The sequence below is a fragment of the Paenibacillus sp. FSL H8-0034 genome (genome assembly GCF_038000305.1).
Taxonomy (GTDB): Bacteria; Bacillota; Bacilli; order Paenibacillales; family NBRC-103111; genus Paenibacillus_S.
On sequence record NZ_JBBOBS010000001.1, the window covers coordinates 5,630,203 to 5,860,888 of the forward strand.

The following is a 230,686-nucleotide window of genomic DNA, read 5'->3' on the forward strand; positions in this document are numbered from 1 at the left end:
AGCTTGGGCATCTCGATATCCATAATACAAATATCCGGTGACAGCTCAACAATCATCTGAAGAGCCTGCTCACCATTTTCAGCCTGACCAATAACTTCGATATCGTCTTCCATATCCAGCAAGGCACTTAATGCGCCGCGCAGCATGTTCTGATCCTCGGCAATAATCACTCTCATGTCTGATTCTCCCTGATCTTCACATTTTTCACAACCTTTGGAACAACAAGACTCACCCTTGTTCCTTCACCCGGAGCAGAATGAAATTGAAGCTTGCCCTCCACCAGCTCCAGACGCTCACTGATTCCACGGAGTCCTGCACATGTCTGTGATTTCACTGATGCTGAGTAAGCGGTACCGACTCCATCATCACGAATCGTCAAGGTAAAGGGGTCCATCGCTGCCGTGCATTCAATAAAGCATTGCTTGGCTTTACTATGCTTCACGACGTTCGTCACCAGCTCTCTCAGACACATCCCAAGAATGTTTTGGATTAAGGGAGGTACCTCGGCTGCTTCGGCTTTCCCTTGAACATGCAGGTCGATTCCTGCCGCAGACAAAATCTGTTCGGCATGCGCCAGCTCCTCGCTAATCGTTACAGCATTAATATCCGACACGAGTTCGCGAACCTGTTTGAGAGCAGCCCGTGCGGTCGTTTGTATATCCTTTGTCTCTTGAATGGCGCGTTCGGGATTTATACTTATCATTTTCTCAGCCAGCTCGCTTTTGAGCGCGATCAGCGACAGTGTGTGGCCAAGTGTATCATGCAGATCACGGGAAATTCGCTGCCGCTCCTCATTTTTGACCAGACGTGCAATTTCATCATTTGCCATGTTCAGCTTACTGCGCAGCTCCTTCGAACGGAATACCCCACGCATAACGATGGGCATCACAGTCATTACAAGCATCGAAGGTATGAAGTTGATCATATCCGATTCATTCAACTCTAGACCGCTAAAAAACAGGACAAGGATGAATACAACCAACTGAGCTGCCATTCCGACTATAAACTGTTTATTGGTGGGAAGCATGCCAACGATGGCAGCCGTATAAAATCCCATAAATATAAAGCTCTGATCATAATGCAAGCAAAAAAAGCCGATAATGACAAACAAGCCCATCACACACAGCAGTCGCCGTGACGAGTCCAGATAAGATAGCAGATAGATCAGTACAAACAAAACAAGCACAGAAAAGCCGATCCACATCTCGGAAGCCGATTTGTGGAGCAGCGCATTAATAGGTATGATCAGGTAAATCAGCCAAACGAATGAAAACATTAAGCTTCCCCGTATTTTCCTGTCAATCACTGAACTGGGCTTTGTCATACCGCTTCCTGCCTTTTTATGATATACGACGATAATACCATAAAAATGATCACATAGGCTGCAAGAACCGCAATACCTGCCCAATCCGGTGAGACCCCGGCAATGATATTCCATGCCCCCTGACCGTATCGGTAAGTGGGAAGCCACAACGCGATATGCTGCATGAGCTGCGGCATGGTCTGTATGGGCATCCATAATCCTCCGAGCGCCGACATCCCTATAAATAAAAGCTGGGCCAGCACTTGGACGACCTCAATGCTGCGGATCGTTCCAAGCAGCGTCCCCAGCGCCATAAAGGGAACAACCCCAATCCAGATCCACAGTCCGCAGGCTATCCATTGACCCGTCGATAAATGCACATCGCGAAACACCGCGCCGATAATAAACATCAGTACAATCGTACCCAGATTGACGATGGATTGGGCTGCTATTTTGGAGAAAACATAGGCACCCGAAGGGAGAGGAGTGAGCTTAATCAATTGCACCCAGCCCTGCATTCGCTCCTGTGCAAAGCGCAGGCTCAGCGTATTGATGCTTCCTCCAATCACGCCAAATACCGTCATGGATATTAAATAGTAGGCCTTCCAGTCCATGCCGCCTACCTCCGTATTCGGATCTATCGTACTCGTAAAAATAAAATAAAACACAGCAGGCATTAACAAAGCAAACATTATAAATTTTCGATTCCTCAAGGTGCGCAGCAGCTCGGCTTTACATTGCGCCAGCATCGCTCTCATAAAAACATCTCCTTTCACTTGCGATTGATAACAGTTCTGCTGGAAAATACCGTTATTCCCTGACCAAAGCCTGAAAAGCTTCCTCCAGACCAACACTCTGGATTTCAATATCGGCCGCATCCAGCTCCTGCCGCACAATCGCAGCGATCAGCTGATCCGTATCACTGCTGTACAGCCTGACCCTCCGTCCCTTCCACTCCGCATCCATAACGCCAGGAAGGCTGCGCAGCCGTTCGTCGGTCAGTCCGGTTCCCGCTGTAAAGGACAATATTTTGCTATTTGTCGATGCTTTGATTTCCTCCGGGGTTCCGTCAGCAACAAGCTTGCCCTTGTTAATGACAATTACTCGATCCGCGATGGCATCAGCCTCATCCAAATAATGTGTCGTCAAAATAATCGTCCTTCCTTGGCCTGCCATGGCTTTGACCGTTTCCCAGAACAGCTGCCGCGAGCTGACATCCATACCCACTGTAGGCTCATCGAGAAACAGTACGGATGGATCACCCGCCAAAGCCAGTGCGAAGCCCAATCTACGTTTTTGTCCGCCGGACAGCGCCGTCCCGAGCTTCCCCTTCTCCTCCATGAGACCTGATATTTTGAGCAGTCGGTCTAAGGGCATGGGCTTGGAATAATAATGACGGAACAGCTCGATCGTTTCCCCCACCTTCAAACCGTCAATGCTATGAACATCCTGCAGCATGGCTCCTATTCTGTCTTTGACAGCTCGATCCTGCGGGTCACCGCCCAACAATCGAATCGTTCCGCTTGTCGGTTTTCTCAGACCAAGCGTCATGGCAACCGTCGTCGTTTTCCCGGCACCATTAGGCCCCAACAGGGCCACCACACTGCCTTCATGAATCGTTAGCGAGAGGTCATCTACCGCCCGCTTGCCCTTGAACTCTTTGGTAACATGCTGCAGCTCTATAACTGAATTCATTTCAATCACCTCATGTATTCGACTTCCTGCTTTTAGTATAGTCTGGATTGACTTTACACCCTACCGACGAATGTCATCGCTTGCACCTGACAAATGTCACATCCATGAAAGAGAGTCCTTCCATACAAAAAACACCCCTAGCCCACTTGATAATAAGCGGTCAGGGATGCTTGTAGGATGAGAACCGATTGTAGCGTGAGTAATGAATCTTCTATTCAGGCTGTTCGCCAAGCGGCAGCAATTCGATTAAATCCTTCATCGCAATGTCCGGCTGCGGATAGGACAGCGGCAGCTTTTTCAAAGTATCCACAATTAGCGACAGCACAACATAATCTCTGTACCAGCGGTTATTACCGGGCACCAGATGCCAAGGCGCGTCCTTCGAGTTGCAATTGGTGAACACACCCTCGTATGCCTTTTGATAGGCGTCCCAATAATTGCGCTCCAGCAGATCGCTTGGAACAAATTTCCATCTTTTGGATGGATCGTGAAGCCGTTCCTCGATTTTTTTAATTTGAAAATCTTTCGAAATATGTAGGAAAATTTTTAATACGACTGTATCATGATCAGCCAGCAGCTTCTCAAATTGCTTGATGTGCTTGAAGCGCCGCTCAGCCTCTTCATCCTCAATCTGATTGTGTACACGCGTGATCAAAACATCCTCATAATAGGAGCGATTAAATGCTGTAATGAACCCTCTGCCCGGCGTTTCCTTATGGGCTCTCCACAGAAAATCATGTGAGGATTCTTCGGTTGTCGGTTGTTTAAATGAAGTCACCTTGAAGCCCTGCGGATTGACCCCGGACAGCACTTTTTTAATGACGCCATCCTTGCCGCTGCAATCCATCCCCTGAAAAATAATGAGCAGTGAATACTTTTTCCCGGCAAACAGCTTGTCCTGCAGCTCTGTCAATTCCTCTTTCAGCTTCTCGTAATGCTCGGTGACCTCTTCCTTTCCGGAAAAAGAACCCGTATCATCGGGATCATATTGGCTTAGCTTGATTTTTTTGTCCCGCGGCAGTTTAACATTTTTGGACACTCTCAACCACTCCTCTTGATTCTGATGATCTGATGATACATCGGGCAGAACTTGATAACCTAACGAAGCAAATGCTCCAGCTTGTAAAAACGCAGGGCGTTATGGCCGAATATCGCCGTTTTTTCCGATTCTGTTATCCCGCCTGACAAGGCTTCCTCTACCAGACTCACCACTCGTTCATAGCTGGCCGCCAGCAGACAGACAGGCCAATCACTGCCAAACATCACACGCTCTGTGCCAAAAGCTTTTACTATATGATGGATATAAGGAGTCACCTGCTCTGTCGTCCAAGTATGATGATCGGCTTCTGTTACCATCCCCGACAGCTTGCAGGTTATCGACGGATAAGAGGCAATTTCATCCAGTTGTGAAGCCCAAGGCTCCCACTGTTCCTGTGCAATAACTGGCTTGGCGATATGGTCAATAACCCCACGAAGATCAGGTACCTGCTGCAGTAATTTCAGCACAGTCGGCAGCTGGTGTGAACGCATCAGCAGATCGACCGGAAAATTCTCGGCCTCCAAAAACTTCAGCGCTTGTAAACTTGCGGGGCGCAGAACCGCATCAGCGTCCTCCATGATTTGAATCATAATACGAATTCCAACCAATTTGGACTGTTTTCGTAACGATTCATATTGCTCACGAAAATCCTTGTGCTCCAGATCCAGCCAACCGACAACACCCGCAATAGAGTCGTTGTGCTGTGCCAGCTCAAGCATAAATTCCGTATCCTTCATTGTCGGAGCTGCCTGTACAACAATCGTCTTGTCAATCTGAGTGCGTGCCAAATGCTCTGACAGATCGGCAGGAAAATAATCCCGGTGCAATATTTCTCCATCCTCTTTGGTCCAATCGTAGTCTCCACGTGCCAATTGCCAATAATGCTGATGTGCGTCTACTCTCAACCTGCGTGACCTCCCTCATTCGCTGCTCTTTTTGCAGAGTTCTGTTAATCTCTTAGCCATTATATTACAATAGAACCAAACGGTTTTACAATGACTTCAGGTGTTCCATACTTTTTACAAAATAATTGATATTTTGCTGTTTCAAAAGCTATAAGTTGGGTAATTAATTGTATCGAAACAACTTGGTGAACAAAATTAATGAAAATATCGCAAAATTGTACAATGATTTTAAGGTTATTTTAATGATGATCATATATACTATGTATTATATCCAATTATTAGGCGGGTGAGCGTAATGAAATTGTTCATAACAGTACAGAATAAAAAGGTGCCTGTTTACTCCGATGAAAAGAACAAAAAGAAACTGAATCTTCTTGTTTCTGCTCTTGAATCCAAAGTAGTAAAAGGAAAAAGAGCAATTAAAAAATGTCTCGACTCCTTAATTAGCATCGAAATTGTCGGATGCGAAGCGATTCTTCATTCTTACAACGAAACTGACTCTCTGGCTTTATCGCTCTATTAAACTACGGTAAAGCCTTCTCTGTTACCCAACCATACATATTACAAATTAAGAAGCTGCTGCTGCGGCTTCTTTGTTGTTTATTACATACACGTCCCCATTTGCAGGTGAATTGTATCGGATTCTGTTATAATTCTTGCATACATAAGAACAGCTGGAGTGATAGAATGACCATTTTGCCCATAGATTCGATTCTTCCTCAATTAAAAGAAACTTTACAAGTTCACTCGGCCATTGTGCTGGTGGCCCCGCCCGGAGCAGGCAAAACAACACGTGTCCCGCTGGCTCTGCTGGACGAGCCCCTATTCGCAAAGCAGCGAATCCTGGTGCTCGAGCCGCGCCGCCTCGCTGCCCGTACTGCTGCCCGCTACATGGCCGCATCACTTCATCAGCAGGTTGGTGAGACCGTTGGTTATCGGGTTCGAATGGACACCCGTGTAGGCCCCTCTACACGAATCGAAGTCATTACGGAAGGTGTTCTTACCCGGATGCTTCAGCAGGACCCCAGCCTGGAGGGCGTAGGTGCTGTCATCTTCGACGAATTTCACGAGCGCAGCCTTCACGCAGATCTTGGACTTGCCTTGTGCTTGCAGGCACAGGCTTTGCTTCGTGACGATTTACGTATCATCGTGATGTCGGCAACACTGGACGCCCAAGCCGTTGCCGGATTGATGAACGATGCGCCAATCCTGATTAGCGAAGGGCGAAGCTTTGAAGTAGCTACCCATTATTTGGACCGAAAACCTGAGGGACGCATTGAGCAGACGGTTGTACGCGCAATAGTCCAAGCGCTCGAGCGGCATGAGCATGGCAATATGCTTGTGTTTGTTCCAGGAACAGGAGAAATCAGACGAATCGAAGCAAGACTGCGCGAGCTGCAGCTCGGTCCGCTGGTTCAGATTACCCCACTGCACGGTTCCTTGCCACAAGAAAGTCAGGATAAAGCTATCTCCCGAGGTCAAGCGAATGAACGTAAAATTGTGCTTACCACCTCCATCGCTGAGTCGAGCCTTACGGTTGATGGAATCGGGATTGTCATTGACAGCGGCCTGAGCCGTGTTCCCCGCTTCTCACCGCGCACCGGGATGACCCGTCTGGAAACCGTTCCGGTATCTCTGGCATCGGCGGACCAGCGCAGGGGACGAGCCGGCCGCCTCGGTCCAGGAACCTGCTACCGCCTTTGGACGGAAGCCGACCATCGTCAGCTCCAACCGCTTAGCAAGCCGGAAATAGCAGAGGCTGATCTGGCTCCCCTGGCTCTGGAGCTGGCGGCTTGGGGTGTAACCGAGCCTACTGAGCTGACGTGGCTTGACTCTCCACCACGGGCTGCATTCGTTCAGGCTCGTTCGCTGCTTGTCCAATTAGGAGCATTGAACCAGGACGGATCAATTACAACCGAGGGTCGGCGTATGGCAGGTCTTGGACTTCATCCACGCTTGGCACATATGCTGCTTAAGGCAATTCCGCTTGGATATGGAGAGCTGGCTTGCGAGCTAGCTGCCCTGCTCAATGAGCGGGACTTCTTAAAGGGTGATGCTGCAGCTCCGAATGCAGACTTGCGGTTGCGCGTAGAGGCACTTCGAAGGACCATGAAGTCAAAGGATTACTCGTCTGGACCCTTATTCTATGAGGATTTTACCGTAGATGCTGCCGCCTGCAAACGTATATGGATGGAAGCTGGCCAATGGAAAAGAGAGCTGCATATTCAGGTTGCAAGCCAACCAGAGGATGTGCATCACTGTGGTCTGCTGCTGGCCTTTGCGTTTCCCGATCGAATCGGGCAGCGTAGATCACAGGGAGGCTTTCTGTTAAGCAGCGGACGCGGAGCACAGTTTATGCATATGCAGCCGCTAGCCAACTCACCTTATATTGTAACTGTGGAGCTTGATGATCAAGGCACCGACAGCCGGATTTATTTGGCTGCTCCGGTTGAATGGGAAGAGCTGGAGCAGCATTTTAGCCAAAGTATCGAACGGGATACCGTTACCGTATGGGATCCCACTGTACAGGCCGTCCGTTCCCGCCATTCTATACGTATGGGTGCTATCCTTATCAAGGATGTCCCAAACCACTCACCTGATCAGGAGGATGTACACCGTGCTTTAGTCAGCGGAATTGTCAAGGAAGGTTTAGGCCTGCTGCCTTGGACAAAAGCATCTCTTCAATTACGTGAGCGTCTCCAGTTTATGAATCATTATGATACCGATTGGCCTGACGTGGCGGACCCTGCACTTATCATGAATATTTACGATTGGCTGGCTCCGCATCTGCATGGGTTCAAAAACCGCAGCGACCTTCAGCGGCTGAATATGTTCTCCATACTGGAGTCCATGCTGTCGTGGGAGCAGCGCCGCGCATTGGACGAATCGGCTCCAACGCATATCACCGTCCCAAGCGGTTCACGGATTTCCGTCGATTACAGCGATCCTGATATCCCTACCTTATCCGTTCGGCTGCAGGAACTATTCGGATTGGAGCAAACTCCGCGCATTGGAGGGGGTCGAGTCCCAATACGGCTTCAGCTGTTGTCACCTGCCCAACGCCCTGTTCAGGTAACGAGCGATTTGGCAAGCTTTTGGCGACATACGTATTTCGAGGTCAAAAAAGATCTTAAGGGTCGTTATCCGAAGCATTACTGGCCCGATGATCCGCTCGTTGCGATGCCCACCAGCCGGGTACGCCCCAAAAATTTACAATAATTGAATATAATCAGTTCAAACAAGCTAGACAACAGCTCATGACAAAACAAGACCAGATTGGCGATGCCGATCTGGTCTTGTTTTGTCTTTTGGAATTTTTTTACAAAGGAAACAACTCGTATGTATGGTTACTCCCAAGGGAACTTGGTGATCAGGTAATGGGCAAACTTTTTACTTTCTTCCCTGCGAGCTTTTCTCATCTCCGCCCGTTTGAAAGCCGTCTCGTGCAGCTGCTTCTCTTCCTCGCTCTCCGGAATAACAGATGGAACCTTGGCCGTTTTTCTATTTTCATCAAAAGCAACGAAGGTCAAAAACGAAGTCGCCGCGATATTGCGCTCTCCCGTCTTCAAATCCTCGGTTACTACTTTTACAAAAACCTCCATCGAGCTTGTTCCCGTCCAGGTAACGAAAGACTCCAAGGAAACGGCATCACTTGGGTTAATCGGCAGCAAAAAGTCAACCGAATCCGTTGAAGCCGTCACAACTGAACATCGTGAATGCTTTGACGCTGCAATTGAGGCGATATCATCGATATACGCCATTAGTTTTCCACCAAACAAGGTGTTGTTGTTGTTGACATCAACTGGAAATACCCGTGCTGTTTTGTAGGAACGGGACTCCTTGACAAATCGCTGCTGCTCCATAAATTTAGCTCCTTTTTTCTTCTGAACTTTATCTACCCTAACATATCATATCCGTTAAAAGCTGGCTATAACGCTGCTACCTTTCACAATCAGGTACAACCTCATCCGTATGAATTTCCAACACACCCAGGTCCAGAACGGTTTTATTTAGACATGGGTCAAAGCGTCTCACGTGAATATTAGCCACGGGCGTATGCTGCCGCTCTTTTGAACTGCTCATCGGTTGGGCGTACACCTGTATACAGAATGAATTGCTCCAATGCCTGAATAGCAAAAACCTCCGCACCCGTAATCACTTTCTTACTTTTTAGCCTTGCATGACGGATCAGCGGAGTCTCGGCAGGGAGCGCTACCACATCAAATACAGTCTCAGCCTTATCGATCAGATCGGGTTCAAATGACAAATCGTCAGCCTCTAAACCACCAGCCATCCCAACAGGTGTCACATTTACCAACAAATCCGGACGAAGCATTCCCAGATCATCCGTCCACTCATATCCATAAGCTTGTGCCAATGCACGGCCAGCCACTTCGTTCCTGGCAACAACAAAACCTGAACCAAAGCCTGCATCACGCAGCGCACATAAGACAGCTTTGGCCATACCGCCGCTTCCACGTAGAGCAAATACACTCTCACGCCGCACATTATGCTGGCTCAGCAATTGCGAAACCGCTATATAATCGGTATTATAGGCCTTTAATCGGCCTTGGTCATTCACAATGGTATTAACAGATTCGATAGCTGCTGCAGACTCATCCATCTCATCAATAAATGGGATACAGGCTTCTTTGTAGGGCATGGAGATAGCGCAACCACGTATTCCCATGGATCGAATGCCACCGATAGTCGCTTGCAAATCATTCGTGGTAAATGCTTTGTAAATGAAATTAAGATTCAACTCGTTGTACAAAAAATTGTGAAAACGGGTACCAAAGTTGCCCGGCCTTCCTGCCAGAGACATGCATAGTTGAGTGTCTTTATTAATCGCCGCGTTCATAATGAATTACCTCCCGTTTAAGCAATTTGCATGCTGTTGATGTCATCATTCTGTGCACATATTCAGTCAGTGTGCATATATATGAGATTCATTCTTCTTATTGTATTCAGCCTCTTCATAGATTACAAGTTCGCTTCATCTAAGGTCGCACCTGATAGTCTATGTTTTTCGAACTGATAATTTGTTACAATAACCATACAACTGTTGAAAGAAAGTAACATTATGGGCAATTTAAAAGTCGGCAGTTGTTCATCAAAGGAGGTGCTTTACATGATGTTTATAAGTATTGGTTTCCCTTTGTTAATCGGCATCATCTTCATTCTATCCGGGCAATTATTAAAGCATAAGCCCCCTAAGAACATTAATGCCATTTATGGGTATCGGACTCCTCGCTCAATGAAAAACATGGACTTATGGAACGAAGCGAATCAATATAGCTCGAAAATTATGATAAATAATGGTTATGTAATGATTGTGGCTGGATGCTTGGTTGGCCTGGGTCTCGGAGTCAAATATCAGGTCGCCGCCATATTTTCAATAGTGGGTATGATGCTTTTGCTAATCATTATGATGTTTATCCAAGTAGAGCGTAGATTGAAGCAATTAGACAAATAAACAAATCACAAGGGCTACATCCACTTTTTGCTTTTGAAAAAAAACAGCATTCCCACCATGATCGCGGCCATTAGAATCCACACATAGAGATACCCGAAGCTCCAGTCTAATTCCGGAATATCTTTAAAATTCATACCATACACGCCAGCGACAAAAGTTAACGGAAGGAATATCGTGCTGATGACGGTAAGTGTTTTCATCGTTTCATTCATGCGATCCGATTTCATACTCACCTGCATTTCCAGCAAGCCCGTCAGCGATTCACGGTACATATCGATGGAATCCACAACCCGTGAGATGTGATCGAAAATATCTGCGAAATAAACATCGGCCTCAGGATGGGAATACGGAAAGCTTTGATGGCTGATCGTTCCTATCACGGTTCTTTCTTCAACGAAAACCCGGCGAAGGTTATGTGTGATGCGCTTTAATTGGAAAATTTCACGGGATATTGGGGCGTAGGGATCATCATGAATGGCCTCTTCCCATGTTTCCACCTTATCTTCAATGTGATCTATAACTTGAACGTATTCATCCACACACCTGTCCATAATATGGTACAGAATCTGAGCAGGGAACGTCATTCTTCCCTCAATTTCTTTAAATTCCTCATATAAGCTGTCAAGCAGTGGAATATCATCCTTATAGACGGTTACGACATAGTTTTTTCCGATTACCAAGGCGATTTCCATAGGATCATACTGCCCATTGATAGCAAAAAATGAAATGAAAATATTGTTTTTGTATCTATCCATTTTGGGGCGTCCATGCAGCTGGATACAATCCTCTACCAGAAGATGATGACTCTCCAGTAAGTCAGATAATACATGCTTGGTTTCGGATGACTCCGGGTTACACAGGCGAATCCAGACCATTTCATGGTCCGCTGGTTTTCTTACTTTTTCTGTAGTTGTTTGATGGGACAAAGTATTATAAATCAGCATAAGTATCCTCCGTCAGCCTGTGTTTTCTTGTTAGGCCGAGTTCTCAACTCATTATATCACTCTAAATGCGATAAAGTTACGTCTTGCAGTCTAGATTTAAATATCCAGGCGGAAACAAATTCGTCTCTAAGCCGGTTTGATCGTAAAAAAAAGGCGGGTCCCCCTCAGCATAGCGAGCGGTACCTCCACCTTTGATTTCACCGATCACTGCGTCCGGCCCCTCCTGAGCGATTAACCAGTTATAGGCTCACCGGTTTTTTTAGACGGATCGATTCGTATGCGGCCAATGCGATCACTGTTGAATTATACCCGTCTTTTCCGGTAACAGATACAGTCTTCCCTGCTTGTATACAATGAATAAAATCGGCAATCAGCATCTCATCCTTATTATCACCCCAGTAGCTCCACTCGGCATGACCCGTTGCTTCGCTGTATACTTCATTGATCTGGGCAAAATAATCGATAGAAATCATACCGTCCGTACCGATTATTTCCATAGTTAAATCACGTTTATAAGGAAAGGCGTGCGTACGCGACCAGCTTGCATCCAAAGCGGCGATGATCCCGTTCTCATATTTGACGTGAACCATCGCCGCGTCATCAATTGCGATGCCATGAAACAAGCTGCCCGATTCAGCGTACACTTCCACCGCCCGCGAGCGAAGTATCCAATTCAACAAATCCATGACATGTACCGTATGATCAATCAGTGCGCCACCACCGGACAACGTTGGGTCGTTGAACCAGCCACCGATCATTTCACCTTTATTTGTTGCTTTGACAGCTACTATCCGACCGATTTCTCCGCGGTCAATAGCCTGCTTGGCGGCAACGATCATCGGAATGTAGCGATTTGGAAAAGAAGTCATCAATTGAACGCCGTTCGCTTCACATGCTTCGATCATCCGGCGCATTTCTTCTTTGGTAAGACCGAGAGGTTTCTCGCATAACACATGTTTCTTATGCTGTGCTGCTTCGATCGTCATTTGCGCGTGTCTGGAGTTTTCAGAGCTGATGATGACCACATCGGCATCTCCCGCAAGCAGCTCGCGATAATCCGCAAAATACGGAAGTTGATACTGCTGAATAAACGGTTCTACGCGCTGCCGGTTTTCGTCGGCGATTCCGACCAGTTCCACATCCCGGCGCAACGCTAACGCCTGTAAATAACTGACGGCATGAAGATGGGCGAAGCTGATCATTCCTACTTTCACTTTATGCAAGGTCTCCACCTCCACGAGCTTCTCCGCTAACCATATCGGCAGCGCTTGCAGATGCTAATTCCACCGGCTGCCCCGTACGCAGCGATTGTTCCGCTGCAATGACTACTCTCAGCGTTGAGCAAGCATCCTCGGCGGTCATCAACGGCTCGCTGCCATCCCTTATGTAGCTTATCAAATGAACAAGCTCATCATATTCCGGATGACGGAAGGAGGGGCTACATTCAGTCCTCACCGGCTGCGATGACACTGTATCCGCTGCTTTATGAATGTGCAGCCCGTTTGTTTTGCGGCTGTCGTAACGAATAACTCCTTTAGAGCCGGCGTACTCGACTGCTGAAGCATAGGTTCCGGGATAACCCCAGTACGCTTCAATGTTAGCAATCGCCCCATTATCAAATTTAAGCGTCACAAGGACGTAATCCAACCGTTCGGTCGCCGTACGCATCGCATACACGGTCGCCACTTCGCCGATCGTCCAGCGCAGCAGATCGATATCGATCAGAGCAAGACGGTGCAATGCACTGCTCTTGGCGCCTTCGATTGTCTCGTCGTTCAGTCTGCCTGTCCAACGTACGCCATCTGTATCGGCACCATCCCGACAAACATCCGCTGAAGGCAGCGGACAGTAACGCTTGACGTTGACCATGCCGATACGGCCGATCGCTCCGGCCCCGATGCGTTTTTTCAAGTCCATGTTATGGTAATAAAATCGCTCCGGGCGGCTAAACAGCAACCGCCCCCCATGCGCCTGGGCAGCATCCAGCATGTCTTGAATATCCTCCGCTCCAACAGCCTCCGGCATCCGCGCAATCACATGCCGACCACTGGCTAACGCCTGTAATAGATATGGCTTCTGGCTGTCCAATGACAGACCTGTACACACGCAAACTGCGTTTGCAGGCAAGGCTGCATCCAGTTCCTCATACGATGCGAAAGCCGGGCATCCGCACCGCTCAGCCCATTCAGAAGCCCTTTCGGGTTGCTCATCATAAACGCCAACGATGTCGGTATGCTCCATGCTTAGCAGGTGCTGCATATAGCATGCATCAGTCCCACAAATTCCAATTAAGGCTAATTTAATCATAAACCCTCCTCACACACATATTTCCAGCAGCCCAAATGATTCCGCTTATAGGCTTGATTGAGCTTGACTTAGCTGCAGCTCGATACAAAATGTATATGACTTTTGTTCTCCCGGCGCCAGCATCGGCAATGTTCCCCGTTCGCGGTGAACAGCCCGGCCTTCCGTTGACGCGTTGCCCGGTTCAATGCCTAATACATACGCACCTTTACCAGGATGCTTCCATTGTGTCAAGCAAGGACTTGCAGCCTTGTCGTAATCCAGCTGCAAGGTCAGCTTGCACGTTTGTCCGTTGTGTATAACTTGATTGCTTATTTGAACCCGTACGTTACCTTCATCGGCCCTAGCATCCTCATGCAGCATAACGGTAGGCTGTCCATTGTCCATCGGTGCGGAGAAACCGCTCCAACCATCGGTCGGACCTTCCCCGTTGATCCATCTTTTCGGACCGGGCGGTATGTTAATCTCACAGCTTTCGCCAATCAGCGGGAATCCGAAGTTAAAGTGATGCATCATCAGATGCTCAACCGGCTGAAACGATTCGTTCGTTACCTTATCCGTAATATAAATCCGGTTCTCCCCAAGCCTCGTAACGATAGTCCGCTCCATCGTGAGGTTTTCCCCATTCACCGCACTTTCACGGACAAGACCGCGAAAGATCAGTTCATACTGCCCGTCGTGCCAACGCCCTTCCGTTTGCAGCAGCTCGGCCGCAGTTGAAGAAATACGCCCATGGGGTCCGAAAGCTTGGCCCTCGTCAATACTCGGTTTCCCCATCGTGATCAACCCGCAGGTGGCAAGCAGACCGCCTTCAAAGCTGTGGTTCCAATTATCTCTTTCGTAGGAAAAGGGAGAAACCGGCCCGTTTTGTGACATCCAGGCGATCGGGATACCGTAAAATTCGCACATTCCGATATCGAAAGCACGGCTGACTGCAATATGAAATTGCAGGCCGGAGCCATTGCGGACCTGAATCACCTCATTGCCCTTGCCTTTGCCTCCAACCAGCTCCATTCGCTGAAAGCCGGCTATTTGACGAATATCCGCGATATGCTCGAGAAGGCTCTGTTTATCGTGCTGTCCATATATATTCAACATCGTGTCACTCCTTTGTTGAGATATTTTATATTTTATTCCAAATAACGTGATGGCAGCCACAACTAGCTAACTAACTAACGACAGGCTGGCCCCGTCTCGAGGATTCATAAGCAGCTAAAGAAATCGCCGCTGAGCGCAAGCCGTCCTCCCCTGTAATCGGCACAGGTATTCCTGTTCTTATGCTGTGAACAAAGTCGCCAACGATGAGCTTGTTTAGATTATCGCCCCAGTCGCTCCATTCGGCGTTGCCGCTCAAATTGCTGTAAACCTCGTTGCTCAGCTTCCTGACATCTACGTTGATCGTTCCTGCTGTCCCAATAATTTCCAACGTTAAATCCCGTTTCATCGGAAAAGCTTTGACCCTCGACCAGCTTGTATCCAGCACGCCGATAACCCCGTTCTCATATTTGAAATGGATCATCCCTGAGTCGTCGATCGGAATATCGTGGAACAACGTAGCACATTCCGCATACACCTCTATGACCTTCGATTGCAAAATCCAGTTGAATAGATCCATGACATGGACGGAATGGTCCAGCATCGCCCCGCCACCGGATAAATTCCGGTCAACAAACCAATCACGTCGAGGTAAAGCCCCCTTGTTGGTGCCTTTTACCGCAATGACAGTACCAATCTCACCGCTCTCCACAGCTTCCTTAGCGCGAATCACAGCTTGAACATAGCGATTATTAAAACCCGTCATCAGCTGTACGCCATTCTCTTTGCAGGCTGCAATCATGTCTTCCATTTCTGCCACGGAGACGCCTAACGGTTTTTCGCAAAATACATGCTTTTTGGCTTTCGCCGCATCGATGGTTAAAGCAGCGTGATGCACATTTTCCGAGAAAATGAATACAGCCTCGACATCGGTGTCCAGCAGCTCCTTATAGTTGGCGAAATAAGGGTACTTCTTATCGAAGGGTTCGACATAGGAGCGATTCTCATCCGCAACCCCGACAATCTCCACTTCCGGATGGTTGGCCAGCGTACGCAGAACACCTTCTGCATGCGTATGGGCAAATCCGATCATCCCTACCTTTAATTTAGCCATGGCTCGTACCTCCCCAAGCTACAGGCATACCGGTCTGTGCCGAACGGATGGCTGCCTCGGCAATTTGGAGCGCCTGATGCGCATCCTCAGCAGTAACCTGCGAGGCTGTACCGGATCTTATACAATTGAAAACATGCTCTAGCTGATAAAAGTACGGACTATGGACCATCGAGCTTTCTCCTGTGATCGTATTCGTCAAACCTTGCTTTTTTTTCAGCTCGAAGCTATTCGTATTTCTGCTGTCATAACGAATCACACCTTTATTTCCAGCCGCCTCTATTCGGCAGCGATACGGCTCCGGGTCGCCCCAATGGCCCGCGAGGTTAACAATCTGTTCGTTTCCAAATCGTAAGGTGACGAGAGCATAGTCAATCCCCGACACGGTTCGGCGCATAGCATAAACGGATCTGACTTCACCCAACAGCCAGCGCATCAGGAAGATGTCGTGGATTAATCTTTGCAGGATGATCCCCTTGCTCTTGCTCTCATCGCTGTACCAATCCTTGTAGCCCAGAGGATGCGGACCGGAATGCTGGATATGGACGACCCCCACATCCCCAATCGCTCCTTTTGCTATTTGATCCTTCATATTTTTGTAGTGCGGTGAGAATCGTTCGGCATAACCTGCGAATATTTGTACACCCTTCGCTGCCGCCATCGCCATCATTTCCTCTGCTTCGGCTGCTGTAGCGCCCATAGGCGCCTCGCAGATAACATGCTTGCCTTGACTAATAGCTTTAAGGATATACTCCTTTTGCATATAGGTAGGCAGACATATACAAATGATGTCCGCTTCGGCGTTCGCCATCATTTCCTCATATGAAGTAAAGGCAGCCGTCCGACATAGGTCCGCCAGCTTGCCCGCAGCTTCAGCCTGAATGTCGCAAACTCCCGTTACTTCAATATTACCGATTTCACAAAGGTTTTGCGCGTATTGTGTCCCGAGATTGCCTCCGCCTAATAATGCCACTTTCATCGTCATGTCCCCTCCCTTGTATGGACCTTGCCTGCTTACGCGAAGTAGACCGCTTTCCCGGTTTCAGCTGATTCGTACACGGCTTCTAATATTTGTGAAACGACTAAGGCTTGCTCCGGTTTAACGACAAGCTCTTGATCATGCAAAATACTGTCGAGCCATACCCTCATTTCCAGTTCGATCGATTTACTCCTGACTTTATCAAAGGATGGAATACTCGTGCCCTCCATAAGAACTTCTTTGTCGAACAGCTTTCCGTGTTCCTCGCCATTGATCCACAGACCTTCCCTCATATCGGCTCCGCCTTTGGTACCGCACAAGGTAACCTTTGCTGCTCCCTCATGCCGTATATTCAGCGCCCAGCTTGATTCCAGCATGATAGTAGCTCCATTGTCCATAACGATCATGGCAAATGCGGAATCTTCAACCTTGAAGCTTGCCGGATCCCATCCACCGTTTCTAGCTGCTTCTTCGACTTGCGATAACTTGTGGTAAGCGGTGCCGACGACCATCTTGGGTTTATAGTTGTCCATCATCCACATGGTCAAATCCAGGGCATGCGTGCCGATATCAATTAACGGACCTCCTCCTTGCTTGTCTTTGTCCAGAAATACCCCACGGATCGGAACGCCCCGCCGGCGGATTGCATGTGCCTTAGCAAAGTAGATGTCACCCAAGTCGCCACTGCGGCATATTTTGTGCAGTTGCTGGCTATCCGCACGGAACCGATTGTTGTAGCCAATCGTCAGTTTCTTTCCTGTACGCTTTGCTGTCTCCAGCATAAGTGTGGCATCTGCAGTACTTATAGCCATCGGCTTTTCACACAATACATGCTTGCCAGCTTCCAGAGCCGCAATCGTAATCTCAGCGTGGCTGTCATTGGCCGTACATACATGGATGACATCTATATCCGTATCGGCCAAGAGCTCCCTGTAATCCGTATAAACAGACGCATCCGCAGCCCCAAATCGCTCCGCTCCCTGTTGTGCTTTATCCAAAAATACGTCGCTGAAAGCGCTCAGTTCAACCTCGGGAAATTTAGATAAATTAGGCAAGTGCTTATTGACAGCGATACCTCCACATCCGATAATGCCAAACTTCAGTTTTTTCAACATAGCTTTTCCTTCCCCTTTATTTCATTAATTTTTTTTGAAACGATTAACAGCAGCCTCATATATTTTGAGTAAATCCTTCACACCCATTTTATTAAGCGTATTGACGTACTGATCCCAGCTATCAAACGATTGCCCACCAGTAATAAATTTCAATTCCTGTTCTGCGACATAGGTAGCGATATCACTTTCCAATCCATTCAACTGATCCTGCTCATCCTTGGTAAACATGAAGCTTGGCCAAATATTTTTGGAGATATTAGGACCCAGCAGCTTGGCCGCTTCCAGCGAGCTTGGGAACGTATTGCCTGTTTTATCATATTTTTGCAGCACCATTTGCGGTATACCGCCACCTGGCCATGTTGAGAATTGTCCGGCAGCTTGGTCCAATGACAATTTAGGATTGATGCGAATATCATCCTTGTACTGAATATCACCATCCGGCAGCTTCTCATAAGTAACTCCCTCGATGCCCATCCGCAAAAATTTGCTTCCTTCTTCGCCATAGAAATAATCTACCCAACGCATAGTAGCCTCGGGATTTTTATTTTTGCTCGTAATCGCGAAGGTCCCTTGGCTTTGCGTAAATGGAGACACATTAGAAAACAGCTGGTCTCCATAAGGACCTTTTAATGCCGGAACCGGCACATAATCGTTCATATACCCATTGCCAGCCTGATTCAGGTTGCTTGCATGAAACGATCCCGCCAAACCTTGTGATAATTTAGCATTAAACTGCGGTACCTCCTGCGCAAATACCTCCCTGTCCATTAAGCCTTCTTTAAATAAACGAGCAAGGAATTCGAGCAGCTCTTTATACTTGGGGTCCATTGCAAAAAAGCGAATCTTCCCATTGGGGTCCTCATCAATATACACATTATCCCTGGCGCCTGTTGTACCGAGCCCCCATGAACCTCTCATGCCGGGAGTCATGCCGAAAGACTTGTCTCCTGTCCATGGAAGCTCATCGTTTTTACCGTTTCCATTCATGTCGTTTTCTTTGAACGCTTTAAGCGTTTTGTAATATTCTTCTATCGTCGTCGGGACAGGCAAGCCTAACTTATCCAGCCATTTCTTATTGATCCACAGTTTTTTAGTTATCCTTGGAGCGATTTGTTCATTAAGCTGCGGCAAGGAGTAAATGTTTCCGTCTGGTGCTGTAATGCTTTTCCTTACATCAGGATGCTTTTCCATAATGGCTTTAAAGTTAGGGGCATACTTGTCGATTAAACCGTTAAGCGGAATTAATATCCCTTGGGAGCCATAGTTGACTTCGTCGGCTGGAGTAAGAGTGGCACGATAAAAAGCTTCCGGGTAATCACCGCTTGCAATTCTAACATTTCTTTTTTCTTTATAGCCGGTTTGCGGTACAGCCTCAAACACGACCTTCACATTAGTCTTCTTCTCATATTCCTTAAAAATCAGCATGTCGTTCCAGTCTGCATGCAGCGGACCCTTGGCCCCCATCATTTGTATCGTTATCGGCTCCTTCACAATAGGAAAGCCAGTGGCATTAACATTACCATTCTCTTTCGTTTCTTTAGCTTCTTTACTATTGGGAACGGCTTCATTTGTTGCTGTACAGCCTGAGAGAGTTGCTACGGCTATAGTCATGGCTACGGATGCAGGAACCCATTTTCGTGTAAATTTCATTGTTCATCCCTCTTTCGATTCGTATAGTAACAGGCATAGCTATCCTTTAATCGCGCCGATCATAATTCCTTTTTCAAAATATTTTTGCAAAGCCGGGTATAGAATCAAGACAGGCAGGCTGGAAACCACGATAATTGCATATTTAAGTCCTTCAGCCAAATTTTGCTGCTCTACCATCGATTGCGTATCCCCTGACATCATCTCCTCCATTTGGTTTTGAATGAGCAGCTCCCTCAAGAACAACTGCAGCGGATACTGCTTCCGATCTGATAAATAAATTAAAGCATTAAAGAAAGCATTCCAATGACCCACCGCATAATACAGGATCAATACAGCAATAATCGGCATGGACAAGGGTAGAACGATGCTTACCAAAATTCTAATGTTCGTGCTTCCATCCATAAATGCCGATTCCTGGAGCTCTAAAGGAATTGTATTTTGGAAAAAGGTGCGCATAATAATCAAATTAAACACCGAAACCGCGCCAGGTAAAATCATGACCCAAAATGTATTAATAATACCCAGGCTTTTAACAACTAAGTAAGTAGGAATAATCCCACCGCTAAAAAACATCGTGAATACAAAGAAGGCCATAATCACATTTCGTCCGTAAAAATCCCTTCGCGATAGTGGATACGCGCCTGCAGTGGTCATGACAATATTGACACAAGTGCCCACGACTGTGTACAGAATCGTATTTCTGTAGCCAATCATAATATCAGCGTTTTGAAACACTCGCTTATAGGCTTCAAATGAAAGCTCTTTGGGCCATAACCATACCTGGCCCTGCAATACGAGCGTCGGATTACTGAGTGAGGCGCTTACAACATAGATAAGCGGATAAAGCACAATGATTAAAATCAGCGATAATATACCTAAATTGATGGTGTCAAACCATCGATCTCCTAAGCTTCCCTTAGCTCCTATTCCCATGAAGCCATGCCTCCTACCACAAACTCGTTTGACTTACGCGCTTCGAAATACTGTTCACGATAATTAATAAGGCGAAATTGATTACCGAGTTAAACAATCCGATAGCGGCCGAAAAGCTGTACTGGGCTCCAACTAGCCCATTTTTATAAACGTAAGTTGAAATCACTTCCGATGACTCCAAATTCAAGTTGTTCTGCATGAGAAACACTTTCTCAAAGCCAACGCTCATCACATGTCCAAAGTTCAATATGAGCAATATGATGGCGGTAGGCATCAAACAAGGTATCGTAATATAAATGATCCTTTTGATCTTGCTTGCCCCATCCACAACGGCCGCCTCGTACAACTGCGGATCGATTCCAGACAAAGCCGCCAAATAAATAATCGAAGCCCAACCGGCATTTTGCCATACCTCAGAAAGAACATAGATGCTTTTGAACCATCCTGATTCTGACATGAAGTAGACCGGATCTCCTCCCAGAGCAATAATGATCAAATTAATCATCCCGTTTTTCGGGGATAGAAACACCAGTATAAGTCCAACCATAACTACGGTAGAAAGAAAGTGAGGAGCGTATGTGACCGTCTGTACAACTCTTTTAAATTTGCTATTCCGCACTTCATTGATTAGCAGGGCCAAAATAATCGGGATGGGAAACGAGACCACAAGCTGATACAAGCTTAAACCCACCGTATTCCGAACCAATCTCCATGCGTAGTAAGAATTAAAAAATCGCTCGAAGTGCTTCAAGCCTACCCATGGACTCCCGCCAATCCCTTTGACCGCCATAAAATCCTTGAAAGCAATTTGCACGCCATACATAGGCAAGTATTGAAAGATGATGAAGTAGGCTACGACCGGTAAAATAAGTAAATACAAATCCCAGTTTCTACGAACACTTTTTAACGGACTGGATAACATTTGTTATATATTCCCTCCTCTCCAAAATAAGCAATAGTATCCATTATACGCCGTCGTCGTCCTGGAGTTGGACACGCAATGCATGCAGCTCCTCTTTTAAAGAGCGAATGATTCCAGCGTTGGCGGGATCGTCGTAAATGTTGTTCAGCTCGTACGGGTCCTCATGCAGATCGAACAGCTCCCACTCCGGCGGCTTCGGCTCGTCAGTCGAGCCCTTGGTGTCCAGCGCTTCCGCATAATAGTAGATGAGCTTATAGCGCTCGGTGCGGACGCCGTAATGGGCGTACACATAATGGTTGCCCAGATGCGTCCAATAGCGGTAGTACATCGACGTGCGCCAGCCCTCCGGCTTCGTTCCCTGCAAGAGCGGCTGCAAGCTCGCACCCTGCATATTCGCAGGCACGGGCAAGCCGGCATATTCCAGAAATGTCGGGGCGAAATCAACATTAAGCACCATCGGCTCGCATACACTGCCCGCTTGGATCCCCCTCGGGTAACGAATGATGAACGGGATGCGCAGCGACTCCTCGTACATAAAACGCTTATCAAACCAGCCGTGTTCGCCGAGGAAAAAGCCATGATCTGTTGTGTAGATGATGATCGTATCATCCGCTATGTCTTGCTCCTCCAACCAATCGAGCATTCGACCCACATTGTCGTCGATCGAAGCGACACAGCGCAAATAATCCTTGATGTAGCGTTGATACTTCCAGCTTTTTGATTGCTCGGGCGTTAAGCCTTCCGGCGGGTCCAGCTTCAAATCCTTCTTGAGCAGATCCCGATCCACCCGCATGCGGGCTGCCGAGGCGGCCGCCGCCCGGTTCGAATAATCGTCATGGAACGTTTCCGGCTCAAGAATGTCCATATCCTCATACATATCGGCGTGTTTGTCGTCTGGAATCCATGACCTGTGCGGAGCCTTGTGATAGCACATCAAGAAAAACGGTTTATCTGTATCCCGCTTATTCATCCAATCGAGAGACAAATCGGTGATGATGTCGGTGACATAACCTTCGTGAACTTTCCTTTCGCCCATTTCGATGAGCGTCGGGTTCATGTAATCTCCTTGCTCGGGAAGCACGTTCCAGTAATCGAAGCCGGTCGGATCAGCGGCTCCCCCGTGTCCCAAATGCCATTTGCCGATCATGGCCGTCTGATAGCCACCCTCCTGCAGGAGCTTGGCCACTGTTTGCTGACGGCCGTCCAGCTGATCGCTCAGCGTTCTCACCCCGTTAAGGTGACTGTACAGCCCTGTTAGAATCGACGCTCGGCTTGGCGAACAAAGCGCGTTAGTACAAAAGCAGTTGTCGAACCGCATGCCTTCATTAGCAATACGGTCAAGCTGCGGCGTCTTATTGATCCTGCTGCCGTAGCAGCTCAAAGCACTCGTCGCATGATCATCGCTCATAATGAACAAAATATTAGGCTGTTTCATCTTTTCCCCTCCTAATTTCGTTTCGTCGAAAGCTGGTCTCGTAAGTATCCGCTGTGTTTTCAAGCGCGAATGCTGACTTCACGATGAACTATATAACAGCCTGGCACACAAGTACATCGGCAGTATAATGAACGATCTGCATTTTATTACATCCGCATAAAACGGCCTTATGGCAACGGTCTCCAGCATCTGCAATTTCAACATTCCATATGCAATTGATTACATTTTGCGAAAAAAGAACCGAAAATCACGGGGATTTGCGGTTCGTCGGCTGGGGAGAATTAGCTTTACGGTACAGCATAGGCGTGATGCCTTCCAGCTTTTTAAACTTGCGTATAAAGTTGGTTTCATCCACATATCCGACTTGCTCGACGATTTGCTTCACGGTTAAACTGCTGGTTGCCAGCAATTTCTTGGCCTCATTCATCCGCAATAAATCGATATGCTGCTTTTGCGTATATCCTGTTTGGTCCTTTATAAAACGGGACAAATACGACGGGGATAAATCAAATTCTTGTGCGATCGACTCTTGGCTTAAGGAATTATCGTTGTAGTGATCCTGCAGATAAGCCATAATCCGATCGCTGAGATCGACATTTTTACTTTCCTTTTGTTCGTCAATATATTCGCTAAGCTGTTTGCAAAATTCGCATATTTTCCTTTTTGTCATTTCCAGCGTTTCAAAATCATGATTGATTAATAGCTCCAGGTCTTTCTGGAAATAATCATTTAACTTGTCATTCATCTCATCCATCGTATTAAACACCTTATTCATAATGCCCGAGCTTATATATTTGGCCGCTTCGAGCGAAAGCGGTTGGTTGACGATCTCATCGAATATTTCCGCAACAATCATTTGCGACTCTTCGGCCTTGCCTTGTTTGATAACCCTCACCAGCTGCATCTCCAGCTCTGCCGGATAGCGGTAATGCTGTTGCTTCTCCCACTCAATGTCTTCATAGAATATGATCTGGTCATTCCCTTTAATAAACCGGTACAGGATGGCTTTGCTCGCTTCTGCATAAGTATCGCATATCATGGACACATCATTGTAAATCCTACCAATCCCAACCGTTAATGAAAATTTATAATTTTCTCTAAAAAAGCTTTTTATTTTAACAGCAACTGCCGTAATATGCTCTTTGTTGTTTTTATCAGCCTTGACATTTAAGACAAGCGCGATTCCGCGGTCATCGATTAAATCAACCCCGTATCCGTGTCCCACTTCCCCGGACAGTTCTTCAGCAATATTAATAATGCTGAATTTAAACAGGTTCTGCATCGAGACACTGTTTTCCGTGCGAAAGCGGTCATAATCATCAATGAAAAAGAGCAGGGTGCTAAAAGAAGAATAAGAAAAGGTTAACGCTGACGCTTCCATCATATTGTGCAAATGCTGCGGCTGAATATCCTGCTTGCCTTTTAACAAAGAAAGCAGCAGCCGTTCTTTCATCATCCCTCTTCTACTTCCCAATTGGCTCATTAAACCTTCTTTTTCCGTAATCACTTCGTCGAACGCCTGCGACAGATAAGAAATTTCGTCCATATTGTCCGCCGTGCCCTTCAATACTCTTCGATCGACAATCATTTGAACGATGTTTCGCAAGGAACCGTAATTCTTATTGGCCAAAATAAAAGAAATCAAAATGCCTATAAGAAAAATGACTACGGCTGAATACGTAAAAATAATTCTGCTTGTTTGCACCTTTTGTAAAATTTGAGCGGTAGGAATCACTGTCACATAGGACCAGCCACTGTACTCTGAATCGACTTTGATCACCGAATATCTCCCATAACGGTTATGAACCTCGCTCGCTTGCGAAGTCAAAGCAGCCCCGTCCAGCCCGCTTAAAAATTGTTCCGCTGTTTGTTCCAACGTTCCTGATTGCAGGGAAATAACCGGCTCATTATGCTTATTCAGAATGTACGTATACCCGGAGTATTTATTGATGACATTACCCAGCATCTGGTCTAACATCTTTTCCTCAATCAAAAACAGCACCGCCCCATACGGTTTCCCTTGGTTAATGGGCAGTGGGCATATATAAGTAACAAATTTACTCTTTGTATCCACACCATGGATAGTAATTTTTTCCGCTGGCTTGACAACAGGTGTTGTCATTCCTTCCAATTGTTCGAAAAATTGTTGCTTCCCCCAATTTTCGTATTGGTATGCGTAATCAAAGTAAGATTCGTAGCTGTACACACCACTCGCAGCATACAGCTTTCCCGTATCGCGGTGGGTGTACACCAGCGCCAAATCATAGATTAAGAAATTGCTGGACCGGTATTTGCCCAACTCTGCGATGGCTCGAAAAGTTGGGTACCCTTCATCCCCCACCATGGAAGGCGTCATGTCCGGGTTGGCGGCAATCTGCATAGCGATTTTCTCAAGCTCCTTCATTCTCGAATCCACAGTATCACGAATTTGTGTTAGACCTATCGTCGTCGAGCTTTCCACTTCATCCTGAAATGTCTGAATAATGTTGCTAAAGACTACAATGCTAACAATTAACATCGAAATAACGAGCAGCAATACGTATGACAAAAAATATTTGTAGAAGCGAACAGAACGTCTGCGATCGATTTGCATTGCAGTCATCATTTTTTTCATCGTCTACCCTGCTTTCTTCGCTTGAAAAGGGTTTTGGGGTTCTCTGGCAGCGGTTACATAGAAACGTTGAAAAAACAGCAGAGATCCTCCCGTACAACAAGCGGACCTCCACCGTTTTCTCAAATCACATGTTAACCTGACTGCTGCTGATAGCTGACCAGCGCCGCCGCACCGTATAGACCGACGTTATCGCCAAGCGTTGCCATCGTAAATTCCACGTCGCGCATACCCAAGAGCGATTGCCGCTTCGCCATCTCCACGGCAGGTTTCAAGAGGAAATCCCCTGCTTTGCTAACGCTGCCACCGAAAATGATTTTTTGCGGATTGTATAGATTGATCATATTGATCAGTCCAATGCCCAAATAGGTTCTCGTTTCCTCGACGATTTCCATAGCCAAGGCGTCATGGCGAATAGCAGCGGCAAACACGTCTTTGGACGTCGGAGCTTCCAGTCCATACAGTTCCGACTGGCTGAAAGGCGCTTTCCCTTCGTTGGCGTAACGAACCAATTTGTGCTTGGTTCGCTCCGCGATACCTGTTCCTGACGCACAAGCTTCCCAACATCCATAATTGCCGCACTCGCATAACGGGCCGCGCGGGTCGATAATCATATGCCCGATTTCGCCCGCGCTTCCTTGCTCGCCGAGCAGCAGCCGACCGTCAACAATCACGCCGGCTCCGATGCCCGTACTGATTGTAATGTATAACATATTGTTCGCGTTCCGCCCGTTTCCGTACAACCATTCACCGAGAGCAGCGGCGTTCGCATCATTATTTAAATAGACGGGAACTTGAAACTCATCGATCAAAATCTGCCGCAGCGGAATATCCAGCATACCGGGTAGCGTGGTAGGGGAAAGCACGACCCCGGTAAATGGGTCCAGCGGCCCTGGGCTGCCGACGCCGATACCGGCGATACTGCCCGAGATCTGCTCACCAGCCTGGTTGATGACTTCATGAATGCCTTTTTTAATTCTGCCAATGACCGCATCCGAGCCCTCCTGCGCGAGAGTTAAAGCTTCGTCCTTCATCAAAAGTCTGCCTGTTTGGTCGAACAACCCTACCCTGATCTGCGTTCCGCCAAGATCGACTCCAACGGTATATTTGCTATCAACCATGCAGGATAACCCCCTCCGTGATAAAAAAGTGTTCAACCTATTTTCAAGCTCCGACTGTTGTCTACTTGAGTAAAGCGGCGGCGGCTTTATCGACGATTACATGAACGGTCGGATGCAGACGCAGCGCCGTTACTGGAACGCTCGGTGAAATATCCCCATACATCAATTGGTACAAGGCCTCAGCTTTCGCCGGTCCGCTGGCCAGCAGCACAATCGTTCTCGCTTCGAGGATCGTGCCGATTCCCATCGTGATCGCTTGCTTCGGCACCTCGCTGACATGATCGAAAAATTGGGCATTGTCTTCCAAGGTCTCACGTTTCAATGCAACGAGCCGGGTGCGTGACGAGAAAGCTGTTTCCGGTTCGTTGAATCCAATGTGCCCGTTGCGGCCGACTCCCAACACCTGCAGGTCAATCCCTCCCGCATCACGAATCGCCGTTTCATAACGCGTGCACTCCTGCTCCACTTCCGCGCTTTCCCCATTAGGGATGTCATAGCCGAGCGGCATTAACGGGTCGTACACATGACCCTTCATAAATTGATAGAAGCTTTGCGGATGCTGCCGGGGAAGCGCATAATATTCATCCAGATTAAACGTCATAGCTTGTGACAAGTCGGCTTTCTCTTCGCGGAGCTTGCGGTACAACCCTACGGGCGTCCCGCCGGTGGCAAGCCCTAGCACACTGTCAGGACGCTGCGTCAATTGGTGCAGCACTAATTGTCCGGCAGCCTGCGACATTTGTTCATAATCTTCAACAACGGTCAAATGCAGCTTATTTGCAGGGTTAGCTTCATGGATTTGAAGCGACCCGCGCTGCGTTCGGTTAGCCTGTTTCAACGAACTCATCCTTTCCATCATGTTGTCGATCCCCGGGATTAAATGAATGAAGCGACTTACGGCTTCATCACAAATATCGGTGAAATCCAAGCAAATTGGTTGTTTGTTTGGCGAACTTCCGCATGATACACATCGCATTCGGCGGCTTCGGTCTCAAAATCCGTCCATGTCCCGCTATAGCTGTACTCGTACTCGGGAACAGCGCGATGGAACAAAATCGCCTCCGAATTATACGCCTTAAGATGGACGCTGCGGCTTCCCTGCAATAGTTCGCCAATCGTCGCAGACAACTGCTTCCCATTCAAATTCATCTCAATGACAGTCGAAACGTCCCCATTGATTTCGAGGATTAAAGCCGCCGTGTGGGAGTGCAGCGTTGTCGGATTTTTAAAGGTCGTGCATGTCCACGAAACCTTCGTCTCCGATTGCGCAAGCAACTCGTTATGCAGCTCATTAAGATCCGGGTTGTCCCTCATCTCCGGAGTTGGTGCCAGCACGCTGCGTCCTCTGAAGCATGTTTCGACCGAGTCTATGATGCCGCCCTGAATGCCCGCCTCTCCTTGCCAAAAATAGCCGTCCTTGGAATCTCCCCAGCCCATTTCTACGCGTACTTTAAACTTTCCGGCGGAAGGATTGTTCTTCGTACGCAGTGATTCTCCTGCAATCGTCTGCCATGGCATAAAGTTTTTATAGACAACGATTTTATCGAGCCGATCGCAGCCTTTCACATCCAACCGGATTTCCCGACCATCCGCTGCTATAACCTCACTGCCCATATCAGCGCCATTGACTTGAAATCCGCATTGAATTTTATCACCTGTCACCCCATAAGTACGGCGCGCTAATATAGCCTCCCATATGGAATCGCGCGTTTTTTCCTTGGCCAAAACAGCTAAGCGGCCGTCGCCGTAAGAGCCCGGATAACCTGCATGGTGATCTGTGGAACCGACGAAGCCGAACCGGAGTCCCTTGCGAATTCCGGCAAGCACCGTGCTTCGTGAATCTCTCGGACCCATATCATGCAAATAAGGATGTGCGCTGTCATCAGACATACCGCAGCCGTGCTTGGAAAACACTTCGACAACCGGACTGATCGTCGGGTCGAACGTATCCCAATTACCTCCGCGGTAACCCGGCGTATAGCCAACATGATGGGGGACCGCAATGACTTCGCGGGGGCTGAGCGCCTTCACAACCTCGTAAGGCGAAATCCCTTGAAACAACGGCATATCGTCTCCCTTGCATACAATATGATGATCGCCATATTCACTGGAATGCGCCTCGTATCCTTGAAAGGTCACAAATTCGTGGGGTACATTCGCTTTGTTTACCGTTTCCACGATTTGATCCCAGCGCGAAGCCAGCTTGGCGAAGCCTTTTTCATGAAAATCGATTAGAAATTCGAGCTCTTTCGTTTTTTCCGGCATATCATGCCACGAAGCATGTCCAATAATTGAAACAAAATCGAGCTGCCCTCGCGCCGCCTTCAGTGCATTTTCCAAACTGCCGAAGCCATAGCTAATTCCACAATGATTGTGAATGTCTCCCCAATAAATATTCATCTGTTATTCGCTCCTCAAATATTTGATTTTTAAAGCCTCCGCCTGCTTGCCCCAGCCTGCTTTTTCCAGCCTTCCAACCCACTGCTCTGGAAGCATATAGCGAAAAGGTCCGCCTGTCCGGATAATTTCCTGCATGGGGTCGATTTCTGTACCGGCTTTGTGCAGGTTATTCGTCACCCATTGCTCCAAACGCTGCTCCATCAAATGGACGATGTTTGGATGTTCTACCGCTACGTTAACGGTTTGATGCGGATCGTTCTGCAAATCATAAAGCACGACTTCATCGAAATCGTACATACCCTCATGATACGTGCGGATAAAATACCAGCGTTGGTCCCGCACCGCTCTTTGACAAGCGTACAAGCCATGCTCCAGTACGATGTAGTCCCGCCCTTCTGTTTCTTCGCCGCGAAGCGCTGGCAGAAAGGAACGGCCATCCCAGCCGGATGGCTTCGGAAGCCCTACTAATTCGGCGATTGTCGCCATTACATCTACATTGTAAATAAGGTCATCATTCACGTGTCCCGGCTTGGTTACACCCGGAACTTTCATTATAAGCGGTATATGGTGAACAGATTCCGTAGCCATGCCATGTTCAAGATAAACCCCCTGCTCACCGAAGGATTCGGCGTGATCTGCGCTAATAATAATGCAAATTTCGTCCTCAATCCCAAGCTCGCGGTAGGCTTCCAGGATTTCACCGACACAAGCATCCATATAAGAAATACCGCCATCGAAACCATCAATAAGCTTTCGAAAATCATTCCGATCAGCGATTTCAAGCGGCATCGTTTCCTGCGGGATTTTGCTGTAATCGTCGCTCCAGTGCAGGAAGCTTGCCGATCTTGGATGACAGTCCTGCCGATGGCGCTGAATCGTTGCTTCATCTGGAAAAACTGGGGCAGGTAGGTCGGCAAACTGATCCGCATACTGCTTCGGATAGGTGTATTTTGAATGCGGATCCCAATATTGAATATGAAGAAAGTAATTATCATCCTTGCCATGCTCTCTGATCCACGGCAGGACGGCCGCATTGACTTCATGAGCATCCTCATTGCCGCCTTTTAACGTGTGCGTGTGGACCTCATTCCATCCGGCAAAGTACCACCACGCATGATGCCGATCCCCGAACGAAGAAAAAGTGACCGTCTTGTAGTCGACTTCGCGCAAATAGCGGGTGAAGAAAGGCACTTCCTTACTGTGGAAATCCCCTTCCGGATAACGAAATTGACCGCCTGGACCCCAGTGGGTTAAGGCTCCGTGGTTGATGGCGAATCGTCCCGACATAAAGCTGGCGCGGGACGGAACGCATGGGGATGCCGCGCAATAGGTATGATTGAAGCGAACCCCCTGCGATGCGATCTTATCCAAATTAGGCGTCGTGTTCCTGGAATAGCCGTAGCATCCCATGTGATCCGGCCTCAATGAATCGATATCCAAATAAATCATTCTCATCTTGTTTCCACTCCATGTTTGGATAGTATATTAATTTCACAATGAAATTAATTGAAGTGCGTGTTCAAAAATATCTTACCGGCACCGAAAGGGCTGCAAGCCCTGTGCCGGATTATAATAACGAGTATAGGGAAAAATTGTCGTCAATCACTTGTGCCGCTGCCCCGAGTACAATAACTTCCTTCATATCGGAGGATACGATTGCCGTCTTTCTGGAAAAAACATTCATCTCCCTGGCTTCCACCATTTTCTTAATTTGATCGAGTAAAATCGGATGACACGTGCCGAGCCTTCCGCCGATAACAATCATTTCCGGTGCAAAGTGCTGAATGACGTTGGATATGCCGACTCCCAGATAGGTACCTGTATCCTCCAACACTTTCTTTGCTAAAATAGAGCCTTTCTCCAAGGCGGTTATTATATCTTCAAGTTCAATGGCGTCTATGTCATTACCGAAATAATGCAGCTCGCTGCGGCCTTCAAGCTTTAATAGCTTTTTCATCCTGTCCACGACCTTCGGGATGGATACCAGCGTTTCCAGACATCCGTAATTGCCGCAGGTGCATTGCTCGCCGTATATATCGACTGTTGTGTGGGCGATTTCGCCGGCCTTCCCACTCAAGCCCCGATACAGATTATCGTGGATGATGATGCCGCTGCCGATCCCCAATTCAGCCAGAATGTATACGAAATTGGTTGAACCTCTGCTTTTGCCGAACCATTTCTCCGCCAGAGCTGCGACGTTGGCATTATTATCAATGGTAATAGGATAAGGGATTGCCTCTTCAAGCATCGCCCGCAGCGGAATTTTCGTTTCTCCATAAAAGTTCGAAGGCGATATATATCCCTCTTTGGTCTCGTTCATCCAGCCTGGAATGCCGACGCCAACTCCAAGCAATTGGGAAGCATCTACATGAGCATTTTCAAGTAATTTGGCAGGTATTTCCCGTAAGTATTCGATGACGTCAGTAATTTTATGAGCTTTTGTCGTCGGCTTTACTTCAAATTGAATTAAGTTCCCTTCCAGATCGACTAATGCCGAGTTTACGACAGTTCTACCAATTTCCACACCAATCGAGTAATAGCATTGGGCATTCAAAGCAAGCAGCACCTGACGGCGCCCGCGACTGGAAGGGAGCGTTCCTACTTCCCTGATGATCCGTTCCTTTAACAATTCCTCAATGATTCTCGTTACTGTCGGCTGAGGAATGTCCATGGCGTCGGATAATTCCTTACGCGAAATAGGTCCCTTATCCCGGATGAATTTGATCACCTTTTTAATATTCAGTTCTTTCCCAACATGAAACACATTGATCATTGCAGCCACCCTACAGACAATTTTCCTTAATTTTACTACACTCCTTGATTACAAGTCTATATTTATAGATGGCTTCGTGCTCCCCATCGTTTTATCTGTAAATAGAACGACCAGAAATGCTATTAAGCTGAAGCCAATGATCGGTATCAAGATAGGTACAACATACAACAGCAGAACAAGGAGGCTGATTCCCGCAATCATCAATAGAGCCTGCGGCAGCTTTCGAAGACTGAATACCAACGATTGTTTCAAGGTCTGCACAACACCAAGTCCACACGAGATCCGGACTGGAAATATAAACATCAGTGTAGACACGTATAATGCGCTGAGAAACAAGGACCACGCCAACAGAATAGTATACAGCCATGTATTTGCAGCAAAGTTGTGTGCAAACAAGAAATTGGAGGCAACAACCAGCAGTAGAAAAAGCATCGTAATTCCAAGACAAGTGGCGGGCAGGAGCTGCCTTACAAATGCTTTCCAGAAGAAGGGAAGGAGAGTTTCCCTATCTCTCTCCTTCCGGTACATTTGAATCGTTTGGATCAAGCTGGCGCTTGAAGCAAATACCGTAACCAAGGGTAAGCTGAATACAATCCAAACAAAATTTAATATGGCTAAATTCATCACCCATTCAAAAAAACGACTCGCTTTTTCCGCTTTCATGCCGTCTGCCTCCAATCAGCTTTCCAATTATTTTTGCAGCAGCTTATTCGCTTCCTGCGCTGCTTCGTCCAAAGCTTGCTGCGGTGTTGCTTTGCCATACAACGCCTTCACAATCGCCTTGGAAATTGTCGTTCCCACCTTGGAATAGTTTTCTGTCGGAGGTGGAGCAATCGCTTCGTTTAATGATTTGGAGAAGGGCTCTACCAATGGTGTTTTCGCAACAAATTCCTGGTATTCTTTCGTTTGCAGCGTTGCTGGTTGAGTAGGCAGACTGCCCATACCGATATTCCAGGCAGCTGAGTTCTCAGGCTGGAGCAAAAATTGAATAAATTCATAAGCACCGTCCTTATTTTGGGCTTCGGAAGGAACCGTTAAATACCATCCTCCCAAATAAGTAGCCGCTTTTTCACGCTTCGGCAATTGAGCTGTTTTCGTAACGAAAGGGAATTCCTTCGATTGCGTGATCCAAAGCGGGAAGCCGATAAACATTCCCACTTTGCCCGTTGCAAAGGTTTGGGTGATCAGGTTTTCATCCATTTGCTGCAATGGCGCAACTTTATGCTTCTGTACAAGGTCGACCCACAGCTGCAAGGCTTCTACGCCCTTCGGTGAGTTAAACGTCGCTTGCTTCATATCCGGAGTGAAATAATCACCGCCGTTTTGCCATAAAAATGCAGACCATTGGTTGTTGGTAAACAGCACTTCCTTTGTTGGCAGCAGCAGCCCCCATTGGTTTTTACTTGGGTCCGTCAGTTTTTTGGCATACTCAATTACCTCTTCCCATGTCTCCGGCGCCTTCGTTAACCCTGCTTGCTTGAATAAATCTTCGTTGTAATACAAAGCCGCTACTCCCGCGCTAAGCGGTACTCCCCACATTTTCTCATCTTTCATAATCACGGGGCGTAAGGATTCGTAAAATTGATCGGCCTTAATTTTCTTAGCCTTGTCCTTCGTTAATTCGTCAATGCTCATAAGTCCTTTGGAGCCTCGCAAAGCCGCAATATCCGGAGGACCCGCTGTAAACAAATCGGGCGGTGAACCGGCTGCGATTTGCGTAAATATTTTTTCCATCCGCTGATCGGGCGGTACGAAGGTCGGCTTGACGGTGTATTTATCCTGAGATTCATTGAATTTTTTGGCCAAACCTTGTACGACCTCGCCATTGGCTCCTGCCAGCGCATATAAGAAGCTCACCTCTTGCTTTGCTGCAGGTTTTTCTGAGGGTTTCTCTGCAGGTTTGCCCGGATCTGGAACGGCTTCATTCTTTACAGGCGTACTGCCGCCACAAGCTGACAGTGCCACCGAACTTGTAAGTAACACAGCTAGCGACCATTTCATTTTACTCATTATCTTCACCCCTATTACTTAGTGACCAAACAAATCCTTCAAATCGATGTAAGCCTCTTCTACAACTCATTTCAGTTGCTTTTGGACAAGCCTCCGAATTATCCTTTAACTCCTGAGGAGACCGATCCTTCGACGAAAAACCGTTGAAACGCAATGTACACAACAAAAATCGGAATCGAAGACAGTACGGTAGCGGACATCAATAGCGGCCACTGCAGCAAAAATTCACTTTTTATTAAGGCAAGACCTACTTGTACAGTACGCATCTCGGTGGATGTCGTCATAACGAGCGGCCAAAAGAAATCGTTCCAAATATACGTGAAATTAAAAATAACGACACTCGCAATCGCAGGCTTGGAGATCGGGATGATGATTCGAATCAAGGTCTGCATCCGGCTGCAGCCATCCAGATAGGCTGCTTCTTCAAGCTCCTTCGGTATGGAAAGGAAAAAATTGCGGATCAGAAACACAGCAAACGGATATACAAGAAACGGAATAATTAACGCTTTGAAGCTGTTCACCCAACCGAATGTTTTCATTAACAGAAAGCTGGGAACCATTGTCGCTTGATGCGGAATTAACATCGTGCCGAGAATGATAATGAAAATGATTTTTTTGCCCGGAAAATGCATTCTGGACAACGCATATCCTGCCATTAGTGATGTGATTACAACCCCAATTGTGGAGCCTACCGTAACTACTAAAGAATTATAGACGTAATGCAGGAGTGAAGCTTTCTGCAGCGCCTCGACATAGCTCGTAAGCAGGAACGTCTGCGGAATAATACTGACACCGGAAATTAGCGCTTCCTGCTGACTTTTAAAGGATGTAGACAGCATCCAGAGAAAAGGAAACAATGTTAATATACCCGACACGTAAGCGATGACAGCCGTGAACAACGATTTGAAGCCTTTCCCTTTTTCAACCAAAGCCAACTGTCCTTTCCATTAAACTTTGAACAACCTCTTAAAAACCCATCTTTTTATCCATTAGCTTAAATTGAAAGAGCGTAACCGCAAACATGAGTAAAAACAATACAAATCCGATCGCACTGGCGTAGCCCATTTCAAAATGCTGGAATGCTACCTCGTAAAGGTAATACACCATGACATTCGTACTGCCGAGCGGCCCTCCTGAAGTCATAACATACACCTGCGCAAAAACTTGAAAAGCATGGATGACGGTCATAATAATAACAAGCATGGACGCTGGCATCAGTAAAGGCCATGTAATATATACAAATTTCGAAAAACTGCGCGCCCCGTCAATGGCGGCTGCCTCATAATAATCATGTGAAATACCTTGAAGCGCAGCAAGGTAAATAACTGCATAGTATCCCATGTTTTTCCATATGCTCATAACAATGATCGAATTCAATGCCCACTTCGGATCATCAAGCCATTGCGGGGACGTTAATCCGGCTGCTTGAAACAATTGCGTCAGCGGTCCAATATTCGGATCGAATAAATACCCCCATATCATCGCGGCTGCAACCATAGAGACAACGACAGGGGAATAGAAAAAGCTCCGAATAACGACGATGCCGCGAATTTTTTGATTAAGCAATAAAGCGATTGCAAGTGCGGCCGCAACGGAAAACACAGTTTTCATGACGGTAAAATAAAGCGTATGGTATACAGAGCTGATAAACTCGCTATCCGCGAACATCCGCGTATAGTTGCCGATACCGATGAAAGTTTTATCCGGATCAATCAAATTCCATTGGAAAAAGCTTAAATAAATAATGTAATAAAGCGGAAAAGCCATAAAAACACCAATCCATACGATCACAGGGGATAAAAACATGTACCCTGAAACCGTTTCCGCAAAATTATAGCCTCTCTTCTTAAAAAGTGCACTTACCTGATGTCTAATGTAACTCACCTCCATTCACAGGATATTTAAATTCACTATAAATATAATTAAGATAAATAAATGAAAATAAAACTAGTATTTGATCATTTCCATTGGTTTTAGTATATCACCCTCTTTATATATTTTCAACATGAAATTAAATATGATTTGAGATGAACATCCGGCTTTTGCAGTTTGAAAGCGACTAATCCCGTGTGAGGAGTAGCAAATCCAATTCCGCTATCTTCAAAAAAAAGAACCCCATTGAAGCAGGCTCTTCATTTATCATTTATGAGTTGGTACTTCGACCTCAGTGAGCACCGCTTGAGCAATACCAATAAAATATTCGGATTCGCGGCGGATGTGGTTCAGCACAGTTAGCGCGGTCGGATTGTTTTTCATCGCTGTGCTTTCGGTACCCAGTTGGTTTAACAATTGAATAAATTGCTCACTTTGCCTTCTAGCAAATAAAACCAGCTCCATAATTTGCTTGTAAACCTCACTGCTCACCTGATGCTCCATGCACCCAACCCACTCCATATAACGAACAAACATCGCTTGTGTTCGTGCCAATGCCTGTTCCCATGCTTGTAAAGCTTCCACAAACGGCTGCTCCAAATCAGGCACTAACGCTCTTATTACATCTGTATGCTCAGTTTCCTGCAGCTTCCAGAATTCTCCCTCGTCGAGAATTCGCAGCGGCATTTTATCTCCGTAATCAAATTGCATTCACAGATACCTCCGTCTTCTCATCCGTTCATAGAAGTAATCTATTCTGATGAAAGACGATATATGTCTGTCTCGTTTGCTCTCCAATACAGGCTGTGTTGGACACAAAAAAGGATACCGGACCCGGTACCCCTCATTGTGTATATCGTATAGGTGCTATTAAGCCAGGCTTTCTTTTTCGAGGATACAAACCGCGTCGCCAAAATGACCACGGCACTGCTCCAATACAGCCAAAGCCCTATTCGAATCTACGGCAAATTTGATCATCAAAATTGCTACCCGTGCATCTCCATCTGCCTGTTGGGTGTACGAAGCAGCCTTATCGTGATCAACTCCGGTCGCTTCACCGACAATCCGGATGACCCGATCGCGCAGCTTTTCGTTCGTCGCCTGCACATTCACCATCAAATTACCGTAAACCTTACCGAGCTTGATCATCACAGTGGTCGTGATCATGTTGAGCACCAGCTTTGTTGCAGTACCTGCCTTAAGCCGTGTCGATCCGGTCACAACCTCAGGGCCAACCGGAACCTCAATCGCATATTCAGCCGCTGCACTGAGTCGTGCGTTGTCGTTGCAGGACACACTGGCCGTTACTGCCCCCATCGCCCGGGCGCGATTAATCGCCCCGATTACATACGGTGTGTTACCGCTGGCGGCTATGCCTACCAATGCATCATTTGCTGTCAGACGGGCTTCGATTTCTCTCGCACCCGCTTCGGCATCGTCCTCGGCATTTTCGATAGCGGTCATAATCGCCGCTTCCCCGCCAGCGATGATCCCGGTAACCAACTCACGGTTAACACCAAATGTCGGTGGACATTCCGATGCATCCAGGATGCCGAGACGCCCGCTTGTTCCTGCTCCTATATAAAACAGTCTGCCGCCTTTGCTCATCACCTCAACAATAGCTTCAATCGCCTTGCCGATTTGCGGGAGCGCATGCTGTACGGAAAGTGCAACTGTCTGATCCTCAGCATTCATGATTTGAATAATTTCCTGCACATTCATTTCATCCAACTGGCTCGTTTTTTCATTTCTTTGTTCCGTAATGGGTTGACTTTCGATGTGTTTCAACTATGTTTCCCTCCTTGTCTCCCATGCACGAATTTGTGTTTTCAATGCATCTGTAATTGCAATACCGGCCTGCTTGAGTGCAAGCACATAACAGCCTGTCACAGGCGGCACCTCGAGCTTACTTACTTTTAGCTTGCTGTTCATAATGTCTTGCTGCGACTCAAAGCAGGTTTGAAACCAGCTGTCCGAGAATAGCCCTCCACTAAGTAACAGCGGCAGGTCCGACATATCCTGGTTCGGTTGTAATTGCTGCAGTCGTGCTTTGGCGGTTAGCGCGATCCGGGCCAATTCCTTGACCGCTTGATCCACGATCTCCAGAGCTACTTCATCATCTTCCTTAGCCGCTTGAAGCACGACCTTGGAGAGCACAGCGATAGCGGTTCGTATATTCGCCTGTCCATACACATAGGTGACGATCTGATTAGGATCGGTTAGGGACAATTGGTCCAGTATATAGGATGTCAGCTTCGTGTTGGGACCTCGTCCATCATACTGCTTCATTACAGCAATCAACGCTTGCTGGCTCATATTGAAGCCGCTGCCCTCATCGCCTAACATATATCCCCAGCCCCCGACACGAACACTAATGGAGGCTTCAGGCACAAAGCCGTACGCAATCGATCCCGTTCCCGAGATCAGCACAATCCCCGCTTCTCCCCATGTCCCGGCAGATAATGCCGTAATCGCATCATTATGCAGTGTAATGACAACTGTAGCCGGCAGCTTCCCTTCTAATAAAGACAGAATTTGCACCTTATCCTCTGGGCGATCCGCACCGGCCAAGCCGAGAAAAACTCCCTTAAGCTGTGACTCCGTGCTGTTGGACAACGCCAAAGCTTGTTGAATCAAGGACAGCAATACTTCCTGTACAACCTCCCTGGAGTTGGACTTGATACTGCTGGATGCCCCATAACAGACAGCCAGCACATTACCCAAGCCATCACCGATCATACAGGCCGTTTTCGTACCGCCACCGTCAATTCCTATAAACCTGAACTCTTTACTTAACGGCACCGGCAGTCATCCCTTCCATAAATTGTTTGGAAGCGACTGCAAACAAGATGATCATCGGAAGCGAAGATAAGGTCAAACCAGCGAACAGCACGCTCCAATCGGTCGAATATTCACTGAACAGGGTAAGCATACCAACTGGAATTGTCTTTTTGACTTCATCCTGGATAAATATTAACGGAAAGAAAAAATCATTCCATACCGTAATAAAATTCATAATCATAACCGTACCGAGCGCAGGACGCATCAAAGGGGCAATGATTTTTACCAGAATCCCCAAATCAGAGCAGCCATCAATTTTACCGGATTCCTCCAGCTCCTTAGGTAAGGTTCGGAAAAACCCGACCAGAATCAGAACGGACATCGGAATGCCAATCGCCGTATATACGAAAATCAGGGAAAAGCTTGTATTCATCAAACCAAGAGTTTTCATCAGGATAAACAAGGGAACAATACCCAGCTTGACCGGAATCATCATTCCCAACAGGAAGAAGAAAAACAACGCCGGGTTCCACTTGAAATTAAATCTCGCAATATAAAACGATACCAATGCCCCCGATATGAGAATCAGTGCCACAGAAGTAACACTAACAAATACACTGTTCCAAAAGTAATCGAAATAAGGCAATTGATCCAGTAATTTTCGATACGCATCAAAGGTCCAAAGCTTGGGGAACGCCATCGGGTTTTTAAAAATTTCAATGTTGGTCTTGAACGAAGACAGCAGCATCAGGAAGATCGGGTATAGACTGACAACCGTGAACAATATGGCGATCGCATAGTGTCCAATACGTAATCCTTTGTGTTCTTTCATCGAGACTCCTCACCTTTCATGAATGTATGAGAGCACAGCATAGTCTGCATTCCGCTTAAGCCATATCCCGTTTTCTCACATATGCCATGAAAAGGGCTGACAACACTGCAATAATAAAGAACAAAGTCACTGCCAGTGCAGAGCCAAGTCCAATAGCCACTCCATCTCCGCTTGAACCTCCAAACGCAACCCGGTAAAAAAATACAGCCAGCAAATCGGTCGAATGGTACGGCTCACCTTGAGATCCCTGCATCGCATACACGAGCTCAAACGCCTCAAACGCCTGAACAAACGTGAAAATCGTAACAATAACAATCGACTGCGACATCATCGGGAAAATGATCGATTTAATGAGTCGGAAGCCTTTGGCGCCGTCCAAACGAGCCGCTTCAATAGCCTCTTGAGAAATGGATTGCAACCCTGCCAATAAAATCAAGATCGAGAAGCCAATTCCGAACCAGCTGTTGACCAAAATGATTGAGGTGAGCGCGTAAGCTGGATCTCCCAGCCATGGCTTTGCCCACTCCCCAAGTCCTACCTGCTTAAGCATCACATTAATCGCTCCGAAATTCGGATTGAGCATCAGCTTCCACAGAAATCCGACTACGATGACGGAGAGCAATCTGGGTAGAAAATAAGCCATTTTGAACAATTCGGCTCCCTTAACCTTCGTAAAAATGATATAGGCGAGCACAAACGCAATTCCATTCTGCACAATCATTTCCATGGCGAAATAGTACCAATTGTGTGCGAATGCATTCCAGAACAGCCCTTTAAAAGGTTCTGTCGTAAACAGCTTTGTGAAATTCGCAATTCCTATAAAAGCGCCCTTCTTGAGTCCAGTCCAGTCAAATAAGCTGTAACTGAACGCTGCGAGAATCGGATATACGATGAATAACGTATATACGGCGAGGGCTGGAATCGGGAATAAGTGAATGAACCCTTTACTCCAGTTGAACTTCTTATGCTTGTGCTTTGGTTCATGAGCCTGTGCATGGATCCCATTCATTACGCCTCGCCGCCTTTGTCAATCTGAATTTGTTTACTTATTTGGCTGCCGGTTTGAACCAGCTGTCCACGCTCTTTTGCAATTCTTCTGTAACCTTAGCAGGTGTTTCCTTACCCAGATACATACCTTGCAGCAGCTGCTCAAAGATCGATTTGGAGGTCGGGTTGCCGCCGTTAAAATGGATAACGAACATATACGGAGTTGAAACTGTATTGGCCAAGGTAGAAATTTTGGTGACGATCGGATCATTGGATTGAACACCCGGAATCGTGCTCGGCTTCTTCAATTCGTTCGCTACCAGCGTACCGAATTCCTTGGAGGTCATAAATTCAATGAATTTCATCGCTTCTTTCTTGCCTTTGGATTCCTTGTTGACTCCAAAAGATCCATCTACCCACGTAGTAACCGTAGCTTTACCAGCGGCTGCATTCGGAACAGCGAATAAATCCATATCGAGATCCGGATTCATTTTTTTCATGACCGCTACTTCCCAGTCGCCCATAACCATCATTCCAGCCTGCTCGGTCACGAAAAGGTTACGCATATCATCCATCGACAGCCCTACATAATTTTCAGGGAAATATTTGGTGAGGTCCTGCATCATTTGCACCGAATCGGTAAATTCCTTGCTCTTCAGATTCGTTTGACCTGTTGTCACTTTGTTCACGTAGTCGGTTCCGCCATAAATCGCAGGTCCAAGTGCGCCGTGTGTAAGTGAAAGAATCCAGCCTTCCTTGGAGCCAAAAGCAAATGGAGTCACTTTATTCTGCTTCAGTGTATCCGCCGCTTTGATCAATTCGTCCCAAGTCTTGGGCTCTTCAATATTGAATTTCTTGAACAGCTTCTTATTATAGAAGATTTGCGTGGAGCTAAATACCGTCGGCACACCATATACCTTGCCGTCTTTGCCCGTTGCCGCTGATAACGCTGATTTGGAGAATACATCCATGCCTTTAACGGAATCCAGAGGCTCCAAATATCCGCCATCTGCAAGTGCAATACCAGGCGCATAAGGACGCAAATGTATAATGTCAGGAGCACTGCCCGTTTGCAGTGAAGTGTTCAGCAATGTATTGTACTCTGTGTTTTTGGTAGGCTTGAACTCAATTTCGATGTTCGGATTTTTGGACTGGAATTCTTTAATGATTTTTTCGTAGGCTTCCTTGTCTTCTGTTCTCCAGCTGCCCATCGTCAGCTTAACTTTGTCTACCTTAGTGTCCGGCTTGGGGGCGGGTGTCGCACCCGGTTGGCTGGCAGTGCTGCTACAGCCTGTAATAACCAAGGTTAAAGCGGCAACCATAATAACGGAAAGCTTCATCGTACGTTTCATCTTGTAGACTCCTCCTTGGAATGTGCGAAGCTGATTGATCAGAGCATTCGCTGTGCTGTGATGGTTTACCTATATTCAATCCCCGACAAGCGAGGAGTAAATAGCTTCATGTACAAGTGGACGCAGCTCCCGGATCGGATTGCTTCTGCCATAATGGACCGCATTCGTCATAAAAACGACGATTAGCTCGCTATGCGGTTCTATCCATAGACTTGTTCCGGTAAAGCCAGTATGACCAAAGCTGCCAAAAGGCCATGTTGACCCACAGCTCGGAATTACGGGTTGCCCCTGCCATACTTCCCAGCCAAGACCTCTGCCTTGAAAAGGGTTGGTTACACATAGCTCGCGCTGACCTGGAGTGAGCAAGGATTCCTCTGAAGTCAGCCAGCTCCTTGCATATAGAAGCAGATCGGCGGCTGTGGTGAACATCCCGGCACTTCCCGATATGCCCCCCATTTGATAACACTTCTCATCGTGAACCTGTCCCACAATATAGCCATTTCCATCGGCCTCTGTAGCCGCGATACGCTCTTTCAGAGACTCATCAGGTGTGAATGTCGTATCCTTCATGCCCAGTGGCTGGAATATTTGTTTCGTCACGAATTCGGACAACCTCTGGCGAGTCAGCTCTTCGATAACGCTTCCCAAAAGAATGAATCCGAGATCGCTGTATACAACCTTCGTGCCCGTTTCATAAACCAGCTCTTGCTGCAAAATGTCCTTAACGACATCTCTCGGCTCATACCTGTCTACTCGCGGCAGATCGGCTGGAAGACCTGAGCTATGCTGCAGTAACTGCCTGATCGTTATTAGTCCGTGCCGAAAATCAGGTATATACTTCTGAACGGGATCATTCAGGGAAAGCTGCTTTTGCTGCTCAAGCAGCAGAATTGCCGGTAAAGTCGCGGTTACTTTCGTCAGAGAGGCCGCATCAAACATCGTGTTATACTTGATATCGCGAATCATTTGTCCATCCGAGTAGGAGCCCCACTCCTTGTGCCAGCGCAGCTTGCTGCCCAAGCTAATATCCAATACAGCACCAGGTATTTGATTAAGCTCTACCCAGCTTTGTATTTGTTGTTCAATGTTATGCATTGCGCTTCGATCCTCTGACTGCTTTTCTTGTATTCTCCAGCGCCTGGATTGTTGCTTCATATGAGCGGCTTGCAATCCCGACGTACAAAATATCGATAACGTTCAGCTGGACAATTCTGGATGCCATCGCTCCACTTCGAATGCTTTGCTCCATCGAGCTTGTGAACAAGCAGATATCTGCTAATTCAGAAACAGGATTATGACCAAATTTGGTCATCGCAATGATCGTGGCCCCGCTCTCCTTAGCAATCTCCAACGATTGGATAATTGATTCTGTTTGACCCGAATATGATATGCCAAATGCGACATCATGCTCGTTCATATTCGCAGCCAATGTAACCTGGGAGTCAAAATCAGACGCCATTTCACACCATCTGTTTATCCGTGAAAGCTTTTGCTTAAAATCCTGGGCAATCACGGCTGAGGCGCCAACTCCAAAAATATACACACGCTTGGCACGATCCAGGCTTTCAATTGCTTTCTCCACATCCTCTACCGACAGCACAGCCAAGGTGTCCTGAATCGATAAAATGTTGTTATGTGAGATCGACTGAATCAAGGACGGAATCGACCCGTCAATCTGGATTTCCTGATAGGAGGTCCCTATACTGTTCGACGACTTAGCGAGGTCAGCGGCAATTCTCAGCTTCAGCTCCTGGAATCCTTTCATATGAAGGGAACGCGCCAGGCGCACAATCGTCGCTTCGCTGACTTCAGCCATCTCGGCCAGCTTTTGCACGGATGCATTCATTACCATCTCGGGGTGCTCCAAAATGTACAGGGCAACCTTACGTTCAGTAGGTTTGAGTGTATCCAGCGATTCACGGATACTTATAAGACCCTGATTCACCATGCCATCACTATCCTTTACACTTAATTCGTTGAAGAGTCAGCAACATGTAAACTTAGCTTACAACTCCATTATAAAATAATATTTCGTTTTGTAAAGACTTTTTGTGAAATTTTATTTCTTTACAAATTTTTAAAGATGTTGTCCGGCTGCCAACAAGCTGCAAAGCCCCATCTATCAATACCCTTTTTCATTTCAAAGCAATAATGGTAAAATAAGATCAGGAGCTATGGAACTTATAGGAGGAAAATAATATGCCACAGTGGACGCATCCCGAACAATATACAGCTTTTGATAATGAAGATCAGGCATTGGCATTTTGCAAGGATTGGGGGCTGCTCCCGCAAAAAGCGGCGAAGCTGAAAACCTTCAGATACAAAGGTCAAAACCTGGACATCCCTTGTGAAATCGTAGGATATGCAGACCTTGTATTCGCTGTTATCCAGGTTGACGGTGAGCTTCATAATATCCATCCTTCTTATCTACGTGAAATGCAGAACGCCCATTTTGGTAAAATTAAGCTAGAGGAAGAATCGGAGGCAAGCGAAGCAGGTGCTGTTGCGAGTGAGGATCTGGCTGAGACTTCAAGCCAAAACATAGCAGAAGTTGCGCCCGGAGCATCTGCTGCAGTATCAGAACCGCCCAAAGCCAAAAAATCAGCAGACAGGAAAACCTCTGATAAACCGCCTGCGGCTCCTGTTGCCCTGCCGGAAGGAAAGGTTAGCGTTGAAGCGACTGTAGCAGAATTCGCCTCGGTACCTAATCCGTTCAGCGACACCGATGATGAAGTCGTGATCTTTGAGCAAATAACGTTCCAGCATGAGGGTACGGCTACATCACTGGATACTGCATGGTCCAGCCACAGCATGGCCTTGAAAAAATTGGAATTGCAAATAGGCGATCAGCTCAGCTTTGAAGCCAAATTGGTCGCCAAAAAGTTAAATAAACATCCCGTTAAATACAAAATCAATAATGCTGCCAAAATTACGAAACAAGATCCACAATAAGTGATCGAAATCCATAGGACAATCTGTGATCGGTCCGTATTCTTGTCATATATAACCGTGACAAAATACGGGCCGATCACGCTATGGTTACTTTTGATATTGGCCAAGCAGCGCCGACAGGTTAGCGTTCAAACCCTTAATATCAGGCTCTTCAGACTTCGAGTTACTCAAATGATATTTCTCTTTTAGCTTCAATATCCGGGTTACACTTGCATTTAACACTGACTCCGGAATTGTCCCATTGGATACTGCGCTCCGCAGCGCTTGAATGACCTGAACCTGCTGATCAAAAGAATGTCCTACAAGCACAATATCCCCGCCAGCCAGCACCGATTCTACCGCGGCCTGCCCGATATCATAATTTTGAGTAATAGCCCCCATGGTCATATCATCGGTAAAAACAACCCCGTTAAACCCCATCTCCTTGCGCAGCAAATCGGTAATGACAGCTTTAGAAAAGGAAGCAGGATGATCTGCGTCCAGCTTGGGCATAAGCAGATGAGCCACCATAACGGCATCCGCCCCATTGTTAATTGCACTCGCAAAGGGAACTAACTCCAACTGACGAAGGTGGGTTAAATCATGATTGACCACCGGAAGCCCAAGATGTGAATCCACTGCTGTGTCTCCATGACCGGGAAAATGCTTAACCACAGCAACCACTTGCGCGGACTCTATTCCTTGCATGGTTGCCACACCAAGTCGACTGACCAAGTCAGCCTGATTCCCGAACGAACGATCACCAATAACCGTATTGTTCGGATTACTGAACACATCAAGGACAGGGGCAAAATCCGTATTCAGTCCAAAACTTTTTAATTCATTACCGAGAGTTACTCCAATTTCTCTTGAAAATTCACTATTATTGATTTTGCCAATGGCCGCATTCGTAGGGAGCTTCTTCAATTCATCAGGAAGCCGGCTTACCCTGCCACCCTCTTCGTCTACGCTGAGCATTAACGGAATGCCCGTCACCGATTCGTTAGTGGATTTCAAGGAATTAAACAGGGCTAGCGCCTGTGGGGTATCTTTTAAATTCACCTTAAAAAAAATAAACCCGCCAACGTGGTATTCGGAAATAAGCTGTGTAGTCTGGTCATTATTGGTAAGCCCATCCATGCCGACTACAACCAACTGACCCACCTTTTCATGGATCGACATCTTCTTGATTTGTTCAAGAACTTTGTCTGCTGGTTGGGCTGGCTGATTTACAGCCGGCGGTGCTGGTGCAGGGACTCCCTCAGAGGGCGTACCGGTTTGTGTCGGTTTTGGAGTTGAATTGGGAACCGGGGAAACCGCTGCAGGGGGATTGGGATTACTTGCAGATGGGCTTCCTTGGCTCATACAGCCGCTCAGCGTAAGGAAACAAAGAGCAGCTATCACCCTACAACTTCTTTTTGTTGCCGTCACAGTTCATCACCTCATCATGTCAATTGGTAGCTGGAAGTGTCCAAATCGGTTAGCGAATGAATCCGTATAGGTTCGATTTCTTACGCTTACTTCCTATTCTTTCTCAAAACTTGAAATTTTACATAAATTCAGGAGAACGAAATTTAGATCAGTTCCTTGCGCGCTTTCAAATATTTGTACAAGATGCATCCCGATATAGCGCAGATTAGCGCGCATAAACCGATAAAGCCGTATCCAGCCTGTAGTCCACGCAGCAATCCTGTTTCCGCGTCCGGCCCATAGCTGTTTTTAATACCGCTAGTGATCGCTCCGATAGCATAGTTGCCCACAACGCTGCCAATTCCCATCAAAGTAACGGTGAACGTAATGGCAGTGTCGCTGCCGCGTGGATATCTTTTGGCAATAAAAGCCATGATGGTCGGATAAATCGGTGCAATTCCCACGCCTGCCGCAGCGAACAAAAATGCCAGGGATTCCCCGCCCCAGATAGCAGCAAACGTACATGCGGCAGAAAAAGCGGAGAAGATGATGAGAGACAGATTAAACCCGATTTTATCGGTAACCGGGCCCAGAAAAAGTCTTGCAGCCGAGAAGCAAAAAAAGAACGCAGACAGCATCCCGGAAGCCGCAACCCCGTCCCACCTGTAGGCTTTTTCCAAAAAATTGACCAACCAGCCACCAACCGCCATTTCCGATACGACGCCAAATGAAAGTATGAGCACCAGCAGCCATAAGGCGGGATCACGCACCAGCATTTTCAATGGAACCCGATCCTCCAGCGGCAGATCATCACCCGGAAAATAGCTGAGAAACGCCGGAATCATCGGCAGCACCGACAAGGATAACATGACCAGATACATCCCGCGCCAATCCAGCATATGCCCGTACAGAGTCACCGACATCATTCCCGAGGCAATCATCGGCGCCACCGTAGAGCTAAGTCCGTAAAAGAAATGGGAAAGATTCATCATCGTACCGGTATTTCTAATAAATATTCGCGCCCCAAGTATGGCAAGTCCGATCTCCAGCATTCCATTGCCGATGTACATCAAGAAGTAAGATGAGGAAAATATGGGATAACTGCGTGAGAAGTAAATCAGGATTCCCGACACCAGCATCGCTCCGAAAGCCAACAGGGTCACAGCCTTGATTCCCAGTTTGCGGGTCAGGTAGGCCGTAAAGGAGCACGCGATCAAATAACCCAGCGCATTCAGCGACAATAGCGAGCCCAGCTGCATTTCATCCAGGTTAAAGTCGTATTGAATTCTTGGAATGGCCGGTCCTTTAATATTTTCTGATATGCCAAAAATAATAAAACCCAAAAAAATCGTCGCCAGTTGCATCACATAAGTTTTATTAAGCCCGCTTACGCGTTGGAGCATGAATTAACTTCACCCGCCATTTCGTTAGTCAACTAAGAGCATACTACACATCGTACAAAGCCAAAAGCCCAATCAGGTCATGGATCACCTAATTGAGCCGATTCCAAACAGGATAGGCAGGTCACGAGACACAATAGCTAACGCTAATTGATCCGCATTCCACCACGATTTGTATTTTTACCGTAAAAGATTTCGTCCATTTCCACTTTCAGCCGCTCTGTAATCTTTTTTTCTTCACCGGGCGCCAGCTTTTCCTTGGTATAACCGAATAAGTAGTTGTTAATATCGAACTGCTTCAACTTGCATTTGGTATGAAAAATATTTTCCTGATACACATTCACATCAATCATATCATACATATTGATAATTTCTTCCGGAATGTAGTTTTGGATCGAGCTGATATCATGGTCAATAAACAGTTTGTTGCCGCGGATATCTCTCGTGAAGCCCCGAACCCGATAATCAATCGTCATTATGTCGGTATCGAAGGAATGAATCAAATAGTTCAAGGCCTTGAGTGGTGAAATTTCACCACAGGTCGACACATCAATATCCGCACGGAATGTACTGATACCTTCATCAGGATGATATTCAGGATAAGTATGAACGGTAATATGACTTTTATTTAAATGCATGACAACCGCCTCAGGAAGTGGCCCCGGTGATTCGTCAAACGATTCCTTCTTGGCTTCAACCGGCTCCTCCGAGATGAGAATGGTAACGCTCGCTCCTTGAGGATCATAGTCCTGACGGGCAATATTCAGTACATGTGCACCGATAATCTTGGTCACTGTTTGCAAAATTCCAGTCAGTCTCTCAGCATTATATTGTTCATCAATGTAGGCTATATAGGCCTCACGTTCTTCTTTGGTTTTCGTATAACAAACGTCATACATGTTAAAGCTTAACGATTTCGTTAAATTATTAAACCCATGTAAGGTTATTCGCTGCTCGGGCGTTAATGTCATGATGAACACATCCTCAATTCTTTTAGTCTGAATAAGCTTGAATCTACTTATATTACCCATAAAACCGCTATGCGTATAGATATTTACGAATTCTTCACGAATATCAAGCTTTCGCGTCCACCATCGCAGCCTTGTCTCCCCGCTGAATCTTTCCTTGCCGTACAAGTGTGTGAGACAAGCAGGTATATTTGTAGCCAGTGTAACATAGTATAACGTTCTCATAAACACCAAAAAACTTTGTCCGCCAGCTCAACGACCCGGCGAACAAAGCATTTATCCTTCAAAATGAATGATAAGCTCTATGACTTCCGATCTGCTGCCAATACGAACGGGCGGCCCCCACGTTCCGAAGCCTGAGGACACAATCGCATGCAGATTGCCTTTCTTCAAATAGCCCCAGTCCAGTTCAAAGAGGCGTCTTGTGATCAGGTGATTCGGCATCATTTGTCCACGATGGGTATGACCAGACAACATAATATCAACACCTGCGGCCTCCGCCTTATCCAGCCGATGCGGCTGATGATCCATCAGAATCAGAGGCAGTGTTTTATCCACACCGGCAAGCAAAGCATCCAGTTCCTCCCTGCCGCTCGGTCCACCATGCTCAGCAGCTTTATCTTTGCGTCCAATGACATAAAAGCTGTCGGCAATTTTCACCGAGCGATCCATCAGCACATCGATCCCAATCGCACTCATCTGCTCGGTGAATTCTTGAATGTGGCCACCCATGTATTCATGGTTGCCCAGAACAGCATAGATTCCGAGCCGCGAACGCAGCTGCTTCATCACAGCCCCCATATTATGACGGATAAAGGGCTTGATGTCATCATCGATAATATCACCTGGCAGCAGAATCAAATCCGGGTTTAAGGCGTTGATTTGATCAACCAGCACCTGAAGCTTTTTGTTGCCTACAACCGAGCCCAGATGAATATCCGATGCAACGGCCACCCTTAACTTGTCGAGCTGACCTCCGTCTTTGGGAATCGACATCTCGTAGGTGCGAACAATCGGATTGCGTGCGTTCCATAAGCCACGGGCCATGAGCAGCAGCACAACCAAACCTAATAAACTCCCAAGGATCAGCACGATTGTAGACAAAGGGACCGAGACTAACCACAGCACCAAGGCAGCCAGATCAACAAACGGGAGCAATACGAACGTGAAATACATCACAGCAAACCAGTATGATCCGATCTTCTTCAAAATGCTTGAAATCGAGTAAGGTAGGTAACGCGAGCCAAGACGTCCAATAATATAAGAAAAGGCAATCAACCAATAGCAAATCCACCAAATTGTAAAATTATGGATATCAAATGCATAACTCACAAACAACTGTGCATGCCAGCCAATATAATAATTGATCAAGGCAAATATCGATAAAAATATAGTAATCACTGCTGCAAATCGCGGGTTCATCCTCTGCCACTCCTGATCATTTCCATTAGAAAGTCTAATTTTGCAAGTCGTACTCACTTGGCTCGTATTCAAATTCGATCTTTATTGCCGTACTTCAATTAGTATTCCTTCTTGATATCTGATACAGCCCACTGCTCAAAAGGACGCTTATACTGGTCCGGCTTCATTTGCTTCATCACGATCGAACGCTGCTCCATAGGCAAGGCAATCTGCTCATAAATAAACTGATCGTCAAAATCAATGGCTGCCGCATCCTCTTTCGTACAGGCATAATAGACAGCGTCAGGCCGTGCCCAATATATGGCTCCGATACACATCGGACAAGGTTCGCAGCTCGTATAAATCTCACATCCAGTTAACTGGAAGCTGCCGATATGCTTACATGCATCGCGAATGGCTTGTACTTCCGCATGAGCCGTTGGATCATTATTTAAAGTAACCAGATTGCTGCCTCTTCCGATAATTTCACCATTACGTACGACAATAGCACCGAATGGCCCCCCTTGGCCGGTTAACACGTTCTGGACAGCAAGCTCTATCGCTTCCTGCATGCGCTGCTCTTGTTCATTTCTCATTCATGAAAACCTCCCATTGGGTAAACAATTTCACATGCAATTTCCAACATATTAATAATAGATCAAATCAGGATCATTTACAAAATAAATGTTCATTCTTTCCACCTCTGTTTCATTGTTAGACAGGACGGTTAACAAATGGATATAAATCGAATGGCTCAGGAGGAAATTCACATGCCCAAATCTACCTATTACGTAACCGTTGCAACGGGGCTTATCGAAGAGCTCCAAGCGCTGCAGGACAAGGCCAATCGAACCCATGAATTTGTTGTAGAAGCAAGCGATGAAGAAATTGCCGTATTGCGTGATTTGTTCGACAAGCAAGCGGCATCAGAGGAATTAACGTTCAAACGTGCGACCATCCCTTACAAGACTGCTGATCACGACCCTTCTACAGAACGATTTAATGGAGATATCCTTAACATTTATCGGTATTTGTATGAAATCGGAACCAGTGAAACCAAAAAGCATATCGAGAAAATGGGCATATTACCACGGTTGTTAAGCCCAGACTATCATCATGCTGGATATGAGGAACAAAAGTCCAAGCAATAGCCTTGATGATTGCACTGTAGGGCGCGAATGTTTGCGATTAGATCTCAGCCTGGTTCTGACATGGAAAAGCCTCAATCCCCGTCTATCTTGAAGGATTGAGGCTTTTTCCCGACCGATTAACTGCGCTATAAGAGTGCGGTAGCTAATGAGCGTGAGCCCAGTGCTACTTATTCACCGGACTATTAGCAAAAATGGATTATGAAATAGCAGGCTGTGCCGCGTCCTCGCTGATCTGTTTCAATCGCTTCATAATCGGATTGGCGCCACGACCAAAATAATCATGCAAGGTGCAGTATTCCGCATACAGCTTATCATAAACAGCTGTATGTGCAGGAATAGGCTGGAATGTCTCTTCTCTGATTCTCGCCATCTGTTCAGCGGCATCGACGATATTATCATAGCCGCCAGCCGCAGCTCCAGCTGCTACTGCGCCAAACATCGCGGCGCCCAAGGCAGGTGTTTGCGTGGAATCAGCGATTTTGATCTCGCGTCCGGTTACGTCCGCATAGATTTGCATCAGCAGCCGGTTGCGCTGCGGCAGCCCTCCGCATGCATACAGTTCGTTCACTTTAACCCCATTGTCGTTAAAAGCATCGATAATTTTCCTTGTACCAAAGGCTGTGGCTTCAAGCAGGGCACGGTAGATTTCCTCCGGCTTCGTTTGCAGCGTGCAGCCTATCAGAAATCCGGTTAGATCAGCATTGACCAGCACGGAGCGGTTGCCGTTCCACCAATCAAGCGCAAGCAGCCCGGTTTCACCCGGTTGATATGCCGAAGCCTGCTGCTCTAGCCAATCATGAACTCCGATACCTGCAGCCGACGCCGCTTGCTCGACATAAGCGGGAACTCCCTGCTCCACATACCAGGCGAATATATCCCCTACCGCCGATTGTCCTGCCTCATAACCGTAATACCCGGGGATAATGCCGTCCTCTACAACACCGCACATGCCCTCGACCTGCTTCTCGGTTTCGTCGAGAAGCAAGTGGCATATGGATGTACCCATCGCCATGACCAGCTTACCCGGTTCGACCACACCAACAGCAGGAACTGCAGCATGGGCATCCACGTTGGCTACAGCAACCGCAGTGCCTGCCCGCAGACCCATTAGCTGTGCCATTTCCTCGGTCAAACCACCCGCCTTCGTACCCAGTGGATGAATCGCTCCACGCAGCTTGGTGCTTGCCAAATCCGCCAGCCGCGGATCTAGAGAACCCAGAAAATCAGCAGATGGATATCCCTGTTCTTTATGCCAAATAGCTTTGTAGCCCGCTGTGCAGCTATTCTTGGCGATTTGTCCGGTCATTTGGGAAACGACCCAATCGGCCGCCTCCAGAAACTGATCTGTCTGGTCATACAGCTCAGGTGCTTCATTCAAAATTTGCCATACCTTGGCGAGCATCCATTCCGAGGAGATTTTACCCCCATAACGGGCCAAAAAAGCTTCGCCCCGCTGCTCAGCCGCCTCATTGATCCGGTTCGCTTCTTCCTGTGCAGCATGATGCTTCCACAGCTTGACCCAGCTATGCGGATTGTCGCGATGCTGTGGATCGAAGCATAAGGGCTGACCTGCTCTGTCGAGCGGCAGCATGGTGCAGGCAGTAAAATCGATCCCGATACCAATCACATCAGCTGGATCAACGCCAGATTCTCGAACGACCGCGGGAACGGACTGCCGAAGCACCTCCAAATAATCGTCAGGGTGCTGCAGCGCCCAATCCGCTTCCAGACGACGGCCCGATACGGGCAGCCGTTCATCGATAACTCCATGAGCGTACTTGGTTACATGGGTAGCAATTTCCGCACCATTCGAAATATCTACCAGCAGCGCTCTTCCTGATTCCGTACCGTAATCCACACCGATTGCATATGTTTTTTTCATAATGAATAAGTCCTCCCTACAGTCTACTTCTTGCCATATAAAGGACCAAAGTTATCGCAAGCACGGAAATCGGCTCCCGTACGGTCACTCGTGCCAAAAGCATTCCAGGCACTTGGCTGGAACAAGCGTTCCTCATCCACATTATGCATGCTGACTGGAATCCGCAGCATCGAAGCTAATGTGATCAAGTCTCCGCCAATATGTCCATAACTCACTGAACCATGATTGGAGCCCCAGTTGTTCATGACCGAGTACACATCCTTAAATGCACCCGTTCCGGTCAGGTTCGGTACGAACCAGGTCGTCGGCCATGTCGGGTTGCTGCGTTGATCCAGCTTGTCGTGAACATCATCCGGCAGCTCGACCGTATAACCTTCAGCCAGCTGCAGCACAGGTCCAAGACCTGCAATCAGATTAATTCTGGCCATCGTCACCGGCATCCCGCCGCGTGTTGTAAAATCAGTTGAAAATCCACCGCCACGGAAGAAGTCAACCGCCGGGCACCACTGGGTAGCCTCCAAAGATTGCTGCACCTCTTCGGCTGTAATGTCCCAATAAGGCTTCATTGCAGGTTGACCATCCACGCTTTGCGTGCCCGTTCCATCAAGTGCCGCTGGACCCGAGTTAATCAGATGGATAACACCATCCTTCGCTCTGCCTTCAAGCTCCTTGCCGGTTACACGCTTCACCGCTTCAGGACTCCAATACGTACGGACATCGGCAAAAATTTGCGCCGCATTCGTAAGTAAATGTCCGAACAGCATCGTAATCCCGTTCAGCGTATCATTTTCTGTGGCAAGTACATAAGGCTCCCGAATTCCATTCCAATCGAACGAGCTGGACAATATCGCCTCCATAAAATCACCATTCGGGAAAAAATCCGTCCAAGCCCGCTGACCTTGAAAGCCTGCGGCTATCGCATTGTGGCCCAGTGCTTCCTCTCCATAGCCAATGCCGTCGAGCTGCGGATTGCCGATCATTAGATCTCTTGCAATCAAAGTCATTTTGACAACCGTTTCCCAGTCTTGATCCTTTTGTTCACGAGTCCGTGTCAGCTCAGGCGGATTCACATCCCCGCCCTCCTTGCAGTTCTCCTTCGTCCACACCAACGCACGCTCATATTCTTCCTTATCATAAATGCCGAGCTCCATGCGGCGCACAAACTCGGTCATGTCCACATACTCGTTGCGCATGCCCAGGTAGCTTTGAAAAAAGCTCTCATCTGCAATGCAGCCAGCGATTCCCATCGAAACAGAGCCCATCGACAGGTACGACTTGCCTCGCATCGTCGCTACAGCCAAGCCCGCTTTGGCAAATTGCAGCAGCTTCTGCTGAACATCGGGAGTAATCGTCGTATCGCCGATATCCTGTACGTCTTTGCCATAAATACTGAAGGCGGGAAGCCCCTTCTGGTTATGCGCCGCCAATGCAGCAGCCAAATATACCGCTCCCGGACGCTCAGTTCCATTAAATCCCCAGATCGCTTTAGGAATCGTTGGGTCCGTGTCGATGGTTTCTGTCGGATAGCACCACGAAGGAGTGACTGTGATGCTGACACCAACGCCTGCGCGTGCGAATTTCTCGGCTGTCCGTGCAGCTTCCGCTACGCCACCGATACACGTATCCGCTACAACACATTCCACCGGCAATCCATTCGAATGACGCAAATTGGACGACAAAAACTCCGCCACAGTATGTGCCATATTCATTGTTACTTCCTCCAACGACTCCCGAATCCCGCCGCGACGACCATCAACCGCAGGACGAATACCAATTTTCGGCATACTGCCGTTCAAACGATTAACCGCTTCTACATGTTTCATAAAAAAACTCCTCTCAGGATTCCAATTTTTTAATTACAGGTTGTAAAATATCGCGAACTGCCTCTGTGCTTTCCGCACCCTTCTCCAATCGATGCAATATCGTTCTTCCAGCCTTGATACCCAATTCGTATGGCTTTTGATCGACATACACAATGCCGGAGCGCTTGAGCAGCCTTGCCGCCTCCACTTCTCCATACGAAGCAATCGCAATATCACCGGGAATGTCCCGACCGTTCTCGGTCAGCTCCAGCAGCGCCCCAAACGTCATTTTGTTATTGAAGGATAACAGTGCTGTCGGCGGCTTTGCCATTTGCAGAAAATAACGTACAGCCTCTCTTCCACCCGACTCCGTGAACTTGCCGTCATAATCATACGCAGCCTCATGCTCCATACCTGCCTCCGTAAAAGCCTTCTGACAGCCGACAAATCGATCCTGCCCCGTACTGACGCCCATACAGCCATTAATCACGCCAATAACGGAGTGCCCCTGCTGAATTAACTGCTTCGTCAGCTCATAAGCTCCATTCACATCATCCTCAGCTACGAGGTCAACTGCAGGTCCCGGTAAATCCAGGCTTCTATCGACCAAAATAAACTGAATCCCAGCAGCCGACATTCGTGCCACCAGCTCCTCATTGCCTCCTGTTGTTGCCAGGACTACAGCATCCACTCTTTTCTCCGTCATCAGCTGCAGCAGCTGCGCTTCTTTCTCCGGCAGCTCATCAGAGCTGCAAAAGATCAGGTGGTAGCCGTATTCCTGAACCACATCCTCCAGCCCTCGGCATATCGTCATAAAAAATGGATTCGATATGTCCGGCAGCACAACGCCAATCGTAAAGCTTTTGTCCTGCTTCAGGCTTCTTGCAATGGCGTTAGGCTGGTATTGCAGCTTGTCGACTGCGAGCATCACTCGATTCTTGACCTCATCGCTGACATAGCCGCTGCTGTTCAGTACCCGCGATATGGTGGCTGTAGATACGCCTGCCTCTGCGGCTACTTGCTTGATTGTGGCCTTGGCCATAATTGCCCTCCTAAGAGATGTACTCTGTAATCGTTTACGTAATCGATTACATATAACTATAATTCGTTTTCAAAATCCGGTCAAGTGGTTTTTATCAAAGAAAAAAGAGGTCTCAGAGACCTCAATTAAGTGAACAACCAACACCTGTTTATGCTGATACACGTATAGGTTCAAGCTTTTGCTGATCCGTGATTCAAAGTCGGCTTTTGCTGGCGTCTCCCGGTCTTCAGCTTTTCCTGCAGCCTGCCCAGGAATATATCCGCCAATATAGCCAATACAGCAGCTGGAATAGCTCCAGCATAAATTTTCAGAGAGTTGCGAAGGTTTAGTCCGGAATAAATTTCCCTCCCAAGTCCATCCCCTCCAAATAACGGAGCCAGCGTCGCCACACCGATGGCTATGACAGCAGCTACACGCAGTCCTGCCATCAGAAACGGTAATGAAAGCGGCAGTTGAACCTTTAGCAGCAGCTGCCAAGGGCTCATACCGAGCCCCTTACCGGCCTCGCTGATCCCTGCATCGACTTCCTTCAAGCCGACATAGGTGTTGCGAATAATCGGAAGCAGCGAATAAAAGAACAAACCGACTACTATCGTTTTAAAGCCCAATCCAAGGTACAACATCAATAATGCCAATAAGGCTAGACTCGGCATCACTTGAATCACATTGGCTACGGCCAATATGACGGATGCCAGTCGTTCATTGCGTGCGCTGACAACACCTAACGGGATACCTACGATGAGAGCGAGGCCAAGTCCACTGAATACCATGATGATATGACCCCAGGTCAAGCTTAGCAGGTGAACTGCATTGTCCTGCATATACTGAAAGAGCTCTATGATTCCATTGCCGTTCTGATTCATTGTCTCACATCCTCAACTTATTTCAGCAATCCGATTTCCTTCAAAAATTGTGCGGCTACCTCCTGTGGACTACGTTTATTCACATCCACCTCATAGTTCAAGGCAGTCATCGCTTCGGCATCAATTTTTCCTGCCAACGAAGTAATGACATCATTCAGTTCAGGCAATTGCTGTAAGATATCCTTTCTAACTACTGGAGAAGCATCATAAGGCGGGAAAAATTGTTTATCATCCTTTAAGGCCTGCAGGTTATATTGCTTGATTCCCGGATCTGTTGTGTAGGCAAGGACGACATCTACCTTTTTATCAGCAGCTGCTTGATAAACTAAAGATATTTCCATCGGAAATCTCTCTCCGAAGGTAAAGCCATAGAACTTGGTAAAGGCTCTGTAGCCATCGTTATCTCTTTCAAGCCAGGTCGTATCCACACCGAGCTTCATCGTTTGGGCAAGCTCCTTCAAATCGGATACTGTGCTCAGCTTGTGTTGATCAGCAAGCTCCTTGCGCACGGTGAAGGCATACGTATTTTCAAAGCCATAAGGCTCAAACCATTTGAAATCAAACGTTTTGTCGAATCCCTCCTGAGCTTGCTTTAATACCTCTTTGCGATCCTTCGTGTCTTGAATATCGAAATATCCGTTAAAAATTTCTCCCGTATACAAAGTGGCCATTTGAATGTCATTGTTCTTCATCGATTGAATGACAATCGGGCTTGCAGCGAGGTCTGGTACAATTTTCACTTTTACCTTCGTATTTTGTTCAATTAATGCTTTGTACATTTCGGCTAAAATTTTCGGTTCGGTATAGGTTTGGGTACCGATATTGATCGAAGCTGGCACCGTCCCCTCCTCACCGCTGCCCGCACCTTTATCACTGCATGCAGACAATACCAACGACCCCAACAATGCGACACTAACTGTAAGCAATATCCCTTTTTTTCTCATAATTCCTCCATTTATATCGTTTTGATTTATTTACATGTTCATTCAAGCCTTCAAGCTTTGGTTGCGTTCAATGACGTCGTTTGAGCTTTTCGGGAAACCCGTTTTTCAATACTGCCCAGAATTCGATCAGCGAGCAGAGCCAGTAGGATAGCGGAAACAGCCCCTGAAATAATAAGCTCTTTCTTATTGACACCGATACCCGAGACGATCAGCTCTCCGAGACCCCCGGCACCGATTAATGCCGCTAAAGTGGTCCAGCTGATAATATAGACTGTGGTGATCCGCAAACCGGACATGATATAAGGAAATGCCAGCGGGAACTGAATGAGCAGCAAGCGCTGGCTCGCACTGTAACCCATGCCCCGTGCCGACTCCACAATGGACGGATCGACAGCATGAAAGCCTGCATACGTATTTCGAAGAATAGGCAGTATGGAATATAGAAATAAGGCGAATATGGCCGGCTTCACCCCGATCCCCAGCAGTGGAATCAGAATGGCCAGCAGCGCCAAGCTCGGAATCGTCTGAAATACATTCGTGATTGTAAAAATGAGGGTATGAAGCCATTTCATCTGATTCTTCGCCAGAAACATACCTAACGGAACGGCAACCAGCGCACCCAGTACGATGGAAACTGCAGAAATAGTCAAGTGGTCACGCGTAGCAATTAAAATATCGGGGTATCTTTCCTGCAAAAATTCAACATATTTCATAAAAAAATTAGATTGCTGCATGGGCATCGCCCCCAATGATTTCAGAAGAATACACATCTGCCATATGGCTGACGACAGAACCTCTCGTGATAAGTCCAACGAAATAAAGGTCATCACGCACAACGGCTAAATTGGATAATTGATATTCCGTCATCATGTTTAAGGCTACGGAAAGCGAGGTCCCTGTCAGCACAACATGCTCCACTGGCTTCATGACATCGGCTACGGTTGTGCTTTCTTCCCCGTACTGATCAAGAACACGGTAAATCGATACCGATCCCTGCAGCTTGTTGTTTTTATCCACGATCAATAAGGAATCCACACGGCGTTTTTCCATCAGCTTCATGGCTGCAGCCAAACCTCTCGAAGGAAATGCAGTAGCCGGATTATCGACCATGACCTCATCGACTGTGGGAGCCTCCAACATATTGTGCGACTGGAGTCTTTTTTGGCCAATAAAGCTTTTGACAAATTCGTTGGCGGGATGACGCAAAATCTGTTCCGGATGTCCAGTTTGAACAATCTCTCCATCCTTCATCAAAATAATCGTGTCAGCGATTTTGATGGCTTCATCCATATCATGCGTGACGAATACGATTGTTTTTTTAATATCCTGCTGCAAGCGGACCAATTCATCCTGTAATTGTTCACGACTTATGGGGTCCAGTGCACTAAAAGGTTCATCCATCAGAATAACATCCGGGTTTGCAGCTAAAGCTCGAATCACACCAATGCGCTGCTGCTGCCCTCCACTTAATTCTGACGGGTAACGGTTACGGTATATATCAGGTTTTAAACCAACAAGCTCTAATAACTCTTCAACCCTTGCCTCGATTTTGGATTTATCCCACTTTAGAAGACGAGGTACAACCCCCACATTTTGTGCAATGGTCATATGCGGGAATAAACCGATATTTTGAATGACATAACCGATCTTTCGTCTAAGCTCAATAGGATCCAAAGTGGAAATATTATCCTGATGAATCAAGATTTCACCTGACGATGGGTTGATTAATCGATTAATTAATTTCATCGTGGTCGTTTTTCCACATCCGCTCGGGCCGATCAGTACCGTAATCTCTCCTTCCTTCAATTCCAGGTTAATATCGTTTAACACTTTGTGACCATCCTCATAAACCTTGTTAACTCCTTTAAATCGAATCATGCGGGTAACCACCTTTCGTTTTCTCTATTTGTTTTAACATAACGTTGTTTAATCGAATCCCTCCTATTCACTCGGTAATTGTTGGCGCAGCCGTACAAGGCTACGCAAAGTGCAGTAGTCTTGGTACATTCGTCTTATTTGGAAACAATAGTAAAGTAGAAACTGCCAATAAAGCTGCGAATAGGGAAGCACCGCTCCAATAAGATATTCATACTATACCAAACCAACATTCAACTGACAACCTTAAATTATTTATGAAGTTGTTTGTTGTCCATAAATAATCGATCACTGTAATGACAAAAAAGACTGTTCCATGGCCTAAAAAGCCACTAAACAGTCCTCTGAATATTTGCTTCGCTATTTATTCTTCCTGTAGAGGTATATTGAGAAAACGCTCGGTTCTTTCTTGAACTTGTCCATCCCCCACGACAACAAGAACATCGTCTTCTCTAAGAATAACATGGGGGCCCGGCGAGATGGACACTTGTGTGCCTCTGCGCAGCGCTACAATGGTCGCACCTGTATTTTGCCAAAATTGAAGATTTGCGATCGTTTTACCGACAACATGAGAAATATTTGTCACCTTTATTTCCACTGGATGGTAGGGCTTCAAATTTTGCAGTCGGTCTGATGCATTGATAATTCCGGTAAGCAGCACCTCAAACTTGCTATCGATCTCCTTTTTGTGGACCAATAGCAGCTGCAATTCCTGTTTGAGCGAGTATACCGATTTCAGATAATTGTTCCTGGTTATATAGTCGAAAGCGTTTTGATCCGATACGATCACGATCTCTTTTCCCTGTGACACGAAAACAATATTCTCATCCTTCAGCAGACCGATTGCTTTACGAATCGTTTCAGGGGAGACATGATATTGGCTTGCCAATAAGGAGCGGCCGGAAATTTTACTCTGGACGGGAAACTCCCCACTTACAATTCTTTGGGCAATATCGAGCGCTATTGACTTATAACCTGTGACCTCTTGCATCTTTCTCGCCCTTTCTTCGTGCATACCTGTATGTAGCTAAGGAACATGCACACATCGTACTACTTTCTGTTGCTATCATAAGGTATAGAGAAAGCTTCGTGCAACACTCCAGCCACTGCATAACTGCCTTTTATTTGGAAAGCTCACCAAACCGTGAAATAACAGCTAGAGCCGGATCAATCGGGACATTAGCTCGCTGTACATTTGCCGTAATATGGATGGAAGGTGTTTGGCGGACGGATCGTCCTGCGAATTGAGGAACAGCCCTTCTCTTGAACCACTTTCAAAATATGTCCTTTACTTTCTCTTTTAATATCATTTCAGCTTTACCAAAATCATTTTGATATGATCCAAAACTTCCACTTTTCACAAGTTCAAAGCCTGTCTTCAAATACAATCCAATTGCTTTATAACTCCAAGTTTGAGTATGTAAAAATACTTCCTTATCGCCTTCGAGTTCCATTATTACTTCAAGACATTTATTCACTAATGGCTTACTCAAACCAAATCCTTGATACTCTGGTTTTACTGATAACCAATGTATTGATGGATCTCTTCTATCATTTGTATAATTCCACCAGCCAGTATGGTAGCTAACATGGCAGATAATATTGAAGATAAAATTCTTAAAGACATATTAACAACAGGTTTTCCACTTGAAATGGAAGTGTCGAACAATTTTGCTAGAGATCGATGGACGGTTGACCATAATAGTTATTATATTGACAAGGATGAATTGAAAGGGAGAGAAATAGATCTAATTGCTAGCTATTTTTTAAGTAACCCTAAGAGTAATAACGTTTGTGTGTTCCCGAACCCTCACTGCCTTAAGGGACGAAGTCCCGGCCGCGTCGCGGTTAGGTAGTGAAGGGTTGTCTGCTGAATCCACTTCTTTGAAATCCCTCTTGCAGACCAAGGGGCGTAGCCCCGCAGTGGGAAAACGGTGTTATATGATGGATTGGCCCACTTCTTCGAATTGAGACAGGACGTCGGCCCACAAAATTAACTTAAATCTTTAAAGATTATTATTAAGGGTTCAGGTTTTTACTACGGTTTTTAAATGTCTTCCCTATAAGTCTTTAAGATGATAGATCACGTTCGGATAGGAGGGCCAACCATTCTTATTCCAATATTTAACTGCATTTTCGTTCTCAACATGTGCGAATAATACTGCCGTGTCGATGCCCTCCTGTTTAAGAATTGAAATACTCCTCTCGATCATTTTTTTAGCTATTCCTTCACCACGGTATTCTTCATCCACAGACACATGGTACAATGTTCCTCTACGTCCATCGTGTCCGCATAATACAGTGCCAATGATTTCTTTATTCAATAGAGCAACAGTACTTATTTCCGGATTTCGTATTAAATAAGCCTCAATTCTATTTCTAGAATCAAATCCTAATGATACTGCTTTTCCGAAGTTTCTGTTCCACAACTGAGCAATCTTATCATAATATTCTATCTTCATTGCACTGATGGTTACTTCGCTCATTCTCTTAGCTCCTTAACTTCAGCCCCATGGATGGGGCCACCGAATATACCCTCGTATAGTTACTTTGGGCTAATCTTTCATATAACGTTTGTGTATCTACGAACCTGCCTTAAAGGAGCGTAGCGACTGGCCGCGATGCGGTTAGGCTGTGCAGGGTTGTCTGCTGAATTCGCTTCCTCGAAATCCATCTGGCAGACCAAGGCCGTCAGGCCGCAGCGTAGATACGGTGTTAGACGAAGTGCTCTACTTCTTCGAGTTACCTAAAACTCTCTCGCTCTATATTGTTTATCTAAATGTTTTTAATATCAGATCTTCAATAGTTTTTATTAACAATTCTACATTTTCTCTGTTTAACAATAATTCTGGATCACCGAAGTATCTTAAAGAAATACACAATATTAAGTAATTAGCTATTTGAGATACGATTATTACACCTGTATTTTCTTTACTTTTACTATCTACATTGATAATGCTAATTGCTTCACGTTCTAAAAACGATGATCCAGATTTCATGCTAGCTAGCCCTGTATATAAACTATTTAATAGTAATTCTACATGTTCTTTATTTAATTTAATGTTTGCTTTCATCCCGTGTTCAAAGGCTTGAATAATCGATATTTCTAGACCTTCTTCGCCTGCAATTTCTACAATTATCTTACCGTTATTTTCTTTATAGCCCAAATCATCAATTAAAATCTCCAAGTTATTAGTTCTCCTTTGAAAAACCATAAAGTTTTAATTTATTGACGTCACTTAGAGCATTTCGTCTAACGTTGTTGTGTTCCCGACGCCTCACCGACTTAAAGCCCGAAGGGCTGGCCGCGACGCGGTTAGTCGGTGCAGGTGTGTCTGTTGATATGCTTCCTTGAAAATCCCTCTTGCAGACCAAGGGGCAGAAGCCCCGCAGTGGGAACACGGTGTTATAGGATGTGGCAGCCTTCAGCGAATTACATTCATGAAATATCTTAAATTTCTTAAATTTCTTTCTTGCTGGATATTGTTATAATTAATTTTCTAATCCAGTAAAAATAGATTACTAAATAAAACAATATTAACAAGGTTTGAATAATATTTGCGCCATTTTCAAAGTTGTGCTTCCCGCCCATCACAAAAAGATCCGCAGCTATATAAATACCAATAGCAACTGGAAACCCGATGATAATAATCCTTATAGTTATAGGGACACTTAAACAAATAAATCTCTCAACAAATTTCTGGCCATCCCCTACTTGATTAGATCGATAACAAATGAAGGTCCCAATAATTGTTAATAGAACTGAAATGAATCCGTTAAGGTAATCAAAATAGTTTAGAGAATTCATCCCTACTCCTGACCAATATGAAACTTCGCCACTAATAACACCAATGGAAAGATAACCAATCAAGTACTTCATCTTGTCTTTCTCAGTTACAGAATTAGTTATCAATTGTTCACTCAGCTTATTTACATCCCAAAGGTACATCGACATCACTCAATTCTTGAAGGTTTTAAATTATAAAAGGTTTGCTGCTATTTCCTATAACGTTTGTGTATCTACGAACCCTCACTGCCTTAAGGGACGTAGTCCCGGCCGCGACGCGGTTAGGCAGTGAGGGTTGACTGCTGAATACGCTTCCTCGAAAATCTTCTTGCAGACCAAGGCCGTCAGGCCGCCGCGTAGATACGGTGTTATATGATGCCGCCTCTTCCCTGAGTACTCCCACAAAATCAGTTAAATTTCTTTATAAATCCTGTTTTCAATCCTTTAATAAATCCGCTCTTCTCATAAAATTTGTGTATTTCTTCTCTCTTAGATCCTGTCATCAGCATGACCTTATAACACCCATTTTCTTTAGCAATTTCAATTGCTTTATCTAGGGCCATTCGGGCATACCCATTCTTTCTATATTCTTTATGAGTTACTACATTCTCTATTAGTCCATAAGGTCTTGCATTTCTAGTCAAGTTTTTAATGATCGTTAATACGCAGGTAGATACTATCTTTCCTTCATTCTCTATAACAATGATCTTCATGTACTTGTCATTCATTATTTCATTCCAAAGTTCTTCAAGTCTATTATCAAAAATTAAATCAGGATCTTGTTCATGCATGTGCTTGTATAATTTTAGAAGTTCACTTAATTCATTCTGATGAATTAATCGAGCAGATACGTTAGTCATAAGGGCTCCTTCTTATAAGTTATTTAAGGGTTAAATATAGGGGGGGTGCTGTTAGGCGGTTTCATATAACGTTTGTACATTCACGAACCCTCACCGACTTAAAGCCCGAAGGGCTAGCCGCGGCTGCGGTTAGTCGGTGCAGGGTTGTCTGCCTGACTTCGCTTCCCTGAATTACCTCGGGCAGACCAAGGAGCCGTAAGGCTCCGCCGCGTGAATGTGTTGTTAGGCGATGGTGCTGACTTCTTTGAGTTTACTTTCAAAATCTCTTACTCTAATAAATAAAAAAATGACACCCTTTAATACTTAGCGGTGTCTGTCTTTCTAGTCGTTATTTATTTCTGATTCTTTGTATAAATCCTAATACGTATTCTTTATCTTCCTTGCTTAAGCTTCGAATCGCTTGAAATAACTCCCGATCCAACTCATCTAATTGTGGGAATTGTATAATATCGGAAGCTCCCGTCAAATAATCTGTTGTTACTTCAAATATCTGCGCTAATTTCACCAATGTTTCAGTATCCGGATCACGTATCCCATACTCCCAATTGGCATATGTACTACTTCGCTTTATTCCTAACCGCTCTGATACATATGTCTGAGACCAGCCCTTGTCCTCTCTTAAGTGTTTCAACCGATCAGAAAGTACGGACACATGTCTTCACCTCACATTCAATGATATTGTAACAACAAATATTGTTATTATTGATGATTTACACAAAAAGTGTTGATTACACATCATTAATGTGATATATTCAAATAAATTTACACAATATGTGTAATTAATTCCGCAGTAAAGAGGGTGCTATCATGAATGTTCTTTGGTTATTACCTGATGATACTACTTTAGAATCCAGTGTTCCCAACATAGATCAACTTCTGTTTATATTAGAACTTGTGAACCTTATATCTATAAAAGGCATTTCCTATAAATCTTTTCAATCTGAATTAATTGTAGAAAACGGTCAATTAAAACTCGCAATTTCCTTAAATAAACGCCCTTCCAGCACTTTCGCCTAACGTTTGGGTATCTACGAACCCTCACTGCCTTAAGGGACGTAGTCCCGGCCGTGGCGCGGTTAGGCAGTGCAGGGTTGTCTGCTGATTCTGCTTCTTCGAAAATCCTCTTGCAGACCAGGGCCGTCAGGCTGCAGCGTAGATACGGTGTTATCGGATGTTGAGGCCTACTATGAGTTACTTTCAAAATCATTGTGAATTAAAGGTTTTCTAACTTATCAAATAACTCATCAATATTAGACATAGAATAAACATAAGTATCGTACTTCTTATCTATATTTTGACGTTTAATTCTGTTCATTTGGTCTTTATCTGTTAAGACATAATTACAAAATGGCAGCAATGTTGAAATATTTGATATATCAGTTGGATCCCCACTATCAATCAATTTCCTTTTTGAAGTAAATAAATCCGCGGTCATCCTTGCATTAATATCTACATAGGGAAGATTCTTATATTCAACTGATTTAAGAAACTCAATATATCCATTTAACCCATTCGATTTATACCTCTTCCAATATGTTAGTGGTATTGCGAGCATGTTATTGATTTGATTAAATTCCCTTTCTGTAAATGGCAACTTATTTCTAGATTTGTGCATTAGCGTCTCATACACATATCTAGTTGCGCTATAGTGGCCCATCAACTCATCCTCTAACTGCTCGTAAAAATCTTTATCCATATAATAATTTTCTTTAGTTCTTTGTAATTCTTCCAAATTTAGTTTTTTGGTGTATTTTCTTCTACCAATCTCTTCTGAGGTTGAATTAATAACAACAGATATGATAAATGGACTGGTTCTTTTAATCTCTTCTAACGGGTCTTTATAAAAAGCATCTTTATATGTGAGCATAGGTAACTTATTCGTTTCGTATAGTTTTATTGCTTTAATGACTTGAGTCTGTTGTATATCTTCGTTAGCTTTAAATCTGATACCAAGTGTCAAACCCAATATAGTGTTAGTTACCTCCCTTAGATCTTCCTCTATTTCTTCTTCATGATCACCTAGTGGACAAATTAGCTTTCCAGCCGCGACCTTCAATTTAATTAAATCGTATAATTTTTGAGCTCTGTTATCGAATGATTTTCCTGTTTTTGTCTTATATATCTCAATAATTGCAAGAGTGTCTAACCAGATAATAGGTATCGGTGATTTTTCTATTTTTATCTTCTTCATTGAATCGCATCCTGTAATATTAATATTTGCCTCAATTTCCGATAACGTTCTTGTATTCACGAATCCGAGAAGCTTAAAGGAGCGCAGCGACTGGGTGGCTTCGCAGGGTTGTCTGCTGACTCCGCTTCCTTGAAATCCCTCTGGCAGACCAAGGGGGCTCGCCCCCCGCAGCTTGAATACGGTGTTATCGGATGTCAATGCCTTCATTGATTCATCCTACAATCTTAATATTTGTTTCGCTGTTTCAATCAGATATTATAATTTTCTTGCCTTAATCACAAAAGTTAAAGGAAGCATTTTAGCTCTCTTTATCTTATCACTGTTATTATCGCTCGAATGCATGATATCGTCATCCGGTTGTTCAATCATTTGCTCAACAACAAATCCCGCTTTTGCCAAAGCGTTCACATAACATGACAGTTTACGGTCCGCTAATAATAGCTCCCCTTCAACTGCTACTGGATACCATGTTTCATCAAAGTAACTTTTCTGAAAAAAGAACCTACCGTTATCATCAGTAACACATCTGTGTATGGGATGAGACCAACTGAAAATAAATACACCGTCTTTTTTAAGGTAAGAAGCAATTCGACAAAAGGTACCTTCAAGATCGATTGTCCAACCGATGGCATATATTGAATAAACATAGTCAAAATAATCCTCAGGTATACCGCATTCTTCTTCCATAGGAGAACAGATCAATTTTGCCGATACACCAATTGAAACCAAATGCCGTGCTGCCTTCTCTATCTGTCTTTCCGATATATCCAGAGCCCATAGTTCAGATGCATTACGTTCTGCATGATATTGCATAGATTGACCGTTGCCACAGCCGATCTCCAATAGTTTTTTTTCTGAAATATCGCCAAAAAGTTGGTAGTTTTCCTCTGAAATAAACGCACCATAGTAAGGAAGCACGATTGCTTTTAAGAACTCATTACCTTTTGTATCCCAATAGTAACTGTTTTTCTGTTGAATAACGTTACTATCGCTTCCTTCTGGAGTTTTCTCATTCTCATCATTGCCAATTAAGCTTAATTCATTTTCATACTTTCCCTTCATAGATACACCTTCCATTTGTAATTTTTCTTCTTCCTATATCTACTACACTACAGTTTTAAACTCAGATTTGCATTGATTTCCGATAACGTTTGTGTATCTACGAACCCTCACTGCCTTAAGGACCGAAGGTCCGGCCGCGACGCGGTTAGGCTGTGCAGGGTTGTCTGCTGAATATGCTTCCTTGAAAATCCTCTTGCAGACCAAGGCCGTCAGGCCGCAGCGTAGATACGGTGTTATAGGATGTTCCCGCCTTCTCTGAATTACATTCAATAATTATTAATCCCTTTCATTCCACCGTATTTCAAAATTATTTCATTTAGTTCTTCAAGAGTTTTTACTATATAACTTTGATCAGATTCAAAAAAGAATATTAATTCATTATCAATTGATGGAAATTCTTTATATCTACCTTCAATGATTACCCTTCCTCTATTTTCTATTTTAATGCTCACTTCAAAATCAACTTCGCTATTAACTAATTTTGCTTCTCCACTACAATTATCAAATATTTCATTAAGTTGATTCTTAAATATAAATATTTCCCCTGTTGAGATCCATAAGGAACCGAAAGCTGAGTAACTTCCGCTCTTAATTATTATTGAACCTTCTGCACCATAGCCACCTGAATAGCATGTAGCATCAGGAAATCCATGAATTTTAATTAATCGAATAATCAAGTATTGATTATTCTCACCATATATTTGAAATTGGTTCATTTAAAATCCTCACTTCAATTGAACTATTGTCTTTAGCGGGAATTTCTTATAACGTTCTTGTATTCACGAACCCGAGAGGCTTAAAGGAGCGCAGCGACTGGGTCCGGCAGGACTTAGCCTCGCAGGGTTGTCTGCCTGAAACCACTTCCCCGAAATGCCTCGGGCAGACCAAGGGAGCGTAGCGACTGCAGTGTGAATATGGTGTTATACGAAGCCATCATGAGTTACTCACAAAGTTTTATTGTCATAATTATTCTAATTATTTGATCTCCTTTATAATCTTCTACTAGATTCATATCGAATGGTTTAAATCCTTGTTTATAATAAAACAACAATGCCATAGTGTTAGTATTATGACAAACTAATTTTAATTCTTGAGCTTTATAATGATTGATTGCCTTGTTTTTCATTATTTGAATTAGATATGTCCCTATTCCAATTTTTCTATATTCAGGATTAACTATTACGTTACCAAGCCAACAGTCTTTTCCTTCATCAGCTTTATAAAAATTACAATATCCAACTACCTGATCTTGATATAAAATTACAGTTGGTGAAAATCGGATTAAAGCCACTTCTTCAAGTTGTTCTGGAGTTATTGGATAAATTCCCTTAGGAAACATATAAAATAAATCTTCCTGGTTCTGAGGAAAAGTAGCTATGATCTTAAAATCTTCATGTCTTACATCCCTATATTGAAACATCGAAGAGGCACCTCCAAAATATTCAATATTACTTCATGGTTTCGTATAACGTTTGGATGTCTACGAACCCTCACTGCCTTAAAGGAGCGGAGCGACTGGTCGCGATGCGGTTAGGCAGTGCAGGGTTGTCTGCTGAATTAACTTCATCGAAATCCCTCTTGCAGACCAAGGCCGCCAGGCCGCAGCGTAGATACAGTGTTATATGAAGGAGTCTCTTCTGTGATTTGGCTGGCAAATGTTTTATTAGTTAATGTTATTCCAATTTACAAACCAAGCGTCTGAGATAAACTCATTCCATGAAAATCTATATTCGTCTGCTTCGATGAGAATCTCACAAAAATAGTTATTATATTGAGTACTTGCCTCACCAAATATCTTTACTTTATTGTTTAATAACATTTCAAATTTCAGTATTTCCATTTCAGTAAGTATTGTTAAATCTGCTTTCATAGGCTCTGTATCATACTTGTAGAGAGTAGACTCCACTAAATTAATATTAATAAATTCTAACTTACTTTCATCAACTCGTTTAGCAACTGAATGTGGGTTTAAGGGATGTTCTGCTAAAATATTTACTGCTTCTATATATAAATTAAGAATATTCTCAGTGTTCTCAAATGAAAGTACTACAGAATCATGAAAATCAATGTAATTAAAATCATTTGAACTGCTTGTATTCTTCCATGGTCGATTCATTTAAATCAGTCCTTAAATAATATTCTTTAGACTCTTTCATATAACGTTGTTGTGTTCCCGACGCCTCACCGACTTAAAGCCCGAAGGGCTGGCCGCGACACGGTTAGTCGGTGCAGGTGTGTCTGCTGAATCCACTTCTTCGAAAAGCCTCTTGCAGACCAAGGGGCGTAAGCCCTGCAGTGGGAACACGGTGTTATATGATGGCAGGGTCTTCTTGAATTCGCTCAAATTCCTTCACCAATATTATTGTATTCAGTATTATCTAGTTCAAGTAATAATGTATTTTGTATGTTAGAACTAGTCATTCGAGATGAGAAAAATGAAATGCAAAAGGGTAAAATTAAAATGTTCACGAAAAGTCCTATAAAATATTGTAATATCGATGCGTATAAAGTAACCTCCGAATTATTCATTATTTGATCTTGTTCTAATGAGGGAAACTGAAAGAAAAACGAACCACCTGCTAGCATTGTTTGTGCTATATTAGCCTTATTGGCATCTAGAGAAAAGGAAGCAAGATTATATTTCAAATTAAAATAACCAAACGTAATTAGAATAAATCCATTTAATAAAATATAAATACAGAATGTTGATAGTACAAATCTCCAGATAGCTGGAACTCTTGTAGTGCCAGTACCTGTTAATAATCGAAATTCCTCCACAAGTAGAAATGAATATACTATCAGAAAGAAAATAATTACATAGAAGGCAGTCTCATTACTTCTGTTTAAAATTTCTATAACTGCAGCCACAAAGCCAAGACCAATAATAACCAGTATAAATAAGGTTTGTGGAATAAATATAAGACTCTCAAATGACGATCTACTCGCAGAAAACCTAATAATTTGAACAACTAAAAAAATAAGAGATATAAACACTAAAATAACATATACCAGTTGAATAATTACATTCATTTGACTCACATCAACAAACTCAAATGAAGTAATAAGCATTATAGCAATGCATGTAAGTATAAAGATCACTAAATTTTCATGTATATATTGAAAATGTGTGTGGTTTATCCTAAACCATCTAGTTACTCCAATGTAGAGTAGTACACCAAGAAAGCAACTTACAATTGTATAAAATAGAACTGCCACCCAGAATACCCCCCCAATAGTTTCTTCCCTGCTTTCATATAACATTCTTGTATTCACGACGTCGCTCCCCCTTAGATAGCTCTTATCTTAGGGGGAGCGATGTGTCTGCCTGATATTCTACATTGAAATGCTTCGGGCAGACCGAGGGCCGAATGGCCCGAAGCGTGAATGCGGTGTTATACGAAGGTCCACACCTCCTGCATTACTTACAAATTAATATTAATTCATTCAAGTCAATTATCCCTTTTGCCTTTAACAAAAAGTCCATCCCAATAATTCCATCAATTTCTATCCCGTAATTCATCGTCCCTATGTCAACCTGAAAATTCTCAACTTTAAATCCATTTATTTCAATTGCATCTACAGTCTTAAAAAAGACGAATTCACTTCCGCCTACGCCACTTATTGTTCCTAAGACATCTTCGAGTTCTACAGTCAATCCAATCTCTTCTACTATATCTAATTTCAAGATCGTACTTGAGGATCCTGTATCAATCAATACCTGAGGTAATCTTATGCTTTGATTATTGTAATACACCGTAGTCCCAATAAAAGGTAAATCGCTATTTGAAAGCTGAATTGCTGTATTCATATCCGAACTCCTAACCATTTACGCTCTATTATCTCTAATTCTGTCTTACTTGTATGAGCAACATATAGTTCCCGGTTAGGTTCTGTCTTATGAATTAGTTTGTATTCATTCAAAGCATCTTTGCCTTCTTCGTATTGATTAATCAATGCTATTCGATCAACCATTCTTCTGCCATTGTCAGAATGCGCTTCTATTGCTTCGAAAAGTACCCACTGATCTGGAAAATGGTTTCTTAAAGTTTCCCAATTCATGGCTCTACCTCATTTCTTAGGCTTATAAAGAAATTATATCATATCTTTAGAACTTTCAGCCTTTGTGGACTTTCATATAACGTTCTGTGTATTCACGAACCCGAGAGGCTTAAAGGAGCGCAGCGACTGGGTCCGTCAGGACTTAGCCTCGCAGGGTTGTCTGCCTGATATTACTTCTCCGAAAAAACCTCGGGCAGACCGGGGCTCCGTTAGGAGCCGCAGCGTGAATGCGGTGTTATAGGAAGTAGCCGCTACTTGAAATACTCACAAGCTATCTTCAAGATCTATCTCTTTAATAATATTTCCGATTAATTCATGCTTAAATTTCAATTCATTCACTATCCATTTTCTTCCTTGTCTAGAAGTATAGTATTCATAGTTTTTTTCAAATATTTTTCTCTCTTTGACATAGGATTGAACCCATTTAATTTGACTATCTGGATCAGAGATTCCTAAGTAATATAAAGGTTTTACAGCTAGTTTCATTAACGGTTTATCGAGATCAGATCTGTAATAGCAAATATGTGAAATAATTGAGAAATAACCACGAGCAGCTCCTTCACAGTTGTAACTTGGCAAGTAATTATCTACTTGAGTAATTATTTCCTCATCGGAGTAACTAAATGGATCTGTCTTAATAGTTTTTAAAATGTTTTGAAGTTCGAGGCTTCTTGAGAATTGACGAATCATACAATTCATTCCCTTATTTCTTTGCCTTTCGGCTATTTCCTATAACGTTTTATTTGCGAACTTCGTAAAATAATCTTGTTTTATAGTATTTGCGAACTTCGGGAATATTACAATTTGTGACGGTTTTGTGTAAGACAGACTAAATCAGTCATCAATTTGATCAAGAGGACTTTTGATACGTCTGACATCTTTTATACTTACATGTGTGTACCGTTCGGTGGTCCGAGTACTTCGATGACCCAGCAGTTCTTGGATGTAGCGAATATCGATACCTCCTTCTAGTAGATGAGTGGCAAATGAATGTCGCAACGAGTGTACACTAACTTTTTTTGTTACTCCTGACGAAACTAAAGCTTGTTCAAAGATTTTTTGCACCGAGCGTTCCGTCAGATGCTTCTCCTTGTTTTGTCCTGGAAACATCCATATTTCGGGTTTTTCTTGCTGATAGTAGCGGAGAAACACTTCTAAAGCTGTATCGGATAGAAGGGTAAGCCGGTCTTTTCGTCCTTTACCTTGACGAATATGTAGGGTTTTACGTTCTTGATCAAAATCCTGCAATCGTAAACGCACGACCTCACTCACTCGTAATCCTGAAGAATAAGTTAAATATAAGATGGCTTTATGTTTCAAATTATGGATGGCTTTTAAAATGAGCATAACTTCATTGAGGGATAAAACATTTGGAAGTTTATGTTCCTTTTTGGGTCTAATATATGGTGTTGATTCAATTTGTTTAAGAACCTTCTGAAAATAAAATTTAATCGCACTGATTGCTTGATTTACATAGGAATGAGAGCAATTTTTTTGTAACAAATATAGTGAGTAGTTATGAATTGTTTGATGATTCCAGAACATATCCTGCTTCTTAAAGTAATTGAAAAAACGTTCGACTTGGCCCAAATAGGCCTTGACGGTTTTTGAACTATAACCCCTGAGAAGTAATTCATCTTTCAAGCTTTGCCTCAGGACAGAATCCCACTGAGATACATTAGATAATGAATCAGAAATATTTACCTGTTCATAGGATTGAAGCAAGTAGCACTCCTCTAACAATTGTGGTTCTACATAAAATTTGCAGTCTTTAAAGGTCATCAATAGCTGATTAATCACTTCCAATGTATAAGGCAGTGACCGGATAGATTCTTCGGGAATCCATCTTCTACCAGGTACATTCTTAATCTTAGCAATGCCATCTTTATAAAAGATGATAAATTTTACCGCCAAAGTCGTTTCATTGCGTTTTGATAAGGATATCTCCATCATGACCCGCCTTTCCATTATATCAATCATTGTAAAATATGGAAATGAAAAAGGAGGCTCACAAAGTCTCTGATAGACTTTGCAACCCCCCGATGCTTTCGGTTCGATTTAAGTTGTAAAAGATAATATAATATCATTGCGGATACTTGTCGTAAAGAGATGTTCATTCTAACCAATTGTTGCATGACAAATAAGTTTAGATTATGGCTTTCTTCGCAACAACGTGAGAGGCGTAAGCTCGACGACCTGTTAAGCGATTTGATGCAACGCTAGTGTCTTTCTGTTGATATCATAAGGTATAGAGAAAGCTTTGTGAAACACTCCGGTCACTGCATAACTGGCTTTTATTTGGAAAGCTCACCAAACCGTGAAATAACAGCTAGAGCCGGATCAATCGGGACATTAGCTCGCTGTACATTTGCCGGAATATGGATGGAAGGTGTTTGGCGGACGGATCGTCCTGCGAATTGAGGAAGCCAGGCACGCTGCGCTTCGAGCATTTCCGAAACCATCTCCCTTATCTCGTTCAACGTCAGCACAGCCGATGTGAGCGGATCAAGGGCACAAGCCTGAACGAGCGTTTCCGGATCACCGGATTTGGCTGCCAACACCGCTAACCGCTGGACGTTAATATTGGTCAAATTTAATGCTGCACATTGTGGTGGCAAATCACCTATAACGACACGGTTTAATCCATTGCGGTCAGCAAAAATTGGACCCTCGGCGCAGCAATCCGCAGGCAGATTCGTAATCATTCCGTTATTTCGCAAATTCCCGTTGAATTTGAATGGTTTACCCGTTTCCAGAGCTTCAATGATATAGGCACAGTATTCCACGCTGCGCGGCGGAAGATTGTAGGATTCACCTGCTAATATATCCTGCTCGCCATACTTGCTGTATACGTATTTGCACCAGTTGTAGTAGGCGCCGGATTCACCACCGAATGCTGGTTCGTCGCAGTATAGCTCCAGTGCCTTGGCATTTTTACGGAACCAGGGCACATATTCGGATAGATGCCCCGTCGATTCGGTCATAAAATAATTAAAATGGCGGAATACCTCTCCCCTCACCTTTTCATTGACATAAAACTCAGGCTGCTCAAACCGCTCCCGCAGGATCGGGTACAAATCATTGCCACGGTGTTCAATTTTCGTGAACCAGCCCATATGATTAATACCTGCACATAAGAAATCAATCTCTTCCTTAGGTACACCCACGTAACCGGATATTAAATCCAAAGTCGTTTGTACGCCGTGGCACAGCCCGACGAATTTGACCTTTGTCTCACCCAGCGCCCAGCATACCATTGCCATCGGATTCACGTAATTCAGCATTGTTGCCTGCGGACATAGCTCTTCCATCTCACGTGCGACTTCGAGTATAACCGGAATGCTGCGCATGGCCCGAAATATGCCTCCCGGCCCCAACGTATCCCCGATACATTGATCCACACCGTATCGAAGAGGTATCGTATAATCCGTTTCGTATACATCCAAACCTCCGATTTGAAATGAGCAAATCACGTAATGGGCATCAGTAAGCGCTTCGCGACGATCTGTCGTAATGACAATTTTTGATTTCAAGCCGTTTTCCTTGATCACGCGGTTTGCGAACGCTTCCACTTGTGACGTTTTGCCAGTGGAAGGTGCCATCAAATAAAAGGTTGTTTCCTCCAGTGCTTCTGTCGCCATCATATCCAGAACTAATGTTTTGCAGAAAACGATGCTTCCTGCACCGATGATTGCGATTTTTCTCATTCGGATTTCCTCCCCGGTGGTTGTACATTTGGTTACCAATTAAAGCTGCCCGGCTTATTTTCGAATCCGGCTTGAGCCTGTATATTCAACTGATGCGGTGTCATGCTCTGCGGATTGAAGGGCTGTCCGTGTACGTTATGAAAATCAGCCAGAGACACACTCGTAATGCCGCGCGGCATCAGTTCTATCGTTAAATCATACTCATTATTGAGTCGTAATGTAACTCCTTTCCAGACAAAATCATTGCCATTGTCGATCATGATATTCGTACTGGAGAAGGTAAGAGCCGCCTGCAAGTCTGTATGGTGGATGCTTCGCTGGTTAGGCAAGTAACTGCAGGCGTTCAGCACCAACAATAAGAGCAGCAGGGCAAACCAGATACACATCCGCCTAATAACCGCAGGACGAAGGCTTCTCCGCTTATCGGATTTTGATGAGGGCAGCAGCATACAAGAAGATGTAAATCTATATCCAGCTCTTCGGTTACTCATAAGCTTCTCCCTTCCTGCGGTTTCTTCGCATCTTATTTACGGTACGTCAGACTGGCATCAAACCACCATTCAGGTGTCTGCGGATGACTGCCATGCACCTCAATGGCGAGCGTATTCAAGCCTTTTACAATCACATTTCTTTGATTCGTGAGTGGATAGTCTTCAAATAACCCGCCCTGATGGGGAATGGCCACTGATCGGTAATCAACCAGCCCCTCCCGTATGGAATCCCTGGCAATTTCGATCCCGTTCAAATAAGCGATAAAGCCATCCTCAAATGCTACTCTCAGTATCCAATCCTTCATGTCCGCGGGATCTTCATCAACTACAAAGGTTTTACGAAAATAGTAGGCTGGCGATTGAGCCTGTGCCGGAAGCGTTGTGGCAATGCTTCTGCTTGCCAAGCTTTCCCGGGAGCGTCCGAAGGGCGCACGCGACCAGCCCCATTGCGCATCGGAATAGGCTGCGCTGCGCCAATCCTCTCGAGGCAGCGGACTCTGGGCGACGAGCGGCTGCTCGCCGGTCAGGTCGAGACCCTGCGGGAGCACGGTGCGCACGTCGGGACCGCCGGCGTGGTACTTCCACATCGCGCCGATACTAATCGACGCGCGCTCTTGCACAGCAGCCGATTGACGCAGTCCGGCTGCATCGAGTGCCAGCCGGTCCGCTGCGCGACCGGCGCTGCCCGCAGCCGCCGCTTCCAGCCGGCTGCCGCTGCCCTGGACGATGAGCAGCCCGCCTGCGGGGCTACTCATCGTCCATTCCGCCCACCCCGGGTGGGCGGAGGTGCTGCTGTAACCGGCCTGCGGCCGTTCGGTTACAGCAGCCTCCGGCGCGTAAGCCTTCGCGCCGCTCAATACAAGCTCGGCGCCGCTAGCCGCGAGCCCGCTCCAAACCTCAGGCTGCATCGGCTCCTTGTTCAGGAGCACGACCCGATGCAGCCGCGGATTATGCTCCGCTGTCTGCTTCAACCAAGCCAGCTGAATGGCTGGCTCCGTCTCCAGACGCTCCGCATTCAGAAACCAGAACCGCGCTTCGCCATAATCAACAAAATAAGCGGTCCTGCCATAACCAGTCAGCTGCTCCTCAGGGATATGAGCGAAACGTACAGCCATGTTCGCCTCTGTAGCCGACCCATCCCAAACCGGGAAAAATGCTCTGGGAGCCGGAACTGCTCCGGAGCGCTCCACTTTTCCAGCCAAAGCCGCGGGTCCGGCAAAAAGCAAAACATCGGGATGCTGCTTCATTTGTTCGCTTAACGTATCCACATAAGCCGCGCCTTCATCCTGTAAATAGGCCATCGTCCACACCGGGCTTTCGGCCGCTGGACTCGATTCAAATCGACCCGCAACAGGTGGTTTTGACCCTAACAGGGTCCCAAGCAGAATGAGAAACAGTAACAGACACAGCAAAGTGAGCAGATAGCCGCCTTGTTTATTTATCTTATCTGTAATACGCTCTTCACGGCTCTTCATATCTGACATCTCCTGACCTGCTCAATAGCTATTTATATATAAATTCCGCCTAACCGACGGCAACCCATTCATAAGGATCAACCCGTCCAGGTCAATCAAGTCGGCCAACCATAAATTTTGTGATACACAGGCGGCCACAGCAGCACAAGAAGTATCATCATTCCGATCGTAAACAACACCGTCCAGAACCGCAAACGCAGCTCAAACCATTTGAGTGTAATGAATAATATTAGCCAGCTTCCCAGCCAGACAGTGAGCGCTATGATTTCCTTGCCACCGTAGGGACCAATACGCAATCCACCAGGCAGCCAGGAGCTTAACCGTAGCAGCCATACATTGGCCGCAGCAGGATCAGCCGCACTCCACCAATGGGCAGCCGTCAAAGCAGCCATACCAAGTAAAGCCGCCAGCATACCCGCAACGACTTCACCCGAACGAGGCGATGTGCTGCCTCCTTTTGTTACCATGTCATCAAGCTCTCCTTCATCGTACACCGTATCCATTTCATCAGACACCCTTCCATTTGGACAGTACCAACCCAAATACAAATCCGATCAGTAAAGTAAGCCACATCATCGACAGCAGGACACCAACTGCATAACGAACCTCGCGACCACCGTCGCCACTGGAAGCAAACCTCCGCAGACATACAGCCGCTGTAATTCCGCAGGGAATCGCCATCAGCGAGACAAACTCTTTATATTCCATAACTACCCAATGGCCGAATGGCAGATGCAGCTTAAACCACTCGGCAGCGCCTTCTGGCGACTGATAGCCGATATACAACCAATTACCGATAATGACGGTCAGCAGCACCAGAAGATTGGTGACCAGCAGCCGCCACTCCAGCTTCAATCGTGCTCCCTGCGCTCCACGAACATACATATAGTAGGCATGCCACGTATAGGTAGCGACCAGAAGCGTCATAGAAGCACCTACGCCATGCAGGATACCTGCTATTCGATTAGCACTCGGTCCGCCAAATGCGTTGGCAAGCGGGATGAGTAGAAACAAGACAACCGCAATAAACCCTTGTGCGACCGCCAAGTCCCGGAACTGTGGACCTATTTTCATGCTTCAACGCTCCTATCGCTCAACTGTGAACGAATCAATTTCATTTTGTTGTAAATCATAAGCTTTAAAGGTTGCTTTATTTCCATTAATATCGATAACCATGTAATGATAGCTTGCTTTGGGGCCTACCACGACCTGCTTGGTTTCCTTGCCTCCATTATACAAAGGCGCACCTGCTCCACCGATCGTCAGCTGATAAATTGTGTTGTCAAAATGGTACCCATTGCCGTCAAAGCTTGCGTCCACTTTTCTACGGTTATAGTTATGCTCATGGCCAACGAGCACAGCCGTTACCTTATATTTATCCAAAAGCGACCAAAGTGCATCCCGTTCAGCAGGCTCGGCATCCAAAGAGCTTCCCAAATGGGCGCCTATCGGATAAGCCGGTACGTGGAATTGTACAAATATATGTTTATTGCCGCTAGCTTTCAGCTGGTTTTCCAGCCACGTCCGCTGCTGCTCATCAATAACATAGTGACCTGCGGCGTTTTTCCGATCAGAGTTTAATGTAATAAAACGGGCATTGCCATAATCAAACGCATACACCGTCTTTCCATAGCCGGGAAGCTGCTCCTTAGGCAGCATCGAAAAAGCTTCTGAAAATATTTTTTCATCATGCTCATGGTTGCCGAGTGCCGGATAGACGGAGGTCATCGGAAAATAATCACCGACTAGCCGAGACCATGCTCCCAGCTGTTTGCCAACGTCAGAGCCACCAACAACCTGATCCCCGGTAAACATCAGAAATTCGGGCAAAGGTTGTAAACCCTTGATCTTCTCCAGAAGACTGCGCAGCGTCACTTCATTAATACCATTGGACGACCCGCGGCTGTCTCCCATCACAACAAATCGAAATGGCTTTTGCGTGACTTGTGCTGTATCAGGCTTTGATGGTTGTCCATTATTGAGCTCAGGATTAGCGGCTGGCGCTCCAAACGAGCATCCTGCCAGCAGGACTAGTCCGACGATCAGCCAGACGAATCTGATAGTTCTAATAATTATCAACCAGTTTTCACGAGGATTCGTATGCATGCTGCTGCACTTCCTTTCCATATTCAACCGCGAGGGCCAAGCCTGCTGAATACAGCTTCATCACATGTCAAAGTTCCTTTTATACTAACACATTTTTCCGTACCCTACCAAGAATAAGGCTCTTCAGAAATTGGTGATTCAAGCTGACTACCGCATTCAGCAAACATTCAGTCTCTATTCAGTAGACATTCAGCGGACTTTCACTTAACGTTCAATCTGCTTTGCTATGCTGAAAGAAGCGTAAGTTTTCAGAGAGGAAAACACCCTATGCAGTTGTAAAAGTTTTGTAAAATGTGTTACTTTCGCGATTTAATCCATACAGTTGCGCTTCAAATGGGTAATAACAATTAACGAAGACCGCAGAGAGAGATAAGAGCAATACAATCGGATAAGAGTTATAACCATTAAGAAAGGTGGAGAAAGATATGAAACACATATTAAAAGCATGTATCCCATTTACACTGTTACTGTCGATCCTGATATCCTCACAAGCGATTCCCGTGACTCCCGCTATTGCTGCAGAGCCTGCTGTGAATGAGGATTGGACCCGTTTCCCTTTAATCGCCCATGCCCTTGGAGGTATTGATGGGGTCGATTACACCAATAGCCTTGAAGCTTTCCAAACGAATTATGATAAAGGGCAGCGGTTGTTCGAGGTTGATTTCTCGATTACCAAGGACGGCCTGCTTGCCGCCCGTCATGATTGGATGGGCTATCTGGCTACCAAATTCGAGCAGGATATACCTGCTAACAAGCTGGAGGAGCCGCTAACGCTTAAAGAGTTCAAAAGCTATAAAATTCTTGAAAACTACACACCGCTTTCTTTTGCCGACGTTGCCCGCTTGAGCAAAAAGTATCCAGATGTCTACTTTATTACCGACACCAAGGAAACCGATCCCGAGCTGGTCAAGCAGCAGTTCACCACGATACGTGATATAGCCAATCGAGTTGATCCAACGATTCTTGATCGTTTTATTCCCGAAATCTATTCTCCGGAAATGTTGGATATAGTTCGCGAGATTATCCCTTTCAAACATGTGATATTTTCGCTCTATTTGACCTCCATGGAGCCAGCTGAAGTCGTTCAATATGTAAAAGAACATGATGTACATGTGGTTGCTATGCCTGAGGAAAGAGCTACCAAGTCCTTCATCAAGGATTTGAACGATATCGGTGTAGTCACTTACGTCCATTCCTTGAATAAGGTAAAAGATGTGAAAAAACTGATGAGAATGGGCGTTCATGGGGTCTACACGGATTTCCTTAGCTATAAGGATCTTGGAATTGACGAAGCACCCTTGATTGCCGCCGGTCAGACCGATGCCGAGAACTCCGCTGCAAATCTTGCAACTCAGGACCCTTCCCTTGCAACAGCTTCAGCTGATACGGTGACAGGACAGTCCACAGTCGCTCCTGCCCCAACGACATGGGAAAAGATAAAGCTGCTGCTGGGACAGCTGTTTAATAACTAAAGTATAAGCCAAAGAACCTTCCGATCCACTCTACTTCGTGGGGAAGGTTCTTTCGTTTTTGTATGGCATTCAAGTTATTTCAGTTACAAGGGCTTATTCAGCGCTGCTCCTAGCTGGGCAAGCAGTCCCATCCCCATTTGAAACACGACCCTATAGCCGCTCCGCTGCAATTCCTTATGCCAATCAAGCTGTTGCTGCTGCATTCCGTCCCTCCTCTACGATGGTATTCCAGATCCAGACTTCGAGCTTGTCACCACATATACACGGTCCTCTTCGATTATTGTTTCGTACCTTTTGAGCTTAACCGATGCATCCAGTAAAAATTGTCCAGTCTTGAGATCAAATTCCCAGGCATGCAAGGGACAACGCAAGATTTGCTGATCCCTGTCATAGTGATATTCGTAGACCTGAGAGGTCAGATTGGTACCGCCGACCCACCCCTTACATATGCTTACTCCCCGATGAGGACAGACGCTTCGCCAGGCATGGACTTCACCTTCAACCTCGTACACCCCGATCTCCTGCCCTTCAAGGACGACCAGCTTGCTCCTTGCTTCCCGTAATTCCTGCAGCGTAGCTATATAATGGCGATTCATTCGGCCGCCTCCTTGCCGACAGGTCGTTTCAAACCGAACAGCTGCAGTGCAGTTTCACCCATAACAGGTGCTCTCAAATGCTTCGGAAGACTTAATTCGACGGTCTTGGCCGCGTCAAAATCCCAATGCGGGTAATCCGAGGAATAGAGCAGCGTTTTCTCCGCATGGATCATCTCCAGAATTTGCAGAAAATACTCTTTCTTTTCGGGCTCCTCCAAAGGTTGGGTCGTTAAATAAACCTGATTCATAATGTATTCAGACGGATATTTGGTAAGCCAAGGCACCGAGGATCGCAGCGACTTGTAGTGATTATCCAACGTCCATATCACATTAGGCAGCCAGGATATTCCACCCTCCATACCAATCAGCTTAAAGTCCGGGAATTTCTCAAATACGCCTTCACAAACCAGACTAATCAGATGGGCTATATAGCTGAGACTTAAGCCTGCATGCCATTCCATGTATCTGGTCGGGTAACCGGCATTGGTAGGCTCCGGTGCAATCCCTCTCCCCTCGGCAGTAGGGTGAATCGCTATCGGGAGTCCATACTGCTCGGCAGCCTCATAAATCGGATGAAAAATCCGTTGTCCATACAAGGTCCGCGAGGCGCTTGGCATCACAATCTGCACCATATCGGGATGATCGCCCCAGCGATGAATCTCCTTTACAGCAGCTACAGGGTCGCTATTATTAATGAGGATCGAGCCTTTAAAGCGCGAATCCTCTTGGAGCCAATAACCAGCTGTCCATTCGTTGTAAGCAGCAGCAACCGCATTGGCATAATCGGGATTATAATACACCGAAATATTGATCGCATCCGTTGTCAGAATCGCATAATCAATACCATTTTCATCCAGAAGCTGTTTCCTCATTAAAGCTGGGTCACTGCCCGGTGGCCCGGACTCCGGATAGGCATCCTTCCTGTACGCTCCAATCAGAGAATAATAGTGTGCGGGAATGACTCCCATCGCTTTCCATTCGTTGTGCCACGTTCTGGGCAGAAAGGGAAGCAGCTCGTCACTGCTCTTCAATGCGTGATGAACATCAATATCGACAATAACTCTCTTATTCATACAGTTAACTCCTCGTATCAGGTTTTATCTCAAGACATCATTAGATACAGACTGCCATCCTCTACCCTAACCTCATAACCCCGCAGCTTGGCGCTGGAATCAGGTGCCAGATGACGACCATCGGTCAAATCAAATTCCCATCCGTGCCAAGGGCAGCGCAGGATTTGGCCTTCATACCCGAATTCATATTCGTAGACGTCCTTGGGCAGCGTGGTTCCGTTAATTAACCCTTTGCACACCGGTGCAGCAGCATGAGGGCACAGATTGCGCCACGCATAGAAACGGCCACCCACATAGAAAATCCCGATCTCCATATTTTTGATGACGACGATTTTTTTACCTAGTGCCATAACTTCTTCCTCAGAGGCTGCAAAATATGGATTCAAGACTCATGCACCTCCTCCACTTCAGCCGCAAGAGCAGGTAATCGATATAACTCCTGCGCGGTTTCCCCCATCACACGCCTTTTCATTTCACGCGGCATCGGCGGCAGCGCCATCATCGGGTTATCAAAATCCCAATGCGGATAGTCTGTTGAAAACATCACCCGTTTATCGGCTCCGATCATTTGGAAAATTTGCAGCAGCTCCTTGGGATCATCCGGCTCTTCAATCGGTTGACTTGTCAAATAAATATGCTCGCGAATATATTCCGAAGGGCGACGCTTCAACCAAGGCACGGTGGATCGAAGCGCCTTGAAATTCTTATCCATTCGCCACATCAGGTGAGGCAGCCAGGATATGCCCCCTTCAATGGCAACAAATTTTAATTGCGGGAATTTTTCGAATACACCCTCGCAAACCAGGCTATTCACATGCGCCATATAGCCAGTAGGTAAAATGTTGTGCCATTCAAAGTAACGTGTCGGATATCCTGAGTTCGTCGGGGACGGGGAAATCCCACGTCCTTCACCACCTGGGTGAACGGCTACAGGAAGCCCATTACGTTCTGCCGCTTCATAAATCGGATGAAAAAAACGCTGACCGAGCAGCATCCGTGATGCACTCGTCATGACCACCTGCACCATATTCGGATTGGAAGCCATTCGGTCAATTTCCTTGGCAGCAGCAATCGGGTCTGTATTATTGATCAGAATCGAGCCGCGAAACTTCGGTGAAGCCTTAAGCCACAGCTCCGACATCCAATCATTCCAGGCGGAGGCAACCACGTTGGCATAATCCGGGTCCGGGTATAAGGAGATTTCAATTCCGGAGTTCAGGATCGCATAGTCGATATGATACTGCTCAAGCAGGTGCTTCAGCATAAATTCCGGGTCACTTCCCTGTCCGCCACCATTCTCCGGGACCGCATCCTTCATGGCTCCGCCGACTGCTGAATAATAGACCCGAGCCGCTCCAATCCCCATCTCCAGCCACTGCTCGTGCCATACCCTTGGGAGAAATGGCAGCAGCTCGTTCAAGCTTTTCATTCCATTGTGCACATCGGCATCGACGATTAATGATTTATTCCCCATTATGAGTCCCATCCTTTATTGGAGTTGTTTTGCTTCTAACATTACGTCCTTGCATTTCTTTATTCCTTTACGCTGCCAAGCACAATCCCTTTCATAAAGAAACGCTGGATGAACGGATAGACTAACAAAATCGGCAGTGCTCCGAGGAAAATTTGTGCAGACTTTGCAGTCCGATCTGAAACCTCAGCCAGCATCTCCATATCAACACTGCCTGCCAATAACGTATCCACAGCGGTAATAACCGTATACAGATAGCTCTGCAAAGGATAATTATGCGGTGAGTTCATAAAAATGATGCCGTCAAACCAGGCATTCCACTGTCCAACAATGGAAAATAGCAGCAGGGTCGCCAGAGACGGCGTCGACAGCGGGACAAAGATTCGCCACAGCACCGTCCAATGGCCGGCGCCATCCATAAATGCTGCTTCCTCCAGCTCTTTGGGGAGTCCGCGAAAGAAGTTAAGTAAAATCAGAATATTGAACACAGGCAGTGCATGATGCAGTACCAAGGCCCAAATCGAATCCAGCAGGCCAAGCGCCTTAATCGTCATATATAGCGGGATCAGACCGCCGTTAAACAGCATGGTGAACACAAAGATCCACGCATATAACGTTCTTCCCTTTAATGCCTTGGCATCCTTGGATAACGGATAGGCAACCAGAATAACAAGCACCATGTTCAAGGTAACACCCAGCGCCACACGCTGCAGCGTTACCACAAGCGAGCGTATGAACTCGGGTTTTTGGACAATAAATGCATAAGCCTTCCATGTAAATTCGACCGGCCACAGCTTGACAAAGCCTGCTGCCGCAGCAGAGCTGGAGCTGAGCGAAATCGCAAATACGTTAATCAACGGTAAAATACATAACAAGGACAAGCCGACCAGCAGCACATAATTCGAAATAATAAACAGCCTACGGGACCACGACGGATGCTCAACCATTACGCTTTCCTCCCTTCCCTAGAAAATTCTGTAGTTAGCGAAACGATAAGCCATCAAATACGAGGTAGACAGCAGGATAAAGGAAACCACTGATTTAAACAGTCCTATAGCCGTTGCAACGCCATATTGCGCATCAACGATCCCGATTCGATAAACAAAGGTATCGATAATATCGCCGCTTTCATAGACAACCGGACTGTACAAATTAAACACCTGCTCAAATCCGGCATTCAACACATTTCCTATACTAAGCGTGACCATTAACACAATAATCGGAGCCATGCCGGGTAAAGTCACATGCCAGGTTTGCTTCCAGCGATTAGCGCCGTCAATGACAGCTGCCTCATATAACGACGGGTTAATGCTCGTAATGGCTGCCAAATAAATAATTGAGCTGAAGCCAAATTCCTTCCATTCATTGGACAGCACCAGTGTAAAGGGAAACCAGTGATTATCCGCCATAAAAAAAATCGGCTCTATACCCAGCCACTGCAGGCCTTGATTCACAATCCCGGAAGAAGGCGACAGGATGTCCACCAGAACCCCGCTCAGGATAACCCACGATAAAAAATGCGGCAAATACACGAGAGTTTGCACCATACGCTTCACAAATTCTCGCCGCATTTCATTCAATAACACAGCCACAGTCAATGGAACTATTAACCCCGCTATAATTTTCATTACCGCGATATAGATCGTATTCCAGATAACCTGATAAAAGCTCGGAAGCTTCATGACATACACAAAATTATCGAAGCCGACTAAAGGTGAACCCATAATTCCCTTGGCCGGATTAAATTTCTGAAAGGCAATAATAATGCCCAGCATAGGACCGTAGCTGAAGATGAGTACGAGCAATAAACCCGGAATAATCATCAAATGCAGAGGAAGCTGCAGCCTCCATTTCGTATTCATTTCCATTCAACTCCCTTATGCTTCAAGACTTGATTTCGAAGGAAAGGGGCCGGGCACAGCCTCCCCGTAAGCCCCCTTGTATTATTTATTTTTGCTGTAATACTCGTTAACTTCCTTTTCAATTGCATCGCCGCCAAGGCTTTTCCATTCCTTGACGAATTTATCAAAATCGCCGATCGGTGCGGCACCCATAATAATTTTGGTTACCATTTCGTTCTGGATCTTTTGGAGTGTGGCATCCTTCTCCACCATCGTGGCTGTAGGGGCACCGGTGAAGGCATTGAACTGATAGTTCTTGTTTTTCAAATAGTTCGCGATGACACCGAATGAGCCCTCAGGACCAAAGGTCCGCTCCGAGAACCACAGGCTGTCGTCACCCTTGCGGAAGCCTGCTACCCGGCTGAAGTGGAGCGATGCCGGAAAGTCGAGCTTGCTTCCATCACCTTTGTTTTTCAGCTCCTCTACCACCTTCAAATGGGCATTAATATTCAAGTCTGCCGGGTTAATGAGCACAGGGAAATATTTCCCGGGGTAAATACCGGTTGCTGTATCGATAATAAACGGATTTTTGGAGCCGCTGTAATCGGTCTGGAAGTAACGTTTATTGTACAAATTCAATAATTTGATTACGGCTTCAGGGTTTTTGCTGCCTTTTTTCACGACAAAAAATGAAGTCGCCGCATCATTAGCCTGTAGAATCACGGGCTTGCTGTCTGCGGATGTAATCGGAAATGCCTGCCAATCCGCCTTCGGATCATTTTTGCGGTTGTCCTTGAAGAAGGTCGTCGCATCCGCCACATAGCCGAATGCTACACCCAGCTTACCTGCTGCCGCATCCTCAGCTACCTTTTTCCAAGACTTTACCGAAAACTCCTTATCGATCACGCCATCCTTATAGAGCTGCTGCAGCTTTTCGAGAGCTGGCTTCATCTCCGGCTGCACCGAGCCGTATACCAGCCTATCGGAGGCGTCCTTGACCCAAAATGTCGGGTAGGCATGGTACGCATTGAACAGTCCGATCAGTGAAGCAGGCGTGACCCCGTTATTGGCTTCCTTAAAAATATCCTTGCTCACACCAAGCCCAATCGTATCGGCCTTGCCGTTGCCATCCGGATCGTTTTTGGCAAATGCCGTGGCAATATTCAATACATCGTCCATCGTCTTCGGCTCCGCCAGATTGAGCTTCTTCATCCAATCCGTCCTGATCCAGACCATGCTGGCGGAGGCTACGCCATTGTTCTCAAATGTCTGCGGAATCCCCATCAGCTTGCCGTTCACGGTAACAGACTTTATTGCGGCACCGCCATCCTTAAGCAGCGCTTCCTTGGTAAACGGGGTTGCGTATTTATCGTAAAGCGTGGTCAGATCCTCCACCAAATTGGAATCGATCAAACGCTGCATGACCACCCGGTCAACCGCCATAAAATCGGGCAGCTCTCCTGAAGCGAGTGTGACGTTCAGCTTTTGTGAAAATTGGGAGGCATCGACAACCCACAGGTTTTTGACTTTAATGCCCAGATCATTTTCCATAATGGGGGTCCAAATGTTTTTATCCAGCGATTCGCCCTCGGCAAATTTGTAGCTCGCATCTATCGCACGAACCGTAGACACCTCGATTGTCGGACTGTATTTACCCATCGGATCTGCAGGCTTGTTATCCACTGCTGTTGTCGGTGGTGTAGAGCTCGGTGGTGGTGTATTCGGTGCTGCCGCCTCTTTGGTTGCGGTACAGGCGCTCAGCAGCAGTGGAATTGATAGCGCTGTCATTACAAGTGAATTGCGTTGTATTATCTTCATGAACGTTCCCCCTTGACTATTATTCTTACTATCCTGATTGTAAAACGAACCCGCCTCGAAGCATACGGGACTTTCTTATGATCGTTATCTTATTTTATCCAATTCATGAATTAGACAAGATTGATGCTGTCCATATAGCAAATGGATATAAGAAAAACTTCTGATCGAAGCCTATTCGAGGAAGATACATCCGTGTTTTACATGTAGCTTTTCTTGCAATATCAGAATATTCAGCTCTGCTGAAACTAATAAATTCTGATATTATGAAAAAGGAAACTGCTTGGTAAGCCAGCTTCCCATTCCATCATAATTCCCGATACTCAAGCGGCGTGCTGTTTGTGATCTTTTTAAATAAGCGGGTAAAATACGGAGCCGAGTCAAAACCAACTTCAGCTGCGATCTCGTGGATTTTGAGGTTCGTGCTTTTCAATAAGTGCTTGGCACGCGTTATTCTAACCTCTGTAATGTAGTCCAGCAGATTGATCCCTGTAAGCTGCTTGTATAGACGGGATAAATAAGGAGGACTCAGGTACACGACCTCGGATAAACGGGTTAACGACAGCTCTTCATTGATATAATCGTGCACATATTGATGAATGAGCCGAATCATATCCGTCGTTTTTTCTTCCTGAACATGACTGTTATGCTCCGCTATCGTTTCTCCCAATCGACAAAAGTAGCTCAGTGCCGTCTGCCAGGAGCGATGGTTTTCCAGCTGTATGTAAGTGTCTAGCTGCAGCTGCGGACCGATCCTGTCCGTCAGATTGCGTCGGTTCAAATAGGAAAGAAAAAAAGCCGATAAATGGCTGAATATTTCCAAAGTCAAATAGGTGATCTTCTGCTCCGTGAAAGCCAGCTCGTCAAACCGGGTAATGTCCTCATACAGCCGTGCAAATTGAGACTTATCTCCATTATCGAGATGCGGTTCAAGCAGATCCAGCTTGCGCAGCTGATTGCGGAATTCGGTCTCGGCGAAGAAAGCACGACTGGATCGCTCCCCGCCGGTCTCGGATGAGCCCGACTCGGTAATCAGCATTTCCTGGCTTCTTATCCAGCCGCTGCTTAACAGCAGCTTCAGTGAATCGATCTGCCGGGCCGCCTCTTCCCATAAGCATGACCCAGAGCTCATAATCAACGAAATGGGCAGCTTCAGCAGCTTGCTGCACGTTTCCTGGATAGATTCCGAGGTTCCTCTCACAAATCGGCCAAGCCGTTCCCATTCTTCAGGTGAAGCCGATGAGGATTGTCCATCACCGCTGCACTTGGGCTGTATCAGCCATACAAACCGGAATTTATCATAAGGGATGAACAGGAATCCAAATCTGTCAGCCAGTAACTCCTTGGCAATGTTCTGAATCGAATACAGCATCAACGATTTGTCCGATAGTGAAGCATACTCTCTCCAATCATCCACACGGCCCAAGGCCACGAATACTGGCTGCTCGGCATCCAATCCGATCTGAAGCTCAGCAAACCTTCTTGCTCGGACAGCCACCGAATCTCCCTCACCACGAAGCAGCTCCAACAAGTAATCACGCCGCAAGGCAGGGAGGGCTTGTTGAAGCTGCTGTCTGGCCTTAAGCGAGATATCACCCTCCATCAGCTCAGTGGTGATTTCCTGGGCTGCCTTTTCTATAGCCTGAAATATCAGTTCATCACCCTCGGTCTTGAGAACGTAATCGGTTCCGCCTTTGCGGATGGCGGTTTGGATGTAATCAAAGTCATTATAGCCCGATAAAAAAATAATTTTGCAGCGTGGCCATTGCTCTCGTACACGGTCCGCAAGCTCCAGACCGTTCATGCCTGGCATTCTGATATCGGTGAGCAAAATATCCAGACGCATATCGTTCATTTTATCCATCGCATGAATGCCTGAATAGGCTTTGGTCACCGTCAGCTCATACTGCTTCCATTCCTGTATCGCATCGAACAAGTAATCGACAGCTAACGGTTCATCATCGACTAGCATCAAGTGCAGCATGTTGTCCCTCCTGTTCCTTGGTCATCTGAATGTTCATAACTACCTGAAGGCCTCCCTGCAGTCCGGTGGACAGCGTAATTCCCGATTGTTCTCCAAATTTCAGCTGAAGCCTGCGGTGCACATTCATGATGCCGCTAACCTCCGCGTTCACCTGCCTCGATGATAATCGGCTCCGCCAATTCGTGAGATCTGTTTCTGACATTCCCGCTCCATTGTCTTCAATAATAATCCGCAGCTCATTAGGCCCCGACTCCAGTGATACGGACAGCCTGCCATCCGTGATCGTGTGCTCAAGCCCATAATTATAGGCATTCTCTACCAACGGCTGTAAAATAAGTCGTGGCACTTGAAATGAAAGCAGCGCTTCCGGCAGCTCATCAATGCTCACATGAACACGGTTGGAAAATCGGACGTTCTGGATTTCCATATACATCCGAACATGATGCCATTCATCGGCAAGTCGAACATCATCCCCCGTCTTCTTCGTAATATAGCGGAAATAATCGCCCAAATATTTGGTGAATCTCAGACTGTTATCGTAATCCTCTGCTTTGGTCATCCTGTACAGTAAATACAAGCTGTTATACAAAAAATGCGGATTGATCTGGGACTGCAGCTGATTAAGCTCGGCCTGCTGCGTTTGCAGCTTCTGCTCGTAAACCTCGTAGACAAGCGTATTCAGCTTCGCCGTCATTACATTAAATTGATGATACAAATAGCTGAATTCATCTCTGCTTTTATGATGCAGGGAGACCGACAAATTACCCGATTCCACCTTGCGGAAGGCACGAACCATTTTGGTCAAAGGCTTGTGAATAACCTTATACACCCAGTACGAAACGAAAATAATCAGCACCACGGTGACAATCGACATCAGGATAATGTAGCTCTTATATTTGTTGAGAGGTCCGAGCAGGTCCGCTTCCTGTACATAAACCATCAGTGTCGTATCGGTATCCGGTAAATATTCGAAAGCGGTAATATAGCTTTGCTTGTTCAAGGTGATCGTCTCGATGCCTTGCGTCCCTTCTCCCTTGTTCGTCACCCAGCTGCGAACATTAGCCGCTATCGGGTCCAGCTCCGGTTGTCCCTGCTCGCCTGCAATGATCCAGCTCGTATGCAGCAGCGCCGCTCCTCCCTTGGAGCCGGAAATTTGCCGCAAAAAATGCCGCAATTCTTCTACAGAAACCTCGGTCTCCAGTACAAATAACGGATCACGCTGGGCAGAAACAGGTAAACTCGGATAATATTCACGAAGCAGCAGCCTACCTTCCTTATACAGCAGCGGGGAGGTATGAGGAAGCTCGCGTTCAACCTTCAAACGGTTCGTCATTTCTGGTGATAACGCCTCCGACAGCTCATCTGTGGAAATTACCCGCTGTATCGGGGGGATGTAAACGCTTGCTTTTTTAACGTAAATACCTGAGCTTTTCATCAATTCCAGCTTTTGCTGAAATTGCTTCATCTGCGCCGTGCGCTCATAGAAGGTCAAGCCTTCTGCAATCACGCTTAACGAGGTCAGATCATTGTCATTCACATACTCGCGCTGCAGCCTGACCATGCGATCGATTTCCTTATTCAGGGAATTGCTGTAAAAGTGGATTTGCGAAAGCAGCGAATTGGACACCTCATCCCTTACAATTTGAGCACCCAGATCGTTCATCTGAATCGCCAAAGCGTAAACCGGAAGCACAACAATAAAGAACATCGCCAGCAGCTTGGTGAATATCGAAAACCACCATTTTTGCCAGTTTACTTTCATAAATATAGCCTCGCCCTCCTGAATGGCTGTACAGCTTGTTATTTGGTGCTAAGTCATAATGATACCTGGATGTTCCTGTAAGCTCTTGTATAGGTTTGCGTTCATCGTAGATGAAGCGTAATCACAAGTCAATAAGAAGTTAACAAGCGGCACAGTCCAGCTGAATACGACTCACAGCACGAAGAACAGCCACAGAGTAGGCCCTGTGGCTTGTTCCTCGCATCTTTATTTGGTTGTAAATGACCATACATCCGATCGGCTAAAGCCTCCAAATTCATCTCGTGCTATCGCGAACCAGGAATAGCTTTGACCCGGCTGCGTATTCGGATAGGGAACTGTCGCCGTGCTTCCGCTCGGAACCTTCGATGCTTTGCCGATCAGCTCATTCGTTCTCGAATAAATACCGATATAATCGGTTGCCACCTGCTTTTCAATCGGTTTCAGATTGAGCGGTAGCACGAATTCATCCTCGTCCGGCTTGAAAAAGTTATACTTATTCAAATAGGGCGAATACGTATTGACGAATAGCTTTTTATTCTGCAAATCGAATTGCAGGAAACGCATATAGCCCTGACCGCCTTCAGGCCCATTCTGGTAATCGCTTAACAATTCCAGCACCTTACGCTCCCCTATTTGCTTGATATTATAGGCAACACCAGGATTATGACCGCCCAGCACCATAAACACATTCGGGTTAGGCTCCACAAGTCGCTCATACACCCAACGCCCTTGACCATAATAAGCCTTGCTCGGCTTTAAGTATTCATGTGTCGCGATGATAGCATTGCGGTCTGCATATTTCTTGAGCACACTATTGGCCCAATCGAACGTTTTTTGATCGATCACCCAACCGAGATACACGATAACAAAATCGTTGCCCTTGACCGAAACCAGATCGTAATGATCGCGGTTATTGTTCAGATCTCCGCCAAAGGTAGGCTGCTTGATATACCGCTCGCGACCAAAATATTTCCAAAACTCCTCATAATTGCCGACATCATAAGCGACATCATGATTACCAGCAACGATACCATAAGGGATACGGGCATCATCAAGGGTTTTCATGCTTTTCGAGGCATTTTCCCATTCGGTCTTGCTGTTCCAATTATTGACGATATCCCCTGTGTGCACCATATAGCTGAACTTTTTTTCCTTCCAGTGATCAACAGTCCATTTGGTCATCAGATCATAAATTTTGGGAAACGACTCCGAATAGTACTGAGTATCGGTCATCCATAGAAAGGCAAAATCATACTCACCCACCGTCGGAATACGATCCTGCACAAGCACCTCTACCTTGCCGCCGCGCACCATCTGAGCTGGCTTGATTCTCCCTCTTAACGTAAAGTCCTCTGTCCCTCTGTTGGAGTCTATGTCTTCCCACAGCTGCGTATCAAAATTCCATACATACATAGTGACCAGTCGATCCGGCAGCGAATGCCCTGTCCAGACGATATCGGAATCGGTTAACGGATCATTGCCCACCTCAAAGGTGAAACGGTGATACGGAAATTTTTCCTGGTTATCATTAACCAGATATTGGTTATCTTTGACGGCAACCAAGGCTCGCTGCTCGTCAGTCATCATAGTCTCACCCTGCGGCACCAATTCGAGTGGCGGCTCGCGATCAACAGCATGGGTTAATGCCTCGTGCTTGCCTGTGTCACTCATATCGTAACGCCGAGCTTTGTAAAAGGATACATCCAACGGATCCTTGGTCGAATCATCCACCTGTACGCTTAGCTTCAGCTCAGCGGTTGAAATCGAAGAACGATCGGCTGGTGCAGGCTGGTTCGGCAGCTCAGGCGTTTCATTCAAAACCTGAAAGTTAACGGCACTACTGCGCTCATTGCCCGCTTTATCGGTTGTACTCACTTCCAGCTTATGCGCCCCGACCGGCAGCTCCGTTGTTTGCAGCTCGGCCGGCAGCTCAATCACCATGCCATCCAGCTTGGCGACAACAGAAGCAGTGCCGGATATCGCATCGTTGGATTTAACATTAACAGCAATTCGATTCTTGTAGGTTCTGCCCTCGATAGGTGAAACGACCTCAAGAACCGGTGCGGTGTTATCGACTTGAACGATAACCGTTTTGGCCTTTTTGCTTGTTCCCTCCTCTGCAATTAATTCAACCTTATGATTGGTTTCAGGCAGTTCCAGCGTATCCCATAAATAATAGACACTGCGATACTTATCGTCCTTGATCACATAATTAAATTCTTTTTGGAACGTGCCTGGATCCTGCGCCGCACCTGGAGCAGATCCGACTGTATACACAGTAGCTGTCTTATAATTCGGATCATCCAGAACCGTTCCGTCCCCAAGCTCGAACTTCAGTGCACGGAATTTCCACACATCGTGTTCGCCCTCCTTGTCATCAGGCGTTTTTTTGCTTCCAGCACGCAGCGTTATTTTATTATTTCCCTGCTGCAGCAGCTCCGCGTTGATGGGAACGGTCAATTTGGTAAAACCCGCAATATTTTTATCAAAGGTATAGGCAAGCTTGTCGTTCACCCATATCGAATTTTTAAACCCATCGCCCGACTTCATCCCATCGGCTTCAAAGGTGAGCATTGCTTTTTGCTGCATAACCGGTTTGGCTGTCACCTTCACATCATCAATGAGCAAACTAAGCTTCGACTCCGGCTTGCTGCCTGATGCTATGATCCCTTTGCTCCCTCTTACGATATCTCCATTATCCAAGGAAAGGGTAAGACTCGTATCGTTCGCAGAAACCTGCGGAATACCTATCTGGAGAAAGCCATCTATCGCGAGCAACCGAATTATCCACAGTAACCCGATCAGAGCGAGCGCGGTGAACAGGATCAGCACTGTTTTTTGCATTCCATTAAACCGCGGTTGATTCTCCATGCTGAAACCTCCCTCTGCTAGAACAATCCATGATGGACTTTATTGTATACCACCTTGCATTCGATTGATAGACAAACAGCCCCGCCACGAACAACAACGAGGACTGTTACTTGATGCTATTCCCACTTCTCCAGCTGCTCCACGGCCATTGTTAAAGCTTCCGCTGTCACTTCAAAAGGCATGTTTCCGATTGTCCCGGCTGCAGAGAGCACGGCGCTCATCCAATGTTCCTTCTCCGCCTCTTCAATCGGATAGTCTATGCCCAACTGGTGAAGCTTGACTGGCAAACCTATAAGCTTATAAAAGGCAAGCAGTTCATTTATTTCCGCTGGTTGACGCTGCTCCAATATTAATTGCACCAATGTGCCATAAGCAACTAGTTCTCCATGTAAGGCTTGCTGGGGAAGAGTTATCAAGCCATTATAAATCGCATGAGCAGCAGCCCAGCGGCAGTTATCCTCACCCAAGCCGCTGACCATACCGCCGCATAATACAATGGAGTCAACCACCTGCTGCAATGCAAACGAAGCATTCTCTTGCCTTGCATCTTCTATCGCAGTGACTCCATACTTCATTATGGTGTCATAGCCAAGCTTTGCTGCTTGCAGCCCGCTAATTGTCGGTATATTATGCCGCTTATCAGAGGAGCAGGCCGACGCTTCATACCACGTTGCCAACGTGCTGCCTATCCCTGCAATCAAATAACGAGGTGGCGCTTTGGCCACAACATCGGTATCGATCAGTACCAGCAGCGTATTATTGAGAAATACTTGACTATCATAATAATGACCCTCATCGGTATACATCACAGATAAATGTGTGGCCGCCGCGCATGTGGCTGCCAGTGTAGGAATTGCTATGAAGGGCAGCTTCAGATCGTGACTGAGTTTTTTGGCGATGTCCGTCACTTTACCCGCTCCAACCGCAACGATTAGCTCTGTACCTTCCTGAACCATAGCGGATAATCTCTCGATTTCATTATAAGAGCATTCCCCTTCATAGACAGCATATTCGTAGACGATATCGGCTCGGTCCAGACTCGCGGTCAGCTTCTTATCCACGCTCTCCCAAGAGGCTGCGCCTGTGACAATAAAAATCCGCTTTCCCCATTTGGCAATCCATTCGCCGGCTGCATGAATCAATCCCACCTCCTGCATATAAGCATTCGGTGTTCCCATCACCAAATGTACTCCGTTCATCTCAACCGCTCCTCCGTATGGATTGTACCAATTATTTTACATTGACATCAAAGGAGGCCGTTTGGCTGCTTGGTGCCACAATGTTAATTTTAAAGCTGGTTACGTCGCCTGCGGCACCTGTGTATTGAACTTTACCCATTTTATCTATAGTAACAGCACTTGGCTTGCTGCCTACCACGTTGCTTATAAAGAAACTCAGCTTCAGTACTTCATTACCATTCGTCCCTGTGTTTCCGATTTTAAACAAATCATTACGTGAAACAGCCGCTTCCTCACTCAAAGCCCCAGGTGCACGTTCTGCTACAAACTCACCAGCGTATTGATCAGTAACCGTCATTTTCTCAGCCAGCTTCGTATCCCAGATATACAGCCCTGCCTGAAGCTCCGCCAAGGCAACTTCCTTGCCTGTCTTGTTCAGCACGATGCTGCCTACAACCGGACCTTCATTCTTCGAGGTTACATCGATCTTCGAATTGGCAATTTCATTTCGGCCATTGTTATACAGGATGCTGAGCTGGGCTGTTCCCGCCTTGCCTCCGGCAACGAATCGACTGCCATTCTGATCGGCAGATTTGCTCGCTGCATCCGCCACCTGATTGTTGCTGGACGTAACCGAAACAACAGATGAAGGCACCTTGACGATCTCGTTATTGTCCAGCTTAGCTCTGATTTTAACTTCCTTGGCAAATCCGCGGTAGTTGTCATAGACGCTGCTCGCTCCTGCCGCCCCTGATCCTGTGCTCAAGTAATCATCAGTCGCCAGTAAAGTATTGTTTGAATGATCCAGATAGGCTTCATAGGTCAGCTTATTCGCAGAATCGTTAGGGTCAATAACACTCATTGTCGTGGAAACCGAATCAATTTCTGCATAGTTAACCCCGTTCACAGCAATGCCGCCATTCGTATCCGCCTTCAACAAGGAAGCCTTGAACAAATAATTTGCAGCTTTTGCGCCAGCTCCGGTGTAGAAATTGAATGATTTATCAAACACGGAATCCACACTCATATCGGATGAATCATGAGCCAGCTTAAAGTCCAGATATACCTCCTGACCCAATGTCATCGGCTGCAACATATATTTTCGCGGCGAGGCGCTGTTAGTCTGATCCGTCCGCTGCGTGCTTGCAAGACTGGTAGCGCCAAGCGTTGCGGCATCTCCTGAATTGGCTTTCAAGGAATAGCGAACTACATATTGATTAGCAGCATCGTACTTAAGCTCGCCGCCGAATTGGTCATACAGCTTGATTTTCAATTCATTATCAGTGCCGGCAGTCATGTATTTGGCTGGTGTAATTGAAAAGCGAATATCGTCAGCCTTGCGCTCTTCATTGCCGTTTAATGTCAACTGGGCTCTCACATCCGGACTATCCTTGAGCTGGATGGTGATCGTTGAATTATCTTTGTTGATCACACCTGTAATTGCGATCATACCCTTATGCGAGCCATTATTGGATATAGGATCAGCAGCCAGTGTTACGCCACCGTTGGAGAATATATTGAATTTGGCCCGTTGATCATAAATTTCCTGTGGTGTCAGTTGATTACCCTGGGAATCCTTCACAACAATCGGCACATAAAACTTCGCATCGGTCGCTTCATCCCCTGTCGGCACATCACCTTTGGATAAACTGTAATTATAAGTACCAAAAGCCAAACTTGCTGCCGATTGGTTGCCAGAGATCTTGATCACCTTCGTATAGGTCTGTCCCGACCCATTGGCGATAAGGGAAATGGTAACATCCTTCGTTTTATCAGATACCGAGCGAAGCTTCAGATCTGCCGCCGTGTCCCCGATCACATTGTCAATGAAAGCCAGGTTCTCGCCAACATTACCTTTTTCCAGGTCGGAATCATTGGTCAGCACCACAATACCTGCATTCAAATCCGCTTTATTTTCCACACGAATACCGTATTGATCATAGGCCTTTACATTCAGATAAGCGTAGCCGTTGGAAGCAATCGCATCCAGTTTGTTGCCGGAATCATTAACGAGCTGTCCGACCTCCAGCCTGGATACGTTGCTTTTATCCCCGATCTGGAATACTTTATTGCCTTGTATGCTTGTTGACTCATAGATGACCGTGAGGGAAACCCCTTCGCCCTTAACCGTACCATCAGGTAAATCCAGATAAAAGGCTTGCTCCCCGCCAATGACCGTTGTTGTGCCTTTGCTGGCATAAATTTTAAAATTGCTCGCCGATAAGGAGGATTGGCCGCCATACTGATTAGCTGCTTTAAAGTCAATACGAATCCGCTTATCGTTAGGCAGCGTATCACCAGCAGCCAGGAAACTGATGCCCGTGATTTGTTCCGCAGTCGTCGTAAATTGAGCGGATTTGGCCGACTCCTCCAGATTCGATACGCCATCCAGCGTAACGCCCCATGCTGCCGCATCCCATTTATTATCCAAAGTCAAGGTTGCTGTTGTGTTATCATCATTCCAACTGGTTGTATATCCGCTCGTAACTGGTGATCCATTACGAGTCAGAATCAGCTTGGCTGCCGAGGTATCAGCCAGGGCTCCGTTTAATTGAACGGTGAAGGTATTGGAATTGCTCGCCTTGAAGGAAGTAATCCCATACTTTCCGTTAAATATCGGCTTATACTGCTGGGACGATTCATAGGAGGATAACACAAGCAAATCACGCGTTGCCGGTACCATGCCGCCAAACGTACCGTCCGCATTCGCCTGAAGCAGCTTCAAGCTGATCGCCAAAGCCGCATAGCTTTGAGCCCAGGTGGATACGGTTGGATCGTTCAATCCAGCTGTTGCTTTCACTTGATTTTCCATACCGAGTCCGCGAATAAGGAACGTTGCCAGCTGCTCTTTCGTTACTTCACCTGCCGGATTGTATTGACCTGGTGCAAATCCGTCAGTTATCCCCGCTTTTACGATAGCTTCTATATAAGGTAATGCATAGCCATTGGCCGGATCGCTAGCTTTTACATCCGTAAAGGTGGAGGCTGTCAGCGTATTGTCTACCTTCAGCTTGAATATTAAAGCGGCTACTTTTGCAAATTGGGCACGGTTCATTTTGTCTTTCAGGCCGAATGTGCCTTCACTAACTCCATCAAATATTCCCGCACTGATCAACGCATCAAATTTGGCTTTCGTGGTAGCATCCAGATCCTTCAAATCATTGAAATCCATAGAGGATTTGGCAGATACCGCACCTCCGAGAGCAAGAGTTGAGAACACGACGGACAAAGACACAATAACTGATAAGCTTTTTTTCATACAAATTTCCCCCAATAAGTTGATTTTGTCAAGCAATGGACAAGTAAAGCCTATGTAATAAGTGCGGCGTTCGTATCTGGATGGTTTCCATGGATTGTGATGAACAAACACGCGAGATAATACTTATTACCCATTCTGTGGAAATTGAACATTATGCTGCATTGTTTTTGTGATACGCTGATAGCAAGGCCGCTTATACGTTCTGGCATGTATGAAAAAAGCAGGTACCTCAAGACTGCCGCCTCAGGTTACCTGCTTTTCCTTCAACCTCATCCCGCTCCACTCATCTACTCCTGGCCGCCGGAAATGTTACGGTGAAGCTCGTTCCCTCTCCAAGCGTGCTGCTGACATCAATGGTACCGTGATGGGCATCTACAATCGACTTCGCAATAGCCAGCCCCAGACCATGTCCGCCCATCTGTCGGGAACGGGATTTGTCCGAGCGATAAAAACGCAGAAATATTTGCTTCTGTTCTTCATCCGCAATCCCGATTCCATTATCTTCAACAACTATGATGAGCTTGCGATGGATATCGTTGGCATTTAATGAAAGCCTCAAAGTGACCTTGCCGCCGCTCGGCGTATACTTCAACGCATTATCCAGCAGGATGATAAGCAGCTGCTTGTAACGTGCCATATCTCCCTCGATTTCAAGCTTACCTGAGGCAATCATCTGCAGATCTATTTGCTTGGAACCGGATAAATTTTTCATGGATTCCACAATCATTTGGGCATGAGGCTCCAAATCGAAAGCTTCCCAATGCAAAATATATTCCGGCGTATCCGAACGAGCCAGCAGCAGCAGATCACTAACCAGTTTGGTCATGCGTTTGACCTCATCCTTCATGTTCACCAGCAGCTTTCGCACAAACGGATCCGTCTCCTCCGTCTGTTCCATTTCCAGTGAATCGATGGATGACAGCATGACACTTAACGGTGTTCTCAACTCGTGCGAGGCATCAGCCACGAATTCTCGCTGCCTCGTATAGGATTGTATAATCGGGATCATTGCTCGCCTTGACATGATATGGCTCATATACAGCGCAATTCCAAAAAACAGCACAGCCAAGCCACCAAAAATATACAATAACCAATTAAACAGCTCGTAGTTGTAGGAAATATTTTTACCGACATATAAAGTACCGATCTGCTTATTCCCCTGCATAATCGCTTTCCCTGCTGCCAGCAAACGAATTTCCTGAGTATTCTCCTGATCCAACGGTTTGTTGTACCCACGAGGAAAACGACGATCGCCAAATCGTTCCTTGGATAATTTCAGCTTGTCATAGCGCAGTTCATTTTTTTTGGGCGTCCAGCCCTTTAACAAACCCACCAACTGAGGACGCAGTCCCCGGCCGATATCGTTCCCATATAGCAGTTGACCATTTGGACCTATAATGTAATTAAACAGCTGATCCTGGGAGGGGCCGATTACACCCTGAATCTCCAGCATTCGCGTGTCCAGTATTTTATTCGTATTCATATGCTCCTCGATCAGACGCACCTCTTGTTCAACCACGGCTTCGACTTCACGCTCCTGATCGTTAAGGATAATAAAGTAGAGCAAGGCATACACAATCACTATAAAAATAATAAGAAACAGCATTAATAGTCCGCTGTACACAAGTGTCAAACGGCTTTGTGTGCGTTGAAAGATATCACTTCCCCAACGCCTGACGATCCACTTCAACCATTTATCCTTCAAGCTTATATCCCACCCCGCGAATACTTTGTATGAGTTCCTCCGAGCCGAATGGCTCCAGCTTTTTGCGCAGCAGCTTGACGGTTGCATCCACGATCTTGGCCGAAACATCGGTATCGTAACCCCATATCCGGTCCAAAATCACTTCCCGGGTCAGCACCTGACCCTTATTGTGTGCCAACAAATCCAATAGCTGAAACTCGCGGGGTGTTAGCTGGATCGTAATTCCACCTTGTTGCACGGAATATCCGGTACGATTCAGCTTCATATCTTGAAAATAGACAACCTCTTCCGTAATCGGAGCATAGTTGCGGCGGGATAACGCACGTAATCGAGCCAACAGCTCAGCTATTTCGAATGGTTTAATAAGATAATCGTCTGCCCCAGCATCCAATCCCTCGACCCGATCCTCCAATGAATCCTTTGCAGTCAGCATCAGTATTGCACCTGCATATCCTGATTTTCGCAGGGTCCGACAAGCATCGACACCATTGCCATCAGGCATCATCCAGTCCATAATGATGACATCATAATGAGAAGCCAGGGCATAGTCACGGGCATCATTACCTGTCATCACCCAATCTACCTGATAACCGGCTTTCCTCTTCAGCATATGTACAATCAGCTCGCCAAGGCGGGCATCATCTTCGGCTAACAAAATGTTCAATGCGCTGCACCTCTTTCTCTATAGAAGAAAGCATACCATGATTACATGAAAAATCAGTGAAAACTATTCATTCGATTGATATTCGCAGACAAAAATTTTTTATGTAGGAATAATGTTCCTTTCACCTAATTTTCACTTTGCAAGGATATATTAAGAATGCGCCAAGAAGCGTAACCAAAATAAACCAATCAGGAGTGATTTCTAGTATGAAGAAGAAACTACTGCCCATTACTTTAGGACTTGCCCTTATGGCACTTGCCGGTACAGCATACGCACAGTCAGCTACAACGACAACATCCACAGATACATCAACTGAACACAAAGCACAAGGATTCAAAGGTGGAGACAAGATGAAGCCTGGTGGTATCGCCAATCAGGAGCTATTGACTCTTTTAACTATTGATGAAGCTACCCTTCATTCCGAATTGAAAGCAGGCAAATCGTTGGCAGCAATTGGAGAGGCCAAAGGCATATCCAAGCAGCAAATCATCGATCTTCTTGTGAAGCAGGATGCTGACAGACTGGCCAAAGCGGTTACAGACGGCAAAATCACACAAGCACAAGCTGATGAAAGAAAAGCTAAACAGTTGGAAATGATCACTAAAAGAGTAGATCAAGCTGGAGCGTTTGGCGGTAAGGGCGGACCAGGCGAGCGTGGCAGCAAGGGACCTGAAGATCGCGGTGGACATGGTGGGTTTGGAGGTCCAGGCGGCTTTGCAGGTCCGGGTGGAGGCTTGGAAGCAGCTTCCTCGATTATCGGTTTGACAGCCAAAGAGATCGGAGATCAATTGAAGGCTGGTAAATCTCTAAGCGAAATCGCTCAGGAAAAAGGAGTCAGCAAGCAGCAATTGATTGATGGCCTTGTCAAGAAAGAAACCGAAAGAATCACCAAGCAGGTTGATGAAAAACGCCAACCAAAAGCATCCTCCACGGCTCCAGAGGCAGCTGCAACTGAGTAATTCACCTTCAAGGTGAGCATCATACTTAAAATAAGGGACAATCCCCATAATCCTCGGATTATAGGAGACTGTCCCTTTTGTCATTATTCATCTGCTGCATGACTACTGCCCGAACTTTTGCTACAATGTCATAGAGATGTGGATATACATACATCCATGATAGAGGAGAGAATACAATGGCACAAAATCGCCGACTGGAAACCGATCAGGAATTTAATGAAGCCATGGAAAAACAAGCTCTCATCCGAATATTTAAAGACGATCATATTATAGATTCCGGAGTTGTGATTACCCGCTTTGACGATCAAACCATCGTTGTGCAATCCGGCGTAAGCGGACTATTTTATTATTCAAGAGCAACGTGTGAGTTTTTCGAGACCAAACAGCGTTAAGTCTCTTTAAACTGGAAATGCCTCATCGATTTGTTTGGTTTGCTGCTCGCTGAGACTCCAGCCTACAGCACCTACATTTTCATGCAGCTGCTCAAGCTTACTCACGCCAATAATAGCTGCGGAAACTGCGGGACGATTCACAATCCAGTTCAAGCTTACTTGTGCGGGCGTTTTGCCAAGCTCGGTCGCGATGTCCTTTAACAGCTGAACACCCTCCTGAAATTTCTTAGCTCGTTCCGCAACGGCCGGTTCCTCGGCTCCGCGGCTTCCTCTTGGAATATTGGATTCATATTTACCGGACAAAATACCTCCGCCCATCGGACTGTAGAGGATCATCCCGATTCCTTGATCCACGCACATCGGCTGCAGCTCTTTCTCTACCGCCCGGTTAGCCAGGCTGTAATTAGGCTGCACCGAGATAAAGCTCGCAAGCTTATTCACATCACTGACCCATAATGCTTTCGTCAGCACCCATGCCGGGAAATTCGAGCAGCCTATGTAACGCACCTTGCCTTGACGGATCAAATCATCGTAAGCGCGCAAGGACTCCTCAAGCGGAGTTTCATAATCGACATTATGGGCCTGGTAGAGGTCAATATAGTCAGTGCCCAGCCGTCGCAGGCTGTTCTCGACCTCCTGCATAATATGCAGACGGGATTGGCCTCTGTTATTAATGCCGGGACCTACGTCACCATGCACCTTGGTAGCCACAACAACCTCGTGACGACGACCCTTGATCGCCCTGCCAAGGATTTCTTCGGCTTCTCCACCCGTATAACGGTTAGCATTATCGAACAGATTAATCCCAAGATCGATAGCCTCACGGATAATGCGAAAAGAATCTGTAGGCGTGACCTTACCCGGCTTCCCCCACGGAGGAGTTGGACTCCCGAAGTTCCAGCAGCCCAAGCTAAGTCTTGACACTTTAAGTCCTGATTTACCTAATCTAACATATTCCATTTGTTTTCCTCCTCAGAGCTTTGCGTAGCAAAGCTGGTATAGTAAATAAGCATCTACTGAGCTTTGCCTTGGCAAAGCTATTTTATCGATTGAAGTAAGCGGCTTGTTTCAGGAAAACGCTTTCTACCCGTTCAACAATAGCACCATCCAGCTCTGACTCGTTTCTTGCTTTTTGCCATTCCGGATCGTTTCTGAAAATCTCGAATTTGGTGTCGCGCTCTTCACGGTTGGCAAATTCCATCACGTAAACCAATTTGTTGCTTTCCGCATCGGTGTCTTCCCAAAAATCGGTAACCTTCATTCCGAGCCTGGAGAAAATATTCAAGGTGTGATTAGCGAAACGGTCGTTGATAGCTTGCATCCTGCCAGGATGAATATAATAAATTCGAAGCTCATACAGCATCAGGTCGTCCTCTTTTCCTCATTTGATTACCTACCTTCCCTATTATAAGTGACAAATCCACTATCGAAAATGACTGAATTGTTTGAAACTTAGTTTCGTGAAGTAAAGTACCTCTATCTTTTACGCAGCAGTGGCGGCTTTTTTGTCCCATGCATTCACGATCAGAACACTAACAACGCAGCCAAGAGCAATCCACCCGTTGTAGAAAAACACTTCTTTCATCCCAACCGCCTCGCTGGCATATCCTCCTATAAAGCTGCCAATAATTCTGGCAACACCCAGACTAAGCAGACCGTTCAAAGTCTGGCCGCTGGCCTTTAGCTCCTTGGGAACCTCCTGATTGATATACATCGCCATCGTCACAGAAAGCACAATAAAGATCAATCCATGCAGAAGCTGGGCTGGCAGCACCCAAAGTGGATTATCCGTCAGCGAAAATGCAAACCAACGGAGAGCCGTTGCGATACTGGCAATCAACAAAATATGTGTCATCCGTACCCGCTCAAATACTCGTTTTGCCACCAGCAAAAAGGGAATCTCGCTTATCGAGGAGATTACCATGGACCATCCAAGAAGGACGCTATCGCCTCCCATTGCCTTGAAGTAAACAGGAAAGAACGTATAGTAGTACCCTAAAGTAATTTGCAGGATCACGTTGATCCCCATATAAATCATCAGCTTCCGCTGTTTGAACAATACCCATATCCGCACTTTATCACCTGTCATCCGATAACCGGGAGCCTTGGGAAAACGAAGCAGCAGCAGCAGGGCGACCAGCATAACCAGTGAATAGACAGGAAATAAATAGTTAATGTTCAGCTTCGCTATAAAGCCGAAGGCAATTGACATCAAGGCAAAGCCGATCGTTCCACCCAGACGGATCTGACCGAACGACCAGCGCTTCTGCTTTTCCAGCTCCTGCAAAGTAATAGCATCACTAATTGCAAAGATCGATGTGTGAAAGAACGTAAATAAGCATACCATCGACATTAAAAACACATACATCGTGGACAGTGGAAAAAACAGCATAATGCTGCCACAGCCGATGATCAATATCATCAATATCGTGTTTTTATTGTTGGCCTGGTCCCCACGCGAACCCCAGAAGGGCTGAGCCAATAGAGCGACTAACGGCCCCAGGCTTAGCAGCGTACCAATTTCTGAAGGTGTTGCCCCAACAGATTGAAAGTAAATCGGCAGGAACGTACCATACACCGCATTTCCCATATAAATGACCATATAAAAAAGTAAAAAGTAGACCATGCATACATCCCTTTCGACGCTCAGGCATTTCTCACTATTGTATCAATAGCAGCGGACTGTGGGAAGACATTTGGGTTCTGAAATAACAAAAAAAAGCAGCCCTAAAGGCTGCTCATCCGTTCCATTTTGTATTTTTTCAATCCATTATAGGCCATCTCAAGCTGACTGTTAATATGCATTTCCGACGCCGAGTCACTCATCATGCTACAGGCCCTGACGAGACTGTCAATAACACTAAACAATTCAGGGTCCGTACGATAACAATCGGTGGATATCTCCTGCATTTCGTAAATCTTGTCTGCAAAGTTTGGATAAGCATTTAATGGAGTCATGTTAATCAAATCCCTTCTCGGTTAAGGAATAAAAGCAATGATGCACAATATAACTTCATTAAAAATGATTTAGTGTGTCTTAATAGTTATTGTAACGCTTCCAATGCTGTTTTACAATACACATTTCAATTATTTTTTACGTTCTGTACTTGGCAATTTCCTGTTCATACATATCTCCACCATGAGAATCATATACAACCATCACTGGAAACTGCTCCACTGTCAGCTTTCGAATGGCTTCCGGCCCAAGATCCTCATAAGCAACAACTTCGGCCGCTTTGACTTTCTGGGCCAGCAAAGCAGATAAACCGCCAATTGCAGCGAAGCATACGGCCTCATATTGTGTACAGGCCTCTCTTACCTGCTGGCTCCTCGGTCCTTTGCCGATGGTACCTTTGACTCCATACTTGTACATGGCAGGTGTGTAAGGGTCCATCCGTGAAGCGGTTGTTGGTGCGATCGAGCCGATGATTTGACCGGGCTTTGGAGGTGTCGGCCCTGCATAAAAGACCACTTCATTTTTCAAATTCACGGGAAATTCTTCACCGCGTTCAATCAGCTCCAGCAGACGCTTATGCGCCGCATCGCGCGCGACATAGATGGTTCCATTCAGAAATACCTCATCGCCTGCTCGAAACTGCAAGACTTGTTCTCTCGTTATAGGTGTCTCCAGAACAATTTTGGCCATGATTCAGCACCGCCTTTTATAATTTAGATTACACAGGATTTCTTGCGCGCAGCATGACATTGTAAATTGACGGCGACTGGCAGCGCGGTAATATGACAGCCGTACGTTTCCACCGCCACCCACAGGGCTGTACTCGTTCCGCCCAGACCTTGCGGTCCAATTCCCGTCTTATTGATTTCCTCCAGCAATTCCTTCTCCAGCTCGGCAATATGTGGTTCGTGGTGATATTCGCCCACATTCCGCAGTATCGCCTCCTTGGCAATCTCAGTGACTTTATCAAAGCTTCCGCCAATGCCAACTCCTACAACCAAGGGTGGACATGCCCTGCCGCCTGCTGCCAGTATCGTATCCATCACAAATTTTTTGACTCCGGCAGCGCCGTCTCCTGGAAGCAGAAACTTCATTGCACTCATATTCTCGCTTCCACCGCCCTTCGGCAGCACTGTGAGCTTAATTTGATCTCCAGGAACAATTTCAGTATGAATGACACCTGGCGTATTATCGTTCGTATTCTTACGCAATAAAGGATCGCCTACAATTGAATTGCGCAGATAGCCATCCTTATAGCCCTTCCTGATTCCATCGTGAATCGCATCATTGAAGCTGCCGCCTTCTATATGAACATCCTGCCCTACCTTGGCATAGACGACAGTAAGTCCGGTATCATGGCAGTACGGACGATCCTCTTCGGCAGCCAATTGTGCATTTTCAAGCAATTGATCCAGAATGCTTTTGCCCAGAGGAGATTTTTCGGTGGCACTTGCTTTACGGAAGCCTTCAACAATATCCTCCGGCAAGTAGTAGCAAGCCTCCATGCATAAAATAGCTACAGTATCACGAATTTGATCAACATGAATGGTCCTCATGATTCAGTCATCCTCTCTACGATTCTCGAATTTCCCCGAAAAAGCTTTTTCTTGCGGGCGTGATCCATTGGTCCATTTCTTCCCGCTTTTCTTCACCCACCAAACGATTTACAAGAACATCATGCCAAATATAATCCTCCAGCAAATCAATATGAGCCGGATCATCCGTATAAAACGCATTGCCGCCTTGTTCTATGGAATTACCGTAGAACAGCTCCTGACCATCTACCGATACAATGAACCAAGGGTGGTCAACATGCTCTACATAATGGGTTTTTCGGTGGAGTTCCAGCCCAGACAGTGGATCACTCACCTGGAACAATATGCCTCTCAGCAAGCAGCCTTCCTGCCGTTTCTTCAGATCCTCCATCAGATTGCGATACATCGGCTCCCACATGGAAAGCACGATTCGTTTGCGGGCACGTCGAATAAGGACCCGGCAAAAAGATAGGATGTTGTCCTCCCCTTTTACTGTAGACACATAGATTTCAGGCTCGCGCTCCTGCTTCTCAAGCGCTTTCAATTCTTTTTCCAGACTGCTGTACGTTTCTTCCCATTTTGATTTCATCGACTCAAGAAAGACATCTACCGGTAAAGACGAGTAGTGGGCTCCACCCTCGCTTTCCTGCTTCATGACCAATCCATGCTGCACCAGGCCATCGAGCACATCGTACACTCGCGCCCGCGGTACCCCCGATACTTTACTGATCTGATACGCATTTGAGAGTCCGAGCGGAACCAAGGAAAGGTATACCTTGGCTTCATATTGGGTTAACCCCATAGCTTGAATATTCCCCAGCAGTTCTTCCATTCGCAATCCCCATTTCTACGCCAGACATTAGTTACTATTATAGTAATCACTATAGATGTTAATTCCATATTATCAAATAAAATTGCGGTTTACAATGACAAAAAAGGATACATCCTCGGAATCGTGAATGTATCCTTCAATGGCTGATCGAAATTGGTTTTAATTGTTTAATATAGCTTCGATTTTCTCAAGCACTTCGCTGTCCAAAGTAATGCCAGAAGCGGCGCAGTTTTCAATTACCTGTTCCGGGCGGCTGGCACCGACCAAAGTACTGGCGACATTTTCCTGTCTTAAAATCCATGCCAGGGCTAACTGCGAAAGTTTAATACCCAATTCGTCGGAGATTTTCTCCAGCTGTGCGACTTGGATTAATTGGCTTTCTTTTAAATTATTCTCTCCCCAATTTTTGCTTGCTGCGCGGCTATCGGCTGGTATGGCAGAACCAGGACGGTATTTGCCTGTCAATATACCTTGTGCAAGCGGTGAGAACACGACTTGACCGATTCCGCTTTTGGTACCGAGTGGAATGATTTCCTTCTCAATGTAACGGTTAAACATGTTATAGACCGGTTGGTTAACAATGATCCTGTCCAACAAATATTTATCTGCAATTGCCAATGCTTCCTGCATTTGGGCTGCAGTCCATTCACTGATGCCCGCATACAGTACTTTACCTTGCGTTATCAGATCATCGATCGCCCGCAGCGTTTCTTCAACTGGAGTTTGTGGGTCATACCGATGGCAATAATAAATATCAACATAGTCTACAGCCAAACGCTTCAAGCTCGCATGGCACTGCTCCATCAAATGCTTACGTGACAAACCACGGTCGTTCGGGCCATCCCCCATCGGCCAAAATACTTTGGTTGCCAGAACATAAGAATCACGCGGATAAGCATTTAATATTTGGCCTACAACCTTTTCTGCTTCGCCTCGTTCATAGGCATTGGCCGTATCGAAAAAATTGATGCCGAGGTCATACGCCTGCTCAATAGATTTGACGGCTTTTTCATTTTCCACGTAACCTCCATAAGTCATCCAACTACCGAGGCTGATTTCACTGACCTTCAAACCACTACCACCAAGTCTACGATATTTCATTAAGTTATACCTCCATGGATTAAGTTTAAGTTACCTATTGATTGTAAGTTAAAGTTCGTTCCAAGGTAAGTACTGAATAAATGTTCCTTTAGTAACTTTGTAGTAAGTTATAGAGGTAACTTATACAACAACAAAAACCGTTAAAGCCCCGTAGGGGGATTTAACGGTTATTTCTGGTTGCTTTTAATGAACCAGGTTAGGTTGCTATGCTCTGATTTCTGCTTCTGGAATACGATTTAAGGTACTGCATAATGAAGGCATAATCACCTACGCTTGATTTGACAAATTCAATACCGTAATAATGGCAATAGGTTGTTGACCGCTGCCAGTTGATATGGCCTGTAATTTCTATATGTTGATTCAGAAGGGTAAATTTCACGGTAATATTAATATCGTTATCTGCTGCTTTGAGATTTAAGAAAGACTCAATCTGACATCCGTTCTGACTCAAGTCAACAAGTCTGGCTCCCACATCTTTGCTATTCATTTCCATACCATTGATTTCAATAATCGTAAATGGAGATTCAATATTCTCGGCAAATTGATATCGGAGTGGTTCTTTTCTTCGACTGGCTGCCAAACTAGCTCACCTCAAGACATAAGTTAATACGATCAGTATAGCATAGGATGTTCCTGATCATTTTAAAGCTTTAGTCAAGTGGAATTCAAATCGATTGTATTTTGACATGTCATACTGTTACGTATGGGTTAAAGTTGAAAATGGATATCGAACGAAAGCTTGAAGTAGAAAAAAATCATTCAATCTAATACCTTGATCTGCTAAACTAACCTAATGTTCTTCTAAACTATAGAAGAGGTGAACCTAGGAGGATGGATATATGGAACTTAGCGACACTACTTTCAACGAATATGTTGAAAATTATTTGATTTATCTCGCCGTAGAAAAAAAATTTATCAAAAAAAACAATAAACGCCTATCTTTCTGATCTAAATGGTTTTAGAAAATGGTGTAGCGAGAATTCATTCCATTCAATTACTAAGAAAGAGCTTTTTACATATTTTGAAGAATTAACATCTGCAAAACTACTTAAAGATTCAACTATAAAAAGGAAATATATTTCCTTTAAGGCTCTCTTTCAATATTTCGTACACAAACAATGGATTACTTCTTCCCCGTTAATCGACTTTGGAAAAAATTTTAAAAAGGCAAAACGCATTCCTAAAACATTGTCCATTCAGGATGTGCAAAAACTTCTACAATCTCCAAAAGAAGATTACAAAGAACTAAAAAGTGATTATAGAAGAAGAATTTGCATGAGAAACAATGCCATTATCGAACTTCTATTTTCAACAGGAATCCGCATCGGGGAACTGGTCAACATCAATATAGCGGATCTGGATTTCACTCAACAAACATTATTGATATTTGGCAAAGGTAGAAAGGAGAGAATGTTATATCTTTCGAGCTTGGAGGTTATTGACGTTATTAAGGAATGGCTGGATGCTAGAAGCCAATTAAAACCCAGTTGTGATGCCTTGTTTATTAATAAATATGGTAATAGACTTACGATATTTTCAATTGAAGATATTTATTATAAATATCGAGACACTTCCAAAATTAACGAAAAATCAACTCCTCATTATTTAAGACATACATTTGCGACACATTTATTAGATAATGGCGCGGATCTTAGAGCTGTTCAAGAAATTTTGGGGCATTCCAACGTGAGTACTACAGAAATTTATACAGAAGTATCGGTGCAACGAAAAAAAGATGTTTTGTCTAAGTATAATCCACGTAATCAATTGAATTTCTAAAGAAAAAACCTCCTAATAACTATGAATTATTTGGAGGTTTTTTTGATGGAGATAACACAATTGGTTCAATTCTACAACGAAATGAATGTGCTAGGAAAATTTCCTGATTTTTTATGCATTGTCTTCGTTTCTAACGATAGTAACAATTTCAATGATAATGATCATTTATCAGAGTGTGTAACAAGTCATGAGCGAGCAGAGATAGTTAATGCATTCCGTGCAATTGCGAACTTTGTAATCTCATACAAAAGCGAAACAGAATTTATTCAAAATATGGATGAACTTAAACGCAGATTCAAGTATGTACTTGTATATTCCATGGCTCAAAACACTAATGGTATAGGCAGAAGATGTCTTATTCCTTTATTATGTGAGCACTTTAATCTATACAACATCAGCGCAGACTTCTATACCTCCGTACTGGGCGGGAACAAGGTATTAATGCATGAACTAGTAAAAGGTCATCCGGGGATGTATTTTCCTATTACATATATTTATGAGAATAGAGCAGATATTCATTATATCCAACACTTTTATAATAATTTAATGAATTTTATGGTTAAGCCTAATTCAGAATCAGCAAGCATTGGTGTTAATAAGATAAATGTGCGCGAGATGTCCATAGATAAAGCTACTGAAATAATACAAGGCCTTTATAATATTCACGGGACATTGATCTTTCAACAGTACATAACAGGAAAAGAAGTAGAGGTACCAGTTATTGCTCACAAGGGAAGCTACTTCACTCCAGAAGCCATTGAAATTGTTTTTCCAGAAGGTAGTGATTTTCTGGACTCCCATATTGTTGCGAATGAGTCTTACGACTTTAACATTTATAGAGGCCCCCACAAAGAAGGTCTCATTACCGCAGCTAGGCACTGCGCTAAGCTGCTTCGATTTTCTGCTATAAGCCGTATTGATTTTAGGGTGAATGAAGAGAATTATTATATTATGGACATAACACCTAATCCTACAATTTCTTCGAAAAGCTCAACTCACGTTATGTTTGAAAATTTGTTCAATGGTGATCAAGATGCCGCTTATAAAATGCTTGTGTTTGAAGCTGTCAGAAGTCGAAATTTACTCGAACCATCGTTCAATCCCACCAAATAGAATCAGATTTTTATAATGTGCGTAAGTCTCTTCAGGATAGTAACTATTTAATAATTGCTCTAATTTTTTTTCCATTTCGCTTTGATTTAAATTTCTCTCCATCAGAGAACGCATATTACTGAATTTGTCAGTAAAAAATTGCTCATACGGTTTGAGCAGATTCGGATATTTTATTTCACTAAATAATTCAGTATATAACTGGTCAAAATCACTTTTGTTGCATTCTACAAAATAGACGTAGAGGATATTGTGCAAAGCATAGAATCTATGATAGCGATCCGTTCCATTTTTAATTAAAATTAATGTGCGAAGAGCTGTTTCTCTATCAGTAAAAAGTTGAGCAGCCGCCAGATTGTTTCGAATAATTGTGGCATCACTTGTATCCGTATTTTCAGCCTCTTTCAATAGTTTTTCAAATTTTTTTACAGCTTTTTGGATCGTTAGTTTTCCAGACATTCTTTGTGCAACAATATAATTGTTCTGATAGGACAAGTACGTATCTTTATTAATAATGTTTAAATCGAACGTGCTCTTTTCGTTCAGTACCATTACCGCTTCGTTATAACGACCCAAATAAATTAGTGAAAAACTGTAGTTGATTTTAGATAGTTCATACTCATATGGATATTCTTTGGACAGTAAATAAGCGCTTTTAGTGCAGCGTAATCCTTCTTCTATGTTTTCCATATAAATCGTATTACCTACGCGCATAAGTTTTAGAAAATTCCGATAATTTTTTCTACTATTCTCTTCGTTATACTTAAGAACTTTACTTGTGAATAGTTGGGAATTTCTTTTCTGTTTATCTGAAGGTTCGTCAAATGCAGCTGCTAAGAGTATTAAATTAATATGGAATTCATTCTCCCAATAAGACACATCATTGCAATTCGTACTCTTAAGTTTCCCCATTTGCTTGGACATTTCATCGTGTAGTTCTGGAAGAATAGAAGAAGTACTTTCATTTTCGAAATAATAAATAACTACCACAGAATAGCAACACAGTTTGGCTAGTACATTCAAATTACTTGATTTAGTTTCCTGATAAAATCTTTTCATTTCTGTACTTAGTTCGTTCGGTTTATGCTCGTTATGTTTTCTTGCCGCTTCCAATGAACTAGCATAAAAAGTTCCAATTTCATTTTTTTTCATTTTTAACACAATCTGCAATCGTTGTTCGTCAAGTCCTTCCTTTTTGGCATAATAATAGGCAACAATATAAGAAGAAATTGTATCCTCTGTGTTTCTGTTAAATTGCTGCTGTAACTCAGCTAGATAAAAATATTCTTGCGGATAATTTTTATTTATATAATGATATATCTTTTCAATTATTGGACTCTTCAGAGTCTCTTTTGCTCTATTGTAGAAAAAGTTCTTGATCACTTCTTCCATGAATTGGTAAGTATTTTCTTTCTTTCTACCCAATACTTTCGTATTGACGGCTGGAATAATATAATCAAACATTGACGGTTCCATGGCATCTTCAATATCAAATTTTGTAAAAGTATTTAAAAACAAACTGCACTGATACAAAAATATATCTAGCTGACTTCTATCAAGAGAACCATCTTTAAGTGTCGATAGCATTATATCAATAATTTTTTGAGTAAGCATTTCAACATCTGCATCTGCTGCTTGTGCAGATTTAGCAATTGCTTCACTGTATTTTCGGAAAAATTCAATACCTAAATGTCTTGTAAGACTGACAACATGAGTACCATATCCTGATTCGCGTTTGTCAATAAATTGCAGATCATCTTCTGAAATATCGCATTGTTTCCAGATTATATTAGAATAGCAATCCTCTTTTCTATTTTCGTCCAAATCAATATACTGAATAATTAAGCCTGTATCTCTTAATTTCTTTGCTTGAATAAAGTTAATCAATAACCCTAGCAGTGAATACTCTTTGTCGGATAACTTGTTATAGTTTTCTACTATAATAACTTTTTTTAGTTTTTTATAATCTTTATATGACTTTCTCCTTGGATTTAACATTTTTATTATTGGACGGAATTCTTTTTCCCAGTTCACTGCTAGCTCTGGTAAAATACCACCTGTAATTAACTCTAATAAAGGACTAAAAGAATTAATAGGAGTGGTCGGTAGTATCACTTTTAGCATATTTGATAAATTGAATTTTAATCCTCCTGTAATCTTAAGCTTACTGCTAGGTGCTTCTTCAGAAAGAACATCCTCAAATGAAATTTTTTCGTACTGAACAAGTTGATTCAAATAACTTGCTTTTATATTGAAACGACTGTTTGTTTTAATTCTTATGATTCTTTCCATCGAATTGCTCAACAAAGTTGCAGAAATAAATTGTTTAATCTCTACTTGTATTGGCAACTCTTGTGGTTCATTATTCAAAATAGAACCTCCAAATAATTCATAGTTATTAGTATATAAATTTTAAAAATATAGATATTTAATTTAATTATCATTGAACTAGAAAGCTACAATAAATATAGAAAATCATCAAATTAATACTTTATAACCAAATTAATGAAAATTATTCGACATTTATTTTCAGATCCCTCTTTTTTTCAAAATAAAGATTTATTTTCTTTTTGACTCACTCTCTTAGGTAATCAAATCGTAGTATTACAGCCTCATTATTGAACCGTAAGAATGTGAAAAAAAGCAATCACCTGTTTTCACAGGGAATTGCTCTGTTTCTGTCTAGATATTAAACGTGGAAACCCACGTATATCTTTGTTAAGTGGCGAAGCTATTACACCGAAGCATTTAACCCTATTCTTACCGTCGCTGCCGCGATCTGAACCTGCTCCATTTCATTGATGCTGCCAAATTTCAGAGAACGCAGCAGCACATTGTCCTGAATTAAAGACTCAAATTCCATGATACTGCTTCGGGTTTCGTCATCTGCTTCAATGATAAGCTCCACTCGTTGATCAATCGGTAGATCGTATTTCTTGCGAAGATCCTGAACGGCACGGATCAGCTCACGGATCATCCCCTCTTTTTCAAGCTCCGGTGTGATGGTTGTGTTCAGTGATACGGTCATTTGATACCCAGTAGCCGATGCGTAGCCGATCTTGGCCTGACGTTCGATTAACATTTCCTCCGTAGGAACACGGACAAGCTCTCCGTTTGCTTGACGGTAATCCACATAACCAACCTGCAGTGCCTTCTTGATTTCCGACTGCTCCATATTTCGCAAGCAGGACTGCAGGCCGGATACGAGCTTCCCATACTTGGGACCTGCTACCTTCAGATTCATTTTCAGAGCATAATCAGTTAAATTATCATCATGCTGCTCGACTCGAATCGATTTTACATTCATTTCATCCTTAATGATTTCCTCAAAATCAGCAACATGGAGCGTTTGATCCGTAATTACGATCAGCTCCGATAACGGTTGACGGTTTTTGATCGCTGTATCATTACGGATGTTGCGGGCCAGCTCCACAATTTGCCGGGTACGAGCCATATTATCCTCCAAAGCTGCATCGATGGCTGTTGAATCCAGGGCAGGATAATCAGCCAAGTGAACACTGCCTCCATCCGCCAGGTTCATGTAGATTTCATCAGCGAGAAATGGGGTGAACGGTGCTATCATCCTGCTGATATCCAGAAGCACCTGTCTCATGGTCCGGTAAGCAGCACATTTGTCCTCTGTCAGACCATGACCCCAAAAGCGCTCCCGTGAGCGGCGGATATACCAGTTGCTGAATTCGTCGACAAGACCTTCAATGGCTTGAGCCGCGGTTATAAAATCAAAGCCTTCCAGGCTTTCGCTCACCACAGATATCGTATGGTTAAGCCGGGAAACGATCCAGCGATCCAGCAAATGGTCAGAACCTGTCTTCTGGTCCAATGCATGTTCATAATGATCAATAGTCGCATACATCACATAAAAAGAATGGGCATTCACCAGCGTATCGATGACTTTGGATTTGGCTGAAGCTACAATATTTCGCGAGAAACGTTTGCTTAACCAGGGTGCACTGTCTGCCAGGAGCGCCCAACGGAAAGCGTCCGCACCAAATTCCTCGATGATCTCCCACGGATCGATGACATTGCCTTTACTTTTCGACATTTTCTGACCATTCTCATCGAGAATATGACCTGTTGCCATCACCGCTTTATAGGGAGCTTTACCTGTGAACAGTGTGGATACGGCTAGCAAGCTATAAAACCATCCACGAGTCTGATCGATCCCCTCGCAGATGATGTCCGCCGGAAACTGGTCGGCAAAGGCTTCCTGATTCTCAAACGGATAATGGTGCTGGGCAAAAGGCATCGAGCCGCTGTCAAACCATACATCGATCACTTCAGACGTCCGAACCATTTCACCGGCGCACTCAGAGCAATTCAGCTTCACGTCATCGATAAAAGGTTTATGAAGCTCCAAATTATCCGGCAAAGGCTGTACGGACCGGGCACGTAAATCAGCTACGCTTGCTGGAGCATGCTCGCATCCGCAATCCTGACAGACCCAAACATTCAGCGGGGTTCCCCAGTAACGGTTACGGCTTATGTTCCAATCGACCAGCTCATCGAGAAATTTGCCAAAACGCCCTTCCCGAATATGACCTGGATACCATTCCACAGAACGGTTATTGGCAATCATTTGCTCCTTGATCGCGGTTGTTCGGATAAACCAGCTTTCCATCGCATAATACAAAAGCGGTGTATGACAGCGCCAGCAGAAAGGGTAGCTATGCTCGTATCTCTCCTTGGCAAACAGTAATCCCCGCTTGGACAGATCCTTGACAATATCCACGTCACAGTCTTTAACAAATCGACCGACAAATTGCGGAACAGCCTCGGTATAGCAGCCGTCCAAACCGACCACGCTCAGCATGCCAATCCCCTGCTTCTGAGCCGCGCGGTAATCATCCTCCCCGTGAGCCGGAGCGATATGCACGATTCCCGTGCCGCTGGAGTCGCTGACAAAGTCTGCACCGATGACAACATATCGGGTTGGAGTACCCGCTGCATTCGAATTCGCTTGATTCGTTGTACGTTGGGGCTCGTCATTTTCACTTGGATAAGGAGCTTCATAGGTAGTACCCACAAATTCATGGCCTTTATGCTCGGACACGATCTCATAGGTGCCTTGTATCACCTGGGCGAGCAGACTTTTGGCCAAAATAAGCACTTCGTCGTTATGCTTCACTTTGACATAATCCAGATCGGGATGAACAGCAAGCGCCGTATTGGCCGGCAAGGTCCAGGGTGTTGTGGTCCAGGCAAGGAAGCTCTCACCTGCAGGAGTCCTGAATTTAACAGTCGCACTTAGATCCTTCACATCCTCGTAGCCCTGCGCCAATTCATGAGAGCTTAACGTCGTTTGACAGCTTGGGCAATATGGACTGACGCGATGACCCTTATTCAGTAAGCCTTCCTTGTGAATGTGGGACAAAATGTGCCATACACTTTCGATATAATCGTTGGATAACGTCATATACGGCGAATCCAGATCGGTCCAATAGCCGATGGACTCCGTCAGCTCGCGCCATTGCTTTTCATATCGGAAGACACTCGCTTTGCATTTTTCGATAAACTTTTCGACGCCATAGGCTTCAATTTCCTGTTTGCCCGAGATTCCAAGCTCCTTTTCCACGCCCAGCTCTACGGGTAAACCGTGGGTATCCCAACCCGCTTTACGCAATACCTGGTAGCCAGACATGGTCTTGTAGCGGCATATAAAATCCTTGATCACTCTTCCCAGCATATGCCCGATATGGGGTGCCCCATTGGCAGTAGGCGGCCCTTCGTAGAATACAAACCTCGGCTTGCCTAACCGCTGATTGATGGACCTGGAGAATGTTTGCTCCTGTACCCACTGCTCATATACCCGCTTTTCCCTCTTGGCTGCCTGCTCTTTCACATCAACTGTACGCATACGATCGACTCCTTTTGGTAATCAAAATATTTGTAAAAAAACAAAAAAATCCCGCCCCTGTAAGGGACGAGATTGAACTCGCGATACCACCCTAATTCTGTGTTAAGCTAACTTGCTAGCCATCACAGCACCTCAAACTACGCACCAACATGCGCGGCCCTTGTAACGGCGGGATCCCGTTAAAGCTTACTGTAACTTCAGCTTTACTTCTCGGAGAGGATTTTCTACTAACACATGAACATTGGCTTTCAGCAAAGCGCCAACTCTCTGGGGAACAAGTGATTAATATACTCTTTCTCGTTAACGAATTTGAATGATGTTGAACTTAATCTACTTTTACAACATTTTCGGATGATTGTCAATGGGGAGGTCTGTTGGCTGTACAGGCAGACGCAGGAAAAAGCTGCTGCCTTCTCCTTTGGTGCTTTGCAAATCTAATTTGCCACCGAGAAGTCCGGCCAACTTCAAGCTGATCGATAAACCAAGCCCTGCTCCCCCATAGCGGCGGGTAAACGTACCATTTTCCTGTTGAAAGGCCTCGAATATCAGATGCTGCTTATCCTGTTCAATCCCGATGCCTGTATCCTGAATGCGAAATACGATCCAATCCTCCAATTTTTCAAGCTTATCTTTTCCGGACGGGTAGACCTTATCCATATAGATTTGCATGGTAATGCTGCCCTGGGCTGTAAATTTGACCGCATTCGTGAGCAAATTACGTAAAATTTGAACCAGCCTCTGAGCATCGGACACAATGAACACAGGGACATTCTCCTGAAGATCCACCTTGAATTGCAAGCTTTTCTGATCTGTAATTGGAACAAATTGATGCTGGACAAGCTGGACCAGTTCATGTACAGACACCATTTCCCATACGATTTCCATTTTACCAGTTTCCATTTTGGATATATCCAGCATATCATTGATCATCTTCAGAAGCTCATCGCCCGAGGTATGAATAATCTGGCCATAATTGATCTCTTCCTCCGAATAGCGGGACCTGTCCTCCTCCTGAAGCAGCTGGGATAACGCAATGATGCTGTTCAGTGGTGTTTTTAGCTCATGAGACATATTGGCAATAAACTCGGATTTATATTGGGAGGCCAGCTGCAGCTGCTGTGCTTTCTCCTCCAGCTCCCTTTTTTGCTTGCGCAGGACCAAATTCATCGTTTTATTCTTCTGCGCACGCAGCTGTTCCTCATAGAAATCCTTCAAAATGAATACGAAGAAGGCATTCAACAAAAGTGCAGCCGGGTACGTATAAGGGGCAATATGCTGCAAGTAATTGAGCCTCGGTATAGATGCAAAAGTAGCGATGCCGATCACCTGAAGCGTATTCATCGAAATGATGGAGATAATAGCTTTTCTATTGTAGCTCCATGCTTTTTTTCGATACAAGGCAACCAGAAATGCAGCCAGACAACCGAGCAATAAGATATTAATGGAACCGGTAAATGCCTGAGCCGTGAACCCCGCAATCGTATACCGAGAGATGGCAATTCCGACACTAATGATCAGCACGAGCCGGGGATCGCGAAAAAAAAGCGTACCAAACACGATCGGCAGTGCACGCAAATCGAACAGTGTCGATCCTTGTCCCTGCACACCAAAAAACATGGCAAGCCAGCCCGCAAAAATGAAAATGCCGACTAGGCCAGCCTGTTTCACTTTCCAGGTTGCATGTTGAAATATGTATTTAAAACATAAATTAAATAAATACGCAGACGTTATCAGGACACTCAAGCTAATCAAAAATGTAACAAAATAATTAATGGCCATCCCCTCCCCTGTCTATTGTACAGGATATATCAAATAACAACACTATGACTGCTTATTAAAGTTAACTTTTCGCTAGGATTTTCGTATAATAAATCGTAAGCTTGTACGATAGGGAAGCGATAGGTATCGCAAGTTACGGAGGCATTCTGATGAAAACCATGGATTCAATCCTGTTACAAAGTAAAATCACACTGCCTATTCCCAGAGAACGCCTGATTCCAAGAGAACGATTGGTCGATTCTATAACCTACGGCCTGAAGGGCCGTCTTACCTTAGTCTGCGCCCCCGCCGGTTTCGGCAAAACCACCCTGCTGTCCCAATGGGCATACACCCGGCAGCTGCCCTGTGCCTGGTTATCTCTCGATGAGCGGGATAATGATATTATTCGTTTTTGGCGGTATATGACCCATGCGCTAGCCAGGTCCGTACCACCAGACAACGGTAAGCAAATGCTGCAGCTGGCTGATGCGCTACCTACTTTATCGACGACTTCCTTTCTGGATGCTCTGCTTAACGAGCTGTTTGCTCTCACGCAGGATATTGCTGTCATTATGGATGACTATCACACCATTCAGAACCCGGGTATCCATGACAGCGTATCTTATTTGATCGATTATTTGCCCGAGACCACACATATGATCATCTCCAGCCGCGCCGAGCTGCCATTTCCGACGATAAAATGGATGGCTAAGGAGCAACGCAATGCGATTGATACGCTGCAGCTGCAATTTACAGCGATGGAAACCCAGCAATTTTATCAGGAGTTATCGGGGGCAGAGCTAACGCATCGGCACATTGAGCAGTTGGTGCAGCAGACAGAGGGCTGGATTACGGCGCTGCAATTAGTATCGCTTTCCCTGCGAACCGAAGTCAATTACGACCGTTTTATAGAAGCCTTTCAAGGTAATCACCGGGATGTATCGGATTATTTGTTCCACGAGGTCATGAACAAGCTTCCAATCGATATTTACCAATTTCTTGTTCAAACATCGGTTCTTGGCAAGCTGGAGGCTTCGATTTGTAATGCGGTCACCGAAAGTACGAATGGTGCTCTAATGCTGGAGACTATCAAAAGCCTGAATCTGTTTCTGATCCCGCTCGATGATCATAATGACTGGTTCCGATATCACCATTTATTTTCTCAATTTTTGCGAGGGCTGCTGAAGAAAACCGATCCTGAACAATGGCTGAGATCCAACCGAATGGCAAGTGCGGCTTTTTCGGAACTTGGCTTGATGGATGATGCTATCGATCATGCTATAACAGCAGAGGACTATCCATTGATGGAAACCTATTTGGAGCAGCACATTCCAGCTATGCTGCAGCGTGGGGAAATGACCACCTTATTGAACTGGTTTCACAGCGTCCCACAGTCGTTCATGCTTTCTCCTGAGCTGTCGCTTTTATATGCCTTTATACTTGTCGTGACCAGCCAACTGCCGCAAGCAGAGATCCAATTGACCCGTATTGAACGAATATGCGTAAGTATGGAGCAAAAGGATCGCCAGAAACAGCTGCAGAGTGGGATTTTGTTCGTGAGATCCAATCTCGTGTTTGCTAACGGGGATTTCGGCAATTGGTTTACCTATACGCAAGGAATTCTTGAACACAATTTACCCAAGGACCCGATCTATTATAATTTTAATTACAATCCGAACGAGCCATTGGTTAGAAGAACGGCCTTAGGGTTAAAAGGAATGCTTACTCCGGATACGGAAACGATTGGTACCTTGTTCACTGGTGTGCTCGACGCACATGGCTGGCAGGATTCACTGATCAATTTATACGTAAAGCAATCTCTATGTGAGGGGTATTACGAATGGAACCGATTGGACGACTGCCTTCGACTGCTTCCATCGCTCACAAGAGCCGCATTGAGCAAGCAGGTACCTGGACTACATATCCCCGTCATAATTACACAGGCACGCATTCATCTTGTAGAGGGACATTACCAATCGGCTCACGATCGAATTGAGGAGGCATTGGAACTGGCATTGCAGCTTTCCTATAAGGCTGTCTGGGTCGAAACTCTTCAACTGTTCCGAATCCGAATATATCTGCAGGAGAACCGGATTTCCGAGGCCAAGAATCTGATCGCTCGGTTGGGAATATCGCATAAGGTCAGACCCACCTTCAATCAAGAGTATGCCTACCTGACGTTAGCCAGACTGCTCGGCCAACAACGTAAGGAACCTGAGGCTCTACGTCTGTTGGAGCAGTTGAAGCCCCAATCGGAAAGAGAGCAGCTGCTCTCCAGCCTCGTTGAAATTTCCTGCTTACAAGCTCTATTGGAGGCTCAGCGCGGACAGAGGAAAATGGCCCTGATATATATTCACGAAGCGCTTGCTATTGGAGAGAGGAATGGCTATATAAGGAGTTTTCTTGATGAGGGCACAGCGATGCGAAAACTACTGACAATGTACCATAACCATCGAGAAGGACAAGCTTCTGAAACGAAATGGACAGGTGTCTCCGAAGCCTATCCAGCGATGCTGCTACAGTTATTTCATGAGTCTAGCACACCGTCAGCCGAGCATGCCCCCCTTCCTGCTGAGCCGCTGAATCGGACGGAAATCAATCTGTTACGCTTAATCCGCCAAGGTCTCACGAATAAGCAAATGGCCGCAGCGCTTACGCTATCCGAAGGGACGGTTAAGGTATATCTCTCGCGTCTATATGAGAAGCTTCAAGTATCCTCACGTACCCAGGCTATGGCTGCTTCACAAGAGCTGGAGTTGGAAGAATAATCGATCTAGCCTGCTGATGCACAGCAAAGAGCACCCCTGTGGAGTGCTCCTTGCTGCCATTTAACTTCTTTTCATGGGAGTCGATACTACGGTATAACCTTGGTTCCAATCTGGCTCAAAATAATAACGACGTCTTCACGATTGAATTGTCCATCTCCGTTCAAATCATGTTGTCCAAAAGCTGCCGTCATATAAGTAATAATCTCATTGATATGAATCCCGTCATGCTCGACATCCAAATCAACCAGCCTTTGTTTCAACTGCTGAAGGGGGTTGCCATAGACAATCGTCCGACCAGCAGCGGCGTTCCCTTCTCCGATCAAGCTGACCACAGCTCCAGCTTTAATATCAAATTTCACTTCATCTCCGGGCAGCAGTTGACCGCTTACGTTCAATTTCACCTCTGACGATCCTTGTGTATAGACGACTTGTGCTACCGACAAATCAGAGTTACGGGATACATTTTTAATCGTATAGTAAGTGGGATCGCTACTCGCCCGCAGCAAAGGTTCGGAAAATGTCAGCTTCGCCTGCATTTCTTCAAGCACGAGATCATTAAGAGCTGGCGTTCCCGGTAGAATCACTTTAATCGTATATTGCAGACTTGTCCCGTCCTGCGCGGTTACATGTATATCTATCACATTTGGCAAGCCGGATGCCAGCTGTAACCTCAGACTATCCATACCGCTTTGAACGGTTGAATAACTGCCTCCGTTGATTCGCACCTGGATCGTTGCAGCATTATTACCTGCTGACGAGACTGGCTTTACGGTGAGTTCATAGATAGACTGACTTACCGTTAATGTATAGTCTGTAACCTCGGGTGAAAAAGCAAGATTTCCTGTGGAAACCGATAAGCTGGATAAGCTGGCGTCACTATTCTTCAGTCTCTCTACGGATAGCGTGTAAATTTTTGCAGCTGCCGTATCCTGCATCACTACTTTGATTTCCACTGTGTTGCTGCCCACGATCAGAGGAACGGATACAGGATATCCGCTCGAAGCTTGTGTATCGCTGCCTCCATTTATACGGACATATACAGCTGCTCCAGTTGGGTCTGATAAGGTTGGCGTTATAGCCAAGCTGGACGTGGGATAGGGAACATTCGCCATTGTGTAGAAAAATGTGCTGCTCGCAAAGGGTTCGTTCAGATTACCCGGCGTCACAGCTAAACCGCTTAACGTCGCATCATTATTTTTTCGAATCACTTTGATCGTATACTGCTTTGAGATGCTCGTATCCTGGGATAATACTTCCAGCGTGATCGTATTGCTTCCTACTGCCAGCGGCATGCTCAATCCGTAGCCGCTAGTTACCGGCGTGTAGCTGCCGTCATTCACTTTAATATGAACAAAAGCACCAGTCGGGTCCGATAATGTCGGCGTCACCATCAATGTATCCGTTTCATTACTCACATCAGGCAATGTATAGGCTGTCTGATTTGACTGAAAAACCGGGCTTATAGTACTCCCTGAGACGGCTAAGGCACTTAAATCCGCATTTGTGTTCGCGGCCCGCGTGACCGTAACGGTATACGTCTTATTCACGTTTGTATTGTAAGACTTTGTCTGAACAGTAATGATATTGCTTCCTACATTTAAAGGTATGGAGCCCGATGTAGCTCCATTAGCTGCATTCGAATCATTGATTTTGACGGAGGCTGCAGCGTCATTCAATACTCCAGTAATCGATATACTGCTCGTCGCATAAGACACGTCTGCCGTATATTTCGTTATATTGGATTGAAAATTCGGATTTAACGTCGTTTCATTTGAACGCAAATCCGTCAGGTCGGCATCATTTGTGTCTGGAAAATATACGTGAATCGTATACGTCTTGGTCGTCGTAGTATTTGTTGCCGTGACTCTTAATTGAAATGTGTTATCTCCCCGATTCGTACTTAGGTATCCGGTCGACGCATAATACGCCACCCCAACCCAACTGCCTCCGTTCATCGAATACTCCATGGTTGCATCGGAGTTCGCAGTTGTTGCTGCTGTGTAGAAGCCTGCTTCAGAGCTGCGCATTTTCACCCAATATTCTGTTATCGATGGAGAAAAAGCAGGTGACAACGAACCCGCACCTTCATGAATGCTCGATAAATCGGCATTCGCATCATTAACCACGGCCTGCGCTTTCCATGGGATTCCAATAATAAGTATGAATGCCGTAAAACTAACGATTAAAAATTTAGCTATTCTCACAAACTTCCTCCCCTAAAAAAGTCAAAATATGACTGTATAATATAATAAGCCCCTGTCATTATATCATAGCTATTATCCATTTTAATGCATATTTATAAAGTTCGTAGAGTCCAAAAAACAAAAAATAACACCCTATCCTAACGGACAAAGTGTTATCGTAATCCATATTTATTTGACAAACATCATATCCGTGTAATAGTAATACTTGCCTGGCGACGTAGTATCCAGCGTAGCTACCGGGAGGATATACACTTCAAGATCTTCTCCCTGTCCTGTCACTTCCACCTCAACCACATGTGTTCCTGCTGCAAGCGTAACTTCATACAGCTGTTCTATCGCTGGACGGTGGTAGGCCGGCATGAATTCGACGATTTTCCGGCAATCGATCACGGTTTCGCCATTCAGCCTAACAGAAATTGGAGCGTTAGCGGCTGCGATCAGACGCAGCTTGCGAGTTGAAGGATTATATAGATTTGTTCTCGCACGATACGTGCCAATCATATTACCTTCAGAGACAGCTTGCCAATTGATTTTGTTTCCTGCACACACAACTTCGATACCATTCTCTGCCTTAGTCGGTCCCCATATCGTCCAATATGCAGCACCTACCAGAGCGAAGGGGATACGTTCCTCAGACCATACGTGTCCATCATGATAACGCGTCCAATTCAATGTCAATCGATAGGATGACTCAGGCTGTGAAGAAGATTTGACAACTACTTTCCAGCTCGTTGATTCACCAGGATTTAAACGAGTCTCCTGTGCAGCAGGTCCACTCCAGTCCGCTGGAACTTCCAGTGACAAGCTGCCTTCCAACAAAACCAGTGAGCGATTCGTCACGGTGATAGTAAGGGTCTTGGACTGATCGATTGCAATCGCTGGGCCTTCGTCTCCATAGTTCAGAACAAGCTCCAGATTCGGCTGGCTGGATGTACCTTTTGGCAGCAGATAACGGTTTTCCGTTACAGGACGATTCCACATGGCCTCTATACTGTCACGTTCCTCCACTCTATCCTGAAAGGTAGTAGGAAGCTCTGGATGAACAATAATTCCTGTATGCCATGCAGCCAGAACCTGCTTCCCGACAGCTATCGTACGCCGTGTAAGCTCATCCAGATTTTGCGGAGCCGGAAAGCCTTTGATCGGGGGACTGATCACGACACGATCACCGACGGGCTGCACCCATTTCGCAGGCAAGCCCTCAGGACCGAGAATCATACCCAATATGGCACCCAAGGTAGCCGCCGTACAATCCGTGTCGTAGCCGCAGTTCGTCGCTTTCAGAATCGCATCCTCGAAGTCTTTTCCATAAAGCCAGCCGAGAATCGTAAAGGCGATATTTTGTGGAGCGTCCGTAAAGTTCTCCCGTCCGTGATGGTCCAGAATCAGAGCTCTTGCCTCGATCCAGTCTTTGCCTTCCTGATGCCACCGCTGCAAATCCCTGACAGCAAGCGCGGTGCGGCAATCAGATGGTATATAACGTAGCCCGATTTCTATCAAACGGTCACGGTCCTGCTCAAAGAAGATAGCGCTCTCAATCGCAGCAAACAGCATTTCGCCATATACGCCTTCTCCCCCTGCATGGTCAACTGTTGCATCCTCATATGCATAGCGGGCTGCTGTTTCCGGTGCACCCGGTGCTACCATCGCCCAGATTTCCGAGCGGATTGGGGACCCCATGCAGTTGTTAAACGGATTGTTGAACCAGCCGGCTACCGGAGCTATCAGACCTCGTCTCAGATTCGTCAGCGCGTAGCCATATTCATCAAAGGGGAAAAAGATATGATCCACCCATTCCTGCCCCAGTTCCTTGTTAGTTAAAGACGGTCCATATTGCTCCAGCGCATGCAGCCATACGAGCTGCAGATCCAGATCGTCATTCTCCAAGGGACCATCCGGAAGCTCAGGATAAAAGTCCAGATTCAGCAGTTCCTTCACACCCTCTACCGGTGCACCCAGCGTGCCCCCGATATTTTTACCCAACCAGCCTCCATAAACGATTCGATAGTAATCCTGTTCATTCAAAATGCTTATAGTCATCACTGCAGCTCCTTCTGATCTTTGGTATACTGTTGAGTATAAGGTCAGACCCCGGAAGATAGCCATGCAGGTAATTACGATTTGCAAGCAGTAAAACCTTGGAGGAAGCCATGTATTATTCACTTTCCAGACTCTCGGCACTTGATGTGAAATGGGCCGATTTGTTTGATGCCAATCAGGAATCCTTTCAGGAATTCCATCACAACCCTTATTACGAATTGATTCTGGTTGCCGATGGAACGGTTTATTTGCAGGCAGGTGAAGAGAAGCTAACGCTGCAGGCAGGTGATTCCCTGCTATTAATGCCATGGGAGCAGCACCGCGGCTGGCAACCCAATGAAAGGCAGGGGCAGTTTTTTTGGGTTCAGTTTGCCTCCACTCCCGATATTACCGAGCTGGACTATAACCGAGCACCCCAGCTTAAAATCGTCCATGCGCCTCCAGGCCAGACATCGACCGCCCAGCAGCATTTTGAAGAAGCATTGGTCCTGCCAAGACGGTTTCAAACCCGCAACAGATACAAGCTGCTCAGCTGCTTTGAGGAGCTTGTCCAGCTGCTAATAAAGCCCAAAGGCTATTTCCGCTTTCAGGCAACGCTGCTGCTAGGAGAAATCCTGTTCATCTTAACAAGCGAATTTCTCGAGCAAAGCCATACCGACAGTGCGTTCCCATCTTCCTATACAACCTTCCGAAAGCTGTTAAGTCATATCAATAACAACTACGAAACCGATATTACCAAAGAAGCTCTTGAGCTGATGACCGACAGGAAGTATGAATATTTATGCCAGATTTTCAAGCGATACACAGGCACCACAATGGTCCATTACATGCATCAATTAAAAATCCAGCAGGCCAAGCACCTGCTCCTTCACACGGCTCAAAGCGTTCAGGAAATCGGTCAATCGGTAGGTTATGCCGACCCGTTTTATTTCAGTCGAATATTCAAGCGAGTCGAAGGCATTTCCCCTCAGCACTTCCGACAAAAATGACAGGTGTTGAGCGACAATCAGCGGTTAATGAACGTAGATCATCTTTTTGGTCATACCACCGTCTACCGTCAGGTTCGTGCCTGTGACAAAATCATTCTCAGGGTCAGTCAAGTACAGGCAGGCACGTGCAATATCCTGCGGTTTTCCAACACGCTGCGCTGGATGCTGTTCATGATCCTCCGTGCGAAGACTGCTGTAGTCACCCGTTTCGATCCATCCCGGATTAATCGCATTCACCTGAATCCCGTCAGGGCCCAACGAAACCGCAAGCGCATGCGTTAATGCATCAATTCCCCCTTTGGATGCGGCATAAGCCTCAGTATTCGCTTCCGACATTGTCGACCTTGTTGAGGAAATATGAACGATCGAGCCTCTCCCCTGCTTCTTCATCACCTTGGCCGCTTCTCTCGAACACAAAAAGCATCCTCTTAAATTCGTATTCATCACATAATCCCATTCATCCATGTCCAGCTCATAGGGAGATTTGGTTATGCCAAGACCTGCATTATTAATCAAAATATCAATACGCCCAAATCTGGCTTCAATTTGCTGAAAAGCAGGGGCTATCGCCTTACCGTCACTAAGCTCCAGTTGTATCGCATAAGGCTCGAACCCCGATTGCCGCAGCAGTTGACTGGTTTCCGCCAGCTTGTGCTCATCCTTATCTATAAGTACGACCTGGGCGTTCTCAGCTGCATAGCTCACAGCAAGTACCCTTCCGATACCGCCTCCCGCTCCCGTAATCACAACCACTTGATTCTCGAATTTGCTCAACGTAAATGCTCCTTTCAGGAATAGGTTACTGCACTATTATAACCGAACCAGACACCAGCCGCTTATTCCGACTCTCCACGAATGGCAGAAGGTTGACCTTGTTTGGGCCTTGATATACCATGTTAATGTCGGCAATACGATAACAAATGATATGAGGAGCGATCAATATGGAATTGCGCAATAAAAAAGCACTGATTACCGGGGCAGGAAAAGGTATCGGAAAAGCGATAGCGATCGCATTAGCCAAAGAAGGCGTTCATCTGGGGATTATCGCCAGAAGCAGTATCGATCTGGAAACCCTTCAGGAAGAATTGACCACAACCTATGGAGTGGATGTGTTCATCGCAGCCGCCGATATTGCAATTCAGACAGAGGTTGATGAAGCTGTTGCCGCCTTGAGCTCAAGGCTTGGTTCCATAGATATCCTCATCAATAATGCGGGAACCGCACAATTCGGTACCCTGATTGATATGGAGCCCGCTCACTGGGAGCGCATTATACAAACGAATTTGATGGGCACCTATTATATGACCCGTGCTGTACTGCCAGCTCTTCTCAGCCAAAGCAGCGGCAGCATTATCAATATTGCCTCAACTGCCGGAGAAAGAGGCTTTGCAACGGGCTCCGCTTACTGTGCTTCCAAATTCGCCGTTCTCGGAATGACTGAAGCCTTGATGCAGGAGGTTCGCAAATCCAATATTCGTGTAACTGCTCTCACTCCAAGCACGGTAAATACAGAATTGGCTGTCAATACAGGATTGAAAATAGGTGATGAGGACCGCATGATGCAGCCGGAGGATGTCGCCGAGCTCGTATTGGTTACTTTAAAATTGCCAGATCGCGTCTTCATTAAGACCGCTGGAATCTGGACAACGAACCCGCAATAGCTTGCATCTGGATGTACTGTGTGTGGTCAACCTTCATTGGCAGAACCTTTCTCCTTCACATAAGGAGTCAGGTTCTTTTTTACACATTAAAGAAGCCCCACGCGGCTTCTGGACAACCAGATCGGTCTAAGGAGTATATAAAGTCTGAATATCGGCAGCACTTAACGCGTAGTTGTAAATGCGCACATCGTCAAGTAAACCGTTCATCGTACTGGCTGCAGCATGCCCGAGTGTTAATGGAAGCGAGCTTGAGATGTCTCCGCCCGTCAGACTGTTGTTCGTTCCAGCCAACACACCATCGACATACAGCTTAAGCCCAGTGCTGCGGCTGGCAACACCCACGACGTGATGCCATTGTCCATCCGTATAGGTTGCAGTAGTCTGCGCGGCATCAGCGGTGCTGCCATAGTCAAGCAAAAACCGCAGCGTGTTATTTGCCTCGAACCTTAACCAGTAGCCGTGATTCGTATCGCCCTTGTTGACGATATACTTTGTTGTGCCCGCTGCACTTGTCTTGACCCACGCCGAAACAGAAAAATCCTGGGTAGCTCCAAAGTCGAGATTACCATCAGCCGGATCATTCACCGTGACATAATCGCCACTGCCGGCAAAGCTTAGTGCGCCCCCGAACTTACCGTTAGCGGAACGGACCGCATTGACGATGGTCCCGTCATTTCCATTTCCTGTCGCATCAAGGGCAGCCGTTCCAGAAGCTTCATCCAGCTTCCAATGGGCTGTCAAACCATATACGGCCTGTACCTCCTTGCTCGTCAATGCATATCCGAACAGCTTCACTTCATCAATTTGGCCGTTCATGGTATTCGTCGAATTCGTTCCGATGGTCAACGGCAGCGAATTGGAAATATTCCCTCCAGTCAGGCTGCTGTCCTGTCCAACCAGTACCCCATCCACATACAGCTTAAGCCCGGCAATTCGATCCGCCGTACCGATAACATGATGCCATTTCCCATCCGTATAGGTTTCCGTTGACTGTGCGGCATCATAGGTGCTGCCATAATCGAGCAGAAACTTAATCGTATTATTAGCCTCGAACCTGAGCCAGTAGGAAGCGTTGGTATCGCCTTTGTTCACTATATATTTGATCCCACCGCTGCTGTTGGTTTTCACCCACGCGGAAACACTGAAATTTTGTGTGGTTCCAAAATCGAAGGCTCCGCTCGAAGGGTCTCCCAGATTCACATAATCACCGTTGCCAGCAAAGGTGAGCGATCCTCCGAATTTGCCATTGGTGTTATATACGGCATTAACTATAGTGCCGTTGTTCCCATTTCCTGTGGCATCTCCAGCAATCGACCCGAAGGTCTCGTCCAGCGGCCAGAGGCCCAGTAAGGAACGATCCCAGCGAATGAATGAAATTATCGCCCGATTCGGAACGACTGTGTTCCATTCATTGCTTGTAACCAGGCTTAGCTTGGGGGTGATCTCGGTGGTTCCGAAATTGCCAAGCTGGGCTCGATTGCTCGTGATCCCCATCGCAATACGTTCTGTGCTTTTCTTAAGGCGAAGTGTGATTGGATCGACCTCGGCCATCCATAAAGGAGCCCGATAACGAAAAATATCGGAATTGGATGTGTCCTGCCGTGTATACACCAGATACAGTGCACCCGGCTGTGTGAGCCAATGCATCTGGGTATTATTGCTTCCCGTCACTGTCGTTCCGTCATCCCACTTCAGTGTAACGGCAGACTGCCAGGTCAAACCATCGCTGCTTTTCGCCAGCCGGTTCTGGGTATCATCACGGATGGTCAGAAAGTACTCGTTGTTGAACCGGGTAAGTGAAGGCTCGATACCGGATCGGTTGCCATTGCTTCCGACATTGGCCACCGTTCCGCTTTGACTCACATATTGAAGCGTGCTTCCGTCAAACGAAGCCTTGACTACCTGCAGCGTCCCAAGCCCATCCAGCGAATTCAGCGGCCACAATATGGAACCATCCTCTGTCATATAGGGATAAACGCTGCCAGCATGCCCGTATACCCGAGGCCAACTGAATAAATACCAGTCGCTGCTCCAGGTCGAAGTTGCCGGATCATAGATGGCATAAGCCGGATAATTGTGCTTCTTGGCATAGCCATGAGCGACATCGTACGATTGGGCCATACCGAAGACAATAACCTTACCGGACTGCGCATGGTAGACAGGAACCGGATCGATCAGCATACCGGAATAGCCGTCCGGGAGCACTTTCCATTGGTACTGCGGAATGGTTGTGAACGAACTCCACGTTTCCCCCAGATCGCTGCTCTTGGTGTAGGCAATATCGTAGAACACATCACTTAAATTCGGACTTTCATTCGGATCCTTGGATACCGTACAAAGAATATCAGGTGAAGCTCCCTTCGGTATCGGTGTGCAGCGCAGATGCGTCCACCAGAAGTTGTTTTGTCCGTTGTTGGTATAAATCGTTTTCTCTTCAATGGTAAAGCTGGCAGCAGCACTGACGGAGGCAAAGCCAAGCAGCAAGCCTCCAGCAAGAAGTGTGAGTATGAGGAGGCGCACCACGTACAGGTCTTGTATTTTCTCACGAATAGACATTATATAGTCTCCTTTTAATGATTTATTAAGCGCTTACAAATAACCGTCATCTATCCCTCCTTCTCACGGTTTTAAGTATATATCCTCCTTTCCATGAGCCTGAAAGAGAGATGCCACTGGCATCTCCCATAATTTCAACTCTATATTAACATGAGAGCAATGGCGGTAACATGAGACGATCTCAAGATTTGGTGGACTTGCTCAAGGAGCTGCCGATTGCTTTCTAAATTCACTTGGAGTGAGACCCAGACGCTTTTTGAACAGACGGCTAAAATATTTCTCATCGGTATATCCGGTTTTCATGGCAATCTCATAGGTTTTTAAATTGGAGCCTTTCAGCAGCTGTTTGGCCTGGTCCAGCCGTACCTCCATAATATAATCCGACATATTCACTCCCTCTACCTGCTTAAACAGAAAGCTCAAGTAAACGGGTGACAGATATACTTCCTTCGCGATCGATTCCAGCGTAATGCTTAAATGATAATTATCCCTAATAAAATGCTTCGTTTTCTCCACAACTGCATTTTTCCCCGCCTTTCGCAGGTCCACAGTGATGGTGAATAAGCGCTCCAAATACAGCCAGATTTCATCCTCCAGCTGCTCCAGAGAGGCTGCTTCAATAAACCGCGAGATTTGATCGGTGGTCAGTAATTCGTCTGCCGTCAGTCTCGGATGCATTTCCACCAGCACGTGAGCGGCCGAGCTCATATTTTGCAGGGTCATCGATTTGGTCACTTGAACCGGATAATCGCGTTCCTTCAGATGGGTGACAAAGAAAGTCGTCCAGTCCCTCAGCTGCGCAGGGTTGCCAACCTTAAAGGCCAGGCGCAAGTCCTCATCTATCGGGTAAAAAGCAATCGACTTCTCCATAGCATCAGCATGCTCCCACTCCAGATCATCAAGCCAAATAACTTCATTAGGGCCTGTATAATATTTATACTCCAATGCCGTTCTGGCCGATTCAAAGCTGGCCTTGGCATCAATATTGAAGCTGGTACCGATTCTGGAAACACCTACGGTAGCATAATAGTGAAGCGTCCTTCGCAGGTTGCCGACTAATAAAAGCAGGTCTGTTCGCAGCTGTTCTTTATCGCTCGTGGAGCCATTAATCACAATAACAAATCGTTGATGCGCTTCATGAAAAATAAATTTGTGCTTCCAGCAGACTAACGTTTCTTCAGCAATATTGATAATAGCAAAATTCATCAGCTGCTGGTCCTCATAGCTGTAGGGCTTGGGATGATCGGGGTCCTCCTCCACCTCCAGCACGGCCAATACATAAGCCCCCTCCTTCAGCCCGATCTGTAAAAAGGCCGATTTTTCCGCAAAAGATTCTGCGTTAATTTTGGCTCCCTCCAGAAGCGACAGCATAAACCGGTAAACGATGAGCGGCAAATTTTCCTTGAGCTGGTTTTTGAGCTTCTTTTCCTCTTCCCAATCGCGTTTAATTTGCAGTAAAACCTTTAACAGCTGGTCAATATCGGGCGGCTTCAATAAATAGTCGGACGCACCGAGCTTAATCGCCTTTTGCGCATAAGCAAATTCATCGTGCCCGCTCAATATGACGGCTTTGATCGGCAGGTTTCTTTTACCCACTTCCTCCAGCAGCTGCAAACCATCCATTCCCGGCATCTGACAGTCCACCAGTATCAAATCAGGTTCGTGCTTATGTATAAATTCCAAGCCTTCTTTGCCATTCTCCGCTGCTGGAAGCCAGACAAATCCATGCTCCTCCCAGTTAATCAGCGCTCTAAGCGCCCGGGGCACAATTTCTTCGTCATCAATGACCATGATTTTCATACAATAACCTCCATTGCTCCTCACTCTCGATCATCGGCAGACGCAGTGTCACTTTAGTTCCGACGAACGGCTTGCTGTCAATCATAAGCTCATGCTCCGGACCAAACATCATCCGCAGCCGTTCGTTCACATTGCGAATTCCAAAGCCCTGCTTGCCGGAGGCGGAACCGCTTAGCAGCTGCTCCTTCTTGTCAGAACTCAGACCGCAGCCATTGTCCTCGATAACCATCACAATCTGATGGTCCACAATCCGACCTGAAATGATGAGCACACCCGGCTCGTTTTTCCGTTCGTTGAAGGCATGCAGAATCGCATTTTCAACAATTGGCTGCAGCAGCAATTTCATCGTCAAATATGAGCCTGCCTCAGGATCTATGTCATATTTAGGTGTAAACCGTTTTGGAAATCGTGCATGCTGGATGCTGATGTAGGCTTTGATCTGATTAATCTCCTGATCCAACGTATAGTAATCATGCCCCTTGTTCAATGACAGTCGGAACAGCTCGCTAAGTGAATGCACGACTCTTGCGGTCTGCTCATCGCCATTGATTTTGGAATTAAGAAAAATAAAATCAAGAGTGTTATATAAAAAGTGAGGCTCAATCTGGGTTTGCAAGGTTTTCAGCTCGATGATCTTTTGATGCGTCTGACTTACATACACCTTTTGAATCAATTCATTCGTTTCCATCACCATCTCGTTATATTTGTGGCTCAGCATGCCAATCTCATCCTGCGAGGTGACAGCAACCTTTTGCTTGAAGTCGCCTCTTTTAAAATTATTCATCGATTTCAACAGTATTTTGATAGGAGACGTGATACTCTTGGACAATACGACCGATATCAGCCCAACGACGACCAACAAGGTTAGTGATAACAGTAGGGTCACCTTCAATAGGATGCCATGCTGCTTGTGAATCACCTCTAGCGGTATAAAGCTGACAATATTCCATTCATACGGCTCGATGATGGTGCTGGAAACAAAATAATCCTTGCCCCCGATCGTGTAGCTTTCGGAGTGGTCCTTTTGAAATACCTTTTCCTTGAGCTTCAGGTCTTCAGTCAGCCTTTTTTTCAGAGCTGCATCCTCATGCTTGCTCGTAACCAGGTTATAATTATTGTCAAAAATAAAAATGTTTGCGGAATTGACGATTTCGATATCTTTAATGATCTCTCCAATAGAATCACGATTAACACCCATGAACAGCATCCCCAAGCTTTTATCATGGTCATAGGAATCGACAATTTTGCGGCCTACCATAATTTCATTGTAGCTGTGCCCAAAGGTAAAAAGCGAAGTACCGGAAAAGGTCCAGTAGGCACGCCCATCTCTGGCCGCGGTTGCGACATACAAGGGCTGATCCATCACTTCGGTATAAGGAATAACCTGGCGAAAATATTCGCTGAAGTCCCGGTACAGGAAGCCGTTCTCACCATAAATCACGAGGAAGGTCACATATTTTTTGGCGATTTTGATGTTTTCCAGATAATCAAAGCTGGCTCCTTCCTTTGTTGTCAGTGATTGGGACGCTTTGTCGCCGAGGACATGCTGCAGGCTTTCGTTATTCGTAATGTAGGAAGTGATATCCCCCGCATCATCCAGCATCAGCTTAATATTGTTGCCAATCAGCTTCATCGTTTGTGACTGATTACGGACGGACTCCTCCTCCAGAAAACGAGTCGCCATTGTATAGGAAAAGTATCCCAATGTAATTAAAGGGATCAAAACGAGCAGCAAGAAATACACGAACAGCTTGACCTGCAGACGTTTGAAAATGAACATAACCGGATGCCTCCCCGAAGCCGACTTACTATAAACGGTAAGAGTGTATGCCAAATGGCAGCCTACTGCTGAGCAGGCGGATGTTTCTCTCCATTCAATCTAACAGAAGGTGCTTTTAGTGTTCAAGGATTATTCGTCGATTGTGGATTTTCCCTTTATAAAGTCCACCAAACCTTTATTTTGTCACATTGTTGCAGATCGTTCAGGCAGATAAGATAGACAGTGTAGAAATTGAGAATGACCACAGGGAGGGTTAACCATGAATCAGAATATGAACAAATGGAACCGAGGATCGATCCGGACAGGTGCAGCCGCATTGGCGCTTACACTAGCACTTACGGGATGCGGGGACAGTAAGGCTCCTGCTGCAGCAACCGATAAAACAGCTAAGCCACAAGCAAGTGAAATCGATTGGAAAACGGTAAAAGCGGATATTCGCTTTGTGTTCCCGGGTACTTCAGAGGCGGAAAAAGAGCTGGCCGAGCAATTCAAGACAAAAATGAAAGAGAAATACCCGAACGTCAACATCGAGTACATGTATTTGTCCTGGACGGATATGGAGAAAAAGCTGGCTGTCATGATCAGCTCCGGGGATAGTCCCGATATTACACAAACCCAGGATGTAACGAACCTCGTGCAGCTTGGCGGATTGGAGGATCTCACACCTTACTTTCAAAAGCAAGGCGTGCAGCTGAAGAAGGAGGATTTCCTTCCGGGGACGATGGAATATGCCCAGCAGGATGGCAAGCTGTATGCGGTACCCAATCTCGCGAACTCCTTCACGTTGGTTGTCAATGAGAAGATGCTGAATGAGGCTGGCATGAAGCTCGATGAGCTGAAAACGTGGGCAGATGTGGAAAAAGCAGCCCAGCAGATGACCAAGGATGGCAAATACGGCTTTGGCTACCCGCTCGGTGTGCCCCGTTTTGCATTCCGTGTTCCGTTCACGGCCGCTTACAGCAACGATCTGGTGCTTAACGATACGACCGAGGCGAGCAAGAAAAAGTATCTGGAGACGCTGGAGCATTTCAAAAATCTCGAAGCTTACCAGCCCAAATCACATATCACCTGGGGTTATCCGGAAATGTTCCGCGCCTTCAGTAATGGTGAGGTCGGGATGATCGCAGCGGGAACGTATTTTACGGCAAATGTGTACAGCATCAATCCTGATATTGTCAAGGTTTCGCGGGCAATCGCTTATCCGAAGGGTCCTTCCGGCACGAAAGCCAAAGCTCCGGTATCCAACGTAGGTGTCGCGATGTTCAAGGGCAGCAAAAATAAAGATGTGGCCTGGAAGCTGATGGAGGAGTGGTCCTCACAGGAATATAACAGTACGCAGGCTGCTGTCGTTAACGTAACCGCTTTAAAAAGCACAAACCTCGACGAAATCGTCAAAAAAGCAGAAAAGGCTTACCCGAAAGCAATCGAGGGCCACAAAGTGCTGCTTAAGGATTTTAACGAATTACTGGCAACGTCCGGCGTACCGATGGATAAAATCCCCGGCCAAAGCGAGATGGAAACCGTCTTTCAGGAGCAGATCGTCAAGATGCTGACCGGTAAAAGCACAACAGAGGAAGCCTATAAAGGGATCAAGGAAGGCATTGACAAAATCAAGGATAAATTTAAATAGAGCTTGGACGGAATGGATGTGAAGAGAAATGTCGAAAATACTGGAATTTAGAGAAGCGGCTCCACAGGAAATTTTCCGTAGGGGCCGATGGAAATCTTTTGTTCACGCTTATGGCTTCGGTTATGTATTGCTAGCGCCTGTCGTACTGTACCTGATCGCTTTTCAATTTTATCCGTTGTTTGAAACGATCCGACTGAGCTTCTACGATTACTCGCTGATTTCGGGCAAACCGATGACATTTGCAGGCTTCGGAAATTACAAGGAATTACTGACCAATGACAAAGCTTTTTGGCGAATTTTCATTAACAGTCTCGTATGGGTTATCGGCTCTACGGCACTGCAATTTCTGATTGCCATCCCGGCTGCTTTGATTCTATTCTCCAAAATCCGTGGGCGCGGTTTATGGAGGGGGCTGATGATGGTACCCTGGGTATCCCCTGTGGTCATTATCGGCATCGTATGGAAATGGATTTATGACGGTCATTACGGGTTATTCAATTACTATTTAAAAAGTCTGCATCTGATCCAGGACGATGTCATCTGGCTCGGCCACGATACGCTGGTTTGGCCCGCTCTTCTGCTCACCTCTGCTTGGAAGGGATTCCCATACATCGCACTGATGCTTATTTCAGGACTTACAGGAATTTCCAAGGAAATGCTGGAGGCTGCCCATGTGGATGGAGCTACAGCCTGGCAGCGATTCACTCGCATTACACTGCCACTGCTCAAGCCGATCATGTATGTAACCGGACTGGTCAGCCTTGTGTCCTCGTGGACGAAATTCGAGATGATTTGGGCGCTGACCGGCGGCGGACCAGGCTATGCCACCAGCATACTGCCGACCTACCTGTATACGAACTCTTTTGTATATTTTGATTTGGGTAAAGGCTCAGCCATTGCATCCTTGTCCATGCTGCTCGTCATCATCATTGTTATGCTTTATTCTCGGCTGTTCGGCCGAAATATGGACTAGGAGGGGCTGAACCTGAAAGAATCCGCTGTACACCACATATCCAAATACATCTGGCTGCTGCTATTGATGGCTTTTACTCTGCTGCCCTTTTTCTGGCTGATCGATACGACGTTCAAAAAAGATACCGAAATGTTCGCGACCATCCCCACATGGTGGATACAGGAGCCTACGTGGCAGCATTACCTGTGGGCACTGAACGATAAGGGTCTGCAGCTAACCCGTCTGCTCATGAATTCCATTATTGTTTGTGCAATTACTGCTTTCATTACCGGCTTTATTGCTTGCATCAGCGGTTATGGACTGGCGAGGTATAAGGTCCCCGGTATCGGACTCGTCGTTATTCTAATCGTACTGGCGCAAATGATCCAGGGGCCACTAATCATGATTCCATGGTACAAGATGGCCTCCGCCTTTTCTCTATTAAACACGAAATCGATTTTGGTGCTCATCTATGGTACATTGACGATCCCTGTCGGGGTTTGGATCATGAGCGGCTTTTTCAAAACGATTCCTATCGAGCTGGAGGAAGCTGCCTACATGGACGGGGCCGGAAAGCTGCGAACACTATTCACCGTGATCATTCCTCTGGCGCTGCCAGGACTTGTAGCCATCAGCCTGTATGCGTTCATTCTTGGCTGGAACGATTACCAGTACGCGTTGATTTTAACCAACTCGATTTCAGCCAAGACGGTTCAGGTCGGGATCGCTGAGCTGATGGAAAGCATGGGCTCCACGAATTGGGGCGGACTCATGGCAAGCGGCGTCATCGTGATATTGCCGATCATCCTGATCTTTGCTTTGATCCAGAGATTCCTGATTGAAGGCATGACAGCCGGAAGTGTTAAGGGATAACCGACGATATCTTGCAGATACCTAGTTGATACCTTTACATCCGTAACGCCACATAGCCCATAATCAACGTTAATACAGCCAAGATGATCACAATATATATGAGCTTCCTAACCGACCTGTTGTTTTTCCTTTTATCGGCCTCTACATGAAGCACCTTCTGGACCGCATCAGCCATCAGATTAAATTTTTCTTCTGTTGTGTGAATGACGATTCCACCACAATGAGAGCAAAGTCGCTTAAACTCCGTTTGTTGAGAGCAGTGAGGGCACTCGACCATAATTTGTGACCACCTTTTAAAAAGAGCAGCCCACTTGTGGCTGCTCTACGATTATTTGTGTCATTCCGCTTGTTGAACTCTGCTTCAACTTGCTTATCCGCGCTTACTGCTGTTTGCAGCATCGCAGAACTGCCTAAGCGCCTGCTCCACAATCGATCTTGGGCAAGCCAGATTGATACGCAGCCAGCCTTCTCCTTCGGTCCCAAATACCGAACCTTCGCTAAATGCCACTTTGGCCTGACGGAACATCAAGTCCTTAAGCCCTTTAATGTCCAGTCCAAGCTCCCGGCAATCCATCCACAATAAGTAGGTCCCCTCCGGATATAACGGCTTTACTTCCGGTAAATGCTCAGCCAAAAAGCCAAGTGTGTAATCCAGGTTTCCTTTGACATAGACCATCATTTCATCGAGCCAAGCTTCGCCTTCATTATAGGCAACCTCAACGGCATCCTGTGCAAAATGCTGCGCCATATGCAGGCTAAGCGTTTTGAGACGATGATCGATTGTCCGTTTGAGGCTGGTATTAGAGGTCACGATAAAGGATGTGTGCAGTCCTGGCAAATTAAACGTTTTGGTAGCAGCCAGGCACGTAATCGTGATGTCGGCCAGCTCAGGAGACAACGATGCGAACGGTATGTGAGGGTGTCCCGGGAAGGTCAGGTCACAATGAATCTCATCGGAGACGACGATTACCCCATACTGCAGGCAAAGCTCTCCCAGCTTGAGCAGCTCTTCACGCTCCCACACACGTCCTCCCGGATTGTGAGGGCTGCACAGCAGCAGCAATTTGGCGCCACCCTTGAACAATGACTCCAAATGCTCATAATCCATCTCGAAGCGCCCATTTTGCAGAAGCAGCGAGTTTTTGGCAACAACTCGTCCATTGCTTTGAATCACATCATAGAAAGGGTAATACACAGGAGACTGGATGACTACCTGTCCACCTGGCTCGCTGAACAACTCCACTGCCAAACTTAGCGAGGTCACGATACTTGGTGAATCCGTTATCCAGTTGGTCTCAATATCCCAATTATGACGGCGTTTAAACCAGTTTACAATCGATTCCAAATAACTGTCCGTGCGGATTGCATATCCATAAATGCCCAGCTCGGCACGCTGCTTCAGTACCTTCTGAATGGCAGGAGGAGCCAAAAAGTCCATATCAGCTACCCATAGCGGGAGAATATCCGGTTCCCCGAACAGCTTGCCGCCTTGATCCCATTTATATGAGCGAGTATTCCGTCTATCGTTTAATTGATCAAAATTGTAAGCCAAACAAGGTCACCTCATTATCGATTTTTTAAAATTATACCATTAGTGACGAGCCCTGTATAACAACATTTCTTGAACATCCCGATAAACGAAGCTTTACCTATGGACTGCAGCTTCTATGCTTTGTTAGGAATTCTGGTATCGATCTCGCAATCCGCAACTACCAGCACATCCATATGCCTTGCGCGGCGAAGCAGATTTTTCACTATCGAGCCTTGCCACAGCTCCTTCCAGATCGATAATTTGGATTGCCCCATAATAATCTGCGTGGTTTTGTAGACATTTGCCTTGCTTACCAAAGCCTCGGGTATTTGCCTGCGATGCTCAGCCTTCAGCGTTTCAAAGGTTCCACCCAAGCGGCTTGTCAGCCTCCTTAGCGCCTCAACTCGCTCCAGTAATTCATGTGTGGACGAGATTTGCACATAGGTGACATACCAGGCCGCTTTCAATCTATGGGCAATTCGACAGCCTCGACGTATCAAGCGTTCTGCCTGTGGGGTGGCATCAATACATACGTAAATAACCTCCTGTCTGCGCCAAGGACCACGAAGAGAATTGCTTCTCTCCCAGGATTCCAGACGTTCATCCACATCATCCGCGATCTCTCGCAAGGCAAGCTCCCTCAAGGCAATCAGATTAACGGTTTTAAAAAAATTGTTAATGGCTTGATCCACCTTATCCATCGCATAGATTTTGCCTTCTCTCATTCGCTGCTGCAGCGATTGCGGAGCCACATCGATCAGCTGTACCTCGTCAGCAAGTCTCAGAATATGATCCGGAACCGTCTCTCTGACACGGACTCCCGTAATTTGCTCTATAGCATCATTCAGGCTTTCCAGATGCTGCACGTTGACGGTTGAAATGACGGAGACCCCTGCCGTCAAAATATCAAGCACATCCTCGTACCTTTTCTTATTTTTACTTCCGGGTACATTCGTATGTGCCAATTCATCGACAAGAACTACATCCGGATTACGTCGGATCACTTCCTCTGCATCCATTTCCTCCAGACGAGTTCCCCGATAATCCATAACCTTACGTGGAATCAGCTCCAGTGCGCCGATCTGTGCTGCCGTTTCCTTGCGACCGTGTGTTTCCAGCAGGCCGACCAGCACCTGAATTCCTTTTTTATCGAGATCGTTGCCATCACGCAGCATGGTGTACGTTTTGCCCACGCCTGGCGCAGCGCCTATATACACTTTAAATGTTCCGCGTTTGATCTGCATAATTTTGCGTTCAACCTCCTGAGAACTCAAGCGGCGGAACCACTCTTCCTCTTCCTTAGGTTTCGATAGCTTGGCAGGCAGAATTCGCTCCCCTTCATGCTCCGCGCGGTCTGCGACCATGAAGATGTCGATATTTCTCGTTTGCTTCAGCATGTCGTGGACAATAGAGCCTTGCCAGAACTCCACCCAGCGGGATTGCTTGGAATGACCGAGAACAATTCGGGTTACGTTATGATCCAGAGCGTACTTAACAAGGACCTTGGGCAGGGAACGGCGGGCACAAAGCGGGAGCTCGTCGAACTCTCCGCCTACTTTTTTAACCAATTTGACGATGGACCGCTTGAAGGTTGCTTCCACCTTGGACAGCTCTTTTTGCGGATTGACAAAAGTAACCACTCGCAAGTCTCCATTCAGACGTTTGGCGATTTGCTGGCCTCTGCGTACGTAGATTGATCCATTCCAATGATACTGCGCTGATACGAGAATACGCTCTGTTGCACCGGAGGGACCGATCAAACCTAACTCATCTCTATGCTTATCCAGGGATTCATTAACACCCTCAGCCATTAATCGCAAAGACAATTCTCGCAGCACGGCCAGATTACCTCTCTTGAATAAAGCAGATCCTTTGCCAAAATGCAGGTGGCCCTCTGCTGCCCGATTTAACAAGGTTTCCGGCGTGGCATCGATCAGTACAACTTCATCGGCAATTTCCAGTGTATCGGCAGGTACGGTTTCCTGGGCTTCCACTCCCGTTAATTTCCTGGCTAATTCCGTAACCCCTTCCAGCTCGTATACGTTGACAGTTGAGATCACGCTAATCCCGTGGTTGATTAAAAATCGAATATCTTCCATACGTGTGGCGTACTGGGCATCCTTGCGATTGCGATGAGCCAAACCATCTACCAATACCACTTCAGGATTACGTTTAATGAGTGCATCCAGATTCAAGTCTTTTTTTTCAACATTTTCTTTCATCCAATGTATGCTTGGAACCCGTTCCAAGTCTCCGATCTGCTCGACCGTTTCGGGACGCTGCATGGTGGACACGGCACATATCACCACGTCGATACCCTGATTTTTCAAATGCTGACCTTCACGCAGCATATGATACGTTTTCCCCGAACCGCTGACCGCACCAATATATACCTTTAATCGACCTCTATGCAGCTTGGAAATCGATAACAGAATCTCCTCTGGTGTTTTGCGTTTAAAATTTTCCATGAACGCCTCCATGCACATCGATTCGATCGTTTATATGTGTCCACTCACAGGATGAGGAAAAGGAAAAGCCCGATAAAGCCATAGCTTTACCAGAACTTTTCCTTCTATAAAGAGCTACTTCAGCAAGGCGCTCAATGCCAAGTTTAATTTTAACACATTGACCCGGGGTTCACCGAACAATCCCAAGTCCCTTCCTTCGGTTGTTTGCTGTACAAGCTGCTGCAGCTTGGCTTCGGGAATTCCGTTCAGCCTGCTGATTCTTGGAACCTGAACGAGAGCCGATTGCGGGCTGATATGCGGATCAAGTCCCGAGCCTGAGTTGGTAATCAAGTCAATTGGCAATTGACTCACGGGAACAGCAGGATTGTTGGTCTTCCAGTCCTCAATCGATTCCTGTGTCCGCTTCAGCATGTCAGGATTGGATGCCGCATAGTTATTGGACCCTGAAGCCTCTGCCTTGTAATCAATACTTGATACTCTGCCTTGAAAGTATTTGGGATCAGCAAACTTTTGTCCGATCAGTTCCGAGCCCACGATCTGTCCCTTGCTGTTGTAAATCATACTGCCATTCGCATTTGCAGGCATCAGCACCTGTGCGACCCCGGTGCATACCAGAGGATACATGATTCCACAACATACAAGAAATACTAGACTAACCCGAATCACGATTCCCAAAGAAAAGCTTGCTGTGCTTGACGCAGCATGTTCCGATTTATCCATTCTTTGATACCCTCTTTTCTGATAGATGTTGATACCGCTGCGAGATCAAGATTCACCGTACTTCTAAATCCATAAATGCACCATCAGATCAATAAGCTTGATGCCTAAGAACGGCACTACGATCCCGCCAAATCCATAAATAAACAGATTGCGCTGCAGGAGCTTATTTGAGCTCATCGGTTTATAGCCAACCCCTCGCATAGCAAGCGGGATCAAGAGCGGAATAATAATGGCATTGAAGACCAAAGCGGACAAAATCGCTGACAATGGGGAGCCGAGCCTCATAATATTGAGTGCCTCCATCTGTGGAATCGCGAGCGTAAACATAGCCGGAATGATAGCGAAATATTTGGCCACATCGTTAGCGATACTAAAGGTTGTCAAAGCACCACGCGTCATCAGCAGCTGCTTGCCAATCGCCACTACCTCGATAATTTTGGATGGGTCCGAATCCAGATCAACCATGTTGGCTGCTTCTTTGGCGGCTGTCGTACCGCTGTTCATCGCAAGCCCTACATCCGCTTGTGCAAGTGCAGGAGCATCATTCGTACCGTCGCCAGTCATTGCAACCAGCTTTCCTTCCGCTTGCTCTTTACGGATAACGGCAATTTTATCCTCAGGCTTGCTCTCGGCTATAAACTCATCCACACCAGCCTCACGGGCAATGGTAGCTGCAGTCAGCGGATTATCACCCGTACACATGATCGTTTTGATGCCCATCCTGCGAAGCTGCTCAAACCGCTCCTTCATCCCCGGCTTCACGGTGTCCTTCAAATATATGAGCCCGAGGATATGGTTATCTAGCGCTACAGCGAGCGGTGTACCGCCCTCTGATGCAATCGCATTGCCTTTGAGCTCCAGATCACTCGGAACGGCTCCACCTTGAGATTCCACCCATTTTCTTACCGAATCCACAGCTCCCTTGCGTACCTTACGTCCATCTGACAAATCGATCCCGCTCATCCGGGTTTCCGCTTTAAACTCGATAAATACCCCGTCCTCGGCAATCGAGCTGTCATAGGCCATTCCTTGCTTTTTCATTAATTCCAGCACCGAACGCCCTTCCGGTGTTTCATCCTTGAGGGAGCTGATCGCAGCCCATTCACCCAAAACCGCTATGTTCTCAGAATCTACAGGAGTAAACTCGCTGGCCATCCGGTTACCGAATGTAATCGTCCCTGTTTTATCCAAAATCATCGTATTAATATCCCCAGCGGCTTCGACCGCTTTACCTGACATGGCGAGAACATTAAACTGGGTCACACGGTCCATCCCTGCAATCCCGATAGCTGATAGTAAACCGCCAATTGTCGTCGGGATCAGACATACCAGTAATGAAATCAATACCGGTATATCCAATTGAATGTCCAGATATTTGGCAATCGGAGCCAAGGTCACGACAACAATAAGGAAAATCAACGTCAAACTGGTGAGCAGCGTGTTCAACGCAATTTCATTCGGTGTTTTTTGCCGCTTGGCGCCTTCAACCAAAGCAATCATCCGGTCGATAAACGATTCCCCGGGATCATTCGTAATTCTCACCTTGATCTTGTCACTGACAACACGGGTACCGCCTGTTACCGAATTGAAGTCGCCTCCTGCTTCCTTAATCACCGGAGCGGATTCTCCTGTAATGGCGGATTCGTCTACAGAAGCCAGCCCTTCAATCACTTCTCCATCGCCCGGTATCATTTCTCCTTGAGAAACAACGACGATATCTCCTTTGCGCAGCTCGGTAGACGGAACCAGCTTCAATCCACCGTTCACCACTTTATTGGCGCTGATCTCTTTTTTGGATTGTTTCAGTGAATCGGCCTGTGCTTTCCCGCGGCCTTCAGCAAGTGCTTCTGCAAAATTTGCAAACAGCAGAGTGAAGAGCAGAATCGCAAATACAGTCAGGTTAAAACCCATACTTTGACTCGTACCAAAATATCCTGGAAAAATCGTCATCAGCAGCACGATCAAGGTGCCAGCCTCAACAACAAACATAACCGGATTTTTCATCATCGTCATCGGATTCAGCTTCACAAAGCTGTCTTTGACGGCATTGCGAAGGATGTCACCAGATAAGCTTTTTTTTCTATTGGTTTGCATGAATAATATCCACTCCTTCCATTAACGAATCGTCAAATGCTCGGCTATCGGGCCCAATACAATACCAGGCAAGAACGTCAGAGCGCCTATAATTAAAACCGTTCCTATTAGAATACCGGCGAACAAACGGTTATCTGTGCGAAAAGTTCCGATAGTTTCGGGAACCCACTGCTTGCGCAGCATCGATCCGGCTACCGCCAACATCGCAATCATGGAAATATAGCGGCCGAACAGCATCACAACTCCCGTAGATATATTCCAGAATGGTGTATTATCGCCCAATCCTTCGAACCCCGAACCATTGTTAGCCGCGGAGGATGTAAATTCATACAAAACTTGTGAAATGCCATGAAAGCCCGGATTCGTTATTCCCGCTTTTCCTAAATCAGTAGCCAACGCAATTGCTGTTGATGCCAAAATAATGAGTGGATGCGCCAGAATCGCAATAGCAATCAGCTTGATTTCGCGTGCTTCTATTTTCCGACCGAGAAACTCCGGTGTTCTACCGACCATTAACCCCGCGAGAAATACCGCCAATATCGCATACATCAGCATATTAACGAGCCCGACGCCCTTACCGCCAAACACACAGTTCAGCATCATGAGAGCCATTGGCGTGATGCCGCCAAGCGGTGTCAGTGTATCGTGCATCGTATTGACACTGCCAGTTGTCGCCGCTGTCGTTACCGTAGCGAACAGTGCCGATTGCGGAATGCCAAAGCGGACCTCTTTACCTTCCATACTGCCCTGTGCGGCATCGATGCCCAATCTGTTCATGACAGGATTACCGCTTGACTCCGCAGCATAAATAAGGGACAGAAACATAATAAATAAGATCATCATCGAGGAAAAAATAACCCAACCCTGCTTGCGGTTTTTGGCAAACAAGCCGTACGTGTAAGGAAGCGCAGCAGATAAAACCCACATCGATAAAATTTCAATCACATTGGTCAGCGGATTCGGATTCTCAAACGGATGGGCCGAGTTCACTCCAAAAAATCCGCCGCCATTCGTACCGATATGCTTGATCGATTCCAGTGCCGCCACCGGTCCGATAGCAATTTGCTGCTCAGTACCCTCCAGCGTCGTTGCGGTTATTGTAGGCTGCAGCGTCAGAGGAACCTGAAGAGCCACAAGAAGTAGAGTCACTACAAAAGCAAACGGGAAAAATACACGAATATGCGCTTTTACAAAATCCTCAAAAAAGTTGCCTATCGTTTCCCCTTTACTCGTAATCCCTCTGACAAAGGCAATGGCTACGGAAAACCCGGTCGCTGCCGAGGTGAACATCATCATCATAATGACAGCCATCTGCGAAAAATAAGACAAGCCCGACTCCCCGCTGTAATGCTGCAGATTCGTGTTGGTCATAAAGCTGATGACCGTATTGAAGGTCAACGTTTCTTCCATGTTGTCAATCCCGTTCGGATTGAGCGGCAAATACTTTTGCATTCTCAAAATCATATAGCTTATGGCCACGAGCACGATATTCGTCACAATAAAACTGAGCGCGTAGGTTTTCCAGGTCATACCCTTTCGTTCCTTTAAACCGATCATTGCAAAAATCGGTTTTTCGATAAACCCAAACCACTTGTCAGTCCGATTCGCTTCATTAGAAAATACGTTATAGAGATAGGTACCTACTGGTTTTACCAACAGCACCAAAATGACAATCACGACGGCAATTTGCAAAATGCCCATTTGTTTGTTTCCTCCTCAGAGTTTTCGTAAGAAAACTTTCTTCGTAAGCATGTGCTGAGTTTTGCTTTAGCAAAACTGACTTCGTAAAGATTGGTGAAAAAGTCCGCTGCACGGTCAGATCATTCTTCCGAACGCTTCGCTTCTCCAGAACGATTCCGCCCATTCCGATTCCGCTAATAATTCACCGGACTACTCGTTTATTAAAATTTCTCGGGATTAACCAAGGCATAGGCCAGATAAATAAAAATAAATATTGTAAAAATAATGACAACGATCATAAACGCTCGCCTCCTGATTCTTCAGTAATACGCCCGCACCACAACAAAAATCCACTGAACAGCGCGTAAGCAATGGCTAGCATCAGTACCATATATAGATCCAACATGGTTACCCCTCCTAAGAGCTTCCGAAAAGAAGCTGGCACTTATTTCACACGTGTTTGAATTAAAAAGGAAACATCCTCGCTCGTCGTATGAATCACATAGGCAGCCCCGAGTCCTTTGTAGACCAGACGCGGATTACTCGTATGGGTGATGACATAAATAGGCTTGGAGGTCCATCTGCGGCACATTTGAATATAACGGCAGCACAGATTTAGGCTTCGCTCAAAAATAAACACTTTCCCTATGGTAAAGTCTGGAAGAGTCCAATTGATTTGTTCTGTGGTATCTACCATTACAATATTTTTCACACCAATATTGACCAGTCTTTGCTTTTCTCCCTGGTTGTTGGCAATAGCTGCAAAACGCAAGCCCTGCTTTAGCAATTGAAGGATGAAGCCTTCTCCTGTTTTATTGGGTGCCGAAACCAAAATGACTTCCTGTTGTTCCATTTCAATCTTCCTCCTATGAATGTCAAAAAGGAGACAACAAAAAGAAGCCTGCGAAAAGAGCGGAACTCTTCTCGTGGCTTCTGAAAACACAGTTATACAAACCGTGTCTTACGCACGACAATTGTTGCCTCTCCCTATACGCTTACGAGGTTAGCTGTCGGATTCGGGCTAGAGAGTAGCCCTACCCCAAGGCATCGAAGATGCCAAGAAGGATTCACCCCATGAAGCTCGTGTACCTGACTACGAATTAACGAATCAGGGATTACGCGCTTCTTTGGTTCCCCCGTTCCTTTTAAATTCAAGGACTCAGCGATAAAGTGCATGATTCATTTTCAATTACAGACAATCCCTACAAATCTACATTTCCTATATACCTCATGGTCGTTGAACACGATCACAAGCTTCATCATCCTCTCTCATAAAAACGACGCTCTCGCCCCTATGAACCGGTTCATAGGGCTGAAAAAGTTCAGCCGTTACTTGGAAAACTTTGTTGGAATCATGAGATGTATCATACGCCAGCCGCTTAACACTGTAAATAAATACCGCACGGCATACAAAGCTATAATTGACTTGCATGGTATCCAAATCCTTCTCATGCTCTCGATATCTGCATCCATCTCTCGATATCTCCGTTTTACGAAGGAAAATTCAAATACCCAGCATGAGCTAGCATAGATATAGATAATAAAGGGAAATCAGGTTTGATTCCGCTTTCATCGACCTTTTAAGCAAAAAAGGCGTAATTATGATGCGGATTGGAGTTTTACATTATTTAACGGCCAGCGTATGATACATTTCATTAACTTCACAACTCCATATCATCCATTATCAATGCTTAATTCCCATAAGATATGTGTTCAAAAAAGCGACTTTTTGAACGACCACTTCAGGGAAACGGGGGACCCAGTATAAGCTATCTAGGATAGATAGCTTATAGGGGTGAATCCTCTTGGCATCTTCGATGCCCGGGGGTAGGGCACTCTCAAGCCCGAATCCGGTAGCTAACCTCGTAAGCGAATTGAGAGAGAAGCACACTCGTATCTCCCTGACCTTATTTATTCATGCAAAGGAAGCCCGAGAGTAGAGTTTCTCTGCTCTCGGGCTTCCTTTGGTTTGTCCAAATTCAAAAAATGTAGAGGAGTGCATGCATCATGCTAAAGCTCGCCGACCCATTGACCGTACCCATTGAATTTTCCTTGTACCCTACAAAATCGGCTCCATGGAAATTTATCAATTTGATTGTCTTCTATTGAAAGGCCGAATCCCGCAAATCACTTCCGATGGCTCCTGCGGATTATTGAAAATATCCAGCCGCGGATGGAATAGTTGGGCAGAATGGAATCTCCCCTGCTGCAGCAATAAATTAAAGATCACGGTCTGCTTAATTCAGTCAGTAGACGTTTGGCATCTCCATTTTCCGTTTTGAATATTTCGTATACTTTTAAAGTCAGCGGCGTGTCAAATTGTTCAGAATTGCCGGTAAAAGCAATATTGTTCTCGCCTGTAACCAGACGTTCCTGCCCAATCAACGATTTCACAGAGGTGCCCACGAGCCGTCCCAATGAATCATGCAGTTCAAATTGAAGCTGCGGGAAGCTTTCATCTACCTGGGTCTCTTTGATGCGTTCAATATCGAAGAAAAACTTGCCTTTGTACGTATATTGAAGAGTCGCAGAATTGAACAAATAGGAAATATCCCAACGGTCAATCGCTACATCAAATGGGTATATACTGAATTTGTCTTCCTTGTCCGATGGCTGTAAATTTACACTGTAGGCAGCAATCGTTGATTTGTACGGCGCTTGTGCCGTTGTATCCTGAAGCTTTAAGGCAAGTCCTGTGCCTGTCTCAGTAGCTGGTACCACATACGTGTAATTGATGGTCGTTCCTGTGTTGGGCAGGACAGAAGTTGCCGCCAGAACTTGACGTCTGCCACTGTATTGGTAACCTCCACTGCCGATCAGTTCCGTTTGAAACATGGGGATAGCGAGCGGTCGCGCACTTTGGTTATACAAACGGAATTTAGCCGTTACTTGCTTGCTGCCTTCATCCAGGTTGTCATTCATATGAAGCTCAACCAATGACACCTGCAAATCCGGATGGATAAGTTCACTTCGCGCATCAAATTTCATGGAGGTGCCTAATGCATAAGCTTCATAATTTTGTGGAGCCGCATCGCCTGGGAGCAATATATTCAGTCTGCCCACTTGATAACTAACCACGTTGGAAGCTCCTGATGTGAAGCTTTCAGCAGTCAACAGATTCAAGCTCAACAGCTCAGTATCCTGATCGGTTGGAATTGCGTAATGCATATACTTTTCTTCTTTGGCATCCAATTGAATCGTATCTTTCTCTAATCGGCTGCCTGTGAACACCTTTTTATCGTTTTTCCCATCTATGGAAAAATCGGGTATGGCTTCTCGTTGACTCGACGGGTTATAAGCCAGCAATTGAACGACATATACATTACCCGTCTTGGTAGATTCCTTATGGATATCTACGGGAGTGTATTCGATTGGGGAATCCAATGCAGGAATCCGGAAAGCGTCAGACCACTTGCGGATCGCAGCAGAATCGGTCATGGACGTATCTACACCATTCCATGGCTGTATCGTGATCGGAACTGAAGCCATGAGAGTTTCTTTCTTGGGATATACATAATAATCAACATCTATCCAATTAACTTCGCTTATGCTTATTTTCTCAGCACGATCCAGTACGACCATGTAACTAATATCGGTTGTGGTCTGGGGCTGAATGATTCTTGGATTCGCTGTGCTTGGCTGCAGCGTATAGGTTATCCCTTTGCTGGTGCGTACACGAAACTCATAATCCGGAACCTTGGTGATCGAGGTGCTTGTATTTTCCATTTTGATCACAATGCCGATCCGGGTGCCTCCGAGAATTTCCTCTGACAGAACACTTTTCAGCTGTACATTCAATACATCTGTCAATGGATATACGGCAGCGATCGGTTGGACGGGTTGTGCAGGACTGATTGTTTCTATGCTCGTTGTTACGGGTACCTCAGCAAAAGCAGGACTCATGAAGCCGGTGATCGATGCCGATAACACGGCTGATGCTACGATGACGGTTAACCTTCTATTCATTCGTTTCGTTCTCCTCCTGTGACAAGCATGGTTTATTGAGCTAGCTGTACTTTTTCTTTATCCTTCAGTTGATTCTGCCCGGAGGTTACCAACGGTTCACCTTCCTTGATACCGCTTATGACCTCTTGATACGTATCACTTAAACGACCCAGTGTGACCTTACGCTTCTCTACGGTATCTCCTGCCATAACGAATACGAAGCTCTCTCCGCTTTCACGAACAATACTTAAGGTCGGCACGGTGACTACGATTTGATCCTGATCTTCTGTCAGCAGAACCTGAGCCTTCATTCCCGGCTTGAACTTGCGATCCTGATTGGGCAATTCAAGTTCCAATGAGTAGGCTTTGGATTGGGTGCTGACAACATCAGCCAGATAGCTCACTTTGGCCTTATATTTTTCAGTTGAACCGGATATGTAAAAGGATAGCTCTTGCTTCCCGCGGACTAGCGCAGCCGCCTCTTCGGTAAGCTCAGCTTTGATCTTGATAGGGTCCAGCTGCTGAATCTGTGCAGCACGGAAGCCTGCTGGAAGCGTCATGCCAACTTCAACCGGCAAATCTGTCAGTACTCCGCTAACGCTTGCTCTCACTTCCATATGCTCCAAGGTCCGATCGGCCTCTCGGATTGACACATCCGATATGAGTAAGCCCTGTTCCAGCTGTGATAAGGAATTGGTCGTTTCCAGCGTTTTTTGTTTCTGTAGACTGCTCTGCAAATCAAGCTTGAGATTGTTTAACTGGGTCTCTACCTGCTCCAGCTGGAATTTCGTTGATAGCCCCAAATCAAAGTCGTTGCGCATTTTATTATAATTCTTATCAGTTTCCTTAATTGCCGCTTCCAGCTTCACGATGCCGTTCTGTAAATCCTGCTTGCTGTTAGCCAAATCCTCCCGCGCCTTCACCAGCTGCTCTTTCGTTGAGGATATCGTCACGGTCGCTTTTTCTTTGGATATCAGCACATCGGTTGGATCAAGTCTAAAAATCACTTCACCTTTTTCGACGTTATCTCCACGCTTCTTCAATATCTCCTTAACATCGCCGCCAACCTTGACTGACACATCGAGCTGTATGGAGGAGGCGATATCAGCCACCTGCTCCAAAGGCTCACTTATTTTTTGCTTTGCTACTTTACTTACCTTAACCTGCTTGAGCTGTACTTCAGTAGCCTGTGCCGGTTGGGCTTTGGGCGTTTCCGAGCAGCCTGCAAGCATGACCGCTCCAACTATCATTAATCCCATAGCTTTTACACCTGTATGAACTGGATTGACCCTAAATGGTTTCATTGGAATGTTGCTCCTTTTCGATATATATCTGTCAGCTACTCGACCTACATGCTTTCTACTGTCGGGGTTTTGGCGATTCGGTTTTCTTTCCTGTTCATAAACCGCGAGATTCCGACATTCATTTTATCGATAAGTTCGTAAATCACGGGTACAACAATCAAGGTCAATACGGTCGAAGTAATCAAACCGCCGATAACAACAACTGCCAAGCCTTTGGAAATCAGTGATCCATCCGATACACCCAGCGCCAATGGCAGCAAGGTCATCACTGTAGCACCCGCGGTCATAATAATCGGACGAAGTCTTGTTAAGCCCGCTCTAACCAAAGCATCACGAACCGATAATCCATCAGCGCGAAGCTGCTGTACCCGGTCGATCAGTACGATGGCGTTGGTAACAACAACCCCGATCAACATCAAAAATCCAATCAGTGACGTAATATTGATCGACTCGCCTGAAATCAGCAACGCGATAAATCCGCCGATCGCAGCCATCGGTACCGAAAAGAGAATAACAAACGGCGCACTCGCATTCCCAAAAGCAATAACCATGACGAGATAAACGAGACAAATCGCAGCGCCCATGGCAACCGCCATTTGGCCAAAGCTTTCCTGAATATCGTCATTCACCCCTTGTGCCGTTGTACGTACACTTCCAGGGAGTTCTACTGTTTTCAAAGCTTCTGTAACTTTGGTGCTTACGCCACCTTTATCTTTACTCTCGATTTTGGCTGTGATTTTCACGTATTGCTCTTGCATTTCCCGAGTGATGGCAGCCGGTGCATCTACCTGTTTGATTTTGGCTACATCGTTAAGAGCGACGACCGCACCGGTTGAGGTAGTCAGCTGGATGCGTCCCAGCTTTTCCATCGAATTTTTGAAATCGTCATCTACCATGACCTTGGTTTCAAAGGTTACATTGTCGAATTTGATATCGCCCAGTGGTGCCTCTGCTAGCCACAATCGAACTGTGTCTGTAAGCTGCGCCGAGGATAAACCATACACACGCGCCTTATTTTGGTCAACACTGACAACGACCTGCGTCTTCTTTTCACTCAGACTGTCTTTAATCGTAGTCAGCTCCGGGAATTCCCGCATCTTCGCTTTGACCAGCTCGGCTCCGGCAATCAGTTGATTCAGATCTTCACCTTTCAGCAGATAGGCAAAATCATCTCCAGAGCCCATGCTTGGCGCTAGCAGCGCGCCTTCAATTTCCGATCCTTGAGGGGTCATCTCTATCATTTTAAGCTTAAACGTTTCGGCCATTTCCTTGGCATTGGAAGCAGCTGATACCGAACCAATAATACTCGCCTTGTAAGGCGTTCTTTCACCGCTTGTATTCATTTGGTCATACCCGACCATCGATTCAAAATAATCAAACGCCGGTTGTCCGGCAGAATCCTTGGATTCCCGAAGCATCGCTTCGATTTCTTTAACCTTCAAATCCATCGATTCAAAGGATGTATCCTGTGGCAGCTTTAACGTATACTGAACCTGCTTATTGGTTTCGCTATCCGGCATAAAGGCCATCGGAAGAAAAGGAACCGTTCCTCCTATCGAAATGATAAGCGCCAGTATCGCCGCCAGCACCGTCTTCTTCGGGTTATCGAGCGACCAATTTAATATTTTCTTATAACTGCCACCTAGCTTGCCGACCTGCTCTTCATCGTGATGCTTGATCTTATTACTTTTGAGCACCATCAGCTTGGCAAGCATCGGAATAACTGTCAATGCGATGATCAGTGAGGACATTAACGCCACGATCAAGGTAATGGCAAAGGGTCTGAATATATCCCCCAATACCCCGCCAACAAAGGTTATCGGTAAAAATACACCTGCAGTTGTAATCGTGGATGAGGTGATCGCCGAAGCTACCTTTGAAGTTGCTACCTTAATAACAGATTCATTACGGTCACTGACCCGCTGCAGCTCACTATAGATATTCTCAATTACAACAATCGAGTCATCCACAACCCGGCCAACGGCAATCGTTAAACCGCCGAGCGTCATAATATTGAGCGTTATATCGAGTGATGCCATTGCGCATAATGTAGTTAAGATCGACAAAGGAATTGACACCAATACGATCACGGTCATACGCACATTTCTCAGGAACAATAAGATCATGACGGAAGCCAGAACCGCCCCCATAATCCCTTCCTTCAGCATTCCGTTGATCGATTTTTTGACATCATTTGCTGCATTGTAAACAGGTGAAAATTGCAAATTCGGATATTCTTGTTTCCAGCCGTCAAACAATTTGTCAACATCATTGGCAAATTTGACCGTATTGGCATCTTTTCCTTTGAACAGCGTGAGACCGATCGCCGGAGTGCTGTCCAACCGGGCAATATATTTGGATTCGGAAATAGCTTCAACCTTGGAAATATTTTTAAGCATAACCGTGTCGCCCTTGGGGGACGTAATTTTCATATTTTCCAAATTGTAGATCGTGTTCAAATCACTTTCGATCCGAACTGATTGGGAGCTTCCGTTAAAATCAACTTTACCTGCCGGGCTCGTCATGAGCGCAGTTTGTATACTTTGTGAAACTAGCGCAGGTGTCATGCCGTAGTTATTGATCGCGCTAATATTCAGCTTCAGCTTCAAGGTAGCTTCCTGCTGACCAATTGAATCTACATGATCAATCCCATCCATGGCGCTTAAGGTAGGCTCGATAACATCCTTATAAATCCGGTTCAGCTCGTCATGGTTCATATTTTCGTTACCATTGATCGCAGCAAAGTATACCGGGAAATCACTGCTGCCGAACTTGGAAACCTTCGGTTCACTTGCTCCTTTTGGCAGCACAATATCCTTGATCGAGCTTTCGATATCCCGCTTTGCATCGTCAGGCTTTCTGCCGTTTACTAGCTCAACCGTGATCGAAGAAAAGTTGTCATTTGAGCTGGAGGAAACTTTTTTTACACCCTCCACACCCACAACCCGCTTCTCGATAACCTTCGTTACATTATCCATAACGTCCTTAGGAGGAGCGGGATACACCGTGCTTATAAATACGATCGGCAAGGAGATATCCGGCATACTTTCCTGTTTCAACGTGGATGCGGAGAATGTGCCTGCAAGGAGCAATATAAAGCTGATAATAATAATTGCTGCCGCATTTTTCAAAGAAAAATCAGTAAATTTGTTCATCATTTTACTCCTTTATCAAATTACAATAATTGCTTTTTGAGCAGCCATTCCTCGTTGAAGCCTTTCATTCGGGACATGTAGATATCACAAAACAATGAAATTTCGCTGAATCTTTGTTCGACAACGCGACAGGTCTCCTGATCCGCAGAATCCAGACCTTCTTGTTTCGGTAAAGCGAGCAAATTCCGTTTCAGCGTTTGTTGAACCGATTTGATCTTCTCTTTGTATGTTTCAAAAACATGGATTTCAAAATCATCCGTTATGTAATAGTAATCCTTTCTGTCATTCTGAACCGGAACCTTATTGCACAAATGCCGCGATACCATATTGCGGATTTGAACGCTGATCGCAGCCTTGGACACAGATAAAGCCTCAGCCATCTGCTGCAAGCATAAGGGCTCTGCCGAAAAAAGAAGCAGTGTAAAGAGCCTGCCAACAAGCGGACTGAAGCCTTCTTTTTCCAGGTGCATGGACATAAAATGACTCGTGCTTAACTTCATTTCGTCGAGAGTCTGTAACATCGTATTGCTGGTGGCCCCTTCCTTCAAGTACATGTAAGTTCATTCGTAACTTTAAGAATGATATTAAAGTTGTAATCATATTATGACTGACTGGTCATTATGAAAGTATAATAATGGATATATAGCTTTAAATCAACCTTTTTTTATTTTTATTCGTCACTAAAACCAATTTTGTGACCAGTCAGTCATATTGTTGACATGAATATGTTCGACGTATACAATGGCTGTATACATGTGATGTGCCAAGTTTGGAAACAAGGAGTGTCGAACAGAATGAATGACAAAAAAACACAAATTGTTCAGGCTGCAATCAAGCTGTTCGGAGAACGTGACTACCATACAACATCCGTTCAAGATATTGTCAGTCTTGCCGGAGTATCCAAGGGAGCTTTTTATTTACATTTTCATTCCAAAGAGGAATTGCTCGTTCATATCTTCAATCATTATATGGAATCGTATCGCTCATATCTGGAGGAGATTCTTCAGGACCCCTCGTTAAGCGCGCGGGAAAGACTATTTAAATCCATTGAATATCAATGCGAAGCCTTCATCAAAGATAAGGATTTTATTGCGATGCAGCTAAAAGGGATCACCTTTTTAAATAAAGCTCTACAGGATTTAATGATTGATCACAGCAATCAAAACGTTATATGGTTTGACCAGCGTATCATTGAGCTCTACGGATCGGAAATCAGACCGCATTCATTTGATTGTGCCAACTTATTTAACGGGATGATCAAGGAGTTTTATTTCTGCCATATCGTTTTCGGACATCCTATTGAAGGCGGGCAGCTGGCCGAATATTTAATGAACCGTCTGGACGATGTTATTTATGGAATTCTGAGTAAACCCACCGTTCCCATCCTTTCCAAAGCTGTTATTTTATCAGATCGCAGTTCAGAAACAACTCGCGAAAGCCTGATTGAGAGAGCGCTTACAACGAAGGGTTGGATTGAATCGCATGTCGAAGCCCCAATGGTGATGTGCACCATGCTTCAGTCGCTGGATGTAATCGTGCAGGAGGCTAATAAAGAAGAGCCCAACGATATCATTATCAAGGGAATGGTTAATTACCTGATTTCCTTGGCAGAGGGTGATTCGGATATTATCGCCGTATTCAACAAATCATTCGGTTGTGCCCGTATTTGCTAATTTACCGAGAAAAACAGGCTAACCTGAGTTTCCGGTTAACCTGATTGAGTGAACCATTCATTCACAAAGTATGTGTTTAGCGGTACTGCTTCAGCTGCATTTGATCGAGACTTTTGAATTCATATCCCTGACCGCGGGCATCGTCAATAATTTTGCCCATAGCCTCTGCATTATCCTGAGAAACGGAATGAAGCAGAATGACAGCACCAGGATGAAGCTGTGCCATCACTTGTTGGTAAGCATAGTTCCAGCCGTGCTGTTTTTTTGTATCCCAGTCCCTGTATGCCACGGACCAGAAAACACTGGTATAGCCCAAATTTTGACTAACCCCGAGCATCTGATCACTAAAGATTCCCCTTGGCGGCCGCAAATACCGCACTTCGCTTTGTGGGGTCAGCTGGGCTATTTCCACTTTGACTTTGTCCAGCTCATCCTTCATACGGCCGGCAGATATACTACTCATATCCGGATGACTCCAGGAATGGTTGCCAATGATGTGCCCCTCTTCAGCCATTCGCTTGACCAGCTCCGGTTGATCCTTCACATAATGACCAGTCACAAAGAAGGCCGCGGGCACCTTCTTATCCTTCAATACGTTCAGCAATTGAGCTGTATACCCGTTCTCATACCCGTTATCAAAGGTTAAATAAAGCTCCTTTTTCTCGGTATCCCCCAAAAAAATAGCTCCATGCTTTTGAAGAATGCTCATAAAGCCCTCTTCCGCGATCGAAGGAAGCTTTCCATCTTTGCTTTTTTTAAAGCCAAAATGATAGGGCCGACTATCGTCCTGCGCCCACACCTGACCAGAGAGCTGTACAACGCTAACCATTACCATTAACAACACCACGGCCTGTATGGCACGTTTCATCCATGCACCCTCTTTTCTGAATTGACATCCTTCATTTTCATTTCTCATAGCTGCCTAAAGGTAGTATTGCTCAGGTTGATATGAATCATCCGCTTAGTGAAAGAAAAGAAAGCTTGCAATCGGTGATCATGATCACGATTTCGCTCGAATTTCGCGTGCAATTTGTTCCGTAATCTCTGCTATGCCCATCGATCCGATATCGCCTTCTTCACGTTTGCGGACCGCCACTTTATTCGTTGACCGCTCGTTCTCACCGACTACAAGCATATAGGGAACCTTTTCAAGCTGTGCCTCACGGATTTTATAGCCAAGCTTTTCGCTTCGTATATCTACTTCTACACGAATACCTGCAGCTTCCAGTGCTTGCTTCACCTGCAGTGCATAATCGATGAAAGCATCGGACACTGGCAATATTTTCGCTTGAACCGGAGCGAGCCAAACCGGGAACGCCCCGCTGTAATGCTCTGTTAAAATACCGATGAAGCGGTCTATGGACCCGTAGGCTGCACGGTGAATGACAACAGGACGGTGCTTCTGATTATCTTCGCCGATGTAGGAAAGATCAAATTTCTCAGGCATTTGAAAATCAAGCTGGATCGACGCACACTGCCAGCTGCGTTTAAGCGCGTCAAGGATGTGGAAGTCAATTTTCGGTCCGTAAAAGGCCCCGTCGCCTTCATTCATTCGATAAGCAATACCACTCTGATCCAATACGTGCTGAAGGGATGCTTCTGCCAAATCCCACAGCTCTGCCGATCCCATCGAATCCTCAGGACGTGTAGACAACTCGATTGTATATTCAAAGCCAAACACCTGGTAAATTTGATCGATAAAAGCAATAACCCGTGCGATTTCTTCTTCGACCTGATCCGGTCTTACAAAAATATGCGCATCATCCTGGCAAAACGTACGCACACGCATCATCCCGTTCAACGCACCCGAAAATTCATGGCGGTGAACCTGACCAAATTCGGCAAGTCGTATCGGAAGCTCGCGATAGGAATGCAGTGTATTTTTAAAGATCAGCATGTGTCCAGGGCAATTCATCGGTTTAAGCGCATAATGCGTATCATCAACTTCAGTAAAATACATATTATCCTTGTAATGATCCCAATGCCCGGACTGCTCCCACAACCGTCGGTTCATCATAAGTGGAGTACGGACCTCCTGGTAATCCTGCTGCACCTGTACCTGGCGTGAAAAGTTCTCCAGCTCTGTACGAATCGACATGCCTTTGGGCAAGTAAAATGGCATTCCCGGCGCTTCCTCTGAGAACATAAACAATCCCAGCTCTTTGCCAAGCTTACGGTGATCGCGTTTCTTTGCTTCCTCCAAGATGAACAAATGCTCCTCTAGCTGCTGTTTTTTGGGGAAGGCTGTTCCGTATATACGCTGCAGCATTTTATTGTTGGAATCACCTCGCCAATAGGCACCTGCTACACTCAGCAGCTTGAATGCCTGAATACGGCCTGTAGACGGGAGGTGGGGTCCACGACAGAGATCGTAAAATTCACCCTGATCATAAATTGTGATGACCGAAGCTTCCGGCAAGTCATGAATAAGCTCCAGCTTAAGTGGCTCCTCCTGCCCTTCAAAGATTCGAATGGCCTCATCACGGTCTACCTCCCGTCTCACAATCGGCAGGTTCTCCGCTATAATGTTATTCATCACCTGCTCAATTGCGGCAAGATCCTCACTGGATAAAGGTTTATCAATATCGATATCGTAATAAAAGCCATCCTCAATGACCGGGCCAATGCCGAGCTTAACTGCCTTTTCACCATATATGCGCTTAATCGCTTGCGCCATCACATGCGCCGTGCTGTGGCGATATACCTTCAATCCTTCCTCGCTATCGAGTGTGATGATGGCTATATCGCAGTCCTGCTCAATAGACCGATTCAAATCGACCATTTCGTCATTGATTGTACCAGCCACTGCAAGCTTCCTTAGCCCCGGGCTAATTGACCCTGCTATCTGCTCAATTGTTGTACCGTAACCATACTCCCTTACAGCTCCGTCGGGCAGCTTCACTTTCACTTGATTTGCCATGTTAACTCCTCCATTATGATCATTTTTGTAAACACAAAGAGCACACCCGTCTCCGCAAAGGGACGAATGTGCTCGTGGTTCCACCCTGATTACAACCTGCTGATAATAGCAGATCCTCATTGGCTTCTGTAACGGGAATTCCCGGCGAAATTTACTCTCATGAGCCAGCATGATTTCCATATCGCAGCTGCAAGGGGGTAAATCACTTATTTCCACAGAAGGGGCTTTCAGCCGGTGACCCCTCTTTCTGTTCAGTATCCCTAAGTGTTCATGTCCTTGGTTATTGCTTGTAAAGGTTATTTGGTTATTAAAAAAACAAAAAGAGCACACTCGTCTCCGAAAAGGGACGAATGTGCTCGTGGTTCCACCCTGATTATAACCTGCTGATAATAGCAGATCCTCATTGGTTTCTGTAACGGGAATTCCCGGCGAAGTTTACTCTCATGAGCCAGCATGATTTCCATATCGCAGCTGCAAGGGGGTAAATCACTTATCTCCACAGAAGGGGCTTTCAACCGGTGACCCCTCTTTCTGTTCAGTATCCCTAAGTGTTCATGTCCTTGGTTATTGCCTTGCTTTTATTTGTTAATTAGAATAACGAATCGAGATTATTTTGTCAAGGGGTATTGTTCGTGGGTAAAATCAACACCTCAGAGTAATGAACTCACTCCAGCTCCATCCACGCCTCGAGCAGCTTATCGTGCCGCTCCTGCAGCAGACCGCGCTCACGCCACCGTACCTCCAGCTGCTCTGTATCGCTGCTGATACTAGCACCAAGCTCCAGCAGCTCTGCGTCTGCTGCGGCCATGTCCGCTTCGAGCGCTGCAATCTGTCGCTCGAGATCCAGACGCCGCCGCTCGGACGCGCGGGCGCTGCCAGCTGCTGGCGGCGCGGTAACTGCTGCGCTTCGCGATGCAGTGGCAGCGTCATGACTGCCCGCTGCCTGAGCCTTCGCACCAGCAGAGCCATGGCCACCGGCCTTCGCTTGTGCTTTCGCTCCCGCTTTGTCGCAGCTTTCCGCCGCTGCCGCTGGTGACAGGACTCCTGCTGCGCCATGGAAGTCCGGCTTGCCCTCGACACGCGCGCCGTTCCGGCGGACTCCACTGACATAACCGTTTCCTCCGCGCCCGGAAACCTCCTCTTCCTGCTGCCGCCTCTTCGCCCTGAACTCGTCAAAATTCCCGAGATATGGGGACACCTTACCCTGCTCTAACAACCATACCCGCTGCGCCAGCCGATTGATAAAATAGCGGTCATGCGAGATCGCAAGCACAGTTCCCGGGAATTCCTCCAAAGCTTCCTCCAACGCCTCGCGCGAAGCGATATCCAGATGGTTCGTCGGCTCATCGAGCAGGAGCAGGTTAGGCTTCGAGAGAACGAGCAGCGCAAGTCGCAGCCGTGACCACTCACCTCCAGACAGCAGGCTTACCGGACGGAATACATCCGCTCCGTAAAACAGATACCTCGCAAGAATACCCCTTGCTTCGCCTTCCTCTAAGCCAGCTTCCGTGCGGAAATAGTCCAGCACCGTCTGCTTGCGGTCCAATACCGCATTTTGCTGTGCCAAGTATCCAATTTCCACGCGGGCGCCCAGCCTGATTTCTCCACTATCGGGCATTTCTTCGCCCAAGAGGAGCTTGAACAAAGTCGTTTTGCCTGTTCCGTTGTCTCCTAACAGCATTACTTTTTCCCCGTATTGTAGACTTCCTTCCACCCCGGACAGCACATCACGACTGTCATAAGATTTGGAAACGCCTTCCAAGATTACCACCCTGTTACCGGAGCGATCCAGCGGCATCAGCCCAAAATCAGCCGTTTTTTGCTCCAGCACCGGACGCTTCACCCGCTGCATACGATCCAACGCTTTGCGAATCGAAGCTGCTCGCTTAAAAAACTTCTCATTTCCGCCGACCCGTCCCCACTCCTCCAGCTGACGAATCGTCTCCTTCATTTTCTTGATCACCTTCTGCTGCTCCTGATACTGAGCGAACTGCTGCAGCAGCCGTTCTTCCTTTTCCTTCATATACCCACTGTAATTGGTCGTATACGTATGAGCCTCTCCATCCTCCAGCTCAATCATTTTGGAAGCTACACGATCAAGAAAATAACGGTCATGCGACACAACCATACATGCGCCTGTATAGCTCCGCAAAAACTGCTCAAGCCATTCAATGCCCCTTAAATCGAGATGGTTTGTTGGCTCGTCGAGCAGCAGCAGCTCGGGTCGAACAATCAGCTGCGAGGCTAACGCTACCCTCGTCTTCTCTCCTCCGGACAACGAGCTGAAGCTGCGCACGTACGCACTCTTCGGAATTTGCAAGCCTAGGGCCACTTGATCAATGCTGGCATCCATTTCATAGCCGCCACCCCGTTCAAAGCGCTCTTGTACAGCGGCGTAGGCTTTCAGAAGCTGCTCAAGCCGTTCAGGGCTCGATACCACCTCAGGGTCGGACATTTCGTGCTCCAATTCGGTTAATTCCTTCTGGCATTGTGTCAGCTCCAGGTAACCGTAGGCGAGCACTTCATACACCTTCATACTTTCAAATTCAACGGGGATTTGCGGCAAATATCCCACCTGAATATCCTTCTTCAAAGTCAACATGCCTTCATCCACATGCAATTGTCTGGATATGAGCTGCAGCAGTGTCGATTTTCCGCATCCGTTTCGCCCGATAAGACCTACCTTTTCTCCTTCATGCACTTCAAAAGTAACCCCGTCCAGCACAAGGTGGGCACCGTGGTATTTTTTTATATTTTGGCCGTTAATAATAATCATAATATAGGATCCTCCTAGAGATGAAGACCCTAACTCAACAGCAAAAAAGAGCCGCAGCAGCAAGCCCGCGACCCTTCGGATGGTACAGCAATCCGTATCGGTTAAGGTAGGCGTCTTCTCGCGAATGGTACAACCGTATTTGAATAATCAGACAGACTTCTCCCGTTGTTCGGAAAAGTATGAACGATGCCAGCCATAGCAATCGGCAGCTGGCTAATACGGTTGTTCACCATTTCGTGATTCACCTACCTCACCTCCTTGTTTTTATTACTGTAACTGTAACATAGAACGCATGGATAATGCAATGTCTACTCTCCCAGCTTGAATACTTTAAGTCTCCGGGCAGCAAAAAAAGCTGCACGAACGGCGGCAGCCTTTTTGTTCCATCTCATCCTATTTGGAGCGTCCCTTACCTACCAGAAACTTTTTCTTCGTTTTCTTGTCCATTACCGGTAAGTGTTTATAGCTCCGTACCATCGGGCTTTTACATAAAGGACAGTCAGGTAATTCTTCTGTTACAAATTCCTTACGTGTCCATGCTTTGCATTCAGGTTGTTTGCATTTCCATATTTCAATGTGTTCCAGTTCTTGCTTTTCTTCCTCTAATGTCGTCGTTGCCATTTCCAATCAGATCTCCCTGCATTAATTTCTAGACTTCTTATTATTATACAGAAGACGACTATTGGCAAGCCCTATTTTCGTGATTAAACCAACATCTACCTACTTCACCATCCCCCATGAGGGTACAACAAAGAAGACCAGTAAGTGATAATCACTTTCGGCCCGCTGAGAATGCTTATTTACAAATACGGATATAGTCACTAAATGTGCCACTAATCCGTAAAATAAAAGGGAGTGGTTTGAATCGTAAATATAAAAATGGCTCCATGCTCAACATCTTTTTGTGCATGAATTGTGCCACCCATTAATTCTACCAGCGTTTTGCAGATCGCCAGCCCAAGCCCTGTACCTCCATATTTGCGCGCCATTGACGAATCCAGCTGCGAAAAGGGTTTGAACAAATCAACCATCTTCAGCGGGGGAATTCCGATTCCACTATCCTTTATGACAAATTCAATTTCAAGGGAATCGTCCTGCGCGGAAATTTGATTAACCATCACATGAATGCCGCCTTTTTTCGTAAATTTAACAGCGTTTCCGATTAAGTTAATCATGACTTGGCGAAGTCGGGTCGGGTCGCCTGCAATAAGCTGAGGAAGCTTTTCGTCGATGTCATACTCCATAATCAGGTTTCGGTCCAAGGCAGAGGCTGTAAATAATTCAAATGTTTCTTGAACCAACGCTTTCAGTTCAAGCGGTTCCTGCTCCAATTCCATTTTGCCGGATTCAATTTTTGAATAATCCAGAATATCATTGATTACGGACATCAAGGCATTCGCACTATTCCGTATAATCCCAGCATATTTTCTTTGTTCGGATTCAAGCTCCATTTCAAGGAGTAGATCCGCCATCCCAATCACACCATTCATCGGTGTACGAATTTCATGGCTCATCATGGACAGAAACTCAGATTTAACAAGCAGCGCATTTTCCGCTTCTTCTTTAGCTTGCAATAGCTCACTATCCAGCATTTTACGTTTCGTTATATCCCTTGCAATGACGTATACCCCAACCACTTTCACTTCCAGTATGATAGGAAAACTGATTACATCATAGATGACGATTTCGCCATTCGGATTCATCTCTTTGGATTCATAGCGCTGCACATTCCCGTTCGCTGTTTGTTGAAAATAGTGTTCGATACCAGGCAAATTTTCTTCAGAGGTAAAAGCACGAAAATTTAGCTGACCTTGTTCGACTTCTTCGCTTGCTAATCCCATTATTTTCTCAAAAGCCGGATTGACCGATGTATAATTTCCCAGTAGGTCCAATGAATAAATAAGATCTGGATGGTGCTCGAACAGGGTAACCGCCTCCCTGAATCGTTCCAAGCCTTTGTTGCTTCTTTCAAGCTCTGCTTTCACCGATTCCAACGCTTTTTTGTGCAAATCCAATTCAATAAATACCTTTACCTTACTCAGCAGGATATCCGTGTTAACCGGTTTGAACAAAAAATCGACCGCACCAGTCTCATAACCCTTATACACGCTAGCTTCCTCTTTATGGGTAGCCGTCACAAAAATAATTGGGATCAGCTTTGTTTTCTTATTGCCGCGCAAAATCTCGGCCAGCTCGAATCCGTTCATTTCCGGCATATTCACATCAAGCAAAATCAATGCAAAATCATGACGCAGTGTGAACGACATGGCTTCATTCCCCGAATGTGCTTTATAAATTTCGCAGCCTAACGTTTGTAATATTTGCTCCATGGCAAACAAGTTTTCTTCTCGATCATCAACGACAAGTATTTTAGCTGCCAGTTTTTCCTTTGCAGGTATCATGCATGTCCCTCCTTAAAATTTGCAGAGCTTCCTTGCTTCGTTATTTAAACAACCATACTCGCAACAAGGAAAGCAGATTGTCAGTGTCAATCGGTTTTGTCATGTAATCGTTGGCGCCGCCTTCAATACATTTCATTTTATCCCCTACCATCGCATTAGCCGTTAACGCGATAATCGGCAGCTTATTGAACTCAGGATTCTCGCGAATTCTTCGCATGGCTTCGTAGCCATCCATGACGGGCATCATAATATCCATAATAACCAGTTCAATTCCGGCAACCTGATCCAGCATTTCCAGAGCAAGCTTACCATTATCTGCCATAACCACGTCCATTTCGTAATGCTGCAGCAGCTTGGACAAAGCAAATGTATTTCGCAAATCGTCGTCCACCAACAATATTTTCCGACCTTTTAAAGTCTCATCCCCATCATGCAGCATGTTGACCCCATGGCGCTGTTCAAAGGGTAACGATTTATTCACATGCTGTAGAAACAGAGAAACTTCATCCAACAACCGGTCCGGGGAATGAGCGCCTTTGATGACAATACTACCCGTGTAATAATTCAATTCCTTGTATTCCTCTTGTGTTAACTCCTTACCTGTATAGACAATAATCGGTGGTACATGTGTCTTCTTAAGCTCTGACAGTTTGGCAAGTAATTCAAACCCTGTCATGTCGGGAAGCTTTAAATCGAGAATCATACAATCGTAGTCCTGTAATCGCAATCGTTCCAAGCCCTCCGCACCTGTCCGAACACAATGAATCTCGATTTTTTTGTGGAGGAGCATTTCATATATGGCTTTCTGATTATGAGCATCATCTTCAACAACAAGCATCAGTTGAATACGCTCCTGTAAAATAACTTCGATTCTGGCAAAAACGGAATCAAAGTCTGTGACGCTGATAGGCTTTGTGAGGAAACCGACTGCCCCTTTATCCAGCGAGGTTTGTCTATCTTCCTTGCCAGTAATAATATGCACGGGAATATGCCGTGTTTCACTATCATGCTTAAGCAATTCGAGCAATTTAAGCCCATCGATATCTGGCAGACCCAGATCCAACAATACGGCACTAGGCATATACTTCTTTATCAGCTGAAGACCACTGAAGCCATCTTCTGCCGCGATACATTTGAAGCCCTTGGCAGCAGACATATCCAATAAGACTTTGGCGAAGCTTTTGTCATCCTCTATAATCATGATTACCTTCTCGTTCATATGAGGCTCGATCTGATCCCGATCATCAGCAATAAACACTTTGATAGCTTGTGGAGTTTGGACCATTTCTGCTGCCGCGACGGTAATAGACTGCTCCATATGAGCTTCGGGTATTGTTTTCTCAGACGAATGGACCATGGAAGTAACCATATCGTTAGAGGAGGCCCTTCCGTTCATGGAGTCTCCAATAGAAGCGATATGATTCATGTCAAGCGGGAGAAATAATGTAAAAGTGCTTCCTACGTCCTTCTCACTCACCAAATGAATTTCGCCGCCAAGCAGCTTGGCAAGCTCTCTGGAAATCGTCAAGCCCAGACCGGTTCCGCCGTACTTGCGAATGGTAGAGCCGTCAGCCTGCTGAAATGATTCAAATATCGCCTTTTGCTTATTCGGCACAATTCCAATACCTGTGTCACTTACGATAAAAGCCACCGTATTGTTTGCTGTGAGAGTAGTATTGATAAAGTGAACATCCGCTGCAGGGTGGCAGATCGTCAAAGAAACCGTTCCTTTGGATGTAAATTTGAATGCATTGGACAAAAAGTTTTTGAGTATTTGTTCGGTTCTCTGGCCATCTGTTATGAGGGTCCACGGAATTCCTTCTTCTATTTGCAATTCGAACTGCAGTCCTTTATCCTGTGCTATCACATTGAACTGATACTTGAGATTGTGGACAATCGATTCCAGCTCAACTTCCTCCGGCATCACATTTAACTTACCTGCCTCTACCTTGGATAAGTCCAAAATATCATTGATCAGTGTTAACAAATTCAAGCCGCCGCTGTAAATGATTTGAGCCGACTCGATCTGATCCCCCGTCAAATTCCCCTCCCTGTTATTAGCGAGAAGCTTCGCCAGTATTAGCAAACTATTAAGTGGGGTTCTTAATTCATGAGACATATTCGCTAAAAACTCCGACTTGTAATTACTGGCCAGCTCCAACTCGTTGGCTTTCACCTCAAGAGCGTCCTTGGATAATTGGATCATTTCGTTTTGTTTAATAATATCCATCGTTTGCATTTCCAAGCGTTTGGTCTTAACCGCCATCTCATCGTTAATTACTTGCAGTTCTTCACTTTGCAGTTTTTGCTTCTCTTCGGCATACTTTAACATTTTGGTTTGTTCTTCCAACTCTTCATTGGATACACGTAATTCTTCCTGTTGTATTTGTGCTTCCTCGGCTAATAATTGCGCTTTTTCGGCAAGAAGCTGTGATTCTAATAGAGATTCTTCCGTTCGCTGACGACCGGAGGCGCTGTTAATAATAACACCTAATGGTGTGGACAACAGTTCAAGCAAATTTTGCTGTATGGGCGTAAAAGCTTTGAACGAGGCTAATTCAATTACTGCCACTACCTCTTCTTCGAATATAATAGGCATGACAAAAATCGTCAGCGGATTGTGTTCTCCAAGTCCGGAACTGATCTGAATATATTCATTAGGCACTTGTGTCAGCAATATCGGCTTCTTCTCCAATGCACATTGACCAATTAAACCTTCTCCCGAACGGAAACGATGCGAAATATTTTCCCGCTGCTTGTAGGCATAGCTGCCGAGCAATATAAAATCACCCGTGTACTCAGCATTTTTCCTTGTCTCTTTTACATAAAATACACCTTGTCCAACCTCGATCAGCTTGGAAATTTCTGAAATAAGCATTTTTATCAGCTGCTGCAGGTCGGTTATTCCGAGGGAAAGCTCCGTTAAACGGGCCAATTCGGCCTTCAACCAATATTGTCTTTCTTTTTCGGACATCATTTCCTGGAAGGTAAACCATACTTGAATAAGCAGAGATAGTGAAACTAAAATAATGAGAAGATTCATCAGATTCATAAAGACGAGCCAGTTTAAAGCTCCACTCCTGCTTCGTTCCAGTCTGTCGAGCAAAGCTACTCCATATTGATCTTCAGCTTGCTTCATTAAATCAATAACATCTGTCGATTGCAGATACCAGTATACCGGATCAACGGCAGGACTTTTACCAATCGCTCCATCCAATACGCTGTATCGAATACGATTGACCTCATCAACTACTTGCCCTTTAACGATGGCCTTATATTGACCAAGCCAATCCAAGCTTGCATTTGAAGTGAAGCTGTTCAAATAAAGCTGCCGCTCTTGTTCCAACGAGCCTAAGTTATATATATCTGCAGCTTGGATTTGACGAGCTTGAAGAATACGGCTGATGAGGATTCGTTCCTTGCTGAGCGCTGCTGCGCTTTGAGAGAAGCTGTGAAAGGCAGACAGACTTGCTGCGATTTCAAGATTCGAGCTTGCCAATTTCAATTGATCCATCAGACTAAAAAAAGACCCGAACGTATCATCATAGTACGTAAGGATCAAATTCGCATCCATTTTTTGTTTGTCGATTAAACCCCGCTCTGCATCGAGCTTGTCCAATATCCCTAAGGAACGTTCCAGATTGTCTCTCGTAGTCGCGTCCAGCTCACTTTTCGTTAAAACATCCGAATATTCATTAAAATTAGTTATACTTTGGTTGGAAATCTTTCGCTGCTCCAGCATTTGATTTCGTTTGAGCTCTGTCTGATCAGCGTAATAGCTGACTGTAATTCCTTGTTCCTTTTGAAGCTCATGAATCAAGTCTATGGTTTTCACCAGGAGCTTGGTCTTGGTTTCTAACTGACCTAACTCGGTTCGATCGTTTATTTTGGTAATAACCACTGTGATTGAAAAATACAGCAAACCGAGCATTGGAATTAAAACCATAACTACCAGCTTACTGTTCATTTTCAAGTTCTTTATCCAGAGCATTCCGATACCCTCATTTCTCCATCTCGCCAAACAAACGTTCCATCATTTTACTCAAAAATCCAAATTAGCCTTAACTACTTATATTAACACAATTAAAAGTAAAGATATATGTTTATTCTTAAACTAATCATGATGATATTTCGAGTCTAGCATTCTAGGCAGTTTTACAATAACCGTTGTCCCTTCCCCGAGCCTGCTCTGTAATTGAATAGAGCCATGGTGCAAATCAACGATTTTTTTTACAATCGAAAGTCCGAGTCCGCTACCGGAGCGGGCACGATTTCTGGCTTTATCAGCTTTATAAAAGCGTTCACTAATGTGGGGGAGTTCGTCTTCGGGTATTCCGATGCCCGTATCGCTGATCTTCACCGTAATATCATGTTCGACTGCGATTCCGATCCGGATCGTGTCTCCTGACAATGAAAATTTGATACTGTTGGTAATCAGATTCAACCATACTTGATAGATAAGCCCGGAATCTGCGGTAATGACGACTTCGGATAGATCCAGTTCGATAACCAGCTGCTTTTCCGCCCACTGCCACTCTGTCATGATCAAGGCCTGCCGAATCTGCTCATCCAGCCGGAAAGTTGTCGGTTTGACCATCGTCTTTTCTTTGTCCAACGCTGCCAAAGTCAGAAGCTTCTTGCTCATTGACGATAAGCGTCGGCTTTCCTCCTCAATGATGCGCAGATATCGTTGTGCCTCTTCTGGAGTAGCTTTCTGTTCAAGAATCGCCTGTGAAAATCCTTGTATAGACGCTAAAGGCGACTGAATTTCATGCGATACATTGGCTACAAACTCCTGCCTCATATCGTCGAGCTGCTTAAGCGCCTGCGCCATTTGTGCAAAATATCGGGCCAAATTACCAATTTCATCGCGGCGCGAAACATCCATTTCGATGTCATAGCTGCCGCTCACGATTTGTTGGGTTGCTCGGGTCAATTTTTTAACAGGCTTCACGATGTATCGCGTTGAAATAACGATGAACACGATATTGAACAAAAAGCTGAACACCAACAGTATAGCCAGCAGGGCTCGAACTTCACCAAACTGCTGTTCCAGATTTGGACGAATAAATACAGCGTATGTATTCCCTTTTGCCATAATCGGTAATCCGATGCTGTTCTGGATACTGTTTTCAAAAAGCCCGTTAACCATCAGCAGATGGCGTTCCTCCAAAATTCCTTTATAAATCCCTCCATCTAAAATGTGACGAATCTGCTCTGCAGCCATTTGTTTATTTTTGAACGGGGAGCCGTAAAAGGAGCCCTGCATCTGGTCATTCACAGCATAAATCTGGAATCCCATGTTGGCGATATGTGACAAATATTGCCCCAGGTCCAGATCCGGCGTTTTTTCATATAACGTCTTGACTTCATTGCCGATATTCAGTATTTTTTGTTCGTTATAGTTGATCAGATTTTGTACATAATAAACGTTAGCCAATAAAAGAGCCAACACACCACTCACAAGCGAAATCAGCACAAACGTTACCACAATACGGATATAAAGACTTCTCATCCACCTTGCACCTCGATCTTATAGCCTAAGCCGCGGATCGTAGTGATGACAAAGTCATCCGTTCTGTCTGCAAACCGTTCACGCAAACGCTTTATATGTACATCGATAGTCCGGCTGCCTCCTTCGTAATCCGACCCCCATATCAGCTGCAGCAGCTGCTCTCGCGTGAAAATACGTCCGGGTTGACTCGCCAATTGGGACAGCAGCTCAAATTCTTTCAATGGTAAAATGAGAACAGAGTCACCTGAGTCACCCGTTTTCACCTCATAACTATTACGGTCTATCGTTGTATTGTTCAACCGGATCAGCTCTGCTGAAACCATTTGATATCGACGCAGCAAGGCTTTTATCCGAAACATCAGTTCCTTCGGCTCGAACGGTTTCACCATGTAATCATCTGTACCGGACAAGAAACCTTTTTCTTTATCCTCGATCTCTCCCTTTGCCGTCAGCATGATGACCGGGATATCATAATGTTTGCGAATTTCCTTGCAAAGCTCCCAGCCATTCTTCGAAGGCATCATAATATCCACAACGGCCAAATGGATCTGTTCGTTTTCCAGGATGGTTGACCCCTGTTCACCATTGTCTGCTTCTGTAACGGTGTACCCTTCCTTCTTTAAAAGAAAAGATAATAGCTCACGAATGTGGGGATCATCATCCACAACCAAAATGTGCGTTCTCAATGTATCACTCCTGTCGAATTCGCTGAGGTTGTTCCTTAATAGTTTTCCCATAATAACGCCAGCATACATGAATGCAGCTTAAACACGCAATATGAACGGACGATGAACGGGATATTACAACAGTTGTAATCATTCGTACATCGTCCGTTCACACTGTCAGCCTACAATTCATCATGTGAGACGGTAACGCGAGGCCAACGCCTCCGTACTTCTCAACTTATCATAAACGGGGGAAATCACATGTTTGGTTTTATGTTATTTTTACATCTTACCGGTTTGGTCATTTGGCTCGGCTCCTTGTTTGCCATTGTGATCATGCTGATTATGTTAAACAAACAGCTGGGTTCGCTTGAATCCAATACATTAGCACAACGCATTATCCGCACCTTTAGCAGATTTGCTCATCCAAGTGCTGTCTTCGTATTAATCAGTGGGGTTTTGATGATTATTCAAATGGGTATGGGGCCCGGTAAGCCGTTATGGCTGGAGGTCATGGAAAAGGGAGGCGGAACGATCATCTTGCTTGGTCTTATATTCACCGGTATTCTGGGGAGTAAAGTTAAAAAACGCTTGAGCATCCCTGGAGAAACTCAGCCCATCAAATTATCAGGTTATATGATTGCCATGAGTATGGTTATTGTCCTGACGCTTTCCGTTGTTCTGGTTGTGAGTTTAAAAATTTGAACCGAAGGATAATTAGATTCCGACTGCGCAAGGCGCTTGGTCCTAGCTTGGTCCATTGCCGCAGTCGGTATCTTTCTTTTTCACGGTTACAATTCTACAATTACCTTGATAACACCGTTAGCGGGATCATACCACTTCTCAAACTCATCAATCATATGATCAAAGCTGACACGATGGGTAATGTATCGATCGATATCAACGGCTCCATGACGAACGGCTTGGATGACGGTATCGAAATCCTCTCGGGTAGCATTGCGGCTGCTCATAAGAGTAAGCTCTTTTTTATGAAAATCCGGGTCATTGAAGGCAATATCGGCTTTGACCAAGCCTACATATACAAGCCTGCCGCCATGGGACACATAGTTGAAGGCATCCATCATCGACTTCGCATTACCGGTAGCATCAAATACGACTGTCGGCAAATCTCCATCTGTTATTTCCGCCAACGCCTCCAAGGGATGATTCAGCACATTTACCGTGTAATCCACCTGTGCCCATTCCTGGCAAAATCGCAATCGTTCTTCATTCATATCCATGGCAATGACTTTCGCTCCCCGCTGCTTGGCCAGCACCATTACCCCTAATCCGATCGGTCCTGCCCCAATGACAAGCGCCAGCTCCCCCTTGTGCAATCCCGACCTTCTTACCGCGTGAGCGCCAATGCTTAACGGCTCCAATAAAGCCGCTTGATCAAGGCTAATGCCATCCGTTTTAATTAAATGCGAGGTGGGTACAGCTACGATCTCTCGCATCCCCCCATCGGTATGGACGCCAAGCACTTTCATTTGTGTACAACAGTTGGTTTTACCATTCCGGCACGCGATACAGCTTCCACACTCCAAATAGGGGATGACCGATACCTGCGCTCCAATTGGAAAATCACTGGAGTCTGATTGCAGGATAGTCCCCGACAGCTCATGTCCAAGTACTCTGGGATACGTAAAAAACGGCTGATTTCCTCTATAAGCATGAAGATCCGTTCCGCAAATACCGATTCTGCGAATTTGTACCAACACTTCCCCTTGCCCCATAACAGGCGGCTGGGCCTCGATCATGTTCAATTCATTGGGCTGCATGCATATAATACTCTTCATTCTCATTCTCCCCTTTGTCCTACCTATTATGGATTCGGTCCAAACCTCATAATTTAATTACGCTTGCAAAAAAAGACCATTAAAACCTGTTCTCATTATATCAGGTATAATTGAACAATAAATTGCATTTTTTGATACATTTATAACCGATTTTGATGTAAGCTATAGTAGAGGTGATTGTGATTAAAGCCATTCGCAAAAAATTCCCAATGTCGGAGCAATTTCCTTTTCAGCTAGTTTTTAAGGATACCAAAAGTCCTCAATCCGAGCTTCCTGATCATCTGCATGATTGGTACGAAATCGTCTATGTCTACAGCGGTAAAGGGATGTTTTTCATTGACAGTTCCTTTTACGAGATGATGCCGGGAGATGTGTTTCTCATTCCCCGCAATACGATTCATCGTGCCATGCCGCATAGAAGCGAGCCTGTTACTTCATCCATTCTTTATTTCAGTTCGGCTATACTGCCCGAGCTTTCTCTGGGGGATACTTTTTCGTTGACGGCGATATTCGAACAGCTTCGCAGCTCCAAGCAGTTCAGGCTATCCTTGGAAGGCATTGATCAAGAGCACATTCAAATGTTAATCGGAGAGATCAGACAAGAATTAGAGGAGGTACAGCAAGGCTACCGTTATGCTGTCATGCTAACGCTGCACAGAATTATTGTGGCCTTATCACGCATACAAAGCTCCACCTACAGGGAGCCAAGCTCGCTTACGACGACCAGCTCTCCTTGGATGAAGGAAATCGTATCCTATATAGAGCACAATTTTCATCGCAGCCTGTCTCTCTCCTTCTTAAGCCAGAGAGCACATGTAAGTCCTGAGCATTTCAGTCGGGTTTTCAAACAAATGATCGGAATGCCACTGACCGATTATATGCATACGAAACGCATTCTGATGGCAAAGCGTCTGCTAAAGGATACTAACCTTGCCATTGAGGTGCTGGCTGAGCAATGCGGTTTCCAGAGCATGCCCCATTTTCACCGTATATTTAAAAAGATAACAGGTAAAACCCCCGCCGTGTACCGGAGGAGGTAAATGGTTGGGAATCCAGCAAGCCTATCTGCGATTACTCCCCATAATTGAATGGTCTCTTCCCTGTAAGTCCTATGTAATACTTTTGCTGAGCAGTCGAGGACTATTCGGCGGTTACCTTAAAGCTGCCAACCAGATCACTCAAATCCTGAGCTACATGGCTTAATGAGTAGGCAGATGCCGTAATCTCGTTAACGGAAACGAGCTGTCCGTCTGTCGTGGCTGCCACGGTTTTGGCAGAAGAGGAGGAGGTTCTGGCGATGCTGCTCATTTCAAGGATAGATGCGGACACATGCTGAGAGCTGGCTGCCATTTGTTGAGCGGCGGAGGCTGCATCCTGAATTTTATCGGTTACATTTTCTGTGGACTGAACAATGATTGAAAAAGAACTGCTTACGTTTTCGATAGCTGTGATCCCTTGCTCTACAGCGTGTAAGCCTTGCCTCATCGTGCCTGCCGCATGCTGGGTATCATTTTGAATTTTATTAATGATATCCGTAATTTGTTTAACAGCTGCATTCGATTGCTCTGCCAGCTTGCGTACTTCTTGGGAAACGACTGCAAATCCACGTCCGTGCTCTCCGGCTCTTGCCGATTCAATGGCTGCATTCAGCGCCAGCATAACCGTTTGCTTGGCTATATCGCCGATCAGCTTCGTGATCGACCCAATTTCATGAGAATGTCCTTCCAAGCGCTGCATCTCTTCTCCGGAGCGTCTGACCGAATCACTAATGTTGTTCATAATACCGACAAAAGCTTGCATCGTGCTGTTGCCTACCTCAGCCTGGCGGGACGTTTCGATAGCCAGCTCTGATACTTCGGCTGTAGACTGAGCGATCCGCAGCGCACCCATGGTCATTTCCTCCATCGCCATGCTGGTTTCCGTTGCGCTTTGCATCTGATTCTCCGAACCCGCAGCTACGATTTGAACGGACTGCGTGACGTGTTCAGCCGCCTTGGCATTTTTCTCCGAGCTTGCCAGAAGCTGTTCAGAGGATGCGGCTACATGGATCGATGCGCCTTGTATTTGCAGCAAAAGAGTCCGCAGATTCAAAGACATCTTGTTCAGGGAATTCACCAACTGACCGATTTCATCGCGGTTGCTCACCTGAAGATTGTTCAGCGTCAGATCACCTTCGGCTATTCGCTGCAGCGCTAACGATACCTGCCTGACCGGATTGGCAAAATGGTTGGATATCAGCATCGATAAGCCGAAGGCTGCCGCTACAGCAATAAGAAGCGTGATGATCGTATCCCTCAGCGCGTTTTGATAAAGCCGCTTGCTTTCCTCTGTGGAGGCCATTGCGCCATCATGATTCAGTTTGACTAACAGATTAATCTGATTTTGCATCGTCTGATAAGCACCCTGCGAGCTGGTGAGCATCTTCGTAATTTGACCTGCATACGTGCCAGAGCCTTCTACGAAGTTCACTCTCGTTGACAAAACAAAGGCATCGGAATAATAATCCTTGTAATTCCTCCACGCCTTAGACAAAGCATCGAAATAAGCCTGCTCCTCTTCGGTTCTGATCTTGGTTGCATATTGCTCCATATTGCCTTCAATCGCGGTGAACAGCTTTCCCGCCTCAGGCATAAACTGCTTTTTATTGTCCTCATTTGGCTCCATGATCATCGTTGCCTGCAGGGCCAGCATTTGTTCAGCCAGCAAATTGATCCTGTTAATCGTTTCTATACTAAATAACCAGGAGCTCGTGATTTTCTCGTTTTCCTGCTGCATCGACGCTATTCTGCTCATGCTGATCGATCCAAGCACACCTAGAAGTACAATCATTACCAAAAAAGATCCGAGCAGTTTTTTTCTTACGGTGAGTGTGAGAGTCGAAGTTTGAATAGCAGTCCATCCCCTGTCCAACCATCCACGATGCAACCGTAATTCTCTAATCTTCATACATAAATCCCCTCCATCACAAGCTTGGCTTCCTATCAACAACTGTAACGGAGAATTGTCAGATGAATATCAATTTTATTTGTTATTTTGATTAATGTAATAGATAAAATCTATATGAACCTATAGAACATCATCGATTGATGAATCTGTTCAACGAATGATAAGAAATCATTAACTCCATCGTACTATTGCATCAGAAATCAAAAGATTGATTCAGGCTTCACTACCAAAATAGAGTATACTAGCATTGTTAATATGGGAAAGCATGGAGAGGAGCAATAACATGAGTCCGATGCCAACTAAAGAAGATCAGTTCGCTAACGTTTATGAACAAATTCCTACCAGCCATTATCTGGTTGACAGCCGCAGAGATTCATATTACACAGGTGATTATAAGCTCGGCCTTAACTTTTACAGCTTCAGTCATAATTTGAGCTCGTGGTTGAATGGCAGTACAGAAGGCGCGCCTCCCATCGATACTATGCAAGCTATCCGATTCGCCAAGGAAGCCGGGTTTGATTCCGTGGATATTACCTCGTATTACATACCAGGGTATGATAATCTCACCATGCCGACCAAATCGGATGAAGAGATTTTTGCCTATGCCCGAAATATTAAGCAGCTATGTGAGGAGCTCGGTATCGCCATCAGTGGGACGGGTGTCAAGAACGATTTTGCCGATCCTAGCGAAGCAAGAAGGGCTTTGGATATACAACGTGTCAAGTATTGGATTGATGTCGCTGCCGTCATGGGTGCACCTGTCATTCGTGTGTTCACGGGCGAAATCTCCAAGGACATTTTGAGCACAGACTGGGAAACGATTGCAAAAGAAAGAATCGTGCCCGCTCTACAAGCATGTGCCGATTACGGCGCTCTACAAGGTGTCAAGATCGGTATGCAAAATCATGGAGACATGACTTCAACAGCTGACCAAGTGATCCGAATTCTCAAGTGGGCGGATCATCCCAATATCGGCGTGGTGAATGATACAGGCTGCTACAAAAGATTTGGGGATCGTACCGGAATTGGTTATAGCTGGTATGACGATATCGAAGCCGTGCTGCCTTATACCGTAAACTTTCAGGTCAAGAAAAAACCAACCTCTCCGGATACGGATGTTCAGGTAGATCTTGAAGAGCTGTTTACCCGCATCCGCTACAGTAACTATCGTGGACATATTCCGCTCGAGACGCTTTGGGTGAATAGCGATCCCAATCATCCGAACCAGCTTGCCGAGCCGCCTTTTGAACAAATCCGTGATTTCCTTGATCAAATAAGAGCCGCTTCAGTAAGCACAAAAACCAAATAATCATAACTATGGACCAAAGGGAGAACAAACGATGAATACTTTAAAAGAACCCCGCAAAATTGCTGGCAGAAACGTGTACAGCATCCTGGAAACCGTGGATGTGCAAAGCGGCGAACGCAGTGTATTGGCCGAATTCGATTTCTTGATTGAGGCTCCTAACTGGACTAACGACGGGAAACGACTCATCTATAACAGCTTGGGCCGCCTCTACTCCTTTGACATGACAACGAGGGAAAGTACCTTGATCGAGTCCGGATACGCCATTCAATGCAACAACGACCATGTGCTGTCTCCGGATAACTCGAACGTCGCGGTAAGCCATCACACTTATGAAGACGGTCAGTCCCGAATTTACACGTTCCCGTTGCAGGGAGGTCATCCGATACTGGTCACGCCACTCGCTCCCAGCTATTTGCACGGCTGGTCGCCAGACGGAAGCACGTTGGCGTATTGTGCAGAGCGCAACGGCGAGTATGATATCTACACCATTCCAACAAACGGCGGCAAGGAAACACGATTGACCGATTCTCCCGGACTTAATGATGGCCCGGAATATTCGCCGGACGGCACATACATTTGGTTCAATTCGGTACGGACGGGCCTCATGCAGGTGTGGCGCATGAAGGCAGATGGCAGCGAGCAAGAACAGATGACGTTCGACGAGAGCAATAATTGGTTCCCCCATATCTCACCCGACGGACAATCGACCGCATTTATCGCTTACCGCAAGGGCGATGTTGCCCCTGGCGACCATCCAGCAAACAAAGATGTAGAAATCCGCTTAATGTCCAGCTCTGGAGGCGAATTTCGTACACTGGTCAAGCTGTTCGGTGGGCAGGGCACCATCAACGTCAACTCCTGGGCGCCTGACAGCAGACAGCTGGCTTTTGTGAGTTACAGACTGAAGGACTAATAACTAATAGGGAAGTGTTCACATGGAAGCGTTTTCTATCGGTTCATGGTCATTCCACGCTTTGTTCAAAGCAGGGAAAATCAATCTATTCGGCTATTTAGAAAGCATCAAATACCGCTATCGGCTTCATCATGCAGATATTTGGAGCGGCATGATGGCATCTACAGAGGATGGTTACATACAAAGCATCAAGGAAATCTTGGATGAAGAAGGATTGACCGTTGCAAGTCTTGCTGTAGATGGCGCTGACATTTGGCATGACGATCCTGACATTCGTGAACAGCGCTATCGCAAGGCGCTCCTGTACCTTGACATTGCTCGCAGGTGGGGCGTTCAAACGCTGCGGATTGATATGGGCGTAAACGCATTAGAGCTGACAAATGAGCAATTTGAGCTTTGTGTCCAGCGTTACCGGGAATACGCGCAGTATGCCCATGATCACGGGTTTCGGGTTGGACCGCAGACTCACCAGAAAGGCTCCCAGGTCCCCCACAATCTTAAACGGCTATGTGCAGAAATATCCTCTCCTGGATTCGGCATTGTACTTAATGTGAGCCGTTGGTTGACAGATCAAGAAATTGGAGACGAAATGATTGCCCCCTTCACCGCTCACGTTCAGTTCGACCGGGCTTTTGTCGATTTTGCGGGGCAGGGGCTGCTGCAAAAGATACAGCTGTTTCGCCAAGCAGGATACAAGGGATGCTGGTCCTTGGAGTTCCGGGGTGGCAACAATGAATATCTGGAAGCAGAGCATGATTTATTAACGCTGCGACGTGCTGTAAAAGAGGCTCAGAGCAAATTGTAAAAAGCTGATGCAAGGAACGCCAAAAAACTGCCGCTACGGTGCTAGCGGCAGTTTTTCTTGTCGTTCATGTTCGTCCGGCCAGACAATTGTCGGCCACGTGTCTTATTGCAGTACAGAATCATAACCTGTTATCGTTTTTGTTTCCAAACACTCCTCAAGACCATGCACGCCATATTCCCTGCCGATTCCAGAATGTTTAAAACCTCCAAATGGTGCTTTCATTTCAAAGCCGGCTCCATTGATGAGCACAACCCCGGCTGCAATGCGGGAGGCTAGTTCATTGGCTTTCTCGATGTTAGAAGAGCTTAAGTATGCCCCTAATCCATAATCTGTATTATTGGCCATCTCGATGGCTTCGTCTTCTGTGGTATAGGTCAAAATGGACAATACTGGACCGAATATCTCTTCTTTTGCAATAATCATATCTTCAGTAACATGAGCAAAAACAGTTGGTTTGACAAAGTAGCCCCTTTGCAGACCATCCGGATGACCTTCTCCTCCGATGACCAATTCCGCACCTTCTTCAATGCCTGACTTGATGAATCGTTGAACTTGGTTATATTGCTTCTCAGTTACAATAGGGCCAAGTATAGTATCTTCATCCCACGGATTGCCCACTTTCATTGTTTCAACAGCTTCCTTAGCCAATCGTTTTACTTCTTCAAGTCGATGTTTTGGAACTAGCAATCGTGTCCCCGCAACGCATGCTTGACCATTGTTAGTAAAACATTGTTTAATCGCGGTTGGAATGGCTGTAGAAAAGTCTGCATCGTCCAGAATGATATTGGGCGACTTCCCACCCAACTCCAAAGTCACCCGTTTCATCGTATCCACAGCACCTCTACGGATCTCTTTTCCGACTAGCGTGGAGCCAGTGAAGGATATCATCGCAATGTCTGGATGTCGGGTCATCTCAGCGCCAACCGTCTGACCCAAACCATTAACCACATTGATGACGCCGGCAGGAATATTGGCCTTATGGAAGCATTCTGTTATCATCTGCGTCTGGATCGCGCTAAGCTCACTCGGCTTAATCACAACAGGACATCCCGCTGCGATGGCAGAAGCCAGTTTCGCTGTAATTTGCGAATAGCTTGCGTTCCACGGTGTAATAATACCGATAATGCCAATAGGTTCAGAGACAACCTTAGCTTTTCCAATATATTTAACAAATTCAAATTCCTCTAATGCTTGCTTCGTATCCAGAAAATTCGCAGCTGCCAAATGAACACGACCGATTGCCGCGAGTTTGGGAGCACCGTATTCATTAATATTGGCCTCCATCAAGGCATCCGAGTATGCCATAATCGCATCGTGCAATCTATGCAGCATATGGCTCCGTTCCTCTACCGTTGTTCGTGAGAAGGTTTTGAAAGCTTCCTTTGCTGCAGCTATGGCTCGCCGTGCATCTTCAGCATTACCCAAAGTCACGCGACCGATGACTTCTTTAGTCGAAGGATTAATGAGATCCTGTACTTCATTGCCATAAGGCTTAACAAATTGCCCATTTACATAAATCTGATCTATATTTCTCATGAATAAACACCATCCTTCTTATTATCGCGCTTTACGTTCCCCAATTCATGACTTCATGATTTATCCTCTCTTGTCGCTGATTAGAAGAATATCACGGATTAAAATCAAAGTAAACATTTTATATCTAATTTGTCCATTTTGTATTTTATGTTTATATTCATTTCATTGTTAGGTATAATAAGGAGAAGAGTTGGCAGAAGGGAACATAATGAACATGCCCATAGAGAAACAGCAGGAGCAAGCACGAAATAAATTGCTAAAAAAATTAATCTCATCCGTCATGAAGGACGGCTTTCAGAGCTTGAAGATGGAGGACATCGCCAAATACATGGATGTAAGCAGAGCCACTATGTATAAGCATTTCTCTTCAAAAGAAGAAGTCATCGAAGGCGTTGTGCGAATTTTTGTGGATTATATTGAAACACAGGAAGATTGGAATTTGGAGGATGGCGAGACATCATTCGGGGTTTGGTTTCAACAATTGTTTGAACAGTCGGTATCGCTTGTAGGAAAGATTACTGACATATTTTTAAAGGATCTTCAAGCAGCTTATCCTGATTTATACGATGATCTGAAAGGTATTTTGAACAAACGCGAACAACAGACCCTTAAATTTTATCAGGATGGCAAAAGTAAAGGCATTTTCAATCAAGTCAATGAGAAGTTTATTTTGCTTCAAGACGATATATTGCTTCGGGAAATTATTAATGTTAAGTATTTGCTGTATAACCAAATGTCAATTCAACAAGTGCTTTATGATTATTATCATTTCAAAAAAATTCAATTATTCAAAGCGGAAAAGATGTCGATTGTCGACGATGCAAAAATTCAACCTGTGATAGATCATATTGTAGAAAAGTTTAATCGGACACTGTAATAGTAAAGCGTGGTCTCTGATTATGAGCTTCGCTTCTATAGGATCAGCCATTATAACTTGACAGTAATCAAATCACCTTCCTTTTAAACATGTTTTACCATGTTAGATTAAATGAAACCACCTCCTCTCCACTAAACGTTAATAGATGTGAAATAAATCTTCCGGTTTGCCCAAAGGCAGACCGGAAGATTGTCACCAGAAGAGACAAATTAGTTTCTTTGCGTTACAACCCAATACTGTAGGCTGTTGATACACTGGTATCCATGGTGATCACACGAGGGAGATGATTTCCACCTGAGGAGGATGAAGGTAGTCCTGATATTTGTTAGCGACGCTGCCTGCCTGGGTATCCCCTTCGTGGAAATATACCCGATATTGATACCGTACCGTTTCCTTTGGCTTGATTAATTTGCCGCCATTAAAGTAAAAATTGTTGGCTGCAAGCAAGCCGCCGTTGCGAATATGCCAATAGGTCGGAAATTGTTCATTGTCCGGATGGTCAAATGCGGCAATCCCGAGTGTACGTCCTCCCACTTCACCGAAGTAATCACACCATTCTGCACGTTTCCCCCAACACTCAGGTTCATTGACAGATCCGTATGAGTTCACTATCGTACCGCCGTTATTTACGTTCATAGATTCCGCTACACGGATGCCAAGTGGTCCGGCTTCTTTGGTAGCGCCAAATTCTACCTGGCCGTAGCTGGCAGTAAACACTACATCCAAATCTATGATTCGTTCGCCTGCTGGTGTGTTATATACAGTGATTGTACGGACTTCATCGATTTGCGGTTTTTTATTAAAGCTCGTCCATACATTGTGTGCGGTAATGACACCGCATACGGGTCCTTCAGTCACTTCAACAAATTTTTGATGAAGCTGTCTGCCGTACCGCTCCGCCGGTTCATTCCACATGTCAATTCCATTCACATCGCCGATAGCCAGCCAAAGTGAGCGGTGATGCTTATGTTCCACTGTTTCCAAATCGAGCCGGGTATAGCTCTCACCATAAGGTCCGATCATGGGTCCAAGATATGGCTTTGCAAAGGAGGCCTCATAGACGTACGAGGTAAAATAGCTGCCCCCGACCAACACATCAATTTTCCGCGAAACTTCATGGATAAATTCCACACCGGAACCCGTCATCTTTTGCCAAACGGCTCCGGATTCGATCTTATACATACGACTTTCGCCTTTTGCCAGATGCTCGACTACGAAATGAAAATGGTAATAATCACCAATTTCTCTTACTTGTACCGTGGTAACAATGCCTTGTTCGTCCTTCATGACCAAAGAATTCAAGGCAGCACCTTGTAACAAAGCATTATTTTTATCCAGTTGGAACGCAACAGGACAATAATTACGGTCATGATTGCCCGCTTTTAATTTAATCTGAAAAGATACCGACATCCTGTTTCACCTTCTTATTTAGTATGAACTTTACCATAGATTAGCTCCTTGCCAATGTTTTGGATTTGACCAGCGGAAGAAACACTTCCTTGCCCGTCCGCGCGGACTCATAAATGGCAAGAATAATTTCAACAGCCGCATAGCCTTCTTTACCTTGGATCATAGGCGGACGATTTTCTTGCACTGCAAAAATCATATCCTGTATTTGCCCGGCATGTCCCGTTGTGGAAATCGCCGCAGGGTCTGCTCCCCCGCTCTTTTTCTCTTGCTTTCCAAATTCACTCAGCACCTGAGCTTCTTCTATTCTTTCCACATCATCCGCGAGCTTATAGGCTTCGATATTTGCGTTGCTTGCATACACGGTTCCTGTACTGCCATGAACTTGTAAAAGAGTCTCAAGGCCCGGATAAGCGCAGGTTGTACCAATAAAAGTACCGATCGCACCATTTTCGAAATGGATGACTGCTACTGCGGTGTCTTCGGTCTCGATGTTGTGATTGTAAGCGCCTGCTTTGGCAAAAACACTCTTGACTGGTCCCAGCATCCACTGCATCAAGTCAATCGTATGCACGGATTGGTTCATGATCGCTCCGCCGCCATCCATCGCCCATGTTCCTCTCCAACCGCCGTTATTCGCATAATATTGGTCGTTACGGAACCATTTCACATGAAAATTTGCTGTGATTAGCTTGCCCAGTCTGCCACTATCAATCGTTTCTTTAATTTTTTTGTTGCCGGGGCTTAAGCGGTTCTGAAAAACACAACCTACATATTTCCCTGCTTTTTCAGCTGCAGCTAAAATGTCGTTGATCTTATCCAGCTGGATTTCGAGAGGCTTTTCCACCAAGACATGCTTGCCTGCCGCAAGCGCCTTAATGGCATCGTCACGGTGCCTGCCGCTTGGTGTACATACACTCACAACATCGATGTCCGGCCGTTGTAACAGCAGTTCATAACTCGTGTAACGGTTCTCCGGCGCAATGTTACATTCATCACCTACACTATTGAGAACGACTTCGTCAAGATCACAGATAGCAACAAACCCGCAACCCTTCGCTTTCACAGCACTCCTTACATGTGATTTACCAACACCCAAACCGACTACTGCATATCCTACTGCTTGATTACTCATCCTGTTTTCCTTCTTTCATTTAGTTGATTTATATGGCTTATTGCTCGACAACAGTGGTGTACCATTCCTTGGTCGTCACGATATTCTGCTTATTGTCGGCGTAATACTTTTTCATCCACTCGTCCACTTTATCCCCACCGGATTTTTTCCACAAATCCTGAGCTTCTTTAAGGGATTGTTCTGTCGTATAAGTGCTTCCGCTTACGATGGCCTTGTTCCAGAGATCTTGAACTGCCTTCATCGCATTGGTTTGGATCGTGAGCAGTTCTGGCGGCAGCGCAGGGGAGTTGCTATTGTCAATGACGTAAGGCATTGGACGTTCCGGCGTTACGTACTCTTTCTTGGCCGCTTTGTAAAGCTCCAGGAAATCCTTTTGCACGGGGTCACTCGTATCCAAAGGCCCTTCCACTGTCCCGCACTTTCCTTCTGCGAATTTGGTATGGAGAACCCAATATCCCTGGGTATACGAAACTTCTTTTGCAGATTTATCCTTGTCAATTGGCATTGGACAGCCACTAGGTCCCTTTTTCCAGTGAACGCCTTCCAGACCGTACTTCAATGTCGTAGAATTAGCCGGATTAAGTACCCAATCGAGGTATTTCATAACGGCGTCGGGATCTTTCGCATTTCGGTTGATCACTCCGTTTACGGCAAAAGGCGAAGTGGCTTCCGGACTGAAATGACCGTATTGGGTTGCTGGCATTGGAAGAATCGCGACTTCACCATCCGGGTTGTTTTTCTTAAAATCCTGAAAAGACGACAATCTGATCGTAGCACTCCAAATGCCTAATTTCCCTTTCATCCAATCCTGCTCGGCTTTTTTTCCGTTTGTGTCAACTAAAAAGTCCTTGTCCGTAACGCCGGCATCAAACAATTTCTTCTTATAATCAGCTGCCGCTTTCGCCCGCTGCCAATCATGCGTCAGCTCGCCATTGTCCAATACCCAATCCACATTCTGGAACATGTAATCGATCAAGTTGCCAAAGCTGCTGAGCGCAACACCATATGTATCCTTTTTACCGTTGCCATCCGGGTCCTGCTCGGCAAACGCCTTGGCGACGTTTAACAATTCCTCGGGCGTTTTGGGCATGCCCAAATTAAGCTTTTTTAACCAATCCGCTCGGATATACATACCGACGTTGGCATCGGTTCCGTTCACCTTGCCGATTTTATAGATTTTCCCGTCATTTTGTTTGCCCAATTTCGCCAGCGTCGGATATTTTTGCAAAACGCTTTGGTAATAGGGGCTGTCTTTTTTTATGAGATCATCAAGTGGTAATAGCTGGTTCTGTGTGTACAAGCTGTTCAGTAAATTTTTATCGTAGTCTATGATCAGATCCGGCGCAGATCCGGAGGCAAACAAGATGTTCAGTTTTTGAGCAGATTCCGTTCTTGGAATCGAGACGAACTTCACATGTACCGGGGCATTTTGATTGATCCAGTCCACCCACCGGTTTTTCTCCATCGTTCCTTCTTCCTTGGGAACATTACCGTAATCAAAGGCCATGACGGTAATTTCGGGCTTTTTATTCTCACCGGCTTTGTTGTCGCTTTCTTTGGGTTGGCTATTCGAGCAAGCGCTCAAAAGCAGGGCTGCAGCCGTTCCTGCAGCTAGAAACATAGGTAAGGGTTTTCTCAATCGTTTTCGTTTCATCATTATCCGCCTCCAAAAGAGATCTATCGAACACCTATCCTTTAATCGAGCCAATCATGCTGCCCTTCACAAAATACTTCTGTAAGAACGGATACACACACAACATCGGTACAATCAACACGAAGATCGCGGCTGACTTGATCGATTCGGGTGTAATTCGCTGCACCTGGTCGGGATCAAGCTGTCCTACTTCCTGAAGGATCGTTTGGCTTTTGATCATATTTTGAACGAGTACTGTCATATTTAACTTGCTGCTGTCATTGATATAAATCAACACGTTTGAAAACATATTCCAGAACCCGACAGCATAAAAGAGCGTCAGCGTTGCCAGTATCGGAAATGACAGCGGAAGTAGAATTTGCATCAGTATTCTCGTCTCTGAGCATCCGTCGATTCTAGCCGCCTCAATCAGTTCCTCGGGAATGTTCTCAAAAAAAGTCCGCAGCAGCAGCATATTATAGGCGCTGACAAGACCCGGAAGCCATAAGGCGCCATACGTATTAACAAGTCCTAATGACTTGACAACTAGATAGGTCGGAATTAAACCGCCCCCGAACAGCATCGTGAATACGACGGCCAGCGTAAAAAATCGACGCCCGTAAAAGTAGCTGCGAGATAGCGGATACGCAGCCAAAATGGTGAATATCATGCACAGTACAACACCAACGATCGTGATCACGATATTGTTTTGTAACGCCTGCAGGATGTTAGTACCAACGAATAACTTATAGTAGGAGTCCCATTGCAAGCCGATCGGATAAAGGGTAACCCGCCCAGCGGCAATTGAACTCGAATCACTCAGAGACATAGCGACAATATTCAGCAGGGGCAGCACACAGCTCAAGCCGGCCAATGCCAGGATCGTGTAGTTGATGAAATAAAATACTCTCTCCCCGAAGGTCGCCTTCATAACTCATCACTTCCTTGTAATTGTTGTAGGGATATCAGGCAATCGGCTACCACAATCCTTGTTTAAACTTACGGGCGATTTGGTTGGAACCGATAACAAGAACCAAACCGACCAGCGATTCGAACAACCCCATTGCGGCCGTAATGCTAAACTGCCCCCCTTGCAAACCAGCCCGATAAATAAATGTGCTAATAACTTCGGAGATATTGGCCACTACGCTGTTCTGAAGTAAATAAATTTGATCAAACCCCACCTCCATGACGTTACCCATCGCTAGAATCAGCAGCAAAATGATGGTTGGCCTAATACCAGGGAGCGTGATATGCCAAATCTGTCTCAACTTGTTGGCTCCGTCCATGCCAGCGGATTCGTACAGACTAGGATCAATCGTTGTGATGGCTGCGAGATAAACAATGGCGGAAAACCCGACTTCCTTCCAAATTCCCGATCCCAAGAAAATAGCAATCCATGAAAACCCATTGTACAAAAATGGATAGGCGGTCCCACCTCCCAGCTGCACCAGGTTATTAATGATCCCGCTTTCTCGGGAAAAAACCGTAATGACAATACCAGCTACGACGACCCAGTTAAAAAAGTGCGGTAAGTACACCAAGGTCTGCACGATATTTTTGAACCAGGTTTTTCTCACCTCATTAAGCAAGATGGCAAGTAAAATCGGAAAAGGAAAACCGATTAAGATTTTCAGCACGCTCAACAGCAGCGTATTGCGAATCGTATTCACCATCTGCGGGTTACTGAAAAGCAAATGGAAGTTGTCCAATCCCACCCAAGGGCTGCCCAATATACCGTCCGAAAAATTATACTGCTTAAAGGCAATAACCGCCCCCAGCATCGGTACATATTTAAAAATAATAAAGTAGACGATTACTGGAAAAAACATCATCATCAGCGGGATGTTTTTTCTAAAGAGGATTCTTCGCTGCAGGGTCCTCTCTCTCTCTAAGCCTATTACTTCAACGGGTATGGGTTGGTCATTCATCGTTTCGTCTGCTCCTCCTCTCTCTGAAATGGGTATTCTATTGTTGTGTCTTCACGCTTTTCACATTAGTTTATTTGCGTATCCACAGTCAATAAACATGATTCTGCCCATACACCTTAAGCTTTTTCCAATAAAAAAACCGATGAATCCAACGAATCAAGCCGTTAGTATACACCATTTTCGTCCACACACAATTACGCTGCTATCGAAACTCCTTGCGATAATCGCCTGGCGTCATGCCAACCATTTTTTTAAATACCCGAATAAACGAAAACGTATGGATATATCCTGCCTTTATTGCAATGTCCTGTACAGGTATGTCGGTTTCCGCCAACCACTTCTTTGCGCTCTCCACCCGGATCTTGGTCAGATAGTCGCTAAATTTTTCTCCGAAGGCTTCCTTGAATAATTGACTTACATATTTCGAGCTGATCTGAAAAGCATCCCCAAGATGTGTAAGAGATAAATCAGGATCGTCGAAATGAAGTTCAACATAGACTTTCACATTCTGAATCAATTGACGATTGTCGCGATGCTCCCGCTGCCCTTCTATCCTATTTAATGCGTCGGAAAAAAGTTTCAGGAAGCCTGACTGTAAATCGTCAAGCGTTTCGAACTGATTCAAAAGATCATTCATTCGGGGTAAGGCGTCTTTCGTCCAAATTTCCTTAATCTCAACTGAAAAATCGGATATTTCCCTAAAAATATGGTACATCATATAATTCATCAAGCTGACAATATCGTCCCTTGTGTAAATGTCAGAGCCAAGATCATCAAACAGCTTATTCATCTTAATCTCCCATTCCTCTTCCCCTAACCGGAATGATTGGGTGAGGGAACGGATGATTTGTACATGCTTTGAGGTTTCGCTGCCAGGCGACCTTGTCCAAACCTGTTCTAGCTCAATGACCCTGTTACCCCCAAGCGAAGACTTGTATTTCAATGCTTCCGAAGCTTCTTCATAAGACTGTTGAATGTCGTTAATTTGGAATGCCGCATTGCCGACACCGACTGTCACAGTGAAATCAAGATTTTGTTCCACCCATTTCCGTACGTTTTCGCATAGTTCCACTGCTCTTGTGTCATTCTTGGCTGGCCACTGGTACAAGGTTACAAGATGATGGCCTGATATCCATTCCGTCCATACGACCAAATGATGCTGATCGGCGATTTCCTTAATTACGCTGCTGAGAACGAATTTGAGCAAATGCTGATCCTTGCTTGGATATCGGTCGATAAAAGCTGCATATTTGTCCATTTCGAAGACGACCAAACTCCATTGCTCCGCATGCTCCGGCAAATCCAGCGCTCTCATTTGGGCTCCCCATTCCTCGGAGCTGATTGTATCGGCGTCATAAAGCAGCTCATAGAAAAAATATTTCCTGCGATAATGTTGGGTCTCTTTATGCTGCTTCTGAACCTCATTGGACTGCTCGATGAGTTTGTCCAGAGCTGTACCGATAAAATTGAATTCATCCTTCCCTTTTTCGCCGATCAATTCAAAGCTTTTTTGCAAGGAATAATGTTGAATGCGCCCCATAATCCTTTCAATAGGCTTATAGTTTCGGCGTGTGATGAATACGATCCATACGGCACCGGAGCATACGGCTATTAGCATGAACACGATCCAAATATAGGAGAAGATAGAGAACACACTGTATACAATATTACTTCCAATTCCGCTTCGAAACTCCCAGCCCGTATAATCCGACTTCATGCCGGGCAACCCCTTCTCCTCAGTTGGAGTGTGCTGGACCTTCGCATTTCGGACCTCTGTTCCAAAAAGTAAATTTCCATCTGTATCAACAACGTTCATTAAATCGATATTGGATTTATAAATGTCATCGAGTGATTTCTCAATCAAGTCGATCCCAACGTTTACCACAACGAAGCCTTCGCTGCCGGACTGCAAAGGAACTTTTCGGACAAGAGTTACGACAGAGCTCGATTTTTGATCAAAAAACTCGGAATAGCTTCGTAGGACCGACCAGTTCTGAGGAACCTCCTTATCTTGAAGCAGCTTCAAAATAAATCCACGATCCCCAAACTCTTCAAGCGGCATCATTGCATTTTTGCTCATTACCGTGTGGTCGAACAAGCGAACCAAATATATGGAATTAATTACAGGGTTCGTACCCGTCAAACTTTGGATTTTCTCGGAAGCTTGACTGTTCACGACATAACGATTCATATCCGACGTCGGATAAAAAAACTCCCCTATGCTTTTATCCGTCAAAATACCTTTGATGACCGTGTTATCAATATCTTTGAGCGAATGTTCGATCGTTTGTTTTACATAGGATAAAAATAGCCGATTGGCTGTTTCCGCTTCTTTTTGCGAAAAATCCCGCATGGCTAAAAACGAGATAAAAATGACTACAAATACGATAACCAGAAAAATCGGCAAATAGGATAGAAGTAAACGGTAAAACCATTTTTTCATTGAAAGCCACCCTCAATTGATATAAAAGTGTTTTTTTGATTACGCTTACATATTAGCTATTGAGAACGTTAAAATATCCACACATTTATGTTGTTATTGTACTGGACAAGTTCATCTGGAAAAATGTAATATTTTCGTTTCTTTTATGTAATATCATCGTTATAAGCAGCATGAGATGTACTAATCGTATAATTATACCACTGATAAATACAAAAATCCCGGGCAGTTTACCACCCGAGGATTTTTGTATTATTTACAATTTAAATTGAGGCAGCCACTCTTTATTTTTTTCAAACATTTCATCTACCATTAATTTAATTTCATTAAGACTAAGTACGGCTGAAGTAAGCGGATCAAACGCAATGGAGTGGAAAACCTTTCTCGGGTCCCCTTCTATGGCAGCTTCTACAGCTAATTCTTCACATCTGGCATTCGTATTAATTAATAAGGCAAGTTGAGCAGGCAATGGTCCTACATGCATGGGGTCAAGCCCACGTTTAGAAGCAAGTACCGGAACCTCAACACAGCAGCCTTCAGGTAAATTATCAATTAATCCAAAGTTTCGAACATTGCCATTAAACTCAAATAATGTCCCATCCCCGATGGTTGCATTAAAAATGTAAGCAGCATATTCAGGTCCTCTTTCAAGGTCAATTGTATCCTTTTGTAACCACTCATCTATTTCTCTTTGCCATGAATGCTCTTTTTTCAAATACGACTCAAGAATAAATGCATGTTTTCCTGGATTCGAGCCTGTGCCATCTATACAATACTTCTCAATTAAATCAGGTCTCTTCCTAAACCACGGATTGTATTCTGAATTATGTCCACTTGATTCGGTTACATAATAGTCAAGATTAGCAAACATTTCGTTTCTTACGATCTCTATGTTATAGATCTCAGGTTTCTTCAAAGCTTCTCTAATAAGTGGATACGCATCTTTACCGTTCCATTTATACTCAAGATAGAAAGCTTGATGGTTAATTCCTGCGCATTTGTATGTGATTTCATCCATAGGTGCGCCTATCCACTTGGCCAGCTTCCCTGCTGTTCCTTGAACACTGTGGCATAAACCGGTAACCTTTACTTTACTCATTCCCTGCATAGCTCTACAAAGCATAGCCATTGGATTGGTGTAATTTAAAAATATAGCATCAGGACAATATTTTTCGATATCCTTGCAAATATCAAGCATCACAGGGATCGTTCTAAGTGCCCTAAAAACTCCAGCTGGCCCTCTCGTATCACCACAATTTATATCTACACCATATTTCATTGGAATTTCAACATCATGTCTCCAGACATTGACTCCACCGGCAAGAATCGTACATACAACACCATCCGCTCCTTCAAGTGCCTCAGCCCTGCTCTTCATTGCGATAACCTTTGCCGGATATTTACCTTCCTCAATGATTCTATTAACTGCTTTGGTTATAGCAGCCAAGCGCACATCATCAATATCCATAAGTGCAATTGTACAATCTGATAATGCCGGAAATGTTAAAATATCTTTTACCAGAGTCCTCGTAAATCCAAAACTTCCCGCTCCTATAAATGCTATTTTCTTCATAACATGATTCCTTTTCGTTATTTAATTTATTAATAACCTCTAAAAGCAACTCCCCTTATTTCAATATCTCCTCAATTCTCAACAGCTCTTCCTGGCTGAAATCGAGGTTGTTCAAAGCTGCAACATTGTCTTCAATCTGACTTACCTTACTCGCTCCTATGAGCGCCGATGTTACGCGTCCTTCTCTAAGTACCCAGGCTATGACCATTTGAGAGAGGCTTTGACCACGCTCTGCGGCAATGCTGTTCAAGCGCTTGATCTTGGACATGACCTCATCCGTGATGGATTGGACATTCAAAGCTCGACTGGAGCCTGCCGCCCTTGAATCGGAAGGAATTCCGCTGAGGTAGCGATTGGTCAGCAGTCCCTTGGCTAAAGGCGAAAAGGCTATGCAACCTATTCCTTCCTCTTTCAGTACATCCTGCAGACCATTTTCTATCCATCTTTCAAACATAGAGTATTTGGGTTGGTGGATAAGACATGGGGTACCCAAATCTTTTAAAATGGCAGAAGCCTCTTGGGTCTGCTCTACGCTGTAATTGGACAGTCCTACATACAAAGCTTTCCCCTGTCTTACTGCCACATCAAGTGCACTCATTGTTTCTTCCATCGGTGTCTCGGGGTCAGGCCTATGTGAATAGAAAATGTCAACATACTCAATTCCCATACGCTTAAGACTCTGGTCAAGGCTGGAAATCATATGCTTCTTGGAGCCCCCGTCTCCATATGGCCCTTCCCACATTCTGTTGCCAGCTTTGGTTGATAGGATTAATTCATCACGGTAAGCCGTAAAATCGGCTTTTAGTATGCTGCCGAAATTCGCTTCTGCTGATCCTGACGGCGGACCGTAATTGTTGGCCAGGTCAAAGTGGGTAATTCCAAGGTCGAATGCTCGGCGCAGCATGTCTCGTTGGGCTTCCAATGCATGTACGCCTCCATAATTTTGCCAAAGGCCGAGGGAAATAGCAGGCAGTTTGAGACCAGAGCTTCCGCACCTGTTATATTTCATGCCAGAATATCTTTCATTTATGGGCATATAGCTCATCAAGTCACCTCCAGCTTTTAATAATTTAATTCACAAGTGAACAATTGCGGTTGTTAGCGTACCTTCGGTACACGCTTGGCAAGCTGTGCAGGCGAACCCGACCCGGAGGTCATCGGCGTGAGTCGGACCTGGAAGTGGAACCCCTCCGCCTTCAGTAAATACTGAGGGAGCACACCGGGACCGCAGCTGGCACTGCCGATGCCGTTCTGCGCAAGATCGAGATGCAGGAAGACGCGGTCGCGTTCCTTCAGCTCATAAGTATGCTTCGCCTTTTCCAGATCCTCACTCGTATAGCGCCTGGCCGTAAACTCGAACTGCGGTGAACCTGTCGCCAGCAGACCCGCTCCCTGCTCATTCGTCAAAGCGAGCCAGCGTGTATCGGTGCGGTTACCGTTTTCCTGCGGTACGATGTATTCGGTGAACAGCTCGTGCACGGTTTTCCGGTATACGCCAAACTTTACGGCCTGCTTCGAATCGGCGTACGCTTCGCCAGGGCCCCGACCATACCATTCCGCCCGATCACAATCGTTCGTCAGTGCCAGCCGCAAACCGATGCGGGGGAGCGTCTCCGGAGCACCACTGCCCTCGATCATGCCATTCACGTCGATCGTCACGTCCCCGTTGGCATAAATCGTGTAAGTATATAACGTGTCGACCGACCATTTCAAAATAGGCGGTGCCACACGTACCCTGCAGGTGACTGTTACGACCGTTCCGCTGCCATTACTGCTCCAGTCCACACTCATGACACGATGCTGCAGCCAGTGCAGCCCACAATTTTTCCATACGACCGTCGCTCGTCGATCATTCTCGATAGATGTCCTCCAGTCGCCGATCGGCCGCATATCGTTGTCTGTCGGAGCACGCCACAGATCGAGCCTTGGTCCTTCCTCCAGCAGTCGGACGCCGGCGTGTCTCCAGCCTGAGATAACGCCATAAACACGGTCAAATAGAAGCTCAAAATCACCGCCACGCACCTCCAGCATCACACCGTTCTCCGTCACGGACAACGGCGCGAAGGCAAACAGTTCAAGGTTAGGGCTATGCTCCGATTTGTTCGGGAATTCAAATTGGGCCCATGCAACCTCGAAGCCTGATGTGGCCCAAGCCGTATCGGCGGCAAGCAGGAGGCTGACGTTCAACCAGTAATCGGTTGCCGGCTGCAACCGACTCGGCAGCGCATAGTTGATGTTCAGGGTGCCCGTACATCCCGGCGCGATATCGGGCAGCTCACATTTACCCGAGCATAGGACTTTTCCATCTGCCATTACATTCCATACAAGATGCAAATGATCCAGCTTATGCAGGAAATCGTATCGATTCGTAAGCTTCAACTGCCCAGCCTGCAAATCCAATGCTTCGATCACAACCGGCTCGATCACCTTCTTTAGCTCCAGCAGTCCCGGCGATGGCACACGGTCCGGGTTAACGAGACCGTCGATAATGAAATTCATATCGTTCGGGTGGTCATCAAAATCGCCACCGTAGGCGAAGAATTCCACACCGTCAGCCGTCCTCTGCCGGATGCCCTGATCAACCCATTCCCACACGAAGCCGCCCTGCAGACGCTTATACGTATAGAAGACGTCCCAATATTCCTTCAAGCCGCCCGGACCGTTGCCCATCGCATGTGCATATTCGCAAATGATGTGGGGCTTGCCAAGATCTTCACGCTGGCCAAGCTCGTGCAACTGCCAAATCCTGTTGTACATCGTGCTGAACACGTCAGCGGTCACAGCCTCCCTATCTTCTGCGTAGTGCACCAGTCGTGTTGGGTCATGCTCCTTGGCCCAGCGATACATCGCCGCATGATTACAGCCGTAGTAAGATTCATTGCCAAGCGACCAGAGGATGATGGAGGGATGATTCTTGTCACGCTCGATCATCCGTTCGATCCGGTCTATATAGGCAGCCTCCCACTCCGGGTCGTCGCTCAATTGATTGGAATTGTCTGTTCGATGGAAGCCGTGGCATTCCAGGTCGGCCTCGTCAATAACGTAAAGTCCGTATTCATCACACAGGTCATAGAAGCGCGGATCGTTAGGATAATGCGAGGTACGGACAGCATTAATATGGTGCCGCTTCATCAGCAGCACGTCCTTTCGCATCCATTCAAGCGGTACGGTTCGTCCAAGGTCGGGGTGATGATCGTGCCGGTTGACGCCCTTAAACATAATCGGCGTCCCATTGACAAGCAGCAAGCCGTCCTTCAGTTCAACACAGCGGAAGCCAACGCGCGCTGCCGTTACCTGCGTGGTATCCCCAATTACCCGGATCAACAGCTTGTATAAGTACGGGTCTTCCGCAGACCATTTCCGAGGGTTGACGACAGGAAGCGTTAACACCGCCGAGTGGTCCTGCGTCAGTGCACATCCGGTTATTGTTTTCTCCGCACTGCCGCCTTCAACCGGTCCCCCGTACGCATCGAGCAGCTGCAGCTCGACCCGCACGGCTTGGGCAGCTGCGTTCACGCTGCGCAAGCGCAATTTGACATCGAGAGTCGCATCACGATAGTCCGCATTGAGCAGCGTCCGAACCGAATAATCGTATAGGTGAGTTTGTGGCGCTGCTGTCAAATAAACGTCGCGGAAAATACCGCTCAGCCACCACATGTCCTGATCCTCGATATACGAGCCGTCCGACCACTGCATGACGCGAACCGCAAGGACGTTCGTCCCCTCGTGAACAAGGTCAGTGATATCGAACTGCGCCGGCATGCGGCTGCCCTTGCTGAAGCCCGCCTCCCGTCCGTTTACCCAAATGAAGAATGCACTGTCTACGCCTTCAAAATGCAGCGTAATGCACTGTTCGCTCCAATCAGCCGGAACCGTAAATTCACGGCGGTAGGAGCCGGTCGGATTATCGGTCGGCACCAGCGGTGGTACGACCGGGAACGGGTAGACGACGTTCGAGTAATGCGGCCGGCCGTAGCCGTGCATCTGCCAGCAGGAAGGCACAGAAAGGTCATCCCAGCTGCTTGCATCGAAAGCTTCCAAGTGGAAGCTCGACGGGGCGTGAGCAGGAGTCGGGGCGTAGTTGAATTTCCAAGTTCCATTTAGTGGCACATAATTGGGGGATAATTCCCGTTCGCAGCATAAAGCGCTTTCGTCATCACCAAACGGGATGAATGCAGCTCTTGCCGGCAGCCGGTTTCGGTGCAGCAGCCTGTGATTTTCCCAGTCATTCATCATATTCAACCAAACACTCCAATCGATATGCCGTAGAAATATGGCATGATGTCATTTATCAAGGGCTGAGAACATAGATAGACTTCCAGAGAAGACTATTGTAAACGTTATTATTGTAAGCCTTAAGTTCACTAAGAAAAATGTAATAATTTCGTTTCTTTTATGTACTATATTCGTTCTAGAAGCGATATTAAAAAGCGAGGTCTCTGGATAAGAGCCTCGCTGCAAAATAATTGATATGAGCATATATATCCATTTACTGCTGGTACATGCTTACATTATCAAAGTAGGCCGTACTGTTGTTGGGTCCATTCTTATTAAACTCGATTTTGGCGATATTGGAGACAGGAGCTCGAAGCGGCTTGCCGGTCAACTTCTTGACACCGTCCACATACAAGTCGAAGGTATCCGATGTGGTATTGATGACAATTCTGACAGGATACCATACCCCTGCTGTATAGCTTTGAACTGTCTGATAGGCGCCATCATAATGAACCTTGATATTCCCGTCGCTCGCCATAGTCATGCTGAAGGCGTTGATTCCTGCGGAGTCATACAAGAAAGGTGCCGTGTAGCTTTGGTTGTTGACCTCATTGCGTATGGTCGCTTCCACCACTACGGTTCCGCTAAGTGCAGTCCCGACCGTCCTGGAAATTGTGTCCGAGGTGTTGGCATTTGTGTCCGTCCGTGTGATCTTCATACTCCGATTGTTGGCAGTCGGTAACGCCGCAACTCCAATCGTGCCGCCTGCGCTGGGCGAAGCCGTCCAACTGGAAGGGACAGTACCAACATCGGTACCGTAGAAATCCGCTTTAATCGGCGATGTGACAAACGTAATATTGGACGTATTTGCACCTATATCAATTAACCCCTGGGAAGCGCTTGTGATCAAGCTACCGTTCATTTTCAAATCGCGGAGGATTACATTGGAAACCATGCTCGTGCTGTCATTACCTTGAATTTTGGAATGAAAATTGTTAATGTCCTCAAAGGTACAACGAACCAGTTCTATATTACTGACAGGGCCAACCTCCGTACTCCCATACTTGGCCGTCCAGATGAGGATCGGAGCCGTCATAAATTGGCCGGAGGTTCCATTATTATGGATCTTTTCCGTTCGGATGTCGATAAAATGAATACCGTCCCACACACCATTTCCTTGGTCATGATCCACACTGATGCCTCGATAGCCCAGGATCACGTCAATATTGATAAACCAAATATCGCTGACCGATGCCTGTCCTTGCATACCTACCTTGGTACCTGCAGATTCAGTATAGGCAACCGAATTTTTGAATACGACATCCGTCATCGGTTCTTCTGTCGATGATTTGGCATCGTATACGTCATCACCAGTATAAGCGAAGCATTGATCCACAACAGCATGGGAAGTATTAACGAGATCAAAGCCATCTCCATGAATCCAGTGAACGTTATTTATAATCTTCACATTACTGATTTTGACGTTAGTAGCGTCCTCAATCCTAAAGTTCCAGGTTGTTCCATCCCTTAGGGTAATCCCCTCGAAGGTCAGATTATTTGGCTTTGTTCCCGATGAATTTTTGAGAGAAGTGATGATATACTCTCGGTTCGGTCCGCTATCACCCGTTGTAAGCGTAGTCCCATTGGAGTCGATCATCCCTCTTCCTTTGATAGCTGCATTCGATGCCCCTACGATACGGATATTGGCCGCCCGAAAATTGTCCCCTGAGAAATCATAATCGCTTAACGTCGATGACCCGCGAAGTACAGAACCAGCAGCTAAATATAGTGTAACGTTACTCTTGAGCTCAAGCTGAGAGAACTTATAAATACCGGCTGGGAAATAAACCGTTCCGCCGCCTGTACGAGCGTTGGCATCATTGATGGCTTGCTGGATTTTGGACGTCATCAGATTGCCGCCCGTATTGTCCATACCCGAATAATCCATGATGCTCTTGACGCTACCGCCATTCGGCACTGGTGCCCCTGCTTCTATAGGATCAGCCATAATAACAAGGTTCTCCAGGTTATTGATCTTGATCACCAAGTACCGTGATCCGGCTTGAGGAAGGGAGAAGGTTAGATCCTTGCCGCTTACGGTTGCCGCAATACCGTAACTGTGAGGGCTGATGTCGTAGGTAGTAATCGTATCTTTGGCTGTTACTCTGAATGTAGCCGTACCGGAATAAGACAACTGGGCAAAGGAATAATCAAACTGCCTGGCAACCCTGACAGTAGTCGAATCAACCATCAAAGTGTAGGCCGAGCTTGTACCGAAGTAAGAAGGATATGTCACTACCGTTGCAGCGGATGCAGGCTGGGCCATGTCGATAGAGAAACTGAAAATTAGGGCAGCAACCACGATAATTTTCGCCAGCAAATTTCCGATTCGCAATTTCACTTTACTGAAATGCATTAATTATTTCGCCTCCTGTTAATTGTAATCCCTCACACTTGATTACCTGTCCTTTCAAACCTCCTTCATAGATGATCGATTAGATAGAATAACCCCCTCTCGATTAAGCGTTTGTATCTATGATCTAATTCCTCCGGTTTGCACGAAGATAGACCGGAAGATTGTCACCAGAAGACGAAGGTTAGCAAAAGGAGCTTCTGCGCGATTTAAACAGGTTTTGTTTGCGCTTACAAATTAGCTTTCGATAAGGCTCTAATCAAATCTTGTTATTATCATACTGCACACGTTAATCAAAAAAAATGTAATCATTTCGTTTCTTTTATGTAATTTATTCGTTATTAGCAGCCTTAGATGTACTAAATTCGTATAACTTATACCGCATTGCATACAAAAAACCTGGGCAGTTTACCACCCAAGGATTTTTGTATTTGATTATAGAAACCCGGCTGTCTTACAAACACCATGGTAGGCTAACTCATGATAATAGCTACTATTCATATCACAATTTAACCTCCACTTGATGTCAGTAATCAAAGCATAAGCATTTTGGGCCTGCACCTGATCATGATCCCGAAGCAACGTGACTTCCTTTTCACACCTTTTCATGCAATCGGTAAGAAGCTCATACCTATTTTCCGAAGTTGTCATCATTAATAGCCTGTACCTAAAAAACATTTCTGTATGCACTTTAAACACCTTTACTGCTTGTGTTTGATAGTCCATACATGTCTTTAAAACAGAATAGTCGTCTTCTGACAGCTCATTCTTGCACTGCTCCAGGATTTCACTCATTTTATGAACATTTTTAATGGCAAGGTCTTTTTCAGCCAATATAATTGATAGGTTTTCTTCACTTGGCTCTAAAATCCATTTTCTTTCCATACCGGCTGTATTATAGGGATGATCCATATATTGCAGCTGCCACTCGTACCTTTCTATAGAGCCAATAAAGGATGAATGGAAATTGTTCACAATGGATTCATTTGAATATTGGGCCTGTTCTGCTACTTTTTCCGACAACTGAAAAAATTGCAGCATTTCATCAGGGAATCCGCTTTTCTTGCATATTTTCCATATATCTTCCAGCTGTATATTCATATCCCAACAGGTTTTGAAAAAAACATCATATTTAATTGACTGTAATCCCTTTAAAACTGCATAATCTCCAACAAATTTGGTGTTTGGACCTAATGAATAACCACGTATCCTGCACATGTAACCACTTATTCCCTTTTCCTGGTAATACCTCATTCTATCCGGTATAAATTGCAGCGCACAGGTGATCCAACCGCTCCAATCCCCTCTATATTCACCTCCCAGATCAAATTCTACCCATTCCCTGCCCGGAGCAAGCCTGCCTGGAAGCGTCGCCGGAGAATGAAAACGATAAAAATCCTCGACCTGCATTTTACTTCGTGCATCACACCGCTCAGGTAATTTACCCAGAATGTCTTCATATAATTTTTCACACTCCGGATGATGGGTAAAGCTGGAACAAATGATCCGCCCATCACTTCTTCCTGCTTCATCCATCGCCTCAAGCGCTTTATCATACATCGCAAGAAAAAGTTCTCCAATCGACCTTGTATCCGTGTCAGGGCGGTAGCATTGCCATATTTCCATGGCCTCCCCTGTCCAGAGTTCAATACCAGAAAGGGAAGGGAAGTCCTCCATGACCTCTTTAATTTTGGACTTGTAAAAAAGCCACGTATCTTCACTGTCTAATCGCAGCACGCATAAACCCGTTTTAGGATTTCGATAAAACATGTCAGGGTGGATCTTTAGAAGCTCCTCGGGTATATTGAACTCGGTGCAGGACAGGTAAAAGTCCATTCCCCAATTTCGGGCCTCTATAATGATCCGATTAAGGCACTCCTTTGCAAGCTTAATCTTGCCGTGTTGATCTTCTCTTTCCAGTCTGGGGAAATGCCTAAAATCAAGGAATGGATACCAGCTCATACTGATCCAACTATCGATCCACATCAGATGATTGATTCTTTTTCTTGCTAAAAGCTTGATAAGGCTGATATTCTCATCCAGACTTGCCGTCGTTGTCAAAGAAGGCCCCCAATGCCTCTCGACACCCCTTTTTTTGATATCTGGCGTACTGCTCATTTTTAATAGGGGTAACCGCACTTCATGATCCTGGATGTACGTCTGATCGAGAATTTCACATATTCCATATAAGATGGCCTTTTCACTTTCACCCGAAACATAGATGTGAAAATTCCCATCTTTCACTACAGTATGAATCAAAAATGTCTGTTCGTCTTGGCCTTCCGTTACTACAGGCTCGATGATTCGGATTCGGTTACCTCCACAATGGTCTCCATTTATCTGGAGATTGTGAACATGATACACGTCCCTCCATTCGTCTCTTAACAAACCAATCGCATTATTCGTAATGATGCCACTGTTATAACAGATTTCAATGCTTACATTGCATTCTCCATCTTTTGTTAGATATAAATCCATATTTCCGCTTCTCCTAACTTTCATAATTAATTACCAGGCAATAGGTTCATTTTACCTGTAGGTTCAATAACAGGTAGCCTGACGGTAACTTTGGTTCCTATACCTGCTTCACTAACAACATCCAGACCATATGGCGATCCAAATTGTAGCTTTAATCGCTTGTTAATATTTCCAAGCCCAATGCTTTGTTTATCTGTTCCAAACAGTTCCATATTTTCGTCATCTCGTATCCCTTTACGTAATTCGGATAACTGTTTGTCAGTCATGCCTACCCCATTATCCTCGATATCTATTTGCAAATAGCCATGCTCAGATTCAAAACCGTGAATGAACAGACGTCCTACCCCACTTTTCATCTCCAAGCCATGGTATATCGCATTTTCCACAATCGGTTGGAGAATCATTTTCAACGTCTTCATCTCTAGAAAAGACTCTTCCATCTGGATCACGATCTCAAATTTACCCTTGTACCGGATGTCCATTATTAACAGATAGTCTTTAATACAGCTCATTTCGTCCTTAATACTCACCATGTCTTTGCCTTTGATGCTGTATCTAAATATTCTTGACATGGCGGACGATATACTGACGACCTCACTAATATCATAGGCTAATCCAATGCTGCTCAAGCAGTTCAATGTATTATAAAGAAAATGAGGATTAATTTGGCTTTGCAGCGCCGACAGTTTCGCTTGTTTTTTTGATAACTCGGCTTCATAGAGAAACGTTTGATTCTCAACCATATTTCGAGTCATAACCTCTACGTCATCTAGCATTTGATTGATATGGGTAGCAATAACACCTACCTCGTTTGTTGAAGGAATTCTTAGCCTATGTTTTAGATTTCGTTCGCCCACTTGGGATAGGAATCTTACAATTAACATAACGGGACGCGTGGTATTATACATAAAAATACTGCCTATCAGCGTCATCAAGATAATCATGATGATGCCTAGCCAGATGCCTAAGGAAACGATAGGCAACATATCACTTGTAAGCTCCGCAATAGGAAGAACACTGATGACTTTCCAATTTGTACTTTCAATTTTTTTATATTGGACAATGGATTTTTTACCTTCATACTCAATTTCGTCTTTTGCCGTACTGCTTACGCCTTCCTTCCAAAACACCTTCTCATAAAAGTCACCTGCTTTAAGACCTTTATTGCTAACGATCACCCTATTGTCTGAATCAAGTATTAAAAAAAGTGAATTCTTCGTTAATTCTGTTTTGTTCACTAATTTCTCTAATTCCCTCGTATCTAGAAGAAAAATACAGCTTCCGATTTTTGAATAGTCTCCTGTCATATCTAAAGAAGAAAATATAGGAGAAATAAAGGAATAATAAAAGAACGCATCACTTCTGTCTCTTACAATAGAAGAGAACACAGCCTTTTTAAAATCACCGCTTTGAAAATTGTACATTTTCTCCAAACTATTCAATATATCATTGTTGTAATGGAGAGAGTCTGAGATTTGCCTGTTTTTATTATTTAATAGAACAATGCTATAAATATTTTGATTAGAAGATCTTGTATGTGTAAAAATTTCAGATACATAGTCAATTAATTCTGCATTCCGAAATACATTATTCGACACCAACAGTTCCTGCACGTACTTACTGTAACTAATAGTAATGGAATCTCTCTCGACGCTTTTTGCGATCGTATCCACATTTTGCGCTACCTGCTCCATGAGATTCTCTGCAAACTTAGCAGCACGTTCCCGAGTTAGCGAATTGAAGAAAACATTATACATGCTCTGCAACAAGATCATCATAATCAATGCAATGAGTATAAGCAGCGATATTTGGTGTTTCAGCTTCATATTACTAATTAAGCGCATTCATATCCCCGCTCGTTTTACGATATTTGGAAGGTGTACACCCTAAATTCCTTTTAAATACCTTATTAAAATAGAAATAATCACTATAACCTACACTCTTACATACATCTGCAATAGACAAGTTACTATTCTGAAGCAATTCAATAGCCTTTTTCATCCGCAAATCCGTCATATACTGTGAAAACGTCATGCCCGTAACCTTTTTAAACAATTCACAACAGTAGCTTACATTAATAAAAAACTTAGTGGACAGATCCTTTAAAAACAGCTCCTCATGAAAGTTCTTATTGGTGTAGAGCAGCAATTCTTTAAATTTATTATTTGCATCTCCAAGCTGATCTCGTTCTGGATAGGATAGCTGTTCAAACACATATTCACTTAGTGTTTCTAAATTCATGAACTTTTCTTTCATCTCACTATAATCTAGAAACTCAAAGTCCAGTAATCGGCTACTGGTTTCACTGTATTTTAATGTATGCATAACAATTTCATTCCATAAAAACACCGCATCTTCAATGCCCAAACTGTTTGCACTAAAAAAAGCCGTTATCACGGTTGTCATATCCTTCATGGTCTTGTATTGAACTCGTTCGAGTGCTTCAATGATTTGTTCAGCAAATTGTTTGACATGACTTTTTTTGCCTTTGCTGTATTGTGAAATTCGCTTTGAACGATCTACAAAACAATCATTGCTCGCGATATCCGAAGTTTTTAAAAGCATGGATACATGATCAGCCCCATCACTGGATAAACTAATCCCTGCCCTGTCAACAACATCTTCTTTGGATGTAAGACTACGATAGATCAATTCACTTTGATCTTCATCACTATTAATAATAAACACACATTTTTTGGGCCCTAACTTCAGTGTAGTCAGTTGTGCTTTAGTTCCTAATTCTAATAAAACCACATCATCATATTCAGCGCTTTTAAAATACAACGTTACAACCTGATATCTTTTGTAAGGGAGATGGCGCAGCCTAGTACTCAATAGTGACTGATTGTCCTTGAATTCTTCCAGCAAAGAAATGTAAAAGCTTAAATCATTTGTACTGCGTTTGTTCTCCAGCTTTCTATAAAGCTTATCCAGCATTTCCTTAGCCTTTTCCATATCCAAAGGTTTTAATTGATAATCCATCGCACCTTCCTGCAGGGCATGCTGCACATAAGAGAACTCTGCAAAGCCGCTAATCACAATAAAATCAACGTCTCCGCCTTGTGCTCTTGTCCTTTTCATCAACTCGATCCCAGAGATATTAGGCATTCGAATATCTGTAAAAACGACATCGGGTCGTTCTTCACAAATCACTTCCAATGCTATGGCAGGTTCGGTTGTTTCACAAATAATTTTGAATCTGTTCCCGCTGCTCTCTATTAATTTTCGAATGCCGATCAAAGCCCAAGGTTCATCATCAACAATGACCACACGGTACATACGTCAAACACCACATTTCTGCGTTAATATCTGTAAAGGGAACTCTTATCCTCGGACAAAGAGTTCCCTTTTTCATTACTTTTAACATTATAACATAACCACTTTTATTTAATTTTAGAATTTTTCTTTGCTAAAGGCAACAATTCTGGTGCAAGTTTTAATTTTTCAAAATCTTCAGTAGATAACATCTTAGCTTTATTTTTTTGATAATAATCATTGTAGAACGCATCTACATCTTCGCCGCCAGCCTTCTTCCAAGCCTCTTTCGCATCTGCAATAGCCTTCTCAGCAGTCACATTTGGTTGTGCAAGTGATTTTAAGAGAATATCGTCTACAGCTTTTGTTCCATTCGTTTTCTTCAACAGGGTATCAGACGCAAGTGCCGGCAAAGTTTGTTGCCATTTTCTTGGATCGATAGCATTTGGTTTATTGACAATTTGCGCCATCTTAAAGTATAAATCTCCAAACTCCTGTAAGATAGGGTCGCTCGATTTGAGATACGAGTTGTAATACTCATTGGCTAAAGGACTATAAGTTGCAGCACCACCGTCTAATTGAAAATTTCTAATGATACTATAATCTGCTGCATAATCGTATTCAATTTTATTCTTCTCAGGGTCCACTACAACAACGGTACCTTCTGAGTCTCTCTTTTTGTAAACACCATCAGGTCCATTCACTAAATAATCGGAAACTTTAGGGTCATTTAACCAGTTAATGTACCTAACAGCAGCATCAGGATCTTTGGTGGTGGCATTAATAAAACCTACACCAGAAGGACCACCATTAACATATCCTTCAAAGCTGCCATACTTAGTCACAGGCAAATCAAATGTATCCAGTTTAGCAGTGGGATTTGCCTTTTTGAAATTCACAAATGTTGGTGAATTCAGCTGACTAAATTTCCCTGTCAGGAAAATCCCAATCTTTCCATTAATAAAATCAGTTAGTGCTTTATCCCCTTTATCAAGTAAGAAGTCCGGATCTACAACCTTCGCATCAACAATTTGTTTCGAATACTTAAGCCAATCTTGGATTCTATCCCATACATAAGTCAGCTTGCCATCCACGACCGCATATTTATCCGGATTGCCAAAACCAAACATGTGAGAAAGCACTCTTTGGGAATCCTGATTTAAGGTTAATCCATAGGTATCATTTTTCCCATTTCCATCGGGATCTTTCTCTGTGAACGCCTTGGCAACAGCAAGTAAGTCTTCCGGTGTCTTGGGCATAGGAAGATTTAATTTTTCTAACCAATCAGCTCGGATTACCGCAGTATGATTTGGTGAAACAGGAGATACTGTTCCGATGGTGTAACGTTTCCCATTTACAGTCGTGAGCTTTTGAAGTGCTGGATATTTATCTAAAACCATTTTATAGTTGGGCATTTTGGCAAGCAAATCATCTGTTATTTCTAATGCTTGCCCTTTGGATATAAAGGGTATCAAATCTTCATAGTTGGCTACGACATCTGGACCTTCTCCGGCTGCAAATAGCATGTTCATCTTCTGTACTGCTTCTGTTCTGGGTACCACGATAAATTTAACTTCTTCGAGCGGCGCATTTTCTTGAATCCACTTGGTCCAGCGGTTATTTTCATACGTACCTTCTGAAGCTGGAATGAGTCCTCGATCATAAACCATAACGGTTACTTTACCTTTTTTCACTTGACCATCAGGAGTAGTCTTTGCACTGTCATTCTTTGTAGGCACATCTTTAGATGAGCTACATGCTGTAAGTCCAACAGAAACAGCCATCACTAGCGATAATGCAACCAAACCACGAGACTTTTTCTTCATACAGTTATTGCCTCCCTTTTTTTAAAAAACTATTGAAATTTGAAATCGCTTTCGATATATGTGAAGAATACGATTATCGTACCCTTTACAATCGCCAAACATTACGTCTCACTTAGCCTTTTACCGACCCCAGCATAACACCTTTTACAAAATATTTTTGCAGGAATGGATATACAGCGAGCATTGGCAAAATCAATACAACAACACCTGCAGACTTAACTGATTCCGAAATGACCTCACCTGAACCCGATACCGCACTTAGATCAGTACTACTACCAAGCTTTATTTGCTCTAATTGGAACACCATCTGTTGAATGAGAACGGGCAATGTATATCCCTTTGAATCATTGATATACATTAGCACTTTTAAGAACATGTTCCAATACGTAACCCCATAAAACAGGCACAGCGTTGCTATCACAGCTTTGGAAAGCGGAAGATACATCTGAAGTAAAATTCGCCATTCTGAACAACCATCGATTCTAGCGGCTTCTTCCAACTCTTCGGATATATTTTCAAAGAAAGATTTCATAAGCAACATATTGTAGGGGCTAATCAGAGTGGTTAACCAAATGGACCAATACGAGTTCATTAATCCAAGAGATTTGACCAATAAAAACGTTGGTATCAAACCACCGCTAAACAACATGGTGAAGACGATTAAGAATGTGATTTTCTTTCTAGCAAACAATTTCTTTTTAGCTAACGGATATGCACACAATATCGTAAAAACCATACTAAGCGCAGTACCAACCACGGTCACAACGACACTATTCCAAAAATATTTAAACAAATCAGTCGATACAACTAATACTTTATAAGCAGCAGTTGTAAACTGAACTGGCCACAAATATACTTTGCCTGCATCAATAGCTGCGCCACTACTGAATGAAGTAGCAACAATATAGATGAGCGGAAGCAAACACGTCAGCGATACTATAAAAAGCACTATGTTATTAATCGTATAAAACGCTTTTTCTCCAGTCGATATTTTCAATGCCCAGTCCTCTCCTTCATATGTCTAGTTTGTTAGTTGATTAGAATAAAGCATTCCCTGACATCTTGGCTAATTTATTGGCCACAAGCACAAGCACCAAACTGATGACAGAATCGAACAATCCCATTGCCGTCGTTAGACTGAAGTCCCCTGAACGAATGCCAACCTCATAAATAAATGTGGACACGACCTCAGATATATCTTTTACGACAGGATTTTGTAGAACATAAATGCGATCAAATCCTACTTCCATAATCTTACCCGTAGCTAATATAAATGTTAGGATGATTGTTGGATACAAACATGGAAGGGTGATTTTCGTAATTTGTTTCCACTTGTTAGCGCCATCTACAACCGCCGACTCGTAATACGTAGGATCTATACTCGAGAGTGCAGCTAAGTAGATGATGGCATTAAATCCTGTATCTTTCCAAATACCACTTCCTAAAAATATAGACATCCATGCCGTGTGATTAAACATAAACTGGAAGGGTTCCCCTCCAAATGATTCAATAATAAAATTGATAGGACCCCGATTAACGGAGAAAATGTTAATAATAATACCGCCTACAATGACCCATGAGAAAAAGTGAGGTAAATAAAGAACTGTTTGTGCCGATTTTTTGAACCATTTTATTCTTAATTCATTTAGCAGGATAGCTAGAATAATCGGGAATGGGAATGATACAAGGACGGAAAGCAAACTAATAACAAATGTATTTCTTATGATCTCTAGTGTCTGTGGCTGTCCAAATATCATTTTAAAATTCCGTAGCCCTACCCAGTCACTTCCCAAAATACCATCTATAAATCTGTAATCTTTAAAGGCAATCACCGATCCTAGCATGGGAACATAGCTGAAAATAATAAAAAACAGAAGTGGCAATAGCAGCATGGAATACAATGGGATATTTTCTTTAATTCTGACTCTTCTGTGTAGTTTCTCACTATTTGTCAATTCGTTTTCCTCCTACAACGATAAAATTCTGACTTGGGTTATTTATGTTGTTTCGACTTCCTCCCTTAAATGAAAACGTTTCATTGAATGTACAACCCATCCATTGGTGTTTTGATGTTTTTATTATATGGCATATGTTCTTCACGAAAAATGTAATAATATCGTTTCTTTTATGTACTATGTTCGTTAATGGGAAGGATGAGATGTATGACGCTAAAAGGGATATGAGGCTTTTAACTGATTGTTGACATAGTAAAACAACGCAAAAGGAAGTATTAATCCCCTTTGCGTTGTTTACTTCATATTTACTTCTTCACCTTCGCATACCAATCTCTGGCACGCTTCGTGACTTCTTCACCACCCGATTTGTTCCACTTCTCTACGAATTCATCGAATTTACTGATCGGGTACTGCCCAAGGATAATCTTAGTCGCATATTCCACATAAAGCGTACGATTATTGATATCTGCAAACCCATCATAGACACTTGCAGGCATACCGTCACCGGCAATGGTTTTGAAGTATTTCTGAGCTTCCTGAATGTTTCGGATGCCTTGATCTACTGCCCACTTTCTATCCTCCGCCGACGTACTTTTGAACAGCTCAATGGAGAAGTCAGCAGTAGCTACATCAAGAAACGGGTGAAGGGGAATGTTCTCTTGTACGCTTTTGTCATCTGGAAGCCTGGAAGCTTTACCGTCCTTCATGACATAGTGCATACCCTCCACGCCAAGGTAAAGTGAATTCCAATTCTTTTTGTCGTACATGTTGTTCAGCAGCTTCAGCGTTGCCATGAGCTTCTGCTGATCCTTGCCGTTCTTCACAACCCAGGCCGGCGGCTGCATCTTCATCAAGGTATAGAAGCCCTTGTAGCCTGGTACCTCTGGGATCGGAAGTACGGAGTAATCGCCTTTCACGCCTTTATTTTTATTAATATTCTCTAAACGATCGAAGACCGACTCTTCCCAGTGGAAGTAACTGCCGACGTTGTTCGAATCAATTTTCCCTTCCCACTTCGCCTTATTGTTCAAAAGTGATTCCTTATCGATTAACCCATCCTTATACAATTTGGCGATGAACTCCAGTGCAGCTTTCATATTCGGAGAAACCGCAGCGTAAGTCAGCTTGCCATCGTACACATCCCAATCCGGTTTGCCTTCGAGCATCGCTATACCGTACATGGCGAATAAATGATCCATCCAAGCCGCCTGCTCCCGGCCACCGGTCGGGATCTCATCTTTTTGTCCATTTCCGTTCGGATCCTTATCCCGGAAAGCTTCGAGCACTTTCACGTAGTCATCCTGCGTCTTCGGCATTTGCAGCCCCAGCTTGTCGAGCCAATCCTTACGAATCAAACCCGTTTCTCTGCCATAGTCCAGCACGCCCGGGATATAATAAATTTTTCCTTGTCCGGTAGGATCATTGGCTTTGACCACGTCCCACACTTCCTTAGGAATGCTCTGCCATACATTTGGTGCGTACTTCGGCAAAAGTTCTGTCAAATCGACGATTGCGCCGTTTTTAGCCAAGCTGTCCTCGATGCCCTGATGAGGCCTGAACAAGTCCGGCATTTCATTCGCAGCAATCTTCAGGTTCAGCTGGTTCAGGTAAGTGGTGCCGCCGTTCCATTCCACATAAGGCTGAATGACGCCGACGCCGAGCTTTTCCTTATAAAACTCGTATACCTTACTTCCTTTGGTAATAGGTTTAAAGCCCGTATTCGTATTCCACACTTCAAGATCAACGATTTCCTCTGCCTTCGGAGCCGCGCTCTGCCCTGGATCAGGTGATGAAGAAGCAGCGGGTTTGTCCGTATTGCTGCTGCAGCCGCTAAAGACTGTAACGGCAAGGGAGCCTGTTAGTGCCAGTACCCCAAGTTTTTTGATAGCCATGCCATGTTTCCCCCTTGAAATTGACATTATATGTTCGAGGCTCATTAAGCCTTAAAACCGAAATTATCCTTTTACAGAACCGATCATGGCTCCTTTTACGAAATACTTTTGCAAGAAAGGATACACCGCAATGATCGGAATGATGGCGAAGATAACCGTCGCCGATTTTAACGTTCGTTCATTAAAATTAAAGTCAGCCGTTGAAGCGGCACCCGGCATAATCATATTATCATCCGAGATGTACTGGCGTATCTTCATCTGTAACGGGAACCAGTCCGTATTTTGGAGAAATAATAACGGAGTCTGGAACTGATTCCAAATGACTACCGCGTAGAACAAAGCTAATGTAGCAAGTACTGCCTTGGACAGCGGAAGCACGAATTGGAATAACATTCGAAAGTAACCGCAGCCTTCGATGAAAGCCGCTTCCTCGAGTTCCTTAGAGAACTCCTTGAAGAAGCTCCTCATGATGATCAGATTAAATGGGTTAAGGATATGAGGCACGATCAAGACCAACGGATTATTATAAAGACCGATACCTCGTACAGTAAGGAAAAAAGGAATGATCGGAGCCTTGAAAATCATGGCGATAACCACGCCCACCATAATTACGGAACCCCAGCGGAACTCAGGCTTCGAAAGCGGATAAGCTAGCAAGGCTGTAATTAATAGTGCCAAGCCCGTACCAATCACGGTTGAACCTAAGGTGAGGAAGAATGACTTCCACAAATCAGACCGGTCAATAATATACCTCCATGAATCCAACGTGAACTCCATAGGCCATATGGACACCAGATTTTGCACAACGGCACTTTTCGAGCTAAAAGAAATCGAGATAACAGACAGCAGCGGCACGATCGCGATGAACGATAACAGCAGAAGAACGGTCGTGATGCTTGCTACAAAAGCTTTTTCTCCTCTATATTCAAACATATCTACCATAACCCCCCATCGGAAACTTTTTTCGACAGCCTATTGAATATGTAAACCAGGATAAATCCAATAATCGACTGAAACAAACCAACCGCCGTTGCGAAACTGTACTGCGCTTGCTGAATACCAGTTCGGAACACATACGTATCAAGGATATCCCCTACGCTGTAAGTCATTGGCGTCAAGAGATTGAATACTTGATCAAAGCCCAAGTCCAGGAAGTTACCGATTTCCAACAAGAACAGGACAAGTACTGTAGGCAGAAGCAGAGGAAATGTAATATGACGAATCTGTTTGAATCTGGATGCACCATCCATCATGGCCGATTCATATAATTGCGGATCAATGGCACTGATCGCGGCCATATACACGACAGTTCCCCATCCAGCATCTCGCCAAATGGAAGTCAGTACATAGACCGGGCGGAAGTAAGCGCTATCTTGCATGGCCAAAATCGGATCATACTCGAACCAGCCCAAGATTACATTGAACAACCCACTTAAGGAGAAGATGTCAAACACAATGCCCGACACAATGACCCATGATAAAAAGTGAGGGATGTATAAAGCAGTCTGAATACCTTTCTTTAGCACGGATTTCCGAATTTCATTAATCATCAGCGCCAGCAGGATCGGAATCGGAAACACCAGCACGATTTTCAGAAAGCCTAGCATCAACGTATTTCCAAACACACGGACGAAATCCGGATAATCGAGAAGCTTCTCAAAATGCTTAAACCCTACCCAAGGACTATCGATAAACCCTTTGAATACCGAATAATCCTTAAAGGCGATCACAGACCCTAATAACGGAATGTACTTGAAAATGATGAGAAAAATGAGACCCGGAATGGCCATCACATAGAGTGGCCAAAAAACATTCATTTTAATTGTGCTTTTAAGCAATTTGTTCCCCCCTCGCGTCTAGTTGTATTCGCTTACAAAGTATACTCTCTAAGATGCGTGCCCTTCAATGGGACGTTTTTAAGTTTCGACAAGGTCATTTTATAGATACGAAAAAGTCCTTTCACCGTAGGAACAGCGAAAGGACTTCTTACAATTAGACACTTGGGGGCTTCTTGCGGTATTCACTTGGCCTAAAGCCTGTCAATTTCTCAAATAGCCGAGCAAAATGCTGTGTATCCGAATATCCGACCAGCCGGCATATCTCATAAACCTTCAGATCCGTTTTCTCCAGCAGCTCCTTCGATTTGCGGATTCGGATCTGCGTCAAAAAATTCATGTAGGTATCCCCCGTTTTTTGCTTGAACAACTGACTTAAATAGTAGGGACTTATGAAAAAACGAGCGGATAAGTCTGCCAGGCTGATCGGTTCATTGTAATGCTTCGATACGTATTCCTTGATCTCAGCGATGATATCCTTTTTCTTGGGAATATTGTGTTCCAGCTTGAACGCAATAATCCCCCGGATAACTTGAATCATCCATTCCTCCAGACGCTCCAATGTCCGAAACCTTGAGATACCTTCCAGAGACAGAATATTACGTCCCAGGAAGTCGTTCTGCTGCAGCTGCTGGAAGGACATCTTCCGTGCGCTCGATAAAAGGATGTTTAGGCACTGAAGCTGGAGATTTGCCGGACTTATGCCGCGATCGGCTTCCATCCCCTGGAAGATCTCACGGATGACTCCTACACATCCCTCTTCGTCCATGTTGTCGAGGCCAGATTCCAGCTTGGCAATCATTTCATCAGGAACCGTGTGTTGCTGTCCTGTCAGGCTTATTTCGAGAAACGGGATCACGGCGTCCATTCCCTTGATAACCTTGTAGTTCAATGCGTAACGGGCTTCCTCGAAGGATTGGCTGATTCTCGCAGCACGTTCCTGCACCGTACCGATTCCGACAGTCATGGACATCTTCAGCTCCCGGAACGCCGCTTCCTTCAGACGATGGATCGCACGGACCAGTTCCACATAATCGATTCCTCCGCCATGTGTAATCACCACAGCAACTTGGGCACCCCAATAACGAAAGCGATACACCTCCCGGTACTGTCCCAAGAAACGGTCTATTTGGCGAAATACCGGTTGAAGACCAAATTCCTTCAGGCCATCGACGCTGCCGTCGAATTCAAGCAGGGCGCATACGAAACGGGTACCCTGAGCTGGAATTTGCGCGATTCTAAGCAGTTCTTCCACAAAGTCCGTATTTTCGCTGCCAATTTCAAGGATGTCCTTCAAGGCACTCTCCCGCATACGGTTATGAACCTCCTGCTTCAAATCGTCCACTTCCTGAAGCTTGGCCCTGTTCGCACGGATCATCTCCATAACCTGACAAACGCAGTCGCGCAGTTCCAGTTCCTCCACCGGCTTGTTGATGTAGAACTGCACCCCCATCTGCATGCCTCTTCGAGCGTATTCGAAGTCAGCATATCCACTTAAGAGAATGAATTTAGCCTGGCTGTCCGCGTCCTTCAGCATTTGGATCATGTCCAGACCGTCTGCCTGCGGCATTCGGATATCCGTGATGACAATGTCAGGCTGCATTTTTCGAATTAATTTATACCCTTCCAAACCATTATAAGCTACGCCGACAACCTCACACTCCGGTATATAGCGGCCTATCATTTTTTTGAGACCGTCGACAATAATTTTCTCGTCATCAACCAGGATCAACTTCATCCCAAGCACCTACCCTTTCCATTTCCAACTAACACATCATTTCAAATCTTGGGGATTAAAATCTCAACCGTCGTTCCGTTCTCGACTCCAGGACGAACCGATAAATAATACCGCTCTCCATAATGGAGCTTGATGCGTTCTGCAATATTTTTTAGACCTAACCCTTTACCTGCCGGTTCATCCAGCTTTTCCAGCTTATATTTGTCCGAATCTGCCACCACCAAGAGAGCACGAAGCTCCTCCTGTTTGTCCAAAGTCATGCCGACCCCGTCGTCCGTAATCCGGATCAGGATTTCCTCATCTCCCGTCCAAATGCCTTCAATCTCAATATTCATGGTCCGGCCGTAGTCTTGGAATCCATGGTTGATGCTGTTCTCCACAATAGGTTGGAGTACCAGAGGGATGATGCTGCACTGCAGTATCTCCCCTGCAATCCTAATATCCAACCGGAATTTGTTATCAAAGCGGATATTCTGAAGCTGCACATAATTGGTTATATATTCCAATTCTTGCTTTACCGAATGCTGCCTGCCATCCTTGCCCAAGACTAGCCTAAACATCCGCGCCAAAATCTTAATCATGCTGGCTGTCTCCTCGTCATCTTTCATTAGCGCCTTCATGCGGATGGATTCCAATGTATTGTACAGCATGTGGGGATTGATCTGATTCTGGAGTGCGATGAATTTGGCTTTACGATGCTTGATCTCTGCGATGTACACATCTTCAATCAAGGCTCGGATCGTTACAATCATCTTATTGTAACTGTGTACTAGACTTCCGATTTCGTCATTGGTCTGGTCTTTCTCTATGGGCACGTATTGGCCTGCTTCTGCCTGCTTCATGCTCCTGCGGAGCGCCTTGATTGGCTTGGTTATCGTATAACTTAGACCAAGCGAGATGAGAGTTATGACCAGAAAGCTCGTCACGATCACGATCACGGTCACTCCTTTGATCTGATTGATCTTCTGCAGCAGCAGTTCGCGGGGAATCTCAGTTCTGATAAATAGATTACCCGATTGGGTGCTTCCTGACAAAATAATCCGGTCAGTACTGGCATCATCCTTCAAGTAATCCGCACCAGACTCCAACACCTGCTTCCAGGACAGTCGGCCGCTGGCAGCATCGGAATGGTAGACGATTTCCCCTTGACGATTGCTTAGGATGACACGCATACCGTATTTGTCCCGAGCCAAAACGAAGGCATGATCAAGCTGCAGCAGCGTGAATGGGTCCAGATCGATGAGAAGCATCCCCGCATAAGCCCCACCAGAACTGAACAGTACCCTTCCCACCGTCACTACAGCTCCTTCCTCTTTAGCCTCGTAATAGGAACGGTCATGTAACCCGGAAATAAAAAACGTATCGTCTGAGCTGCGGAGCTGCTTGTACCACTCCTGGGTCAATAGTGCGTTCTCGTTCACCATGCTTGTGGCTGTGGTGTACTGGTATACGCTGTTATCACGACTGATTAGCATCACGGTACCCATCTCCGGTTTGAGCAAAGCAACTCGTAGCAGTAGCCTTTGGACGGCAACCTTCTGGAGTACCAATTCATCCATGGATCGCTCCTTCTCTTCTCCGAGCCCATAGATGAATTCGTTGTCGACTAGTACCGACTTCGTGACCTTGTCATATTCTTTCATGAATTCATTCAAAGAAGTCCTTATCTGGGACGTGTACAAAGCAGCGAAATCCTGGGAAGAATCCTCCAGCCCCGCTGTCGATTGATGAAAAATGATCACGCTTACACTCAGCATTGGAATGACACAGGCCATAAGGTATCCTGCCATTAATTTATTCTGGAACTTCATGTTTTTTATCATTAAAACTGCCTTTTGTATCCAACTACTATGCTCCATATTTCAGCCCTTCCTCGGTTTAACGTCTTCTCTTATCATTGTACATGCCGTGATATATGGACGCTACTCAAGTATCTTAGTTATAAGCTGGTTCCCACCAGGTAATACTTGCATCTATTTTCATTCACCATACTTTAAGGATAAGAATAATTCAAATGGTCATTTTTAAGATTCTACTATGGTATTTTAAGTGATTTCAAAATAATCATCACACACTTCACATCCAAATCACACATACACCTGGATATGATTGATGTTTAGGGCAACATACTTCGCACCTGGAGGAGCTCCGCCCAAACCTCCTTTAGCGATTAATATAAAAACAGACGAGCGATAAACACTATCGTCCGTCTGTTTAAATTTTTATATATAATTAATCTTCCATCTGACTGGGATCAAGCTTGTAAAAAAGTCGGGTAGCGCTCTCCCGCTGCGATGCCTTTCGGAGAAATGCGTTCGATCTCCTCCTGCTCCTCTGCAGAGATCGTCACATACAGCGAGCGGAGATTTTCCCGCACTCGGTCCAGCCGCTTCGTCCCGGGAATCGGAACAATCTGCTCGCCCTGCGCGAGCAGCCAAGCGAGAGCCAGTTGGGACGGTGTGCAGCCTTTGCGGGCGGCAAACTGCTCGATCAGGGCTACGACCTCCAGATTTTTGGTGAAGTTGTCACCCTGGAAGCGGGGGAAATAGCGGCGATAGTCGTTTTCGGGCAGATCGTCGAAGGTCCGGATTTGTCCAGTCAGGAAACCGCGGCCGAGCGGACTGTACGGCACAAAGCCGATGCCAAGCTCATGCAGAACCGGCAGCACCTCATTTTCCACTTCGCGGCTCCACAGTGAATATTCGGTTTCCACCGCGGTGAGCGGATGAACCGCATGCGCGCGGCGAATCTGATCGGCTGTAGCTTCCGACAGGCCGATATAGCGAATTTTGCCTTCCTGGACGAGCTCCGCCATGGCACCTACCGTCTCCTCGATCGGCGTATTCGGATCGATGCGATGCTGATAATACAGGTCGATATAATCGATGCCTAGCTGAAGAAGGCTGGCGTCGACTGATTTTTTGACATAAGCCGGGTGTCCGTGCGCTTTCAGATCCGGTGAAACGATACCAAACTTGGTAGCAATCACAGCTTGGTCCCGACGTCCTTTCAAGGCACGGCCAACCATCCGCTCATTACCGCCGAACTTTCCTTCCATAAGTCCATCGCCGTAAATATCCGCCGTATCAAACAGCGTGACGCCAAGATCAAGCGCACCGTGAATAGTGTATATCGACTCTTCGTTGTCTGGCATCATCATCGTGCCAAGACCAAGGGCTGACACTTCAAGCCCGAGACTGCCCAATTTTCGCTGTGTCATCTCATTCTCCATCTTAGTAAGCCTCTTTTCCGAAAGTTCGAATATGGTTCGCTAAAGCATGATCTTATTCTAAACCGCATTTCCGAGAGCAGCCACAGCATGCTTTTACTAGTAACAGGACTACCAGGATCGCAGCTTATTAACTCCCGGAGAAAAGGGGAAGGACAACGCAGTCAGGGCGACAGTTCACAGTTCCTGGATGACGCTAGTCAGCCACTGGCGAATATATGCACAGATGAAGATCGGAATGATCCACCGTAAATGCCAACGAATTGATGTCATAGGCAAGGACTTGATTATCGCCGGGCATGCTGTAGAAAACCCGGGTTACCCTTTTAATTTCCACACGATGCAGCTTCCACAAGGCGGCAAATTCAGCGCTTTCTCTAGAGAGATCGGCAACAAACTGTGCGAACCACGGGTCATGCGAGTATTTATCGTATGAGGTGCGGAAAATGGCCACCGAATGCGCCGCCATCTCTTCCCAGTTGACCAGGCGGCTGCGCATCTCCGGGTCGGTGAACAGCATTGCCATCATATTCCGCTGCTCCGGAGGTCGCGACGAAAAATCCGCGATCCGTTCATCGACCGCGCGGTTCCATGCAAGCAGTTCGGCCCGATCATTGCTGATAAAACAAGGAAAAGCCATCTGATTAACGATCTCTTGCCACTGCGGCTTTATTTTCGTGGTAATCGGGGTTACTGCTTCAGGCTCGTTGGCGTTCCAGAGCCCGAGCAAATGCACATGCTCATCCCGGTTCAGCTGCAGCGCCCTGCCAATGCTTTCGATCACATCCCGGGATACTGCAACTTCCCGTCCCTGCTCCAGCCACGTATAGTAGGTCGCACTAACTCCTGCCAAAATCGCGACCTCCTCCCGCCGCAAGCCCGGCGTTCGGCGCTGGCCGTGTGACCTTGTCAGCCCGGCCTGTTCCGGCTGCAGCTGGGCCCGGCGTGATTTCAGATAAACGCCCAGCGTTTTGGCACGCGTGCTATTCATGTCCGTGCTAACGATTTTGCCGTTAATGTCGTTTGGGTTGAGCATTGAAATCACCTCTTGTGTCCGTACTTAAATTCTTATTTAAATTATTATTTTAGTTAGCATGATTTCCAATGGCTCATTTTCCAATAATAAACATCCTGCATCTCGGTATCCTAACTTTCTGTAGAAATGCTGCGCCTCTTCATTAGCCAGAGTTGACGTCATGACCAATTTAAAACCTTTTTGTTTCATTTCATCTTCCCAAAAGAGAACGACTTGCTTGCCTCCACCTATACCTCGATATTGTTCGTCAATCCAAATCATATTCATGAAAGGTATATTATCCCAGAAATATCCATATCTCATCCATCCGATATTACTTTCATCCTGGTTGCGCAGCATGTATATTTGATTTTCTTTTATTTTTGGCAATATTAAGCTCTCCACAATATGATGGTCATGGTCTCGTATGTACCCATAGTCAGAATCCGTTGCAACAACAATTTTCATATTTAACCTCCTGCATGTACAAAAGAAGTTGTAGTAGCCGCTGAGAAAAAGTTAACGATAAGAGGAGCTAATAAATCTATATATTTAAATATCATGTTGACTTTTAAATGCGAAAATCTCATCAACAGCTTGGTGATATCCACCTGATCTTTGAAAGGATTCCCTAATTTGTGCAGAAGCTTTATTGAAAGATGAGAGGTCTAACACATGATCTACGGCTTCACGCAGTTGATTTGCTGTCAAGCTTTGCATTTGTAATTTAATGCCTGCTCCGATATTAACAACTTGCCCGGCAATTATCGGCTGATCCGCGCTTTGCGGGATTACAATTAGCGGAACCCCGTAATAGAGACCTTCATTGGTACTGTTCATTCCGCCATGTGTAATAAACAATTTGGTGTATTTCAATACATCAGTTTGTGGAACGTAATTTTTTACGATGAAGTTTGTAGGAATTTCCCCTAAATCAGAAATTTGCGTTTTATTTCCAATAGACATGACAATAGTATGATCCGTATTCCCTAATGCCTCAAAACAAAGCTTATAGAAATCAATGGCTTGGTTAAAGACAGTACCCAGTGAAATATAAATTGGGCTTTTCTCCTGGATTGCAGTAAGCTCGAAGTTTTCTTGAGTTAATCGTGTAGAGATGGACGGACCTACAAATTTATAGGTTTGGTCGAATGCTTCTCCAAAAGGTTGAAACTCCCGAGTTGTATAAACGATTGTAAGTGGGGCAGGATTACAAAAAACTTCGTAAGGTGAACGGATCTCCACATCATATTGTTCCTTCACCATTACCGTCAGGCTGTGAAATTTATCAACTATTTCTGCAGGGACTTTTATGGAAAATTGTTCCATCATCTTATCGAATGAAGCTTCTGTCTGCGCAAAAGAAGTGCAGGAGCTGATTGCGGGAAGCTTAAGAATTTGAGCAAGTAAACGTCCACAACCAAACATCGAATCATGGATAATGTAGTCAAAACGCTCCCCTTTGATCTGTTCAAGAACGCTGGGTATGACTATATCTGTCGTAAGTAAAAGACCGTTGATTCTTTCGAGTAAATAGTCTCTTCCACCTGAGATGAAGGCCTTTATAAATTTTTGATCGTCAAATGTTCGTACGGAAGCTCCCGTCTTCTCAATACGCTCCCGAAAAGCTTCTATACAAAAGTACACAACCTCTTCTCCACGCGAAACAAGCTCTTGCACAACTCCAATAGTTGGATTGATATGTCCTTCTGATCCACCATTAATAAATAGAACACGTGCCATTTCTACCACTCCTTAGGTATACAGTTCTCTAAATTGTGTAAGAGTAATGGGCTTCCCCTACCCTTGCTCAGCTCAAATAATGGAATTAAGTTTATCATAGTACAATACTTGAAAATCTCAAAATTTTGATCACCATATTATTCCGCTGTTGTACCTGTTACTTCAAAGGAAATAAAAAAGGAGCCGCTACAAGCAACTCCTGCACACTCGTTTTTCGTTACCTTAATATTTGATGATTCATTTTTCATTTTTATTTATTAAGTCTTCTATTAACACCCCGTTAATCTTCAATCCAGATATATCACAATCGCGAATATCCATATTTGCTAAATTACAGTTTGTTAATTGACTGTTAGAGAGGTCACAATTAATATAGTTAATTGGTTTGTAAACACCATTCGGATTGTAATTACCGTCGCCTTCCATAGGGAGAACTACATTACGAAATTCAGTGCCAAATAAATGAACATGGTCAATAACAGCATGACTAAAATTAGCATTTTTGATTTCTGTACCTGAGAGATTAGCATCCGAAATTCTGAGCTCGGACATATTGACATCGTTTAATGCCATTCTTCTCATATTTGCATTATTAATTTGCGTCTTTGCCATATTAACATTATCAAAATTTAATTCCTCTGCTTTAACCTTCTGAAACCTCGACCCAGAAATGTCCGCCATTTCAAAATCTAAACGTTCAACTTTTATTTCCATCTTCATCAACCTCCCAATCATTAATATCAAACAATATTCAATATATCTTTGGAAATCCCTTTATTTCCCATACACCTAAAATAATAAGCATGTCAAAAAATATCCGGAAAAGCATACGGTTCACGAATTGCATAAGACTTATCCTGATGGAAACATAGACGTGGAAAAAGACCTATATATTGGTTTAACTGTCCGCCTCTCCTTAAAAGATGGCTTGACGATGTTTTGACTTATGGGTGGGCTTATGGTTCGCTATCCACTTGATCATTTATGATCTCCTTTTGAAACTACCTTTCTATACTGCAATGCAAATTATCGTTCGTTCTTTGCGTTTATGGAACGGAAAATGAGCCTGGTGAAAATATGCGTGGAACAGAAAACGAGTCGTCTACAAGCGAATTGGAAATAAGTGCACTAAAGACCACGTTCAGATAATGAATATTCAACTTTTGGTGGTCACATCTATTAAACTATCCCGCCAGTTAATTCTACGGAAATAAAAATTCGGATGATATACAGTATCAACGACAAAAAATTGTTTCAGATCTCAATAAAAAAATAAGAGCCACCGCAGTAGCTCCTATTTCTTGATGATAATAATCGTTTTTTCGCAGCCATTGTTTAAAGAAATCCCACGCGTCTTTCCGAATTACAAACAACAGCCATGGACGGGAAAGCCATGCCTGGTTACAAAGATTGAATTACCTTCCACTTGTTTGCTTAATACATTTACCTATTTTGAAATGTAATAAACTTTGGCTTTGCCGCTACAGTACTCGGATGACGATTTTACCACGCGCTCGTCGGCTTTCGCTCTTCTCATGTGCTTTGGCAGTATCCTCTAAGGGGAACACTGAATCGATCGTTACGTTCAATTGCCCACCATTAACGAGGTGAGTCAATTCGTCCAAATAAGCAGTAGAGATCGCCGGGTACTGCACCTCCTGGACTGTTACCGACGCCTTGGCCGCCTTAACGGACGAATAGCGTCCCCACGTAATCGGTACGAGGCGACCTCCCGGCTTCAGGATATCCAGAAGCCAATCCACCTTTTCTCCTCCTACTGTATCGAGGACGATGTCAGCACTCCGTTCGATCTCTGTCGGTAGACTGGCTGTATAGTCGACAAACGCAGTGGCGCCCAGATCGAGCAAGTATGACTCGTTACGTGCAGAAGCGGTTCCGATGACACGAGCCTCCTTCCATCGAGCCAGTTGGACCGCAAAGTGGCCGACGCCTCCGGCGGCACCGTTAATCAGCACGGTTTGTCCCGTTTCCAGTTTCCCTTGTACGAACAGCGCATGCCAAGCGGTAAAGGCGGACTGAGGTAAAGCCGCTGCCTCAACGAAATCAACCGAATCAGGTTTGAGTGCCAAATACCTGGCCGGTACAACGACATATTCCGCGCAGCCCCCACTGTTGACGGTCATTCCATAGACAGCATCGCCCGGGCTAAAATTCGTTACTCCTGCTCCTACACTGGCAGCAACTCCCGATACATCCCAACCGGGAATATAAGGAAGCTTGAACCGGTCACCAGCCAATCCCGAACGGATCTGCCAATCGCCTGGATTGATACCGACTGCATGGACACGGACGAGAACCTCGTTTTCACCCGCCACCGGAACGGGCACTTCCTCGCAATGCAACACGTCTGGCCCTCCGTAAGTCGAATACTGGATCGCTTTCATTTTCCGGGGTATTTCCATCGCCATGATCATTTATCCCTCTTTCGCTTCATTGTATAAACGCGCCACGTTCATTACAATAGTAGTAAAGCTGGAGACTGGTAACAACGGACAATTCAGCGGATACGTCGGTTACCTGACAAATAGACGATTTTGTCGGGGCCGTCGATTCAAAGATCCGTTGACGTCATACGAGGAGCGATATAAGCTATGGAAACCAAAAGGAATGAACTCGATCGTCGGCGGAGGCGGTCTCAGTTACTACTGAAGCAATCGTTCGCGGAACTGATGCGGGAAAAAGGGTTCACCGCGATGACAATTCAAGATATCACCGACCGGGCGGATGTGCACAGAGGAACGTTCTACGCTCATTTTCCGGACAAATTCGCACTGCTGGAGCAGTCCATTCGTGATAAATTTCGCCATTTGCTTGGGCGTGAGATTCCACCGGATGCAGGCTGGAATCCGGGGCATTTGCGGGTGCTGGTCCGAACCGTACTGGAGCACGTTCGCTCGCTATACGGTCGTTGCAGCCCTATCGATACGGTTAACCCTCTGTTCGAGAGAGCGATCCTTGACGAGCTCGGCGAATTGCTGCAGCACTGGCTCGAGCGGCTTCGGGCGGATCGTGCTGATTGGACCATCCCCGTCGATACGATGGCTCTCATGACGAGCTGGTCGATATTCGGCGCTGCAGTACAATGGAGCAAAACTTATGATGATATAAGTGTCGACGAAATGACCGATCGCATCATAGCTGTGCTGGCGGAAGGTTCAGGCTTAACAAAAAAATGTAATCGCTAATGATATGCATGATCGCATCTACGTCAAATGCTGCCGAATTCCATACACGAACGGGGCCAAGTGATACCCATCCAGATAAAAGGGCTGATGTTAAAGAATCGCCATTTTCATATCCCACCATTGGTATACCTGGAAATAGGTTGAAACAATTTTAATAATTTTTCACTAATCTTTCTTGGGAATCACCGATACCATAAGGAAAGAATCTCCTCAAGAAATGGTTCGTATTCTACCGACCCTTACGGTTAATGGTCCTTACTTTGCAGCGGGTTTAAAAAAATAATCCTCTTCCGTTTCACAGTCTGGCCGGTATAACGATCTTTTTTCTGCCGCGGGTTTCCCTAGCCTAATCCAGGATTCGCCAATGAATAGATAGCTCCAGCAAACTCCCTTTCAATTTGATTGTATTAAAGGCAGACGATTATTGTAGTTCTTATGAATTGTTACATAAGCGGCAGTGAGAGGATTAGGCAAACAATTGGTACGAATGAGATAACGGTCTCTTTGTCATCTGGTGCATAATAAGGATACGAGGGTGCTCGTATCGGAGGAGTTACCGTGGGTAGATCGTCGATATTGTCGATCTGCTGGATTGGTGCCGTTACGGTGGTGGTCGACTTACAAATCATTTTAAAAACGGAGGATTTTATATGCAAAAAGTAACTTTGAACAATGGTGTTGAGATGCCTATACTCGGTTTTGGTGTATTTCAGATTGCAGATCAAAAAGAATGTGAACAAAGCGTTTATGACGCTATTATGGCAGGCTATCGGCTGATTGATACAGCTGCCTCTTATCTAAATGAAGCAGCAGTTGGCAGAGGGATCAAACGGAGTGGCGTGGCAAGAGAGGAATTATTTATTACTACGAAACTTTGGGTTCAGGATACTGGTTATGAGCGCACAAAAAATGCTTTTAAAAAATCACTGGAAAGATTGCAGTTGGATTATTTGGATTTGTATTTAATTCATCAGCCATTCGGCGATGTGCATGGTTCTTGGCGCGCTATGGAGGAATTGTACGCGCAAGGAAAGGTCCGTGCCATTGGCGTTAGTAACTTCCACGAGGATCGCCTGATCGATTTGATTATTCATAATGAAGTCGTTCCTGCCGTTAACCAGGTTGAGACGCATCCGTTCAACCAACAAATCGAAAACGCAAAATTCATGAAAGAGAATAAGGTTCAAATCGAATCCTGGGCGCCTTTTGCTGAAGGGAAAAATAACTTGTTCCAGAATGAGCTATTGGTAGCCATGGCTGAAAAGTATAATAAATCCGTTGCTCAAGTGGTTCTACGTTGGCTGACACAAAGAGAAGTCGTTGTGATTCCAAAGTCCGTTCGCAAAGAAAGAATGATTGAAAACTTCAATATCTTTGATTTTGAATTAAGCCAAGGGGATATGGAGTTGATAGCTACGTTAGATACGAAAGAGAGCCTATTCTTTTCACATCGCGATCCTGAAAAGGTGAAATGGATCGGTACCCGTAAACTTGATATTTAACAATCGCTATTCGAAAGTTCACCGGCAGGTTCTATTTCCGCGAAAGAACACAAGAAATAATTCGTTAATTTAACAATTAGATATTGAAATAAGGAGCAGATGCACTTAAGCAAACTGCTCCTTGTTTCATTTGCAGAATCCAGGTATTTATTGAGCAATTTTGCCCGTTAGCCATTCATGCAGCGCAAGCGCTGCACCATAGAGGATGAAAATGAATTTTCATCGTGGCTTAACGCGGCGGCCGATCTATGTCGACACCCGCGTCTCTGTTGGTTAATATTCCTGGTTAGCCTAACGTCTTTTCCGTTTCGAGGGCCTCAATGCTTTGTGATCCGAAGCTCAGAAAAGAAAGCCTCGGTTCCGATATCTACGAAAAGACCAATATTTCCCGTGGTTACCTCTGCCTTAGTCTTGTCTAATGAAATGCATTCAGTTCCATCCACAAATACCTTCAGATTTGTCCCGTCAATTTCCAGCATGAGATTAAGCCATTCGGCAGGCCCAATGTTCGCTCCCGCCTCGAAACGACCGTCTGGGTATTCCTGTCTCAGACGGTCGAACCGCCAATCGGGGTATGCGAAATACTGGACGGCACGCTTGTCGCGAGGCGACTCGGGCTTTGTCTTTAAGCCGTTTAACGGACGAACGTAGACTGGCTTCAAAGGCATCCCCACTATCGCTTATGCGATATGCCAGGCCTGCGAACCCGCGTGCATAAGCCGGAGCATCGTCTCGTAACTTGCTGAACAAGTTTACCGATATAGTTCCATTCTTGAAATTTCCAGGAATCATCAAGAATGTCGGCATATCGATGAAATCAACGTTGGGTTCGCCTTCTGAAGCTTTATCCGTCAGCGTAACGCGCAATGCCTGCCGCCCGCCCATTGTAATCAGGTTGGCGGTCACGGACAGAGGTCGGGCTCTTTCTGGCAGCATCCCGAGGTCGTAAGTGATGGTCTGTGTGCTCATAGTGGCTTCCTCCCTTAATTAAACGTTCTGGTGTGAGACTTCTTTTCCCAAAAAGCATCTGATAGTTATTACATCCACATTCATAATATAAGATCCTGAATCATTTCATCCTCCAATAGGTTAATTCATTGCGATATAAATCCACTGGACATGTTGTCATTGCAATCATAAACTTATGATATACTCGTTAGTATCTGTTGTGAAGAAGTTAGTTTAATAAGCAATAAATGGAAAGCTCTAATCCTTCGTGAATTATTGAGTGGTACAAAACGATTTAGTGAACTTAGAAATGGAATATCGGGTGTTAGCCAGAAGGTATTGACACAAAATTTACGTTCAATGGAGGAGGATCGAATCATAGAACGCAAGATATACGCAGAGGTTCCACCAAGAGTAGAATATTTTCTTAGTGATTTGGGTAATACGCTCAGACCAATTATCGATGCAATGGCAACTTCCTAAATCTTGCTTAACTATTTTTACCGTTTGTATTATCAGGTCAACCAGTCTTTTCTGGTTGATCCTTTTTTATTTGTTATCTGACCAGACAATATGAGTCTCTTTCAAAGATATGCGTGCAAACTAAATTGAATTTCCATGCTGTTTTGGATCAGGTCTTCCCTGCATACAAAGGTGTTTTCGGGGCTATGTATTCAGGCGTTTCACTCCGGTTTTTAAAGTCGTTTCCAACAATTGCATAAGTCTCTTAATTCATCTACATGCTAATATCCAATAATTAAAGCGCTGCATCTTTTTAAAAATGTATGAATCACATCTGGCAAAAGCACCTGAAGTAAATCTGATGTCTCTAAAAATCAAAACAGATATGAACACGTTATGATCTCTGTTTTATTATCTGTCCTGTTGTATTTTATCTGAGGTCTCTAGATTTTTGAAAAAACTGATTTTAAGATCGATTTTCTCCAGCGTCTTTTCAAGCTCCTTCATTTGATCGATAACTTTCCTGCGATAGGTTTCCATAAATTCTCGCCGTGCTGTTATTGTGGAAACTTCACTATTGGGCAAGGCAATAAAGTCCTGCATCTCCCGAATCGGCATCCCCATGGCTCGAAAGTAACTTAAAACTTGAAACCATGCGATATCGGACTCTGAATACTGACGATATCCATTTGCGTCCCGTTCTATATCGCTAATTAACCCGATTAGCTCATAGTATCGCAATGTGTGAATGCTTAATCCCGTTTCAACAGAAGCTTGTTTGCTCGAAAATTTGTTTTCCATATTTTTATTATAGCATTGATTCGAACTGTATTGCTATCGAGTGCACTCTATACTTTATCATTACACATGTAAGTAATCATTTGATAGTGGGAGGAATTCATTATGCGTATTTTTGTCACCGGGGCAACCGGATTCATTGGATCTGCGGTTGTTCATGAGCTCATCGAGGCAGGGCATCAAGTCGTCGGACTTGCCCGCTCGGACACAGCCGCAGCATCCTTGACGGCGGTTGGTGCCGAAGTGCATCGCGGTGCCCTCGATGACCTCGACGCCCTTCGTAGAGGCACCTTAGCAACGGACGGTGTTATTCACCTGGCCTTCATTCACGACTTCTCGAACTTTGCAGCGGCCGCCGAGATCGATAGACTGGCGATCGAAGCGATGGGAGCAGCACTCGAGGGCTCTGACAAACCATTCGTGGGCACCTCGGGGACTCTTATGCTCACATCGGGACGCCTAGGGACGGAAGAGGACACGCCGATCTCAGCTACGCCGCGCCGATCCGAGGAGGTGGCGCTTGCACTGGCTGCACGCGGGGTTCGATCATCGGTCGTGCGTCTTGCACCGTCCGTGCATGGTCCAGGTGATCATGGCTTCATCCCATGGTTGATCGGCATTGCTCGTGACAAGGGCGTCTCTGCTTACATCGGCGACGGGTCCAACCGTTGGCCGGCCGTCCATCGCCTCGATGCGGCGCGTCTGTTCAGACTAGCAGTGGAAGGCGCGCCAGCGGGCTCCCGACTTCACGGGGTCGGTGATGAGGGTGTTCCATTCCGCGACATTGCCGGCATCATTGGTCGCCACCTGAACCTGCCGGTCGTCAGCATTCCCCGCGAGGAGGCAGACGCCCACTTTGGTTGGCTTTCCTTCGCCGCATCTGCCGACAATCCGACATCGAGCGCCCTGACTCAAGAACGCCTGGGCTGGCGGCCGGTGCACCCCGGGCTGATCCCGGATCTCGAAGAAGGTCACTACTTCCATGGCTGAACGCCCACCGAAGGAGCTGTTGAAGCAGCTCCTTCATCGTTGTGTAGGGTCCTTCATTTCAAAAACCTATTCAAAAGCGATCAGAGCCTATCTAAATTTTGTTCATTTGTTTCTTCACTAAGGGGTTTGAGTTTGTTGTAATCTTTCAGGGGCTTCAAGCTTGCGATGAGATGCGAGTTAATAAGCGTAAAAGGTATCCCCTTTATATAAACCGATCGCTCACAGTATGTTCCGTGACCGCCTTTCGACGGTATGTTCCAGGCGACACACCGACCATTTGCTTGAACAGTCGGTTAAAATGACTAAGATCATCGAAGCCGATTTCCTTGGCGACATGAATGATTTTGTCATCAGTCGTCTCCAGTAGACGCTTAGCAAACCGAATGCGAATATCGTTGCGATATTCCAAAAATGTCTTACCTACTACCCCGCGGAACAGCGCGGTGAATTTACTTTGGCTCATGCCTGCCATCGAGCTCACTTGCTCAAGCGTCAACGGACTGGCGTGGCGTAACTCGATGAATTGACAGACCCGTTCGATCATTTCATTGTCGCTTGCGATGGAGGAAAGCGGCTTTTGCTTGTTTTTCTCGTATATTCGGCTTAGAGTTATGAAAATCTCAATTAACTTGGTCTTAATGAGGAAACGATAGCCACTTTCTTTGGATTTGTATTCATCAATGAGCCGATCCATCAACTCACGAAGCTCGAACTGCTGCTTCAAGTTCAATGTCAATTTGCATTGAAAGGATACGTTAGACCGCAGGAATGGTTCCATGTAGTAGAACTCGATAAACGAAGTCACGTTCGACAATGCCTTGAGCTCCCCGATCAAAAGCGAAGGCACGAATAACACATTAACTACCTTTAATTGCTGGTTCTCTCCAACGCGGTAGGCATGTTCCTTCCCCGGCTCGATGATGAAAACGTCCCCTTGCGATATCGGAAACAATTCCCCTTCGTATTCGTGCTCTCCCTCACCCTGGGTAATGATTGCGAGTTCCACGAACTCGTGCGTGTGCGGAGGAATCGTCTTGTTGCTCTCAATTTGATAAGGAGCGGCATGAAAGAGAAAATCCTTGCTTTCTAAAAACTTATCGTTTTTGTACAAATCTGCCACGACTTCTCGCTCACTCCTTAATCTGTCGGATTCGCCAATTCGTTCGTTAAATCCACCAAGTTTATTTTCCTACCTTCATTATACAATGGTAACAGTGAAGTTAAACTAAAAATCACGATGAAGGGATGGCGTGCAAATGACTGTCCAATTTGAAATCGAGAGATTTGAATCGCAAGAATTACGCAATAAACTTGGGGATTACTGGATGCGTGTGCCGGAACAAATCTCACTTTTGAATCGTTTTATTTTTCTGGATTGGGCTTCTGCCCGACTTATTGCCGGCTGGGTTCCCGCAGCTAAGGAACTGGGATGGAAATCCGAGCTAAGCCGACACATGTGGATAGATATGACCTGTGCGAATCGTCTTCTTGGCCGCAAGGAAGAGCTTGCCGCAAACACCAAGATCCATATTCCTACACCTCAAATTCAGAAGTTTCTACAGGATGTATCCGCAGCAGACAACTTCTATGCGTTTCTGGCAGGCTGGTATCTTGAGGTTAAGACAGATATCGTCCACGCATTGGAACGACTTACCGAATCACTCGACCCGATCTTTGACGCACCGACATTAGAGCTAATCGCTGAGCTGCTGCCGAAAAAACGCGATCAGATCGAATGGGCCAAACGCCTGATCCATGATTCTGTGAAAGATCCAGCCATTCTTGAAAGCGTAACGAGATGGCGCAAATACGCACGCGAATACGTCAGACACCTGAACGGCACAGATGGACGTGCAGATTTGGGCGCTATTTCCAAACCGACCAAGCCAAATGTGGAATCCTATGGACCCGCACCAAAGAAAAGAACGATGCCCGACTGGTTGATAAAGGGAGACTTCGCAAATCCACCGGAACCTGTGCGCGACAACCTGAAAGTATTCATGTGGCACTATATGACGGAAATTCAGGTTGTCGATCCAATGTGTTATGTTTTTTATGGACTGGACGACATGCCCTTTGAATTTTACGTCGATTTCAGCCGCCATATCTGGGACGAGAGTCGCCACCATCAGATGGGCGTTCGTAGGCTAGAACAAATGGGCTACGACATCAAGCAATTCCCTATTCCTTTTGCCGAAGATGCGATTCAAGAGCTGGAGCAATTCTATGCGGAATTGACGATGTTTGGCGAATCGTGTTCGTTCAGCCGTAAAAAGAAATCAATGGACAGCTTTTACGCTAAATCCGATATGATATCCGGCATGACTGCCGAGATCGATATCGTCGACGAGCGAACACATGTAAAGTTCGGTAAAAAGTGGACACCCTTGCTTTACAAGCATCGATTTGAAAATGAACAAAGCTTAGACGAAATCGTGCGGGGCATTATGGACCGACGGTTTGCTGGAGCCGCAGAAGGTAGCGATCTCGGGAAGCTCAGCGAGGAAGAACGCAAAAGCATTACGCACTTTGCTTTCTGCGGCAAAATCGAATTCAAGAATCTAGTTTTTGACAAGCTATAATAAGATGGGAATTCATACACTCGCTATGTTTTTAAAAAAATTGAACATTCAAAGTGTGGTCTGCAAATCTCACGTAATAAGTAAATTGGAATGACTAAAAGCTGTCGGAAGCTTCCGACAGCTTTTAGTGCGTGGATGAGGGGCAAAGGCATGAGATTTCCGTTCATGATAGTAGTAGCTATTATGAGGCCTCGTAGTTTTTTAACGGCATGCCTACATATTCGCGGAAGGAGCGGACCTGCTCTGCCTCGAACTCGAAAATGACCGCAAGCTCATTACGATAAGGCCGCCCATTTAACGAGCCTTCCGCGCGAAATACCACCATTCCGTTGTCCTCATTCTCAAGCACGATGAGCGGAGTCAGCTGCACCTGCAATACTGAACGCTCGAACCTGATCAATTCCTCGAACCGCTCTTTGCCTTGCTGCTCGTGATTCCACCCCTCTAGCGGAAGCGGAACGATGAAATGAAAGCCTTCCGTAACCTTCTTAAGAAAATCGACTGTATGCCCTGTTTCGAAAGCCTGTTTAAAAGCATCAAACACTTCGCAAGTTCGGGATGGGACTGAGCCTACGGATTTTTCCATGAGAGCACCCTCCTAAAAAAATATTGTCTTATTTGTTGATGTACCATAAAAAAGGACCCTTGCTTTTCATTGGTTAGTGCGACAGAACCTTTAGCTGGCTCGATATCGTTCCAAGGTGAATGGCTTCGTGAATCAGAGCGAAGTTGAACAACTCGCCAGCGGTGTTGAATTGGAACGGTCCCAAAGCATACGGAGTTGAAAGCTTCTCGCCCAGCATTTCAGGTGTCAGCTCAGATAAGTGTGAAAGCTGGGCCGTTAACATCTCGACTAACTCTTCCTTCGATGGCGGAGCAAATGTCCAGTCCAAGGGCTTTGTCCCAGAGTTAAACAGCTTATCATACGAGCCCGGTATGGCCGACGGAGAGTTGAAGCTTAGGCTAGAATACTGATCCATCCAATAAATCATATGACCAACATTCCAACGAATGGTATTGTTGAAGCCTGCCGTTTGAATGTCGAATAATTCCTCTTGGATAGCCTGCACCTGCTGCAGTACCACTTGACGTACAGTTACTGCCGTGTTGATAATCATTTCAGACATGTTGATTTCCTCCTTTGTAATGAGAAGCGCTTGATATGTTCCAAGTATAGGTCTCCTGGAGCTTTCCATCAATGCAGTGGACATTACCGGAA

189 protein-coding genes, 3 pseudogenes, 2 riboswitches and 1 other annotated feature (1 of these 195 cut by a window edge) are annotated in these 230,686 nt (G+C 45.4%); of the genes and pseudogenes, 32 read left to right on the plus strand and 160 right to left on the minus strand.

What is annotated here, in order from left to right; translation table 11 throughout:
- The 6 genes from NST47_RS25480 to NST47_RS25505 form a co-directional block, all read right to left on the minus strand.
- Positions 1-176 carry the 5' portion of a response regulator transcription factor gene (locus NST47_RS25480; protein WP_341157635.1) on the minus strand. Its footprint begins 427 nt before the window's first position, so only the first 176 of its 603 coding nucleotides appear in the window; its start codon is at positions 174-176; its stop codon lies off the left edge, out of view.
- Complete coding sequence (locus NST47_RS25485; RefSeq protein WP_341157636.1) at positions 173-1,324, minus strand: sensor histidine kinase; 1,152 nt, start codon at positions 1,322-1,324, stop codon at positions 173-175. Before NST47_RS25485 ends, NST47_RS25480 begins: the two co-directional genes overlap by 4 nt.
- Entirely contained in the window at positions 1,321-2,061 is a 741-nt protein-coding gene (locus NST47_RS25490) for an ABC transporter permease (protein ID WP_341157637.1), read from the minus strand. Before NST47_RS25490 ends, NST47_RS25485 begins: the two co-directional genes overlap by 4 nt.
- Before the next feature lie 52 nt (positions 2,062-2,113).
- Positions 2,114-2,998, minus strand: coding sequence for an ABC transporter ATP-binding protein (locus tag NST47_RS25495; protein ID WP_341157638.1), 885 nt, complete (start codon positions 2,996-2,998; stop codon positions 2,114-2,116).
- 211 nt (positions 2,999-3,209) lie between these two features.
- A complete protein-coding gene (locus NST47_RS25500; protein WP_341157639.1) occupies positions 3,210-4,037 on the minus strand; it encodes a PPK2 family polyphosphate kinase in 828 nt (275 codons plus the stop codon).
- A 59-nt stretch (positions 4,038-4,096) separates the two neighbouring features.
- A complete protein-coding gene (locus tag NST47_RS25505) occupies positions 4,097-4,942 on the minus strand; it encodes an amidohydrolase family protein (RefSeq protein ID WP_341157640.1) in 846 nt (281 codons plus the stop codon).
- 295 nt (positions 4,943-5,237) lie between these two features.
- Here NST47_RS25505 and NST47_RS25510 point away from each other — a divergent pair, with 295 nt between their 5' ends.
- A complete protein-coding gene (locus NST47_RS25510) occupies positions 5,238-5,465 on the plus strand; it encodes a 3-dehydroquinate dehydratase (RefSeq protein ID WP_076236971.1) in 228 nt (75 codons plus the stop codon).
- Between the two features lie 164 nt (positions 5,466-5,629).
- On the plus strand, positions 5,630-8,161 hold the full coding sequence (gene hrpB / locus NST47_RS25515) for an ATP-dependent helicase HrpB (protein ID WP_341157641.1): 2,532 nt from the start codon (positions 5,630-5,632) through the stop codon (positions 8,159-8,161).
- A 128-nt stretch (positions 8,162-8,289) separates the two neighbouring features.
- Here hrpB and NST47_RS25520 read toward each other — a convergent pair whose 3' ends face one another.
- Positions 8,290-8,805, minus strand: a complete 516-nt coding sequence (locus tag NST47_RS25520; protein ID WP_341157642.1) for an acyl-CoA thioesterase — start codon at positions 8,803-8,805, stop codon at positions 8,290-8,292.
- A 179-nt stretch (positions 8,806-8,984) separates the two neighbouring features.
- Positions 8,985-9,803, minus strand: coding sequence for a shikimate 5-dehydrogenase (locus NST47_RS25525; protein ID WP_341157643.1), 819 nt, complete (start codon positions 9,801-9,803; stop codon positions 8,985-8,987).
- Between the two features lie 270 nt (positions 9,804-10,073).
- On the opposite strand from NST47_RS25525, the gene NST47_RS25530 reads away from it, so the two are divergent.
- Positions 10,074-10,418, plus strand: coding sequence for an SdpI family protein (locus NST47_RS25530; protein ID WP_341157644.1), 345 nt, complete (start codon positions 10,074-10,076; stop codon positions 10,416-10,418).
- A 14-nt stretch (positions 10,419-10,432) separates the two neighbouring features.
- Here the strand turns inward: NST47_RS25530 and corA are convergent, their stop codons facing one another.
- From corA to NST47_RS25675, 29 genes are all read right to left on the minus strand, one after another.
- Positions 10,433-11,362 (minus strand): magnesium/cobalt transporter CorA, encoded by a 930-nt coding sequence (gene corA / locus NST47_RS25535; protein WP_341157645.1) that lies wholly within the window; start codon positions 11,360-11,362, stop codon positions 10,433-10,435.
- Positions 11,363-11,601: 239 nt separating this feature from the next.
- Complete coding sequence (locus tag NST47_RS25540; RefSeq protein ID WP_341157646.1) at positions 11,602-12,585, minus strand: Gfo/Idh/MocA family protein; 984 nt, start codon at positions 12,583-12,585, stop codon at positions 11,602-11,604.
- Positions 12,578-13,669, minus strand: coding sequence for a Gfo/Idh/MocA family protein (locus NST47_RS25545; protein ID WP_341157647.1), 1,092 nt, complete (start codon positions 13,667-13,669; stop codon positions 12,578-12,580). The genes NST47_RS25540 and NST47_RS25545 overlap by 8 nt, the downstream gene beginning before the upstream one ends.
- A gap of 45 nt (positions 13,670-13,714) precedes the next feature.
- Positions 13,715-14,764 carry an aldose 1-epimerase family protein gene (locus tag NST47_RS25550; protein ID WP_341157648.1) on the minus strand — a complete coding sequence of 350 codons (1,050 nt, stop codon included), beginning with the start codon at positions 14,762-14,764 and terminating at the stop codon, positions 13,715-13,717.
- Between the two features lie 70 nt (positions 14,765-14,834).
- On the minus strand, positions 14,835-15,815 hold the full coding sequence (locus tag NST47_RS25555) for a Gfo/Idh/MocA family protein (RefSeq protein ID WP_341157649.1): 981 nt from the start codon (positions 15,813-15,815) through the stop codon (positions 14,835-14,837).
- Complete coding sequence (locus tag NST47_RS25560) at positions 15,808-16,791, minus strand: Gfo/Idh/MocA family protein (protein WP_341157650.1); 984 nt, start codon at positions 16,789-16,791, stop codon at positions 15,808-15,810. The genes NST47_RS25555 and NST47_RS25560 overlap by 8 nt, the downstream gene beginning before the upstream one ends.
- Before the next feature lie 35 nt (positions 16,792-16,826).
- On the minus strand, positions 16,827-17,906 hold the full coding sequence (locus NST47_RS25565; protein ID WP_341157651.1) for a Gfo/Idh/MocA family protein: 1,080 nt from the start codon (positions 17,904-17,906) through the stop codon (positions 16,827-16,829).
- 24 nt (positions 17,907-17,930) lie between these two features.
- The gene (locus NST47_RS25570) at positions 17,931-19,556 is read right to left on the minus strand and encodes an extracellular solute-binding protein (protein ID WP_341157652.1); all 1,626 of its coding nucleotides are present in this window, start codon (positions 19,554-19,556) and stop codon (positions 17,931-17,933) included.
- 39 nt (positions 19,557-19,595) lie between these two features.
- Positions 19,596-20,489 (minus strand): carbohydrate ABC transporter permease, encoded by an 894-nt coding sequence (locus tag NST47_RS25575; protein WP_341157653.1) that lies wholly within the window; start codon positions 20,487-20,489, stop codon positions 19,596-19,598.
- A gap of 13 nt (positions 20,490-20,502) precedes the next feature.
- Positions 20,503-21,411, minus strand: a complete 909-nt coding sequence (locus tag NST47_RS25580) for an ABC transporter permease (RefSeq protein ID WP_341157654.1) — start codon at positions 21,409-21,411, stop codon at positions 20,503-20,505.
- Positions 21,412-21,454: 43 nt separating this feature from the next.
- The gene (locus NST47_RS25585; RefSeq protein WP_341157655.1) at positions 21,455-22,846 is read right to left on the minus strand and encodes a sulfatase family protein; all 1,392 of its coding nucleotides are present in this window, start codon (positions 22,844-22,846) and stop codon (positions 21,455-21,457) included.
- 247 nt (positions 22,847-23,093) lie between these two features.
- A complete protein-coding gene (locus NST47_RS25590; protein ID WP_341157656.1) occupies positions 23,094-25,460 on the minus strand; it encodes an AraC family transcriptional regulator in 2,367 nt (788 codons plus the stop codon).
- 131 nt (positions 25,461-25,591) lie between these two features.
- Positions 25,592-26,578, minus strand: a complete 987-nt coding sequence (locus tag NST47_RS25595; protein WP_341157657.1) for an ROK family protein — start codon at positions 26,576-26,578, stop codon at positions 25,592-25,594.
- Positions 26,579-26,639: 61 nt separating this feature from the next.
- A complete protein-coding gene (gene nagB, locus NST47_RS25600) occupies positions 26,640-27,425 on the minus strand; it encodes a glucosamine-6-phosphate deaminase (protein WP_341157658.1) in 786 nt (261 codons plus the stop codon).
- A 47-nt stretch (positions 27,426-27,472) separates the two neighbouring features.
- Entirely contained in the window at positions 27,473-28,978 is a 1,506-nt protein-coding gene (locus tag NST47_RS25605; protein ID WP_341157659.1) for a hypothetical protein, read from the minus strand.
- A 3-nt stretch (positions 28,979-28,981) separates the two neighbouring features.
- Entirely contained in the window at positions 28,982-30,433 is a 1,452-nt protein-coding gene (locus NST47_RS25610) for a sulfatase family protein (protein WP_341157660.1), read from the minus strand.
- 112 nt (positions 30,434-30,545) lie between these two features.
- A complete protein-coding gene (locus NST47_RS25615) occupies positions 30,546-31,751 on the minus strand; it encodes an ROK family transcriptional regulator (RefSeq protein ID WP_341159753.1) in 1,206 nt (401 codons plus the stop codon).
- Between the two features lie 48 nt (positions 31,752-31,799).
- Positions 31,800-32,414: a YesL family protein gene (locus NST47_RS25620; RefSeq protein ID WP_341157661.1), complete on the minus strand. Its 615-nt coding sequence runs from the start codon at positions 32,412-32,414 to the stop codon at positions 31,800-31,802.
- A 27-nt stretch (positions 32,415-32,441) separates the two neighbouring features.
- The gene (locus NST47_RS25625; protein ID WP_341157662.1) at positions 32,442-33,761 is read right to left on the minus strand and encodes an ABC transporter substrate-binding protein; all 1,320 of its coding nucleotides are present in this window, start codon (positions 33,759-33,761) and stop codon (positions 32,442-32,444) included.
- 98 nt (positions 33,762-33,859) lie between these two features.
- A complete protein-coding gene (locus tag NST47_RS25630; protein WP_341157663.1) occupies positions 33,860-34,696 on the minus strand; it encodes a carbohydrate ABC transporter permease in 837 nt (278 codons plus the stop codon).
- A gap of 31 nt (positions 34,697-34,727) precedes the next feature.
- Positions 34,728-35,567 carry a carbohydrate ABC transporter permease gene (locus NST47_RS25635; protein WP_341157664.1) on the minus strand — a complete coding sequence of 280 codons (840 nt, stop codon included), beginning with the start codon at positions 35,565-35,567 and terminating at the stop codon, positions 34,728-34,730.
- Positions 35,568-35,900: 333 nt separating this feature from the next.
- Positions 35,901-36,344, minus strand: coding sequence for a DUF2935 domain-containing protein (locus NST47_RS25640; protein WP_341157665.1), 444 nt, complete (start codon positions 36,342-36,344; stop codon positions 35,901-35,903).
- A 159-nt stretch (positions 36,345-36,503) separates the two neighbouring features.
- On the minus strand, positions 36,504-37,421 hold the full coding sequence (gene murQ / locus NST47_RS25645) for an N-acetylmuramic acid 6-phosphate etherase (RefSeq protein WP_341157666.1): 918 nt from the start codon (positions 37,419-37,421) through the stop codon (positions 36,504-36,506).
- Complete coding sequence (locus NST47_RS25650) at positions 37,422-38,435, minus strand: N-acetylglucosamine kinase (RefSeq protein ID WP_341157667.1); 1,014 nt, start codon at positions 38,433-38,435, stop codon at positions 37,422-37,424.
- A complete protein-coding gene (locus NST47_RS25655; protein ID WP_076236992.1) occupies positions 38,422-39,246 on the minus strand; it encodes a carbohydrate ABC transporter permease in 825 nt (274 codons plus the stop codon). Before NST47_RS25655 ends, NST47_RS25650 begins: the two co-directional genes overlap by 14 nt.
- Before the next feature lie 55 nt (positions 39,247-39,301).
- Positions 39,302-40,255 (minus strand): carbohydrate ABC transporter permease, encoded by a 954-nt coding sequence (locus tag NST47_RS25660; protein ID WP_341157668.1) that lies wholly within the window; start codon positions 40,253-40,255, stop codon positions 39,302-39,304.
- Between the two features lie 37 nt (positions 40,256-40,292).
- Positions 40,293-41,585, minus strand: a complete 1,293-nt coding sequence (locus tag NST47_RS25665; RefSeq protein WP_262689016.1) for an ABC transporter substrate-binding protein — start codon at positions 41,583-41,585, stop codon at positions 40,293-40,295.
- A gap of 75 nt (positions 41,586-41,660) precedes the next feature.
- The gene (locus NST47_RS25670) at positions 41,661-42,680 is read right to left on the minus strand and encodes a serine hydrolase domain-containing protein (protein WP_341157669.1); all 1,020 of its coding nucleotides are present in this window, start codon (positions 42,678-42,680) and stop codon (positions 41,661-41,663) included.
- A complete protein-coding gene (locus NST47_RS25675) occupies positions 42,673-43,533 on the minus strand; it encodes a MurR/RpiR family transcriptional regulator (RefSeq protein WP_341157670.1) in 861 nt (286 codons plus the stop codon). Before NST47_RS25675 ends, NST47_RS25670 begins: the two co-directional genes overlap by 8 nt.
- A gap of 251 nt (positions 43,534-43,784) precedes the next feature.
- On the opposite strand from NST47_RS25675, the gene NST47_RS25680 reads away from it, so the two are divergent.
- A complete protein-coding gene (locus tag NST47_RS25680; protein ID WP_341157671.1) occupies positions 43,785-44,537 on the plus strand; it encodes a hypothetical protein in 753 nt (250 codons plus the stop codon).
- Between the two features lie 87 nt (positions 44,538-44,624).
- Here NST47_RS25680 and nagZ read toward each other — a convergent pair whose 3' ends face one another.
- From nagZ to NST47_RS25705, 5 genes are all read right to left on the minus strand, one after another.
- Positions 44,625-45,881 (minus strand): beta-N-acetylhexosaminidase, encoded by a 1,257-nt coding sequence (gene nagZ, locus NST47_RS25685; protein WP_341157672.1) that lies wholly within the window; start codon positions 45,879-45,881, stop codon positions 44,625-44,627.
- A gap of 209 nt (positions 45,882-46,090) precedes the next feature.
- Positions 46,091-47,329 carry an MFS transporter gene (locus NST47_RS25690; RefSeq protein ID WP_341157673.1) on the minus strand — a complete coding sequence of 413 codons (1,239 nt, stop codon included), beginning with the start codon at positions 47,327-47,329 and terminating at the stop codon, positions 46,091-46,093.
- Between the two features lie 143 nt (positions 47,330-47,472).
- Positions 47,473-48,297 carry an adenosylmethionine decarboxylase gene (gene speD, locus NST47_RS25695; RefSeq protein WP_341157674.1) on the minus strand — a complete coding sequence of 275 codons (825 nt, stop codon included), beginning with the start codon at positions 48,295-48,297 and terminating at the stop codon, positions 47,473-47,475.
- A gap of 273 nt (positions 48,298-48,570) precedes the next feature.
- Positions 48,571-49,716, minus strand: a complete 1,146-nt coding sequence (locus NST47_RS25700) for a metallophosphoesterase (RefSeq protein WP_341157675.1) — start codon at positions 49,714-49,716, stop codon at positions 48,571-48,573.
- A gap of 98 nt (positions 49,717-49,814) precedes the next feature.
- A complete protein-coding gene (locus NST47_RS25705) occupies positions 49,815-50,291 on the minus strand; it encodes a nucleoside deaminase (RefSeq protein WP_341157676.1) in 477 nt (158 codons plus the stop codon).
- Positions 50,292-50,465: 174 nt separating this feature from the next.
- On the opposite strand from NST47_RS25705, the gene NST47_RS25710 reads away from it, so the two are divergent.
- Complete coding sequence (locus NST47_RS25710) at positions 50,466-50,846, plus strand: hypothetical protein (protein WP_341157677.1); 381 nt, start codon at positions 50,466-50,468, stop codon at positions 50,844-50,846.
- A gap of 196 nt (positions 50,847-51,042) precedes the next feature.
- Here the strand turns inward: NST47_RS25710 and NST47_RS25715 are convergent, their stop codons facing one another.
- The 14 genes from NST47_RS25715 to NST47_RS25780 all read right to left on the minus strand — a co-directional run bounded on the left by NST47_RS25715 (position 51,043) and on the right by NST47_RS25780 (position 64,553).
- Complete coding sequence (locus tag NST47_RS25715; RefSeq protein WP_341157678.1) at positions 51,043-52,728, minus strand: ribulokinase; 1,686 nt, start codon at positions 52,726-52,728, stop codon at positions 51,043-51,045.
- A gap of 23 nt (positions 52,729-52,751) precedes the next feature.
- Entirely contained in the window at positions 52,752-54,551 is a 1,800-nt protein-coding gene (locus NST47_RS25720; RefSeq protein ID WP_341157679.1) for an L-fucose isomerase, read from the minus strand.
- Between the two features lie 13 nt (positions 54,552-54,564).
- Positions 54,565-55,572 carry a LacI family DNA-binding transcriptional regulator gene (locus NST47_RS25725; RefSeq protein WP_341157680.1) on the minus strand — a complete coding sequence of 336 codons (1,008 nt, stop codon included), beginning with the start codon at positions 55,570-55,572 and terminating at the stop codon, positions 54,565-54,567.
- A 170-nt stretch (positions 55,573-55,742) separates the two neighbouring features.
- A complete protein-coding gene (locus NST47_RS25730; RefSeq protein WP_341157681.1) occupies positions 55,743-56,435 on the minus strand; it encodes an ABC transporter permease in 693 nt (230 codons plus the stop codon).
- Positions 56,436-56,452: 17 nt separating this feature from the next.
- A complete protein-coding gene (locus tag NST47_RS25735; protein WP_341157682.1) occupies positions 56,453-57,379 on the minus strand; it encodes a glycine betaine ABC transporter substrate-binding protein in 927 nt (308 codons plus the stop codon).
- Positions 57,380-57,429: 50 nt separating this feature from the next.
- Complete coding sequence (locus NST47_RS25740; protein WP_341157683.1) at positions 57,430-58,113, minus strand: ABC transporter permease; 684 nt, start codon at positions 58,111-58,113, stop codon at positions 57,430-57,432.
- Positions 58,100-59,257, minus strand: coding sequence for a betaine/proline/choline family ABC transporter ATP-binding protein (locus tag NST47_RS25745; protein ID WP_341157684.1), 1,158 nt, complete (start codon positions 59,255-59,257; stop codon positions 58,100-58,102). Before NST47_RS25745 ends, NST47_RS25740 begins: the two co-directional genes overlap by 14 nt.
- A gap of 361 nt (positions 59,258-59,618) precedes the next feature.
- On the minus strand, positions 59,619-60,245 hold the full coding sequence (locus NST47_RS25750) for a TrkA C-terminal domain-containing protein (protein ID WP_262688992.1): 627 nt from the start codon (positions 60,243-60,245) through the stop codon (positions 59,619-59,621).
- A gap of 283 nt (positions 60,246-60,528) precedes the next feature.
- Positions 60,529-60,864 carry a GNAT family N-acetyltransferase gene (locus NST47_RS25755; protein WP_341159754.1) on the minus strand — a complete coding sequence of 112 codons (336 nt, stop codon included), beginning with the start codon at positions 60,862-60,864 and terminating at the stop codon, positions 60,529-60,531.
- Between the two features lie 450 nt (positions 60,865-61,314).
- Positions 61,315-61,740, minus strand: coding sequence for a GNAT family N-acetyltransferase (locus NST47_RS25760; RefSeq protein ID WP_341157685.1), 426 nt, complete (start codon positions 61,738-61,740; stop codon positions 61,315-61,317).
- Between the two features lie 285 nt (positions 61,741-62,025).
- Complete coding sequence (locus NST47_RS25765) at positions 62,026-62,442, minus strand: hypothetical protein (protein ID WP_341157686.1); 417 nt, start codon at positions 62,440-62,442, stop codon at positions 62,026-62,028.
- A 272-nt stretch (positions 62,443-62,714) separates the two neighbouring features.
- Positions 62,715-63,203, minus strand: a complete 489-nt coding sequence (locus tag NST47_RS25770; RefSeq protein WP_341157687.1) for a hypothetical protein — start codon at positions 63,201-63,203, stop codon at positions 62,715-62,717.
- 245 nt (positions 63,204-63,448) lie between these two features.
- Complete coding sequence (locus NST47_RS25775) at positions 63,449-63,901, minus strand: GNAT family N-acetyltransferase (RefSeq protein WP_341157688.1); 453 nt, start codon at positions 63,899-63,901, stop codon at positions 63,449-63,451.
- Positions 63,902-64,229: 328 nt separating this feature from the next.
- Entirely contained in the window at positions 64,230-64,553 is a 324-nt protein-coding gene (locus NST47_RS25780; protein WP_341157689.1) for a helix-turn-helix domain-containing protein, read from the minus strand.
- Positions 64,554-64,708: 155 nt separating this feature from the next.
- Here NST47_RS25780 and NST47_RS25785 point away from each other — a divergent pair, with 155 nt between their 5' ends.
- Positions 64,709-64,918: a hypothetical protein gene (locus tag NST47_RS25785; protein WP_076237702.1), complete on the plus strand. Its 210-nt coding sequence runs from the start codon at positions 64,709-64,711 to the stop codon at positions 64,916-64,918.
- A gap of 196 nt (positions 64,919-65,114) precedes the next feature.
- Here NST47_RS25785 and NST47_RS25790 read toward each other — a convergent pair whose 3' ends face one another.
- The 16 genes from NST47_RS25790 to NST47_RS25865 form a co-directional block, all read right to left on the minus strand.
- Complete coding sequence (locus NST47_RS25790; RefSeq protein WP_076237696.1) at positions 65,115-66,299, minus strand: hypothetical protein; 1,185 nt, start codon at positions 66,297-66,299, stop codon at positions 65,115-65,117.
- Between the two features lie 48 nt (positions 66,300-66,347).
- Positions 66,348-67,169 carry a class I SAM-dependent methyltransferase gene (locus NST47_RS25795; RefSeq protein WP_341157690.1) on the minus strand — a complete coding sequence of 274 codons (822 nt, stop codon included), beginning with the start codon at positions 67,167-67,169 and terminating at the stop codon, positions 66,348-66,350.
- Between the two features lie 251 nt (positions 67,170-67,420).
- Complete coding sequence (locus NST47_RS25800; protein ID WP_341157691.1) at positions 67,421-67,870, minus strand: WapI family immunity protein; 450 nt, start codon at positions 67,868-67,870, stop codon at positions 67,421-67,423.
- A gap of 224 nt (positions 67,871-68,094) precedes the next feature.
- The gene (locus NST47_RS25805) at positions 68,095-68,574 is read right to left on the minus strand and encodes a GNAT family N-acetyltransferase (protein WP_341157692.1); all 480 of its coding nucleotides are present in this window, start codon (positions 68,572-68,574) and stop codon (positions 68,095-68,097) included.
- A gap of 243 nt (positions 68,575-68,817) precedes the next feature.
- On the minus strand, positions 68,818-69,270 hold the full coding sequence (locus NST47_RS25810; RefSeq protein ID WP_076237697.1) for a hypothetical protein: 453 nt from the start codon (positions 69,268-69,270) through the stop codon (positions 68,818-68,820).
- 224 nt (positions 69,271-69,494) lie between these two features.
- Complete coding sequence (locus tag NST47_RS25815) at positions 69,495-70,427, minus strand: hypothetical protein (protein ID WP_341157693.1); 933 nt, start codon at positions 70,425-70,427, stop codon at positions 69,495-69,497.
- Positions 70,428-70,572: 145 nt separating this feature from the next.
- Complete coding sequence (locus NST47_RS25820; protein WP_341157694.1) at positions 70,573-70,962, minus strand: retropepsin-like aspartic protease; 390 nt, start codon at positions 70,960-70,962, stop codon at positions 70,573-70,575.
- Positions 70,959-71,213: a hypothetical protein gene (locus NST47_RS25825; protein WP_341157695.1), complete on the minus strand. Its 255-nt coding sequence runs from the start codon at positions 71,211-71,213 to the stop codon at positions 70,959-70,961. Before NST47_RS25825 ends, NST47_RS25820 begins: the two co-directional genes overlap by 4 nt.
- Before the next feature lie 264 nt (positions 71,214-71,477).
- The gene (locus NST47_RS25830; RefSeq protein WP_341157696.1) at positions 71,478-71,903 is read right to left on the minus strand and encodes a hypothetical protein; all 426 of its coding nucleotides are present in this window, start codon (positions 71,901-71,903) and stop codon (positions 71,478-71,480) included.
- A gap of 144 nt (positions 71,904-72,047) precedes the next feature.
- Complete coding sequence (locus tag NST47_RS25835; RefSeq protein ID WP_341157697.1) at positions 72,048-73,163, minus strand: tyrosine-type recombinase/integrase; 1,116 nt, start codon at positions 73,161-73,163, stop codon at positions 72,048-72,050.
- A gap of 344 nt (positions 73,164-73,507) precedes the next feature.
- Entirely contained in the window at positions 73,508-74,920 is a 1,413-nt protein-coding gene (gene melA, locus NST47_RS25840; protein WP_341157698.1) for an alpha-galactosidase, read from the minus strand.
- A gap of 32 nt (positions 74,921-74,952) precedes the next feature.
- Positions 74,953-75,411 (minus strand): hypothetical protein, encoded by a 459-nt coding sequence (locus NST47_RS25845; RefSeq protein WP_341157699.1) that lies wholly within the window; start codon positions 75,409-75,411, stop codon positions 74,953-74,955.
- 32 nt (positions 75,412-75,443) lie between these two features.
- Positions 75,444-76,886: a hypothetical protein gene (locus NST47_RS25850; protein ID WP_341157700.1), complete on the minus strand. Its 1,443-nt coding sequence runs from the start codon at positions 76,884-76,886 to the stop codon at positions 75,444-75,446.
- 95 nt (positions 76,887-76,981) lie between these two features.
- Complete coding sequence (locus NST47_RS25855) at positions 76,982-77,353, minus strand: hypothetical protein (RefSeq protein ID WP_341157701.1); 372 nt, start codon at positions 77,351-77,353, stop codon at positions 76,982-76,984.
- Positions 77,354-77,393: 40 nt separating this feature from the next.
- Positions 77,394-77,960 carry a hypothetical protein gene (locus NST47_RS25860; protein ID WP_341157702.1) on the minus strand — a complete coding sequence of 189 codons (567 nt, stop codon included), beginning with the start codon at positions 77,958-77,960 and terminating at the stop codon, positions 77,394-77,396.
- A 12-nt stretch (positions 77,961-77,972) separates the two neighbouring features.
- Positions 77,973-78,992, minus strand: coding sequence for a metallophosphoesterase family protein (locus NST47_RS25865; RefSeq protein ID WP_341157703.1), 1,020 nt, complete (start codon positions 78,990-78,992; stop codon positions 77,973-77,975).
- A gap of 425 nt (positions 78,993-79,417) precedes the next feature.
- Here NST47_RS25865 and NST47_RS25870 point away from each other — a divergent pair, with 425 nt between their 5' ends.
- Complete coding sequence (locus NST47_RS25870; RefSeq protein WP_341157704.1) at positions 79,418-80,464, plus strand: phosphatidylinositol-specific phospholipase C/glycerophosphodiester phosphodiesterase family protein; 1,047 nt, start codon at positions 79,418-79,420, stop codon at positions 80,462-80,464.
- A 215-nt stretch (positions 80,465-80,679) separates the two neighbouring features.
- On the opposite strand, the gene NST47_RS25875 is transcribed toward NST47_RS25870, so the two are convergent.
- The 14 genes from NST47_RS25875 to NST47_RS25940 form a co-directional block, all read right to left on the minus strand.
- A complete protein-coding gene (locus NST47_RS25875) occupies positions 80,680-81,060 on the minus strand; it encodes a Rieske (2Fe-2S) protein (RefSeq protein ID WP_341157705.1) in 381 nt (126 codons plus the stop codon).
- A complete protein-coding gene (locus NST47_RS25880; RefSeq protein WP_341157706.1) occupies positions 81,057-82,133 on the minus strand; it encodes an amidohydrolase family protein in 1,077 nt (358 codons plus the stop codon). The genes NST47_RS25875 and NST47_RS25880 overlap by 4 nt, the downstream gene beginning before the upstream one ends.
- A gap of 29 nt (positions 82,134-82,162) precedes the next feature.
- The gene (locus NST47_RS25885; protein WP_341157707.1) at positions 82,163-82,519 is read right to left on the minus strand and encodes a Rieske (2Fe-2S) protein; all 357 of its coding nucleotides are present in this window, start codon (positions 82,517-82,519) and stop codon (positions 82,163-82,165) included.
- Positions 82,516-83,607, minus strand: coding sequence for an amidohydrolase family protein (locus NST47_RS25890; RefSeq protein WP_144026670.1), 1,092 nt, complete (start codon positions 83,605-83,607; stop codon positions 82,516-82,518). Before NST47_RS25890 ends, NST47_RS25885 begins: the two co-directional genes overlap by 4 nt.
- Before the next feature lie 59 nt (positions 83,608-83,666).
- Entirely contained in the window at positions 83,667-84,551 is an 885-nt protein-coding gene (locus NST47_RS25895; protein ID WP_076237721.1) for a carbohydrate ABC transporter permease, read from the minus strand.
- 18 nt (positions 84,552-84,569) lie between these two features.
- On the minus strand, positions 84,570-85,466 hold the full coding sequence (locus NST47_RS25900) for an ABC transporter permease (protein WP_076237722.1): 897 nt from the start codon (positions 85,464-85,466) through the stop codon (positions 84,570-84,572).
- A gap of 81 nt (positions 85,467-85,547) precedes the next feature.
- The gene (locus tag NST47_RS25905; protein ID WP_341157708.1) at positions 85,548-87,263 is read right to left on the minus strand and encodes an extracellular solute-binding protein; all 1,716 of its coding nucleotides are present in this window, start codon (positions 87,261-87,263) and stop codon (positions 85,548-85,550) included.
- A gap of 304 nt (positions 87,264-87,567) precedes the next feature.
- Entirely contained in the window at positions 87,568-89,244 is a 1,677-nt protein-coding gene (locus tag NST47_RS25910; protein ID WP_341157709.1) for a response regulator transcription factor, read from the minus strand.
- A complete protein-coding gene (locus NST47_RS25915; protein WP_341157710.1) occupies positions 89,219-91,006 on the minus strand; it encodes a sensor histidine kinase in 1,788 nt (595 codons plus the stop codon). The genes NST47_RS25910 and NST47_RS25915 overlap by 26 nt, the downstream gene beginning before the upstream one ends.
- Before the next feature lie 225 nt (positions 91,007-91,231).
- The gene (locus NST47_RS25920) at positions 91,232-93,877 is read right to left on the minus strand and encodes a metallophosphoesterase (RefSeq protein WP_341157711.1); all 2,646 of its coding nucleotides are present in this window, start codon (positions 93,875-93,877) and stop codon (positions 91,232-91,234) included.
- A 116-nt stretch (positions 93,878-93,993) separates the two neighbouring features.
- Positions 93,994-95,076: an iron-containing alcohol dehydrogenase family protein gene (locus tag NST47_RS25925; protein WP_341157712.1), complete on the minus strand. Its 1,083-nt coding sequence runs from the start codon at positions 95,074-95,076 to the stop codon at positions 93,994-93,996.
- A 31-nt stretch (positions 95,077-95,107) separates the two neighbouring features.
- Positions 95,108-98,314, minus strand: a complete 3,207-nt coding sequence (locus NST47_RS25930; protein ID WP_341157713.1) for an S-layer homology domain-containing protein — start codon at positions 98,312-98,314, stop codon at positions 95,108-95,110.
- Between the two features lie 283 nt (positions 98,315-98,597).
- On the minus strand, positions 98,598-100,019 hold the full coding sequence (locus NST47_RS25935) for a sensor histidine kinase (RefSeq protein ID WP_341157714.1): 1,422 nt from the start codon (positions 100,017-100,019) through the stop codon (positions 98,598-98,600).
- Complete coding sequence (locus tag NST47_RS25940) at positions 100,009-100,683, minus strand: response regulator transcription factor (RefSeq protein WP_341157715.1); 675 nt, start codon at positions 100,681-100,683, stop codon at positions 100,009-100,011. Before NST47_RS25940 ends, NST47_RS25935 begins: the two co-directional genes overlap by 11 nt.
- Before the next feature lie 206 nt (positions 100,684-100,889).
- On the opposite strand from NST47_RS25940, the gene NST47_RS25945 reads away from it, so the two are divergent.
- Both NST47_RS25945 and NST47_RS25950 read left to right on the plus strand, forming a co-directional pair.
- Entirely contained in the window at positions 100,890-101,642 is a 753-nt protein-coding gene (locus NST47_RS25945; protein WP_341157716.1) for a hypothetical protein, read from the plus strand.
- A gap of 176 nt (positions 101,643-101,818) precedes the next feature.
- Positions 101,819-102,034: a hypothetical protein gene (locus tag NST47_RS25950; RefSeq protein WP_341157717.1), complete on the plus strand. Its 216-nt coding sequence runs from the start codon at positions 101,819-101,821 to the stop codon at positions 102,032-102,034.
- A gap of 6 nt (positions 102,035-102,040) precedes the next feature.
- On the opposite strand, the gene NST47_RS25955 is transcribed toward NST47_RS25950, so the two are convergent.
- From NST47_RS25955 to NST47_RS25995, 9 genes are all read right to left on the minus strand, one after another.
- Positions 102,041-102,994 carry an aldo/keto reductase gene (locus tag NST47_RS25955; protein WP_341157718.1) on the minus strand — a complete coding sequence of 318 codons (954 nt, stop codon included), beginning with the start codon at positions 102,992-102,994 and terminating at the stop codon, positions 102,041-102,043.
- An 82-nt stretch (positions 102,995-103,076) separates the two neighbouring features.
- Entirely contained in the window at positions 103,077-103,397 is a 321-nt protein-coding gene (locus NST47_RS25960) for an NIPSNAP family protein (RefSeq protein WP_341157719.1), read from the minus strand.
- Positions 103,398-103,517: 120 nt separating this feature from the next.
- On the minus strand, positions 103,518-104,660 hold the full coding sequence (locus tag NST47_RS25965) for an MFS transporter (protein ID WP_341157720.1): 1,143 nt from the start codon (positions 104,658-104,660) through the stop codon (positions 103,518-103,520).
- A gap of 101 nt (positions 104,661-104,761) precedes the next feature.
- Complete coding sequence (locus tag NST47_RS25970) at positions 104,762-104,992, minus strand: hypothetical protein (RefSeq protein WP_076236110.1); 231 nt, start codon at positions 104,990-104,992, stop codon at positions 104,762-104,764.
- A gap of 136 nt (positions 104,993-105,128) precedes the next feature.
- Positions 105,129-105,680: a Fe-S-containing hydro-lyase gene (locus NST47_RS25975; RefSeq protein ID WP_341157721.1), complete on the minus strand. Its 552-nt coding sequence runs from the start codon at positions 105,678-105,680 to the stop codon at positions 105,129-105,131.
- A gap of 23 nt (positions 105,681-105,703) precedes the next feature.
- Positions 105,704-106,546: a fumarate hydratase gene (locus NST47_RS25980; protein ID WP_341157722.1), complete on the minus strand. Its 843-nt coding sequence runs from the start codon at positions 106,544-106,546 to the stop codon at positions 105,704-105,706.
- 16 nt (positions 106,547-106,562) lie between these two features.
- A complete protein-coding gene (locus tag NST47_RS25985; protein WP_341157723.1) occupies positions 106,563-107,357 on the minus strand; it encodes a TrmB family transcriptional regulator in 795 nt (264 codons plus the stop codon).
- 159 nt (positions 107,358-107,516) lie between these two features.
- Positions 107,517-108,458 (minus strand): aldo/keto reductase family protein, encoded by a 942-nt coding sequence (locus NST47_RS25990; protein WP_076236114.1) that lies wholly within the window; start codon positions 108,456-108,458, stop codon positions 107,517-107,519.
- Between the two features lie 196 nt (positions 108,459-108,654).
- On the minus strand, positions 108,655-109,038 hold the full coding sequence (locus NST47_RS25995) for a PilZ domain-containing protein (protein ID WP_341157724.1): 384 nt from the start codon (positions 109,036-109,038) through the stop codon (positions 108,655-108,657).
- A 347-nt stretch (positions 109,039-109,385) separates the two neighbouring features.
- Here NST47_RS25995 and NST47_RS26000 point away from each other — a divergent pair.
- The 3 genes and pseudogenes from NST47_RS26000 to NST47_RS26010 all read left to right on the plus strand — a co-directional run.
- A pseudogene (locus tag NST47_RS26000) lies at positions 109,386-109,520 on the plus strand (tyrosine-type recombinase/integrase); the annotation flags it as partial.
- A gap of 126 nt (positions 109,521-109,646) precedes the next feature.
- Complete coding sequence (locus NST47_RS26005; protein WP_341157725.1) at positions 109,647-110,237, plus strand: tyrosine-type recombinase/integrase; 591 nt, start codon at positions 109,647-109,649, stop codon at positions 110,235-110,237.
- Positions 110,238-110,282: 45 nt separating this feature from the next.
- A complete protein-coding gene (locus NST47_RS26010) occupies positions 110,283-111,350 on the plus strand; it encodes a hypothetical protein (protein WP_341157726.1) in 1,068 nt (355 codons plus the stop codon).
- On the opposite strand, the gene NST47_RS26015 is transcribed toward NST47_RS26010, so the two are convergent.
- The 3 genes from NST47_RS26015 to NST47_RS26025 form a co-directional block, all read right to left on the minus strand.
- On the minus strand, positions 111,318-113,717 hold the full coding sequence (locus NST47_RS26015; RefSeq protein WP_341157727.1) for a hypothetical protein: 2,400 nt from the start codon (positions 113,715-113,717) through the stop codon (positions 111,318-111,320). The genes NST47_RS26010 and NST47_RS26015 overlap by 33 nt on opposite strands.
- 364 nt (positions 113,718-114,081) lie before the next feature.
- Positions 114,082-117,222, minus strand: coding sequence for an isoleucine--tRNA ligase (ileS, locus tag NST47_RS26020; protein WP_341157728.1), 3,141 nt, complete (start codon positions 117,220-117,222; stop codon positions 114,082-114,084).
- 59 nt (positions 117,223-117,281) lie between these two features.
- Positions 117,282-117,535 (minus strand) — a binding site (T-box leader).
- A gap of 23 nt (positions 117,536-117,558) precedes the next feature.
- Complete coding sequence (locus tag NST47_RS26025; RefSeq protein WP_341157729.1) at positions 117,559-118,974, minus strand: ATP-binding protein; 1,416 nt, start codon at positions 118,972-118,974, stop codon at positions 117,559-117,561.
- Positions 118,975-119,150: 176 nt separating this feature from the next.
- Between NST47_RS26025 and NST47_RS26030 the strand changes: the two genes are divergently transcribed.
- Positions 119,151-121,748 carry a LuxR C-terminal-related transcriptional regulator gene (locus NST47_RS26030; protein ID WP_341157730.1) on the plus strand — a complete coding sequence of 866 codons (2,598 nt, stop codon included), beginning with the start codon at positions 119,151-119,153 and terminating at the stop codon, positions 121,746-121,748.
- Between the two features lie 86 nt (positions 121,749-121,834).
- Here the strand turns inward: NST47_RS26030 and NST47_RS26035 are convergent, their stop codons facing one another.
- Complete coding sequence (locus NST47_RS26035; RefSeq protein WP_341157731.1) at positions 121,835-123,952, minus strand: cadherin-like beta sandwich domain-containing protein; 2,118 nt, start codon at positions 123,950-123,952, stop codon at positions 121,835-121,837.
- 168 nt (positions 123,953-124,120) lie between these two features.
- A complete protein-coding gene (locus NST47_RS26040; protein ID WP_341157732.1) occupies positions 124,121-125,992 on the minus strand; it encodes an ADP-ribosylglycohydrolase family protein in 1,872 nt (623 codons plus the stop codon).
- A 110-nt stretch (positions 125,993-126,102) separates the two neighbouring features.
- Between NST47_RS26040 and NST47_RS26045 the strand changes: the two genes are divergently transcribed.
- Positions 126,103-126,981, plus strand: coding sequence for an AraC family transcriptional regulator (locus NST47_RS26045; RefSeq protein ID WP_341157733.1), 879 nt, complete (start codon positions 126,103-126,105; stop codon positions 126,979-126,981).
- Positions 126,982-127,005: 24 nt separating this feature from the next.
- Here the strand turns inward: NST47_RS26045 and NST47_RS26050 are convergent, their stop codons facing one another.
- On the minus strand, positions 127,006-127,755 hold the full coding sequence (locus NST47_RS26050; protein WP_341157734.1) for an SDR family NAD(P)-dependent oxidoreductase: 750 nt from the start codon (positions 127,753-127,755) through the stop codon (positions 127,006-127,008).
- Positions 127,756-127,922: 167 nt separating this feature from the next.
- Here NST47_RS26050 and NST47_RS26055 point away from each other — a divergent pair, with 167 nt between their 5' ends.
- Positions 127,923-128,642, plus strand: a complete 720-nt coding sequence (locus NST47_RS26055; protein WP_341157735.1) for a 3-ketoacyl-ACP reductase — start codon at positions 127,923-127,925, stop codon at positions 128,640-128,642.
- A 126-nt stretch (positions 128,643-128,768) separates the two neighbouring features.
- Here NST47_RS26055 and NST47_RS26060 read toward each other — a convergent pair whose 3' ends face one another.
- From NST47_RS26060 to NST47_RS26070, 3 genes are all read right to left on the minus strand, one after another.
- Complete coding sequence (locus NST47_RS26060) at positions 128,769-131,198, minus strand: sialidase family protein (RefSeq protein ID WP_341157736.1); 2,430 nt, start codon at positions 131,196-131,198, stop codon at positions 128,769-128,771.
- Positions 131,199-131,399: 201 nt separating this feature from the next.
- Positions 131,400-132,998, minus strand: coding sequence for a response regulator transcription factor (locus NST47_RS26065; protein WP_341157737.1), 1,599 nt, complete (start codon positions 132,996-132,998; stop codon positions 131,400-131,402).
- Positions 132,979-134,778 (minus strand): sensor histidine kinase, encoded by a 1,800-nt coding sequence (locus NST47_RS26070; RefSeq protein ID WP_341157738.1) that lies wholly within the window; start codon positions 134,776-134,778, stop codon positions 132,979-132,981. The genes NST47_RS26065 and NST47_RS26070 overlap by 20 nt, the downstream gene beginning before the upstream one ends.
- A gap of 259 nt (positions 134,779-135,037) precedes the next feature.
- Between NST47_RS26070 and NST47_RS26075 the strand changes: the two genes are divergently transcribed.
- The 3 genes from NST47_RS26075 (at position 135,038) to NST47_RS26085 (ending at position 138,233) form a co-directional block, all read left to right on the plus strand.
- Positions 135,038-136,408 carry an ABC transporter substrate-binding protein gene (locus NST47_RS26075; RefSeq protein ID WP_341157739.1) on the plus strand — a complete coding sequence of 457 codons (1,371 nt, stop codon included), beginning with the start codon at positions 135,038-135,040 and terminating at the stop codon, positions 136,406-136,408.
- A 28-nt stretch (positions 136,409-136,436) separates the two neighbouring features.
- Positions 136,437-137,381, plus strand: a complete 945-nt coding sequence (locus NST47_RS26080) for a carbohydrate ABC transporter permease (RefSeq protein WP_076236128.1) — start codon at positions 136,437-136,439, stop codon at positions 137,379-137,381.
- Between the two features lie 66 nt (positions 137,382-137,447).
- Positions 137,448-138,233 (plus strand): carbohydrate ABC transporter permease, encoded by a 786-nt coding sequence (locus tag NST47_RS26085; RefSeq protein ID WP_240421002.1) that lies wholly within the window; start codon positions 137,448-137,450, stop codon positions 138,231-138,233.
- 34 nt (positions 138,234-138,267) lie between these two features.
- Here NST47_RS26085 and NST47_RS26090 read toward each other — a convergent pair whose 3' ends face one another.
- The 12 genes from NST47_RS26090 to NST47_RS26140 all read right to left on the minus strand — a co-directional run bounded on the left by NST47_RS26090 (position 138,268) and on the right by NST47_RS26140 (position 155,630).
- Complete coding sequence (locus NST47_RS26090; protein ID WP_076236130.1) at positions 138,268-138,510, minus strand: hypothetical protein; 243 nt, start codon at positions 138,508-138,510, stop codon at positions 138,268-138,270.
- Positions 138,511-138,603: 93 nt separating this feature from the next.
- Entirely contained in the window at positions 138,604-139,785 is a 1,182-nt protein-coding gene (locus tag NST47_RS26095) for a MalY/PatB family protein (RefSeq protein WP_341157740.1), read from the minus strand.
- 113 nt (positions 139,786-139,898) lie between these two features.
- The gene (locus NST47_RS26100) at positions 139,899-142,232 is read right to left on the minus strand and encodes a histidine kinase (RefSeq protein ID WP_341157741.1); all 2,334 of its coding nucleotides are present in this window, start codon (positions 142,230-142,232) and stop codon (positions 139,899-139,901) included.
- A 114-nt stretch (positions 142,233-142,346) separates the two neighbouring features.
- Positions 142,347-142,952, minus strand: coding sequence for a potassium-transporting ATPase subunit KdpC (gene kdpC, locus NST47_RS26105; RefSeq protein ID WP_341157742.1), 606 nt, complete (start codon positions 142,950-142,952; stop codon positions 142,347-142,349).
- Between the two features lie 63 nt (positions 142,953-143,015).
- Positions 143,016-145,046: a potassium-transporting ATPase subunit KdpB gene (gene kdpB, locus NST47_RS26110; RefSeq protein WP_341157743.1), complete on the minus strand. Its 2,031-nt coding sequence runs from the start codon at positions 145,044-145,046 to the stop codon at positions 143,016-143,018.
- Positions 145,047-145,067: 21 nt separating this feature from the next.
- Positions 145,068-146,747, minus strand: a complete 1,680-nt coding sequence (gene kdpA / locus NST47_RS26115; RefSeq protein WP_341157744.1) for a potassium-transporting ATPase subunit KdpA — start codon at positions 146,745-146,747, stop codon at positions 145,068-145,070.
- Positions 146,748-146,947: 200 nt separating this feature from the next.
- The gene (locus tag NST47_RS37220; protein WP_420832541.1) at positions 146,948-147,025 is read right to left on the minus strand and encodes a potassium-transporting ATPase subunit F; all 78 of its coding nucleotides are present in this window, start codon (positions 147,023-147,025) and stop codon (positions 146,948-146,950) included.
- 146 nt (positions 147,026-147,171) lie between these two features.
- Complete coding sequence (locus NST47_RS26120) at positions 147,172-147,579, minus strand: hypothetical protein (protein ID WP_341157745.1); 408 nt, start codon at positions 147,577-147,579, stop codon at positions 147,172-147,174.
- 123 nt (positions 147,580-147,702) lie between these two features.
- Positions 147,703-147,901: riboswitch (cyclic di-AMP (ydaO/yuaA leader) on the minus strand.
- A gap of 549 nt (positions 147,902-148,450) precedes the next feature.
- Positions 148,451-148,614: riboswitch (cyclic di-AMP (ydaO/yuaA leader) on the plus strand.
- Between the two features lie 338 nt (positions 148,615-148,952).
- Positions 148,953-150,692, minus strand: coding sequence for a hypothetical protein (locus tag NST47_RS26125; protein WP_341157746.1), 1,740 nt, complete (start codon positions 150,690-150,692; stop codon positions 148,953-148,955).
- Positions 150,693-150,724: 32 nt separating this feature from the next.
- Entirely contained in the window at positions 150,725-151,975 is a 1,251-nt protein-coding gene (locus tag NST47_RS26130) for an efflux RND transporter periplasmic adaptor subunit (RefSeq protein ID WP_341157747.1), read from the minus strand.
- Between the two features lie 44 nt (positions 151,976-152,019).
- Entirely contained in the window at positions 152,020-155,130 is a 3,111-nt protein-coding gene (locus tag NST47_RS26135; RefSeq protein ID WP_341157748.1) for an efflux RND transporter permease subunit, read from the minus strand.
- Positions 155,131-155,150: 20 nt separating this feature from the next.
- Positions 155,151-155,630 (minus strand): GbsR/MarR family transcriptional regulator, encoded by a 480-nt coding sequence (locus NST47_RS26140; RefSeq protein ID WP_341157749.1) that lies wholly within the window; start codon positions 155,628-155,630, stop codon positions 155,151-155,153.
- A 294-nt stretch (positions 155,631-155,924) separates the two neighbouring features.
- Here NST47_RS26140 and NST47_RS26145 point away from each other — a divergent pair, with 294 nt between their 5' ends.
- Positions 155,925-156,803 carry a TetR/AcrR family transcriptional regulator gene (locus tag NST47_RS26145; RefSeq protein ID WP_262688893.1) on the plus strand — a complete coding sequence of 293 codons (879 nt, stop codon included), beginning with the start codon at positions 155,925-155,927 and terminating at the stop codon, positions 156,801-156,803.
- A 76-nt stretch (positions 156,804-156,879) separates the two neighbouring features.
- Here the strand turns inward: NST47_RS26145 and pdaA are convergent, their stop codons facing one another.
- The 9 genes from pdaA to NST47_RS26190 all read right to left on the minus strand — a co-directional run bounded on the left by pdaA (position 156,880) and on the right by NST47_RS26190 (position 171,102).
- The gene (gene pdaA / locus NST47_RS26150) at positions 156,880-157,671 is read right to left on the minus strand and encodes a delta-lactam-biosynthetic de-N-acetylase (protein WP_445667400.1); all 792 of its coding nucleotides are present in this window, start codon (positions 157,669-157,671) and stop codon (positions 156,880-156,882) included.
- Positions 157,672-157,803: 132 nt separating this feature from the next.
- The gene (thrS, locus tag NST47_RS26155) at positions 157,804-159,723 is read right to left on the minus strand and encodes a threonine--tRNA ligase (protein ID WP_341157750.1); all 1,920 of its coding nucleotides are present in this window, start codon (positions 159,721-159,723) and stop codon (positions 157,804-157,806) included.
- Positions 159,724-160,387: 664 nt separating this feature from the next.
- Positions 160,388-162,499, minus strand: a complete 2,112-nt coding sequence (abc-f, locus tag NST47_RS26160) for a ribosomal protection-like ABC-F family protein (protein WP_341157751.1) — start codon at positions 162,497-162,499, stop codon at positions 160,388-160,390.
- A gap of 101 nt (positions 162,500-162,600) precedes the next feature.
- Complete coding sequence (locus tag NST47_RS26165) at positions 162,601-162,744, minus strand: hypothetical protein (protein WP_179097680.1); 144 nt, start codon at positions 162,742-162,744, stop codon at positions 162,601-162,603.
- A gap of 148 nt (positions 162,745-162,892) precedes the next feature.
- Entirely contained in the window at positions 162,893-163,120 is a 228-nt protein-coding gene (locus NST47_RS26170) for a cold-inducible protein YdjO-related protein (protein WP_341157752.1), read from the minus strand.
- Between the two features lie 212 nt (positions 163,121-163,332).
- Entirely contained in the window at positions 163,333-164,901 is a 1,569-nt protein-coding gene (locus NST47_RS26175; protein ID WP_341157753.1) for an ATP-binding protein, read from the minus strand.
- A 40-nt stretch (positions 164,902-164,941) separates the two neighbouring features.
- Positions 164,942-168,868 carry a response regulator gene (locus tag NST47_RS26180; RefSeq protein WP_341157754.1) on the minus strand — a complete coding sequence of 1,309 codons (3,927 nt, stop codon included), beginning with the start codon at positions 168,866-168,868 and terminating at the stop codon, positions 164,942-164,944.
- 147 nt (positions 168,869-169,015) lie between these two features.
- Positions 169,016-170,416 (minus strand): sensor histidine kinase, encoded by a 1,401-nt coding sequence (locus NST47_RS26185; RefSeq protein WP_341157755.1) that lies wholly within the window; start codon positions 170,414-170,416, stop codon positions 169,016-169,018.
- A complete protein-coding gene (locus NST47_RS26190; protein WP_341157756.1) occupies positions 170,413-171,102 on the minus strand; it encodes a response regulator transcription factor in 690 nt (229 codons plus the stop codon). The genes NST47_RS26185 and NST47_RS26190 overlap by 4 nt, the downstream gene beginning before the upstream one ends.
- A gap of 240 nt (positions 171,103-171,342) precedes the next feature.
- On the opposite strand from NST47_RS26190, the gene NST47_RS26195 reads away from it, so the two are divergent.
- Entirely contained in the window at positions 171,343-171,786 is a 444-nt protein-coding gene (locus NST47_RS26195) for a hypothetical protein (protein WP_341157757.1), read from the plus strand.
- 86 nt (positions 171,787-171,872) lie between these two features.
- Here NST47_RS26195 and NST47_RS26200 read toward each other — a convergent pair whose 3' ends face one another.
- Complete coding sequence (locus NST47_RS26200; RefSeq protein ID WP_341157758.1) at positions 171,873-172,880, minus strand: zinc-binding alcohol dehydrogenase family protein; 1,008 nt, start codon at positions 172,878-172,880, stop codon at positions 171,873-171,875.
- 179 nt (positions 172,881-173,059) lie between these two features.
- Between NST47_RS26200 and NST47_RS26205 the strand changes: the two genes are divergently transcribed.
- The gene (locus NST47_RS26205) at positions 173,060-173,920 is read left to right on the plus strand and encodes an AraC family transcriptional regulator (protein WP_341159756.1); all 861 of its coding nucleotides are present in this window, start codon (positions 173,060-173,062) and stop codon (positions 173,918-173,920) included.
- A 100-nt stretch (positions 173,921-174,020) separates the two neighbouring features.
- Here the strand turns inward: NST47_RS26205 and NST47_RS26210 are convergent, their stop codons facing one another.
- Positions 174,021-175,826: a methyl-accepting chemotaxis protein gene (locus NST47_RS26210; RefSeq protein ID WP_341157759.1), complete on the minus strand. Its 1,806-nt coding sequence runs from the start codon at positions 175,824-175,826 to the stop codon at positions 174,021-174,023.
- Positions 175,827-176,109: 283 nt separating this feature from the next.
- Here NST47_RS26210 and NST47_RS26215 point away from each other — a divergent pair, with 283 nt between their 5' ends.
- Genes NST47_RS26215 through NST47_RS26225 form a run of 3 tightly spaced genes read left to right on the plus strand, consistent with a single transcriptional unit; the run spans position 176,110 to position 178,853 of the window.
- Positions 176,110-177,135, plus strand: coding sequence for a sugar phosphate isomerase/epimerase family protein (locus NST47_RS26215; protein ID WP_341157760.1), 1,026 nt, complete (start codon positions 176,110-176,112; stop codon positions 177,133-177,135).
- 31 nt (positions 177,136-177,166) lie between these two features.
- A complete protein-coding gene (locus NST47_RS26220) occupies positions 177,167-178,048 on the plus strand; it encodes a TolB family protein (RefSeq protein ID WP_341157761.1) in 882 nt (293 codons plus the stop codon).
- Between the two features lie 22 nt (positions 178,049-178,070).
- Complete coding sequence (locus NST47_RS26225) at positions 178,071-178,853, plus strand: sugar phosphate isomerase/epimerase family protein (RefSeq protein WP_341157762.1); 783 nt, start codon at positions 178,071-178,073, stop codon at positions 178,851-178,853.
- A gap of 102 nt (positions 178,854-178,955) precedes the next feature.
- Here NST47_RS26225 and NST47_RS26230 read toward each other — a convergent pair whose 3' ends face one another.
- Positions 178,956-180,389: an aldehyde dehydrogenase family protein gene (locus NST47_RS26230; protein WP_341157763.1), complete on the minus strand. Its 1,434-nt coding sequence runs from the start codon at positions 180,387-180,389 to the stop codon at positions 178,956-178,958.
- Positions 180,390-180,597: 208 nt separating this feature from the next.
- Between NST47_RS26230 and NST47_RS26235 the strand changes: the two genes are divergently transcribed.
- A complete protein-coding gene (locus NST47_RS26235) occupies positions 180,598-181,266 on the plus strand; it encodes a TetR/AcrR family transcriptional regulator (protein WP_341157764.1) in 669 nt (222 codons plus the stop codon).
- Between the two features lie 270 nt (positions 181,267-181,536).
- Here the strand turns inward: NST47_RS26235 and NST47_RS26240 are convergent, their stop codons facing one another.
- From NST47_RS26240 to NST47_RS26365, 26 genes are all read right to left on the minus strand, one after another.
- On the minus strand, positions 181,537-182,676 hold the full coding sequence (locus NST47_RS26240) for a DUF6807 domain-containing protein (protein WP_341157765.1): 1,140 nt from the start codon (positions 182,674-182,676) through the stop codon (positions 181,537-181,539).
- A 40-nt stretch (positions 182,677-182,716) separates the two neighbouring features.
- Positions 182,717-183,808 carry a Gfo/Idh/MocA family protein gene (locus tag NST47_RS26245; RefSeq protein ID WP_341157766.1) on the minus strand — a complete coding sequence of 364 codons (1,092 nt, stop codon included), beginning with the start codon at positions 183,806-183,808 and terminating at the stop codon, positions 182,717-182,719.
- 37 nt (positions 183,809-183,845) lie between these two features.
- Positions 183,846-185,462, minus strand: coding sequence for an extracellular solute-binding protein (locus NST47_RS26250; RefSeq protein ID WP_341157767.1), 1,617 nt, complete (start codon positions 185,460-185,462; stop codon positions 183,846-183,848).
- A 34-nt stretch (positions 185,463-185,496) separates the two neighbouring features.
- Positions 185,497-186,372, minus strand: coding sequence for a carbohydrate ABC transporter permease (locus NST47_RS26255; protein WP_341157768.1), 876 nt, complete (start codon positions 186,370-186,372; stop codon positions 185,497-185,499).
- A 46-nt stretch (positions 186,373-186,418) separates the two neighbouring features.
- The gene (locus NST47_RS26260; protein ID WP_341157769.1) at positions 186,419-187,372 is read right to left on the minus strand and encodes an ABC transporter permease; all 954 of its coding nucleotides are present in this window, start codon (positions 187,370-187,372) and stop codon (positions 186,419-186,421) included.
- A 202-nt stretch (positions 187,373-187,574) separates the two neighbouring features.
- A complete protein-coding gene (locus NST47_RS26265) occupies positions 187,575-189,815 on the minus strand; it encodes a helix-turn-helix domain-containing protein (RefSeq protein WP_341157770.1) in 2,241 nt (746 codons plus the stop codon).
- A gap of 253 nt (positions 189,816-190,068) precedes the next feature.
- Positions 190,069-191,385: an alpha-galactosidase gene (gene melA, locus NST47_RS26270; RefSeq protein ID WP_341157771.1), complete on the minus strand. Its 1,317-nt coding sequence runs from the start codon at positions 191,383-191,385 to the stop codon at positions 190,069-190,071.
- A gap of 55 nt (positions 191,386-191,440) precedes the next feature.
- On the minus strand, positions 191,441-192,430 hold the full coding sequence (gene mgrA / locus NST47_RS26275; RefSeq protein WP_341157772.1) for an L-glyceraldehyde 3-phosphate reductase: 990 nt from the start codon (positions 192,428-192,430) through the stop codon (positions 191,441-191,443).
- A gap of 53 nt (positions 192,431-192,483) precedes the next feature.
- Complete coding sequence (locus NST47_RS26280) at positions 192,484-195,621, minus strand: glycoside hydrolase family 2 TIM barrel-domain containing protein (protein ID WP_341159757.1); 3,138 nt, start codon at positions 195,619-195,621, stop codon at positions 192,484-192,486.
- A 253-nt stretch (positions 195,622-195,874) separates the two neighbouring features.
- Entirely contained in the window at positions 195,875-198,016 is a 2,142-nt protein-coding gene (locus NST47_RS26285; RefSeq protein WP_341157773.1) for a glycosyl hydrolase family 28 protein, read from the minus strand.
- A 432-nt stretch (positions 198,017-198,448) separates the two neighbouring features.
- Positions 198,449-200,257, minus strand: coding sequence for a hypothetical protein (locus NST47_RS26290; RefSeq protein ID WP_341157774.1), 1,809 nt, complete (start codon positions 200,255-200,257; stop codon positions 198,449-198,451).
- Between the two features lie 260 nt (positions 200,258-200,517).
- On the minus strand, positions 200,518-202,317 hold the full coding sequence (locus NST47_RS26295; RefSeq protein WP_341157775.1) for a sensor histidine kinase: 1,800 nt from the start codon (positions 202,315-202,317) through the stop codon (positions 200,518-200,520).
- 4 nt (positions 202,318-202,321) lie between these two features.
- The gene (locus tag NST47_RS26300) at positions 202,322-203,770 is read right to left on the minus strand and encodes a response regulator transcription factor (protein WP_341157776.1); all 1,449 of its coding nucleotides are present in this window, start codon (positions 203,768-203,770) and stop codon (positions 202,322-202,324) included.
- Positions 203,771-203,874: 104 nt separating this feature from the next.
- Positions 203,875-205,572 carry a hypothetical protein gene (locus NST47_RS26305; RefSeq protein WP_341157777.1) on the minus strand — a complete coding sequence of 566 codons (1,698 nt, stop codon included), beginning with the start codon at positions 205,570-205,572 and terminating at the stop codon, positions 203,875-203,877.
- 112 nt (positions 205,573-205,684) lie between these two features.
- A complete protein-coding gene (locus NST47_RS26310) occupies positions 205,685-206,569 on the minus strand; it encodes a carbohydrate ABC transporter permease (protein ID WP_341157778.1) in 885 nt (294 codons plus the stop codon).
- A gap of 40 nt (positions 206,570-206,609) precedes the next feature.
- Positions 206,610-207,527, minus strand: a complete 918-nt coding sequence (locus tag NST47_RS26315; RefSeq protein WP_341157779.1) for an ABC transporter permease — start codon at positions 207,525-207,527, stop codon at positions 206,610-206,612.
- Positions 207,528-207,832: 305 nt separating this feature from the next.
- Positions 207,833-209,419, minus strand: a complete 1,587-nt coding sequence (locus tag NST47_RS26320) for an ABC transporter substrate-binding protein (RefSeq protein WP_341157780.1) — start codon at positions 209,417-209,419, stop codon at positions 207,833-207,835.
- 63 nt (positions 209,420-209,482) lie between these two features.
- A complete protein-coding gene (locus tag NST47_RS26325) occupies positions 209,483-210,352 on the minus strand; it encodes a carbohydrate ABC transporter permease (protein WP_341157781.1) in 870 nt (289 codons plus the stop codon).
- A gap of 2 nt (positions 210,353-210,354) precedes the next feature.
- Positions 210,355-211,236, minus strand: coding sequence for an ABC transporter permease (locus tag NST47_RS26330; RefSeq protein WP_445667482.1), 882 nt, complete (start codon positions 211,234-211,236; stop codon positions 210,355-210,357).
- 175 nt (positions 211,237-211,411) lie between these two features.
- Entirely contained in the window at positions 211,412-212,992 is a 1,581-nt protein-coding gene (locus tag NST47_RS26335; RefSeq protein WP_341157783.1) for a response regulator, read from the minus strand.
- A 41-nt stretch (positions 212,993-213,033) separates the two neighbouring features.
- On the minus strand, positions 213,034-214,851 hold the full coding sequence (locus NST47_RS26340) for a cache domain-containing sensor histidine kinase (protein ID WP_341157784.1): 1,818 nt from the start codon (positions 214,849-214,851) through the stop codon (positions 213,034-213,036).
- A 395-nt stretch (positions 214,852-215,246) separates the two neighbouring features.
- Entirely contained in the window at positions 215,247-216,212 is a 966-nt protein-coding gene (locus NST47_RS26345) for an aldo/keto reductase (RefSeq protein ID WP_341159758.1), read from the minus strand.
- 205 nt (positions 216,213-216,417) lie between these two features.
- On the minus strand, positions 216,418-217,257 hold the full coding sequence (locus NST47_RS26350) for a helix-turn-helix transcriptional regulator (protein WP_341157785.1): 840 nt from the start codon (positions 217,255-217,257) through the stop codon (positions 216,418-216,420).
- 36 nt (positions 217,258-217,293) lie between these two features.
- Positions 217,294-217,704 carry a GNAT family N-acetyltransferase gene (locus tag NST47_RS26355; RefSeq protein WP_341157786.1) on the minus strand — a complete coding sequence of 137 codons (411 nt, stop codon included), beginning with the start codon at positions 217,702-217,704 and terminating at the stop codon, positions 217,294-217,296.
- Between the two features lie 84 nt (positions 217,705-217,788).
- Positions 217,789-218,979 carry a macrolide family glycosyltransferase gene (locus tag NST47_RS26360; protein ID WP_341157787.1) on the minus strand — a complete coding sequence of 397 codons (1,191 nt, stop codon included), beginning with the start codon at positions 218,977-218,979 and terminating at the stop codon, positions 217,789-217,791.
- 237 nt (positions 218,980-219,216) lie between these two features.
- Positions 219,217-219,693: a pentapeptide repeat-containing protein gene (locus NST47_RS26365; RefSeq protein ID WP_341157788.1), complete on the minus strand. Its 477-nt coding sequence runs from the start codon at positions 219,691-219,693 to the stop codon at positions 219,217-219,219.
- An 85-nt stretch (positions 219,694-219,778) separates the two neighbouring features.
- On the opposite strand from NST47_RS26365, the pseudogene NST47_RS26370 reads away from it, so the two are divergent.
- Positions 219,779-220,128 (plus strand): annotated as a pseudogene (locus tag NST47_RS26370) (NAD(P)H-dependent oxidoreductase); the annotation flags it as partial.
- A gap of 332 nt (positions 220,129-220,460) precedes the next feature.
- On the opposite strand, the gene NST47_RS26375 reads toward NST47_RS26370, so the two are convergent.
- Entirely contained in the window at positions 220,461-221,408 is a 948-nt protein-coding gene (locus NST47_RS26375; protein ID WP_341157789.1) for an NADP-dependent oxidoreductase, read from the minus strand.
- 261 nt (positions 221,409-221,669) lie between these two features.
- On the opposite strand from NST47_RS26375, the gene NST47_RS26380 reads away from it, so the two are divergent.
- On the plus strand, positions 221,670-222,185 hold the full coding sequence (locus tag NST47_RS26380) for a TetR/AcrR family transcriptional regulator (RefSeq protein ID WP_341157790.1): 516 nt from the start codon (positions 221,670-221,672) through the stop codon (positions 222,183-222,185).
- Between the two features lie 650 nt (positions 222,186-222,835).
- Positions 222,836-223,687 carry an aldo/keto reductase gene (locus NST47_RS26385; protein WP_341157791.1) on the plus strand — a complete coding sequence of 284 codons (852 nt, stop codon included), beginning with the start codon at positions 222,836-222,838 and terminating at the stop codon, positions 223,685-223,687.
- A 483-nt stretch (positions 223,688-224,170) separates the two neighbouring features.
- Here NST47_RS26385 and NST47_RS26390 read toward each other — a convergent pair whose 3' ends face one another.
- Positions 224,171-224,656, minus strand: a complete 486-nt coding sequence (locus NST47_RS26390; protein ID WP_341157792.1) for a hypothetical protein — start codon at positions 224,654-224,656, stop codon at positions 224,171-224,173.
- A gap of 216 nt (positions 224,657-224,872) precedes the next feature.
- Between NST47_RS26390 and NST47_RS26395 the strand changes: the two genes are divergently transcribed.
- Both NST47_RS26395 and NST47_RS26400 read left to right on the plus strand, forming a co-directional pair.
- On the plus strand, positions 224,873-225,118 hold the full coding sequence (locus NST47_RS26395) for a winged helix-turn-helix transcriptional regulator (RefSeq protein WP_341159759.1): 246 nt from the start codon (positions 224,873-224,875) through the stop codon (positions 225,116-225,118).
- A gap of 77 nt (positions 225,119-225,195) precedes the next feature.
- A pseudogene (locus NST47_RS26400) lies at positions 225,196-225,348 on the plus strand (IS110 family transposase); the annotation flags it as partial.
- 160 nt (positions 225,349-225,508) lie between these two features.
- Here NST47_RS26400 and NST47_RS26405 read toward each other — a convergent pair.
- Positions 225,509-225,898 (minus strand): MerR family transcriptional regulator, encoded by a 390-nt coding sequence (locus NST47_RS26405; RefSeq protein WP_341157793.1) that lies wholly within the window; start codon positions 225,896-225,898, stop codon positions 225,509-225,511.
- 102 nt (positions 225,899-226,000) lie between these two features.
- On the opposite strand from NST47_RS26405, the gene NST47_RS26410 reads away from it, so the two are divergent.
- Complete coding sequence (locus NST47_RS26410) at positions 226,001-226,885, plus strand: SDR family oxidoreductase (protein ID WP_341157794.1); 885 nt, start codon at positions 226,001-226,003, stop codon at positions 226,883-226,885.
- 202 nt (positions 226,886-227,087) lie between these two features.
- Here NST47_RS26410 and NST47_RS26415 read toward each other — a convergent pair whose 3' ends face one another.
- The gene (locus NST47_RS26415) at positions 227,088-228,005 is read right to left on the minus strand and encodes an AraC family transcriptional regulator (protein ID WP_341157795.1); all 918 of its coding nucleotides are present in this window, start codon (positions 228,003-228,005) and stop codon (positions 227,088-227,090) included.
- Between the two features lie 136 nt (positions 228,006-228,141).
- On the opposite strand from NST47_RS26415, the gene NST47_RS26420 reads away from it, so the two are divergent.
- Complete coding sequence (locus NST47_RS26420; protein ID WP_341157796.1) at positions 228,142-229,467, plus strand: DUF455 family protein; 1,326 nt, start codon at positions 228,142-228,144, stop codon at positions 229,465-229,467.
- A gap of 181 nt (positions 229,468-229,648) precedes the next feature.
- Here NST47_RS26420 and NST47_RS26425 read toward each other — a convergent pair whose 3' ends face one another.
- Positions 229,649-230,053 carry a nuclear transport factor 2 family protein gene (locus NST47_RS26425; RefSeq protein ID WP_341157797.1) on the minus strand — a complete coding sequence of 135 codons (405 nt, stop codon included), beginning with the start codon at positions 230,051-230,053 and terminating at the stop codon, positions 229,649-229,651.
- A 73-nt stretch (positions 230,054-230,126) separates the two neighbouring features.
- Positions 230,127-230,594 carry a DinB family protein gene (locus NST47_RS26430; RefSeq protein WP_341157798.1) on the minus strand — a complete coding sequence of 156 codons (468 nt, stop codon included), beginning with the start codon at positions 230,592-230,594 and terminating at the stop codon, positions 230,127-230,129.
- Positions 230,595-230,686 lie beyond the last annotated feature (92 nt).

Excerpts from the sequence above, each read along its gene's own strand:
- NST47_RS26145 (WP_262688893.1), top strand. The coding sequence starts at position 155,925 with ATGAATGACAAAAAAACACAAATTGTTCAGGCTGCAATCAAGCTGTTC.
- NST47_RS26055 (WP_341157735.1), top strand. The coding sequence starts at position 127,923 with ATGGAATTGCGCAATAAAAAAGCACTGATTACCGGGGCAGGAAAAGGT.
- NST47_RS25965 (WP_341157720.1), bottom strand. The coding sequence starts at position 104,660 with ATGGTCTACTTTTTACTTTTTTATATGGTCATTTATATGGGAAATGCG.
- NST47_RS25580 (WP_341157654.1), bottom strand. The coding sequence starts at position 21,411 with ATGTTATCCAGTCCGTTAAAAAGTGTTCGTAGAAACTGGGATTTGTAT.
- ileS (WP_341157728.1), bottom strand. The coding sequence starts at position 117,222 with ATGCGTACAGTTGATGTGAAAGAGCAGGCAGCCAAGAGGGAAAAGCGG.
- NST47_RS26125 (WP_341157746.1), bottom strand. The coding sequence starts at position 150,692 with ATGAATAGAAGGTTAACCGTCATCGTAGCATCAGCCGTGTTATCGGCA.
- NST47_RS26425 (WP_341157797.1), bottom strand. The coding sequence starts at position 230,053 with ATGGAAAAATCCGTAGGCTCAGTCCCATCCCGAACTTGCGAAGTGTTT.
- NST47_RS25570 (WP_341157652.1), bottom strand. The coding sequence starts at position 19,556 with ATGAAATTTACACGAAAATGGGTTCCTGCATCCGTAGCCATGACTATA.
- NST47_RS26195 (WP_341157757.1), top strand. The coding sequence starts at position 171,343 with ATGTTTGGTTTTATGTTATTTTTACATCTTACCGGTTTGGTCATTTGG.
- NST47_RS25750 (WP_262688992.1), bottom strand. The coding sequence starts at position 60,245 with ATGCAAGAGGTCACAGGTTATAAGTCAATAGCGCTCGATATTGCCCAA.
- NST47_RS25980 (WP_341157722.1), bottom strand. The coding sequence starts at position 106,546 with ATGAGGACCATTCATGTTGATCAAATTCGTGATACTGTAGCTATTTTA.
- NST47_RS25670 (WP_341157669.1), bottom strand. The coding sequence starts at position 42,680 with ATGCATAACATTGAACAACAAATACAAAGCTGGGTAGAGCTTAATCAA.
- NST47_RS26075 (WP_341157739.1), top strand. The coding sequence starts at position 135,038 with ATGAATCAGAATATGAACAAATGGAACCGAGGATCGATCCGGACAGGT.
- NST47_RS25855 (WP_341157701.1), bottom strand. The coding sequence starts at position 77,353 with ATGGTAACAAAAGGAGGCAGCACATCGCCTCGTTCGGGTGAAGTCGTT.
- NST47_RS25690 (WP_341157673.1), bottom strand. The coding sequence starts at position 47,329 with ATGCTCCAACGCGTAAGCGGGCTTAATAAAACTTATGTGATGCAACTG.
- NST47_RS26170 (WP_341157752.1), bottom strand. The coding sequence starts at position 163,120 with ATGGCAACGACGACATTAGAGGAAGAAAAGCAAGAACTGGAACACATT.
- NST47_RS25625 (WP_341157662.1), bottom strand. The coding sequence starts at position 33,761 with ATGAGTAAAATGAAATGGTCGCTAGCTGTGTTACTTACAAGTTCGGTG.
- NST47_RS25565 (WP_341157651.1), bottom strand. The coding sequence starts at position 17,906 with ATGTTGAAAAAACTGAAGTTTGGCATTATCGGATGTGGAGGTATCGCT.
- NST47_RS26245 (WP_341157766.1), bottom strand. The coding sequence starts at position 183,808 with ATGAGTAATCAAGCAGTAGGATATGCAGTAGTCGGTTTGGGTGTTGGT.
- NST47_RS25860 (WP_341157702.1), bottom strand. The coding sequence starts at position 77,960 with ATGAAAATAGGTCCACAGTTCCGGGACTTGGCGGTCGCACAAGGGTTT.
- NST47_RS25700 (WP_341157675.1), bottom strand. The coding sequence starts at position 49,716 with ATGAACCCGCGATTTGCAGCAGTGATTACTATATTTTTATCGATATTT.
- NST47_RS26335 (WP_341157783.1), bottom strand. The coding sequence starts at position 212,992 with ATGAAGTTGATCCTGGTTGATGACGAGAAAATTATTGTCGACGGTCTC.
- NST47_RS26320 (WP_341157780.1), bottom strand. The coding sequence starts at position 209,419 with ATGGCTATCAAAAAACTTGGGGTACTGGCACTAACAGGCTCCCTTGCC.
- NST47_RS26220 (WP_341157761.1), top strand. The coding sequence starts at position 177,167 with ATGAATACTTTAAAAGAACCCCGCAAAATTGCTGGCAGAAACGTGTAC.
- NST47_RS26325 (WP_341157781.1), bottom strand. The coding sequence starts at position 210,352 with ATGTTTGAATATAGAGGAGAAAAAGCTTTTGTAGCAAGCATCACGACC.
- NST47_RS25775 (WP_341157688.1), bottom strand. The coding sequence starts at position 63,901 with ATGACTAACGTATCTGCTCGATTAATTCATCAGAATGAATTAAGTGAA.
- NST47_RS26375 (WP_341157789.1), bottom strand. The coding sequence starts at position 221,408 with ATGGCGATGGAAATACCCCGGAAAATGAAAGCGATCCAGTATTCGACT.
- NST47_RS25520 (WP_341157642.1), bottom strand. The coding sequence starts at position 8,805 with ATGGAGCAGCAGCGATTTGTCAAGGAGTCCCGTTCCTACAAAACAGCA.
- NST47_RS25895 (WP_076237721.1), bottom strand. The coding sequence starts at position 84,551 with ATGGTTGAGCATCCGTCGTGGTCCCGTAGGCTGTTTATTATTTCGAAT.
- NST47_RS25910 (WP_341157709.1), bottom strand. The coding sequence starts at position 89,244 with ATGCTGCACTTGATGCTAGTCGATGATGAACCGTTAGCTGTCGATTAC.
- NST47_RS25805 (WP_341157692.1), bottom strand. The coding sequence starts at position 68,574 with ATGTTTCAATATAGGGATGTAAGACATGAAGATTTTAAGATCATAGCT.
- NST47_RS26185 (WP_341157755.1), bottom strand. The coding sequence starts at position 170,416 with ATGAGAAGTCTTTATATCCGTATTGTGGTAACGTTTGTGCTGATTTCG.
- NST47_RS25920 (WP_341157711.1), bottom strand. The coding sequence starts at position 93,877 with ATGGAGAATCAACCGCGGTTTAATGGAATGCAAAAAACAGTGCTGATC.
- NST47_RS26070 (WP_341157738.1), bottom strand. The coding sequence starts at position 134,778 with ATGTTCATTTTCAAACGTCTGCAGGTCAAGCTGTTCGTGTATTTCTTG.
- NST47_RS25970 (WP_076236110.1), bottom strand. The coding sequence starts at position 104,992 with ATGACTCCATTAAATGCTTATCCAAACTTTGCAGACAAGATTTACGAA.
- NST47_RS25555 (WP_341157649.1), bottom strand. The coding sequence starts at position 15,815 with ATGGCTAAATTAAAGGTAGGGATGATCGGATTTGCCCATACGCATGCA.
- NST47_RS26385 (WP_341157791.1), top strand. The coding sequence starts at position 222,836 with ATGCAAAAAGTAACTTTGAACAATGGTGTTGAGATGCCTATACTCGGT.
- NST47_RS25930 (WP_341157713.1), bottom strand. The coding sequence starts at position 98,314 with ATGAAAAAAAGCTTATCAGTTATTGTGTCTTTGTCCGTCGTGTTCTCA.
- NST47_RS25660 (WP_341157668.1), bottom strand. The coding sequence starts at position 40,255 with ATGAATGGGATCCATGCACAGGCTCATGAACCAAAGCACAAGCATAAG.
- thrS (WP_341157750.1), bottom strand. The coding sequence starts at position 159,723 with ATGGCAAATCAAGTGAAAGTGAAGCTGCCCGACGGAGCTGTAAGGGAG.
- nagB (WP_341157658.1), bottom strand. The coding sequence starts at position 27,425 with ATGAGTTCGTTGAAACAGGCTAACCGAACGCAGCGCGGGTCGCTTCAA.
- NST47_RS26210 (WP_341157759.1), bottom strand. The coding sequence starts at position 175,826 with ATGAAGATTAGAGAATTACGGTTGCATCGTGGATGGTTGGACAGGGGA.
- NST47_RS25795 (WP_341157690.1), bottom strand. The coding sequence starts at position 67,169 with ATGGAAGGTGTATCTATGAAGGGAAAGTATGAAAATGAATTAAGCTTA.
- NST47_RS25955 (WP_341157718.1), bottom strand. The coding sequence starts at position 102,994 with ATGGAATATGTTAGATTAGGTAAATCAGGACTTAAAGTGTCAAGACTT.
- NST47_RS26305 (WP_341157777.1), bottom strand. The coding sequence starts at position 205,572 with ATGAAGAAAAAGTCTCGTGGTTTGGTTGCATTATCGCTAGTGATGGCT.
- NST47_RS26240 (WP_341157765.1), bottom strand. The coding sequence starts at position 182,676 with ATGTCGGTATCTTTTCAGATTAAATTAAAAGCGGGCAATCATGACCGT.
- speD (WP_341157674.1), bottom strand. The coding sequence starts at position 48,297 with ATGACATTAACGCCCGAGCAGCGAATAACCTTACATGGGTTTAATAAT.
- NST47_RS26080 (WP_076236128.1), top strand. The coding sequence starts at position 136,437 with ATGTCGAAAATACTGGAATTTAGAGAAGCGGCTCCACAGGAAATTTTC.
- NST47_RS26140 (WP_341157749.1), bottom strand. The coding sequence starts at position 155,630 with ATGAAGTTAAGCACGAGTCATTTTATGTCCATGCACCTGGAAAAAGAA.
- hrpB (WP_341157641.1), top strand. The coding sequence starts at position 5,630 with ATGACCATTTTGCCCATAGATTCGATTCTTCCTCAATTAAAAGAAACT.
- NST47_RS25595 (WP_341157657.1), bottom strand. The coding sequence starts at position 26,578 with ATGGTTGATAGCAAATATACCGTTGGAGTCGATCTTGGCGGAACGCAG.
- NST47_RS25975 (WP_341157721.1), bottom strand. The coding sequence starts at position 105,680 with ATGGCCAAAATTGTTCTGGAGACACCTATAACGAGAGAACAAGTCTTG.
- NST47_RS25490 (WP_341157637.1), bottom strand. The coding sequence starts at position 2,061 with ATGAGAGCGATGCTGGCGCAATGTAAAGCCGAGCTGCTGCGCACCTTG.
- NST47_RS25790 (WP_076237696.1), bottom strand. The coding sequence starts at position 66,299 with ATGAAGGCATTGACATCCGATAACACCGTATTCAAGCTGCGGGGGGCG.
- NST47_RS25640 (WP_341157665.1), bottom strand. The coding sequence starts at position 36,344 with ATGCAATTTGATTACGGAGATAAAATGCCGCTGCGAATTCTCGACGAG.
- NST47_RS25680 (WP_341157671.1), top strand. The coding sequence starts at position 43,785 with ATGCCACAGTGGACGCATCCCGAACAATATACAGCTTTTGATAATGAA.
- NST47_RS25785 (WP_076237702.1), top strand. The coding sequence starts at position 64,709 with ATGAATGTTCTTTGGTTATTACCTGATGATACTACTTTAGAATCCAGT.
- NST47_RS26360 (WP_341157787.1), bottom strand. The coding sequence starts at position 218,979 with ATGGCACGTGTTCTATTTATTAATGGTGGATCAGAAGGACATATCAAT.
- corA (WP_341157645.1), bottom strand. The coding sequence starts at position 11,362 with ATGCTGATTTATAATACTTTGTCCCATCAAACAACTACAGAAAAAGTA.
- NST47_RS26410 (WP_341157794.1), top strand. The coding sequence starts at position 226,001 with ATGCGTATTTTTGTCACCGGGGCAACCGGATTCATTGGATCTGCGGTT.
- NST47_RS25730 (WP_341157681.1), bottom strand. The coding sequence starts at position 56,435 with ATGAATCAGAACGGCAATGGAATCATAGAGCTCTTTCAGTATATGCAG.
- NST47_RS25665 (WP_262689016.1), bottom strand. The coding sequence starts at position 41,585 with ATGAAACGTACGATGAAGCTTTCCGTTATTATGGTTGCCGCTTTAACC.
- NST47_RS26175 (WP_341157753.1), bottom strand. The coding sequence starts at position 164,901 with ATGATACCTGCAAAGGAAAAACTGGCAGCTAAAATACTTGTCGTTGAT.
- NST47_RS26100 (WP_341157741.1), bottom strand. The coding sequence starts at position 142,232 with ATGGAAAATTTTAAACGCAAAACACCAGAGGAGATTCTGTTATCGATT.
- NST47_RS26380 (WP_341157790.1), top strand. The coding sequence starts at position 221,670 with ATGCGGGAAAAAGGGTTCACCGCGATGACAATTCAAGATATCACCGAC.
- NST47_RS25585 (WP_341157655.1), bottom strand. The coding sequence starts at position 22,846 with ATGAAACAGCCTAATATTTTGTTCATTATGAGCGATGATCATGCGACG.
- NST47_RS25960 (WP_341157719.1), bottom strand. The coding sequence starts at position 103,397 with ATGCTGTATGAGCTTCGAATTTATTATATTCATCCTGGCAGGATGCAA.
- NST47_RS26280 (WP_341159757.1), bottom strand. The coding sequence starts at position 195,621 with ATGATGAATGACTGGGAAAATCACAGGCTGCTGCACCGAAACCGGCTG.
- NST47_RS25835 (WP_341157697.1), bottom strand. The coding sequence starts at position 73,163 with ATGGAGATATCCTTATCAAAACGCAATGAAACGACTTTGGCGGTAAAA.
- NST47_RS25615 (WP_341159753.1), bottom strand. The coding sequence starts at position 31,751 with ATGATCAATGTGTTTCATGTTGGGAAAGAACTGAATATTAAAAAGGTG.
- nagZ (WP_341157672.1), bottom strand. The coding sequence starts at position 45,881 with ATGAGCCAAGGAAGCCCATCTGCAAGTAATCCCAATCCCCCTGCAGCG.
- NST47_RS25870 (WP_341157704.1), top strand. The coding sequence starts at position 79,418 with ATGAAACACATATTAAAAGCATGTATCCCATTTACACTGTTACTGTCG.
- NST47_RS25550 (WP_341157648.1), bottom strand. The coding sequence starts at position 14,764 with ATGTTGAATATATATGGACAGCACGATAAACAGAGCCTTCTCGAGCAT.
- NST47_RS25865 (WP_341157703.1), bottom strand. The coding sequence starts at position 78,992 with ATGCATACGAATCCTCGTGAAAACTGGTTGATAATTATTAGAACTATC.
- NST47_RS26180 (WP_341157754.1), bottom strand. The coding sequence starts at position 168,868 with ATGAACAGTAAGCTGGTAGTTATGGTTTTAATTCCAATGCTCGGTTTG.
- NST47_RS25605 (WP_341157659.1), bottom strand. The coding sequence starts at position 28,978 with ATGAATATTTATTGGGGAGACATTCACAATCATTGTGGAATTAGCTAT.
- NST47_RS25510 (WP_076236971.1), top strand. The coding sequence starts at position 5,238 with ATGAAATTGTTCATAACAGTACAGAATAAAAAGGTGCCTGTTTACTCC.
- NST47_RS26135 (WP_341157748.1), bottom strand. The coding sequence starts at position 155,130 with ATGAACAAATTTACTGATTTTTCTTTGAAAAATGCGGCAGCAATTATT.
- NST47_RS25985 (WP_341157723.1), bottom strand. The coding sequence starts at position 107,357 with ATGGAAGAACTGCTGGGGAATATTCAAGCTATGGGGTTAACCCAATAT.
- NST47_RS26345 (WP_341159758.1), bottom strand. The coding sequence starts at position 216,212 with ATGACACAGCGAAAATTGGGCAGTCTCGGGCTTGAAGTGTCAGCCCTT.
- melA (WP_341157771.1), bottom strand. The coding sequence starts at position 191,385 with ATGAAGAAAATAGCATTTATAGGAGCGGGAAGTTTTGGATTTACGAGG.
- NST47_RS25635 (WP_341157664.1), bottom strand. The coding sequence starts at position 35,567 with ATGTTTTTATCCCCTGTGATCGTATGGATTGGTGTTTTTATGGCTTTT.
- NST47_RS26355 (WP_341157786.1), bottom strand. The coding sequence starts at position 217,704 with ATGAAAATTGTTGTTGCAACGGATTCTGACTATGGGTACATACGAGAC.
- NST47_RS25495 (WP_341157638.1), bottom strand. The coding sequence starts at position 2,998 with ATGAATTCAGTTATAGAGCTGCAGCATGTTACCAAAGAGTTCAAGGGC.
- NST47_RS25620 (WP_341157661.1), bottom strand. The coding sequence starts at position 32,414 with ATGAAAGCGGAAAAAGCGAGTCGTTTTTTTGAATGGGTGATGAATTTA.
- NST47_RS25990 (WP_076236114.1), bottom strand. The coding sequence starts at position 108,458 with ATGAAATATCGTAGACTTGGTGGTAGTGGTTTGAAGGTCAGTGAAATC.
- NST47_RS25850 (WP_341157700.1), bottom strand. The coding sequence starts at position 76,886 with ATGAAGAGCCGTGAAGAGCGTATTACAGATAAGATAAATAAACAAGGC.
- NST47_RS25770 (WP_341157687.1), bottom strand. The coding sequence starts at position 63,203 with ATGTACCTTTGGGATGTAAATAAGCTGAGTGAACAATTGATAACTAAT.
- NST47_RS25560 (WP_341157650.1), bottom strand. The coding sequence starts at position 16,791 with ATGAAAGTGGCATTATTAGGCGGAGGCAATCTCGGGACACAATACGCG.
- NST47_RS25610 (WP_341157660.1), bottom strand. The coding sequence starts at position 30,433 with ATGAGAATGATTTATTTGGATATCGATTCATTGAGGCCGGATCACATG.
- abc-f (WP_341157751.1), bottom strand. The coding sequence starts at position 162,499 with ATGATTATTATTAACGGCCAAAATATAAAAAAATACCACGGTGCCCAC.
- NST47_RS26365 (WP_341157788.1), bottom strand. The coding sequence starts at position 219,693 with ATGGAAATAAAAGTTGAACGTTTAGATTTTGAAATGGCGGACATTTCT.
- NST47_RS25715 (WP_341157678.1), bottom strand. The coding sequence starts at position 52,728 with ATGAAAAAAACATATGCAATCGGTGTGGATTACGGTACGGAATCAGGA.
- NST47_RS26420 (WP_341157796.1), top strand. The coding sequence starts at position 228,142 with ATGACTGTCCAATTTGAAATCGAGAGATTTGAATCGCAAGAATTACGC.
- NST47_RS26010 (WP_341157726.1), top strand. The coding sequence starts at position 110,283 with ATGGAGATAACACAATTGGTTCAATTCTACAACGAAATGAATGTGCTA.
- NST47_RS25725 (WP_341157680.1), bottom strand. The coding sequence starts at position 55,572 with ATGGCCAAGGCCACAATCAAGCAAGTAGCCGCAGAGGCAGGCGTATCT.
- NST47_RS25655 (WP_076236992.1), bottom strand. The coding sequence starts at position 39,246 with ATGAAAGAACACAAAGGATTACGTATTGGACACTATGCGATCGCCATA.
- NST47_RS25745 (WP_341157684.1), bottom strand. The coding sequence starts at position 59,257 with ATGATTCGATTTAAAGGAGTTAACAAGGTTTATGAGGATGGTCACAAA.
- NST47_RS25905 (WP_341157708.1), bottom strand. The coding sequence starts at position 87,263 with ATGAAGATAATACAACGCAATTCACTTGTAATGACAGCGCTATCAATT.
- NST47_RS25890 (WP_144026670.1), bottom strand. The coding sequence starts at position 83,607 with ATGGGGAATAAATCATTAATCGTCGATGCCGATGTGCACAATGGAATG.
- NST47_RS25900 (WP_076237722.1), bottom strand. The coding sequence starts at position 85,466 with ATGAATACGAAATGGAGGCTGCAGCTTCCTCTGCATTTGATGATTATT.
- NST47_RS25915 (WP_341157710.1), bottom strand. The coding sequence starts at position 91,006 with ATGAAAGTAAACTGGCAAAAATGGTGGTTTTCGATATTCACCAAGCTG.
- NST47_RS25925 (WP_341157712.1), bottom strand. The coding sequence starts at position 95,076 with ATGAACGGAGTACATTTGGTGATGGGAACACCGAATGCTTATATGCAG.
- NST47_RS25830 (WP_341157696.1), bottom strand. The coding sequence starts at position 71,903 with ATGATTCGTCAATTCTCAAGAAGCCTCGAACTTCAAAACATTTTAAAA.
- NST47_RS25810 (WP_076237697.1), bottom strand. The coding sequence starts at position 69,270 with ATGAATCGACCATGGAAGAATACAAGCAGTTCAAATGATTTTAATTAC.
- NST47_RS26350 (WP_341157785.1), bottom strand. The coding sequence starts at position 217,257 with ATGCTCAACCCAAACGACATTAACGGCAAAATCGTTAGCACGGACATG.
- NST47_RS25525 (WP_341157643.1), bottom strand. The coding sequence starts at position 9,803 with ATGAACGCGGCGATTAATAAAGACACTCAACTATGCATGTCTCTGGCA.
- NST47_RS26040 (WP_341157732.1), bottom strand. The coding sequence starts at position 125,992 with ATGACTATAAGCATTTTGAATGAACAGGATTACTATCGAATCGTTTAT.
- NST47_RS25760 (WP_341157685.1), bottom strand. The coding sequence starts at position 61,740 with ATGAGCGAAGTAACCATCAGTGCAATGAAGATAGAATATTATGATAAG.
- NST47_RS26265 (WP_341157770.1), bottom strand. The coding sequence starts at position 189,815 with ATGAAAAAATGGTTTTACCGTTTACTTCTATCCTATTTGCCGATTTTT.
- NST47_RS25740 (WP_341157683.1), bottom strand. The coding sequence starts at position 58,113 with ATGCAGCAATCTAATTTTTTTATGAAATATGTTGAATTTTTGCAGGAA.
- NST47_RS26250 (WP_341157767.1), bottom strand. The coding sequence starts at position 185,462 with ATGAAACGAAAACGATTGAGAAAACCCTTACCTATGTTTCTAGCTGCA.
- NST47_RS25800 (WP_341157691.1), bottom strand. The coding sequence starts at position 67,870 with ATGAACCAATTTCAAATATATGGTGAGAATAATCAATACTTGATTATT.
- NST47_RS25950 (WP_341157717.1), top strand. The coding sequence starts at position 101,819 with ATGGCACAAAATCGCCGACTGGAAACCGATCAGGAATTTAATGAAGCC.
- NST47_RS26225 (WP_341157762.1), top strand. The coding sequence starts at position 178,071 with ATGGAAGCGTTTTCTATCGGTTCATGGTCATTCCACGCTTTGTTCAAA.
- NST47_RS26130 (WP_341157747.1), bottom strand. The coding sequence starts at position 151,975 with ATGAAACCATTTAGGGTCAATCCAGTTCATACAGGTGTAAAAGCTATG.
- NST47_RS25575 (WP_341157653.1), bottom strand. The coding sequence starts at position 20,489 with ATGGGAATAGGAGCTAAGGGAAGCTTAGGAGATCGATGGTTTGACACC.
- melA (WP_341157698.1), bottom strand. The coding sequence starts at position 74,920 with ATGAGAAAAATCGCAATCATCGGTGCAGGAAGCATCGTTTTCTGCAAA.
- NST47_RS25945 (WP_341157716.1), top strand. The coding sequence starts at position 100,890 with ATGAAGAAGAAACTACTGCCCATTACTTTAGGACTTGCCCTTATGGCA.
- NST47_RS26295 (WP_341157775.1), bottom strand. The coding sequence starts at position 202,317 with ATGAAGCTGAAACACCAAATATCGCTGCTTATACTCATTGCATTGATT.
- NST47_RS25875 (WP_341157705.1), bottom strand. The coding sequence starts at position 81,060 with ATGAATCGCCATTATATAGCTACGCTGCAGGAATTACGGGAAGCAAGG.
- NST47_RS26065 (WP_341157737.1), bottom strand. The coding sequence starts at position 132,998 with ATGAAAATCATGGTCATTGATGACGAAGAAATTGTGCCCCGGGCGCTT.
- NST47_RS26390 (WP_341157792.1), bottom strand. The coding sequence starts at position 224,656 with ATGAGCACACAGACCATCACTTACGACCTCGGGATGCTGCCAGAAAGA.
- NST47_RS26230 (WP_341157763.1), bottom strand. The coding sequence starts at position 180,389 with ATGAGAAATATAGATCAGATTTATGTAAATGGGCAATTTGTTAAGCCT.
- NST47_RS26255 (WP_341157768.1), bottom strand. The coding sequence starts at position 186,372 with ATGAAGGCGACCTTCGGGGAGAGAGTATTTTATTTCATCAACTACACG.
- NST47_RS26430 (WP_341157798.1), bottom strand. The coding sequence starts at position 230,594 with ATGTCTGAAATGATTATCAACACGGCAGTAACTGTACGTCAAGTGGTA.
- NST47_RS25590 (WP_341157656.1), bottom strand. The coding sequence starts at position 25,460 with ATGAAAAAAATGATGACTGCAATGCAAATCGATCGCAGACGTTCTGTT.
- NST47_RS26090 (WP_076236130.1), bottom strand. The coding sequence starts at position 138,510 with ATGGTCGAGTGCCCTCACTGCTCTCAACAAACGGAGTTTAAGCGACTT.
- NST47_RS25485 (WP_341157636.1), bottom strand. The coding sequence starts at position 1,324 with ATGACAAAGCCCAGTTCAGTGATTGACAGGAAAATACGGGGAAGCTTA.
- NST47_RS26200 (WP_341157758.1), bottom strand. The coding sequence starts at position 172,880 with ATGAAGAGTATTATATGCATGCAGCCCAATGAATTGAACATGATCGAG.
- NST47_RS26045 (WP_341157733.1), top strand. The coding sequence starts at position 126,103 with ATGTATTATTCACTTTCCAGACTCTCGGCACTTGATGTGAAATGGGCC.
- NST47_RS26030 (WP_341157730.1), top strand. The coding sequence starts at position 119,151 with ATGAAAACCATGGATTCAATCCTGTTACAAAGTAAAATCACACTGCCT.
- NST47_RS26215 (WP_341157760.1), top strand. The coding sequence starts at position 176,110 with ATGAGTCCGATGCCAACTAAAGAAGATCAGTTCGCTAACGTTTATGAA.
- NST47_RS26340 (WP_341157784.1), bottom strand. The coding sequence starts at position 214,851 with ATGGAGCATAGTAGTTGGATACAAAAGGCAGTTTTAATGATAAAAAAC.
- NST47_RS26330 (WP_445667482.1), bottom strand. The coding sequence starts at position 211,236 with ATGAATGTTTTTTGGCCACTCTATGTGATGGCCATTCCGGGTCTCATT.
- kdpA (WP_341157744.1), bottom strand. The coding sequence starts at position 146,747 with ATGGGCATTTTGCAAATTGCCGTCGTGATTGTCATTTTGGTGCTGTTG.
- NST47_RS26060 (WP_341157736.1), bottom strand. The coding sequence starts at position 131,198 with ATGTCTATTCGTGAGAAAATACAAGACCTGTACGTGGTGCGCCTCCTC.
- NST47_RS25820 (WP_341157694.1), bottom strand. The coding sequence starts at position 70,962 with ATGAATACAGCAATTCAGCTTTCAAATAGCGATTTACCTTTTATTGGG.
- kdpC (WP_341157742.1), bottom strand. The coding sequence starts at position 142,952 with ATGGATAAATCGGAACATGCTGCGTCAAGCACAGCAAGCTTTTCTTTG.
- NST47_RS26235 (WP_341157764.1), top strand. The coding sequence starts at position 180,598 with ATGAACATGCCCATAGAGAAACAGCAGGAGCAAGCACGAAATAAATTG.
- NST47_RS25825 (WP_341157695.1), bottom strand. The coding sequence starts at position 71,213 with ATGAATTGGGAAACTTTAAGAAACCATTTTCCAGATCAGTGGGTACTT.
- NST47_RS37220 (WP_420832541.1), bottom strand. The coding sequence starts at position 147,025 with ATGATCGTTGTCATTATTTTTACAATATTTATTTTTATTTATCTGGCC.
- NST47_RS25710 (WP_341157677.1), top strand. The coding sequence starts at position 50,466 with ATGCCCAAATCTACCTATTACGTAACCGTTGCAACGGGGCTTATCGAA.
- NST47_RS25530 (WP_341157644.1), top strand. The coding sequence starts at position 10,074 with ATGATGTTTATAAGTATTGGTTTCCCTTTGTTAATCGGCATCATCTTC.
- NST47_RS25735 (WP_341157682.1), bottom strand. The coding sequence starts at position 57,379 with ATGAGAAAAAAAGGGATATTGCTTACAGTTAGTGTCGCATTGTTGGGG.
- NST47_RS25720 (WP_341157679.1), bottom strand. The coding sequence starts at position 54,551 with ATGAAACATGTAGAAGCGGTTAATCGTTTGAACGGCAGTATGCCGAAA.
- NST47_RS26285 (WP_341157773.1), bottom strand. The coding sequence starts at position 198,016 with ATGCATTTCAGTAAAGTGAAATTGCGAATCGGAAATTTGCTGGCGAAA.
- pdaA (WP_445667400.1), bottom strand. The coding sequence starts at position 157,671 with ATGAAACGTGCCATACAGGCCGTGGTGTTGTTAATGGTAATGGTTAGC.
- NST47_RS25845 (WP_341157699.1), bottom strand. The coding sequence starts at position 75,411 with ATGAGTAACCGAAGAGCTGGATATAGATTTACATCTTCTTGTATGCTG.
- mgrA (WP_341157772.1), bottom strand. The coding sequence starts at position 192,430 with ATGAGCTATATGCCCATAAATGAAAGATATTCTGGCATGAAATATAAC.
- NST47_RS26260 (WP_341157769.1), bottom strand. The coding sequence starts at position 187,372 with ATGAATGACCAACCCATACCCGTTGAAGTAATAGGCTTAGAGAGAGAG.
- NST47_RS25705 (WP_341157676.1), bottom strand. The coding sequence starts at position 50,291 with ATGAGAAATGAACAAGAGCAGCGCATGCAGGAAGCGATAGAGCTTGCT.
- NST47_RS25545 (WP_341157647.1), bottom strand. The coding sequence starts at position 13,669 with ATGATTAAATTAGCCTTAATTGGAATTTGTGGGACTGATGCATGCTAT.
- NST47_RS26085 (WP_240421002.1), top strand. The coding sequence starts at position 137,448 with ATGGCTTTTACTCTGCTGCCCTTTTTCTGGCTGATCGATACGACGTTC.
- NST47_RS25880 (WP_341157706.1), bottom strand. The coding sequence starts at position 82,133 with ATGAATAAGAGAGTTATTGTCGATATTGATGTTCATCACGCATTGAAG.
- NST47_RS26300 (WP_341157776.1), bottom strand. The coding sequence starts at position 203,770 with ATGTACCGTGTGGTCATTGTTGATGATGAACCTTGGGCTTTGATCGGC.
- NST47_RS25675 (WP_341157670.1), bottom strand. The coding sequence starts at position 43,533 with ATGGTGAATCAGGGTCTTATAAGTATCCGTGAATCGCTGGATACACTC.
- NST47_RS26120 (WP_341157745.1), bottom strand. The coding sequence starts at position 147,579 with ATGGAACAACAGGAAGTCATTTTGGTTTCGGCACCCAATAAAACAGGA.
- kdpB (WP_341157743.1), bottom strand. The coding sequence starts at position 145,046 with ATGCAAACCAATAGAAAAAAAAGCTTATCTGGTGACATCCTTCGCAAT.
- NST47_RS26405 (WP_341157793.1), bottom strand. The coding sequence starts at position 225,898 with ATGGAAAACAAATTTTCGAGCAAACAAGCTTCTGTTGAAACGGGATTA.